The organism is Williamsia herbipolensis (genome assembly GCF_036153515.1).
In the GTDB taxonomy this organism is placed as follows: domain Bacteria; phylum Actinomycetota; class Actinomycetes; order Mycobacteriales; family Mycobacteriaceae; genus Williamsia_A; species Williamsia_A herbipolensis.
On sequence record NZ_CP108021.1, the window covers coordinates 4241350 to 4470848 of the forward strand.

Sequence of the window (229499 nt, forward strand, 5' to 3'; positions counted from 1 at the left end):
CGATGATCGGCCCGACCACCGGGACCCACGCGTAGTTCCACTCGAGGCTGCCCTTGCCCTTGATGGGCATCAGGGCGTACGCGATACGCGGAGCGAGATCACGTGCCGGGTTGATGGCGTACCCGGTGGGACCACCGAGACTGTTGCCGATCACGAGCACCACGAAAGCGACTCCGGCGTAACCCAGTCCGGAGTTGCCCAGATCGAGGGTGCCGCCGTTCTGCGAGATCGCCGGCGACCGCAGGATCCAGAACACCAGCACGAAGGTGCCGATCACCTCGGTGACGGTGTTCCAGAAGTAGTTCTTGACCTGCGGGCCCGTGCAGAAGATGCCACGCGTGTTCTCCGGGTGTGGATCGGCGTCGAAGTTCTTCTTGTACGCCGCATAACAGAGCATGGCCCCGATGAACGCACCGATCATCTGCGCGCAGATGTAGATCGGCACCTGCGACCACGGGGTCTTGTCCGCGATCGCCAGCCCCAGGGTCACCGCCGGGTTCAGGTGCGCACCCGACTGCCATGCGATGGAGGCACCGGCGAACACCGCCAGACCCCAACCGAAGTTGATGAACAGGCCGCCACTGTTGTGGAAGCCCGACTTCACCAGGTTGTTGCCCGCGACGACGCCGGCACCGAGGAGGATCAGCACCGCGGTGCCGATAATCTCCCACAGCCAGATCTGGCCGTCGCTCACGGCGCTCACGCGGAGACGTCGGCGACGGCGGCGGAGCCGCGAACACCTGGCGCGCCCATGCGGGCGGCGTCGGCGGTCGCGTCATCGGGCTGACGCTGCGACTCGATCTCCGCCGCGACACGCGCACGGTAGTTCTCGATCTCCCGCGCGCGCTGATCGGCATCCCAGCCCAGCGGGCCGGCGACGATGTCGGCGACCTCCACCGCGGCACCGGTACCGCGGTCGGTGGTCTCGATCGACATACGGGTACGCCGCGCGAGGATGTCGACGAGGTGCAGGGCGCCCTCGTGGGTGACCGCGTAACGGATCTCGGCACCGAGGTACCGGTTGTCGCTCGCGGCGACCGGGCGGGCCAGCTCGGGCTCGGCGGCGATGACCGCGAAGATCTCCGAGATCGCGCTGCCGTAGCGGTGGAGGAGGTGCTCGACGGTCTTCACCGGCAGGTCGTGCTCGTTGGCCAGACGCACCCGTGCCTCCCACAGGTCGTCGTACCCGTCGGCGCCGATGAGCGCGACGCGGTCGGTCCGCGACGGCTCGACACCGCGCACACCCTCGACCGCGGCATCGATGGCGTCGGCCGCCATCACCCGGTAGGTGGTGTACTTGCCGCCCGCGATCACGGTGAGACCCGGCGCGGCCGGGACCACGGCGTGCTCCCGCGAGAGCTTGCTGGTCTGATCGGACTCGCCGGCCAGCAGCGGCCGCAGGCCCGCGTACACGCCGACGATGTCGTCGCGCACCAGCGGCTCCTCCAGCATCACGTTGACCTCGGCCAGGATGTAGTCGAGATCGGCGCTGCTCGCGGCGGGGTGCGCGAGATCGAGGTTCCACTCGGTGTCGGTGGTGCCGATGATCCAGAAGTCGTCGCTCCACGGACACGGGATCACGAACAGCAGGCTCTTCTCGGTCTCGGTGATGAGGCCGACCTCGGAGTCGATGCGGTCGCGCGGGACCACGATGTGCACGCCCTTCGACGCCTTGACGCGCAGTCCGCTGGTGGTGCCCACCATCTCCTGCAGCTCGTCGGTCCACACGCCCGCGGCGTTGACCACGTGCTTCGCCCGGACCTGGATCTGCTCGCCGGACTCGAGATCCTCGATGCGGGCGCCGACGACGCGGTCGCCTTCACGCAGGTAGCTGGTCACGCGGGCGCTCGAGGCACACAGTGCGCCGTAGCTCGCCGCGGTGCGCGACAACATCATCGTGTGCCGGGCGTCGTCGACCTGACCCTCGTAGAACAGCACGCCGCCGCGGATGGTGCCGCGCTTGGCGCCGGGGAAGATCGAGAACGTCTTCTTCTTGCCGATGTGCCGGAGGTGATGGGGCACACCGCGTCCCGCGCCGAGGATGTCGTAGAAGCCGATGCCTGCGCCGGCGTAGGCACGGTCGTACACGGGGGTGACGAGCGGGAAGATGAACTCCACCGGACGCACGAGATGCGGCGCGACGGTGTTGAGCATCAACTTGCGCTCGCGCAGCGCCTCGAAGACGAGGGAGAAGTTGAGCTGCTTGAGGTAGCGCAGACCGCCGTGGAACAGCTTCGAGCTCCGGCTCGAGGTGCCGGCGCCGTAGTCGATGGCCTCCACGAGGCCGACGCGCAGACCGCGGGTGGCGGCGTCGAGGGCGGCGCCGCCACCGACGACACCACCTCCGATGACGAGGACGTCGAGCTCCTGGGCCGCCATCGACGCGAGTGCGGAGCGGCGCGATTCGGGGTTGAGGGCTATGGGTTGCAAGGTCATGCGAGTGTTCTCCTGATGATGAGATGTGACGGTGCCGTGGGCATGTGGATCACACGTCGACCCAGTCGAGGGTGCGGGTGACCGCCTTCTGCCAGCGGCCGTAGTAGTCGGCGCGTTCGTCTTCGGTCCAGTGCGGCTCCCAGCGGGAGTCCTCTTTCCAGTGCGTCTCGAGCTCGTCGGTGTTCGCCCAGAACCCGACCGACAGCCCGGCGGCGTAGGCGGCGCCGAGCGCCGTGGTCTCGGCGACCACCGGTCGGCTCACGGGGATGCCGAGCACGTCGGACTGGATCTGCATGCACAGCGAGTTGGCGGTGACGCCGCCGTCGACGCGCAGCACCTCCAGCTTCACCCCGGAGTCCTTCTCCATCGCGTCGGCGACGTCGCGGCTCTGGTAGCAGATGGATTCCAGTGTGGCCCGGGCGATGTGGGCGTTGTTGTTGAAGCGGGACAGCCCGACGATCGCGCCGCGGGCATCCGACCGCCAGTAGGGGGCGAAGAGTCCGGAGAACGCGGGCACGAAGTAGACGCCACCGTTGTCGGGGACCTCGCGGGCGAGCGATTCGCTCTGTGCCGCACCGGAGATGATGCCGAGCTGATCGCGCAGCCACTGCACGGCCGAACCGGTCACCGCGATCGAGCCCTCCAGCGCGTATACGGGCGGCTGGTCACCGAACTGGTAGCAGACGGTGGTCAACAACCCGTTCTTCGACCGCACCAGCTTCTCGCCGGTGTTGAGCAGCAGGAAGTTCCCTGTCCCGTAGGTGTTCTTGGCCTGCCCGGGCGAGAAGCACACCTGGCCCACCATGGCGGCCTGCTGGTCGCCCAACGCACTGGCGATGGGGACCTCGCCGGCCAGCGGGCCGGTCCGGGTGGTGTGACCGTAGGGCTCGCTCGGCGACGACGGCACGATCGTCGGCAGCATGGCCTTGGGGATGTCGAACAGGGCGATGAGTTCGTCGTCCCAGTCGAGGGTCTCGAGGTTCATCAGCATGGTGCGGCTGGCGTTGGTGACGTCGGTGACGTGGACGCCGCCGTCGACGCCGCCGGTCAGGTTCCAGATCACCCAGGTGTCGATGGTCCCGAACAAGGCGTCGCCCGCCTCGGCGTCGGCCCGGACACCCTCGACGTTCTCGAGGATCCACTGCGCCTTGCCGGCGGCGAAGTAGGTGGCCGGCGGGATACCCGCCTTCTCGCGGATGATGTCTCCCGCGCCGGACCGCTCGAGCGCCGAGGCGATCTTGTCGGTGCGGGTGTCCTGCCAGACGATGGCGTTGTAGTACGGCCGACCGGTGTTCTTGTTCCACACGACGGTGGTCTCACGCTGGTTGGTGATGCCCAGCGCGGCGAGGTCGGTGGCCTTGAGGTTCTTCTTGCGCAACCCGTTCTGCAGCACCGACGAGGTCCGCTCCCAGATCTCGATCGGATCGTGCTCGACCCAGCCGGCCTGCGGCATCACCTGCTCGTGCTCGAGCTGGTGGCGCGCGACCTCGGCGCCCTTGTGGTCGAAGATCATGAAGCGGGTACTGGTCGTACCCTGGTCGATGGCGCCTACGTAGCTGGTCATGGGTCCTTTTCCGTCAGTCACAACGCTGTGTGGGGAAAATCGAGAACCGGTGATCTGGATCTCACCGTGACTCTGACGGTATGCACCGGCATGCGTTGTGACGAGAGACAGCGTTCGGCATTGTCGAACGGCCCGCAGCGGGTAGCGTCGGCCACGTGCCGGGTCTCATCCAGTCGGTCGAACGTGCCACCGCGGTGATGCATCTGTTGGCCGCGCGCGACGAGCCGATGACCCTGGCCGAGATCGCCTCCGCGGTCGGCGTCGTGAAGTCCACCGCGCACGGTCTCGTGCGCACCTTGGTGGCCGGCGGGGTGGTCGATCAGGACGAACGCAGCGGTCGATACCGCCTGGCCGACGATCCGTTCGGCCCGCGCCGCGACGTGTGGGATGTCAACGAGATCCGGTCGCGTGCCCTCAACTGGACCGACGCGCTGGCGTCGCGGTCAACGATGGCCACGCAGGTGACGGTGGTGCGGGGCGGCGCCGTGCAGGTGGTGCACGACGTGCTAGCGACCCACGGAGCCGGTGCCCGACCGCTGATGACCGGTTCTGTGGTGCCCGCACACGCCGGCGCACTGGGGCGCGTGCACCTGGCCTACGACGCGCACCTCGCGCGGTCGGTGTTGCGGACCGACCTCGTGGCCCACACCCAGCGCACGATCGTCGACGCGGGCGTCCTGGTCGCCGAGCTCGCGCGCGTCCGCGACACCGGATGGGCGGTCGCGGTGGGTGATCTCGTCCACGACCAGGCCGCGGTGGCCGCCCCGATCCGCGACGCCGGCGGCACGGTGATGGCCGCGGTGGGTGTGATGGGGGGTGTCGACGACATCTGCGGTCGTGGTGAGCTCCCGCGCACCGCGATCGTGGACAACGTGATCAGCGCGGCCCGGTCGATCTCCCGGGAACTCGGGCACGGTGTCGCGACCGGGGGGCGGATCCGGTGAGCACCCGCTACGTCGCCGCGATCGACCAGGGCACCACCTCGACCCGCTGCATCGTCTACGACCGCGGGGGTGTGCTGGTGTCGGTGGCCCAGCGCCGACACCGCCAGTACTTCCCCCGACCGGGCTGGGTCGAGCACGACGCCTCGGAGATCTGGTCACTGGTGCGCCTGCTGATCCCCGAGGCGCTGCGGTCGGCGGGCGCGACGGCCGAACAGATCGTGGGTCTCGGGATCACCAACCAACGTGAGACGACGGTGATCTGGGACCGCGAGACCGGGATCCCCCTGCACCGGGCCATCGTCTGGGAGGACACACGCACATCCGATCTCGTCGAGGACCTCCGGTCGCACGGCCACGCCGACGAGCTCCAGCGCCGCAGCGGTACGCCGCTGTCGAACTACGTCTCGGCACCGAGGCTGCGGTGGCTGCTCGACACGGTCCCCGGGGCGCGCGAGGGGGCGCGGGCGGGACGTGTCCTGTTCGGCACCATGGACAGCTGGCTGGTGTGGAACCTGACCGGTGGGCCCGACGGCGGTCTGCACGTCACCGACCCCACCAACGCCGGACGCACCATGCTGATGAACATCGAGACCGGTCGGTGGGACCGGGAACTGTTGGCCGCGTTCGATATCCCCGAGCAGATGCTGCCCGACATCCGTCCCTCGCTGAGCGCGGTGGGGGTGACCACCGAACCGGTCGCGGGGGTCGCGATCACCACGATGATCGGCGACCAGCAGTCGGCGCTGGTGGGGCAGACGGCGTTGGAGAGCGGCGAATCGAAGTACACCCTCGGCACGGGTGGCTTCCTGCTGTTCAACACCGGTGCCGAGCTGGTGCGTTCGCGCAACGGCCTGATCACGACCGTCGCCTACCAGATCGACGGCGAACCCCTCTGTTACGCGCTGGAGGGCTCGAACCCGACCGCAGGCGCGTTGGTCGAGTGGCTCAAGGAGAACCTCGGGCTGATCGAGACGGCTGCGGCGATCGAGACCCTCGCGGGCACCGTCGACGACAACGGCGGCTGCTACATCGTGCCGGCGTTCTCGGGTCTGCATGCGCCGCACTGGGTGTCGGGCAGTCGGGGACTGATCGTCGGTCTCACGGCCTACGTCACCCGGGGTCATCTCGCGCGGGCGGCGTTGGAGACCAACGCTTTCGGGGCGCAGGCCATGATCGCGGCGGTCAACGACGATCTCACCGCCGCCGATGCCGCGACCCGCCTGACCGAGCTCGTCGTCGACGGCGGGATGACCGCCAACAACCTCCTGATGCAGATGATCGCCGACATCTGCGGGCTGCCCGTGGTGCGTCCGCGGATGGCCGAGGCCGTCGCCCTCGGTGCGGCCTACGGTGCCGGTCTCACCGCCGGGTTCTGGACCGACACCGCGCAGCTGCGCCGCAACTGGCAGGCCGCCGCCCGGTGGTCGCCGCGGATGCCGGCCGACGAGCGGGATCGTCAGGTCGCGACGTGGGCACGGGCGGTCGAGCTGTCGTCGAACTGGCGGCCCGCCTAGGGCGTCAGGGCGCCGCGCACCCGTCCGACGCCGTCGCCCGGCACACCTGTGCGGCGACGTCGTCGGTGCGCAACGACCAGAACTGTTGCGCGCCTCCGTCGCCGGTGACGAGTACGGTGTCGTCGCCGAGTGCGGTCAGGCGCGCGGGGCCCTGATCGGCGGTGCCGTAGAGGTTGCCGACCCGACGCACCGAACCGTCGGCGCCGATGCGGTGCACGGTGCCGTCGGCCGACGCCGTCGCCGTCGTGGTGCCCAGGGCGACGATCGAGGTGACGGCCCACCGACCCAGCGGGGTCCGCGGTCCGACCTGACCGCCGGTGTCGGCCCGGTAGCGGGTGATGCCGCCGGTGCTGTCACCGACGACGACATCGCCGTCGACGTAGCCGAGCGCGGTGACCGGCGAGCCCGGGGTCAGCCGACCCGAGACCTGACCGGTGCCCGACGGGGTGAGGCGGGTGCGGACGACGCCGGTGGAGCCGCCGAGTGCGATCTGCCCGGCGTCGGCCGAGAACGCCACCGCGGCTACCGGTGCTCCACCGATATCGAGGTCGGCGACCGGGGTGAGGCCGCGACGATCGACGCCGTAGACGCCCACGGAGGTGTTGCCGCGCAGGCTCATCGCCAGCATCGACGACGTGGGGCTGAACCGGATGGTGCCCACCGGCTGCGGTCCGAGCGCGACGGGCGCACCGACCGCGAGCGGGGCACCGGGACCGGAGACGTCCCACAGCTGGGCGAGGTGCCCGGCGTCGACGGTCATCATCCATCGGCCGTCGGGGCTCATCGCCGCACCGTCGAAGTGATCGGGGGCGTCGATGACCAACCCGCCCAACGGCACCGACGGATCGGCGGCGTTCCACACCTGCACCGGTCCGTCGACGAACGACGTCGCGCACGCGGCCTTGGCCGTTGAACACGCCGGGGTCGCGACGCCACCGAAGCCACCGTCGAGCAGACCGCGCGGCAGCGACCACACCTGCGGCACACCGCTGCCCGCGGTGACCAGCGTCGAGGCGTCGGTGAAGCGTGCCGCGGCGATGGTCGTCGACTCCGACCGGAGGTCACCGGTGAGCACGCGGGGCAGACCGGCGTGCGTGACGTCCCAGACCCGCGTCGAGCCGTCGGCCGAGGTCACCGCGAGTCGGTGTCCGGTGGGTGCGAACGACAGGCTCGACACCCCGACGACGGTGTCGTCGACGCCGGGGTCGACGGCGCCCGACCGGCCGAGCCCCGGTCCGACCCGGGTCAGTCCCGACGCCGACAGCGACGCGAGCGTGACCGAGCCCGAGGCGTCGGCGGCGGCGAGGGTGTCGCCTCCCGCGGTCACGGCTACCGCCGCGACCGGGTTGTCGAGCACGAGCCGGGCGTCGTCGGCGACGGGGGAGCGGGGATCGGACAGATCCCACGCGGTGACGCGGCGATCGGCCGAACCGACCACGAGCGTCGGTGCGGCGGCGGGGGTGGCCGGGGGCGCGAACACCGCGGTGCGCGCGGCGGATTGGCCGGGAAGCGTCGACAGGATGAGCGGCCGGCGCGGATCGGCGACGTCGATGACGCGTACCGCACCGGCGGCGTCGACGGCGGCGAGCCAGGGACGGTTCGGTGCGAACGTCAGCGACTCGACCGGTGCCGGTCCGTCGCCGACCACGACGGGCGCGCCGGTGATCGCGCCCGCGGCGTCGACGGGCCACAGGCGCACCGCGCCGGCGTCACCGGCGGCGGCGAGCAGCGTGGCCCCCGCGTCGAGGGCGACCGACTGCGGCCCGCGGGCGGTGGTCGCGTCGTCGACGGTGGCGGTCACCGCGGCGTCCGGGCCGGTGATGCGGACGGTGCCGTCGGCCGAGGTGAGGGCCACACGGTCCGAGCGGGCGGATCCGGTGGTGGCGACCGCGACCGAGGGCGGCAGCGACGACAGCGGACGTGCCAAGGGCGTCGACTGCGTGGAAAGCAACGCCGACTCGGCGCGCGGATCGCCGGGGGCGGCACGGAAGGCCTGCAGGGCCAGGCGTGCCGATGCGGTCGGATCGGAGGCGGCCGTCGCGCCGATCCGGGCGAGGGCGGCGTCGGTCCGGGCGGCGTCGCGCTGCGACGCCATATGGCTGCCACCGATCACCGAGGTGACCGCGACGACGAGGGACACGACGGCGACGAACACGAGCACGCCGAGCAGCACGCGACGGCGGGATCGGCGCAACGCCGCCCGCTCGCGGGAACGGGCGAGGAACGCCTCGGCCGGCGCACCGAGGACGTCGACCGGTTCGACGGCGCGGTCGGCGGACTGCAGTCGCGCCTCGTCGTAGAGCTCGTCGGCGGGATGGCCGCCGGCGTCCCAGCGGCCGGCGTCGGCGATCACCGCAGCACGGATCGGGGCGTCGGCGCGGCGCTGCGCCGCCCAGTCGGCCAACCGGGGCCATGCGAGGAGCAGGGAGTCGTGGGTCAGCCGGAGCCGACCGTCGACGACCCGCACGATGTTCGCGCCGACCAGGTGGTCGATGACGGTGTCGAGACGACGGTGTCGACCCAACCGGGTGTGCAGATCGGTCCGCGCGACGTCGGCCGCGACCACCTCGCCGTCGGCGGTGACGCGCACGGTCGCGAGCAGGACGAGCCGTGCCGTGCGCCGATCGGCCTCGGTGAGCCGGGTCCAGGCGCGTTCGGCGGTGTCGGCGACGACCGAGTCGAGCGGGTCCGATGCGCGGTAGGCGGCCAGGGTCAGCGTGTCGTCGGCGCGGGTGCGCCAGAGGTGGTCCGTCGTCATGCCGAGCGCGACGAGGTCCGGCGCGCCGGACTCGGCGGCGTGGAGATCGGCGATGATCTGGGGGCCGAGACCCGCCTCGACCGAGGCGCCGCGGGTGCGGGCCGGCGATTCGATCGCGGCGAGGAGTTCGTCGTCGCTCATCGTGCGCACGACGACCGCGCGGTCGTCGAGGGTGCCGACGAGCACCGGTTCGGCCACCGCCCGGGCGTAGAAGTCGGCGCGCAGGACGATGACGACCGCGAAACGTCGGTCGGCGGCGAGACGGTCGAGCGCGGCGAGGAATTCCGTACGCGTCGTGCGATCGCAGAGGGTGAACAGTTCCTCGGCCTGGTCGACGACCAGCAGGCACGCCGTGGCGTGGGGGTGATCGTCCGGATCGGCGGCACCGCGGGCGGCGTCGAGCGCGCTCATCGGCGCGGAGCCCGGGGTCATGGTGGCGACGGTGGCGGCGACACGCTCGCCGTCGCGTCGCAGACCGCTGCGGCGGACCTCGGGGACGAGTCCGGCGTGGACCAGTGAGGTCTTGCCCGCTCCGGTCGGACCGACGACGGTGACCAGACCGCCGCCGGGCACCGCGCGGACGTGCAGCCGACGCCACAGGTCGGTGCGGCCGAAGAAGATGTCGCCGTCGGCCTCGGAGTACGGGGTCAGGCTGCGATAGGGACCGGCATCGACGACCGGGTTCGCGACCGGCGCCGCGACGACCTCGGCGGTGGTGTCGGCATCGACGTCGGTGTCGGTGGTGTCCGAGGCGGTGGCGTCCGGTGCGGTGGCGTCCGGTTGAACGGGGGACGCGACCTCGCGCAGGTCGGCCCCGCCCCGCTCACGCCCGTCGTAGGACATGGTCGACCTCGTCGGCGGTCGGACGGGTCGCCGCCGGCGACCCCGCGTCCGACTCCGGGCACGGTTGAGCTCCGTGGTGTGTGTGCACGAGGTTCCCCCCTCGATCCGGTGGTCTCGCGACCGCCGGGATGTTTCCTACGGTCGGCCGATCGGCCGGTACCGCGTGTTCCCCGCCCGCCATTGTGAGCACACCCACTGCTTTTGTCCAATGGCAGCCCGGTGGGCGACGGCCGCGTCGACATAGTTTGTGTCGCTACGGATTCGGTGGTGGCGCATCGTTCTCGGCCGGGTTGATCAGTCCGCGGCGCCAGATCTCGGTGAGCGTCATGATCGCGCTCTCCTCGTCCGGTGCGGAGTCGGACGTCGCCGATCGCTCCACGGCCTCGTCGCCGCCGGTGACGAACCATGTCCAACAGAAGGATTCGAGCATCGACACGATCGCCGAGGCGAACAGGTACTTGTCGAGCCCGATCCGCACCCCGGTGGCCTCGGCGGAACGGAAGACGGCCAGGACGGCGGAGATGCCCTCGGATCGCCGGTGGCGCCACCACTGCGCGAACTGCGGATCGGTCATCGACAACTGGAACGCGCCGATCATCTCCGGCAGGTAGTCGCGGTAGGAGCTCCAGTAGGCGCGCACGGCCTGCTCGACGTTCACCGCCGGGTCGGGTGTCAGATTGCGGCGCGTCTCGTCGAGCACCTGGGCTGCGAAGTCCCCGAGCAGCGCCTCGAGGAGCTGCTGCTTGCTGTCGTAGTAGTTGTAGAACGAACCGGTGGATCGCCCTGCGGCCGACGCGATGTCGGATATCTTCGCCGTGAGGTAGCCCTTCTCGGCGAACACGGTCCGCGCCGCGTCGAGCAGCGCCCGCTCGGTGCGGCGACCCTTCGGCGTCGTCGCCCCCGAGCCATCCGGGGCATCGGGTGCGGCGGGATCGGGTGCGGTCGTCATCGTGGCCCCGCTGTCACACCACACCCGCTGCGCGCAGGTCGGCCAGCTGTTGCGCGTCGAGGAAATCGGCGTAGACCTCGGCATTGTGGTGTCCCGGGGTGGCCGGGCCGGCGCTGCGTACCGACCCCGGGGTGCCCAGGAGCTTGGGCACGACACCGGGTCCGAGCACCGTCTCGCCGATCCGCTCGTCGTGGTGGGCGACGATCATGTCGCGCGCGAGCATCTGCGGATCGGTGACGACCTCGGCGACGGTGTTGATCGGGCCGACCACCACCCCGGCGGCGGTGAGTGTCTCGATGAGGTCCTCGGTCGGCACGGTGGACGTCCACGCCTCGATCTCCGCGTCGAGCTCGTCCTGGTTGCGTCCGCGCGCGATGTGGGTCGCGTAGCGCTCGTCGTCGGCCAGTTCGGGGCGACCCATCGCCGCGCACAGCCGCCGGAACAGGGTGTCCTGGTTGGCGCCGATCACCACGAGTGACCCGTCGGCGCTCGGATAGATGTTCGACGGCGCGATGCCATCGAGGCGTGTGCCCGACGGACCACGGACCACTCCACCCATGTCGTAGTCGGGGATCGTCGACTCCTGCACGGCCAGGCAGGATTCGGTGAGCGCGCAGTCGACGACCTGTCCCTCGCCGGTGACCGTGCGGTGGTAGAGCGCCGCCAGAGCGCCCTGGACCGCGAACATCCCGGCGAGGGTGTCGCCGAGGGACAGTGCGAGGCGGGGCGGCCGTTGTCCCGGATAGCCGTTGAGATGGCGCAGACCGCTGACCGCCTCGGCGACCGACGCATATCCCGTGCGCGCCGAATCGGGTCCGGATTGTCCGTAACCGGAGACCCGTACGAGAATGATGCCCCGATTGCGTTCCCGCAGAACGTCGTAGCCGAGGCCGAACCGTTCGAGGGTCCCCGGCCGGAAGTTCTCCACGATGATGTCCGCGGTCGCCACCATGTCGAGGAACAGGGCCCGACCGCGTTCGTCGCGCAGATCGAGGGTGACCGCGCGCTTGTTGCGCGCGTGCACCGTCCACAGGAACCGATGGCCGTCCCGTTCGGCCTGTCCCCACCCGCGCAACGGATCCGGGGAGCCCGGCGCCTCGAACTTGATGACGTCGGCCCCCATGTCGCCGAGCAGGCGGGCGCCGAACGGGCCCGCGATCAGCGTGCCGAGTTCGAGGACCCGGACACCGTCGAGTGCGCCGCGGCCGGAGGGCGTCGCAGGCGTGTCCTGCGGGTGCGATTCGGTCATGGTGCAAGGGTGCCACCCGCGTTCGGCGCAGCGTGGACGGCGTGCTCGTGGGACACCGTCACCATCGACCGGACGGTTCCCGGTCAGGCGTCCAACGAACCGCGCCAAAAGAAGCAAAACTCACATCGCAACCACTACAGTGACCACGATCACGGCGACGGTGAGTCGCGAAGAAGCGCGGGCAGGGGAGCGGTGGTGGCGGGTTCGGTGGGAGTCTCCCAACGCGGATCGTCGACCCTCGAGCGGTTCGTCGACGCCGTTCTGTCGGCGATCGCCACCCTCGGCCGCCTCATCGAGCTCACCGCCGGCTCGTTCGCCCATCTCCTCCGCGACATCGTCACCGGTCGCCACAAGTGGCGCGACACCCTCACCCAGACCAGTTTCTTCGCCGGCGTCGCCGGTATCCCCGCGGTGTTGGTCGCCATCCCGTTCGGCGTCATCCTCTCGGTCCAGGTCGGCAGCCTCACCCAGCAGCTCGGCGCGTCCTCGCTCGCCGGCGCGGCGGGCGCACTCGGGATCCTGCAGCAGGGTGCGCCGATCGCGTCGGCCCTGCTCATCGGTGGTGCCGTGGGGTCGGCCATCGCCGCCGACCTCGGTGCCCGCACCGTGCGCGACGAGATCGACGCGATGCGCACCATGGGTATCGACCCGGCTCGTCGGGTGGTCGCGCCGCGACTGCTCGCGGTCGTCTTCGTGGCGCCGCTGGTGTGTATGGAGATCATCTTCGTCGGCGTCACCGCCGGCTACTTCATCAACGTGTCGTTCCAGGGCGGCGCCCCCGGCAGCTACCTCGGCGGATTCGGGCAGTTCGCCGGGGTCGGTGACCTCGTCATCGCGATCGCGAAGTCCATCCTGTTCGGGATCGTGGTCGTGGCGATCGCCTGCCAGCGCGGCCTGGAGGCCCGGGGTGGTCCGCGCGGTGTCGCCGACGCCGTCAACGCCGCGGTCGTGCTCGGCGTCGTCGCGTCGTTCCTGCTCAATCTCGCCGTCACCCAGCTCGTCACGATGTTCGTGACGACCAAGGCGGGCTGACCCGCATGGTCGGACTGCAGACGTATGCGAGGTCGCGGCGGTGGACGACGAACCTCGGCCGTGCCGCGGTCGTCCCGGTATCGGTGGTCGAACGCATCGGACACCAGGTCCACTTCGTGTTCGACGTCCTGCGCTCGATCCCGCACGCCCTGCGCGTCTACCGCCGCCAGACCGGCGCGGTCCTGTCCGACCTCATGTGGGGATCGGGTGGCCTCATCGTCGGTGGCGGTTCGGTCGTGGTGCTCGTCGTGCTGGGACTGTCGGTGGGCGGGTCGATCGGCATCGAGTCGTTCGCGACGCTGAAGCTGTTCGGCATCGGCCCGCTGACCGGCTTCCTGTCGGCGTATGTGAACACCCGCGAGCTGGGACCGATCGTCGTCGCGATCGGATTCGCCGCCCAGGCGGGCTGTCGTATGACCGCCGAGATCGGGTCGATGCGGATCTCGGAGGAGATCGACGCCCTCGAGGCCCAGGCCATCCGCCCCATCCCGTTCGTGGTCAGCACCCGGGTGATAGCCGGGATCGTCACGATCATCCCGTTGTTCCTCATCACCCTGATCCTCAGCTACCTGTCGTGCGCCTTCGTCGTCAACACCGTCAACGGGCAGTCGCCGGGCACCTACTACCACTACTTCAACGCGTTCCTCGCCCCCGTCGACATGCTGTTCGCGGTCATCAAGGCCGTCGTCTTCGTCGTCGCGGTCATCCTCATCCACTGCTATCAGGGCTTCTACGCCAGCGGCGGACCCGAGGGTGTCGGCGTCGCCTCGGGCCGCGCCATCAAGAACAGCTTCGTCATCATCGTCGTCCTCGACATGCTGCTCACCCTCATCTTCTGGGGATCCGACGTCGGCTTCAGGTTCTCCGGCTGATGGCGTACCACGATCCGTCCGGGCGCGGCCCCTCACGCACGGCACTGCTGGCCCTCGGTGCGGCGACCCTGGTCGTCGTCCTGGTCCTCGCGATCCCGCTCACCCTGTACGCCCGCGGCGACTTCGACAGCACCGTGCGGGTCTCGGCGGTGGCCGACTCCGTGGGCGACGGTCTCGCGGCCGGCGGCGACGTGAAGTACCGCGGTCTCATCGTGGGACGGGTCGACGGGGTCACCGTCACCGACGACGGTCGCCAGGAGATCGCGATGTCGATCGACGCGAACCAGGCGTCGTCCATCCCCGACCGGGTGTCGGCCGCCTATGCACCGTCGAACCTGTTGGGCGTCACCGGGATCGAACTGCAGGCGGCCACCTCGACCGCGTCGGGTCCGACGCCGGGCGCGGGTCGCCTGCGCGACGGTGAACGGATCACCATCGGTGCGGACTCGACGAATGTGTCGGTGGCCGATCTGCTGCGCCAGGTGGGCGAGATCTCGACGACCATCACCGGTGACGAGTTCAGCCGCACCATCGACATCGCCGATCGGCTGGTCACCGCGGTGCAGCCGCTCGTGCGGTCCGGGCTCGACCTGCTCAACCTCGCCGCGTCCCGGCAGCAGATGCCGCTCGCGGAGTTCATCCGCATCCTCGGCCCGGTCACGCGCGGCGTCGCCGATCTCGAGGGGCCGTTCGACTCGGTGCTCATCAGCCTGACCCGGCAGACCGCCGCCTACACCGATCCCCGCGTGGTGAACTCGGTGAAGGACTCGCTGTCGGGACTGGTCACCACCGTCGGCGGCCTCGGCGGTCTCGTGCGCGACAACTACGACGGACTGGCCACCCTGCTCGACTTCCTGATCGTCACCGGATCGCCGCTGGGACAGACGCTGCGGTCGATCCCGCCAGCGGTCGGCGACGCGCGGGAACTGCTGGGCCGCCTGGAGAAGTCGATGCCCACCCAGAACGGGAAGGTCACCCTGCAGGTCGGGCTCACCGTCGCGCAGATGCCTCAGCTCGCGCCGTTCCTGCAGATGCTCGCGCCCCCGGCGCCGAAGGCCGCCCCGACGAGCCCGGCGGCGAAGAGTCCGGCGCCGAAGGCGGGTGGACGATGAGGCTCCGACGTTCGTCGATGGTGTATCTGGCCCTGTTCGTGGTGGTGATGATCGGTGCCACCTGGGTCGTCGTCGGTGCGCTGTCGCCGTCGGTTCCCGGTGACCAGCGCACCGTGACCGCCGACTTCTCCGACGCGTCGGGCCTGTCATCGGGCAACGACGTCCGTCAGATGGGTGTGCGGGTGGGACGGGTGACGTCGGTGGAACTGCACGACGACATCGCGCGGGTCACGTTCCGGATCCAGAAATCGGTGCCGCTGTTCGACAACACCGACATCGCCATCCGTTATCTGAACCTGGTGGGCGAGCGGTATCTCGACGTGTTCACCGACGGTCCGGGCAGCGGCCGCGCCGACACCACCGAGGTGATCCCGACCGCCCGCACGATCCCGTCGTTCGACATCACCGCGCTGTTCAACGGTCTGCGGCCGGTGTTCAAGGTGCTCGACCCGGCCGAGATCAACGAGTTCACCGAGAACATCCTGGCCGTGGTGCAGGGTCGGGGGCCGGACCTGGGCTCGATCCTCGACAAGTTGAACCAGGCGACGTCGTTGGTCGCCGACCGCTCGGACATGGTGGCGGCGTTCGTGACCGGCCTGGGGTCGGTGGCCAAGGAGATCCAGTACAAGTCGCCGCGGCTCAACGAACTGATCAGTCGCGCCGGAGACGCGTTGGGCGCGTTGGCCTCCGACCTCGACGGCACCGAGAGGTCGCTGACGCTCGCGGCGAGGGCGCTGACCCCGCTGCGTCTCGTCCTGCAGAGCCTCAACGGCGTCTACTACGGCAACTACGCCGACATCGACCGCTTGCTGCGCAAGTACATCCCGGCCACCAACGACGCCTCCGACCTGCTCGCGCGCATCCCCGGCGTCCTCGATTCGCTGCTCGCGTCGGGGAACTCGGCGACGAAGGCCTCCTACAGCTGCGGCCGCGGTCAGTCGGTCCCCGGACCGATCACCAGCGTGCTGCTCGCCGGCGCCCCGGTGGTGATCTGCCGATGAGCCCGCAGCTGACCCGACGTCGCGATGCCGCCGCCGTGCGTCGCCGGCAGGTGCTCTTCGGCCTCGGCGGCGTGGTGGTCATCGTGATCGTCGCCGCGGTCGCCGGACTGCTCTACGTGGTGCCCTTCGGATCGTCGGACTTCACCGCCGATTTCACCTCGAGCGGGCAGATCCGGTCCGGTGACGAGGTGCGGGTCGCCGGCATTCCGGTCGGCGAGGTCAGGTCGGTGAAGGTCGTCGGCGACCACGTCGAGATCACCTTCGACGTCGACGACTCGGTCACCATGCGCGACGAGTCCACCGCCGACATCCGCCTGTCGACGGCCATCGGTGGGCACTACCTCGCGGTGACACCGAAGGGGACGTCGCCGCTGCGCGGTCACATCCCCCGGGAACGGACGTCGACGCCGTATGAGTTGACCGACGTCATCCGCGACTCGGGCGACGTGGTCGACAAGCTCGACGCCCAGACCGCGCGGGAGACCTTCTCGCAGGTGAACCTCGCCCTGCGAGGCCGGTCCGATGCGGTGCGCGACATCATCTCCCAGGTGTCGCAGGTGACGACCACCCTCGGTGATCGCGACCAGGACCTCGATCGCGCCATCGCCGTCACCGAGGAGTACATCGGCGCGCTGAACAACGGTCGGGCGAAGCTCGTGAACCTGCTGCGCCTGGTCGGGGTCATCGGGTACCGCTTCTATCAGTTCCGTGAGCAGGGTCTGCAGACCGTGCGCGGGGTCGATGCGCTGTTCGCCTTCCTGCAGCCTCCGGTGGAAGCCCTCTCGGGCACGATCGATCCGCAGATCGACAAGATCAAGGCCATCGTCGACCGGGTGCGGACCACGCTCACCGGATCGGGGCCGATCCTCGACAGGCTGACCGCCATCGCCAACCAGCTCGGGTCGGCGCTCGGGGTGTCGGGCACGCCCACCGTCGACCTGTCGAAGACCGTCGCCGACGCCCCGGCCCTGTGCATCCCGATGCCGGATCGGCGGTGTTGACGTGACCACCTCCGTGACATCGCCCGCTCCGTCGGGACTGCGCCGTTGGGCCACCCGGTCGGTCATCGTCGTCGCCATCGTGGCCGTGATCGCCGGATGCGTCGCCGCGGTCCGGGCGAGCGACGACGCGTCGAGCACCGCGGGATGCGCGATCATGTCCGACTCGATCGGGCTCTACCCCGGGAGCAATCTCACCCTGCTCGGCGTCACCATCGGCAAGGTGACCGGCGTGGCACCGTCGAACGGCCATGTCCGCGTCGACTTCTCGATGGACTCGGCCAGGAAGCTCCCCGCGGACGTGTCGGCGGTGACGACCTCGGACTCGATCGTCACCGATCGGCGCCTGGAGATCCCCACCAGCTACGTCGGTGGGGCCACCTGGGACACCAGGAACTGCATCCCCCTCGAGCGCACCCACACCCCGAAGAGTCTCAGCGAGGCGTTCTCGGCGTTCGACAAGCTCTCCGCGCAGCTGACCGACGCCGGTGGCCGCTCGCCCGAGCAACAGCAGGCGGTGCGCACCGCCCTGGCGTCGGTCGACGACAGCCTCAAGGGCACCGCCGAGGACTTCAACCGGGCCGTCCAGGGACTCGGTGCCGCACTGGGTGATCCGCAACTGCGCGACACCCAGCTGCGGTCGCTGATCACCAACGGCCAACAGCTCGCCGACTTCTTCGTGCAGCGGTGGCCCGACGTGCGACTCGCGGTCGACAACGTCGGCAAGTTCGCGACCGCACTGGGCGACCTGACACGCGAACTCAACCCCGCGCTCGTGCGGCTCACGTCGGTGGTCCCCAAGTTGGCGTCGAACCTGCAGCGTTTCGACCCGATCCTGTTCACCCTGCTCGGCCTCATCACACCGCTGGTGGAGCTCTTGCCGACCGACCAGATCGTGGCGCTGCTCAAGTCTCTGCCGCCGGTCATGTCGGCCCTGCAGGCGATGGCGCAGGACAAGCAGGCCGGTCTGGCGATCACGATCAAGCCCCCGCGTGTGCGGGTTCCCGTCGCCTCGGCCGGCGTCACCTGCGCCGCCCTCAACCGCGCCCTGGCCGGATCGTGCCGTCCGTCCCCGGGAGCGCGGGAGTCGGTCGACACCGACCTCGTCGCCCTCGTCCTGGGATCGGGAGGTATCCGATGATCGGCGACCGGCGTCGTGTGCGGCGCACCGTGATGGTGGTCGCGACACTCCTCGTCGCGTGGATGTCGGCGGCCTGCGGGATCCAGGTGACCGACCTGCCGCTGCCCGGGACACGGGTGTCGGGGGAGAGCAGGGCGTTGAAGATCGAGTTCAGCAATGTGTTGAACCTGCCCGCCCGGAGCAAGGTGTTGCTCAACGGCACCAAGGTCGGGGTGTTGCGGTCGGTCGGCATCGGTGGAACGGCGACCTCGCCGGTGGCCGTCGCGACGGTCGACATCGCGTCCGACGTCGACGTGCCGCAGGGCACCCGTGCCGCGCTCGAACAGTCGACGCTGCTCGGCGACATCTACATCTCACTGACCCCGCCCGCATCCGGCGGTGGCGTCCAGCTCGGGAACGGGGCGACGATCCCGTTGTCGCAGACCACGGTGACCCCGGCCGTCGAGGACCTGCTGGGCGGTATCGCCGCGCTGGCCAACGGCGGCACACTGGAGAAGATCCAGCGCACCGTCGACAAGGCGAACACCGCGTTCCCGCAGAACAAGGGTGAACGCGACAAGGGCATCGAGACCTCCCGCGAACTGATCGCCCGCATCGCCGAGAACTCCTCGTCGGTGGGGGAGATCCTCGATTCGCTCGGCGTGCTGGGCCGTTCGGTGCAGGCCGAGGGACCCGGGCTCGGCTTCGCGCTCGACGTCGGCCCCGAACGCATCGGCGGGGCACTGGTGTCGTTCGTCGGGTTCGCGAAGGTGTTGACCTCCCTGGGTTTCCAACTGACCAGCGTCACGAAGCTGTTCGGTCCGCGCTATCAGCAGCTGGTGGGGTTGATCGACTCCGCCAATCCGCTCGTCGATCTCGCGGTGTCACTCGATGCGTCGGCACCGTCGGACATCGCCCGGCTGGACGCGCTCGTGAACGACAAGATCCTGCCGCTGCTGGCGAGCCCGTCGGTGAACATCGTCGACATCACCTCCCCGCGCGGCCTGTCGACGCCGACCGCGTCGAACGACCAGATCCGCACCGTGGCATCGACACTGCGGATGATCGGCGCGATGCGATGAGGATCGGCGTGCGCACGTCACTGGTGCTGCTGGTGGTCGTCTCGGTGGCGTTGGCGGCCTACCTGGGGATCGGGATCCTCAAGCTGAAGCCGTTCGCCGACACCGACACCGTCACCGTGGAGATGGCGTCGTCGGGTGGACTGCTGCCCCGTTCGCGGGTGCTCTACAACGGCATCGAGGTCGGCCATGTCACCGACATCGCGGTCCGTCCCGACGGATTGCGCGCGACGCTGTCGATCGACGCCGGGTACGACATCCCCGCCGACGCCGAGGTGACCGTGGCGAACCTGTCGCTGGTCGGCGAGCAGTACGTCGACTTCAGTTCCACCCGCGCCACCGGTCCGTACCTGCGTGACGGTGCGGTGTTGAGCCGCAACGTGATCACGCAGGCGACGGTCGGGGAGACGCTGACCAATCTGCAACGACTGGTCGGCCAGATCGACCCGAAGCGGCTGCTCAGCATCGCGAACACCATCAACGCCGGGTACATCGGCCGCGAGGACGACATCACGAAACTCGGCGAGTTCTCGAATCAGTTCTCGCGCACCGTCACCACCCAGCGCACCGAGTTCTCGGACCTGTTCGACACCGCACAGGAATTCGTCCGCAAGGCCGACGGTATCGGCCCGCCGCTGTCGTCGGGATCGAGGGCCCTCGGGACGAATCAGGCGTCGATCACCGCATTGTTCGGGCTGTTCCCGGGGCTCGCGAGCGCGACGAACGGTGCGGTGGCGTGGGATCAGGTGATCAACCCGTTCGTCACCAAACTCAGCGAGTACCTGCAACGCATCCTGCCCAAGGTGACACCACCGCTCGGGGTCCTGTTGCCCCTGATCTCCCAGATCGCCCCCGCCACCAACATCGACATCGCGTCGTTCGTCGAACGTGGCCTGCAGATCGTCGACGAGAACGGCGTCGTACGGTTCCGCGTGGCCACCAAGTAGCGTCGGCCGCATGCACAAGGAGTTGACTGCCAGTGTCTGAGTCGGGCAAGCCGGACGAGGAGAAGTCTGCCTCGGAGTTCTCCGGACTCGACGGGCGCTCGCCCCGCACGCCGGAAACGCCGAAACCCGAGAAGTCCGCCGCGCCCACGGAACCGGTCGAGACCACCTCGGTGACCGCTGCCGCCGAGACCGCCGAGCCCACCACGACGACGGCCGCGAGCACCACCGCCGAAAGTCGTTCGGCGACCGCGGGTGACTCGGCCCGTCGCCCCGGCCGGGGCATGCTCATCACCGCGGCCGTGCTGGTCGTGGTGCTGGCCGTGGCCACCACGGTCGCGATCGTCTCCGCGCTGGGCTACCGCGATGACTACCAGGGGCTGAAAACGCAGAACGCACAGGCCCAGCGGGCCGAGGATGTCGCGAGCGACTACGCCGTGAAAGCCGCCGAGATCGACTACCGCGACTTCGATCCCTGGTTCGCGGCGCTGAAGACCGGCGTCGACGACGCGATGATCAAACAGTTCGCCGACACCGAACCCGTTCTGCGACAACTGCTGGGGCAGCTGCAGTGGGTGTCGAAGGGCACGCTGGTCGGCAGCGACATCAAGTCGCAGAACAACGGCGTCTACGTGGTGCAGGTGTTCGTCGATGTGCAGGTCACCAACGTCCAGTCACCCGGCGGGGTCAAGACCACTGCGCTGTACCCGATCACGGTCGACAAGAACAAGAACTGGGCCATCACCGACATCAGCGGAGGCGTCGCTCCACTCGCCACGAAGTAGGGCACCCCGCAACGCACTCGGCCCCCGTCCGCGATCTGCTCGCGAACGGGGGCCGAGGTGTCGACGGGCGTCGATCGCCGTCAGATCATCGTGACCATTTGATCAGAGGGGCAGCAGGATGTTCTTCACGGTCGGGTCGGTGCGCAGGTACTGCTGCACGGCCGGGTCCTTGAACACCGCGACGAGCTTCTTGATGTTGTCGGCGTTCTGCCACCGGGTGCCGATGGTGAGCTGGCCGGCGAACTCGTCGGGGGCCGCCGGCGAGAAGATCTGCTTGCTGATCGGGATACCCGCGGCGAGGTAGTACTCGGTGTAGCCGACGGTGGCGTCGAGGTCGGGCAGCGCTCGCGACTGGGCCGCGAAGTCGAGCAGCGTGAACTGCAGGTTCTTCGGGTTGGTGGCGATGTCGTTCTGGGTGGCCCGCGACTTGTCGATCCCGGACTTCAGCGTGATCAGACCGGCGCGCTCCAGCAGCCACAGGCCCTGGGCCTCGTTGGCCGGGTCGGAGTAGAGCGAGACCTTCGCGCCGTCGGGCAGCTGCGAGACGTCGGTGTACTTGTCCGACCAGACACCGAAGCCCCAGCGGAAGACCGGTGTCGCGGCGACCTCCTTGAAGTCGGGGTTGGCGTCGAGAACCTGGGACAGCCAACGCTTGTGCTGGTAGATCGTGCCCGCGACCTCGCCGTCGCTGACCGCACGGTTCAGCGTGGTGCTGTCGGCGAGGCCCTTGAACTTGATCTTGATGCCGTACTTGGGGGCCACGTTCGCCGCGATGTAGTCGACGAGTGCCTGCTCGTTCGCGTTGCCCTCGGCGGTGACCACGGTGAGGGTCGCGCCGGCGGTGTCGTTGGGGGACTTGTCATCCGAGCCCGCGATACGCCATCCGATCACGGCGGCGACGATGACGACCACCAGTACGACGGCACCGATGATCAGCGGTCGGCGCCGGTTGTTCTTCACCTCGAATCCCGAGTTGTCGTCACGCACGGGCGTGTTGCTTGTCTGGGTCATGTCCTCTTCTTCCGGGCAGGGATGATCTGCGCACGCCGGGGTCGGCGTGTGCACGGTGTGTCGGGTCGAACGGTGGGGTCAGACGGCGGTGGGGTCAGACGGCGGTGGGGTCAGACCGGGGTGGGGTCAGACCGGGGTGGGGTCAGACCGGGGTGGGAACGGTGTCAGTTCGGCGGGAGGTCGACCGGCGTGACTTCTCGGGGGTGAGGAACCGGACGAGGGCGTCGCCGATGAGCTGGATGGCCGCGACGGTGATCACAAGGGTGACGATGGTCGCGATCATCACCTGGTGATCGAAACGCTGGTAGCCGTAGGTGACCGCGATGTATCCGAGGCCGCCCGCGCCGATGGTGCCCGCGATGGCCGAGTACTCGATCATCGCGATCGTGTTGATGGTGAGACCGCCGACGATGTTCGGCAAGGCCTCGGATATCTGCGCGGTCCAGATGATCTGGACGGTCGATCCCCCCGATGCCGTCGCCGCGGCCACCACCGACGTGGGCACCGCCCGCAGCGAGTTCTCGACGATGCGGGTGAAGAACGCGATACCGGCGATCGACATCGGGACGACCGCGGCGGGGATACCGATGTTGGTGCCGGTGATGAACCGGGTGAACGGGATGATCGATGTCATCAGCACCAGGAAGGGCAGCGACCGTCCGATGCTGATGATCCACGACAGCGGTGTGTGGAGTCGACGGTTCTCGAACAGTCCGCCGGGCGCGAGGTTGTGGACGATCGCGCCGAGCGGGACGCCGACCAGCAGCACGATGACCATGACGATCCCGACCATGATGACCGTGTCCCGGAACGCGGGGATCAACAGGCCGGGGATCTCGTTCGTGGGGACCGTGATCGACGCCAGGACCGATGTCGTCGCGCTCATGCCGCGACCACCGATGCAGCGGCGACATCGGTCCGCACCGCCAGGCCCAGCGCGCCGACGGCGTCAGGGACCTTGTCCGCGGCAGCGGCATCCACGGCGAGGGTCCAGTGGCCCACCGACACCCCGGCGACGTCGCCGACGTGACCGCCGAGCACCGACACCGGCGCACCGATCTGGTTCGACAGTTGCACGATCCAGTCGCCAGGAACCGCGACCGAGTTGTGGGTCACCTCGACGACCACCTGTCCGGGTGCGGCGGACGACGCCGCGCTCTGCGGTCGAAGAGCCTCCCCGAGAACGGATTCGGGGTCGAGGAGCAGGTCGACGACGGCGCCCTGCTCGGCGATGCGTCCGTGATCGAGTCGACCGACGCGGTCGGCGATCTTCACGATCGTGTCCATCTCGTGGGTGATGAACACCACGGCGAGATCGAGGTCGTCGCGGACCTCGCGGAGCAGGTCGAGGAACGATTCGGTGGCCGCGGGATCGAGCCCGGAGGTCGCCTCGTCGGAGAGCAGGACCGACGGTCGCAGGGCCAGGGCACGGGCGATGCCGACCCGCTGGCGCTGCCCGCCCGAGAGCTGGTGCGGGTATTTGTCGGCGTGCGGGGACAATCCGACCCGGTCGAGCAGCTCGGCGACACGGGCCTTCGTCTGCGCGGTCGTCACCCCGAGGTACTCCAGGGGCAGCGCGACGTTCTGTGCGGCGGTGCGTCGGCTCAGCAGGTTCGCCGACTGGAACACGGTGCCGATGCGGCGGCGTGCGACGCGCAGGGACTTCGCGTCGAGATCGGTCAGGCGTTCGCCGTTGACGACCACCTCTCCCGACGTCGGACGTTCGAGCAGGTTGATGCATTGCGCCAGCGTGGATTTGCCGGCACCCGACGGCCCCACGACGGCGAAGATCTCACCGGCGGAGACGGTGAAGTCGACACGGTCGAGCACGGTCACGGCGTCGGCGCCGCGGCCGTAGGTCTTGGTCAGGTCATGGATCTCGATCACGCCGAGAATCATCGGTGACCGGGGGCGGATGTCCCAAGTGTTCAAATCAGCGTGATTCGTGGCCCGGCCTCGGCAGAGGCGCGTAACCCTTTACCCGAGCGTAGGATTCGTGCTAGCACCGCGCCTGCGGCCACCCGGACGCCGAAACGTCCGACGCCGACGCGCACAATGGCCTCCTGATGACGTTCCTCACCCTGGTGCTGCTCGTGGCAGCCGGTTTCGGCGCTGGGCTGGTCGGCTACATCACCGGTCTCGCGTCCATCGTGAGCTATCCGGCTCTCCTGCTCGCCGGTCTGCCACCGCTCGCGGCGAACGTCACCAACACCGTCGCGCTGGTGTCGGTCGGCGTCGGCAGCAGTGCGCAGTCGGGGACCAAGTTGCTCGACGAGCCACGGCGGCTGGTCGCGCTCGGAGTGCTGTCGGCGGCCGGGGGACTGGCCGGCGCGATCCTGCTGCTGCGGTCGCCGCCCGGTTCGTTCGAGACCGTGGTGCCCTACCTCGTGGCGCTGGCGTCGGCGGCCGTGCTCGCCCAGCCGTGGTTGCGGCGGATGGCGGGGCATCGGGAACTGCCGATCGTGTTCGCCGTCGGCATCGCGATCGTCTCGGTCTACGGCGGCTACTTCGGTGCCGGTGCGGGCACGATCTTCCTGGCGCTCGCGTTGGTCACCAGCGCCCATCCGCTGTGGCGGGCCACGCTGCTGAAGTCGGCGCTGCTCGGCATCTGCAACCTCGTCGCCGCGATCGTGTTCGCCGCGACCGGTCCGGTGCACTGGGTCGCCGCGGTCGCGATGGGCATCGGCTGCCTTGCCGGCGGGTACGCCGGGCCGCCCGTCGTCGCCCGGCTGCCCGAGACCCCGCTGCGCATCACCATCGGCATCCTCGGTTTCGCACTCGCCGTCTGGCTCGCTGTCCGTTGACCGTGCCGAAAACCTCCGCCGAGCGGGACACGGCGACGTGCGAGGAATCGACCGGGCGAGGGCAGTCCGGTGCACGGACATCCAAAGACTCGTAGCGTGGAGTGGTGACGTCTCAGCAAACTGCTCATCCCACGCCGCGCACCCTCGGGGAACTCCGCGCCTCCGGACACATCCAGCGATCGATCAAAGACGAGATCCGCAACAACCTCCTCACCGCGCTGCGTACCGGCGCCGACCCGTGGCCGGGCATCGTCGGGTTCGAGACGACCGTGATCCCGCAGCTCGAGCGCGCCCTGCTCGCCGGTCACGACGTGGTCATGCTCGGTGAGCGCGGCCAGGGCAAGACCCGCCTGCTGCGCACCCTCGTGGGCCTGCTCGACGAGTGGACGCCGGTCATCGAGGGCGCCGAGCTCAACGAGCACCCCTACGAGCCGATCACCCCGGCCTCGATCCGCAAGGCCGCCAACCTGCAGGACGACCTGCCGATCGCGTGGAAGCACCGCTCCGAGCGCTACGCCGAGAAGCTGGCCACCCCCGACACCTCCGTCGGCGACCTCGTCGGCGACGTCGACCCCATGAAGGTGGCCGAGGGCCGCAGCCTCGGTGACCCGGAGACCATCCACTTCGGTCTCATCCCCCGCGCGCACCGCGGCATCGTCGCCATCAACGAGCTCCCCGACCTCGCCGAGCGCATCCAGGTCTCCATGCTCAACGTGATGGAGGAGCGCGACATCCAGGTCCGCGGTTACTCGCTGCGCCTGCCGCTCGACGTGATGCTGATGGCCAGCGCCAACCCCGAGGACTACACCAACCGCGGTCGTATCATCACCCCGCTCAAGGACCGCTTCGGCGCCGAGATCCGCACCCACTATCCGCTCGAACTCGACGACGAGGTCGCCGTCATCGAGCAGGAGGCCGATCTCGTCGCCACCGTGCCGACCTTCGTCACCGAGATCCTCGCCCGCTTCACCCGCTACGTGCGGGATCACCCGTCGGTCGATCAGCGCTCGGGCATCTCCGCGCGTTTCGCGATCGCCGGCGCCGAGACGGTCGCCGCGGCGGCGCTGCACCGGGCGACGGTCGTCGGCGAGGAGTCGGCGACCGCACGCGTCGTCGACCTCGGATCGGTGATCGAGGTGCTGCGCGGCAAGGTCGAGTTCGAGTCGGGCGAGGAGGGCCGCGAGATGGAGATCCTCGAGCATCTGCTGCGCAAAGCCACCGCCGACACCGTGCGTGAGCACCTCGCCGGGATCGACATGGCGCCGTTGGTCTCCGCACTCGAGACCGGCGAGCCCGTGGTCACCGGTGACCGCGTGACGGCGAAGGAACTCCTGGGATCGATCCCGGAGCCCGAGCGCACGGGTGCGGTCATCGACACCATCGCCGAGCGCCTGGAGGCCACCGACGACGGGGAACGCGCCAGCGCACTGGAACTCGCGCTCGAGGGGTTGTTCCTCGCCCGCCGGATCGGCAAGGAGGCCGACGATTCCGGTCAGACCATCTACGGCTGACACACACCACACGGACAGAGACTGATGATGGCCCGCAACAGATTCCACCGCTCACGGTATCGCCGCTACACCGGTGGGCCCGACCCGCTGGCCCCACCGGTCGACCTGCGTGAGGCGCTCGACGAGATCGGTGCCGACGTGATGGCCGGCGTCTCGCCGCAGCGCGCGATGCGCGAATACCTGCGCCGGGGCAACCAGGAGATGCGTGGCCTGGACAAGCTGCGCGAGGAGATCAACCGCAAACGCCAGGAGCTGCTGAAGAAGCGCAACCTCGACGGCACGTTCGCCGAGGTGAAGGAGCTGCTCGACAACGCCGTACTCGCCGAACGCAAGCAGCTCGCCCGCGATCTCGACGACGACGCGCGGTTCGCCGAGATGCAGATCGAGAACCTGTCGCCGTCGACCGCGCAGGCGGTGCAGGAGCTCGCGAACTACGAGTTCCGTAGCCCCGAGGCGAAAGCCGACTACGACAAGATCAAGGACCTGCTCGGCCGGGAGATGCTCGATCAGCGTTTCGAGGGCATGAAGCAGGCCCTCGAAGGGGCGACCGAGGAGGATCGGCAGGCCATCACAGAGATGCTCGCCGACCTGAACGAGCTTCTCGCCAAGCACAACCGGGGCGAGGACACCACCGAGGCGTTCGACGAGTTCATGGGCAAGCACGGTCAGCACTTCCCCGACAACCCACAGTCGACCGAGGAGCTCATCGACTCCCTCGCCAAGCGTGCCGCGGCGGCGCAGGCGTTCTACAACTCGCTCTCGCCCGAGCAGCGGGCCGAGCTCGATCAGTTGTCGCAGCAGGCCTTCGGCTCGCCCGACCTGATGAACCAGTTGAGCCAGATGGACTCGCAGCTCCGCGAGGCCCGCCCCGACCTCGGGTGGGGCGACTCGCAGGACTTCGAGGGCCAGCAGGGTATGGGTATGGGCGAGGGTGTCGGCGCGCTGCAGGATCTCGCCGAACTGGAGTCGTTGTCCGAGCAGCTCTCGCAGCAGTACAACGGCTCCCAACTCGACGACATCGACCTCGAGGCGCTGGCCCGCCAGCTCGGACCCGAGGCCGCGGTCGATGCGCGCACCCTGGCGGAGCTGGAGAAGGCGCTCGCCCAGCAGGGCCTGTTCGATCGTGACGCCGACGGCAACCTCCGCCTGTCGCCGAAGGCGATGCGGCAGTTGGGTCAATCGATCTTCCGCGACGTCGCCGACCGACTCTCGGGCCGCTCGGGCGACCGCCAGACGCGTCGTGCCGGCGCGACCGGTGAGTCGACCGGGGCCACCCGTGAATGGGAGTTCGGCGACACCGAGCCGTGGGACGTGACCGCCACCGTCGGCAACGCGGTGCGACGCACCATCATCGAGGATCCCGAGAGGTCGCTGGCCGCGGGAGATCTCGCGCGCCACGGCGTACGCATCGACGTCCGTGACGTGGAGGTCTCGGAGACCGAGTCGCGCACGCAGGCGGCGGTCGTCCTGCTGGTCGACACCTCGTTCTCGATGGAGATGCAGGGTCGCTGGTTGCCGATGAAGCGCACCGCCGTCGCGCTCAACCACCTCATCAGCACGCGGTTCCGCAGCGACGAACTCGAGATCATCGCGTTCGGTCGGCACGCCCGCAGCATCGACATCTCCGAGCTGACCGGGCTGCAGGCGGTGGCCGAGCAGGGCACCAACCTGCACCACGCACTGCTGTTGGCGGGTAGACACCTGCGTAAGCACCCCAACGCACAGCCGGTGGTCCTCATCGTCACCGACGGCGAACCGACCTCGCATCTCGAACCCGACGGGCATTCCTTCTTCGACTGGCCGCCGCATCCCGCGACGCTCGCGGTCACCGTCCGCGAACTGGACAACATCTCGCGACTCGGGGCGCAGGTCACCATCTTCCGGCTCGGTGACGACCCGAGCCTGGAACGGTTCATCGACCAGGTGGCCCGTCGGATCGGCGGCCGGGTCGTCGCCCCCGACCTCGACGGCCTGGGCGCCGCCGTGGTCGGCGACTACCTCGGGTCGCGCCGGGGCCGCCGTCGGTGACCACGGCGGGCACCGTCAGGGTCGGCACGTCGGGGTGGGTGTACGCGCCGTGGCGGGGCACCTTCTATCCGAAGGGCCTGCCGCAGCGCCGCGAGCTCGAACACCTCTCGCACACACTGAACTCCGTCGAGATCAACGGCTCGTTCTACGCGCTGCAGAAGCCGGAGAGCTATCGCCGCTGGGCGGAGTCGACACCCGACGACTTCGTGTTCTCGATGAAGGGGCCGCGCTTCATCACCCACATGAAGAAGCTCGTCGACGTCGAGACGCCGTTGGCGAACTTCTTCGCCTCGGGCGTGCTCGCACTCGAGCACAAGCTCGGACCGGTGCTGTGGCAACTCCCGCCGACCATGCGGTTCGACGCCGCGGTGCTCCACGACTTCCTGGACCGGTTGCCCGCGACGACGGCGGCGGCGGCCGAACTCGCCCGCGGCCATGACGCACGCCTCGACGGACGGGCGTGGACGACGGTCGAGACCGATCGCCCGATGCGCCACGCGCTCGAGGTCCGTCACCCCAGCTTCGTCGGCGACACCCTGATCGATCTGATGCGCGGCGCGGGAGTCGCGGTCGTCCTCGCCGACTCGGCCGAGAAGTTCCCCGTGATCGACGAGATGACCGCCGACTTCTCCTACGCCCGTCTGCACGGCGACGCCGAGATCTACGTCAGCGGCTACACCGACGACGCCCTCGACACGTGGGCGAGCCGATTCGCCGATCGCGCCCACCACGGCGACGTCTTCGTCTACTTCGACAACGATCAGAAGGTCCGCGCGCCGGTCGATGCCCGCGGTCTGCTCGACCGGCTCACCTGATCCGCGCTCTAGTGCTCGTCTCCCCGTGAGATCGAGGGACGTTTGCGCGACACCTCGACACCGCCCATGAGCGCAAGTCCGTTGACGACGATGGTGGGTGCGCCGGGGCGTCCGCGGCCGGCGGCGTCATGCGGGAACCCGCCCATCACACCGATCCCGCGGACCTGCACGGTCGCGTCTTCGGGGACGAGGATCTCGATGCCGCCCATGACCGCGACCGCCTGGATCGTCAACACCGGGGCGGTGAACTCGACGCGCCGCAGGTCGATCTCGGCGCCGCCCATCACCGTGACCACGGTGAGGCGGTCGCCCACGGGCACGGTGCCCTTCAGTTCGGTCCCGCTCATCACCGCGACCTTCGTGTGCACGGTGGCCGGATCGGGCCCCGACCCCATCGTGTAGGCCGGTGCCACAGCAGATTTGGTGAGCGAGAGTTCGCCCGCGTGTGCGGCGATGTCGTTGACCGGCAGGTCGTCGGTGAGGGCGTCGAGTTCGCCGAACGTGGTCGCCGACACCGCCGTCGACGCTCGCGTCTCGTATTCGACGGGGGAGAGGTGCCCCTGGGTCATGGCCGCGGCGAGGATGTCGTGCACCAGGGCCCGGTCGGCGTCGGAGGCACGCAGCCGTGCACGTTTGTCGAACGAGGGCGACGGTTCGGTCATGTGACCGACGGTAACCAAGGCCGCGGCGTCGCCGCTACGACAAATGTCATGAATCTGCTCAGGCGAGCAGGAGGGCCACGATCGCGATGACGGGGATCGACGCGACCGTGGTGACCAGTGCCGTGTCGCGGGCGAGCACCTCGCCGCGTCGGTAACGGGTCGCGTACACGAGCACGTTCTGCGCGGTGGGCAGTGAGGCGATCACGACCTGGGCGAACAGATGGTGGCCGCGTTCGCCGAACAGCCAGTACGACAGCGCGAACACCAGCAGCGGCTGCGCGATCATCTTCAGCACCGACGCCAGCGCGACGTCGCGGCGCGGACTCTCGCCCTTGCGAAGCACCGACACCCCGGTCAGCGACAGCCCGAACGCGAGGAGGGCGCCGGGCACCGAGGCGTTGCCGAGCATCGAGATCGGTTCGGCGACCGCGTGCGGCAGCCGCCACCCCGCGAGCGAGATCACCAGGCCGGCGGCACCGCCGAGCACGATCGGGTTCGTGAGCGGTGCGATGACGGTGTCGCGCAGGGTGATCCGGCCGGGTGCGTCACGCAGAGCGGTCAGATCGAGGGCGGTCAACGCGATCGGCGAGTAGATCATGATCTGGAAGAGCAGCAGCGGCGCCACGAACGACGCGTCGTCCAACACGAAGATGGCGATGGGGATGCCGAGATTGGCGCTGTTGACGTACGACGACGCCAGCGCGCCGATCGTGGCCTCGGGGATCTCGCGATGCAGCACGAGCCGGGCGAGCACGAAATAGGCCAGCCCGATCAGCAGTGCGCTTCCCCCGGCGATCACCAGGGTCGACGAGAAGATGACCGAGATGTCGGTGGTGGCGAGAGAATCGAACAACAACGCCGGGGTGAAGACGAAGAACACCAGTCGGGCGAGCACCTGCTGGGCGTCGGGTCCGAGGACCTCGGTGCGACCCAGCACGTAACCCACCGCGATCACGATGAAGATGACGGTGAAACCCTGGACGACTCCGGACACCGGCGCCGTCTAGCGTGCGGTGTCGGCAGAACTGGGGATCACGGGACGAGTGACCGACCGGTGCACCATCGCGAGGCGTGGCGTGCCGGTCGGCCGACGATCACCGACCGGTGGTGACGAAGGGCAGCAGGGCCATCTCACGCGCGTTGCGGATCGCGGTGGCGACCTGTCGCTGCTGCTGCGGGTTCAGGCCGGTGACGCGACGGCTACGGATCTTGCCGCGGTCGGAGAGGAACGTGCGCAGCAGGGCGACGTCCTTGTAGTCGATGTGGTCGATCTTGCGCTCGCGCAGGATGTTGCGCTTCGCGGCGACCTTCGTCGGCTTCTCGTTGCGCTTACGGGTGGGCTTGGCAGCCATGATCGCTTCCTCAGTTCATTGTCGTTCGGTCAATCGCCGATTGTCCATCTTACGCGAGATCTGACCCGCTCTTGACCACGGTCGTCGAGGGTGCGGCCCGTCGCGGCATCACCAGCTCGATTTCGTGATGCCCGGCAGCTCACCGTTGTGCGCCATGGCGCGGAAGCGCACCCGGGAGATGCCCGCCTTACCGATGTAACCACGGGGACGCCCGTCGACCGCATCGCGATTGCGCACGCGTGTGGGGCTGGCGTCGCGGGGCAGTCGTTGCAGCGCCAGTTGCGCGGCGGCGCGCTCGTCGTCCGATGACCCGGGGTTGCGGACGATCTCCTTGAGCTCGGCCCGGCGCGCCGCATGTCGTGCGACGACCTCGCGACGGTGCTCGTTGCGGTTGATCTTCGACTTCTTGGCCATGTCAGCGCTCCTCTCGGAAGTCCACGTGCGCGCGGATCACCGGGTCGTATTTGCGGATGACCAGGCGATCGGGGTCGTTGCGACGGTTCTTGCGGGTCACGTAGGTGTAGCCCGTGCCCGCCGTCGACTTCAGCTTCACGATCGGTCGGATGTCGGTGCTCTTGCCGGCCATCAGAACGTCTCCCCCCGTGCGCGCATATGGGCCACGACGGCGTCGATGCCGTCCCGGTCGATCGTCTTGATGCCCTTGGTCGACACACGCAGCGTGATGCTGCGTCCCTCGCTCGGCACGAAAAAGCGGCGTCGCTGGATGTTGGGGTTCCGGCGGCGGTTGGTGCGTACATGCGAGTGCGACACCTGCTTGCCGAAACCGGGCGCGCGCCCGGTCACCTGGCAGTGGGCGGACATGGTCCCTCCGATGCTTGTTGGAAACGAATGTCGATACGGGCTAGGCTAGCACCATGATGACAATGGTTATCAACAACGAAGGGGGGTCGCCGTGGCCGTGAACCGCACACCGGTCGTGGTCGTCGCCGGGTTCGACCCCCTCGCCGTCGACGCCGTCGCCTCCGCCATGGCGGTCCCCGGCACGGTGGTGGTCCACCACGACCTCGCCGCGCTCTCACAGGGCTCGATGACCCGCACGATGCACGACCACGACACCACCGGCGCACCGCTCACCCGTGTCACCCAGATCGACCTCGTGCACGGATGCGTGTCGTGCGCGCTGCGGGAGGACCTCCTGCCGCTGCTGCGGTCACTGCACCGTCGCGGTCGGGTGGAGCGCATCGTGTTGGCCCTCGACCCCCTCGTCGAGCCCGAGCCGCTGTGCTGGGCCATCGACAATGTCGTCGTCGCCGACGTGCCGGGGCAGATCGACGGTCCTGCCGGTCGCGACGTGGAGATCGCCGCGGTGATCGGTTGCGTCGACGGCGCCACCTGGCTGGCCGACGCGACGGGCGACGACACCCTCGCCGAGGCGGGACTCCTCCCACCGGACGACGAGGACGAGCGGACGATGGCCCAGGTCGCGGTCGGTCACGTCGAGTTCGCCGACGCCCTCGTGGTGGGCGCGGCGGCCGACGACGGGTGGCAGGCCGCACGGTTCGGGGCGGTGGTGGCACGACTCGCACCACGGGCGCCGGTCCTGCTCGAACAACCCAACGGCCGGTGTCGGCGGCGATGATCGAGGCCCTGCTCGCCGCCGTCGCACCCGATGCGCGTCGCGGCCGCGGCACCGGTGCCCATGACCCGCTCCTGGCCGGTCAACCCCCGCTCGACGACGACTGCGGCGTGCAGATCGTCGAGTTCACCGCCGACCGGCCGATGCACCCGGGCCGCCTGCACGAGGCGATCGACTGCCTGCTCGACGGTGTCGTGTGCTCACGCGGACGGCTGTGGGTGGCGACCCAACCCGACGAGGCGCTGTGGCTCGAGAGCGCGGGCGGTGGCCTGCGGGTGGCGACCGGCGGCCCGTGGCTGGCCACGATGACCGCCGACGAGGTCGCCCGATGTGCGCCCGAGCGGGTGTCCATGGCCTCGCTGCGGTGGCACCCCGACTTCGGCGACCGCGACACCAGCATCGTCGTGCTGGTCCACCGCGCCGACCCGCGGCACATCGTCGAGACCCTGGGTGCGGCCTGCCTGACCGATGCCGAGATGGCCGCCGGCCAGGCCGCCTGGGACCGCTGGCCCGACCCCTTCGGCACCTTCCATCGTGACCCCTGCGCCGACTCCGAACCGCTCGACGACGCCGGTCCCGAATCCACCGACGTCCCCGCCACCCACCCACGAGAGGCAGACCGACCATGAAGCCAGGACTCCACCCCGACTACCACCCCGTGCTGTTCCGCGACTCCGCGACGGGCACCACGTTCCTCACGCGGTCGACCGTGACCTCCGACGTGCTTTTGGAGTGGGAGGACGGTAACCGGTACCCTCTTGTGGTTGTCGATGTCACGTCCGACTCGCACCCGTTCTGGACCGGGGCGACCCGCGTGATGGACACGGCAGGACGAGTCGAGAAGTTCGAGCGCCGATACGGGCGCCGAGCGCGTCCGACCCAGACGTGAGTGGAATTCGAAGAAGGGCTTGATCATGGCTGTACCGAAGCGCAGGATGTCGCGGTCCAACACCCGCAGTCGTCGTTCGCAGTGGAAGGCGGAGAACCCGCCGTTGCAAGAGGTGAAGGCCGGTGGCGTGAGCCAGCGCGTGCCGCGTCGCCTCGTGAAGGCAGTGAAGCTCGGGATCATCGATCTCGACCGTCGCTAGACCCCTTCTCGCACAGCACCGCACAAGGGCTGGTCGTCGCACTCGCGGCGACCGGCCCTTTGCTGTGACCTGAGCAGGTCGGGTCAGCGGTGTCCCGGCCACCAGTTGCGGGAACCGAACAGCGTCATCATCGCGGGCACCAGCATCATCCGGACCAGGATCGCGTCGAAGATGACCGCGACCGCGAGTGCGAACCCGAACTGTTTGAGCTCGAGGACGTCGGCGCTGAGGAACGCACCGAACACCACGACCATGATCGCCGCGGCGGCGGTGATGGGTCGGGCGGTGTGCTCGATGCCGTCGACCACGGCGGCGTCGCTGTCACCGTCGCGACGGAACACCTCTCGCATGCGCCCGATGAGGAACACCTCGTAGTCCATCGACAGACCGAACACGACCGCGAACACCGTGACCGGTAGGTACACCTGGATGTAGCCGGCCGAGGTGAACCCCAGCACCGACTGCAGCCACCCCCACTGGAAGACCGCGACGGTCAGCCCCAGCGCGGCGCCGGTGACGAGCACGTTCATCACCACGGCCTTCACCGGGATCACGACGCTGCGGAACACAAGCCCCAGATACAGCAGCGAGAATCCCAGGATGAGAACGACGACCCACGGCATCTTCCCCGAGATCTCGTCGGACGCGTCGACGACCAGCGCGGTCGTCCCCCCGACATAGGCGCGGGGACCGCCCTCGGCGGTCATCGTCGCGGCCTTGTCGCGGATGTTCTGCACCAGCTCGATGGCGTCGGTCGAGTCGATGGCGACCGCGGGTATCACCACCATCAGCGAGCGGCCGTCGTTGCTCTGCGAGTACGTGTACGACACCCGCGGGTCGGTGCGCAGACCGTATTCGAACTCCACCGCGCGTTCGGCCTGGCCGTCGGAGAGCTGCCCGCCGTCCGACCCTCCGGTGAACACCGTCGTGATCGGCGAGATGGTGCCCGCGGCGAATTTCTCCGACAGCACCGTGTTGGCCGGGCCGCTCGGCTGGTCGCGCAGCGCCGCGGTCCCGATGTCGACGCCGTAGCGGATCGAACCGATCGGGATCATGCAGATCACCAGCAGCAGCACCCCGGCGACGGCGTAGCGCCACGGGTTGCGCATCACGTGTCGCGCCCAGCGGGCCCACCAGCTGCCGCCGGCCGACGACCCGTCGGTGGGACGGGCATCGGCCGGTCGGTAGCGGGCGGGCAGCCCGATGCGATCGACCGCAGGGCCCAGCACCGCCAGGGCGGCGGGTAGCAGCGTCCATGCCACCGCGAGCACGCACACGATGGTGACCGCGACGACGAGGGAGATGGTGCGCACCGCGGGGACGTCGACGATGGTCAGCGAGGCCAACGCGATCATCACCACCAGACCCGAGACGGCGATGGTGTGCCCGGCGGTGGCCATCGCGACACCGACCGACCGCCGTATGGCGTCGGTGTCACCGCGCGTGGTGACCCCGCGGCGCGCGAGTTCTTCGCGGAACCGGCTGACGATGAACAGCGAGTAGTCGATACCGAGACCGAGTCCGATCATCGACGCGACCGTGGTGACGAGGATGTCGAAGGTCATGACGTTGGCCAACAGCGCGATCACGCCGAACGCGATGAGCAGCCCGAAACCGGTGCAGATCAACGGGATCAACCCGGCGACCAGACCACCGAGGGCCACCACCAGCACCAGCAACGCCAACGGGATGCCGACACTCTCGGCGTGGGTGGCGTCGGCGGACTCCACCCGCGTGAGGTCGACGGTCATGGGGGAGTAGCCCGTCATCGCGACCGTGATGCCGTCGCGGGAGGTGCCGTCGAGCCGTTCCTGGAGGCGTTCGGCGACGCCGATGCGCTGACTCGCGTCGCCGCGGACCCCGACGAGGGCGACCGCCGCGGTCTTGTCGCGGGAGATCTGCGGGGCGAAACCCTGTGTCTGATAGGGGTCGACGACGCTGACGACGTCGGGCGAGGTGCGGAGATCGTCGACGACGGCGGTCACCCGCGACCGGAAGGCCGGATCGGCGGTCGTGGCGGTGGTCGAGGAGAAGGTCACCGCGAGTTGCTCGGTCCCGTAGTCGGCGAAGTGCTTCGCGAGCAACGCATCCGAGCGGCTCGAGTCGGTACCCGACACCGAGAAGTCGACGCCCACCAGCTTCGACTGCAGCGCCGGGTACAGCGCGGCCGAGCCGAGGGCGAGCAGCAGACCGACGACGATGACGCGGTGGCGGTGTCGTGCGACGAACTCGCCCCACCGCTGACCGATCGGTGCCCGACCGGTCGACGCGCGCCCCTGTCGTTCCTCGGGCTGCTGTGCGGTGTCCACCATGGCTTCTCGCCACCTCCAGATCGTCTGCCGTGCAGTGCGCCGCGTCACCGGCTCACGCCGGATCCAGATCCCGACTGTAGATCCGGTATGTCCGATATGGACCCATCTCGACGCGGGACAGCACCGATCCCTTCATCCACTCGCTGTCGTCGAGGACCGGTGCGCCCTCCATCCGCGTGTAGCCGCGCTCTTCGATGCGGCGCCACATCTCGACGATGACCTGCGAGGCGACCGACCGGTCCGGGCAGGTCGAGTCGACGAGCATCATGTCGACCCGGACGCCGTCCATCAGGCGGGTCGGCTTGGGGCCCTTGACGTACCACAGCGTCGCGACGTCACGGACCCAGCGGAACCGGAACCTCGACGCGCGCTCCATCGCCTGGTTCGCATCGGGGATGCCCATGAAGAAGGCCACCGGCGTGCCCTGGTACTCGGCCAGCAACGTCAGGTGCGGGTCGAGGATCGGCAGCATCATCTTCTGCAGATCCCGCATCTCCGGTCGCGACAGCGGCGAGAAACCCCAGAAGTCCTTGAACGTGGTGTTGTACAGCTCGCGGATGATCTCGGTGTCGCGGGCCAGCGTCCGATAGCGCATGCGCCGGAATGTGATCTCCGACCGCGCGCTGACCCGCTCGTAGAGCTGTTTGTGGCGGGCGAACTTCTCGCTGCAGAACATCTGGTACGGCTCGTCGAAGCGATAGCTGTAGAAGTCCTTCATGCCCACCAGTCCCCACTTCTCGAACTGTTCGGCGTAGTACAGCGGGTTGTGCGGCATACCGATCAGCGGGAGGCGAGCCTGCGCGTCGACGACGATGCCGGCGCTGTAGAACATCGACGGGCTGAACGGCCCGGCCATGGTGGCCAACCCACGCACCGACACCCACGCCGCGGCGGCGTCGAGCAGGTCGGTCGCGACGACGTGGTCGTCGATGGCCTCGTAGAAACCGAAGAACCCCAACGACTCCCCGGTGTACTGCGTGAAGGCGAGGTCGTGGATCGCGACGACGCGGCCCACCGGTCGGTCGCCGTCGCGGGCCACGAAGGCCTGAAAGCGACGCTCCTGCGCCAGTTCCGGGTTCGGGCGACGCAGGATCGTCAGGTCGATCGGTTCGTCGGGCAGCGCGTGGGGGTCGTCGCGGTAGACCGTCCGGTACACCGCGGCGAAGTCGGCCCAGTCGCGCGCGGACTGGACGGGGCGGACGGTGATCACGAGTGCACCTCCAGCGGTGTCCGTGCCGACACGTGCGGGGTGGCCCGCGGGGGCTGCGACACCGACACCGGCGACAGCGCGACCGTGGTCTTGCCCGCGAACACGTATTGCCCGGGGCTCACGGTGATCTCGGCGACGAGCGAGTCGGGGAGGAACACGTCGCACTGCGAGCCGAATCGGATCATGCCGTACTGCTCGCCGCGGTCGAGGGTGTCGCCGACCTCCACGTGCGCGACGATCCGATCGACCCACAGGTCGGCGATCTGGGTGACCGTCGCGACGGCACCGCCGGCGTGCTCGACGCCGATGGTGAGTCGTTCGTTGGCCAGCAGATAGTCGCACCCCTCGTCGTAGGGGGAGTGCCGCGCGATGAGGTTCGCCCCGACGCGTGCCATCGACCGGTTGAAGGGGTCCGCGCCACGGTGCCTGCGGAAGACCACCGCCCCCGCGATCGGCGAGCGGTTGCGGTGCACCGAGTACTCCGACATGTAGATGCCGATGAGATAGCCACTGGCGTCGGGTGATCCGGGTTCGGCGTGCACCACGTCGGTGAACTCCGAGAGCGGGATGGTGCGACCCTTCTTCACCGCGAAGGGCACGCGACCGGCCTCGACGCGTTTGACGTAGGTGACGAATCCGTCGGCCGAGGCGACCACCGCTCGCGGATCGGTCGGTGGGATGCGTTGTGGGTCACGGAAGAAGAAGCGCAGACGCCAGTAGACGACCGCGGCCACGAAGGACCCCACCGACGTCACGGCGGCCACGAGCCACCACCGCAGGGGCGACATCACTGCGATCGGCCCTCGTCCATCGAGGCTGCCCATGACACATACCTTTCCAGCAGGGGTGACCCCACACGTCGCGGGAGCAGGCCGATGCCGGCGCAGGCGAGGTAGAACCCCACCGAGTACGTGGCGTTGACGAGCTCGGCGGCGAGGGGGGTGTCGGACAGACGCACCGCGGTGGGCTCGACCCGCCGCGTGCGTCCCCCGGTCGCGGTCATGCCGAGGCGGCCATGTCCTTGAGCTTGACCGTGCTGAAGTACAGCTCGAACAGGCGACGGTGATCGCACCACGACGCGTCGTGGTCGGCGGGCAGGATCGCCTCGGGCTTGTGCACCTTGCGCATCAGGATGTCGATGTTGTCGCCCAGCATCGTCTGGGCGAACTTCGTGCCCACGAGATCGGCGACCTTGCCGAAGAACTCGTCCCACGTGACGAGATCGAGCCCCAGCAGGTCGGCATAGAGGCTGTGGTCGTAGTCCTCGGGATTGCTCGGCAGCAGGCGGGTCATCGGCTGCTCGGAGGTGGCGTTGCGCGCCATCACCTCGCAGATCACGTCGACGGGCACGTAGTTCATGCCCGGTCCGTCCCAGATGGCGCCGACGGCGATCGCCACCTCGACGATGCGCCAGAAGCTGTATGCCCGACCGGGATCGAGACCGCGCTGGGTGCTGCCCAGGATGTAGGGCGCTTCACAGAGCGTCACCGAGTAGGTGTCCGACTGCGACAGCCACCCGAGCAGTGCGGCGTTGACCCACTTCATCTGGGCGTAGCCGGAGTACCACCACGAGTCGGCGCGGCGGAAGTCCTCGGGACGCTGGTAGAGGTGCGCCCCGATGCTGCCCACATAGGTCACGTGCTTGCGGGTGTGGGTGATCGAGAACTCCAGGGTGCGCAGGAGGCTGACGAACCAGTCCTGACGCAGGTCGAGGTAGCTCGAGACGTAGTCGGTGGAGCTCGCGCAGTTGTAGACCAGGCCGACGTCGTCGGCGAGTTCGAGGTAGCGCTCCTTGCTCAGGCCGAAGCGGCGTTCGGTGACGTTCCCCTCGACGAACACCACCTTCGCGGTGTCGACCGAGATCTCGTACTGGTCGAGCGTCGCCTGCAGTCGCTGCTCGACGGTCTGGGAGTCGGTCGGCCGGATCATCGCGTAGACGCGGGTGATCGACGGGTCGCGGGTGAGGGTCCCGATGAGATGCGCGCCCAGGAACCCGTTGGCGCCGAGGATGAGTGCGGTGTCGCGGCGCGGGGCGGGCAACGTGGCGACGCGCTTGCGGGTCTCCTCGTCGATGGTCGGCCGCAATGCGGTCGGGTCGCCGGTGCTCAGCGCGACGACATCGGCGTATTTGCCGTTGAAGCGCAGTCCCCGGCATTCCGAGGTGATCAACGCGTCGGCGTGCGGCCAGATCGGACGCAGCGACTCTCCTTGACTTCCCACCCCTGTTGTCATGTGTCCCCGACCCTTCTGTCCCGACGTTGTTCGAACGACTGCCGACGCTAGGGGCTCCGATCGGGTGTTCGTGACAAAGCGCGCCAGGTTTGTGAGGTTCCACAGGCCTGGCCATGACAGCTGTTGAGATCATCTCATTCGGTGACGGCGGAAAAGAGTTGCGCGTCTCACGTACCCGTTCGGCGCCGTTCGGACGTGTCTCAGCGAGGTCTCAGCAGTTCACGTCACACTGGTGCGTATGCGCATCCTGGTGGTGGACGACGACCGCGCGGTCCGGGAGTCCCTTCGCCGATCCCTGTCGTTCAACGGCTACACCGTCGAGACCGCCGGTGACGGGGTCGAGGCACTCGAGCAGATCGCGTCGACCCGCCCCGACGCCGTCGTCCTCGACGTGATGATGCCCCGACTCGACGGCCTCGAGGTGTGCCGACGGCTCCGCAGCACCGGCGATGATCTGCCGATCCTGGTGCTCACCGCCCGCGACAGCGTGTCCGAGCGGGTGTCGGGCCTCGACGCCGGCGCCGACGACTATCTGCCGAAGCCGTTCGCGCTCGAGGAGCTGCTGGCCAGGCTGCGCGCGCTGATGCGTCGCGCCGGGGGCGAGGTCGACGCCGACTCCGAGGCCATGACCTTCTCCGACTTGACCATGGATCCGGTCACCCGTGATGTCAGCCGCGGCGAGCGGTCGATCAGCCTCACCCGCACGGAGTTCGCGCTGTTGGAGATGTTGATGGCCAACCCGCGGCGCGTGCTCACCCGCAGCCGCATCCTCGAAGAGGTGTGGGGCTACGACTTCCCGACGTCGGGCAACGCGCTCGAGGTCTACGTCGGCTATCTGCGGCGCAAGACCGAGGCCGACGGGGAGCCACGTCTGATCCACACCGTGCGCGGCATCGGCTACGTGCTGCGCGAGACACCGCCGTGAGCGGGACGCATCGGTGACCTCCGGCCACGGGCGGATGCGCGACGCCACCGCGCTCACCCGCTCGATCTCGTTGCGACTACGGGTCACCCTCCTCGCGGCGACCGTCGTCGGCATCGCCGTCGCGGTGATGGCGGTCAGCGCCTACGCCGTGGTGTACCGCGCCATGTACGCCGATGTCGACGCCCAGTTGCTCAACCGGGCCGACGGCATCACCCAGCTCGCGCGCTACGGCGTGCTCGACGACTCGCCCGAGAGCCTCGTCGCCGGAACGCTGTTCTCCACCGACATGTCGGTGGCGCTCGTGCTGCCCAACGGACGCGCCTTCCAGATCGGTGACGTCCCCTACGGTCCGACCGAGAAGGCGGTGGTCGCCGGGGACAGCGGGACCTCCTCGACCCTGCGGACGGTCGACAACCAACGCGTCATGGCGCGCAAGCTGGTCGACGGCAACACCCTGATCATGTCGCAGAGCCTCGGCCCGACCGACAAGGTCCTGGGCCGTCTCGCGTGGGTTCTCGCCATCGTCGGCGGGTGCGGTGTCATCCTCGCCGCCGTGGCCGGCACCACCGTCGCCCGCGCCGGTCTGCGCCCGGTTGCCCGCCTCACCCAGGCCGCCGAACGGGTCGCCCGCACCGACGATCTCAACCCGATCACCGTGACCGGTAGTGACGAACTCGCCCGTCTCACACAGAGTTTCAACCTCATGCTACGGGCGCTCGCCGAATCGCGGGACCGACAATCGAGACTCGTCGCCGACGCCGGGCACGAATTGCGTACCCCGCTCACGTCGTTGCGCACCAACCTGGAGTTGCTGATCGCGAGCAGCGCGCCGGGCGCACGGGCGCTCCCCGAGGCCGACATGGCCGACCTGCGTGCCGACGTGATGGCGCAGATCGAGGAGATGTCCACGCTGGTCGGCGATCTCGTCGATCTCGCGCGCGACGACGCCCCGCAGGTGGTGCACGAGGAGGTCGATCTCTCCGAGGTCCTCGAGCGCTCGCTGGAGCGGGTCCGGCGGCGGCGCAACGACGTCGACTTCGCGGTCTCGATCACGCCGTGGTTCGTGTTCGGTGAGTCCAACGGCCTCTCGCGCGCGGTGCTCAACGTGCTCGACAACGCCGCCAAGTGGAGTCCCCGCGACCGTCCTGTGGTCGTGACCCTGCGGCCGATCGGCCCCGATCGCGTGGAACTGACCGTCGGCGACGCCGGGCCGGGTATCCCACCGGAGGATCGTGAACTCGTGTTCGACCGCTTCTATCGCTCGACCGCCGCCCGCTCGATGCCCGGCTCCGGGCTCGGCCTCGCGATCGTGCGCCAGGTGGTCAGCAAGCACGGTGGCACCGTCGCCGCCGGCGAATCCGACATGGGTGGCGCCCTGATCCGCATGGAACTCCCGGGCCGTCCGACACCGCTGGAGACCGCCCCGGTCGACGCGCCACGCTGAACGCTTCTCAAAGGAAACCGGGGGCTGGGGTCTCAGTCCCCTCTCAGGACGGTCACGCACCGTTAGGGTCAAGCAGTCAGATATTGCGCGCAGCCGCGACGGACACGGGTCCGTATCGCGGCGCGAAGCCACACGGCGACACGACCATGATTGGGGCATCGAGGCCATGACCGACAGCCAGCACGGGTCGGAATCGGGACAGGGATCGACGCCGGGGGACCGGTCGGCATCCGAGCCCGGTTCCCCCGACCAGCACGATTCGACCACCCCTTCGTCCGATCAGTACGGATCGGGTCAGTACGGTTCCGAGCAGTACGGGCCAAGCGAGTACGGGTCAGGCCAGTCCGGCTCCGGCCAGTACGGATCGGGTCAGCACGAGGCCGGCTCCTCCGGCACCCAGCCCTTCGGGTCGGGGCAGTACGGCTCGGATCAGTACGGCTCCGGGCAGTACGGGTCGGGTCAGTACGGCTCCGGGCAGTACGGATCGGGGCACGAGTACGGGTCAGGCCAGTCGTACGGCCAGGCGGGTCAGCACGGATACTCCCAGCAGGGCGCCGGTCCGGCCTACTATCCCGCCGCGTCCTACGGCGGCTCGTCGTACCCGGGCGGCACGCAGACGGCGTCGCGCGGCGGCTCACGCGCCGGTCTGGTGATCCTCGTGGTGGTGCTGTGCGCACTGGCCGGGGGCATCGGCGGGGTCGTCGGCGCCGGGTTGGAGAACTCGTCGTCGAACTCGGTGTCGGGTGGTGTCGTCAGCGGGCCCCGCGACAACTCGCAGCCCGCCGCGGCGGCGGTCGGGTCGGTGCAGGAGGTGGCGGCCAAGGTGCTGCCGTCGGTCGTGTCGATCGACGTGCGCATCGGCAACCGCGAGGGTGAGGGTTCGGGCATCGTCCTGAGCCAGGACGGCTACATCCTCACCAACAACCACGTCGTCACCGCCGAGTCGTCGGGTACCGGCCAGCTCACCGTCAGCTACAACGACGGCTCGACCTCCGGTGCCACCGTCGTCGGCGCCGACCCGATCTCCGACATCGCCGTCATCAAGGCCTCCAAGACCGGACTGACGCCGATCACCCTCGGACAATCCGGGAACCTCGCGGTCGGCCAGAGCGTGATCGCCGTCGGCTCGCCGCTCGGTCTCGCCGGCACCGTCACCACCGGCATCATCAGCTCGCTCAACCGCCCGGTGTCCACGCAGGGCGAGGACAACAGCACCGCGTCGGTGATCGACGCGATCCAGACCGACGCCGCCATCAACCCCGGTAACTCCGGTGGCGCGCTGGTCAACGCGAACGGCGCACTGATCGGGGTCAACACCGCCATCGCGAGCCTGTCCGACAGTGCCGGCGCCCAGGCGGGCAGCATCGGCCTCGGCTTCGCCATCCCGATCGACCAGGCCATGCGGGTCGCCCAGGAACTCCAGCAGACCGGTCGCGCCACACAGGCCGGCCTCGGGGTGTCGGTGCAGTCGGCGTCGGCGAACGCCCAGACCCCCGGTGCCCAGCTCTCCGCGGTCACCCCCGGCGGCGCGGCGGCCAAGGCGGGCATCCCGTCGGGTGCCGTGGTCACCAAGGTCAACGATCGCGTCATCGCCTCCGGCGATGCCCTCGTCGCGGCCATCCGGTCGCACGCACCCGGCGACCAGGTCGCCATCACGTTCACCGCGAACGGTACGAGCCGCACGGTCAACGTCACCCTCGACACCCTCGACACCGGAGGCCGCTGATGAGCACCATCGACACCGACACGCCCGCCGACTCCGGTGTGCTGCGGATCGTGCCCTCGGTACACAGCAGTACTGTCATCGGCGAGACCGACGAATCGGGGTTGATCGGCCGCGTGAGCAGCCGTGACCTCGCCGCCGCCGATGTCGCAGCCGAGCGCCTGGCTGCCGACGCGAGAGGACAGAAGATGAATGCGGTGAGCCTGGAGTCGCAGGAACTCGGCCGGGCGCTCGTCGTCGTGGTCGACGATCGCGCCGCGCACGGCGAGGACCAGACCCTGATCGGTCCCCTCGTCGGTGAGCTGCTCACCGAGGCGGGCTTCCACGTCGACGCCACTGTTGCCGTCGCGGCCGACGAGGTCGAGATCCGCAACGCCCTGAACACCGCGGTCATCGGCGGTGTCGACCTGGTGGTGTCGGTCGGCGGCGTGGGCGTGCGTCCCCGCGACGTGACGCCCGAGGCCACCGCGGGCCTGCTCGATCGCACCCTCCCCGGCATCGAGGAGGCGGTCCGCAGCTCGGGTCTCGCCGCCGGTGCCGCCGACGCCGGCCTCTCCCGCGGCGTGGCGGGCATGTCGGGTCAGACCCTGGTGGTCAACCTGGCCAGCTCGCGGGCCGCGGTTCGCGACGGCATGGCCACCGTGACCCCGTTGGCCAAGGCCATCATCGAATCGATCACCGAGTTCTGAGGCGTCGCCGTGACCGACCGCGACGAGTGGGAACGGCGCCGGCGACTCGCCGAGGTGTTCGGCGACGACCTGCCCGATGTCACCACCGACGAGGCGTCGTCGACGAGTGACCGAGATCACTCGTCGGCACGGTCTGCCGACGATCGCTGGTTCCTCGACAACCGCCCGCCTCACCACGAATAACCGGTCGTCACCCGCGCTTACGGCGACCACGGGTACTTCGCCTGACATGTCCGATTCGAGGATTTCGAGGGCGTGTTCGCACGATTGTGACCCAATTCTTTCCCGACACGGCTGAGCCCATGTGTTGTCGGGTGCGCGCGCTACCGCTAACGTCCCACCTGACACAGCACCGTGCCGGCCTCGGGGGGTGCTGAGTCGCACTGGAGATGTGTGGATCAGGTCGGCGCGAGCAGCGTGCGAAGTTAACCCATCGGTAACGTCGCGCAATCTGCCTGTTAACGATCCGCGACACCATTCTGCAGAACCGTCAGGTCACTCCGGGCTAACATTTCGATGTCGTCGGGATATACGCACTTCCTTGAGAGGGAACGAATGAGCAAGATGAGCAACTCCGGCCTCCGCCGCGTGATCGGTGCGAGCGCCGTCGCCGCGGTTGCCGCCGTCGGTCTGGCCAGCATGGGTGCAGGTAACGCTGCCGCCGGCCCTCTTCCCAGCGGATCGAAGACCACTGTCGGTGTCGACGGCACGGTGGTGACGCTGAAGCGGACCGGAGAGGGCATCTACCCCGTTCCCTCCCTCGCGGCCAACGGCGCGGGTCGGGCCGGCGAGCTGTCGGGTACCTACACCGCGACGGCGCCGAAGGGCTCCGACATCAAGCTGACGGTGTACGTCGTCACCGGATGCCAGATCAACATCTCCGGTCTGTCCGGCACCCTCGCCGGCAACATCGACCTGCTCGGCGCCACCGGTGGTGCCAGCTTCGGTCTGAGCATCCCGCTGACCCCGGGACAGACCGCGGTGTCCTCGATCAACTCCAAGGAAGCCAAGGACGGCGGCAAGGCCATCGTCCAGCTCCGGAACTACCCCCTCTCGATCCAGGGTTGCGGTGGCTACGCCCAGGCGCGTACCTACGTGCAGGCCGTGGTGAGCGGTAACTACTACGTGCAGACCAGCCTCTGGGGTCAGCCGGCGTCGCTCAACTGACCGCGCGTTCGTACCAGCAACCCAGCGCAACTACTCACTTTAAGAAATCTCGAAGGGGAACAATGAAAACCACCATCATGCGTCGCGCCTCTGTTGGCGCCGCACTTGTCGGCGTCGTCGCGGCGACGGTGTCGGGACTCGGCGCCGGCGCGGCCGCTGCCGGTCCGCTGCCCAGCCACTCGCTGACCCAGACGCTCGCCGACGGCACCAAGGTCCGCGTGGGCCTGTTCGGTGAGAGCTTCCGCATCGCGCGGTCGATCACCGCCATCGGCACCACCCGCCAGATCTGGGCCTCGGGCAAGATCGTCGTCGACGCGCCGGGCGCGACCGGCGGCACCATCGACGCCGGGTACATCGTGGGCTGCCAGGTCAACTTCCTCGGAGCCGGCGTCACGCCGAACACCGGGATCGGCGGCGCGGTCACGAACGGTCAGGCGACCCTCGGCGCGCCGTCGGCGACGTCGGGCTCCTCGGTCAGCCTCGGCCCCGGTCAGGCTGTCGCACTGCACCTGATCAACACCACCAACGGTGATCTCTCGCCGCAGGCCGGCAACTACCTGACCACCACCAACGCCTTCACCAACGGCAAAGCCGGAGTGGCCTACAGCGACGAGGAGTTCCACGTCGACAGCTGCGCGGGCTACGCCCAGGCCAAGGCGTTCGTGACCGTCCAGGTCGACACCGCCTCGGTGACCGGATACGTCACGGTGTACGGCACCCCGTTCAACATCGGCTGATCTGATCAGTTCTCCCACACAGGGGGAGTGGCCTTCGGGCCGCTCCCCCTGTGTCGTGTTCGGGGCATCCGCGCCGACTCGTCACCCGGGGTTCGGCACGGTGTCACATGGGTTCCCTAGAGTTGGGCGCGCCGGTGCGCGAATTGGTGGCGCGGCTCACCTTTCGCATGCACAATGATCTGGTTGTCCACGCGGGGGCGTGGCATCGACACACTCTCTGCGATGCGAAGAAACGGGGTGACCGACAATGACTGTTGACACCGAGATCGGCCGGGCGACCGGCGAATTCAGCGATGACCGATTGGTGCAGTTCGAGCTGGGCTGGTTCCAGCGGGGTGGCGGTCCCACCGAGGCGATCCGCGCCGAGTTCGGTTTCGGTGACGTCGAGTTCTTCACCCGTCTGCGGTCCCAGCTCGACTCGGGCAACACCGATGCCCTGCCGCCCCGCGTGGCCGAGCAGATGCGCGCCGTGTGCCGCAAGCGTCTCTGGCTGGCGCGCGCGAGCTGACGTTCCGGCCGCCGCGCGACGGCGGCCCTGCGATGATGGCCCGATGACCGGACCGGCGCACCACCACTGATGTCCACCCTCGCGTGGGTGGGGGTGATCGTCGCCGTTCTCGTCGTGGCGACGGCGGTCGTGGTGCTGCGGACCCGCACCCGACCGACCCTCACCACACCCGCTGAACGTGCGGTCCACGCGACCCTGCACACGGCGTCGTCGGCCGCCGCTCCGCTCCGCGGAGGGCTGACCGCCGAGTCGGCCGAGCTGGCCGCTCCGTACCTGCGTTCGCTGACCGCCGCCGATGCGGTCGGTGTCGCCGATGCCGACGGCACGGTCCTGGTGTGGGACGGTCCGCACGAGGGCCTCGCGGAACGGTTCGCCGACGCCGCGGTCCGCTGCGTGGCCGACGGCCGGCGCATCCTCATCACCTCGGGCCTCGGCGAGACCGGTGTCCGCGCCATCGTCGTCGAGCCGCTCACCGGCACCGAGGTCCTCGGCGTCCTCGGGGTCGTCAGCCGCACCACACCGGGACCGGGTGCGCTGTCGGCGATCACCGATGTCGCGAGGTACGCGGGCAGCCAGATCCAGCTCGCCGAACTCGACGCCTCGCGTGCCCGACTCGACCGCGCCGAGGTCCGGGCGCTGCGTGCCCAGATCAGTCCGCACTTCATCTACAACGCCCTGAGCACCGTGGCGTCGTTCGTCCGCACCGACCCCGAACGGGCGCGGGAACTCATCCTCGAGTTCGCCGACTTCACCCGCTACTCGTTCCGCGCGGCGGGGGAGTACACCCTGCTCGCCGACGAGCTGCGCAACATCGACCGCTACCTCACCCTCGAGCGGGCGCGGTTCGGCGAGAGCCTCGACGTACGCCTGCAGGTGGCCCCCGAGGTGCTCAATGTCGTGTTGCCGTTCCTCGCCCTCCAGCCACTCGTCGAAAATGCGGTCCGACACGGCATCTCGGGCACACCCACCGGTGGGACGGTGACCATCGTCGCCGACGACGAGGGTGCCGACTGCGTCATCAGCGTCGAGGACGACGGTGTCGGGATGGATCCCGAACTGCTGCGGTCCGGACTCGACGGCGTGACCGCGGCGGGCTCCGGCGCCGCCGAGACCGCACACGTCGGACTGGCCAACGTCGACGACCGTCTGCGCGCCGCGTTCGGCGACGACTACGGACTCGTCGTGGAGACCGCGCCGGGTGCGGGTACGAAGGTCAGCATGCGTGTGCCGAAGTTCCGCCCCGGGATCACCGTGTGATGGCAGCATGGCTCCCGTCGTGACCCAGATCCCCGAGTTCGCCGCACCGCCACCGCGTCGTGGCCTGACCGTTCTCGCCGTCGACGACGAACTCCCGGCGCTCGACGAACTCGAATTCGCGCTGATGCATACCGATCCGGTGACGACGGTGCTGACCGCCTCCGACGCCACGACGGCGCTGCGTCTCATCACCGACTCCCCGACACCCATCGACGCGGTGTTCCTCGACATCAACATGCCGGGACTCGACGGCCTCGAACTCGCCCGGGTGCTCGGCGCGTTCGCCGATCCGCCGTCGGTGGTGTTCGTGACCGCACACGACGACCGCGCGGTGCGGGCCTTCGACCTCGGTGCGGTCGACTACCTGCTCAAACCGCTGCGGACCGAACGACTCGCCGAGGCCGTCCGGCGGGTCGTCGACCATCGCGCAGCGCCCTCGGCCACGCCCGGTCCGGAGCACGCACGCGACGCCGACGAGGTGCTGGCGGTGGAGATCGCCGGCATCACCACCCTGGTGCCGCGGTCGGACGTGCGGTGGGTGGAAGCCGTCGGCGACTACGCCCGCCTGCACACCGATCGCGACGCCCACCTCGTGCGCACACCGTTGTCGACACTCGAGAGCCGCTGGGAGCATGCCGGATTCGTCCGCGTCCACCGCTCGTATCTCGTGCACCTGCCGTCGGTGACGGGCATCCGCACCGCCGGTTCGCAGACCGTGGTCTGCCTGCGACCCGTCGGCGACGCGCCGGGTGTCGAACTCCCGGTCAGCCGACGACACACGCGCGACCTCAAGGACCGACTCGTCGGCGGCCGCTCGCCGGGGCCGCGGTGACCACCCCGCGTGATCGACGCCCGCCGCCGCGAGAACGGGTCGTCCTCGCGCAGCGCCGGGGTGCCCGACGGGTCCGCAGTCGGGTCGAGGTGCAGGAGCAGACCGAGATCGGCGACGCGTTCGTCCGCGGGCTGATCCGCGCGCAACTCGGGCTCGCCCTGCGCGTGGGGGGCGTGGCCGCGACGGCACTGGCCGCGCTGCCGGTCCTGTTCCTGCTCGTCCCGTCGATCGCCGACGTCAGCGTCGCCGGCATCGGGCTGCCCTGGCTGATCTTGGGTGTGGCCGTGTACCCGGTGTTGTTCGGCGCGTGCCGGTTCTACGTCCGTCGCGCCGACCGCAACGAGCAGGAGTTCGTCGACCTCGTCGACGACTGAGGAGATGACCACCATCGCCGGACACACCGTCCCGGTCGCGACGGCGATCGCGCTGATCGCCGCCGCCGTGGCGACCGTCGCCATCGGCGCCTACGGCGTGCGCCTCGCCCGGACCACCAGCGACTTCCTGGTCGCCTCCCGCAGCGTCGGGTCACGGTGGAACGCCGCGGCCATCTCGGGTGAATACCTCTCGGCGGCATCGTTTCTCGGTGTGGCGGGCCTGATCGCCAAGTACGGCGCCGACGCGCTGTGGTATCCCGTGGGGTTCACCGCGGGCTACGTCGGTCTGCTCCTGTTCGTCGCGGCGCCCCTGCGCCGTTCCGGTGCCTACACCGTCCCCGACTTCGCCGAGTTCCGACTCGGTTCACGACGGCTGCGCTCGGTCGCCACGGCGTCGGTGGTGTTGATCTGTGTGCTCTACCTCGTGCCGCAGCTGCAGGGCGCCGGCCTCACCCTCGACATCCTGCTCGGGGTGCCGCCGTGGATCGGGGCGACCGTGGTCGGGCTCATCGTCATCGCGAACGTCGTCGGTGGCGGCATGCGCTCGATCACCTTCGTGCAGGCGTTCCAGTACTGGCTCAAGATGACCGCCATCGCGATCCCGGCACTGGTGCTCGCGATCCACTTCTACGCCGACGACCGACGACCGGGAGATCTGGGCTCCGCGGCGCCGCCGGTGGTGACGACGGCGACCACGGTCGACGTCACCACCGACGTCCGCGTCAGCGTCTCGACGCCCCTGCTGCTCGACGCCGACGGCCGCATCGACGGCGCCGAGGTCGCCGGGCCGCTGCGTCTGCAGCCCGGCGAACACGAGGTGTCGGCGGGCACCTCGCTCGATCTCGCCGCCGGATCGCCGGTCCCGGTGGTGGCCGGTGCGCCCACCACCCACGATGACTGGATGCGGCCGGGCTGGGGGTTCGGCGGACCACATCCGCTGTTCCAGGTGTACTCGCTCATCATCGGGATCTTCCTGGGCACCATGGGTTTACCGCATGTGCTGGTGCGGTTCTACACCAACCGCGACGGCCGCTCGGCGCGGGCGACCTCGATGGCGGTCGTCGGTCTGCTCGCGGCGTTCTACCTGTTCCCGACGGTGCTCGGCGCGTTCGCGCGACTCTACGTCCCGCAACTGCTCATCACCGGCACCTCCGACGCCGCGGTGCTGCTGCTGCCGGGATCGGTGCTGTCGGGGATCGGCGGTCAGCTGCTCGCGGCGCTCGTCGCCGCGGGCGCCATCGCGGCGTTCCTCGCGACGTCGTCGGGTCTGCTCGTCAGCGTCGCGGGGGTGGTGAGCACCGACGTGTTGGGCGGCCGTGTGCGCGACTTCCGTGTCGCGTCGGTCGTGGCCGGGGTGGTCCCGGTACTGATGGCCGTCGGCGTCACGTCGGTCGACCTGTCGCGCACGGTCGGTCTGGTGTTCGCCGTCGCGGCATCGACCCTCTGCCCACTTCTGGTGCTGGGCATCTGGTGGCGCGGACTCACCGCGGTCGGGGCGGTGAGCGGGCTCCTCGTCGGCGCGTCGGTGGCCGGCGCCGCCGTCGTTGCCACCACGTTCGGCGGATTCGACGACACCGTGGCCGGCGGGTGGCCGTCGGTGCTGTCGGGGTATCCCGCGGCGCTGAGCGTCCCACTCGCGTTCGCCACCATGATCGTGGTGTCCCGCGCGACACCGACCCGCATCCCCGCCGATGTCGGTCGCATCTTCACCCGATTGCACGCCCCCGAACGACTCGGAGTCGGCCGCGACCGTGAGATCGGACTGCGCGACGGGTCGCCGGGCGAGGGGTGACCGAACCGCCGTTCGTCGCGCCCTGGCGACCGTTCGTCGCACAGCCCGACCCCTCGCCGTGTGACCGTGCCCACAGCCCACGGATGTGACCTGGGTCTCGCTACCGTCTGCGCATGACAGCAGCAGATCTCGAACCCCACGGGTCCGACGCCCCGGGTGCGCCGCGGCGCACCCCGGACGCGCAGGCCTTCGTCGACATGCAGGCCACCCCCGAGTTCCAGGAGCTGCGGCGGCGTCTGCGCACGTTCGTCTTCCCGATCACCGGGTTCTTCCTCGCCTGGTACGCGGTCTACGTGCTGCTGGCGACGTACGCCGCGGACTTCATGGCCACCAAGGTGTTCGGCAACGTCAACCTCGGCATCATCCTGGGCCTCGGGCAGTTCGTGTCGACGTTCGTGATCACCGCGATCTACGTGCGCTTCGCCAACCGCGAGCTCGACCCGCGGGCCGCGGCCATCCGTGACGAGCTGGAAGGACCTGCCGCATGAGCACTCTCGCCGCAGCGGGCGCATCGGTCGGCAACCCCGCGCTGAACATCGCCATCTTCGTCGCGTTCGTGGTGGTCACGATGACCATCGTGATCCGCGCGAGCCGCACCACGAAGAAGGCCTCGGACTTCTACACCGGGGGCGGGCAGTTCTCGGGGCCGCAGAACGGGTTCGCGATCGCCGGCGACTACCTCTCGGCCGCATCGTTCCTCGGCATCGCCGGCGCCATCGCGGTGTACGGCTACGACGGTTTCCTCTACTCCATCGGCTTCCTCGTCGCCTGGCTGGTCGCCCTGCTGCTCGTCGCCGAACTGTTGCGCAACACCGGCCGCTTCACCATGGCCGACGTGTTGAGCTTCCGTCTGTCCGAGCGGCCGGTGCGCATGGCCGCCGCGCTGTCGACCCTGGCCGTGTCGCTGTTCTATCTGCTCGCGCAGATGGCCGGTGCCGGCGGACTCGTGTCGCTGCTGCTGAACATCGACGGCAAGTTCGGGCAGGGCGTCGTGGTCGCGGTCGTCGGACTGCTGATGATCGCCTACGTGCTCATCGGCGGCATGAAGGGCACCACCTACGTGCAGATGGTCAAGGCCGTCCTGCTCATCCTCGGTGCCGGCATCATGTTCGTTCTCGTGCTCGTCGCGGTGAAGGGCAACTTCTCGACTCTGCTCGCCGACGCGCAGGCCAACTCGAGCAAGGACATCCTCGCGCCGGGCGCCAAGTACGGCATCAGCGCGATGTCTCGGCTCGACTTCATCTCGCTCGGCATCGCCCTCGTCCTGGGCACCGCCGGGCTTCCCCATGTGCTGATGCGCTTCTACACCGTGCCCACGGCCAAGGAGGCCCGACGCTCGGTCACCTGGGCCATCGGTCTGATCGGTGCGTTCTACCTGTTCACGCTGGTGCTCGGCTACGGCGCCGCCCGCATGGTCGGACCCGACGTCATCCAGGCCGCCCCGGGCAAGGAGAACGCCGCGGCGCCGCTGTTGGCGTTCGAACTCGGCGGGACCATCTTCCTGGCGGTGATCTCGGCGGTCGCCTTCGCGACCATCCTCGCCGTCGTCGCCGGACTCGCCATCACCGCGTCGGCGTCGTTCGCCCACGACATCTACGCCAGCGTCATCAAGCGCGGCACGGCAACCGAGGAGCAGCAGGTGCGTGTCTCGCGGATCACGGTGGTGGTGATCGGTGTCGTCGCCATCGTCCTCGGCATCCTCGCGATGGGTCAGAACATCGCGTTCCTCGTGGCACTGGCGTTCGCCGTCGCCGCGTCGGCCAACCTGCCGACACTGCTGTTCTCGCTCTTCTGGAAGCGGTTCAACACCACCGGGGCGCTGTTCAGCATCTACGGCGGTCTCATCACCTGCATCGGACTCATCGTGATCTCGCCTGCGGTCTCCGGTAAGCCGACGTCGATGTTCCCCGACGCGAACTTCGACCTCTTCCCGATGTCGAACCCGGGCATCGTGTCCATCCCGGCCGGCTTCCTGCTCGCCGTGATCGGTACCTACATCGGTGGCCGTCGACGCGAGAACGCCGCTCGCCAGGCCGAGATGGAGGTGCGCTCGCTGACCGGCGTCGGCGTCGAGAAGGCCGTCTCGCACTGATCGGTGGCCGGAGGGTGTCGGGTCGATGAACGGCACCCTTCGGACTCCGGTGATCGGAAATGCCTGCACGCTAATGGGTTTGGCGCGCAACGTAATGAAGGTCTCCTTCGCGACATCTGGTGCGATTCGGACGCGTGGTGATTAACTACTCTGGCTAACTACTTGACCAGAGAAGCGGAGCACTGCGTGATCTCGATCGGAATCGTGGGCGGTGGCGCGGCGGCGATCAGCCTGATCCGTCAACTGCCCCACGGGGATCGTCTCGATGTCGTCGTCTACGCCGACCGGCCGCCGGGCCCCGGGCGGGCGTACTCCGAGCCCGCCGACTCGGCGCTCCTCAACCGCCAGGTGTTCGCGATGTCGGTGTCGGACGCATGGCCCGACGAGTTCGCCGAGTGGGTCGCGGCCCACGCCCCCGAACACCTCGACGACGGTGAGCACTCCTTCGTCCCGCGGGCGCTCTACGGCCGCTACCTCGCCGCCTCCGCCGAGAGCGCGCACGCCCACCTCGGCGATCACCTCACCTTCGTGGCCGGACGTGTCGTCGACATCGCACCGCGCGCCGGGACCTACCGCCTCACAGTGGAATCGGCCGACGGGGGAGTCGTCGAGGCCACGCACGATCTCGTTGTCCTCGCGCTGGGGTCGAGCCCGCCCGCCGATCCCTATCGGCTCACGGGACTGCCGTCCTACACCGGTGACCCCTACCCGATCGACGGGTGGCTCGACGAGGTCGCCACCGCCGACGCGGCGGCGGTCGTCGGCACCGGTCTGAGTGCTGTCGATGTCGCGCTGGCGTTGGGCCGAGGAGACTTCGCGGGTCACCTCACGATGTGCTCCCGCAACGGCATCGTGCCCGATGCACGAGCGATCGTGTCGCCCTTGGATTTCGACCCCGACATCTCCGCGATGATCCTGCGGGTCACCCGCAAACGCGGTGGACTCGAATGGCAGGACGTCCTGCAGATCGTGGACTACCTCGCGCTCGGGGAGGGGATCCGGCGCTCGGAGGTCCGTGCGGCGTTCGGTGCCGTCGCCCGTCCCGCGGGCGAACGTCTCGCGCACGGCTCCGACCCGACGCGATCGGTCGACGCCGCGGTACAGCGCCTGGTCATCGGCATCGCCCAGCACTACGTCAACGAGATCTGGTCGGCCATGACCCGGCGTGCACGTGCGCAGTTCGTCGCCACCGCCCACGCACCGTTCCAGGCGTTGTCGAATCCGCTGCCGGCGAAGAGCGCGGCGGTCCTGGGGGCCATGGTCGGTGACGGTCGCCTGAGCATCCGCGCCGGCGTCACCGACATCGAGCCCACCACAGGTGGATTCGACATCGACTTCGCCGAGGGTGGCCGCGCGGCGGTGTCGCAGGTGGTGAACGCCACCCGGACCGCGGCCGGTGCCCCGTCGCCCGCCGCCGGGGCGCTGGTCTCCTCGCTGCTCTATCGCGGCCTGGCACAGGCGAACCCGTACGGGGGACTGCGCGTCGACATCATCAGCAACGCCCTGCTCGATCGCAGCGGCGCGGCCGTCCCGGGCCTGTACGTGATCGGTGAGATCGCCTCGGGCGACCTCTACTACATCAGCAGCATGGGCAAGATCCGACGCCGCGCCCGCTCGGTGGCGCGGCAGATCGTCGACGAATCGCTGCGACCGGCCCGGACGGGGTCCGCGCATGTCTGAGACCACGGTGGCGGCCCACGACCCGCGGGTGCGCGTCATGCTGCTCGTCGCGGTGATGGTGCCGCAGCTCGGGCTGAGCCTGCTCAACCCATCGATCCCGACGATGGCCGCCGACCTCGGGACATCGGTCTCGGCGGTCCAGCTGACGCTGTCGGGATACATGGCCGGATACGCGATCTCGATGTTCGCCGCCGGGGTGCTCGCCGATCGATACGACGCGCGACGCCTCCAGGCGGTCGGCCTCGTCCTGTTCGCGCTCGGAGGGGTGGCCGCGGCACTCGCCCCGAACGTCGGCGTGCTGTTCGCGGCCCGGGTGGTGCAGGCGATCGGCGGGACGTCGGCGACGGTGTTGTGTCGCCTGGTCATCCAGCGTCGATTCCCGTCGTCGGCGCGGATGCAGATCCTCACCTCGCTGTCCATCGTCATCGCCGCGACCCCCGCCCTGTCCCCACTGGTGGGGGCAACATTGATCGAGATCACCTCGTGGCGGGTGCTGTTCGGGGTGCTGGCGGTGATCGGACTGGCACTCGCCGTCGCGTTCGCGCGGATCGTGCCGTCTGCGTCCCCCGAGGTCCCGGCCCCGATCGGCCCCCGCACCATCGTGCGCGGCATCGCGACCGCCGTGAGCCGGCGCGGGTTCGGCATCAACGCCCTGGTGATCTCGCTGGCGTGGATGAGCTATTTCCTGTTCATCGAACAGTCGGCCTACCTGCTGCAGGACATCCACGGCCTGTCGACCCTCGACTACGGTCTGGTGCTGACGATCCCCGCGATCGGCTACATCGCCGGCAGTATCGGGATCAGACGGTCGCGGTCGCACGCCCGCGCACACCTGGTGGGCAGTGTGATCGGCGGTGTCGGCGCCGCTGCGTTGGTCGTCCTCGCGATCGCGGATGTGGGATCGGTCTTCGCGCTGGTGATCCCGCTGTCGGTCACGTTCATCGGGGTCGGCGCGGCGATTCCCCACGCGCAGAACGGACTCATCGGCCTCGATCTCCCCGCACAGGGTGTCGGTGCGGGACTCTTCTTCTTCATCCAGATGGCCGGCGGTGCGGTGTACACCTCGGTTGTCGAGGCCCTGCACCTGCGCACCGAGCTGCCCATCCGGATCGCTATCGCTGCGCCCGCCCTGCTGCTGGTGGCGATCGCGGTCGGGCGGACCGTGGCCACCCGGGCGGCGGCGGGCGCGCCCGCGGTCGACGACCGCCGCCCGCAGCGAGTCGGCTGAGCCCTACACCCTCTGCATGGGCACTAGTGCTCGTGCTCGGGCCCTACTGCTCGTGCTCGGGCCCTACTGCTCGTGCTTGGGCCCCGGCGAGGTGGTGCCGGAACCCTGCTGGGCGATCAGGTCGCGGATCTCGGTGAGCAATTCGGCCTCGGTGAGCGCAGCGGCGTCGTCACCCTGCTTGGCGCGCAACGCCTTCAACTTCTCGAACGGCATCACGATCACGAAGTAGACGACCGCGGCGATGATGATGAAGTTCAGGGCGGCGGTGATGAGTGTGCCGAAGTCGACGAAGGTGTTCGCCTGCCCGTTGCGGATCAGGAAGCCCAAACCCTGGGCCTGATCGGTGCCGCCGACCGAGTTGATGAGCGGCTGGATGATGCTGTCGGTGAACGCCTTGACGATCGCGCTGAACGCCGCGCCGACGACGACCGCGACCGCCAGATCGATCACGTTGCCGCGCAACAGGAATTCCTTGAAACCCTTGATCATGTCGATACCTCCTCGCTCCGGTGTGCGATGTGACGCTGCCCCGGTCACATCGCGTGTGGGCAAATCGTAGCCACCTCACCTCGCACTCGTGCGGATGTGCGGAGACGATCAGTGGAAAACGACGGTCACCGGCGCGGCCAGGGCGGTGCCCGCGACGGCGTGGGCATCGTGTTCGGGCATCGCGAGCATCACCACCGGTGCCCGGCCCCCACGATCGCGGGCATCGTGAGCGGGCACCACCGCCACCACCGCACCGCGCACCAGCACACGGCCCTGGCCCGGCCCGCTCCGTCCCGGGCCGGGCGAATCGGTGTCCGCCGACTCGGTGAGGACGTCGACCACGTCGCCGGAGCGGAGCAGGTCGATGACGGCATCGTCGGCGAGGCGGATGGGCACTAGGCGTGCGTCGGGGTCGCCGACGAGTTGTGCGGGCAATCGCGCCGACAGCAGTCGCCAGTCGGTGAGGATCTCCCCGCCGCGTACCGGGCCCGTGACCGTGCGGCCCACGCCGTCACGGTCCATGCGCAGCGCGCCGTCGGGGACCGATCCCGGAGCGACCTTCGCGTCCACGAGGTCGCCGGCGACGAGGATCGAGCCAGGCGTGAGATCGTGCGCGGCGACCAGCACCGTCGAGAGCTGCTCGCCCCGGTGGGCCACCACGGCCATCACGATCGACCCGGTGAGCAGCGTGATCGCCGCGACACGGCGCACGGCCACCGTGCGGATCCAGCCGGGCCGCACCGCGGTGCGCAGCCGGTCGGTGAGGGTGGGGGACAGACGGGTGCGATCGGCCATGGCGGCGACGCTAGGGCCGCGGGCCGGCCGCGGCGACCCGGTGCAGTCAGCCCCTGGGGAGCGCCCGTACCTGTGGACCGATCAGGACGCGGCGGCCGAGGAGGTCGAGCCCGAGCCCTTGCCCGAACCGGAGCTGCCCGACCCCGAACCGCCCGACGTGCTGGTCGACGGCGTGGAGCTCGAGTCCTTCTTGGTGTCCTTCGTGCTCGACGAATCGGACTTCGAGGAGTCCGAGCTCGAGGAGTCGCTGCTCGCGCTCTCCGACGCGGTCGATCCCGACCGACTGTCGGTGCGATAGAAACCGCTGCCCTTGAACACGATGCCGACCGAGTTGAACAGCTTGCGCAGCCGGCCGCCGCACACGGGGCACTCGGTGAGTGAGTCGTCGGTGAACGACTGGACGATGTCGAATTTGTTGTCGCACTGCGTGCAGGCGTACGAGTAGGTCGGCACCGGGTACCTCCGAGGGTGAGAGAGTCGAACGAGTTCGAGAACGTGGGTGCTCGCGCCGCGAGCCGGCCCTCATTCTAGCGCTGGTCTGGCACTCGCCGCGTTTGAGTGCCAATTGCGCCGGGGCGGGTCAGACGGGTGAAGCCCGCGTGCGGCGTCAGCGCCCACCCCATCGGGACGTCGTGACCGTCGCCGGGCACCTCCGCGAGGAGTTCGGCGTCGTGGACCACGGCGACGAGCTCCGCGGTCGTGGTCGTCAGCGATCGGTCGTAGTACCCCGCGCCCCGACCGAGCCGCGTCCCCGCCCGGTCGACGGCCAGCGCGGGCACGAAGACCAGCGTTGCCGTGTCGATCGCATCGGTCGAGAGGCGCTCGCCCGTGGGCTCGCGCAGGCCGAACCGACCCGGCGCAAGATCCTCGCGGCTGGTGTACCGCGCCCAGGTCAGCGCGGTCGCCGGGCCGTCGGCGGTCACCGGCACCAGTACCCGCAGCCCCCGATCGGCCAGCGCAGACAGCAGGGCGGAGGTGTCGGGTTCGGTACCGATCGAGACGTAGGCGCCCACGGTGTCGCCGGTATGAAGCGGTACCGGCGCCGCGTCGAGCCACCGTGCGAGCGCCTCGCCGTCGGCGGCGCGCACGTTGGGGTCGCGCTCGGTGCGTGCGGTCACCAACCTGCTGCGCAGGGCCCTTTTGGCGTCGGCGACGGTGTCGGTCACCGGCTCGGTACCCGCACGATGTCCGACCACCCGATCATGTGAACAACCGCACCGCCCATGGGTTCCACCCCTCACGTTCATCATCCACCCGTTAGATTCACAGTAGGTCGTCAGTTCGGGAACATACGGTTGCGTGCACGCCACACGGACACGAGCCATGGGTACGACGAAGCGGACGCGTTCACGCGCGACGGAAGGGCAGGGAATGGGATCCCAAGGGGTCGAGTACGAGTCGGTACCGAACACACCACCGCTCCCGCGGACGGCCATCGTGCCCGCCGCCGGGCTCGGCACACGTTTCCTCCCGGCGACGAAGACCGTCCCCAAGGAACTGTTGCCGGTGGTCGACACCCCCGGGATCGAACTGGTCGCCGAGGAGGCCAAATCGGCCGGGGCGCAACGACTCCTGATCGTGACCTCGCCCGGGAAAGACGGCGTCGTCGCACACTTCGTCGAGGACCTGGTGCTCGAGTCGACGCTGGAGAAGCGCGGCAAGAACGCGATGCTGGCGAAGGTCCGCAACGCACCGTCGCTGATGGAGGTCGCCTCCGTCGTCCAGGACAAGCCGCTGGGTCTGGGCCACGCCGTGGGTTGTGTCGAGCCGCTGCTCGCCGACGACGAGGACGCCGTCGCAGTGCTGCTGCCTGACGACCTGGTGTTGCCCGGTGGTGTGCTCGAGGTGATGGCGCGTACCCGCGCGCGGCGCGGCGGCACGGTGCTGTGTGCCATCGAGGTCCCGCCGGAGAAGATCAGCGCCTACGGCGTGTTCGACGTCGAGGAGCTCCCCGACGCCCACAACCCGAACGTGATGCGCCTCAAGGGGATGGTGGAGAAGCCCGACGCGGCCGACGCCCCGAGCAACCTGGCCGCGGCAGGTCGCTACATCCTCGACCGCGCGATCTTCGACGCGCTGCGGCGCATCGAGCCCGGCGCCGGCGGCGAACTGCAGCTCACCGACGCCATCGCCCTGCTCATCGCCGAGGGTCACCCGGTGCACGTGGTGATCCACCACGGCACCCGACACGACCTGGGCAACCCGGGCGGCTACCTCAAGGCGGCGGTCGACTTCGCGCTCGACCGCGACGACTACGGTCCCGACCTGCGTGAGTTCCTCGAATGGCGACTCCAGCAGGACTGACCGATCACCGCCGACCCGGCCACCACACCGCGTCGCGCACGGGTTTGGTGCCTCCGACCGGTTAACGTCAAACGACGTCAGGAGGCGAGATGCGGTCGGTCGAAGATCAGTTGACCCGGGTCACGGCGGCTGCCGTGGCGCCGCGTCCGGTACGTGTGGCCATTTCCGAGGCCCAGGGCCTGTTGTGCGCCGAAGAGGTGGTCACCGAGAACCCGTTGCCCGGGTTCGATCAGGCGGCCATCGACGGATACGCCGTGCGCAGTGTCGACGTGGCTGAGGCGGGAGTTGTCGCGTCCGACGATTCCGAGTCTCCCGGCGAGCACGTCGTGGTGGTGTTGCCCGTGGTCGGTGAGGTCGCCGCCGGTGCCCGTACCCCCACCCGGTTGCAGCCCCGACAGGCCGTGCGCGTGGAGACCGGTGCGCCACTGCCGACCCTCGCCGACGCGGTGCTGCCGCTGCGGTGGACCGACGGTGGCCTGTCGAAGGTGAAGGTCGGACACGCCGTCGAGAGCGGCGACTATGTGCGTCGGGTCGGCGACGACGTGCAGCCCGGCGACGTCGCCGTCCGCGCGGGCACCATCATCGGTGCCGCGCAGGTGGGATTGCTTGCCGCCGTCGGCCGTACGCGCGTGCTGGTGCATCCGCGCCCGCGCCTGTCGGTGATCTCGGTCGGCGGCGAACTCGTCGACATCGACCGGACCCCCGGCGCAGGACAGGTCTTCGACGTCAACAGCTACTCGTTGGCCGCCGCCGCCCGCGACGCCGGTGCCGACGTCAACCGGGTCGGCATCGCGAGCCGCGAGGCATCGCAGCTGCGAGATGTGGTGGAGGGCCAGCTCATCCGCTCGGAGATCGTGGTGATCTGCGCCCCGCTCGGCGGAACCGCGTCGGACAACATCCGCGATGCGCTGCGGCCCCTCGGCGACATCGACGTCGGCCGGATCGCGATGCATCCGGCGTCGGTGCAGGGGTTCGGCCAGCTCGGGCGCGACGAGGTCCCGACGTTCCTGTTGCCGTCGAACCCGGTGAGCGCGCTGGTGGCGTTCGAGGTGATGGTCCGCCCCCTGGTCCGCATCGCGCTCGGCAAGCGCAAACCGATGCGCCGGGTGATCCGCGCCCGCACGGTCGGTCCGATCGCCTCGGTGCAGGGCCGCAAGGGATATCTGCGGGGTCAGTTGATGCGCGACGAGCAGACCGGCGAGTACCTCGTGCAGGTCATCGGCACCTCGGAGAGCGGGTCGTCACACCTGTTGGCCGGGTTGGCCGAGGCGAACTGTCTGGTGATGGTCGACGCCGACGTCGACGAGGTGCGCACCGGCGACGAGGTGGATGTCGCCTTCCTCGCCCAGCGCGGGTAATACAGTTCCCCCTGTGATCCGACGGTTGACCGGTGGCAGCGGTGCCTCGCACCCCGGGTGGCCTGCTGAGTTGGGTCCGCTGATCACCCGTGCCGGCGCGGTGACCCTGCGCGGGGTGCGGATGCGCGACGCCCGCCCCTGGAGCAATCTGCGCATCGCGAACCAGAACACGCTCATGCCGTGGGAACCCACCGGACAGGGCGACTGGGCCGACCGCCACCACATCACCTCGTGGCCGGCACTGCACTCCGTTCTCCGCCGCGAGGCGAAAGCCGGGGCGATGCTGCCGTTGGTGATCGAGGTCGACGGTCAGTTCGCCGGCCAGCTCACCGTCGGCAACATCCAGCGGGGTGCGTTGCGCAACGCGTGGATCGGGTACTGGATCGACAACGCCCTCGCCAACCAGGGGGTCGCGACCGCCGCGGTCGCTCTCGGTGTCGACCACTGCTTCGGTGCCGTCGGACTGCACCGTCTCGAGGCGACCGTGCAGCCGACGAACGCCGCGTCGCGGGCGGTGCTGACCAAGGTGGGGTTCCGCACCGAGGGCCTGCTCGAGCGGTACATGGACGTCGACCGCGGATGGCGCGATCACCTGCTGTTCGCCCTCACCGTCGAGGAAATCTCGTCCAGCGCCGCCGAGGCGCTGGTGCGCAGCGGTCGCGCCGCGTTCCCCTCCTGAGGTCTCTCCCCTCGAACTCCCCTGTCCCGAAGTCACCGTGTCGTCGGCGCGTCTGCGCTGGTCCGGCCCCGTGTCGCCTTAGCCTGGGACCGAGCCTGTGACTGATGTGGTTGCGGTGACGTGTCGCGAGCGGTTCGCACGGAGAGGAGGGCCCCGATCATGCCGAATTCGGTTCTGTGGGTGTGTCTGGTGGCGATCTGGCTGTTCGTGCTGGTCCCGATGGTCATCAAAGGACGTCCCGAGGTGCGCAAGACCACCGAGGCGACGTTGGCCACGCGCGTCATCAACCGCGGTGGACGAGCCATGGCCCGCGCCACCAGCAAGGTCGCCAGCGGCCGCCACCCGCACGACGCCGAGTGGGTCGCCCCGGCGCGCGAGTACCGCAAGCGCGGCGAACTGCTCAACGACGCCGACGATCACGCCGATGCGCGTGCTGAGGTCGCGGCCGACGACGTGATCGAGGACGCCGAGTCGGTCGAGGGCGATGACGCCGTGTCGACGGACGCCACGATCACCACCGATGCCGAACCCACCGTCACCGCCGAGACCGATGACGTGGCCGAGGACAGCGAGAACGAGGGTGTCGCCGACGAGATCGACGAGTCCGATGCCGAGGTCGACGAGTACGACGACGCCGACCACGACGACGACGAGTACGAGGTCGTCGCCGAACCCCTGACCCGTCGCGGTCGTGGGGGATACGACGCCGACAAAGATTCCCTTCGTAGCGAGACCCGGTACCGCTCCCGCCAGCGTGTGGTGATGGTCCTCGCGGTGCTGGCCGTCGCGAGCATCGGTGTCGGTGTGTTCCTCGGGGGGATCGGCTGGGCGGTCACCGGCGTCGGCGTGGCGTTGCTCGTCGGCTACATGGCCTTCCTGCGGCGTGCGGTGCGCGTCGAGGAGCGGATCCGCCGGCAGCGGGCGGCGCGCGCCGCGCGGGCCGGCCGTCAGATGCGACCGGGTGTGCGCGACCACGGTGACGCCGGAGGTCCGCTCGACGACGAGATCCCGCTGCATCTGCGCCGCCCCGGCGCCGTCGTGCTGGAGATCGACGACGAGCACCCCGTCTTCGAGCACCTCCCGCCCTTCCAGCGTCGTCGCGTGATGCGCGAGGACTCCGACCTGCAGCGAGTCGTCGGGCAGTGACCCTGAGCTGGGAGTCGTTGTGCGCCCGCGCCGTCGAACTCCCGGAGGTCACCGTCGGTGATCACCACGGGATGGGTGCCATCCGTTTCCGGAAGAACGTGCTCGCCACCGCGCCCGACGACACCGTTGTGCGGATCATGGTGGCGGAGGACCAGATCGATGAGGCCGTCGCCGAATTCGACTGGTGCACAACGGTGATGTGGGGTGCGAAGCCGTCCGCGGTCGCGGTGACCCTCGCCGAGGCCGACCCAGCGGTCGTGTTCGACCTGTTGACCGACGCGTGGCGCAGGCGTGCCCCGAAGACCACGGTCGCCTGGTTCGACGGCCTCTGACCTCGCGTTTTTTCCGGTGCGCCACCCTTTGCTAGAGTTGTCGAGTTGTACCAGGGGCTATAGCGCAGTTGGTAGCGCGTCTCGTTCGCATCGAGAAGGTCGGGAGTTCGATTCTCCCTAGCTCCACTCCTCTACTTCGTATCTGGTCGCCCCTCTCCGCATCTCTCGCGTGGTTCGCGACGCTTCCCATTCGGTCACGGTCGTCGGCGATGTCTCCTCCCTTCTCGATAAACAGTCAGTGTTGACTGTTTGGTGGATCGGTGCTTCTGTGGTGCAAACAGCCGACCCCGATCGAATCGAGCAGGGCCATGACGAGCACCCTCACCACCCACGAGGTCCCGCGCACGCAGGACACCATGTCGCACGACATCTGGTTGCCCGCCGAGATCGCCGAGCTGCGAGCAGACGCGCGTCGCGCCGTCGAGGCGACCGTCGCCCCTGTCGCGCGACGGATCGGCTCGCAGGAGGAGTCGGTCGAGAACTTCCCGTGGGATGCCTTCGGAGGCCTCGCCGACGCCGGCATGTTCGCGGTGCCCTTCGACGGTCCCCTCGGACGCGGACTACACCACCGCATGCTCGGCACCTGCACGGTGACCGAGGAGATCGCCTACCACTCCTCGTCGATGGCCGGCGTCTACGACGGTCAGTGCATCCTCGTACCCCAGGCGCTGAGTTTCGCGACCGAGTACATGCAGTCTCAGCTGTTGCCGCAGTTGATCTCCGGTGAGCAGGCCTTCTCGTTCGCCACCACCGAACCCGACGCGAGCAGCGACCTGTCGATCGAGACGTTGCAGACCGTCGCCACCGAGACCGACGCCGGATTCGTGGTGAACGGCCGCAAACGGTGGATCACCAACAGCGTGGTCGCGAAATGGGCTGCGGTGCTGGTGAAGACGGGTCAGCGGATGAACATGCTGCTCATCGACCTCACCGCCGACGGTGTGCGCGTCGGTGCGCCGGACCTCAAGATGGGCCACCGGGGGCAGATCACCGCCGACATCGTTCTCGACAACGTGGCGGTGCCCCGCGAGCATCTGCTGGGCACACCGGGCGGTGGCCTGTCGGTGGCGCTGTCGTGCCTCACGCGCGGGCGGATCGGGATCGGCGCCGCCGGTGTCGGCGTCGCGCAGGCGGCGCTCGACCTCGCAGTCCACCGACTGCGTACGCGACAGGTGTTCGGAGGGCCGCTGGGGCGGATGCAGCACTGGCAGTTCACCCTCGCCCAGCGCGCCACCGAGATCGAATGTGCGCGTTCGCTCTACCAGAAGGCGGCCATGCGTCTCGACCTCGGCGACCGGGCCGCCGAACCCGAGGCGGCGATGGCCAAGGCCTACGGCACGCGGGTCGCCGTCGACACCGTCCGCGATTCGTTGCAGATCCACGGGGGCTTCGGGTTCGCTCGCCAGATCGCCGAGACGGGGGAGTCGGTGCGCCTCGAGGAGCTCTACCGCGATGCGAAGATCCTCGAGATCTTCGAGGGTGCGAACGAGTTGCAGCAGTGGGTGATCGCCCGCAACCTCATCGGGCGCGACGTCACCGGCTGAGATAGTGGTGGCGATGACCACCAGCGCCCGCCCCGAGCAGGAACGCAGCCGGCAGGCCAAACGTCGGATCCTCGACGCCGCGGTTCGCGTACTCGTCGACGAGGGGTACGCCCACGCCACCACCCTGCGGATCCAGAAGGAGGCGGGGGTCTCACGAGGTGGGCTGCTGCACCATTTCCCCTCACGTGACGAGTTGCTCGTCGCCGCGGTGCATCACCTCGCGGCCGAGCGGGTCGCCGACCTCGGATCTCGCACCGATTGGCCGGCCGATCCGCGGGACCGGATCACCGAGGCCGTCGCCACGATGTGGGCCACCTATGCGCAGCCGTACTTCTGGGCGTCGGTGGAACTGTGGGTGGCTGCGCGGTCGCATGAGGGACTGCGCGCGGCGCTGCTCCCGGAGGAGCGCGCGATGGGCGCGATGGTGCGCGCGTCGACCGACACCTTTTTCGGCGACGACCTCACCGCACATCCCGACTATCCGATGGTGCGTGAGGTGCTCAACACCAGCATGCGCGGTGTCGCGCTGACCTACGCGATCGAACGGCGCGATCCGGCCGAGGACCCGCATCTGGATTCCTGGACCGCGCTGGCGGCGACTGCGCTGCTCCGATAGGGGCGACGCCTTCGCGTGGCACCATCGAAGAGATGGAGTACTGCGCATGAGCGAGATCGTCGTGATCGGTGCCGGCGTGGGCGGTCTCGCCGCCGCTGTGCGCCTGGCCGCGGCCGGGCATCAGGTCAGGGTGTTCGAGCAGGCGCAGACCGCGGGCGGCAAACTGGGCGTGATCTCCCACGAAGGGTTCGTCTTCGACACCGGACCGTCGCTGGTGACCCTTCCCGACATCCTCGAGGATCTGTTCGCCGCGACGGGGGTGTCGGTGCGCGACGTCCTCGATCTCCAGCGCCTCGACACCGCCGCGCAGTATCGCTTCCCCGACGGCACCGTGCTCGACATGCCGGGTGAGCTCGCGCAGATCCCGGCGGCCATCGATGCAGCACTCGGCGCCGGCCGCGGTGCCGAATGGTCGGCGTTCCTACGACGCGCCGAACGCATGTGGGATCTCTCGCGGGAGATGTTCCTCGAGTCGCCGCTCACCGTCTCCGCGATGCGTCGGCGACCGCCCCCGCCGTTGTCGGCACTCGGTGCGATCTCGCCGCTGCGCTCCATGCGCGGGTTGGGTCGTCGGTACTTGAAGGACGAGCGGCTGCGCATGCTGCTCGACCGGTACGCCACCTACACCGGGTCCGACCCGCGGCGCGCACCGGCGGCACTGGCGACCGTGCCGTGGTCGGAGCAGGCCTACGGATCGTGGTACGTGGCAGGTGGATTGGGTCGCATCGCCACGGCACTGCAGGAGCGGCTCGACGCGCTCGGGGGACGTATCGAGTTCGACACCGAGGTCACCGCCATCACCACCGACCCCTCGGGACGCGTCGACGGGATCAGCCTCGCCGACGGGCGCCGGATCTCCGCCGACACCGTGGTCGCCAACGCCGACGCGCGGACCGTCTACGGCTCGCTCATCCGCACGCCGACCGCGACTCGGATGGCGAAACGTGTCCGGACACCGACACCCTCGTTCTCCGGGTTCGTGCTGCTGCTCGCGGTCGACGATCCGCCCGCCGATCAACCGCACCACCAGATCCTGTTCGCCGAGGACTACGACGCCGAGTTCGACGCCCTGTTTGGCCGCAACGGCGGACCCCGGCCGGTCGAGCGCCCCACGGTCTACATCAGCGCACCGGACGATCCCGCGATCGTCCCCGGGCCGGACACCGGCGCATGGTTCGTTCTCGTCAACGCCCCGCGACACGACCCCGCGGCCGGGATGGACTGGGATGCCCCCGGTCTGGCCGAGGACTACGCCGACAGGATCTTGCAGATCATGGCCGACCGCGGCGTCGACGTGCGTGCGCGGGTGCGCCATCGGCAGATCCTCTCCCCGGCCGAACTGGAGCGCCGCACGCTGACCCCCGGAGGCTCCATCTACGGTTCGTCGTCGAACGGGCCCCGCGCGGCGTTCCTGCGGCCGGGCAATGAATCCCGCATCCCCGGGCTCTACCTTGTCGGAGGCTCCTCCCACCCCGGAGGCGGACTACCGCTCGTGATGCTCTCGGGCAAGATCGTCGCCGAGCTGATCGGCCCGGCTGAGGAGTCCGTCAGCGACGCGTGAGTTCGGCGACCGCGGCGAGGAGGTCGTCGATGTCGTTCTCTCGGTGGACGAACGAGGTCACGAGACGGACCGTGCCCGGTGCCCAGCGATCGTGGTAGAAACCGTAACCGCGATCGAGCAGCCCGGCGATGAGGTCGTCGGGGAAGTGGAAGAAGAGGATGTTCGCCGCCAGATCGCCGAGGATCCGTACCCCCGGTGCCTGCGCGAGTCCTTCGCGGAGGCGAGTGGCCATCGCGTTGGCATGGCGCGCGTTGCGGAGCCAGAGGTCATCGGAGAGGTACGCGTGCAGCTGTGCGGTCTGGAACCGCATCTTCGAGGTCAGTTGACCACCGCGCTTGTGGCGATAGGACAGTTCGGTGCGCAGCGCCGGGTCGAAGGAGATGATGGCGTCGGCGGTGAGCGCACCGTTCTTGGTGGCGCCGAACGACAGGATGTCGATGCCACTGCGCCAGGTCATCTCCGCCGCGGTGACGTCCAGCGTCACCAGGGCATTGGCGAACCGGGCACCGTCCATGTGCACCCGCAGCCCGGCGTCGTGGGCGATCCGCGACAGCTCCCGGATCTCGTCGAGGCCGTAGACGCTGCCGGATTCGGTGGCCTGGGTGATGCTCAGGACGCTGGGCTGCACGCTGTGGACGTCACCGCGTCGGCGAGCCACCGCGGCGCGCAGGGCGTCGGGGTCGATGCGTGAGTCCGCACCCTCGAGCCCCACGATCTTCGCGCCGTCGGCGAAGAACTCCGGTGCCCCGGCCTCGTCGGTGTCGATGTGGGCGGTGCGATGACCGAGCACCGACCCCCACGGCGGCGTGAGCGCGGCGATCGCGATGCCGTTCGCGGCCGATCCGGTACCGACGGCGAACACATCGGCCGGCCGCTCGAACACCTCGGTGACCTTCGCGACCAGTGCTCGCGAGTGCTCGTCGTTGCCGTAGGGAGCCGCGAGTCCCGCCGATGCCGCGGTGACCGCGGCCAGGATCTCGGGGGACCCACCGGCGGCGTTGTCGCTGAGGTATCCGCGCAGGGGTGCGGGGGAGTCGGGCATGGGTGCCTTTCGCTCACGAGCTATGGACCTGAGCATAGAATTCGGGTAAGACGTTCACTCACCACCTTTACGCGACGCAGGGAGCAGACGTGCAGGCATTTCGGGACGCAGTGGAGGCCGCCGACCACGAGGCCATGGAGCGATTGTTGGCCGAGAACGTCGTCTTCCGGTCTCCGGTCGCGTTCAAGCCGTACTCCGGTCGCCCGGTGACCGCGGGGATCCTGCGTGCGGTGTTCCGGGTGTTCGAGGGCTTCCGCTACGTGCGACAGATCGACGACGGCGACGACCACGTCCTCGTCTTCGAGGCCGAGATCAACGGCCGCAGCGTGAACGGGTGCGACATCCTGCACACGAACGCGGACGGCCTCATCGAGGAGTTCACCGTCATGGTGCGGCCCCTGTCGGCGGCGAACGCCCTCGCCGAGCGCATGGCCACCGAGTTCGCCCTCGAGATGGAGCGGATGAACACCTCGGCACAGTAGGCTCCGCGCCATGAGGCGTGCGGTGTTGGTGCTGGTCGGGCTCATCGTGGCACTCGCCGCGATGTTCGCCCCGGTGGTGTTCGCCTCCAGCGACGACGCCGCATCGGGCACCGAGAGTGCCACGATCACCGACTATCAGGCCCAGTTCGACGTCGCCCGCGACGGCACGCTCCGCGCCACCGAGACCCTCCGCGTCGACTTCCCGCTCTATCGCCACGGCATCTTCCGCTTCTTCGACGTGGTCGACCCGAACAACCCCGACGCACGATTGGTCCCGAAGGACATCGGGGTGACCCGCGACGGACGCCCCGACGGCCTCGACGTCAGCACCGAGAGCGGCGGACGGTACGTGGTGGCGAAGATCGGCGACGCCGACGAGACCATCACCGGCTCACACGTCTACGTCATCACCTACACCGTGCCCGGCGCGCTGTCGGCCCCGCTGAGCGGGCGTGACGGCGCGCAGTTCTACTGGAACCTGATCCCCGGCGGCTGGCAGATGCCGATCGAGCGCAGCGCGCTGACGGTGAATCTGCCTGCCGCACCGCAGGACACCCGCTGTGCCGTCGGCGCGGCGTCCGATACCGGGTGCACGGCGACCACGACCGGGAACTCGCTGATGGTCGTGACCGGTGCCCTCGAACCGCATACGCCGGTCACCGTGCAGTCCTCGCTCGACGTACCCGCACCGGGGCGGGTGAGCGTGCCCTGGTCGGTGACCCTCGATCCCGTCCTCGGCCGCTCGGTGTGGTTGGTCGTCGTGATCGGCGTGCTCGCGGTGGTGGCCGGCATCGCGGCGTGGCTCATCGTGCGCACCACCCACGAGAGTTCGCCGGCCTTCCCGCTGATGTACGGCCCTCCCGAGGGCATCGGGCCCGCACAGGGCGCCTACCTGTTGACCGAGACCGTCACCGACGACCACTTCGCCGCGACCATGCTGCAACTCGGCGAGGCGGGGGTCGCGACGCTGGAGAAGGACGGCACCACCTGGCGGATCAGCGGCAAGGACGGGAACTGGGACGCACTCGACTCCGTCACCCGGCAGGCCGCGTCGACGCTGGGCATCGCGCCGGGGCAGACCTTCGTCGCCGATCCCGACGATGCCGAGGGCGGCAGATCACTGCGCGAGTCGCGACGGGCTTTCGACGGTTCGGTGTCGGGGTGGGCCCGCGGCGCGGGGCTCATGGAGCGCGCCGGCCTCGGCGGCGCCGGGCGTGTGCTGTTGATCGTCGGGGTGATCGCCGCCGCGGTGTTCTACTTCATCAACCCGTTCGACCGGTCGATGTTCGGTCTGCCGTTCGCGGTCTTCGCCGTCGTCGCGGTGCCGGTGCTGGCGCCCGGCGCGATGACGTTCCGCACCAAGCGCGGTCGTGACGTGTGGTCGCAGCTGGGCGGATTCCGCCGGGTGCTGGGCACCCCCTCGAGCGAGGCGCGATTCGACTTCAGCGGTCGGCACGAGCTCTACACCAAGTACATCCCGTGGGCCGTCGCGTTCGACGTCGCCGATGAGTGGGCCGAGAAATATCGCGTCGCGAATCGACAGGAGCCGCCGACGCCCGGATATCTCAACGCCGGGCACGGCCTCGGCGTCGGGTACGGACTGGGCTCGATGAGTTCCTTCTCGTCGGATTTCACCTCGTCGGTCGCCTCCTCGATCTCCTCCTACGAGGCCACCCAGCAGTCGTCGAGCAGCAGTGGCGGCGGCGGGTTCTCCGGTGGTGGGGGAGGCGGCGGTGGTGGCGGCGGATCCTGGTAACCAGCAACAGCTTTCGAGAAAAGGAAGGTCCTCGTGCTCATCGCTCTCATCGTGATCGTGGTGCTCATCGTCGCCGCCGTGGCGTTCGGTGTCATCGGATTCAACAAACTGAAGAAGGCCGACATCGGTGCGCAGGAGGCGCTCGGTGGTATCGACGTCCAGCTGACGCGACGGGCCGACCTCATCCCGAACCTCGTGAACACCGTGAAGGGCTATGCGGCCCACGAGAAGGGCGTGTTCGAGGCGGTCACCGAGGCGCGTTCGCGGGTCGCGGCCGCGGCGCAGGGTGATGCGGTGCCCGAGAAGGCCGCCGCGGACGCGCAGCTGAACAAGGCGCTCGTCGACGTCATGGCCGTGGCCGAGGCCTATCCCGATCTCAAGGCCAATCAGGGTTTCCTCGATCTGCAAGGCCGGCTGGCCGAGACCGAGAACCAGATCTCCTTTGCCCGCCAGTTCTACAACGACGCGGTCACCACTCTCAACACCCTGGTGCAGACCATCCCGTGGATGTTCTTCGCCGCCTTCGCCAAGGTGTCGACCCGCGAGTTCTACAAGGCGCCTGAAGGCCAACAGACTCCGCCGACGGTGAGCTTCTGACACCTGGCCGGGCGGGGGACAGCCAACAGGCGCCGCCGACGGTGATCTCCTAGGCCAGGAACTGCTCGATCGCGTCCGCGGCGGCCGCGACACCGCCATGGGCGCGGACCTCGGCGCTGACCTCGCCAGCTCGGCCGGACAGTTCTTCTGCGGCGGCGACGGCGTCGGCGAGCGCCTGGGCCGTCACCTCGGTGCGCGACAGCTGCACTCCCACTCCGACTTCGACTTCGACGAGCATGTCGGCGTTGCCGAACTGGTCGACGGCCTGGGGGATGGCCACGGTGGGCACGCCGGACCATAGTGATTCGGTGCAGCCGCCCATCCCGGCGTGGGTGATGAACACCGACGCTGCGTCGAGGACGGCGAGCTGCGGAACGTGCTGATACAGCTGCCACGTTCGGTGGGAGTTCACCTATGTCGGCAGGGTCGACGCGGTGGCCGATGGAGATGACCACCTGCCAGTCGGTGCCGGCGAACGTGTCGATGCACAGGCGATAGAAGTCGGGATGTTCGTTGAAGCCGGTGCCGAACGAGACGTAGAGGATCTTCCCGTCGGGTGGGGTCCAGCTGCGGTCGGCCAGGCGCACCGGATCGAGACAGGGTCCGACGAACTGCACATGGTCGCCGACGCGATCGGCGTGCGGCTGCATCACCCTCGGGATGAGCGACAGGCAGTGCTCGGGATAGGTGATCCAGTCCCAGGGGTCGGTGTCGATGTCGTTGCTGCGCAACCACTCCGCATACACCGCGTGGTACCGCACGCCGCTCGCCGAACTGCGCAGGGGACCGATGACGTCGGCGAGATCCTCGGCGTAGCCGTCCCACGCCACGTACGCGGGGGACAGCTGTACCGCGGGTACGCCGTAGCGCGCACCGAGAACGGGTGCGGCCATACCGCCGATGTCGTAGAGGAGCAGATCAGGTCGACCGTCGTCGTAGAAACCGGTCAGCACCGGGAACGCCGCGATCGTCTCGTCGAGGAACACGTGCATCGCCGCGGCAGGATCGTCGGGCCACGCATCCTGGCCCGAAGGGAGAATCGATTCCCACGAGACGATCTCGACGCCGTACGGCTCGACGATCGATGCCGCCGATCGGCCCACTGCATAGGTGATCCGATGTCCGCGCCGCACCAATTCGGCGATGACGGCCAGCGACGGGTAGATGTGACTCGGGGCTGTCGTGCCGATCATCGCGATGTGCATGGATCCGAGCGTAGGTGGCCGATCGCAGACTCCGCGAGCCGTTTTCGACAGGGGTCAGATACGTGGGCCGATGGTCGCGACGAGTGTCCAGGTGCCGGCGCGGGTGTATCTGCCGGCGACCCCGCTCGCGGTGATCTCCTCAGCGGGAATCATTCTCGGCTCGATGAGCTGATGGCGTCTGCCGGCCCGCCGGATCTCGCCGCCGTTCGCGGCGATCAGGTTCTTCACCCACTGGGTGTGCGGGCCGTAGAGAACGGGTATCGCGAAACCCTGTGGCGTGTGGAAACCGACGACGGGCGTGCGATAGGCGCGCCCGGATGTCCGGCCCGTGTGCAGGACGACCGCCCACGGCGGGATCAGCCAGGCCCACAGGCCCTGCACACGATTCGTCACGTGCTTGTTCACCGTCGCGACCACACTCGGGATCTGCATGGTGGGTCATGGTAGCGAGGTTCATATTCTTCGTGGCGGATGTCGGAAGGCGCGGGTACACTCGAACACGTATTCGACAGATGGTTCGGGGGGGGATCATGGACACCGCGCAGGACGCCGGAGTGGTTGTGCTGCAAGCGGTCCTGTCGTCTCTCGGCGACCTCCCACCCGCGGACACCGAAGCGTCGGCGGTCGACCAGATCGCACTTCTCGAGTCGGCGAAGGCGGCATGTGCTGCGGCGCAGGCACAGCAGACCATGCGCCTGGAGGAACTCCGTCTCGAATCGGAGGCCGCCGCCGGTGTACCGAAGGCTCGGCAGGGTCGCGGTTTGGCCGCGGAGGTCGCGCTGGCCAGCAGGCCTCGGGGTCAGTCGGCGGTCGGTACCTCGGGTTCGCGCGAGCGTTGATGCGCGAGATGCCCTACACGCGTGCGGCGTTGGCCGCGGGTGCGCTCACCGAGTGGCGGGCGACGATCCTTGTTCGCGAGACCGCGCACCTCACGCCACATGATCGCGCCGAGATCGACCGCCGCCTGTGTGCCGACGTATCCGCGCTCGACGGTGTCGGCGACCGGGCGTTGGATGCCGAGGTCAGGCGGATTGCTTACGAACTCGACCCGCACGCAGTGGTGGACCGGCACACCCAGGCGGCGAAAGACCGCCGAGTGTCGACCCGACCCGCGCCCGACGGGATGGTCCGGCTCTCAGCCCTGCTGCCGTTGGTGTCGGGGATCTCGGTGTTCGCGGCGCTGAGGAGGCATGCCGACGCCACCGTTGGCGTCGACGACCGCACGCACGCGCAGGTGATGGCCGATGCCCTCGTGGAGCGGGTGACCGGTGTCGCCACGGTCGACGCGTTGCCGGTGGCGGTGAATGTCGTGATGTCCGACGAGGTCTTGGCCGGGAACGGCGGTGCGGCAGCCCATGTCACCGGGTACGGACCGATCCCCGCGGACATTGCTCGCGCGATGGTGGCCACCAGTCTCGACGCCGACGCGGCCACCACGCTGCGGCGCCTCTTCAAGGCACCGTCGAGTGGAGCCCTGGTGGCGATGGAATCCGCCGCACGCCTGTTCCCGACCGGTCTCAAGCAGTTCTTCGACTTCCGCGATCAATCGTGTGGGATCCCGTACTGCGACGCACCGATCGCCGAATACGATCACGCCAACCCCCACGCGAACGGCGGCCCGACGTCAGCGTCGAACGGGGGCGGTATGTGCCTGGCGCACAACCGCGCCAAACAGAACCCCGGATGGCGGATGACCACCGCCGACCACACCGACACCACGCGCCATACCGCGACGATCACCACACCCACCGGGCACAGCCACGTCTCGCGCGCGCCGGCACCCCCGGGCCACCACGATGAGACCGTCAGTCTCGTCGAACGACAACTCCGCGCGTTGCTGGACGCTGCCTAGCTGCGTGCCCGCTTGGCCAGTTCGACGGTGGCCGCACGCAGATCGTCGATGGAATCGATCGGCGTCGCGTATCCGACACGGGTGTAGGCGATCCCGCGGGGTGTCGACACCTTGAGATCCAAGCCGTAGCGATCGGCCGCGGTGCACGTCGCACCGGTCGCGTCCGGGAAGCCGCCGAGTGCCCGGGCCATCGCGGTCAGCGAGTCGGCATGGTCGTCGTTGAGGTGATCGATCGCGACGGCCGCCTTCGGCGACACCGCATCGGGCTGCGCCGCCAGGTAATCCGCAGCCGAGGCCGAATCCATCCGGCCGTAGCCGCCCACCCAGCGCACACGCTCCACCCGCAGCACCCACAGGGTCAAGTCGCTGTAGTCGATGTAGTACTTCGCCGCTGCCACCGCCGCGAGATGCGCCTCGCGCGCCGCGGTGTACTCGTCGCCCGTCGGGCGCTCGACCCGGCCGGCGAGCGTGATCCGTCCGCTCGCGAGCGGATCGGGATCGGTGGTGGGGGCGACGATCGCGAGACTGGCGCGCGCATCCCCGGAGAGATTGCGGCCGTGCTCGGCCATGTGCGAGACACACAGCACCGGTTGACCGTCGAGCAATCCATAGGTCACGTACGAGGCCCAGGGCTCACCGTCGGCGGTGAGGCTCGCCAGCGTCGCCGTCGAGGTGGAAGCGGCGATCGTGCGAGCCTCCTCGGCGGCACTCGGCCGCGCATCGTTGGTGACCGGTGTCAGGGGCGCGGGCACCGAGGGTGCGTCGCCGGGATCGCCGTGATCACGCAATGTCTCGGCCACGGGTCAGTTGCCTCCCAGCGCTGATGCGGCGGCGCGTCCGGCGGTGCGCCCCGAGAACAGGCAGCCACCGAGGAACGTGCCCTCCAATGAGTTGTACCCGTGCACCCCGCCGCCACCGAACCCGGCGGCCTCGCCGGCCGCGTAGAGGCCGTCGATCGCGACACCCTCGGAATCGAGGACACGGGAATCGAGGTCGGTCTGGATGCCGCCCAACGACTTCCGGGTGATGACGTGCAGCTTCACACCGATCAGCGGGCCGTCCTCGGGGTCGAGGATCTTGCCGGGCGCGGCGGTCCGGCCGAGCCGCTCACCGATGAACGCCCGCGAATTGCGGATGGCCATGATCTGGCTGTCCTTGCTGTAGGCGTTGTCGAGCTGGGAATCGCGCGCCTCGATCTGTTCGCGGATCGCCAGCGAGTCGAGCAGCTCGGTGTCGGTGAGCTTGTTCATCCCCGCGACGAGCTCCTCGAGGGTGTCGGCGACCACGAAGTCGGCGCCGCGGCGCATGAACGCGTCGACCGGTCCCGGTGCCGACGAGCTCAGGCGCTCGCGGGCCATGGCGAGCTTGCTCTTGCCGGTGATGTCGGGGTTCTGCTCCGATCCCGACAGCGCGAACTCCTTGGCGATGATCCGCTGATTGAGGATGAACCACGAATGATCGTGCTCGGCGATGTCGGGTGTGGTCCGCAGGTGCTTGAGAGTGGCGAGGGTGTCGAAGCCGGGTAGGCACGGGTCGGGGAGTCGTCGACCCAATGCGTCGAACCACATCGATGACGGTCCGGGCAGGATCCGGATGCCGTGGGAGGCCCAGATCGGGTTCCAGTTCTGTACGCCCTCGGTGTAGTGCCACATACGGTCTCGGTTCACCAGGCGCGCGCCGGCCTGCTCGGCGATACCGAGCATCCGGCCGTCGACGTACTCCGGGACACCGGTGATCATCGTCGTGGGGGCGGTGCCCAGACGCTCCGGCCAGAACTCGCGCACCAGGTCGTGGTTGCCGCCGATACCGCCGGTCGTCACGACCACCGCCTGCGCCCGCAGCTCGAAATCGCCGACCGCCTCCCGCGAGGTGGGTGCGCCACGCACGGCACGGTCGGGTGCGAGGACGGTGCCGCTGACACCGACCACCGCTCCGCCCTCGCGGATGATCGCGTCGACGCGATGTCGGTGGTGGAAGGTGAGGGTGCCCGCCGCGGCGGCGCGGTGCGCGTGGGCGATGAACGGCTCGACCACACCGGTACCGGTGCCCCACGCGACGTGGAAACGCGGCACGGAGTTGCCGTGGGCGTCGGCGCGCAGACCGCCGCGCTCCGCCCACCCGACGGTCGGCAGGAACTTCACGCCGTGGCCGTCGAGCCACGGACGCTTCTCCCCGGCGGCGAACTCGACGTAGGCGCGGGCCCACTGCACGGCCCAGGAGTCCTCGTCGTCGAGCCGGTCGAACCGGGCGCTGTTGCGCCAGTCCTGCCAGGCGAGATCGAACGAGTCCTTCACCCGCAGTCGGCGCTGCTCGGGACTGTCGACGAAGAACAGCCCTCCGAACGACCACCAGGCCTGACCGCCGAGGTTCTCGGCGTTCTCCTGATCGAGCAGCGCGACACGATGCCCGACGCTGGTGAGTTCGTGGGCAGCGACGAGGCCCGCGAGGCCTGCTCCCACCACGATGACGTCGACGTCCACGCTGCACCCCTGTCGGTCTGTGCGTACCTGCGATCCTCGGTCGAGACTACTGCGCGGCGCGGCGGCGGTGAACGGGCATGATCGCTCGCATGGAGGGTGCAGGACAGGGAACCGGGACCGTGGTCGTGGTCGGGTCGATCAACGTCGACGAGGTCGCCGAGGTCGAGCGGATCCCGCGCCCGGGGGAGACGGTGCTGGCGACGGCGTCGCGGCGCAATGTCGGCGGCAAGGGCGCCAACCAGGCCGTCGCGGCCCGCATCGTCGCCGACGACGTCGCGTTCATCGGACGGGTCGGGTCCGACGCGCACGGCGACTTCCTGCGCCGGGGCCTGCGCGATCACGGAGTGGACGTCGAGATGCTCGGTGCGGTCGACGGTTGCGAGAGCGGTGCGGCCCACATCACGGTCGCCGACGGCGACAACACGATCGTGGTGGTCGGCGGCGCCAACCGGGCGTGGGATCGTCTCGACGACTCCGAAGCGGCTCGGGTCGGTGCCGCCGCCGTCGTGGTGTGTCAGCTCGAGATCCCGCCGACCGTGGTCGACGACGCGGCCGCCCACACGCGGGGCCGGTTCGTCCTCAACGCCGCACCCGCCGGGCCCGTCTCGGCGCCGACCCTGCGGCGATGCGACCCGGTGATCGTCAACCAACACGAACTCGCCGTCCTCACCGGCGCCGAGGTCGACGACGTCGCGTCGGTGACCGACGCTGCCACCGCGCTGCGCGCGCGAGGTGCGCTCAGCGTCGTTGCGACCCTCGGCGCCAACGGCGCCGTCTGGGTCACCGACGACGGCAGCGGGCACATCCCGGCACCGACGGTGCGAGTGGTCGACAGCACCGGTGCGGGCGACCTGTTCGTCGGCATCCTCGCCGCGCGCCTGGCGACGGGGACCCCGATGGACGACGCCGTCACCGATGCCGTCGCCGCGGCGTCCATGTCAGTGGGTGCGGTCGGCACCATCGACTCCTACCCGGCGCGTGGCGATCTCTGAACGGGGCGCGCCGACGTCTGATTTGGTCCACGGGCCGAGGCGGTTCAGGATGATCCGATGCTGACTGTGATCGTCCTCACCGCGATGGGGTCGTGGGGCGTCGTCTCCCCGGTGGCGGCGGTGCTGATCGGTTCGATGATCTCCCTGCGCGATGTCGGTCCGTCGCCCGCCGCGCCACCGCCGGCCACCGTGAGCGACCTGCATGCCCCGGCGTAGCGCCGGGCTCCTGATCCATCGCGGCACCGGCGACGGGATCGAGGTCCTCCTCGGCCATCCCGGCGGTCCGTTCTACGCCCGCAAGGACGACGGGTCCTGGTCGATCCCCAAGGGCGAGTACACCGACGAGGATCCCCTCGACGCGGCGCGACGCGAGTTCGTCGAGGAGGTCGGCATCGCGGTGCCCGACGGCCCGGCGGTCGACCTGGGTGAGGTGCGTCAGTCGAGCGGCAAGATCGTGACCGCGTGGGCCGTCGCCGGCGACATCGACGTGACCGTCGCGGTCAGCAACACCTTCGAGATGGAATGGCCGCCGCGGTCGGGAACACTCCAGAGCTTCCCCGAGATCGACCGCGTCGCGTGGTTCGACCTGCAGACCGCAGACACCAAGATCCTTGCGTCGCAACGGCCGTTCCTCGAGCGGCTGCGCGCCGCCGTCGGCTGACCCGTCGAGTCAGGCGGTCGCCGGGTCGAGGCGGTGTCGGATGAGGCGCGAACTGTTGGTCACCACGGCCACCGAGGACGCGTTGTGCAGGATCGCCGCCAACACCGGCGACAACGCCCCGCCCGCACCGACGAGCAGGCCCACGGCGTTCACCGCGATCGACATCCCGTAATTCTGGCCGATGAGATCGACGGTTCGGCCACCGAGTTCACGGACATCGACCAGGCGACGCAGATCGTCGCCGGCCAGCGCGATGTCGGCGGCCTCGACCGCGACATCGGTGCCCCCGAGGCCCATCGCGATACCGATGTCGGCCGCCGCGAGCGCCGGCGCGTCGTTGATGCCATCGCCCACGACCGCCACCACGTGGCCTGCCTCCTGCAGCGCGCGGACCGCCTCGAGCTTGTCATCGGGCAGCACCTCGGCGCGCCACTCGTCGATGCCCAGTTCGGCGGCCACCGCGGCGGCGGTCACCGGGTGGTCGCCGGTGAGCATGACGATGCGGGTCACCCCGACCCCGCGGAGATCACTGATCACCTGCGCGGCCTCGGTGCGGACCTCGTCGCGCAGACTGATCAACCCGACGAGTTCACCGTCGACGGCGAGCAGCAGCGGGGTCTCGGCGCGATGGCGCAGATCGTCGACCCAGCGGTCGGCGTCGTCGGTCACCGCGACACCCTCGCCCGACAGGAACGACGGACTGCCCAGCAGCAGGGTGCGTCCGTCGGCGCGTGTCCGCATACCCAGCCCGACCAGCACCTCGCACTCCTCGTGCGGCGGGATGGCGATGGCGCGTTCCTCGGTGGAGCGGATCACGGCCTCGGCCAACGGATGTCGGGAATGGATCTCCGAACTGGCCGCGTAGGCGAGGACCTGCTCGGGCTGCCACGCATCGTGGAACGAGACGACGTTGGTGACGACGGGACGCCCCTGGGTGAGCGTGCCGGTCTTGTCGAACACGACGGCGTCGAATCGGCCGGCCTGCTCGAGATGGGACCCGCCCTTGATCAGGATGCCGCGCCGGGCCCCGTTGCCGATGGCCGCGCTGATCGCGGTGGGGGTGGCCAGTCCGACCGCACACGGGCAGGCGATGAGGAGCATCGTCATGGCGCGGCGCACGTCGAGGGTGAAGGCAAAGGTCAACGCCGACAACGCGAACGACGCGGGCACGAAACGGCGCGAGAAGTTCTCGCCGACGGTCTGGATCTGCGCGCGGTCGTGCTGGGCCTCCTCGACGCGGGAGATGATGCGCCCGATCGTCGTGTTGTCGCCGACCGCCTGCGCACGCAGCACCAGTCGGCCGGTCACGACCACCGAGCCCGCGAAGATCTGGTGACCCTGCGCCACCGCGACCGGCAGGCTCTCGCCGGTGATCGCCGACTGGTCGACGAGGGCGTCGCCGTCGACGACGACGCCGTCGATGGGCACCGCGACGTGGTCGTGCACGACGACCTCGTCGCCGACCTGCAGCGTCTCGATGCCGACCTGCACCTCGGTCCCGTCGGCACCACGGACCCACGCCGTGTCCTGGTTGCCGCGCAGCAGGTCGGAGATGGCGCGACGGGTGCGCCGCAGCGTGAGGTCCTGCAGGAACTCGCCGATGTTGAGCAGCCACAGGACCGTGAGCGCGACGACGTTCTCGCGCAACAGCAGACTGGCCACCGTCGCCGCCGACACGAGGGCGTCGGTGCCCGCGGCCCGACCTCCCCGCAGCGATCTCAGTGCGCCGCGCAGGAACGGATAGCCGGTCACGATGGTGACGCCGGTGGCGGCCAGGCGGCTGGTGGGGCCGAGCAGTTGCGGGCGACGCAGCCCGTAGCGCCGGAAACCCAGCAGCACCAGCGCGACACCGCCGATGCTCATGCGCAGGATGTCGCCGCCTGCGACCTCCGCCGAATACGGGGCACGGGCCGGGAGAAGGTCGGAGGGCGTGTCGCGGGCGGTGGCGATCGCGGCCAGCACCTCGGGGACGGTGACCTGACCGGTGCGGTACCAGACCACCACCGACGCCGATCGTGGATAGGCGTGCACGGCGCGCGCACCGGCGAGCCGCAGCACCGACTCCTCGATGGCCACCGCGCCGGTGGCCGTGCCGCGCAGCCAGTCGACGCGGACACGCAGCCGACCGGCGGCGTCGGACAGGACGACCGGGGACGTCACAGCGACGACCGGCTCAGTGTTCGTGGGCGTGGCCGGCGTCGGCCGCCCCGGGCGGGGTGACCTCCTCGCCGATACGGCCCTTGGCCTCGGCGACGACGTCGGCGACCGCGAGCCGTGCGTTCTCGGCGGCGGCCTCGGCCCTACGGGTGCCGCGCAGGCCCCACGAGGTGAGCACGACCGCGGTGTCGCGGGGCGAGGACTTCGCGTACGCCGTGCGGGCCAGGTCGTATGCGGCCGCACCGACCGCACCGGTCACCACCGTGGTCGCCGCTTTTCCGAGAAGGCCGTGCAGGGGCATCGTCGCGCATCCTTTGCTGGGGGCTCATAGCCCGCGGAACGGTCCCGCGGCTGCCGTCAATCTACTCGATCCGGCGGCGCAGCTACGTTGTCGGAGCGCGGTATTAGGGTATGTGCATCAGTTGATGACTCGGGCGAAGGCCGGTCATCGCCGTCGATCGACAGCGACGGATCGAGAAGGGGAGTCGATGATCGAGAACACGGGTACCGCCGGCGCAGGCGACACCGGACGCCGGATCGTCGTCTTCGCGCCCGGTGACGGAAGTGACACCTACGCAACCACTCTGCGATCGGTGGCCGGCTTCTCCGAGGTCGCCTCGACGCGCGATTTCGCGGGTCAGGTGCTCGATGTCGACCAGAGCCGGTCGGCGCAGGCGACGATCTTCGCCGAACTCGGCGTCGCGATCGTCGATGCCGACGCCGACCAACTCGCCGCGCTGGACGCGCAGTGCTCGCCGCAGGGATCGATCCGGTTCATCGAACTCGAACGGGTGCAACGGATCCGGACCGCTTCCCCCGACTACCTGCGGGGCTATCGCGACGGTGTCAGCGACCTCACCGATCGCCTCACGGGCGCTGGTGTCGCCGCGGCCACACCCACCGGCCCGTTCGCCGACACCGACGAGTTCACCTGGGGACTGCAGGCGACCAGGGTGCCCGCGTCGGCGGCGACCGGGGCCGGCATCAAGGTCGCGGTGCTCGACACCGGGGTCGACCTCACCCACCCCGACCTCGCGGGCCGGGCGATCACCGCGCAGTCCTTCGTGTCCGGTGAGCCACCGCAGGACGGTCACGGTCACGGCACCCATTGCGTGGGCACGTCGTGCGGACCGCAGCGCCCGACGACCGGCCGCCGTTACGGCATCGCGTTCGAGGCGGAGATCTTCGTCGGCAAGGTGCTCTCGAACGACGGCGGCGGCCCCGACGCGGGAATTCTCGCGGGACTGAACTGGGCGCTGGCCAACGGCGTCCACGTGGTGTCGATGTCGCTGGGCGCCGACGTGGACCAGGTGTCGCAGGCCTACGAGACCGTCGGTCGTCGCGCCCTGGCCGCCGGCACCCTGATCGTGGCCGCCGCGGGCAACAACGCGAACCGCCCCACCGATCCCGGATTCGTGGGTGTCCCCGCCAACAGTCCGTCGATCATGGCGATCGCGGCGATCGACACCGCGCTCGCCGTCGCCCCGTTCTCCGCGCGGAGTAGTGCCGTCGACGGTGGTGGCGTCGACGTGGCCGCACCCGGTGTCGACGTCTACTCGTCGTGGCCGGTCGCGGTGGACCCCAAGCGCTACAACACCATCAGCGGCACCAGCATGGCGACGCCGCACGTGGCCGGCCTCGCCGCGTTGTGGGCGCAGAGCACCGGGCGCCGCGGTCGCGACCTGTGGTCGACGCTCACCCAGCAGACGCTGCGGCTCGACGCCGCCGCCTCGGATGTGGGCGCGGGAATGGTCCTGGCCCCCTGAATGACCCCGTGGACACAGACAGGCTCCGTAGACTCTGGGCCATGACCGACGTCACCATCACCGTCGACGACGACCACCTCGCCTCCATCGACGAGGTGGTCGCCGCGGTGCGCGCCAGCGGGGTTCAGGTGACGCAGGTGCACGCGGCCATCGGCATCATCTCCGGGACGATGGCTCCCGATGCCCGCCACGCACTCACCGCGATACGGGGAGTGGGTGCGATCGAGGAATCGCCGCAGTTCGGTGTGGCGCCGCCGGATTCGCCGATCCAGTAGCCCGCACCCGACTGCGAACCGCGCCGCGCGCACACCCGATGATCACCGCGCCGCCGACGATCATCGCCGAGGTCACGGGTTCGCCGAGCAGCGCCGCCGACCACACCAGGGTCAGGATCGGCTGGATCAACTGCACCTGACTGACCGCCGTCATCGGCCCCAACGCCAAGCCTCGGTACCAGGCGAAGAACCCGAGGAACATGCTCACGACACCGAGATAGGCGAAGGCCAGCCACTGACCCGAGGTGGCGCGGGGAGGGTCCACGACCCATTCGACCGCCGTCGCGGTGGTCATCACCGGCAATGCGACGACCAGCGCCCAGCTGATGGTCTGCCAGGCCCCGATCTCCCGGGCCATCAGACCTCCCTCGGCGTAGCCGACAGCGGCGAGGACCACCGCGCCGAGCAGGTACAGATCGCCGATCGTGGGCGCGGACAGTGCTCCGTGCGCGGCGAGCGAGTACCCGACGACCGCGACCGCACCGACCGCGCTGAAGGTCCAGAACCGGGGCCCGGGTCGCTCACCGGTGCGGATCACCACCACCGACGCCGTCACCGCGGGGAGCAGACCGATGATGACCGCGCTGTGGCCCGCGGTGGTCGTCTGCAGCGCCAGCGACGTCAGGACGGGGAACCCGCCGACGATGCCGAGCGCGATCACGGCCAGTCGCGCCCACTGGGTGCCGCGGGGGACGCGGCTGCGCGTGACGAGCAGGGCGATGGCGGCCAGGACGCCGGCGACGACGGCACGGGCGGTACCGACGAACAGTGGATGCAACCCCTCGACGGCGATGCGCGTGAACGGCACGGTGAACGAGAACGCCAGCACACCGAGGAAGCCGAAGGCGAGGCCCGACGACCGCAAACGCGATAGCGGTGCGCTCGTAAATGCGATAGCGCTATTCTCTGTACTCATGGAGAACGATAGCAGTGACCGGATCGTGCGTCATCTGCGCAGTCTGGTCGCCGAGTCCGGGCCGGGCGGGCGGTTGCCGTCGACCCGGGTGCTGGCCCGCAGGTTCGGTGCCGGCCCGGTGACCGTGCAGAAGGCCATCGGTCACCTGGTCGCCGAGGGATCGGTCGAGACACGTCCAGGGGCAGGCACTTTCGTCACCCGACCGCCGACCGCGCGGCGCGCTCTCGAGGTCGACTGGCAGACCACGGCCCTCGGCCCCGAACGCAGTGGTCCCTCACCGATCGGGTCGACCCTGCGTGGAATCGATGCCGACACGATCGCCATGCACGGGGGATACCCGGCGATCGACCTCATGCCGATGCGCGACGTGCGATCGGCACTGACACGGGCCGCGCGGTCGGACGAGGCGTTCGACCGTCCACCGGTGACCGGGGTGGCCGAGCTGCGCGCGTGGTTCGTGCGGGAGCTGTCCGCCGACGGCGCATCCGGATCCGGTCGGGGCCAGCCGTGGCGCGAATCCGACGCCGTCATCACCTCGGGCGGTCAGAGCGCGTTGTCGGCGGTGTTCCGCGCGCTCGCCGGACCGGGGGAGTCCATCGTGATGGAATCACCCACCTACTGGGGTGCCATCGCCGCGGCACGACAGGCGGGTCTGGTGATCGTGCCGGTCGCGCGGACGACGCGGGCGCCGTCGGCCGACGACCTCGACGAGGCGATGCGGGCGTCGGGTGCGCGACTGTTCTACGCGCAGCCCAACTTCGCGAACCCGACCGGCGCCCTGTGGACCCCCGACGAACGTCGTGCGGTCCTCGACGTCGTCGCCGACCGTCGCGGGTTCCTCGTCGAGGACGACTGGGCCCACGATTTCGCGATCGACGCCCCGGTCGCGCCGGTGGCGGCCGACGACACCGACGGTCACGTCGTCTACATCCGGTCGCTGACCAAGTCGGCGTCGCTGGCGCTGCGGGTCGCGGCGGTGATCGCTCGGGGGCCGGCGCGCCAGCGCATCTCCAACGCCCTCGCCGTCAGCGACCTGTACGTGTCACCGATCCTGCAGCGCGCCGCCCTCGACGTGGTGACCCGACCGGCGTGGCGCACCCACTGCACCCGGCTGCGGCGCGACCTCGCCGAGCGCCGCGACCGACTCGTCGCCGCGATCGGTGACCATGCACCCGGGCTGGAGATCACCCACATCCCGCGCGGTGGACTGAATCTGTGGCTGCGACTGCCCGAGGACGTCGACGCGGAGGTCTTCGCCGCGCGCAGTCTCGCTGCGGGGGTGTCGATCTCGCCGGGAGCCGAGTGGTTCCCGGCCGCGGTCGCCGGACCCTACATCCGGTTGAACTACGGCAGCGCCGACCCGACGCGGCACGTCGAGGCGGCCCGCATCCTCGAGTCGTTGCTGTGAGGCGCGGACGTCAGCGCTCGAGGAGGGCGCTGCCGGTGCCGGTGAGCGCGATCATGAAGAACGCCAACAGCAGCCAGCTCGCGCCCTGCCACACCTGCCACGTGCCGCCGGTTTTGTAACACGTGTACGTGCGACGCAGGGCGCCGACGGCGCCCGCCAGGATGATCAGCGGGAAGACGACGATCATCACCGTCGGCACCTGGTCGTAGAGCAGCGCGGCGACACCGATGAACGCGAGCGCGACCACCATCACGGCCAGCACGTAGAGACCGGCCGAGCGGATGGTGGTGGTGTTCACGGGGAGGTGCCTCCAGGGGTGGGGGTTGCGATCGTCGCGTCGGCGGACAGTCCGGTACTGCGGTGCCCGAGAACGGCGACGTTGATCATCAGCGCCACCATCGCCGCGGCCACCAGGGTGAACACGGGTCCCGATCCGTTCGCGTCGAGGAACGGCAGCAGGATGAACGGCAGCACACCGGTGGTCAGTTTCGACAGCGAGTACGCGGCTCCGGCCGCGGTGCCCCGGATGGCTGTGGGGTACGAATCGGCCAGATACACATGGTAGGCGTTCGAGAACAGGTTGCTGGCCATCGTGTACAGAACCCCCGACACCACGATCGCCCACGCCGCGCCCGCCACACCGAACCAGATGCCGAACGCGGCCATCAGGCCCGCCGAGCCGATCACCAGCCATTTCCGTTCGACGCGTTCGACGATCGGGATGGCGAGGATCGACCCCAAGGGGTAACCGAGATACGTCGCGGCCACGAATCCCAGCGAGGTCACCAGGTCGAAGCCCTTGTCGAGCAGCACGATCGGGGCCAGGGTGCCGAACCCGTAGTAGCCGAACACCTCGAGGATCGACAGGATCCACAGCATCGTGGTGCGCCGCCCGAGGGGCGGACGGAACAGCGCGGCAGGTGAGACCTTGCGCATCGGGGTGACCTGCAGGTGCGGGTCGGGGTCGGCCAGGGTGTGACCGGCGTCGATGGCCTGCTGTTCGAAACGTCGGCAGCTCTCGTCGGCCTCGGCGTGCCTGCCCTGCGTCTCGAGCCAGCGCGGCGACTCGGGCAGGCCACGGCGGACCAGCCAGACCGCGAACGACCCCAACGCGCCCAGGACGAACAGCCAGCGCCACCCGTCGATCCCGAACGGGTCGATGGGGACGAGCCAGCGCGCGAGCAGCCCGACGGTCGGCACGCCGAAGAACGCGATCGTGTACGCCCACGAGATGAACTTGCCGCGCACGTTCTTCGGCAGCAGGTCGGACAGATACGAGTCGGCGAGCGCGAACTCGGCGCCGATGCCGACGCCGGCGATGAACCGCGTGATCACCAGGAACGTCGCGTTCGGGCTGAACGCGCCGAGCAGGGAGAACAGCGAGTACACCGCGAGATTGATCATGAACGCGCGGCGTCGCCCGACGCGGTCGGCGTATCGACCCATCACCGCGGCGCCGAGGAACTGCCCGAGGAAGGCCGATCCGAGGAGCAGGTTCAGTTCGTTGCGGCTGAGGTCGAGCTCGGTCTTGAGCACCGAGGAGATCGTCGCGGCGAGGAAGTTCTCGTAGAGGTCGAAGAACAGCCCGAGGCCGATGACGCCGGTCGCAACCCAGTGGGCGCGCACGATCGGCAGGCGGTCGAGGCGGGCGGCGACGCTGACGGAGGGGGTCTGCAGGTCGGTCACTTTCCCAGACTAAACACCCGCCCACCTCACACGGCGGCGACGGCCGCCTCGAGGTCGGCGACGACGATGCGGGTCATCGACATCATCGCGCCCATCGCCGCCCGCGCCCGCGCCGGATCCGGGTCGGCGAGCAGTTCGGGGAGGCGGGCGGGCACGATCTGCCAGCTGAGTCCGAAGCGATCCTTGAGCCACCCGCACTGCGACTGTTCTCCGCCGTCGAGCAGCGCGTCGTAGTAGCGGTCGGCCTCGGCCTGGTCGGCGCAGTCGATGGTGAACGACACCGCCTCGGTGAACGGGAACATCGGGCCGGCGTTCATGGCGAGGAACCGCTGGCCGTTGATCTCGAAACTGGCGGTGGTGACGGCGTCGCCGGCCTTGCCGACGTGGTGGACGGTCATGTCGTCGAAGATGCCTCGATAGAACTCGAGGGCGGCCTCGAGGTCGTCGTCGAACCACAGTGACGGGGTGATGGCGGCCATGATGGTGCTCCTGTCGGTCTAATCGGCGGTGTCCGGAGATACCGACTCGCCTCGTCCGCCGAACTCATCGGCGCTCAGACCACGTGACGGTCGGCGAGGTCGAGGACCTCGTCGAGAACTCCCATCGCGTGGGTGAGGTCGTCGTCGGAGGTGACCAGCGGCGGCGCGAGGTGGATGCGGTTGAAGTGGGTGAACGGCCACACCCCGCGCTCCTTGAACGCACCGACGAGTTCGGTCATCGGGGCCGCGGCCGCACCGGAGGCGTTGAACGGCACGAGACCCTCGCGGGTCGCCGAGTCGCGGACGAGTTCGATCGCCCAGAAGAACCCCATGCCGCGGATCTCCCCGACCGACGGGTGGTTGTCGGCGATCTTCTCCAGGGTGGGACGGATGAGGTCCCCACCGGTGGTGCGGACACGGTCGATGACGCCGTCGGCCTCGAACGCCCTGATCGACGCCACACCCGCCGCGCAGGCCAACGGATGGCCGCTGTAGGTGAGGCCGCCGGGATAGGGCGTGTCGGCGAAGTGGTCGGCGATGCGCGACCCGATGACGACACCGCCGAGCGGGACGTAGCCGGAGTTGACGCCCTTGGCGAAGGTGATGAGGTCGGGCGTGACGTCGAACGCGTTGACGCCGAACCACTCTCCGAGACGGCCGAACCCGACCATGACCTCGTCGGCGATGTAGACGATGCCGTACTCGTCGCACAGGGCGCGGACACCGGCGAGGTACCCCGGCGGCGGGACGATGACGCCGTTGGTGCCTATCACGGTCTCGATGATGATCGCGGCGATCGTCGCCGGACCCTGCAGTTCGACCACCTGGCGCAGATGGTTCAGTGCCGCAACGCCTTCGGCCTCGATCGAGTCGGTGTTCCACGGCGACCGGAACGGATACGGGCCGAAGAACCGGGCGACGTCGTTGCCCGTGGGCTCGGCGCGCCAGCGGCGGGGGTCGCCGGTGAGACCGATGGTGGTGCCCGAGGCACCGTGGTAGCTGCGGTACATCGCCAGCACCGTCGATCGGCCGGTGGCCACCCGCGCCATGCGGATCGCGTGCTCGTTCGCCTCGGCGCCGGCGTTGGTGAAGAACACCTTGTTCAGGTCGCCCGGTGCGCGCTCGGCGATCAGGCGGGCCAGTTCGCCGCGCTTGTCGTTCGCGAACGACGGGGCGATGGTCGGCAGGATGCGGGCCTGTTCGCAGATGGCGTCGACGATCGCGGGGTGGCCGTGGCCGGCGTTGGCGTTGACGAGCTGCGAGCCGAGATCGAGGTAGCGGTTGCCGTCGTAGTCCCAGAACCAGGAGCCCTGCGCACCGGCGATCGGCAGCGGATCGATCTGCGCCTGCGCCGACCACGAGTGGAAGACGTGGGCGCGATCGTCGGCGCGGACCTGCTCGCCCGCGGCGGGATCGGGGGTGGGGACGGAGGTGTCGGTCATGGCCTCATTGTGCCTCGCGACAGCGCAGGCATGACATGCGCGCCGTAGGCCTCGAGCGTCGTGGAGTTGGCGTCGTGTTGCAGGTAGACGGCGAACTGGTCGACGCCGAGCTCGCGCAGCTCGGCGAGGCGGGCCACATGGGTGTCCGGCGGACCGATGAGGCAGAAACGGTCGACGATGTCGTCGGGCACGAAGGTGGTGTGGGTGTTCCCGGCGCGGCCGTGCTCGCTGTAGTCGTAACCGGTGCGTCCGGCGATGTAGGAGGTGAGCGCCTCCGGGACCTCTGAGGTCGCGCCGTACCGGGTGACGATGTCGGCGACGTGGTTGCCCACCATCCCGCCGAACCAGCGGCACTGATCGCGTGCGTGGGCCATCGCGTCGGGGGAGTCGTCGGCGGTGACGTACGCCGGTGCCGCGACGCAGAACCGGATCGCGGCGGGGTCTCGTCCGGCGCGTTCGGCGGCGGCCCGCACCTGCCCGATCATCCACACGGCGATGTCGGGGTCGCCGAGCTGCAGGATGTAGCCGTCGGCGACCTCGCCGGTGAGCGCGAGCGCCTTCGGACCGTAGGCCGCGACCCACACCTCGAGGGAGGAACCGTGACTCCACGGCAGTCGTAGCGTGGTGCCGTCGACGTCGACCTCGCCGGAGTTGCCCAGCGCACCGATCACGCGGATCGACTCCCGCAGGGTGGCCAGCGTGCTGGGCCGTCCGTCGAGGGTGCGGACCGCGGAGTCCCCGCGCCCGATGCCGCAGATGGTGCGGTTGCCGTACATCTCGTTGAGAGTGGCGAACGTGGAGGCGGTGACCGTGGGTTCACGTGTCGCGGGATTGGTCACCATCGGTCCGACGACGACCCGATCGGTGGCGGCGAGGATCGCGGAATGGATGACGTACGGCTCCTGCCACAACAGGTGGGAGTCGAACGTCCAGACGTGGCTGAACCCCAGTTGTTCGGCCCGCACCGCGAGGTCGATCACCTCCGACGCGGGTGGATTGCACTGCAGCACGACACCGAGATCCATGGGGCTCCTATCTCGTCACATGAGGTTCTGCGACAGGCCGCGTCTGACGAACGCGCCGTGGCCTGCGGTGCCGCGGTAGGCGCCGTCGTCGATCACGATGCGCCCCCGCGAGATCACGGTGTCGACGTGGCCGTCGATCTCGAAACCCTCGTAGGCGGAATAGTCCATGTTCATGTGGTGGGTCTTCTGCACGCCGATGCTGGTGTGGCCGTTCGGGTCGTAGATCACGATGTCGGCGTCGGCGCCAGGGGAGATGATGCCCTTGCGCGGGTACATGCCGAACATGCGCGCGGGTGTCGTGGAGCAGATGTCGACCCACCGTTCGAGCGAGATCCTGCCGTCCTGCACCCCCTGGAACATGAGGTCGATACGGTGCTCGACCGAGCCGATCCCGTTGGGGATCTTCGAGAAATCCCCGACGCCCATGTCCTTCTGGTCCTTCATGCAGAACGGGCAGTGGTCGGTGGCGACCGCGGTGACGTCGCCGGTGCGGATGTAGCGCCACAGCTCGTCCTGGTGTCCTTCGGCGCGGGGCCGCAGCGGCGTCGAGCACACCCATTTCGCGCCGTCGAAACCCGGTGCGCCCAGCTGTTCCTCGAGCGACAGGTAGAGATACTGCGGGCATGTCTCGGCGAACACGTTCTGCCCGTTGCCCCGAGCCGTCGCGATCTGCTCGAGTGCCTGCTTCGCCGAGACGTGCACCACGTACAGCGGTGCGCCGGTGAGGTGGGCCAACATGATCGCGCGGTGGGTGGCCTCCTCCTCCATCTGCCAGGCCCGGGAGGTGCCGTGGAAGTAGGGGGAGGTGTCGCCGCGCGCGAGGGCCTGCTCCACCAGGACGTCGATGGCGATGCCGTTCTCGGCGTGCATCATCATCACCGCGCCGAGTTCGGCCGCGGACTGCATCGCCCGCAGGATCTGACCGTCGGTGGAGTAGAAGACACCCGGATACGCCATGAAGAGCTTGAAACTCGTCACGCCCTCGGAGACGAGTTCACCCATGGCGCGCAGTGATTCGGCGTCGACACCACCCATGATCTGGTGGAAGCCGTAGTCGATCGCACAGTTGCCCGCCGCCTTCTCGTGCCAGGTCGCGAGGGTGTCCTGCAGGCGCATCCCCGGGTTCTGGATGGCGAAATCGATGACGGTGGTGGTGCCGCCCCACGCCGCGGCCCGGGTGCCGGTCTCGAAGGTGTCGCTGGCCTGTGTGCCACCGAACGGCATCTCCATGTGGGTGTGGGCGTCGACGCCACCGGGGATCACGTAACGGCCGGTGGCATCGATGGCGGTGTCGGCGGTGGCGGCGAGATCGGCACCGAGAGCGGTGGATCCCGGTGCCAGCAGCGCCACGATCGCCTCACCGTCGACGAGGACATCGAGATCCTGGGCGCCGGTGGACGACACCACGGTCCCGCCGTGGATGAACGTGGTCGACATGGTGGTCGTCCCTTCGATCGTGGCGGTGTCAGGGGGCGGTGAGCGGACCGTAGGCGTCGGGGCGCCGGTCACGGTAGAACGCCCACCGGTTGCGGACGGTCTCGATGAGGCTCAGGTCGAGGTCGCGGACGATCAGTTCGGGCTCGGTGTCGGACCCGACCTCACCGACGAACTTCCCCTCGGGATCGACGAAATAGCTGGTGCCGTAGAAGTCGTTGTCGCCGTATTCGGACTCGACGCCGACCCGGTTGATCGCCGCCACGAAGTACTCGTTGGCCACCGCCGACGCGGGCTGTTCGAGTTTCCACAGGTAACTCGAGAGACCTCTGCTCGTCGCAGACGGGTTGTAGACGATCTGGGCACCGGCCAGTCCCAGGGCGCGCCACCCCTCGGGAAAGTGCCTGTCGTAACAGATGTAGACGCCCACCTTGCCGACGGCGGTGTCGAACACGGGCCAGCCGAGGTTGCCAGGGCGGAAGTAGAACTTCTCCCAGAACCCTGGAAGCTGCGGGATGTGGTGCTTGCGGTACTTCCCGAGCAACGTCCCGTCGGCGTCGATCACGACCGCCGTGTTGTAGAGGAAGCCGCCCTGTTCCCGTTCGTAGATGGGCACCACCATCACCATCGACAGCTCGCGCGCCAGATCGCAGAAGGTGTCGGTGGTGGGCCCGGGGATCTCCTCGGCGAAGGAGTAGTACTTCTGTTCCTGCACCTGGCAGAAGTACGGAGCGTTGAACACCTCCTGGAAACCGATGATCTGCGCCCCCTGCAGCGCCGCCTCGCGGGCATAGTCGACGTGCGCCGCGATCATCGTGTCGCGCTCACCGGTCCACCGGGTCTGGACGATGGCAGCCCGAACGGTCTCGTTCTCGCTCATCACGTGATTCTGCGCTCCGCCGGGTTTCGGCGGCATTGCATTGGGGTAAAACGATCGCGTGAGGAGTCCGCGGGACTACTCCGTGGCGAGACGGACGCCGAAGGCGATCAGCGCCGCCCCTGTCACCCCGTCCATGATGCGACGGATCCGTCTGCGGGTGAACAGCTCTCGTGCCCGGTTGACGCCGTAGACGACGCCGGCGAGGTATGCGGTACCGATCACCGGGAACGTCACCGCGTACATCGCGATCGCTGTCAACGACGGGTCGGATCCGAGGAACTGCGGGAGCACGGCGAGATAGAACGCGATGACCTTCGGATTGCAGATGTTCGAGATGAATCCCTGCCGCAGTCCCGCGATCGCCGGCGACGATCCGCCCGCGGCGACGACGTCGTCGGAGTAGATGCCCTTCCGCGCGCTGCGCAGTGCCTGTACCGCGAGGAACAGCAGGTACGCCGCGCCGACATACTTGATGGCGAGGAACAGCGGTTCGACGGTGACGATGAGGACACCGAGGCCGGCCGCGGCGGCGATGCTCTGCACGAAACTGGCGGTGCTGATACCGGCGAGGCACCAGCCACCCCGACGTCGACCACCCTGCAGGGTGTTCTTGATCGCGACGGCGGTGTCGGGCCCGGGCAGCAACGTGAGCAGCGCGGCGAGAGCGAGGAAAGCCCCGTACGACGTCCAGTCCATGGCGCCACGATAAGTCGGACGCACCGTCGGGGCCAGCCGGGATCACCGCGGTTTCACACTGTGGAGTTGTCAATGTCCGTACCGCCTCCATGTCGGCGGCGTTGGTTCTATGACGGCATTAGGCCGCGATCGGTTCCATTTCTGTCAATGTTCTTCTGTTGTATGCGGGTAACGGGGTTCGCTTCGGGTCGATGGCCGGCGGTGGGATGAGCCATGGGTGTCGGTCGTGGCCCATGACGATGTCCCATCCGGCGGTGTGGACGGCGACGTGGCAGCGGCGGCACAGGAGGCATCCGTTGTCGACGACGGTCTTCCCGCCGTCGGCGTAGTGGGTGATGTGGTGGACGTCGCACCACGCAGCAGGAGCCCCACACTTCACGCAGCACCTGTCGCGGGTGAGGACAATTTTGCGTGCGCGACCGGTGAACGTGCGTTGTTCTGCCGCGACGCTGATGGGTGCGCCGTTGAGGTCGACGCCGACGCCGAGCAGTCTCGCGTCGCATCGCAGGAGTTTGGCGGTGAGGTCGCTGATGGGTCCGAGCCAGGTCAAGCGGGCCGGTTCGGTGCTGTCGAGGGGGACGGTGACCACGATTTCCGTGGCCGGCGCTCCCGACAACGCATCTGGTGTGAGCCCACGGGTGGCCAGCTCCAGTAATTGTCCGAACCCGTCGGCCCGTCGACGGGCAGTTGGTCGCTCGTCAGGGTCTCCGCCGGTATGGGGCCGGGGTCTCGATGGCTTGTCGAGGGCGGTGACGAGGCGTTCGCCGGTGGCGACGTCGAGGTCGAATGTGCCGTGGAGCCGACCGTCGTCTCCTTGGTGGTAGCCCAGTTCGTTGAGCGCGGGGTCTTCGGCGATCGGTATCGCTGGGGGTTCTGCGGGCGTGTGAGTGATCGCCGCGGCGCGGGCGGCGTCGGTGATCTCGGCCGGTGTCGCTCCCGACAGGGCCTGTGATATCAGCCGGTGTTCGAGGCCGATGATCAGATCGGACTCGACCGGTTCCTCGGTGCGTCGTGCGACATGGTCGATCCCGCGAGCGACAGCATCGAGGTGTTCGGCCGACAGGCCACCGTCGCGGGAGTGTCGAGCGAGCACCGGTAGGACCTCCGCGGCCCGTCCGAGGCGTATCAGTCGTGACGCCACGGCCGGCGCGACACCGTTGGCGACCAACAGTTCTCGCAACGACATCCCGCAGTGTGTCGCGACCCCGACACGCTCGGCCTGCGACGTCAACCGCGCCAACACCCCGTCGACCACCGCTCGAAGAGCGACGGCACCACGGATGGCGGCGACGATCTCGGCGTCGACGTCGGCGACAACTGTTCTCTGTGTGCCGAGTTCGTCGACCAGTCGGTCGGCGGACTCGATGAATGATCCCCCGGTCATCCTTCTACCGTACACACGTTCGAACCCGTGCGCAAGAGAAGAAGTGACGAATAATGCTGGAAGACAACCGAATAACGGTTTGGGCGACGCCCCCGATCACCACGCTACTGGACGGTGCCGACAATGATCGGAGTGAACATCACGTTGATCCACAGGCCGTGGAGACGAAGTGCCCAATCGTCGCGATCACCTCCCCGGACGACGGATGTGGGTGACGGTGGTCGCGACGAGGGCGAGCACGGCCATGGCCATCACCCCGGCGTAGATCTGCAGCGACGTGTCGCCCTGGCCCGAGGTGTAACCGTCACCGCCGCTCCGGTTCCCACCCATTCCGCCATCCGCTCTGCCGCCCGCTCCGCCGGACGGGCGGCCACCGCCCATCCCCGTGTCCGGGCGTGGGCCGCCTCCGCCGGGCCCGCCACCGGGCCGCCCTCCGAACCCGCCGCCGGCCTGGTCGCCGGTCAGGGAGTCGTAATAGCCTCCGAACGAGGCGATCTGGACGAGGATCGGGATGATCCAGTAGCGCGTGGGCAGGTAGAACGCCACGATGACGGTGAGCACCTCGGCCATGTAGAAGTACCGCTCGTGCATGGCGGGGAGGAAGAACGGCACCACCACGGCACTGGTCGCGACCGCGAGGAGGATGGCGGTGTCGTCGAGCTCCGGCTTGTGGCGCAGCGCGTAGAGCAACGCCGCGGCGGTGAGTACGCAGACCACACCGACACCCGCGTAGGCGATCCAGGTGACGGTGCCGCCCAACGAGATCCACTGATACAGGTTGGGAGCACCCAGCGTCAGCTGCTTGTACGAACCGGTCTGGTTCACGTACACGCCCAGCACCTCAGCGATCGGTGCACCGAACAGCAGCGGAGGGATGTCGAGCAGCAGCATCACCGCGGGGATCGCGAGCAGCGACCGCCACGGTATCCGGCGCCGCAGCACGAGGAACGCGACCACCGGGATCAGGAAGATCGCCTGCAACTTGAACGACAGTGCGAGACCGATGAACACGCACGCGAGCCACGGCCGACGACGCAGGAGGAAGTAGATCCCGCCGACGGCGAAGGCGGAGTAGATGCCGTCAGCCTGGCCCCAGTAGGAGCTGTTGGCGACCACGGTCGGCAGGAACAGGATCAGTCCGAACACCAGGGCCCGCGGCCAGAACGTGGGATACCGCAGCCCGACGATGCGATAGGCGAAGAAGGCGAGCACGAAGTCGAACGCGATCGAGATGCCCTTGATGCCGACCAGCGCCGGGATGTGCAGGTAGGTGAGGATCGCGATCAGGTACAGGTACGGGTAGTTGTAATCGGCGAACGACTCGGAGAACGCCGCGAAGCCGCCGTTGTCGGCGATGTGGGTGTACCAGCGGTCGAGGAACGCGGTGAAGTCGAGACTGTGGTGGTCGAGGAAGGCCAGTCGCAGGCCCAGCGCCGCGATGGCGATGACCACGAGCACGGCCGCGCGGACGAGTCGGGAGCGGTCACCTCGAGGTGCGGGTGGCGTCGTCGGCGCGACGGCCGTGCGGAGCGGCGCGGCCGGGGTGGCGGCATGGCTGGTCATGCCACCCACGATGACGCAGGAGTCTGGGAGGTCGGTGTGGCGTGCCCGGCAGTTCCCTGACCGCCGACGACTCGTAGTCTGGCGTCGTGAGCAGAACAACCGTCGCTGTTGCATTGGGGAGTGGCGGTGCCAGGGGCTATGCCCACATCGGGGTGTTGCAGGTCCTCGCCGAGCACGACTACGAGATCGTGGCGATCGCCGGTTCGTCGATGGGTGCGCTGATCGCCGGGCTGCACGCGGCCGGTCGTCTCGACCAGTACACCTCGTGGGTGCAGGGCCTCAACCAGCTCGACGTGATGCGCCTGATGGATGTGTCGCTGTCGGCGCCGGGCGTCATCCACGCCGCGAAGATCCTCGACAAGGTGCGCGAGATCCTCGGAGAGGTCCATATCGAGGACCTGCCGATCCCGTTCACTGCGGTCGCCACCGACCTCACGTCCGGGCGCCCGAAGTGGTTCCAGAAGGGGCCGGTCGACACTGCGATCCGCGCCTCGATCGCGATCCCCGGGGTCATCACCCCGTATGTCCACAACGGCCGTGTGCTGGTCGACGGCGGCATCCTCGACCCCGTGCCGATCGCGCCGCTCGCCGCGGCCGGCGCCGACCTGATCATCGGCGTCGATCTCGGCGCGGACACCGGCGGCATCGACGCCGAGGTCGGCGACACCCACACGCCGACGGTGCCCGGTGCGATCGAGGCGATCCGCCAGGCCGCGTCGCCGATCCTCGACCGCGACTTCGTACGCTCCATCGTCGACCGGTTCGCCGGTGACCCCGGCGCCAACGACGCCGACACCGTCGACGCGGACACCATCGACGCCGAGGCCGACTCGTCGGCGCGTCGCCATCCCGAGACCGAGTCGCGTGTGATCACCAGCCCGTCCGACGACTCCGCCGTCCGCAAACTCAGCCGGTTCACCGTCATGGACCGATCGCTCGACATCATGCAGGAGGCGCTGGCGCGCTATCAGCTCGCGGCGTTCCCCCCGGACCTGCTGATCGAGGTGCCCCGCACCGCCATCCGCAGCCTCGACTTCCACCGCGCCGGCGAGATGATCGACCTCGGCCGCACTCTCACCGAACGCGCACTCGACGATCTGCAGACCCGCCGCTGGTGACGCCGACGCGGGTCTCGTCGCAGTCGACGTTCACCTTCCGTCCGGTGACCCGGGCGGACTACCCGCGTGTCGGTCGATGGCTCGCCACATCCGACGTCGAGCGGTGGTGGAACCAGGCGTACGACCCCGCGTCGCTCGAGAAGCAGTTCGGACCGGTGATCGACGGTGAGACGCCCGCCGAGGATCTCGTCGTCGAGGCCGACGGCGAACCCATCGGACTCCTGCAGCGCTGCCGGATCATCGATTTCGGCGACTACGTCGACGAACTCGCGCCGGTCATCGGACCGGTCGCCGCCACGACCTACACGATCGACTACCTGATCGGGGTCCCCGAACTGCTCGGTCGTGGCATCGGGCCCGGGGTGATCGTCGCCGGATGCGCCGACACCTTCGCCCGACATCCCGACGCCGAACAGATCGTCGTCCCGGTCGTCGCGGCCAACCGCCGCTCGTGGCGCGCACTCGAGAAGGCCGGCTTCCGCATCGTCGCGAGCGGGGACCTCACCCCGGACAACCCGATCGACGACCGCGCCCACCACATCCTGGCGCTCGACCGTCAGCGCAGGTGACGGGCCAGGAACTCGGCGGTGCGCGGGCTGCTCGGCGCGGTGAAGATCTGCTCGGGCGGACCGGACTCCTCGATCGCGCCGTCGGCGAGGAACACGACCCGGTCGGACACCTCGCGGGCGAACGTCATCTCGTGGGTGGCCATCACGATCGTCATCCCGTCGGCGCGCAGGCCGCGGATCACGTCGAGCACCTCGCCGACGAGCATCGGATCGAGCGCCGAGGTGATCTCGTCGAGCAGGAGCACCCGCGGGCGCATCGCGATGGCGCGGGCGAGGGCGACACGTTGCTGCTGCCCACCCGACAACGCATCGGGGTAGGCGTCGGCCTTCTCGGCCAGTCCGACACGGTCGAGCAGGGTGAGCGCCTCGGTGCGGGCCTCCGCGCGGGGCACACCGAGCGCCCGGACCGGACCCAGGGTGATGTTGGCCAGCACCGACAGGTGCGGGAAGAGGTTGTAGGCCTGGAAGACGATGCCAATCGATCGGCGCACCTCGTCGGCGTCGACACGGGGATCGGTGATCTCGCGGTCGTCGAGGAAGATGTCGCCGTCGTCGACCTCCTCGAGCAGGTTCAGACACCGCAGCAGCGTCGACTTGCCCGACCCCGACGCACCGATGAGGCACACGACCTCACCCTCGGCGACGTCGAGTTCGACACCGCGCAGCACCTCCTGGCCGCCGAACGACTTGCGGATCGCACTCGCCCGCAGCATCAGATGCCGTTCTCGCGGCGCAGCGACCGCACTGTCAGATGGTCGGTCAGCCGGGCGAGCGGGATGGTCGCGACGATGAAGAAGCACGCCGCGACCACGTACGGGGTGAACACGAAGTCGCGGCCCGAGATCACCTGCGCGGCGCGCAGCGACTCGACGAGTCCGATCGTCGACAGCAGTGCGGTGTCCTTCTGCAGCGACACGAAGTCGTTGAGCAGGGGCGGGGCCACCCGCCGCAACGCCTGCGGCAACACCACATGGCGCAGGGTCTTCGCGTACGACAGGCCGATCGCGCGACCACTGGCCCACTGCGACGGGTGGACGGAGAGGATCCCGGCGCGGATCACCTCGGCCACGTAGGCGCCGTAGCTCAGCGTCAGGGCGATCACGCCGAGCCAGAACAGGCTCGTCGGCAGACCGGTGAGTTCCAGCGCGGGCACGCCGAACCCGACGAGCAACACGATGAGGAGGGTGGGCGTACCGCGGAAGACGTCGGTGTAGACGACGGCGATCACCTTCACCGGGGCGAGCGCCGGCGCCGGGATCACCCGGATCACCGCGATCAGTAGACCGAGCACCAGCACCGCGACCTCGACGGTGAGGAACAGGCGGATGTTGAGCACGAACGCCGACGCGACGTCGCCGAGGGAACCGACGGCGTCGTCGTAGTCGAAGAACGTCGCCCGCACGCGATCCCAGCCCGGCGAGGCCAGCACCACCCCGACCAGGGCACCGAGCACGACGATCGTCGACAGCGCCGCGACGGTCGCGCGAATCCGGTTGCGTCGCCGTCGGTATCGCTCGCGTTCGCGTTGTCTCGCGCTGCGGGCAGGGGCCTCGGTCAACGGAGTTCGGGGACGCTGGTCGCCCGGGTGAGCCAGCGGTCCTGCAGGCGGGTCAGCGTGCCGTCGGAGGCCAAGGCGTCGACCGCGGCCGAGACACAGGGTGTGAGCGCACTGCCCTTCGACAGGAGCAGCCCGAAGCGCTCCTGCTCGCCCTTGGTCGGCTGGAACTCCCCGACGATCTTCGCACCGGTGAGCTCGGCGGAGGTGAGGTAGTACGCGGTGGGGAGATCGGCGACGATGGCGTCGACCTGCCGGTTCTGCAACGCCTGCCCGGCCTTCGACGTGTCGTCGTACACCAGCGGTGCGGTGGTGGGGGCGATCTGGTCGATCGCGGTGAGCGAGGTGGTCGCGATCTGCGCACCGAGCTTCGCGCCCTTGAGGTCGGCCAGCGATGTCGCGCCCGCGTACTTCGAACCCTGCAACGTGATGATGGCCTGTGAGGCCGAGTAGTACGGACTCGAGAAGTCGACGGCCTTCGCCCGCTGGGCGGAGATCGAGAACTGGTTGATGTCGAAGTCGAAGTTCTTCTTCCCGGGCTGGATCACCTGGTTGAACCCGGCCTTGGTCCAGGTCACCTGGTTCTTGGCGAACCCCAGCTTGTCGGCGACGGCATAGGCGACCGCCGATTCGAAGCCCTCACCGTTGGTGGGCGTGTTGTCGACGAACCACGGCGAGTACGCCGGGTCGTCGGTGGCGACGGTCAGGACGCCGGGTGTGGTCAACGCCAGCGAGCCCGGACGGCAGTCGGCCAACGACGTCGACGACGACGCAGGCGCCGAGGCATCCCCGGAATCGGATGCGGGCGCACAGGCGGCGGCCGTGACGGTGAGCGTGAGAACCGCGGCCGAGAGGACGAGCCGAGGCGCCGGGAGGCGGGGAGTGGTGCACGAGATACGCATCCAGAGATCGTAGAGACGTCCGGCGATTTTGGTGCAGGGGCGCCCATCGTCGACGATCGGGGTATGGCCGCACACCCGAGTCCCCGACCCGAGCGACACCGGTGAAGCAGATCCCCCGCGGCATCTGGGTCCTGCTCGCGGCGAACGTGGTCATCGCACTGGGCTACGGGCTGATCGCGCCCGCCCTGCCCACCTTCGCGCGCAGCTTCGACGTGTCGGTGGCCGCGGCGACGGTGATCGTGTCGGCCTTCGCGATGATGCGACTGCTGTTCGCGCCGGCCAGCGGCAAGCTGGTGTCGTGGCTGGGCGAGCGCCGCATCTATCTCACGGGCCTGCTCATCGTCGCCGCGTCGACCCTCGCGTGCGCCTTCGCCCAGACCTATTGGCAGCTGCTCGTGTTCCGCGGGCTCGGCGGCATCGGGTCGACGATGTTCAGCGTCTCGGCGCTCGCCCTGCTCATCCGTCTCTCACCGCCCGACATCCGCGGTCGCGTCTCGGGCTTCTTCAGCGGCGGTTTCCTGCTGGGCAACATCACCGGTCCGCTGATCGGTGCCGGGCTCGTGAGCTACGGGCTGCGCCTGCCGTTCGTGGTCTACGCGATCGCGTTGCTGATCGCGTCGGCCGTGGTGGCGACCGCGCTGCGCGACGTGGGGGGCCGACCGGTCGCCGGCAGCGGACCGGTCATCGATCCGATGGGTCTGCGGGAGGCACTGCGCGACAGGACCTATCGGGCCATCCTCGCCTCGAGCTTCACCCAGGGATTCGCCAGCCAGGGTGTGCGTGTCGCGCTGGTCCCGTTGTACATCGTCTACGGGCTCGACGAGTCGAGTGCGTGGTCGGGTGTGGTGCTCGCGATCTACGCCGCGGGCAACGTCGCGTCGATCCTGCTGGCGGGGCGGCTCTCCGACCGCTACGGCCGCAAACCGATCATGCTGCCGGGTCTGGCGTTGATGTCTGGGGCGACGCTCGTCCTCGGTTTCAGCGGATCACTGTGGGTCGCCGGCGTGCTGAGCTTCGTCGCGGGCACCGGCTCGGGTCTGTTCGCCCCCACCCACCAGGCGGCACTCGCCGACCTGCTCGCCGCACGCGGACAGGGCGGCACCGCGCTGGCGGCGTTCCAGATGATCTCCGACGTCGGCGCCGTCAGCGGACCGATCCTCGCCGGCCTGATGGTCGACCACGCCGGTGGCTACGGGCCCGCGTTCGCGCTCACCGGTGCGGTCCCGCTGGTGGCACTGGCGCTGTGGGCTTTCGCACGGGAGACCGCGCCCGTTCGTGTGGGTGTCGCCGCGTCCGAGGCGCACTCGCCCTGAACGAGCACTACCGTGATCCCATGGAGAACGCGGATCCCCGGGGACATGCGCTGGGTTCCGATTCGGAGGTGGGCAGACTCCGGACGGTGATGCTGCACCGCCCCGGTGACGAACTGCGCCGCCTCACCCCGCGCAACAGCGACCAACTGCTGTTCGACGGACTGCCGTGGGTCGACCGGGCCCAGGAGGAGCACGACGGGTTCGCCGAGGTGCTGCGCGAACGCGGGGTCGAGGTGTTGCTTCTCGGCGACCTCCTGGTCGAGACGATCGAGCGCAGCGGCGCCGCCCGCATGCAGGGGATCGCCGCCGCGGTCAGCGCGCGCAGGCTCGGACACCACCTGGCCCAGGAACTCACCGGACACCTGCGGACACTGGCCCCGCGTGACCTCGCGTCGGTGTTGACCGCCGGGATGACCTTCGACGAACTCCCGGAGAGCCCGGCGGCGGCGCGGTCGTCGCTGGTGCGGCGGATGCACCACGGCGTCGAGTTCGCCATCGACCCGCTGCCGAATCTGCTGTTCACCAGGGACAGTTCGTTCTGGATCGGCGCGCGGTTCGCCATCACCAGTCTCGCGTTGCCCGCCCGCAGCCGCGAGACCTCGCTGACCGACCTCATCTACGCCCACCATCCCCGTTTCCGGGGAGCCCGTCGCGCCTACGAATCGCACAGCGCGCCGGTCGAGGGTGGCGACGTGCTGCTGCTCGCGCCCGGTGTCGTGGCCGTCGGGGTGGGGGAGCGCACCACTCCGGCCGGGGCGGAGGCGTTGGCGCGCAGCCTCTTCGACGACGAACTGGCGCACACGGTGCTCGCGGTGCCGATCGAGCAGCGGCGGGCGTCGATGCACCTCGACACCGTCTGCACCATGGTCGACGTCGACGCCGTCGTGATGTACCCCGCCATCCAGGACACGTTGTCGGCCTTCACCATCCGGCGCACCGGCGGACGCGGCGAGCACCCCAGCGTCACCGGGCCCGCGCCTTTCGTCACCGCCGCGGCCGAGGCCATGGGCATCGAGAAGCTGCGCGTGATCGACACCGGACTCGACGCGGTGACCGCCGAACGCGAACAGTGGGACGACGGCAACAACACCCTCGCGGTCTCACCGGGTGTCGTCGTCGCCTACGACCGCAACGTCGAGACCAACCGGCGCCTGCGCGATTCCGGGATCGAGGTGCTCACCATCAGCGGCAGCGAACTCGGTTCGGGGCGTGGCGGTCCGCGGTGCATGTCGTGTCCGGTCGCCCGGGATCCGTTGTGACCGCAAGGGAAACGGCCCGATGAGGATCACGATCGATCCGGGGTCGGCGGTTGCACCCTACGAGCAGGTGCGGATGCGGATCATCGAACTCGTCGGCTCGGGGGACCTGCTGGTGGGCACCCGCCTCCCCACGGTGCGCGCCCTGGCCGATCAGCTCTCGATCGCGCCGAACACCGTCGCGCGGGCCTACCGCGAGCTCGAGTCGGCGGGGGTCATCGAGACACGAGGGCGCAACGGATCCTTCATCCGGGCGCGGTCGGACTCCGCGACGCAGCGTGCCCAACGTCTCACCGTCTCCCACGTCGCGGCCCTGCGTGCGCTCGGCGTCGACGACGCGGCGATCGCATCGATGCTGCGCACAGCTCTGGACACCGACTGATCGGGCCGTCCGCGCATACCCGAACGTGACCACGGCACCCCCGGTGTTACGGGTGGGTGTCCATTTCCGCGGTTCGTTTGTCCGAACTGCCGCCGTGCTGCGACAGTGAGTTATGGCTGTTTCGACCGGTATGCACTCTCCCGACGCCCACGGCGACGTCTCACCGACGGCGACCCACCCCGCATCGACGCAGGTGGCGCCCGATCCCCACGCCGGTGACGGCGGGCGGATGAGGGTCGACTTCGTGGTCTTCGGGGTGACCGCGGCGCTGGTCGTGGCGTTCCTGGTGTGGGGCATCGTGGACAAGACGAGCCTCAAGGACGTCACCCGCACCATCCTCGACTGGATCACCGACAACCTCGGCTGGATGTTCATCCTCTCGGCCACCGGGTTCGTGCTGTTCGCGATCTTCCTGGCGGCCAGCAAGTACGGGAAGATCCCCCTCGGCCGCGACGGTGAGAAGCCCGAGTTCCGCACCGTCAGTTGGATCGCGATGATGTTCAGCGCCGGCATGGGCATCGGCCTGATGTTCTACGGCGCCTACGAGCCGCTCACCCACTTCAGCACCGCGCCCCCCGGGACCGAGGGGCAGAACGTGGGTGTCGCCATGGCCACCACCATGTTCCACTGGGGCTTCCACCCCTGGGCGATGTACGCCGTCGTCGGACTCGCGATCGCCTACAGCACGTACCGATGCGGCCGCGGCCAGCTCATGAGCGCGGTGTTCGCGCCCCTGCTCGGCCACCGCGCGAACGGGTGGGGCGGCAAGGTCATCGACATCCTCGCGATCTTCGCGACCCTGTTCGGCACCGTCGCCTCGCTGGGCCTGGGTGCGGCACAGATCGGTTCGGGCTTCGAGGAGCTCAACTGGGCGGGCGAGAGCGGAAAGCTGTTGCTGGTCGGCATCATCGCGGTCCTGACCGCGGCGTTCGTGGCCTCCGCGGTCTCCGGTGTCGCCAAGGGCATCCAATGGCTGTCGAACATCAACATGGTGCTCGCGATCGTGCTGGCGCTGTTCATCTTCGTCGTCGGTCCGACCGTGTTCATCCTCAACGTCATCCCCACCTCGCTGGGCAGCTACGCCCGTGAGATCACCGCCGACGCCGCGCGCACCAGCGCCAACACCGACGCCGCCGGGCAGCAGTGGCTGTCGGACTGGACGATCTTCTACTGGGCCTGGTGGGTGTCCTGGACGCCGTTCGTGGGTATGTTCCTGGCCAAGATCAGCCGGGGTCGCACCATCCGCCAGTTCGTGGTGGGCGTCATGGTGGTGCCGTCGACGGTGTCGCTGGTGTGGTTCGCGATCTTCGGTGGCACGGCCATCAGTCAGCAGATGAACGGAAAGGGACTGGCGGACAGCCCGAACGAGGAGTCGCAGCTGTTCGACATGCTCGGCAACCTGCCGTGGGCGGGCATCGCCTCGGTCCTCGTCATGGTCCTCGTCGCGATCTTCTTCGTCTCCGGCGCCGATTCGGCGTCGCTGGTGATGGCGACGCTGTCCGAACGCGGACGCGCCGAACCCTCCAAGGGCGTCACCGTCTTCTGGGGTGTGCTCACCGGCGCCGTTGCCGCACTGCTGCTCTGGGTGAGCGGCGACGACGCGCTGCAGGGCATCAAGACGATGGCGATCATCGCGGCGCTGCCGTTCGTGATCGTGATGATCGTGATGTGCGTGTCGCTCTACAAGGACCTGCGCCGCGATCCGCTGATCCTGGCCGAGAAGCACCGCAGCGACGGACTCGAGGACGAGCTGCGCGTCCACGCCAACACGATCGCCGCGACCGACGACACCAACGACGTGTTGCCGTCGGACGATCTGCCCGTGGACACCTCGCTTGTGCGCGAGGAGAAGGTCTGACGTTATACGGTCGGTAGGTTCCCATCTTCTGGGAGCCGGAGACCGACAGTGACGAAGGACGACCATGATCGAGTTCGAGCGGGTCTCGAAGACGTATCCCGACGGGACGGTCGCGGTCGACGGTCTCGATCTGACCGCCCCGAACGGTGAGATCACGGTCCTGGTCGGGCCGTCGGGATGTGGCAAGACCACGACGATGCGGATGGTCAACCGACTGATCGACCCGACCGAGGGTCGCATCACCCTCGACGGCACCGACACAGCGTCGATCGACGCCGTCACGCTGCGCCGCCGCATCGGGTACGTCATCCAGAACGCCGGGCTGTTCCCGCACCGCACCGTGGTCGACAACGTCGCCGCCCTGCCGCGCCTGCTCGGCGGCGGCAAGAAGCAGACCCGTGCCGCGGCGATGGACCTGCTCGAGCGCGTCGGGCTCGACGCGACGTTCGCCAAGCGGTATCCGTGGCAGCTCTCCGGCGGACAGCAACAGCGGGTCGGTGTCGCGCGAGCGCTCGCGACCGACCCGCCGTTCCTGCTGATGGACGAGCCCTTCAGTGCCGTCGACCCCATCGTGCGGGCGCAGCTGCAGGACGAGTTCCTGCGCCTCCAGGCCGACATCTCGAAGACGATCATCCTGGTCACCCACGACATCGACGAGGCGCTCAAACTCGGCGACCGTGTCGCGGTGCTCCGTCAGGGCGGCCGGCTGGCCCAGGTCGCCACACCGGCCGAGCTCCTCGAGGCGCCGGCCGATGCGTTCGTCGCCGACTTCGTCGGCAGCACACGGGGATACCGCTCACTCGGCTTCCGGTTCGGTGACGACGAGCTCATCCCGCAGACCGAGCCGACGGTCACCCTCGGCGAACCCGTCGGTGAGATCGACGGCCGTTGGGCCCTGGCCGTCGGTGCCGAGGGCCGGCCGGTCGGGTGGGTCGACGCCTCGGCGGTCGGGACCCGCGCGGTGGAGTCGGACGACATCAACCTCGCCGGCACGGTCGCGCGCGCCGACAGCCCGCTGCGCGAACTGCTCAACTCGGCGCTGTCGAGTCCGGCGGGCCGCTGCGTGATCGTCGACGACGACGGTGTTCTCGTCGGTTCGGTGACCGATACCGATGTGCTGGCGGCGATCCGCCGGGCGCGGGCGAGCGAGGGTGCGGCGTGAGCAAGATCCTCGACTGGGTCGGCGACAACTACGGGCTCGTGTGGTCGCTGACGGTCAGCCACATCTGGCTGACGCTGATACCGACCGCCATCGGTCTGCTCATCGCACTACCGCTGGGCTGGTGGGCGTATCGCTCGCGCCGGAGCTACACCCCGATCGTCGGTGTCGCGGGCCTGTTCTACACGATCCCGTCGCTGGCGCTGTTCATCTTCCTACCGCCGGTGATCGGCACCAAGATCCTCGATCCCATCAATGTCGTTCTGGCGCTGACGATCTACACCGTGGCGTTGCTCGTGCGCGTCGTCGCCGACGGACTGGCGTCGGTGCCCGTGGAGACCGTCCTCGCCGCGCGCGCCATGGGGTACCGGACGTGGCAGATCCTGTTCCTGGTGGAGCTGCCGGTCGCGGTGCCCGTGATCAGCGCCGGACTCCGGGTCGCGGTGGTGTCGAACGTGTCGATCGTGACCCTTGCCGCGCTGCTCGGCATCTCGCAGCTCGGGTCGTTGTTCACCCAGGGTCTCCAGCTGCAGCTCTACGGCCCGCTGGTGTCGGGCGTGGTGATGTGTGTGGTCCTCGCGGTGATCTTCGACGTGGCGATCCAGATCGCGAACCGCATCGCCACGCCGTGGCGTGAACGGGTCGTGACCTCGTGAACGTGCCGGGCTGGTTCGCCGACAGCTCCCACTGGACCGGGCCCGACGGTGTGCCGGCCCAGATCGGCCACCACCTCGTCTACACCCTGCTCGCACTGGGCATCTCGCTCGTGATCGCCGTGCCGCTGGGGATGTTCGTCGGCTACACCGGTCGGGGCGGAGGGCTCGTGGTGGGTTCGGCCAACGCCCTGCGCGCGCTCCCGACCCTCGGTGCGCTGGTGCTGCTGTTCCTGCTCATCTCCTCGAGTGTCAGCGGGCAGGCGGTCTACCTGATCCCGACGACCGCCGTGCTCGTGTTGCTCGGGGTGCCACCGATTCTCGCCGGAACCTACGCCGGCATCCAGAACGCCGACTCGGGAGCGGTGGGCGCCGCGCGGGCGATGGGCTACACCCGCGCCCAGATCCTGATGCGCGTCCAGTTGCCGTGCGCGCTGCCGCTGATGCTGTCCGGGATCCGCAGCGCGACACTCCAGATCGTCTCGACCGCCACCGTCGCGGCCTACGTCGGGCTGCAGGGCCTCGGTCGGTTCATCCTCGACGGGCGCGCCGAGGCCGATTTCACGAAGATGACCGCAGGTGCCCTCCTCGTCGCGGTTCTCGCGATAGCGTTCGAGGTGTTGTTCGCCCTGCTCGGTCGATTCACGATCTCGCCCGGTCTGCGACGTTCCGAGGCCTCGGCGACCCGTTCACGCCCCTCGCCGGCGATCCCGGTGGCGGCGCCGGGCACGTGAACCCTCGCCCCGCGCACCCACCCCACAGTCGTCCACCCCAGCGTCACCACATCGAGGAGAACCCATGAAGAAGACCACCCTGGTCGCGGCCGCCATCGCCGCCGCGACCGTCATGACCGTCTCGGCCTGTGGTGGCGACCCGCTCAACAGCAGCACCGACCAGTCGGGTTCGTCGGGTTCGCAGATCATCATCGGCTCCGCCGATTTCACCGAGAGCCAGCTCGTCGGTGAGATCTACGCCCAGGCCCTGCAGTCCAAGGGTGTCGCGGTGAAGACCCAGTTCAACATCGGCAGCCGCGAGGTGTACTTCACGGCGCTGAAGGACTCGTCGATCGACCTCGTGCCCGAGTACACCGGCGCGCTGCTGAAGTACCTGGACGAGAAGTCGACGGCGTCGACCCCGCAGGCGGTGGACGCCGAACTCACCCAGAAGCTGCCCGAGGGCATCGTGGGCCTGACCCCCTCGCCCGCCGAGGACAAGGACGCGATCTGCGTCACCCAGGACACCGCCTCGAAGTACAAGCTCGCGAAGGTCTCCGATCTGGCGCCGGTCGCAGGAGAACTGGCGTTGGGCGCCGCTCCGGAGTTCAAGACCCGTGTGCAGGGCGTGGTCGGCCTGAAGGACGTCTACGGCGTCACCTTCAAGAGCTTCGTACCGCTCGACGCCGGCGGCACGCTCACGATGAACGCGCTCACCAGCGGACAGGTGCAGGCGGCCAACCTCTTCACCACCGACCCGGGCATCGCCAAGAACAAGCTGATCGCCCTGACCGACGACAAGTCGCTGTTCTCGGCGCAGAACGTGTTGCCCGTCATCAAGAAGTCGAAGCAGACCGACACCGTGACCACCACGTTGAACGCGGTGTCGGCGAAGCTGACCACCGCCGATCTGATCACCCTGAACGGACAGGCCGCCGACGGCACCAAGCCCGCCGACATCGCCAAGCAGTGGTTGGCGGCGCACCCCGTCTGACAAAGGGGACGTGGTCGTTCTCCGCGCGAACGAGTTGTGGTACTTTTCGGTACCGGACATTCGCGACAGATGGAGACCACGTGATGCCACGCATCGGCCGTACCGCCCTGATCAGCCGCCGCGGCCTGACCGCCGCGATCGCGACCCTCGCCGCCACGGCGGGGGTCGTGGTCGGTGTCGCGCCCGGCGCCGCCGCGCCCACCACCGGCTCGGCGGCGTTGCTGCCCCCGAACACCGTGCTGTCGCCACCGTCGTTGCTCAACGCGCCGTATGTCGACATCCTCGCCGCCACCGTCGACTACCGACCGGCGTTGGGGCGGGTGTCGGCCACCGTGTTCCTCCGGGGCGCGCCCGCCCCGGCGGCGCTCGGCGGTCCCGCCTACAGCATCACCCTGCGTGGCCCGTTCATCGGGCGGGGCGCGTCGATCGGTGCCGGCGTGGTCGGGGTGCCGGCGCGCGGTTCGCTCGCGGTGGACCGCATCGGGTCGGGGCAGGACACCGTCGTGCCCGCCCGGATCTCCTACAACGGTGCCTCGGTCGTCGTCACCGCCACCGACGACCGCCTCGCGAACCTGCCTCTCACCGCGTTCGATGTCACCGCGACCAGCGCGGGCAACGGGACGGTCACCAGCCCGCTCGGCGTCGACAGGGTGTCCGGCCGACTCGGCGGCTGAGCGGCCGCCGGACGGGTCCGCGTGATGTCGTTCGGCGGGGGCGTGCGAACTGCAATACTTCTCCGGACACGTCCGTTCGGAATCGCCTCAGGGGTCTGTATGCATCGCACTGCTCGTCGTTCCGTCGCTCGTCTGTCCGCCGTCGCGCTCGCCGGCTTGGCCGCGGTGACCGGCGTGGTGACCGCCGCCGGACCGGCGTCGGCGGCGTCGGTGACGGTGCGGTCCCCTATCGAGGCGGTCGTCGGCAGCGTCGACATCACCTCGACCACGGTCGACTACGACCGCGCCGTGGGGCGCCTCGACATCACCATCGTCGTGCGCACCAAGGCAGGTGTCGGACGGGGTTACGGTCCGAACTATTCGGTGCTGCTCTACGGTCCGCGCAACGTCACCGGCGGCACCGGACAAGCCGTGGCGGCGATCTCGGCAATCGGTCGTCCGCTGCTCAAGGGCTTCCCGGTTCGCCCGGGCACCCCGGTTCCCGTCCCGCTGATCGTCAACCCGGTCGGCACCGATCAGGACCAGATCGTCCAGGTCCTGACCCGGATCATCGGCAACCGTGTGGAGTTTCGCGTCACCGACAACCGGTTGAAGAACCTGCCGCTGCGCTACTTCGACGTGCAGACGAGCCTCGACCGCAACTTCGTGGGCGGCGACTTCGCCACCACCGACACCCTCCGCGGACGCCTGCCGAACTGATCTCCGGCGAGATCACCGCCAGCTGGGCAGCCACATCTGCATGTTCCACATATGCAGGGACAGTGGCGCTCCGGTGAGGATCGGCCACATCCACACGAAGTTCATGATCACCAGGCCGATGTAGATCGACGCGACGATCGCACCGAGCATGCGGCGTTCCCGGCCGAACGTCGCCCATCGCCCGTCGGCGCCCAGCAGGTCACCGACGCACAGCGCCAACCCCATGATCAGGAACGGCGCCATCGCGGTGGCGTAGAAGAAGTACATCTGACGGTCGAGGTTGGCGAACCAGGGGAGCCACGCCGCGCCGTAGCCGACGATGACCACCGCGTACCGCCAGTCGCGGCGCAGGATCCACCGCCACAGACCCCACAGCAGCATCGGGAACGCCAGCCACCACATGGCGGGCGTGCCGATCAGCATCTGCACGCGGATGCATTCGCCGCCGCCGCACCGGTCGGGGCCGTTCTGCACGGCGTAGAGCATGGGGCGCAGGCTCATCGGCCACGTCCACGGCTTCGACTCCCACGGGTGGTGGTTGCCCGCGGAGTTGGTCAGGCCCTCGTGGAACTTCAGGATCCCGGCCTCGTAGTACCAGAGCGACCGGAAGGCGCCGGGCACCCACGAGAACGGGCCGTCGTAGCCGACGGCGTTGCCGACCTCGTAGCGGTAGACCGACGTCTCACCGGCGAACCACGGCGCGAAGCTCCCGAGGTAGACCATGATCGGCACCGCGCCGAGACTGAACCCGGCCGGGACCACGTCACGACGCAGTGTGCCCAGCCAGGGTCGCTGTACGTGGTACGCCTTGCGGTTGGCGACGTCGAACCCGACCGACAGCAGCAGGAAGAACAGCACGAAGTAGATGCCCGACCACTTGGTGGCGCATCCGAGCCCGAGCAGCACCGCGGCGCCGAAACGCCACCAGCGGAAGCCCAACCTGGGCCCGAACGGTGAGTCGGCCATGCGGCCCTCGACCGACACCCGATGCAGCCGGGCGCGCATCTGATCACGGTCGGCGACCAACGCCGCCATCGCACCGAGCACGAAGAAGATCTGGAAGATGTCGAGCATCCCGACGCGCGACGACACGAACGTCACGCCGTCGACGATCATGAACACGCCCGCGATGGCGCCGATCAGCGTCGAGCGCGTGACGCGGCGGGTGAGTCGGTAGACGATGAGGACCATGACGATGCCGACGACCGCGGACATGAACCGCCAGCCCAGCGGGGTGTAACCGAAGAGACCTTCGCCGGCGGCGATGAACCACTTGCCGACCGGCGGATGCACCACGAGGCCGTAGGCGGGGTTGTCCTCGATCCAGTTCCCGCCGGTGAGCACCTGCCAGGCCTGGGGCACGTAGTGCTTCTCGTCGAACACCGGGGTGCCGTTGTCGGTGGGGCTGGCCAGTCCCCAGAACCGGGTGATCGCGGCGATCCCGGTCAGCACCGCGGCGACGATCCATCCCCGCTTGCGGTCGTCGGCGCCGAACACCGGAGCGGGGATCGACGGCCCGGGGCGACGGCCGAGGTCCTCCGCCGCGCCGCCGTCGTCGGTCGGGCCGTCGTAGCGGTCGACCGCGTCGGTGATCGGAGGCGCGAGGGTCACGTGCTCGATCGTAGGCTGTGTGGTGATGACGACGACGGATGACGCAGCGCACGAACGGTCCGATACCGGACAGACGTCTCGAAACGGGCGCGGTGTGTTGATCCTGGCGGCGACTCCGATGGGTCAGCCCGGCGACGCCTCCCAGCGGTTGCGCGACGCGCTGGGGACCGCCGACGTGGTCGCCGCCGAGGACACCCGCCGGACCCGGTCGCTGGCCTCCGCTCTCGGGGTCGAGATCACCGGACGCATCGTCAGCTACTACGACCAGGTGGAGGCCCAGCGCACCCCGGGACTGCTCGCCGACATCGACAGCGGCCTCGCCGTGCTGCTGGTCACCGACGCGGGCATGCCGTCGGTGAGCGATCCGGGGTACCGATTGGTGCTGGCGTGCGCGCAGGCCGACCTGCCCATCACGTGCCTGCCGGGTCCGTCGGCGGTGACGACCGCGCTGGCGCTGTCGGCGCTGCCGGTCGAACGATTCTGCTTCGACGGGTTCGCGCCCCGCAAGTCCGGTGCGCGTAAGTCGTGGCTGGCCGAACTGGTCGACCAGCCGCGCACGGTCGTCTTCTTCGAGTCCCCCCATCGGCTCGCCGACTGCCTCGACGACGCCGTCGAGGTGCTGGGTCCGACCCGTCGCGCCGCGGTGTGTCGGGAGCTGACCAAGACCTACGAGGAGGTCCGGCGCGGTCCGATGGCCGAACTCGCCCGGTGGGCGCACGACGGCGTGCGCGGGGAGATCACCGTCGTGATCGAGGGCGCGCAACCGGTGGTGGCCGATCTGGAGACCCTCGTCGACGCGGTGGAGGCACTCGTCGCCGACGGCGCGCGACTCAAGGACGCGTGCGCCGAGATCGCCGCGCGCGGTGGTGCCGGCAAACGCGAGCTGTACCAGGCGGCGTTGGCCCGTCGGTGAACCCGGCAGCGGTCAGCCGCCGACGTGGCGCAGGCCCACGATGCTCGCGGCCTTGTCGAGGCATTCCTGCCACTCCCGGTCGGGGTCGGAGTCGATGGTGATGCCGCCGCCGACGCCGAGCTGCATCGAGTTGTCCGGGGCGATCTCGACGGTGCGGATGGCGACGTTGAGATCGAGATCGCCGTCGGGTGCGACGACGCCGATCGCGCCGCAGTAGACGCCGCGGGCGTCTGTTTCCCACCGTCGCAGCAACTCTCGCGCGCGCACCTTGGGTGCCCCGGTCACCGACCCCGGCGGGAACGTCGCGTCGAGCAGTTGCGTCGTCCCCACCGCGGAGGTCACCCGCGCGGCGACGCTGGACACGAGGTGCCAGACCCCCGGTGCCGGCCTGGTCACCAACAGTTCCGGCACCGTCACCGATCCCGCGACGGCCACGCGTCCGAGGTCGTTGCGGACGAGGTCGACGATCATGATGTTCTCGGCGACGTCCTTGACCGAGGTGAGCAGCGCGGCCGGATCGGTCGAGGCGGGGACGGTGCCCTTGATGGGACTCGACACGACGTCCTCACCCGTGCGCCGCAGGAAGGTCTCCGGCGAGAACGACACCACCGAGCCCCACCCGCCGGAGAGGAACGCCGCCTTGCGCGGAGCCAGCGCCGCGATGCCCGTGCGCGCCACATCGATCGCCGCACCGCGCAGGTCGCCGCGATAGCGCGTGCAGACACACGCCTGGTAGACCTCGCCGGCCCTGATCGCGGCCAGGCAGGCGCCGATGGCCTCGTCGTGCGGCTCGCGTGGGGGAGCGGTCCACGAGGTCGTCCACGGCCGAGGTGGATCAGCGGCGGGATTCGGGGTGAGACACGCGCGAATCCAGCCGGGGCAGGGTGTTCCGGTGATCGTCCGATAGGCCCACCGGTCGTCGTCGTGCACGAGCACCCCGTCGGTCACGCCTCCGACGGCCGCGGGCAGGGCGGCCTCGGCGACGCGGTCGGGAAACGACACGTGGCCGAACCACCACCCGTGCGGTCGATCCGGCGGTGCGACACCCGCGTCGAGACGGATCGAGGGTGCGATCACCGCGGCGTGGCCCAGCCAGTCGCCGATCACCGCGGCGGGTCCGGGCCGACCCGCGAGCCGCGTCGCGTCGTCGAGTCGACCGAGCACGTCGACCGGAGCGGGCCCGGGACCGAGGTCCTCGGCCGCGTGGGTCACGTCAACTCTTGGTGTCGTACCGCGGGAACACCGGCGACGGCGCGGGCAACGTGACACCCGCGGCGAGGCGGTCGGCGATCGAGGCGAAGGTGCGCGACTCGGCGTCGACGGCGAGGAGATCGAGGATCTTCCCGGTGGCGTCGGGCATGACCGGCTGGGCGAGCAGCGCGACGATGCGCACCACCTCGGCGCACACCCACAGCACGGTCCCGGCACGGTCGAGATCGACCTTCACCAGCTTCCATGGCTCCTGCGCCGAGATGTAGCGGTTGGTCTCGGCGAGCACCTCCCACAGGGCTTCGAGCGCGAGATGCAATGCCTGGTCATCGAACTCGGCGCGCACCGTCTCGAGCAGGCCGTCGGCTCGGGCGAGCAGGGCGGCGTCGTCGTCGGTGAGGGCGCCGGGCGTCGGCACGGTGTGGTCGTAGTTCTTGCCGATCATCGACAGCGACCGCTGCGCCAGGTTGCCCAGCTCGTTGGACAGGTCGGCGTTGATGCGGGCGACGATCGCCTCGTGGCTGTAGGACCCGTCCTGCCCGTAGGACACCTCGCGCAGCAGGAAGTACCGCAGCGGGTCGAGGCCGTACTGCTCGACGAGGGTGTACGGATCGACGACGTTGCCCACCGACTTGGACATCTTCTCGCCCTTGTTGAACAGGAACCCGTGTGCGAACACACGTTTGGGCAGTTCGATGCCCGCGCTCATCAGGAACGCCGGCCAGTACACGCAGTGGAACCGGACGATGTCCTTGCCGATGATGTGCAGATCGGCGGGCCAGAACCGGGCGAACGCATCGGGGTCGGTGTCCGGGAAGCCCACGCCGGTCAGGTAATTGGTGAGGGCGTCGACCCACACGTACATCACGTGATCGGGATCGCCGGGCACCGGCACGCCCCAGTCGAACGTGGTGCGCGAGATCGACAGGTCGCGCAGGCCGCCCGAGACGAAGCTCGCCATCTCGTTGCGCCGCGTCGCCGGTCCGATGAACTCCGGGTGCGACTCGTAGAGCTCGAGGAGCTTGTCCCCGTATGCCGACAGCCGGAAGAAGTAGCTCGATTCCTCGGTCCACTCCACCGGGGTCCCGGTCGCGGTGGCCGTGCGGCTGCCGTCGGGCGCCACGGTGAGTTCGTCGTCGGCGTAGTAGGCCTCGTCGCGCACCGAGTACCAGCCGCTGAACGTGTCGAGATAGATGTCGCCGTTGTCGGCCATCCGCTGCCAGATCGCCTGCGACGCCGTCGTGTGGTCGTCGTCGGTGGTGCGGATGAAGCGGTCGAAGCTGCTGCCGAGTGCACGCTGCAGATCGCGGAATGCGGCGGCGTTGCGGTCGGCGAGGGCTCGGGTCTCGATGCCCTGCGCCGCCGCGGTCTGCTGCATCTTCTGCCCGTGCTCGTCGGTGCCGGTGAGGAAGTAGACGTCGAACCCGTCGAGCCGCTTGAACCGGGCGATCGCGTCGGCCGAGATGTACTCGTAGGCGTGCCCGATGTGCGGTACGCCGTTCGGGTAGGCGATCGCGGTGGTGATGTAGAACGGTGTCTTCGCTGCCGATGCCATGGTGGGGAGAGCTTATCGGTCCACCCGTGCGGGCTCAGGCGCGGCGGAAGTTGGCGAACAACTCCGAGGTGATCTGAGGCCACAGCGGCTCGGGCAGATCGTGGCCCATGCCGTCGATGAGCACCAGCTTCGACCCCGTCACCGCGTGCGCGATGGCCTTGCCGCCCGAGGGCCGCATCAGACCGTCGGCCTTCCCGTGGATGACCACGGTCGGCGCGGTGACCTTCCGGGCGTAGCGGCGCAGGCTGCCGCTGCCCATCACCGCGGTCATCTGCCGCATCACCCCGGCCGGGTTGTGCGACCGGTCGTGGTACTCGGTGGCCATCGCGAGGGCCTCGGCGTCGCTCAGCGGGTAGGCGGGGCTGCCGATGGTCTGCATCGCCTTCGCCGATCCGGCGATGTACTGCTCGCGGGTGGCGCCTTTGCCCGGACCCGAGATCAGCGCGAGGAGCTTGCGGGGATCGGGTGGTGGGAGCAGGGCCTGCAGCGTGCTGGAGAACAGGATCGCGAGGGAGAGAACGCGCTCGGGATACTTGCCGCCGACGACCTGCGCGATCATCCCGCCCATCGACGCCCCGACCACATGGGCGCGCTCGATGCCGAGATGGTCGAGGACCCCGATGGCGTCGGCGGCCATGTCCGGGACGGTGTAGGGCACCGAGCTCCCGATGCCCAACTCGGTCTTCACCATCCGCGCGATCATCGACCCGCCGACACGGACGCCGTCGAGGTGGGTCGACAGACCGATGTCGCGGTTGTCGAAACGGATGACCCGAAGGTTCTCGGCGGCGAGCAGCTCGCAGAACCCCGACGGCCACATGGTGAGTTGCGCGGAGAGGCCCATGATCAGCAGCACCGGCGGGGCGTCGAGGGGCCCGGTGTCCTCGTAGTAGATGTCGAGGTCGCCGACGCGAGCGGTTCCGGTGCGGGTGTCGTTCCGACTCATCCGACCGACGCTAGCGGCTCACCGAACCGGTCGCGGGAGCGGCAACCCCTTCGACGCCAGCACCGCGCGCAGGCGGTCGGGGTAGTCGGTGATGAGGCCGTCGACGCCGAGGTCGATGAAGTGGGCCATCGTCGCCGGGTCGTCGACGGTCCAGGGGATCACCGCCAGGCCGACGCGATGGGCGTCGGCGACCATCCGGGCGTCGGGGTAGGGCACGAAGCCGGCGTCGCCGATGGCGCCGTCCTGCGGGGTGCCCTGCACTGGTGAGATGGCGGTGACGCCGGGGATCGCGCGGGCGGTGCGCACCAGGTCGCCGCCGAAGTCGTCGGCGTCGAGACCGCCGAGCCACGGTGAGCGTCCCGGTTGGCCGACCTGGAGGAAGTCCCTGTTGGTCAGGGCGATCAGGGGCAGTCGGGGGTCGAGTCGGTGCATGACCCGCAGTGCGCCCCAGTCGAAACTCTCGATGCTGATCTGGCGGGCGAGGCCCGACCGGGCGATCTCGTCATGGACGCGACCGACGAACAGTTCGCGCGGTTGGGTCTGCTCGGGCGATCCGGCCTCGACCTTCGTCTCGATGTTCATCCGCACGCCGAACGCCCGACGCTCGCGGATGAGGTCGAACAGCTGGTGCAGTTCGAGGAGTTTCGCGCCGGGGACACGTCGCTGGTTCGGGAACTGCGGCAGCTGTCGGTAACCGCAATCGAGAGTGCGGATCTGAGCGAGGGTGAGGTCGCGGATGTAGCGGCCGACGTACGGGAACTGCGGGTCGCCGGGGGTCGCGGGCGCGGTGTCGCGGCACTTGTCGCCCGAGATCTTGCGATCGTGGGAGATCACCACCCGGAGATCGCGGGTGACCTGGGTGTCGAGTTCGAGTGTGGTCACGCCGAGTCGCATCGCGGTGTCGAACGCCTCGAGCGTGGACTCGGTCGTCAGCCCGATGCCACCGCGATGGGCCTGCAGGTCGACGGCGCGGCGGGGTTGTCCGTGGTCACCGGGCCGGGCGTCGGCGAGGCCCGCCGTCGACGACGCGATGGTCGCGGTGACGAGCACCGCCGCGAGGAGGGTCGCGCGGCGTCGCGCGGCGCGGAGGCGAGGGGAGAACATGGGCGCCGACGCTAACGGCCTCCGGCCAACCCGACGCGAACCGGCGGTGACCACCGGGCGACACGCGATGGTCAGTGCCGTGTGCTCGGCACGGCCTTGCCGAAACAGCGACTCAGTGGACTGCTCGCGTACTCGCCGAACGCGTCGATCGGGGTGTAGCCGACGGCGATGTACAGCGCGATGGCCTCCGGCTGTCGGATGCCGGTCTCGAGCACCACGCTGGTCATACCGCGCTCGCCCGCGCGCTCCTCGAGGGCGGTGACCAGCCGGGCCGCGATCCCGCGGCGCCGACCGTCGACGTGCACGAACATCCGCTTGATCTCGCCGCGGCCGCCGCCGATGTCGCGGAGCCCGACGCAGCCGACTCCCCGGCCGTCGAGTCGGGCGACGAAGTACTCCGCGCCGGCGACGACCGGGTCGGGGGAGTAGTCGGGGTAGCGCTCGTTGAGGTCGGCGACGCACGCGGTCAGCAGTGCGACGAGGTCGGGATCGGAGGGGTCGACGAGTCGATCGATCGTCACCGACCCCGTCGCGGCGTCGGGGTCACGGGCGTCACCAGATGTCATCGTGAGCCGACGCTACGCGGGTGCGTGATGACGATCGGCTCGGCGTGATCAGGGGAAGTAGATGACCCCGTTGGCGAACCGCTGCAGGAACGTGTTGTTGCCCAGGCGGATCTCGTCGCTGACAGGGAGGCCGACGGCAGAGTTGACGCCGCCCTGCGCCCGCCACTTCGACAGGATCCCGCCCCAGATCTGGTGGGCGCCGGTGTTCTGCGACCAGTAGATGGTGCCGCCCTGGAAGATGCTGACCCGCGCGGGTCCCTGCCCGAATTCGTTGGTGACCGGGTAGCCCAATGCGCCGTTCTCCCAGTTCAGCGACGCCCACTTGCCGCGGATGGCACCGCTGATCTGGTGGGCGCGCCCGTAATCGACGCCGGCGTTCCAGTAGAACGCGGTGTCCTTGGCGAACACCTGGAACCGCCCGTTGTTGCGTGCGCGGAGTTCGGTGCTGCGCGGGCCGCCCCATTTCTCGACGCCCCCGCTCTCGAAGTACGCCTGCTCGATCCGGCCGCCGACATTGATGCCGTCGATGACCGTGTCCGCGGATGCGGCGCCCGCTCCCTGGCCGACCGCGGTCATCCCCGCGATCCCCGCCGCGGTCAGAACTGCTGCCCAGCGCTGCTTCGTCGTGGTCTTCATCGTGTTCTCCTAGGTTCTCGCATTCGGTCGGGATCGGTCGACCCCGCGGCGCGCGATGACCAGGTACGCCTACGTACCATCGCGTGCTTGTTCTCACTATCGGTGTGGGTGGCGATGCGTTACAGGCGCGGACACCGCGGGTGGTCGGGTCGGTCCGTTCGGCGGCGGAACGTAGGCTCGCAGCCATGGTGACCTCCCGTCCCTTTGCTCAGGTCGACGTCTTCGCATCGGGTCCGATCTCCGGGAATCCCGTCGCCGTGGTGCTCGACGCGCGGGGCCTCGACGACGACCAGATGGCCGCGTTCGCGCGCTGGACCAACCTCTCGGAGACGACGTTCGTGCTGCCACCGACCGACGTGGCCGCGGACTACCGGCTGCGGATCTTCACCCCCGGCGGCGAACTGCCGTTCGCGGGTCATCCGACGCTGGGATCGGCACATGCCTGGCTGGAGTCCGGGGGCCGCCCGCGCGCGGACGTGATCGTGCAGGAGTGCGGCGCCGGACTGATCACGATCCGCCGCGACGGCGACCGGCTCGCGTTCGCCGCGCCCCCGCTGCGTCGATCGGGACCCGTGGACGCCGACGTGCTCGCCGAGATCCGCGCGGCGCTCGGACTCCATCCCTCCGACGTGGTGGCGTCGAACTGGGTCGACAACGGGCCCGGGTGGATCGGCCTGATGCTGACCTCGGGCGAACGTGTCCTCGAGGTGCGGCCCGATCACGCCGCCCTCGGTGACCACGAGGTCGGACTCATCGGGGCCTATCGCGGCGCGGGTCACGATGCCGACTACGAGGTGCGCGCCTTCGCCCCCGGCGACGGCGTTCCCGAGGATCCGGTGACCGGCAGCCTCAACGCCGGTTTCGCCACATGGCTGCGCGCCACCGGGGAGATCCCGGCCCGTTACGTCGCGGCGCAGGGGACCGCGATGGGTCGCGCCGGGCGGGTGTTCGTCGACGACGACGGCACCGACATCTGGGTCGGTGGGGCCACTGTGTCCACCATCACCGGGACGGTCGACCTGTGAGCCGGTCGAAGCGTCGCGAGGCCCCGCCCGATCCCGAGCCGTTGAGCCCGGTGATCGACGCCCACACCCACCTCGCCGCGTGTGGTGGGCGCGATGCCGCATCGGTCGCGGCGATCCTCGACCACGCCGAGGCCGTCGGGGTGCGCGGTGTCGTGACGGTGGCCGACGACATGGTCGATGCGCGGTGGGCCGTCGCCGCCGCGGAATGGGACGACCGCGCCTGGGCCGCGACCGCGCTGCACCCGACCCACGCCGGCGACCTGAACGACGAGACGGCCGCGGAGCTGCGCGCGATGGCCGTGCATCCGCGGGTCGTCGCGGTGGGGGAGACAGGGCTCGACTACTACTGGCTCGACAAGTCCGACGACTGTGCGCCGAAATCTGTTCAGCACGAGTCGTTCCGATGGCACATCGACCTCGCCAAGGAGGTCGGCAAACCGCTGATGATCCATAACCGCGAGGCCGACCGCGACCTGCTCGACGTCCTCGCCGACGAGGGCGCCCCCGAGACGGTGATCATGCACTGCTTCTCCGGCGACGAGGCCATCGCGCGCGAGTGCGTCGAACGCGGGTACGTCCTGAGCTTCTCGGGCACCGTCAGCTTCGCCAACGCGGCGTCGTTGCAGGCCGCCGCCCGCGTGGTCCCCGACGAGCTCCTGCTCGTCGAGACCGACGCACCGTTCCTCACCCCGCATCCCTTCCGCGGGGCGCCGAACCAGTCGTACGTTCTGCCGTACACCGTGCGCGCACTCGCCGACATCCGCGGCACCGACGCGACCGAACTCGCGGCGCACCTCTACGACAACAGCCGCCGGGTCTACCGGTTGGCTTTGCCAGACCAGTAGGTCGCCGTTATCCTTCTGTGATCCTGCCGAGTCTCGCCGGATACCCGACGTCCCCGACAAGAAACTGACGTGTGTCTTTTTTAGCCAAGATCAACGATTCGAACTCCACGAAGGTGCGCGTCGCCGTCGCCGCCCTGCTCCTCACCCTTCTCGCGGGTGGCGTGATGGGCGTGGTCATGCACAAGACCGTGAAGATCGACGTCGACGGCAAGATCGTCACCGTCGCCACGATGCGTTCGTCGGTGGAGGACGTCCTCGCCGACCAGGGGTACGAGCCCGCCAGTGGTGACCTCGTCAGCCCGAAGCCGTCGGCCGGCGTGGCCGACGGTCAGACCATCACCTTTCACCGTCTGAAGACCCTGGTGATCGACGTCGACGGCACGAAGCGCGAGGTGAAGACGAACGCGGTCACCGTCGAGCAGGCGTTGGCGCAGGTGAACCTGGCGTCGCCGACGATCGACGTGCAGGCCCCGCGTACCGAGACCCTGCCCGTCGACGGTGCGGCCCTGTCGGTGACGTTGCCGAAGAAGGTCACCCTCGTCGACGCGACGAAGAAGTCGACCCCCGAGGTCGCCGCGAAGACCGTGGGCGAGTTGCTCGCCGACATGGGTACGCCGCTGGCCGGCGACGACACCGTCGTCCCCTCCGCCGACACCCCGGTCACCGCGAACATGAACATCGCCGTCACCCGCATCCGGACCGAGCAGGTCGAGGCCACCGAGCCGCTGACCGCGCCGGACAAGGAGACCCCCGACCCCGAGCTGGTCAAGGACAAGCGCGAGGTGAAGGTGCCCGGCAAGCCAGGCACCCAGCAGGTGACGTACTCGGTCACCACCGTGAACGGCAAGGAGACCAAGCGGGTCAAGCTCGGCTCGCAGGAACTCGAGCAGCCGGTCGCCGCGCAGGTCAACGTCGGCACCAAGCCCGGCGCCCCGTTCGTCCCGAACGGCTCGGTGTGGGATCAGCTGGTGCAGTGCGAGTCGACCGGCAACTGGGCCATCAACACCGGCAACGGTTTCTACGGCGGCGTGCAGTTCGACCAGAACACCTGGGACCGCTGGGGCGGCCAGGAGTACGCACCGCGCGCCGACCTCGCCACCCGCGAGGAGCAGATCGCCATCGCCGAGAAGACCCTCGCCGCCCAGGGGTGGGGCGCCTGGCCGTCGTGCTCGGCGAAATTGGGCCTGCGCTGAACGAAGACGGGCGCAGCGACCCCCAGAACTCTCCCCGGCTGCTCGGACCGGTCCAGATCCGCGCACTCGCCGCCGAATTCGGGATCCGTCCCACCAAGACCCTCGGGCAGAACTTCGTCCATGACGCCAACACGGTGCGACGCATCGTGGCCGGCGCCGACGTGGGTCCGGACGACGAGGTCCTCGAGGTCGGCCCCGGACTGGGTTCACTGACGCTGGCGCTGTTGGCCGTGGCCGGAGGTGTGACCGCGGTCGAGATCGATCCGGTGCTCGCCGGCGCGCTGCCCCGCACGATCGCCGACCACGCACCCGCGCAGGCCGACCGTCTGACCGTCGTCGGTGCCGACGCCCTGACCGTCTCGGCCGACGACCTCCCGGTGCCGCCCACCGCGCTGGTCGCGAATCTGCCCTACAACGTGGCGGTCCCGGTACTGCTGCACCTGCTCGCCGAACTCCCACAGATCCGGACCGCCCTGGTGATGGTGCAACTCGAGGTCGCCGAGCGGCTGGCCGCCACACCCGGTGGACGCATCTACGGCGTCCCCAGCGTGAAGGCCCGGTTCTTCGGTGACGTCCGCCGCGCGGGCACCGTCGGTGCGGGTGTGTTCTGGCCCGAACCGAAGGTCGAGTCGGGGCTGGTGCGCGTCGATCGACGCGAGATGCCGTGGCTCACCGACGCCGTCACCCGCCGTCGGGTGTTCGCCGTCATCGACGCGGCCTTCGCCCAACGACGCAAGACACTGCGCGCCGCGCTGGCCGGCTGGGCCGGGTCGCCCACCGAGGCCGAGCGACGCCTGCGCGCCGCCGACATCGACCCGACGCTGCGCGGTGAACGGCTCGACGTCGCCGACTACGTGCGCCTGGCCGCCGTGGCAGGCGACCCGCCGCCGAACGACTAGGCTGAACAGTCGTGCTGTCTGTCGTCCCCCGGCCCGTTCGTGTGCGGGTACCCGCCAAGATCAACCTCCACCTCGGTGTCGGTGATCTCCGCGACGACGGCTACCACCAGCTCGAGACCGTCTTCCAGGCCGTGTCGCTGAGCGACGAGGTCACCGTCGCGCCCGCCGATCGCCGATCCATCACGGTGATCGGTGACAACGCGAACGCCGTCCCCACCGATCACACGAACCTGGCCTGGACCGCGATCGACGCACTGGCCGCCATGACCGGCCACCGCGGTGAGGTCGCCGTCGAGATCACCAAGGGCATCCCGGTCGCAGGGGGCATGGCCGGTGGCAGCGCCGACGCCGCCGCGGTGCTGGTGGGCCTGACCAGGTTGTGGCGCAGCGACATCGACCGCGACGACCTGTCGTCGGTGGCCGCCGGTATCGGCAGCGACGTCCCCTTCTCGCTGCGCGGTGGCACCGCCCTCGGGACCGGCCGTGGCGAACACCTCGTCGGCGTGCTCTCGCGCGGATCGTTCCACTGGGTGATCGCGGTCGCCGGCGGTGGACTGTCGACGCCGGAGGTCTACCGCGAACTCGACCACCTGCGCGCGGGATCGGCGACCGGGGAACATCGCGCCGGCCCGCCCGACGAACTCCTGCAGGCCCTCGCCGCGGGCGACGCGCGCCGACTGGCGCCCGCCCTGTGCAACGACCTGCAACCGGCGGCCCTGTCGCTGATGCCCACGCTGCGCCGCACCCTGCGCGCGGGCACCGAGGCCGGCGCTCTGGCCGGCATCGTGTCCGGGTCGGGGCCGACGTGTGCATTCCTGTGCGACGACGCCGACCACGCGGTCGACGTCGCCGCCGAACTGGCCGGTGCCGGCGTCTGCCGTTCGGTCCGGATCGCGAGCGGTCCGGTCCCGGGCGCACGTGTGGTGCCCGACGAGACGATCGGAGACGACCGGTGAGCAACCTGGTCAACGCGGAGAAGATCAGCAAGAGCTTCGGGATCACCCCGCTGCTCGACTCGGTGAGTCTCGGTGTGCAGGAAGGTCAACGGATCGGCGTCGTCGGCCTCAACGGCGGCGGCAAGACCACGATGCTCGAGATCCTGGCCGGCATCACCGAGCCCGACTCGGGCCGCGTGTCGATCGCCGGCGGCGTCCGCATGGCGACGGTCACCCAGCGCGGCGTGCTGCCGCCCGGGTCGACCGTCGGTGACGTGGTCCTCGGGCCGCTCGACGTCGCCGAACACGAGTGGGCGTCGGATGCGCGGGTGCGCGCGGTGCTGGCGGGTATCGGTATCGACCGCCTCGACGGGGGACTCGACCGCAGCGTCGAGGAGCTGTCGGGCGGGCAGCGTCGCCGTGTCGCGCTCGCGGCGGCACTGGTGCAGGACCTCGACCTGCTGATCCTCGACGAGCCCACCAACCATCTCGACGTCGAGGGTGTGCAGTGGCTCGCCGACCACGTCGTGAACCGCCGCAGCGCGCTCGTCGTCGTCACCCACGACCGCTGGTTCCTCGACACCGTCGCCACGCGCACCTGGGAGGTCGCACACGGATCGGTGACGGAATACGAAGGCGGATACAACGACTGGATCTACGCGCGCGCCGAGCGGGGACGCCTCGCCGACGCCGCCGAGGAACGTCGCCGCAACCTCGCCCGCAAAGAACTCGCGTGGCTGCGCCGCGGGCCGCCGGCACGGACGTCGAAGCCGAAGTACCGCATCGAGGCCGCCGAGAAGTTGATCGCCGACGTCCCTCCCGTGCGAGACAGCGTCGCACTGTCGACGTTCGCCAAGCGGCGGCTCGGCCGCGTCGTCATCGAACTCGAGGACGCCACCCTGCGCACACCCGATGACCGGGTGCTGGTCGAGAACCTCACCTGGCGACTGCAGCCCGGTGAGCGCATCGGTCTGGTCGGCATCAACGGCTCCGGGAAGACCACACTGCTGCGCGCGTTGGCCGGTGAGGTACCGGTCGACCCGGGCCGTCGCAAAGAGGGCACCACGGTGTCCATCGGCTGGTTGCGACAGGAACTCGACGATCTCCCCACCGACATGCGCGTGCTCGAGGCGGTCGAGGACGTGGCCGGGCGCATCACCATCGGCGCGGGCACCAAGCAGGAGAAGGAGATCTCGGCCGGCCAGCTCGCCGAGCGCCTCGGCTTCTCCCCGGCCCGACAGCGCACCCCGGTCGGCGACCTCTCCGGTGGCGAACGTCGTCGGCTGCAGCTGACCCGTGTGCTGATGGCGCAGCCCAACGTCCTGCTGCTCGACGAGCCCACCAACGATCTCGACATCGACACCCTGCAGCAGCTCGAGGACATCCTCGACGGCTGGGCCGGGACGATGGTCGTCATCAGTCACGATCGCTACCTCATCGAGCGGATCTGCGACAGCACCTGGGCGCTCTTCGGCGATGGCGGGCTCACCAACCTTCCCGGCGGCATCGAGTCGTACCTGCAGCGCCGCGCGCGCCAGGGCGACGGTGCCACCCCGGTCTCGTCGGTGGCGGGGCGATCGGATTCGCCTGCCGCGGCACCGGTTCGGGACGCCGGAGCCGAGCGCGACGCACAGAAGGCGATGAAGCGGCTCGAACGTCAGATCGCCAAGTTCGACGCCCGCGAGACCGAGCTGCACGGACTGCTCGCCGCCGCGGCGACCGACGCCGGCCGCCTCCGCGAACTCGACTCCGAGCTCACCTCGGTGGTGGCGGAGAAGGAAGCCGCCGAAACCGAGTGGATGGAACTCGCCGAACAGTGGGGCTAGTACGGTACGTGCATGTCCTACATTCGTAGCTCGGTCGCGAACGGGGTCGGCGAGATCGTCCTCGATCGGCCCAAGGCCCTGAATGCGCTCGATCAGACCATGATCGACGACATGACCGGCGTCCTGCGACGGTGGGCCGACGACGACTCCGTCGAGACCGTGCTGGTGACCTCGGGCAGCGAGCGGGCCTTCTGCGCCGGAGGTGACATCCGCGCCATCCGCGACAACGCACTCTCCGGCGACGCGGCGGCGATCACGAAGTACTTCGGATCCGAGTACGAGCTCGACCAACTCATCGCCGAGTACCCCAAGCCCTACATCACGCTCATCGACGGCGCGGCGATGGGCGGTGGCCTCGGGATCAGCGTGCACGGCGAGATCCGCGTCGTCACCGAGAAGGCCCTGATGGCCATGCCGGAGACCGCGATCGGATTCTTCCCCGACATCGGCGCCACCTACTTCCTGCCACGTCTGCCCGCTGGAGTCGGGATGTGGCTGGGCCTCACCGGCGCCCGCGTCACCGGTTCCGACGCCGTGACCCTGGGTCTGGCAACGCATTACGTGCCCCGTGAGCGTCTCGGTGCGGTCGCCGACTCGATCCGGTCGGGTGCGCCGCTGGTCGAAGCTCTGGGGCTCGGTGTCGATGTCGACGCCGCCCACGACACCGGCCTACCGCTGACGAAGATCGCCGAATACTTCGGCGACAGCTCGGTTCCCGGGATCCTGGGCGGCCTGCGTGGCGCCGTGGGCGACGACTGGGCCGCGGAGATGGTGAGCCTCATGGCGGCAGGGTCGCCGACCAGCCTCCTGGTGACCGCCCGGCTCATCGAGCTCGGGGCCTCGTCGCTGCTCGACGAGTGCTTCGAGCGGGAGCTGCGCGCGGCCGAGAAGATCTGTGCCACTCCCGATTTCGCCGAGGGTGTGCGCGCGGTGCTCGTCGACAAGGACCGCGACCCCCACTTCAGCCCCGCCGAGGTCGATGCCGTCGACGCCGGTGAGATCGCACGTATCGTCGGCGACTGACGGGCGACTGACGGGCGACTGACGGGCGACTGACGGGGGCGACCTATCGGTCTAGGACGAACCACCCCGACAGCACCGCGGCAGGCGGTGGCGTCGTGGTCGTCGGCGGTGACGGCGCGGACGGACCCGGGATCACCAGGGTCGGCGACTCCGGAAGACGATCCGCGGAGTCGGTGGCGTCGTCGGGCGCGAACGGGTTGGTCTGCACCGACTCCGCCGACGGGCATCGGAAACGCCCTGCGGTACGTGCCTCGTTCACGCTCGACATCTGTACCGGGCACGTCGCCGAGGCGAACACGTCTCCATCGGCCACGACCGTGACCTGACCGGTCAGTTCGGTGCGGGAGACGAGGTCGGCCAGGGACACCTCGACGATCACACCGTCGGCGCTGCTGTCGGCGAACACGAACAGTGCGCTGTCGAGCGGCACCACGACGTCGCGATTTCCCCAGCGCGGGAACGAGAAACAGCCGTCTGCGCTGCTGACGTCGTCGGGGTCGGATTCGCCGGGACGTCGCTCGGGGGCGATCGGTGCGGGAATGCGTTGTACGCGTGCGCGTGCCTCACCGCGGGAGAACACCAGGCCACCCGGTGCGCGGGTCACCGCACCGGTGGGCGGGGCCGCGTCGCAGTCGGAGTCGTCGACACGGGCGTCCACCCGTGCCGTCGACGAGTCGGTCGTCGAACCCGGGCGGTCGCCGGCGGTGATCCCCGAGGTCTGCGTACCGCAGGCGACGATGCCGCCGAGGATCCCGGCGACCGCGACCAGTGCGAGTGTTCGTGTCGTCGGATCAGTCCGCCGTGGCGACAAGGGGTTCCAACGTCAGTGTCGGATGCTCTTTCTCGATGTACTGCAGACGCCACTTGTCGCTGACGAGGGCGAGCATCACACCGTCGCTCCGGGTGAACACCTCGACCCCGCGCTGACGTCCGAGGTCGGCCGCGCTGTCGGCGTCGGTGCGGCGCGCCAGGGAGTAGGGGAGGTTTTGAATGGAGGTCTCGACCCCGAACTCGCTCTTCATGCGCGCGGTGACGACCTCGAACTGCATCGGTCCGACGGCGGCGAGCACGGGGGAGGCGTCGCCGCGGATCTCGTTGCGCAGAACCTGCACCACACCCTCGGAATCGAGCTGGTCCATCGCCTTACGGAACTGCTTGTACTTGCCTGCGCTCTCGGCCCGCAGTACCGCGAAGTGCTCGGGGGCGAACGACGGGATGGGCGGGAACTCGATCGCCTCGTCGGTGTAGAGGGTGTCACCGGGCGCGAGCGCCATCGCGTTCACCAGCCCGACGACGTCGCCCGGGTAGGCGGTGTCGACCGTGGACCGGTCGCGTCCGAAGACGGCCTGGGCGTACTTGGTGGCGAACGGTTTCCCCGTCTGGGCGTGCGTCACCACCATGCCGCGCTCGAACTCGCCGGACACGATCCGCATGTAGGCCAGGCGATCTCGATGGGATGAGTCCATCCCGGCCTGCACCTTGAACACCACCGCGCTGAACGGGTCGGTGACCTCGCGGTCGTGATGGTCGACACCTTCACGCCCCGCGGGCGGCGGCGCCAGCTCGACGAGCGCCTCGAGCAGCTGGCGGACACCGAAATTCAGTGCGGCGGAGGCGAAGATCATGGGCGAGGTCTCCCCGGCGAGGAACAGTTCCTCGTCGTGGTCCTGACCCATCTCCGACAGCAGGTCGCTCTCCTCGACCGCGGCGGCCCACTCGTCACCCTCGCGTGTGGCGGCGGCATCGGCGCTGAGCAACTCCTCCGGGGCGATGGTCGCGCCACCGGCGGTGCGGGTGAAGCGGATGTACTCTCCGGTGCGCCGGTCGAGGACGCCGCGGAAGTCACCGGCGATCCCGACCGGGAAGTACAGCGGTGTCGGGGTGAGGCCGATGCGCTCGCTGATCTCGTCGATGAGTTCGAGCGGTGTGCGACCGGGTCGATCCCACTTGTTCACGACCGTGATCACGGGCACCCCGCGGTGGCGACACACCTGGAACAGCTTGAGCGTCTGCGGTTCCAGACCTTTCGCCGCGTCGATGAGCATGACCGCGGCGTCGACGGCGGTGAGCACCCGGTAGGTGTCCTCGGAGAAGTCGGCGTGGCCCGGGGTGTCGACGAGGTTGATCACCGCGACCTCGGTGTCGCCGGTGTCGGGATCGGAGATGGTGTAGTTGAACTGCAGCGCAGTGGAACTCACTGAGATACCGCGCGCCTTCTCCATCTCCATCCAGTCCGAGACCGTCGACTTGCGGCCGGCCTTGCCGTGGATGGCGCCCGCCTCGCTGATCATCCGGGCGTGCAGCGCGAGCGCCTCGGTCATCGTCGATTTACCCGCGTCGGGGTGGGAGATGATGGCGAAGGTACGCCGACGCGCGACCTCTCGGGCAACGGTGTCGGGACTGGCACTCACCGGGGCCAGGTTACGCGACGCCGCTGGTCAGGCGAAAATCGCGAATCCGTAGCAGTAAGTGTCGCCGCGCGACACACACCGCTACCGATCGAACGAGCGGAACCGACGGGAGGGCTTCGGCGTCGTACATTGCATGTCGCCAGATCTCCGTGCGTTGCTGTCCGCTCACGACGGGGTGGTGACGCTGACCCAGGCCGCCGCCGTCGGGCTCGACCGGTCTGCGGTCCAGCGGCGCGTCGTGACCGGTGAATGGGAACGCGTCGGCCGCGGCGTCTACTTCGCCGCCGATCGTGCGATGTCGACGCAGGCGAGGATGCGGATCGCTTGTCTGTCGCTCGGACCGCGGGCGGTGCTGTCCTCGACATCGGCGGCGTGGTGGCACGGTCTGATCGATGCCGCCCCCCGGTCGGCCACGGTCACGGTTCCCCGGGGGCGCCACGGGACGCCGGTCGTGGGAATCGAGGTCGTGCACCGCGATCTCGAATCGTGCGACGTCGTCGAACGACGTCACCTGCCTGTGACAGCGCTGCCACTGACGGTGATCGAGGCGGCGGCATCGTCGGGCAGCCAGATCCTTGATTCCGCGCTGCTGCGCGGCAGGGTGTCGCTCCGCCAACTGCGCGACGCGCACCCGCGATACCCGGGTCGCCGCGGGGCGGGAGTCACCACACGCTACTTGCTGGCGCCGAGTCGGGGGCGCGATCGGTGGCCGAGCGACTCCTGCATCGGCTGTTGCGATCGGCGCGTATCACGGGATGGACGGTCAACCACCCGATGTGCGGGTACGTCGTCGATGCGGCGTTCACCGCCGAGATGGTTGCCGTCGAGATCGACGGATACGCATGTCACTCCGGGGCGCAATCGAAGAGCGGTAGCAGTGCGTGTCGGTGAGCGATACGAACTGCTACCGCTGGCGTCAGAGGCTGGTGATCGTCGGGTTCGGGGGAAGGGTGACGACCTGGCCGGCGTAGGTGAGACCCGAACCGAAGCCGAGGAGCAGCGCGGTCTGGCCACCCTTGGCCTTGCCGGTCGCGAGCATCTCCTCCATCGCCAGCGGGATCGAGGCGGCCGAGGTGTTGCCGGTGTTCTCGATGTCGTTGGCCATCGCGACGTGGTCGCCGAAGCCGAGGTTCTTCTTCATCAACTCGTTGATGCGGGCGTTGGCCTGGTGCGGGACGAACACCTCGATGTCGTCGACCGACACCCCCGAGTCGGCGAGGGTGGTGGCCAACGCCTTCGGCAGGGTGATGGCGGCCCAGCGGAAGACGCGCGGGCCCTGCATGGTGACCACCATGCGGTTGACCGGGTCGGTGTCGGGGTCGAGCGCCTGGTGCTCCTGCGCGCGATCCATGTACTCGATGATGTCGTAGCTCTGGCCGATGGCCTCGGCGTTCTCGCCGTCGCTGCCCCACACGGTCGGGGAGATGCCGTTCTCCTCGCTCGGTCCGACGATCACCGCGCCGGCGCCGTCGCCGAAGATGAAGGCCGTGTTGCGGTCGGTGGGATCGAGGACCACCGACAGTGTCTCGACACAGATCAGGAGCACGTACTCGCTCGAACCGGACCGCACCATGTCGGATGCGATGCCCAGTCCGTAGCCGAAGCCGCTGCACCCCGACGCGAGGTCGACGGCCGCGACACCGTTGATGCCCAGGTCGAAGGCGACCGACGGCGCGCCCTGCGGGATCTTGGTCTTCCAGCTCAGGGTCGAGAGCAGGACCGCCCCGATCTTCTCCCGGGGGATCCCGGAGTTGATGATCGCGCGCTCGCCCGCGGCCACCGCCATCGATCGTGCCGATTCGTCACCGCTGATGTAGCGGCGGTTGCGGATGCCGCTGCGCTCGAAGATCCACTCGTCGGTCGAATCGAGGGTCTCGCAGACCTCGGCGTTGCTCACCAGTCGGGTCGGGCGGTAGGCGCCGATGCCCAGCATGGCGACGTTCTCGCGGCCCTTGTTGGCCTTGATGGCGGTCACGGTGATCTCCTCGGTGATGTGTCGCGGGCCGTCATCGTCGTCGATGCGGGAACGGGTCGTGCGGGCTTCGCGCCGACGTCGTTGTCGCGGACACGGGAACCGTCGATCAGATGTGACTCACCATGCGTGGACGGTGTTCTGCGCATCCTCGAGTGTCGAGGTGATGAGCAGTTCGATCGCGTCGACACCGTTGCCGATCATGAGGTCGACCTCGGCGCGCTGTGCGCTCGCGAACGGCTTGAGGACGAAATCGGCCGGGTCCTGCCGCCCGGGCGGACGACCGATGCCCAGACGTACCCGCAGATAGTCGCGGGTTCCCAGCGCCGACGAGATGGACCGGAGCCCATTGTGGCCGCCCTCGCCGCCGCCGCGCTTGAGGCGCACCAGACCGAAGTCGATGTCGAGTTCGTCGTGGGCGACGATGACCTCGGTCGGGTCGACCGAGAAGAAGGACGCCAGCGGACCGACCTGGCGGCCGGTCTCGTTCATGAACACCCGTGGGCGGGCGACGAGAACAGACGATCCGGCCACCGACACCGTGGCGATGTCGGCGCCGGATCGTTTGTGTAGCTTGAAACGTTCGCCGGCCCCGGCGACCATCGCGTCGACGACCATCGCGCCGATGTTGTGGCGCGTGGCGGCGTAGCGAGGTCCCGGGTTGCCGGGACCGACGACGAGACGCACTCAGTCGTCGGCCTCGGACGCGGACTCGTCGCCCTCGCCCTCGGCGGAGGCCTCGTCGCCCTCGGACTCGCCCTCGGCGTCGGGCAGCAGGTCCTGGTCGAGCTCGGCCTCGAGGTCCTCCTCGGTCGGCGCCTCGTTGACGGCGACGACGAGCACCTCGGGATCGGAGATGAGGGTGACGCCCTCGGGCAGCTCCAGGTCGGCGCCGGTGACGGTGTAGCCGATCGCGGCCTCCTCCACCGACACGACGATCTGCTCGGGGATCGACATGACGTCGGCCTCGATCTCGACGGTGTTCGCGTCCTGGGTGACCAGGGTGCCGGGCTGCGGGTCGCCCTCGACGACGACGGTGACCTCGACGGTGACCTTCTCGCCGCGCTTGATCACGAGGAGATCGGCGTGCTCGATGTAGTTGCGCACGGGGTGCACGTCGACCTGCTTGGTCAGCGCGAGCTGCTTGCTGCCCTCGATGTCGAGCTCGATGACGGCGTTGGTGCCGTTGTTACGCAGGATGGCCGCGAACTCCAGCGAGGGGAGTGCGAGGTGCTGCGGGTCGGTGCCACGGCCGTACAGCACGGCGGGCACGTTGCCGGCGCGGCGCGCGCGACGGGCCGCGCCCTTGCCGCGCTCGGTGCGCGTGGTGACGGTCAACGGGTTCGCCTGGGTGGCCATGGGTGTCTCCTGAATGCTGGATTACGGGTCGGTCGCGGCGCTCGGCGGCGGGCATCGACATCCACATCAGGTGCAGAGGCGTTGGTCCTCGCCGATAACGGTGGGCGCTTGCGCACTCACCCTCGCCGGTCAACGACGGCAACGATAGCGCAGCGCCGAGCGCCGTGTCACATCCGTGAGCTGGGATCGATCGCGCATTCACGGGTTCGTCTCAGGCACTGTTCGCCGTCCCGTCATGTCGAGTTGGCGCCGGTGTCGTGCGTCACGCGGAGTATGGGTCCTCCGTACCGCACCCGAACACCCGACCGTCCCGAGGAGGCCGCACCGTGAGCGTCTCCGCGCACCACTGCCTCCTGTGGTCGGCAGAGGACGTCGCCGTCCGGTTCCTCGAGTCGTTGGCCGTCGGCGACACCGAGATCGCCGAGCATCTCCTGGCACCCGACGTCGACTACCGGTGCGGCGTCCTGTGGTCGCGCCGGGGGCGGTCCGAGGTCACGCGCATGCTCACCCGGATGGTCGGGACGTCACGCGGCTTCGACGTCGCCATCGCCTCGATCGACCTCGAGCCCGGCGGGAACGAGGCGGACGGGAGCGAGATCGACGTGGTGCGGACGGTACGTACCGATCACGTGGTGATGGGTCGGGTGCGCGTCCAGCTGTCCGTCCGAGGACGTGCCGAGATCCGCGCAGGCAAGATCGTCGCCTGGCACGACGATTTCGATCGGTGGCATCTCACGACGGCCGTGCTCCGCGGCATGTGTGGGGCCGTGGTCCCGTCGATGCGTCCGCACCTGCCGCCGCACTGACACCGCCCGGCGCACCCGGCCCGAACAGCTTCGCGCTCAGAGAATCTCGTCGAGCCGATCGAGAGGGCGGGCGAGGCGGGTCCCGCGGGCGGTCACCACGAAGGGTCGTTCGATGAGCCGCGGATGCGCGACCATCGCGTCGAGCAGTTCGTCGTCGGATGCGTCGGCGAGACCGAGTTCGGCGAACAACGGTTCACGGCGGCGCACCGCCCCGGTCACCTCGATGCCGGCGTCGGCGATGAGCGTGACCAGCTCCGCCCGCGTCGGCGGCGTGTCGAGGTACTTCACGATCGTCGGTTCCACACCCGACTCGCGCAGCCGGTCGAGAGCCTTGCGCGAGGTCGAGCACTTCGGGTTGTGGAAGATCGTGGCCCCGTCGGTGTCCGGGCCGGTGGTGGGCGCCACGGCGATCAGGCGTGACCGTCGAACAGGCTTGTCACCGAACCGTTCTCGAACACCTGCTGGATCGTCTGGGCCAGCAGCGGTGCGATGGACAGCACGGTGAGGGTCTCGAACTGCTTGTCCGGGGTGATCGGCAGCGTGTCGGTGGCGATGACCTCACGCGCACCGCACGAGGCGAGCCGCTCGGCGGCCGGGTGCGAGAACACGCCGTGCGTGGTCGCGATGATGACATCACCCGCGCCGGCGTCCTTGAGCACGCGCACCGCACCGGCGATGGTGCCGCCGGTGTCGATCATGTCGTCGATGAGGACGCACAGGCGCCCCTCGACGTCACCGACCACGCGGTTCGACTTGACCTGGTTGGGCACCAACGGATCTCGCGTCTTGTGGATGAACGCGAGCGGGGCGCCGTTGAACGAGTCGGCCCACTTCTCGGCGACGCGCACACGGCCGGAGTCCGGCGACACCACCGTCACGTTGTCGGTGCCGTACTTGGTCCGGACGTACTCCGCGAGCTGACCCTGGGCGTGCATGTGGTCGACGGGGCCGTCGAAGAAGCCCTGGATCTGATCGGTGTGCAGATCGACGGTGATGATGCGGTCGGCGCCGGCGGTCTTGAGCAGGTCGGCGACGAGGCGGGCCGAGATGGGCTCGCGTCCGCGATGCTTCTTGTCCTGGCGGGCGTACGGGTAGAACGGCAGGATCGCGGTGATGCGCTTGGCCGATCCGCGCTTGAGGGCGTCGATCATGATCAGCTGTTCCATCAGCCACGTGTTCAACGGGGCGGGGTGGCTCTGCAGCACGAAGGCGTCGGAGCCGCGGACCGAGTCCTCGAACCGGACGAAGATCTCGCCGTTGGCGAAGTCACGCGCGGTCTGCGGGGTGACCTCGACGCCGAGTTCCTTGGCGACGGCCTCGGCGAGCTCCGGGTGGGCGCGACCGGAGAACAGCATGAGGTTCTTCTGATTGTCCGTAGTCCAGTTCACTGCTCGTCCATCTCTTTCGATTTCGCCGGATCGGCCTGGTCGCCGGTGGTGTCGGCGGCCTCCGACGCACGGCGGGCTGCGTGCGCGGACGGGGTGTCGGGGCGTTTGTCGGCGACCCACCCCTCGATGTTGCGTTGACGCCCACCCGAGATCGCCAGTGCACCCGGGGGGACATCTTGCCTGAGCACGGTACCGGCACCGGTATAGGCACCGTCACCCACGGTCACCGGCGCGACGAACATGTTGTCCGAGCCCGTGCGGCAGTACGAACCGACGGTCGTCCTGCTCTTCGACACGCCGTCATAGTTCACGAAGACGCTCGAGGCGCCGATGTTGGTGTGCTCACCGATCGTGGCGTCACCGACGTAGGTCAGGTGCGGCACCTTCGATCCCTCGCCGATCGTGGCGTTCTTCGTCTCGACGAAGGTCCCGATCTTGCCGTCGGCACCGAGGTGCGTCCCGGGCCGCAGGAAGGCGAACGGGCCGACCTGGGCACCCGCGCCGATCACCGACTCACTGCCGTGCGTGCGGACCACCGAGGCGCCGTCGCCGATCTCGACGTCGGTGAGGGTGGTGTCGGGTCCCACCACGGCGTGTTCGCCGACGACGGTGCGACCGTGCAGTTGCGTGCCGGGCAGCAGCGCGGCGTCGGCCTCCACCCGGACGTCGATGTCGACCCAGGTGGTGCCGGGGTCGACCACGGTCACTCCGCCGAGCATGAGATCGACGAGGATCCGGCGGTTCAGCTCCGCGCCGAGCACGCTGAGCTGCAGCCGGTCGTTGCAACCGGCGACCAGTGCGGCGTCGTCGATGTGGTTGGCGTGCACCGTCTTCCCCATGCTCCGCGCGACCGCGACGACGTCGGTCAGATACACCTCGTTCTGAGCGTTCTGGGTTCCCAGCCGGCCGAGGGCTGCGCGCAACGTGGCCGAGTCGAACGCGTAGACACCGGAGTTCACCTCGGTGATCAGCTTCTGTTGCGGTGTGGCGTCGGCCTGCTCGACGATCTCGGTGACCTCGCCGTCCTGAGTCCGCAGCACGCGGCCGTAGCCGGTCGGATCGGGGGCGGTCGAGGTCATCAGCGTCACATGCGAGCCCGTCGCGACATGGTGGTCGCGCAGTTCGCGCAGTGCTCCGCCGGTGAGCAGTGGGACGTCGGCGGCGGTGACGACGACGATGCCGTCGAACTCGTCGGGCAGTCCGGTCAGTCCGGCGCGTACCGCACCGCCGGTGCCGTCCTGGGTTTCCTGGACCGCGGTCGAGATCGGTCGACCGATCGTCTCGGAGACCTCCGCGCACGCCGCAGTGACCCGTTCGCGCTCGTGACCGACGACGGCGACGAGGTGGTCGGGGTCGAGCCCGGCGGCGGCGTGGATCGAATGGGCGAGAAGGGTGCGTCCGCAGATGCGGTGCAGCACCTTGGGCACCGACGACTTCATCCGGGTGCCCGCGCCTGCGGCGAGGATGAGGACAGCCGTCGGAACCGTCTGATCCGAGGATCCGAGGTCGGTGGTCAGGGCGGTCATGGAACTCCTGTTTTCACTGCCTCTTCGATGATGGAACGGTGCGATCCTACGCACTGGTAGAACTTACGAAGGCCACAGGAGCCCGCGACCGCCGGAGAATCGGACGGCGTCGGGTCCGCGTCGGGGCGACCCGGGGAAGAGGTAACGGTGAGCGATCGTCGGACAGCAATAGTCACAGGCGCGGGACGGGGGATCGGAGCCGCGATCGCCACGCGACTCGCCCAGGACGGCCTGGCCGTCGCGGTGCTCGACCTCTCCGAGGAATCGTGCGCCGACACCGTCGCGGCGATCACCGACGCCGGCGGCTCGGCCATCGCGGTCGGCGCCGACGTCTCCGACGAGGCCTCGGTCACCGCGGCCGTCGACAAGGTCGCCGCGGAGCTCGGCGCACCGACCGTGCTGGTCAACAACGCGGGCATCCTTCGGGACAACCTGCTGTTCAAGATGTCGGTCGACGACTGGGACGCGGTGCTCGGCGTGCACCTGCGCGGCGCCTTCCTCATGACGCGTGCCGTGCAGAAGCACATGGTGGACGCGGGCTGGGGCCGCGTGGTCAACCTGTCGAGCACCTCGGCGCTCGGCAACCGTGGCCAGGCCAACTACTCCGCGGCCAAGGCGGGCATGCAGGGCTTCACCAAGACCCTCGCGATCGAGCTCGGCAAGTTCGGCGTCACCGCCAACGCCATCGCCCCCGGCTTCATCCAGACCGACATGACCAAGGCGACCGCCGAACGTGTCGGCATGGAGTGGGAGGACTTCGTCAAGGCCAACGCCGACGCCATCCCGGTCAAGCGTGGCGGCGTCCCCGAGGACATCGCCCACACCGCCTCGTTCTTCGCCAGCGAGGGTGCCGGGTTCGTCTCCGGTCAGGTCATCTATGTCGCGGGTGGGCCCCGCGACTGAGGGGCCGCCCGACCGGTGGGCCCGTTTCGTACGTTCGCCCGGGCGAATGCCTGCCACGAGGCGTGCGGTGACATAGGCTCGGCGAGGGTCTGCCGAGTCGGACACCGGGGAGGCTCGCGAGGTGGACGAGACCAGTGACGCCGGATCGGTGATGCCTCCCCGCGTGATCGCGGTCGGCAGCTCGGCCGGTGGTCTCGACGCTCTGACGCGACTGTTCGCGACCGCGGTTCGTGGTCGGAACCTGTGTTTCGTCGTCGCCCAGCATCTCGCACCGACCGCTGAGAGCCACCTCCCCGAGCTCCTCGACGACGCCACCCCGCTGACGGTGGTCTCGGCCACCGACGGTGCCCCCGTCGCGGCGGACACGGTGTTCGTCGCCCCGCCCGGGTGCGACCTCGGTCTCTACGGAGGAGTGCTGAGGGTCGTCGCCCCCGACGGCGACCGTCGACCGTGGCCCAGCATCGATCGCCTGTTCACCTCGGTGGCCCTGTCGATGGGGTCCGACGCGGTGGCGATCGTGCTGTCGGGCACCGGTGACGACGGTTCCTCCGGGGTCGAGTCGATCCAGAGCGCCGGTGGAATGGTGGTGATCCAGGAGCCGGCGACCGCGGCTTTTCCCGAGATGCCCGGCGCCGGGCTGGCCACCGGTTCGGTGGATCTCGTTCTCCCCGTCGACCAGATGCTGGCGGGCATCGCGCGCGTGGTCGATTCGCCGAATGCGGAGGCAGCGGAGAGTGATTCCGCGTCGAACCTCGACGACAGCGTGATCGAGCACATCATCGCGGTCGTGCGGGATGCGACAGGGGTCGACTTCTCCGGATACAAGCAATCGACGCTGATCCGACAGATCCAGCGTCGACAGAGGCTCGTCGACCTTCCACTCGAGGCCTATCTCGAGCGCGTCGAGCACGATTCGGCGGAAGCGATCGCCTTGAGCAGGAACGTCCTGGTGAGCGTGACCGCATTTTTTCGTGACTCCGAGGTGTGGGACGCGTTCGGCGTCCACCTTCAGGCTCTCGTCGACGGGCTCGGTGCAGCAGATGAGCTGCGGATCTGGGTTCCCGGTTGTGCCAGCGGCGAGGAGGCATTCACCGTCGCGATGCTCGCCGCGGATGCGCTGTCGCAACGCCCGGGTGGTATGCCGCTGCGTCTGCGCGTGTTCGCCACCGACCTCGATGAGCGCGCCCTGGTGATCGCCCGGCGTGCTCGATACTCCGACGCTGCGGTGGCTGCGGTTCCCGAGCACCTTCGCGAACGGTGGATGCGACCTGTGGACACAGAGTGGGAGGTGGTGTCCGAGCTGCGCGAGACGCTGGTGATCGCACGCCACAATGTCGCCTACGACCCGCCGTTCCCGCGGATCGACGTCATCTCGTTGCGCAACACCATGATCTATTTCCAGAACCACCTCCAGGAACGGGTCCTGCAGCTGTGCCAGTTCGCCTTGGTGCCCGGTGGGATGCTGATTCTCGGTCAGTCCGAGCGGATCCCACGCGTCGACGGTCTGTTCGCCGTCACCGATCCAATTCACCGCCTGTACCGGCGCGGCACGACCAGTCGCAACCACCTTCTCCCGGTCGGCCGCTACATCCCACCGGTGTACGTGCAACCCGCCGCGACGCCGGCGTCCAATCGGGAGCCGGCGAACGAACTCTTGCGGCAACTGCTGGCGACGGTGGCTCCGCCCTCGCTCATACTTGACGACGCCGAGACTGTGATCGAGGTGATCGGCGACGTCTCTTCGTGGTGCGCGGTGTCGGTCGGTCGGTACACCGGGCATGCGGTCGATCTGATCCGCGAGCGGTACCGGCCCGCCGTGCAGACGATGCTCAGCCAGCTGCGTCACTCTGAGCCCGACATCGTCACCCGGGTTCTCTTCGAACCCGGGGTACGGCGGGTGGAGGTCATCGTCGCGCGGCTCTCGGCGTCGGGTACCGGCGCTGTCGTGTCGTTCCGCCCGTTGCCGGATGCGATCGAACCAGAGCCGCGGAGTGTCGGTGACGGCGATCTGGTCGTCGAGGAGGACCTGCGGGCGACCCAGGATGCGCTGCAGGCGACCATCGAGGACCTGAGTTCGTCGAACGAGGAGCTGCAGGCGCTCAACGAGGAGTTGCAGGCCTCGGCCGAGGAGTTGCAGGCGACGTCGGAGGAGGCCCAGGCGTCGAACGAGGAGCTCGAAGCCACCAACGAGGAGCTGTCCACACTCAACTCCGAGCTGCAGATGCGGGGCGAGGAGATGGCGCGTCTCAACGGAGACCTGCGCAACATCGCGTCGTCGTTGACCAGTGGGCTGGTGATCGTCGACCGCGAGCTGAGGGTCACGCGCTACACCCCGCTGGCGGTACGGCTCTTCTCGTTGATCGTCGAGGACATCGGGAGGCCGCTGCCCGCGGTTCCGACCACCCTCCCGGTACCTGATCTCGTCGGCGACCTCGAGGCGACCATCCGATCCCGCGAGTCGCGCATGCGTGAGTTGTCGAGCGACGACCGCGATCTGCTGATCCAGATCCAGCCCTATGTGGGTTTCGACGACGAGGTGCTGGGCGCGATCGTCGTCGTCCTGGACGTCGGCGATGTCGCCGACGCCCGGCGGGCGCGTGAGGCCGCGATCCACAATCTAGAACAGGTGGCCGAATCCGTTCGCGAGGTGGTGTGGCAGCGCAATGCGGCGAACGAGCTGGTGATGATCACGTCGCGGGTCGAGGAGATCTACGGGCTCGATCGAGCCGCTGTTCTGGCCGACCCCGAGCTGCTCCTCGAGGCAGTGCACGCGGACGACGTCGTCCGCGTGCGCGCGGCGATGGCGTCGGTCGACCGTCGCTGGCATGTCACGTACCGGATTGGCCGTCCGGACGGGAGTGTGCGTTGGCTCGACGAGGTGGCCGGCGCCGCCCAGGGGGGCGGTGACGCCGGAATGGTCATCGGCAGCGCCATCGATGTGACCGAGGCGCATGAGACCGCGCGCCTCGCCGAGCAACGCACGGCCGTTCTCGACGCCGTCCTGAACACCGCGGACACCGGCATCCTGATCCTCGACGCCGACGACAGGGTGTTGTTGGCAAACCGAGGCGTGGCGGAGCTGACCGGGTACTCACCGGCCTCCCTGATCGGTACGCCGCTGACCGTGCTGATGGAGCACGACGACGGCGATTCGGCGCGGGAGGCCGATCCGGATGGTGATTCCGCGTCGCGGCGCATCATGACCTCCGCCGGTGCGGCCCGTCAGGTCACCATCGAGGTGCAACCTGTCGCCGGCATCGGCGATGACGACGGAGGTCGGGGCGTACCTGGCGCGGTGGCGCTCGTCCGGGACGTGTCGCGTATGCGGGAGATCTCCTCGGCACTGGCCACGCGCGAGCACTACGACCTCCAGACCGGATTGCTCACGCGGAACTATCTGCTCTCGAAGACCGACGAGCTGATGAGTGCCGGGTTACACGGCATCGCTCTGCTCTGGATCGACCTGGACGGGTTCAAGGAGGTCAACGACCGTTTCGGTCATCGGGCGGGCGACGCCGTCCTCGCAACCGTCGCCACACGCCTGCAACAGACGGCGCGCCGTTACGACATCGTCGGACGTCTCGGTGGAGACGAGTTCGCCCTGCTCGTCACACGGGTACGCGACGTGGACAGTCTGGACAATCTGGCGCTACGTGTCCTCGCCGCGATCCGCGAGCCGATCCCGCTGCAGGACTCCCTGGCCTACGTGTCGGCGTCGGTCGGTGTCGCGATCTACCCCCAGGACGCCTCCGACGGCGATCAGCTGATGCACAACGCCGACACCGCGATGTACGTGGCGAAGAGCCGCGGTCGCGATCGGCACGCCTACTTCGCGCCGGAGATGAACGAGGCCGCCGATGCGCGGGCGGCGATGCGCCAGCGCCTGGGAGCGGCGATCAGTCGCAACGAGTTCGAGCTGTTCTACCAGCCGGTCGTCGAGGTCGACGGCGGCGCGGTGGTGATGATGGAGGCGCTGCTGCGCTGGCGACGCGACGGATCGGTGGTCAGCGCGTCGGAGTTCATCGGCCATGCCGTCGAGACCGGTCAGATGCGGGCTCTCGGGCGGATCGTCCTCGAGCGCCTCGCGCTCGACACCCACGAGTTCCATGCGCGGCTGGGTCAGAACCGTGTCCCGGTCGCGGTGAACCTCTCGGCGAGCGAGCTCGACGAGCGCGACATCACCGACTGGTTGCTCTCCTGGAACCCGCCGGGAGGTCTCGGCCTCGTCGTGGTCGAGGTCACCGAATCGGTTCTTCTCGAACCCGAGAGCCGTGCGATCGACACACTCGCGTTGTTGCGCCGACTCGGTGCGACGATCAGCATCGACGACTTCGGCACCGGCTACTCCAACCTCGAGCTCCTCGATCGCATCGAACCCGGGATCATCAAGATCGACCGGTCACTCCTCTGGCGGGCCGGTGAGTCCGAACGGGGGCTCAACATCCTGCGGGCCGCGATCGCCCTGGCGCACGCGCTCGACGCACGCGCGGTGGTCGAAGGAGTCGAGGACGAGGCGATGCGACAGATGGCGATCGACCAGGGCGCCGATCTCGTGCAGGGCTTCCACATCGCACACCCCATGCCCCTCGCCGATGCGATCGAATGGCGCGCCCGCTGACTCGAGGCCGCATGGCACAATTGCCGCGACGGGTCGTCGTCGGTCCCCCATGGTGTAATCGGCAACACTTCTGATTTTGGTTCAGGCATTCCAGGTTCGAGTCCTGGTGGGGGAGCAAAACAGTTTCTGAGCTGGATCGATGAGGAAAGCGTCTCCAGGGATGCGCTTCGGATATCGCACACAGATCGCACATCCCACGGCGGGTCGGTCGCTACGTGGGCCGGTTGCGACCCACGGAGTCAGGCCCTGGCTTGCGGAGGAGTGGCGCTGGCAGGGCTAACAGGCTTTCGTGTGACCACCCATCGACAAGATCTCGAACTCGGTCGGACTCGCTGTCGTACTGCTCGGTCACCCATGCCAGCGCATCCCTGGTGAGGCTGCTCATGTTGTTCCAGGCACCCTCGGTGATCATGTCGGCACCCATCCACACGGAGTGGACTGCGGGGACGGTCGGCGTGACCCCGGCCCGGTTGACTACAGCCATCGCGCAGGATTGGGTCCAGTCGTTCTCGTCGTGCGTAATCTTCTTATCGCGCAGGTCCTTATAATACTCAAAGATTTCTTTCTGAAGATCTTCTTTATAGATATCGTCTCGCTGAAGAGATGATCGTCGCTTACTATATCCGAAACACTTATAAAATGAGATGACGGCGCTAGAAAATAGCGATTGTCGAACTATCCAAACCTCCGGCAGGTCTTCTATCCTGTTCAAGCGGTCGAGGCATTCACTTGCGAATATCAAGTCCTGATGATGCAGCGCGAGGTGGCCGAGCTTCTTCGCATGTTTCTCGGGGATGGCTGCAACGTAGACGCCATCCGGATAGCCGTTGATCTCGAAGCGGCCATCGTCGGTGATTGTGATCCCGTGGTTGTACATGTTCTGAAAAGTGCCATATTTTGTAGATCTAGTAAACAAACCACGCCGAGAACGGATGTTTTCCTACAAGCTTTTGACGCTCCGGCGACACTTAAGACGCGTAGAAGCCCAGTTCAGAAGCCATTCCGGCCGGGCGACATGGAGAAGTTCAGCTAACGCGGACTGTCGCCCACAGTGCGATGCGGGCGCGAGAGTGCCTGGGGGGCAGGGGGTCCCGACCCGGGTCGCTACGGTCGCATCCGGCCGGCATCGAGGGTTGGCGCGATGGTTCCGCACACCGAACCGAGGCACACAATCATTGATGTCTCGCAGCTGCAGCCCGACAATTGAGGCATGCAATATGTCGGCTAGGTATTGCACGATCAATTCGGCGCGTGTATTCCTTGCTTCATGACGACATCCGATTTCGCATTCTGCAGCTCGCCACAACGCGTAATGATCACGGCTTCGATTGTCGAGGGAGACCCCGGCACACACTTTCTCTGCCTCGAGGCGGGTGACGACATCATCGAACTTTCGACCGACCAAGTGCCTGCATTTCTCGAGATGATCACCGCGACCGTTGAGGGGGTAAACCGATGATCGGCGCAGTTGTCCTCGAATGGTGCTTCAAGGCCTCACGCAAGCCGAACCACCGACGCGCTGAGGCGCAGCTCGATCAGCACGGCTTCGAGGCTGCTGCCGACGCCACGACCGCCAAGTTGGCTGAGATCGAGGCTCGGCTGCTCGTGGAGGATGCCAAGGTGGGCGCTGACTACGATCCCGATCTCGTCTACATGCTGCTCGCCGAGCGACGGATCCTCGATGACCGACGCTCGTCGGAACGCTTCGGCGCGCTGGTCGCATGGAGCGACTCGGTTCAGTACGCCTGACGACCCACGGACAACAGAAGCCCCCCCACACCTTGAGGTGCGGGGCTTTCTGTCTTGCATGCTCACCAGCGTGGCCGTCGATGCACCATCGTGCGCTCGGCCTCGTCGTCACCAAGCCCCACGTCTCCCGCCCACCTGAAGTGGTACTCACGATGGGATCGACGGGCCTGCATCAGCGCTGCCCACCAGTCGGGGTCCGAATGGTCAGGCTCGATCCCGTGAGAGTCGTGCCAGTAGTCGGGGGCGAAGTGCTCGACCGTCGGGCCGTCGGAGAGTGGCCAGGGTGGCCCGCCGTCGTCACCGCGTGGCGCTCGAGGTTGGGTCTTGAGCCTCAACCCGGCACGACCGACAGGCCCGGGGAATACTGCCCTGGGCGTGTGTGTACACGTCTCACAGTCCGCTTGCCCGCCGTGACCTCGCCAGTGGTGGCATCGGTCTCGATCTCGGGAACCCGTAGCGCGCCGATCAACTTCGCGACAGTGGCAGAGGTGAGCCTGGCCTCGACCATGAGTGGGTGCGTGACGGTCGCGCCGAAACGGTCCTCGACGGTCAGCGATCCATCCTGCAGCGCTTCATGCAACGCATCGAGCCTGGTGATGCCGCGGCACACTTCCACGAGGGTGACGACCTCGCCGGCGGTCAGATCGAACTGGCCTTCCAACTCGCCAGCGAACTGGCGAGCACGCGTCGACCATGACCTTCGCTCGGCCTGGGTGATCTTCATTCGATTGCCTCTCAATGTCTTTCGGATATGACTCAGCCCTGCCTCATGTCGATTGCGGCAACCAGAGACAGGGCTGAGGGGGGTGCCGAACGGGTACACGCTAGGAAGCAAGAACCTAGCGGCGACCGAACAGCGGGGCGATGTGCTGCGACGAGATCACCACGTCTGTCGCCTTAGCGTGCACATCACCAAGATCAGGTGAGGGTGATCCTCACGATGGCCGTGGGGTCGGGGAACGCGGAACCGACGCGAAGCGTGGCGCGCAGAGCTGCCCGGTCGGACGAGAAGTAGACCGAGCTGTCGACGGCGAGCTGTACGTCACTGGTTCGCAGGCCCACGATGATGCGGCTGCTGTCGACCACGTAGGCGACATCGTCGGCGAGCGCCGAGGTCACAACGACGGGGAGACCTGCGATCTGCAGCGGTGTCGACAGCGTCGCGGTGGGCTGGAGTAGACCTGCATTCGATCCTGCGGAAACCTTCAGCGTCGCGAGGACCTTAAACGTCGCCGGGGACACAACGATTGTCGAGGCCTGGTTCCCGTGTGCGGCGAGATCCGAGATTGCCTCGACGAATACGTCGAGGTTCACCAGATCGCTGGTGGCGGTGAGGGTGCCGGTCTGGGCGCCGAGCGCCTTCATACCGTTCACTGGTGTGGTCGCCGCGAAGAACGCGGCATCCAACTTCCGGGCAATAGCCCTGGCCACAGCCTCCCCGACACGTCGCGTCACGTCGCCATTCGCGTCGGCGATCAGCTCGTTGGAGAGCGGTACGAGGACCGCGAGCTTGCGTGGAGTGAGTACGACTTCGAAAAGGACAGGCTCGTCTACGGGGATCTCGGCGCCTTCGGCGACCCACGCAGCGCTTCCGTCGGTGACGATGGGAATGCGAAGTTCGTTCGTGGAGAACGGGATCACGTTCGCGGCGCTGGCGGTGACGGCGCGCTCGAGGACTGGTTCGATGACGAGGCCGGTGATTTCGGCAGGCGTGAGCGGCTTGGAGTTATTGGTCAGAAGAGTCATGTGACTACGGCTTTCGGATAAAAGTGAGTTCACACGGGGCCAGAACGGGCCGAACGCGGATGCCCCTCAACTGGGGCAGAAACGTGGGCCAATGGGCGGACTCAACTGTCCTGCAGCACGGTGGCCTACTGACTCAATTATCCCGTATTTGCATCGGTCTGCAAGGGGATTGCCCCATTAACGGAGGCTGACGTTACCCCAGCTCGCGGGCGAAGTCTGCTGTGTGTATCCCCTGCCCTGGCCCGCTTCCTGGTATCCCCCGGGACGTGGCGCGGGCCTCGGTGCGACATAGGCTAGGCCCGGGCGCAGCTCGACGAGTGCCGATGCGGCCTCGGTGACCTTCTCAGGATCGACTGCGCCGGTGTCGGGGTCGGTGAGGTCTGCGAGCGTGATGTCGGAGAAGTCAAACAGGTCGCCGGGGACTGCGAGGACTGCAGCGAGCTGGCGATCGACCTCGGCCAGCTGCAGCCCCTCGAGGCGTGCTGCGAGAGTGTCACGTTCGGCCTCAGCTGCCTGGGCTCGGCGGCGTAGCTTTCGCTCGTCTGTGTGGTCGTTGGCCGCCGGATCGGTCTCGGGGGTCTCGGTGTTGGCCGGATCGGTATTCGGCTGCGCCTGCTCGGCGAGAGGGGCGGGAACGGGGTTCGTGCTGTCGAGTTCGCTCATTGTTCGGTGTCCTCGGTCGGGGTAGTGGGTAGGGTGCGCGGGTCTCGAAGTACTTCGCGACCGGCACTGTAAGTGCTGCAGCGAATCGGGCCAGACCATCGGTTTGTCACGACCACGGCTCGGTTGTCGTCGGCAGCGAGAGCGCCGACGTGGCGCAGCAGTTCGACCTCAAGGTCGGTTGCTGCCCTCCGGAACCGGGCGTTAGCGAGATCGGCTTCGAGGGTGCTGTCGTGGGCGTCCTGGTGCTCACCGACATGTGTGTACGCGATGATCCCGCGGATGTCCCCGACCGCGAGACGTTCCCCGAGGCTGTTCGTATCGAGGTTCATTCGGCACCCTCGAGCGCTTTCAATCGGCTTTCGAGATCGAGCATGCCAGCGTGGTGGGTGGTCATCATGTCGAGCAGATCCTTAACGATTACGGACTGCTCTCGCATATAGGCTGCCAAAACCTCAGTTGTGGTGTGATCGTCCATCAGAATGTCCAATTCCTCGTCGGTGGTTGTCATGAAAAGTGTTGTGAGCGCGGTTCTCTCCAGTGTTTTTGCTGCCTCAAGATCGACGCCTCTGATCACCGGGATGTTGTACCGATTTTCGAAAGCTTCCTGCCACGAGGATGTTTCGGGAAGCATCAGCCCCAGGACGTGGAAGCTCGATGCACGTCGGGGGCGAATGCCTCCCCAGTCTCCATTTTTCGGATCGAACATGACGCCACCACCCGCAACACCGAAGGCGACCGCGACCAGTTCCCGATCCACGGTCTTGTTCAAAAACCCGCCATTGAGCGCTTGGAAGAAAGGTTCCGCGCCGGGGCAGTAGTGGATACCGCAGGTACAGAATGGTGACGGTACGGGATGCCCACCGGTACACGTCGCGGTTACAACGGGCTTCGGGTTGCTGAAGATGGGGTCTGACATGTTGAAATCCACCAGCTCGTCCTGGTTGGCCCACGGCGTCATCAGCTGCCCGTACGTGTTGGAGATCAGGTAGAAGCGCCAACCGAAGCGTTCCGGGTCCGTGGCTGCTGTCATCGTGCCTCCACTGCCGTGAGGCGCTCATCGTGAGCCAGTAGCGCGCCGTGGTAGGACTGGCAGCACCGGACCAGGTAATCGATGAGCTTCTGTTGATCGGCGACGATCGTCTGCAGATCGAACAGTGCTTGTGCGGTGCGCATTTCGCTGTCGGCGATCATGCGTTCACCCGGTCCTCAAGTAGCCCGGTGTCGTCGATGGCGATGGCTGCGATGGCCATGAGTGCGGCGTGTCGGTCGGTGAGTGCGTCGAGTTCGTGCCGCACCAGCGTCATGGCGTCGTGTTGCTCCACGAGCAGGCCGGCCAGGATGCGGAGTGAGTTGCGGGCGTGCTCGACGCGGCGCTCGAGGTCTCGGCGCTCGTTGCGCGGTCGCGTGCGGGTGGTGGGTGTGGTCATCGTGTCCTTGCTGTGGTGGTGGTGGCGCATCCGAGGTGATGGCCGATGTCGATGTCTTCCGGGAAGGTCATGGGGCCATTGCAGATCTCGCATGTCGCGTGTGCGCGTGGCTGTGGCGGTCGAGTGAGTCGGGCGAGGACTGCAGCACCTCGAGCGGCCTGGGCGGTCAGGTGGTGGCCGTTGAGTCGAGCCAGTGCGTAGGCACCGCACGGATCTGGGTTGGGGATGTCTAGGTGCACTCGATGTGAGAACCGTTGGCGATGTCGTCGGGGAAAGTCATCGGGCAGTCGCAGCGTGCGCAACAATTCGTGTCCGAAGCGTCCGAAGTGTCCTTTTCGCTGTTCAGCGGTAGTTCCAAAGCTCCATCAGTACTGTCCGAAAGTGTGTGAGCGTCCGAAGTCGTGAACCGTTCGGACACTTCGGACGCTTCGGACACGGGTCGGTAGAGACCTCTGGATTGCTTGTCGATCAATCCGTCGTCATACATCCGCCGTAGGTAGCGCCCGGCGTCGTCGATGTTGATATCGAGCCACGCGGCCAGTTCGGGTGGGCGGGTGGTCGGTCGGCTCTTCACGTACTCAAGTGCGCGGATCGTTCGATCCGACTTGCCCGACCGCTCTCGACGGATAACAGCATCCTCGGTTGCTTGCGTAAGGCTCGAACTTGTGAGGCTCCATGCCCCGCCGTCGGTAACGAGTGCGACTTCAGTCTCTGCGACATCACGGCCCGTGATGGCGAGTACGGCGTCCTGAGACTGCCGCTTGCGGGAGAGCACGAGAATGAAGTCCGCGGATCCGGCGATGCCGTGGGTTCCGCTGACGGCATCGACGAAGTCCTCTGACTCGGCCTTGCGCGTGTGGTGGACGGCCAGCAAGGTTGAGCCGGGATGGGCGTCGATGACTCGCTTGAGCGCCGATCCGATCGCGTAATCGGCTTGATAGCTATCGGCATTCGCCTTCTTGGCAGGCTTGACCTTGCCGAGGGTATCGAGGACGACCAGAGGCTTGCGGCCTGCATTGCGTTCACAGAATGCGGCGATGACCTCGGTAACGTCCTGCAGCTTGAGGTCGGTCACCGAGACCATCTCAGCGGGGATGGGCGCACCCTGCAGGAGCGTGCGATATCTCGACTGCAGTCGACGACGCCCATCCTCGAGCGCCATGTAGAGCACCGGCCGTTGTTCGACCGGGATGTGTCCCAGTGCAACGCCACCCGTGGCGCAGGCAAGCCCGATACCGGCGACAAGCCATGACTTGCCCGCCTTCGGTGGTGCGACGATAAGGCCGAAACCTTCGGGGACCACGCCTCGCACTGCCCACTCGAGGTCGGGGAACTCCATGGCGTCGAGGTCGTCGCCGGCGATAAGGTCGATCACGTCCAGAACGGACGGTGTCACGGGCACGGTCTCGACTTCGAATCCGTTCTCGTCGTACTCGGTGCCGTATGCGAACGGTGGAGTAAGAGCAATTGTCATGATGCCGAGCCCTTAACCCTTATGGCCCAGAGATTGTCGCGGCGGAACTCATGCCAGTCGGAGAGTCGGCGCGCAACCTGTGCCCACGGGGTCGGGTCGAATGGCTTGCTGTCGGTGTCGCTGGCGTAGTCAGGCTCGTACCGATCAATTCGGGGGTATTCCGGAGGGAGTGCGTCAGCACACTGACCGGGGTCGAACGCGGGCCGCTGGCCAGTCTCGAATGCCTCGCGTATCGCAGCGACCTCGAGCAAAGTCGGTGATATCATTTGAGCTAAGTCCTTTTCGATGCCCCCGCACCTGGCCCGGTAAGCCGAGCGGGGGCATTGTTCTATCCATGGTGTGGACATTTACGTATTGCGGCGGGCGAGATACCGTGCGGCGGAACCAAGTTCGATAAGCCAGATACCGCCGGACTGGTGCGCGTCGAGTTGCTTCGTGGCTATCAGAGACAGGATCTCGTCACGAGGTTCAGCGGCAATGCGCGAGAATTGCGGGACGGTGAGGTGACCGCTCACGACATCGGCGGCGCGTAGCAGTCCGGTACCTGTGGGTGGCGCTCGAGGCCGATGGCCTCCCTGAAGTCAGCGAGGCTGTATCGAAGCTCGCCTCCAGGTGTGTCGAAGGTGCGAACATCGTTGTCTCGCAAAATGGTTCGGAGGGTTCGCTCACTGATGTCGAACGCTGCTCGGAGATGGCGCCGAGCACAGAAGATGTCGAGGATGACAGGGTCGAGCATGGGGGTACCGCCTAACGGTCTCGGGGGGGTGCGGAGAAGCTCCGACTCGACCGGTGGACGAGTGGGCGTCAGCGACTCGGTCTACCTTCATTCTCCGCTGGCCTGAAGCCCCCGCACAAGGGGATTCGAATTACCGGCCACCGACGCGAGGGTGTCCGTCTACCCATGCCTGAATCTGGTTCTCATCAAACCTAATTGCCTGACCGATGCGCACGTGCGGAATCTCGTTGCGACGCACGAGGGCATAGCCGACGGTCTGGGAGATGCCGAGATGATCGAGCAGCCAGGACATGTCGCGAAGTGGTGTGGGCATGGTGGGGTGACTCCTAGGGAGAGTGGTGGGGGTACTGCTGGGGCCGGTCGGTCGGCCTTCTGTAGCTCGCTCTCGACGGAGTCACCGGGGAGTCGCAAGTGGTCCCCATTCTGCCTCCGACACGTCGCCTGACACCGCTCGTCACCTATTTGCCGCGCTTATTCGGAGTGTGATCTAGGTCACCGTGGACGCAACCTGGAACTACAGTTGTGCGATGTACTGTCAGCGCATGGCTTCGATCTCTTCCCGTCTCCTTCCCCTGCGTGTCGACCCCCAGACCGGCGAGGTGGCAATCAATCCGAAGACGGGCAAGCCTTTTGCGCAAAAGAAGAGGTTCGATGTCCGCTACCGGGATTCGTCGGGGAAGGAACGGACCAAGACTTTTAAACTGAATGCTGAGGCAGTTCAGTTCAAAAATGAGACTGAAGGCCGACTGAGTCGCGGCACGTATATCGCTCCGGAAAAGCAACGCGTGACTCTACGAGAACTTCTCGAACAGGCGGCTCGAGAGGCCACCCGTTCCAACACGGCTGCACTGAAACGGTCGGCGGCATCGAACCTGGGCACGCTGGGTGACACGCCCATCGGGAAGATCACTAGGCAGGATGTCCGCGAATGGCTGGGCTTCCTGCAGAACGGTCGCCCATGGGCCGGTGGGAAGCCTCTCGCCGCGTCCTCGGCGTCGATGCATCTGCGGTCGGTCAAGGCCTGCTTGAACCAAGCAGTGTCCGATCGGCTCCTAGAGCGATCGCCAGCGGACGGCGTCAGACCACCCAAGGCACCCCGCACGGAGGTCACCCACGACAAGCTCTTGACGGAGGGTCAGTTGGTGGCCATCGCCGACAAGGCCAGCCCGACTGTGAGGCGGATGATCCGGCTGCAGTACTCCACGGGGCTGAGGCCAGGGGAGGTGTGTGGGCTTCGTCGTCGCAGTGTCGATCCGGACCGGGGGCAACTGCTGGTGCGCGAGCAGTCGGGCCGGGGAGCGGACTGGGCGTGGTACCCACTGAAGACGGATGCATCCGTCCGTGATGTGCCGTTGGGCCAGATGGCCCGAGACATGATTCGGGAGCAGCTAGCAGAACGGCCCGACGGGGATCCCGACGAGCCGTTGTTCATCACCCGACAGGGTGGCATGTTCACCTCAAATACCTACGGCGGTGCATTCCTTGACGCCCGCGTGGCCGCTGGGATCTCCCACGGCACCCCACACGATTGCCGCCATTTCTTCGCATCGTTGCTTATCTCCGAGGGGCTTCGGGTGACGGATGTGCAGGTCTACTTGGGTCACCAGTCGGCCAAGGAAACACTCTCGACCTACGCCCACTTGTGGCCCAAGAGCGCAGAGCGAACCCTGGCCGCGATCGATAACGTTCTCACCCTGTAGACCCTCTAGATATCGCACACAAATCGCACATCCCGCGGGCCAACTCGTAACAGGCGGTGTCACTGCGTATTGGCAGCAAGGGTAGAAACAGCCTCTGACCTGGGTATACACTTGGCTATTGACAAATGGGTATCACTGTGTAGCGACGTGCTTATCGAGGTTCAGGCATTCCAGGTTCGAGTCCTGGTGGGGGAGCTCATGGGTTCGGCGGGAAACCGCCGGTGAGTCAGCTGTTCAACGGGAGAATGTTGTTGAGCGGGTTCGGGTCGTAACTCGCGGTGCCGTCGAGGCCCGATCCCTTCACGTACAAGAAGAAGTTGGACGAATAGGACGGTCTGGTGCAGTCGATGAAGTCGACGCCGACCGACTGTCCCGGGTTCACCGGTCCGAGATCTTTCCGGTAGCCCTTCGCCATGAGATCGAGTGGCAGAAGCTGCACCTGCACGACGTTGGGACCGTTGTTGGCCACGGCGAGCCTGCAGGCCAGCCCAGGCTGGTCGGGCAGACGGTAGATGGCCAGGTCGGCGATCGGGGCCGTGGCGGCCGACGCCGTTCCGACCCCGCTGACGATCCCGACGGCCCCGGCACAGGCGACGAGTGTGGTGGCGAACAACTTCTTCACGGCTACTCCGATGTGTTGAGGCGCTTGACCATCTCAGCGCCGCGCGACTGACATCTCGTTGGAACGAAACAGTACCAGAGATGTTTCGTTCGCATCGCGAATCGTCTAGACCGCGTGCATGAAGCTCTTCTGCTCGCGTCGGCCGGTGAAGCGCCAGGTGTCGTCGATGCGGGCGAAGGTGTCGTGGTACCAGACCCCGACCAGCAGCATCTGTTGTTTTTCGCCTCCGGCGACGACCATCGGGTTGAAGCACATCGTGGTGGCCGAGGCGGTGTCTCCGTCGAGCGTGATCGAGTGATTGCCGTTGAGGTGCTGGTAGTCGGAGAACAGGGCGAGGTTCTCTCGCAGCCACGGCACCACCTGTTCGGTGGTCCCCACCGCGCCGCCGACCGCGGAGTAGTCGATCACCGCCTCGGGGGTGAACAACTCGCGCAGCCGGTCGAAGTCGCGGGTGTCGACGGCGGTCGAGTAGTCGGTGATCAGTGCGGTGATCTCCATGCGGTCGGAGATCTCGACGAGATCCATCATGGGTCGAAAGTAGTGCGATCGGCCCTGCGTGGGATCGGAGATGGGAAGATCGGGGCAAGCGATCAGCGTCGATCCGCACTGTCGGCGCCTACACGGGTGGGGTGATGACATGGCAGTCGACAGACCGGCCGACACCGAGAAGGACGTTCGGGCGGCGCCGCGGACGCGGATGACCGGCCCGCAACGACGCCTTCAACTCATCGAGGTCGCGCGCGGCCTGTTCGCCGAACGTGGCTTCGAGGGAACGTCGGTCGAGGAGATCGCACAGCGAGCCGCGGTGTCGAAACCCGTTGTCTACGAACACTTCGGCGGCAAGGAGGGTCTGTACGCGGTCATCGTCGATCGCGAGATGGAGACGCTGCTCGAGATGGTGACGCTGTCGCTCACCACCAATCGCTCGCGACAGCGTGTGGAGAGTGTCGCCCTCGCCCTGCTGACCTACATGGAGGACCGCACCGACGGCTTCCGGATCCTGGTGCACGGCAGCCACGGCGGCGGCGCCGACGCGAAGTACTCGAGCCTGCTCAACGACGCCATCAGCCAGGTGGAACACATCCTGGCCGGCGATTTCGAGCGCCGCGGGTTCGACGCGGGGCTCGCCCCGCTCTACGCCCAGGCTCTCGTCGGGATGGTCTCGGTGACCGCCCAGTGGTGGCTCGATGTCCGCGAACCCGCGAAGGAGGTCGTGGCGGCACACCTGGTGAACCTCTGCTGGAACGGGCTCACCAACCTCGAGATCTCACCGGAACTCGCCGACAGCGCTCACGAACCGATCACGTCGGACGGCACCGCGCGCGAGAACCCGGAGAACGACGCCGAGGACTGATCAGGCCAGCGACACACTGCGTTTGGACAACCCCATCCAGAATCCGTCGATCACCTGATCGGGGATCTGGCCGGGGTCGTCGCTCGCCCCGAGGGTCACGAACAGCGGCGCGAAGTGCTCGATCGTGGGGTGCGCGTACGGCATTCCCGGCGCACGGTTGCGGAAGTCGATCAGCCCATCGACATCGCCGGCAGCGAAGCGTTCCGCGGTCCACGCGTCGAACTCCTGCGACCATCCCGGCGGGACGGCGTCGGGCCGCGGGTCGGTGAGGAACGGGAGCCCGTGGGTGGTGAAACCGGACCCGAGTATCAGCACGCCCTCGTCGCGCAGTTCGCGCAGTCGACGACCCAGTCCTATGAGGGCGGTCGGGTCGAGGGTCGGCAGGGAGATCTGTACCACCGGGATGTCGGCGTCGGGGTACATCACCGTCAGGGGTACGAAGGCCCCGTGATCGAGTCGCCGCTGCGCATCGTGATGGACGACCATCGGGTCGGGCATCAGTGCCGTCACGCGCTGCGCGAGGTCGGTCGCGCCGGGCGGGGCGTAGGTGATGTCGTAGAAGCGCTGCTCGAATCCCCAGAAATCGTAGGTGAGCGGCGTGCGGGGATCGGTGGACCCGATGGTGAGCGGAGCCGACTCCCAGTGCGCGGACACCACCAGGATGGCCGTGGGCCGGGGCAGCGCCGTGGCCAGCGCGGCCAGCTCGCCGACCCAGCGCTCGTCGTCGAGCAGTGGTGGCGCCCCGTGGCTGATGAACAGTGCGGGGGTGCGGACGGGACTCGCGATACTCATGACGGAGAAAACGGACCAGAGTCCGATTCTGTTCCCGGGACCGTGTACTGCAGCACTGCGCAGTCGATCCACCGACCGTTCTTGTACCCGATGCTCTGCAGGACACCGGTCTGCACGAAGCCGAACCGCTGGTGCAGGCGGATGGAGACGTCGGAGGAGATGATCGAGATCACCGCGACCACGCGACGCACCGACGACGGGTCGAGGCCGGTGAGCAACGCCTCGAGCAACGTGGAGCCCAGGCGGCGGCCCGTGGCGTCGGGGCGGAGGTAGATCGAGTCCTCGGTGGTCCAGTCGTAGGCGTGTTTGGTGCGGAACTCGCCGAGATAGGCGTAACCGAGCACCGTGTCGGCACCGGTGTCGTCGGGCTCCACCGCGACGACGAACGGCCGACCTCGCGCGGTGATCGCGGCGAGGCGTTCTTCCCAGTCGTCGACCGAGGGGGACTCGTAATCGAAGGTGATCACCGAGTTCTCGACGTAGTGGCGGTAGATCTCGGCGATCTGGGGGCAGTCGGCCGAGGTGGCGGTACGCACGGTGGCGGTCATGCCGACAGCTCCGATCCGGTCAGGGCGGCGGCCGTCTCCCAGAAGCGTTCGGCGAGAACGGGATCAGCGGCCTGCGTGGATCGTCCGACCAGCGTGGGCGCACCGCGCATCCCGAGGAACCCGTCGGGGCCGACGAAACTCCCCGACGGGATCGGCATCGCCGCGGCGTAGAGGCTGCAGGCCGCTCCGGCGACGGCGGTGTTCGCGATCGTGTTGCCCAGCCACGTCACCAACGCATCGACGGCGGCGACACGGGTCACCCCGGTCATCTCGGTCGCCGCCCAGCCCGGATGGGCCATCGCGGTCGTCACCTCCGACCGCGCGGCGCGAAGGCGGCGGTCGAGCGCCAACATCCACAGGGCCTGGGCCAGCTTCGACTGCGCGTAGGCGCGGGCGCCCGAGAACGCGCGACGCTCGAAGTGCAGATCGGCGAAGTCGATGCGGCCGGCGGAGTGCACGGTGGAGTTCACGGCCACGATCCGACCGCGGATCCGGTCGGCGAGCAGGTTGGTGAGGACGAACGGGCCGAGGACGTTCGTCGCGAGCGCGGACTCGAAACCGTCGGCGGTCTCGACCCGCGAGGTGGGCAGCACACCGGCGTTGTGGACCAGGATGTCGATCTCGCCGACCGAGTCGGCGAACCGCTCGATCGACGCGCGATCGGTCAGGTCGAGGGTGGCCGCGCTGCTCGATCCGCCGAGCGAACGGGCGACGGCATCGGCGGCGTCGTGGTCGCGCCCGGCGACGATCACGGTGGCGCCGGCGGCGGCCGCTCCGCGGGCGGTCGCGACGCCCAGCCCGCGGGTCGCCCCGGTGACGACCACCGTGACGCCGTCGAGACGGGGGAGTCGCGCTGCGGTCCAGGTCATGGCGTCACGATACGACGACCGTCGCCCGCCACTGCACACGCCGTGGCGGCCGGGGCGTCAGTAGAGCATGCGCCGGTAGTTCTCCTCGGCGTAGTGCCGCTCGAGTTCGGCGAGCCCCGGGCTGAGCATCACCGCGTGGTTGATCTCGGCGACGCTCGGCAGGTCGTCGGGATGCCAGGTGTCGGTGTCCCACAGCTTCGACCGCATGAACGCCTTCGCGCAGTGGAAGAACGTCTCCTCGACGCTGATCTCCAACGCCAGGATCGGGCGGTTCCCGGAGACGACCATGTCGTCGAAGTAGTCGGCGTCGGAGACGATGCGGGCGGTGCCGTTGATGCGCAACGTGTCGCCGCGACCGGGGACCACGAAGAGTGTCCCGACGTGTGGATCGGTCAGGACGTTGAGGTAGCCGTCGACCCGCTTGTTGCCCGGCCGCTCGGGGATGGCGATGGTGGTGTCGTCGAGGACGCGCACGAACCCCGGCGGGTCGCCCTTGGGCGAGACGTCGACGGCGCCGCCCTCACCGGCGGTCGACACGACCACGAACGGCGACTGCGCGATCCACTCGCGGTGCACGTCGGTGAGTCGGTCGCGGACCTTGGTGGCGACCCGTTCGTTCGGGTGACCCACGATGGACCGCAGTTGCTCGACGGTCGTCACGGTGTGATCGTCCGCGGTGTGATCGTCCGTTGCGTGATCGTGGTGAGGGGGATGCACGTCACCATCCTCACCCGCCGAGGCCCGACTGCGGAACCCCGACGAATACCATCGTGTGGTGGCATCTCCTCTCTCGTCCGTCGATGCGCGCCCCGCCGATCCGGCCCCCGTCGATCCGCTCGCCGGACTCGCCGCTGTCGCATGTGCCGATGCGGCGATCGCCGGCATCCGCGCGCTGCGCGGGCGTCGCGCACTCGACATCACCGGTCCCGACTCGGCGCGGCCTTTCGTCCTCGCCGCGGCGGCCCAGCCGGCCGATGATCCCGCGGTGCCCTCGGGTCCGCTGCTGGTGGTGTCGGCCAACGGCCGCGAGGCCGACGACCTGACCGCCGAACTCCGCCAGATGATCGGCGACGCGGTCGCGCAGTTCCCGTCGTGGGAGACGCTGCCGCACGAACGACTCTCGCCCAGCGCCGACACCGTCGGTGCGAGACTCCAGGTCCTGCATCGCCTGGCCCATCCCGAGGACGCCGCCTACGGGCCGCCGCTGACGGTGGTCGTCACCACGGTGCGGTCGCTGGTGCAGCCCATGGCGCCGGGCGTGGGCGACACCGACCCCATCACCCTGCGTGAGGGCGCGGAGTTCGATTTCGACGCTCTTCTCGCGAGGCTGGTGGAGCTGGCCTACGAACGCGTCGACATGGTCGGCAAGCGCGGCGAGTTCGCGGTCCGCGGCGGCATCCTCGACGTGTTCCCCACGACCTCTGATCTCCCGGTGCGCGTGGAGTTCTGGGGTGATGAGATCACCGAGCAGCGCGCGTTCTCCGTCGCCGACCAACGCAGCCAGCCCGAGGTCGACGCCTCGGTGGTGCACGTGCACCCGTGTCGAGAACTGATCCTGACCGACGCCGTGCGGGTCCGTGCCGCCGAGCTGATCGACACCGAGGGCACCGATCGATCGCTCACCGAGATGCTCACGAAACTGTCCGAGGGCATGCCGGCCGAGGGCATGGAGGCGCTCATCCCGGTCCTCGTGGGTGGACAGATGCAGTTGCTCACCGAGGTGATGCCCGAGGGCACACACGTCCTCGTTCTCGACCCCGAGAAAGTGCGCACCCGCGCCGCCGACCTCGCGAAGACCGGAGCGGAGTTCCTCGAGGCGTCGTGGACGGCGGCGTCGATGGGGGGTGACGCACCGCTCGACTCGAACGCCGGGGACGGCAACGGTCTCGGCGGGATCGACCTGCAGGCCAGCAGCTATCGGCCCCTCGCGGAGGTCCAGGAGACCACCGTCGCCGCGGGTCGACCGTGGTGGACGATGAGTCCGCTCGAGACCGCACCCGACATCGACGACGAGACGACCGTGCGCCTCGATCTCGCCCCGGGGCCCGCGCCCCGCGGGTCGGAGACCGAGCTCGCGACGACGTTCGCCTCGTTGCGCGCGCACGTCACCACCGGTGGCCGTGCGACGATCGTCGTCGCCGGACGGGGAACCGCCCAGCGCTACCTCGAACGCCTCGGTGAGGCGGAGGTCCCCGCGACGATCGGCGACATCGGGTCGACACCGGAACCCGGCATCGTCTCCATTCTCTGTGGGACGTTGCGGCATGGGCTGATCTGTCCCGATGCGGGCCTGGTGATCGTCTCCGAGGCCGACCTCACCGGGTCGAGGGTCGCCGGAGCTCGCGAGGGCAAGCGACTGCCGGCCAAGCGCCGCAACCAGGTCGACCCGCTGGCGCTGACCGCCGGCGACATGGTCGTCCACGATCAACACGGCATCGGCAAGTTCGTCGAGATGATCGAACGCACCGTCGCCGGTGCGCGCCGTGAGTACCTGGTGATCGAGTACGCACCCAGCAAGCGTGGCCACCCCGGTGACCGCCTGTTCGTGCCGATGGACTCCCTCGACCAGCTCTCCCGCTACGTCGGCGGCGAGCAGCCGTCGCTGTCGAAGCTCGGCGGATCGGACTGGCAGAACACCAAGCGCAAGGCGCGCAAGGCCGTTCGCGAGATCGCCGGTGAGCTCGTCGCGCTCTACGCCGCGCGCCACGCCGCACCGGGACACGCCTTCGCCCCCGACACCCCGTGGCAGACCGAGATGGAGGACGCCTTCGGTTTCACCGAGACCGTCGATCAGATGACGGTGATCGGCGAGGTCAAGTCCGACATGGAGAAGGCGGTCCCGATGGACCGCGTCATCGTCGGCGACGTGGGCTACGGCAAGACCGAGATCGCGGTGCGCGCCGCGTTCAAGGCGGTGCAGGACGGCAAACAGGTCGCCGTGCTGGTGCCGACGACCATTCTGGCGCAACAGCATCTGCAGACATTCACCGAACGCATGGCGGGGTTCCCGGTGACCATCCGCGGGCTGTCGCGTTTCACCGACGCCAAGGAGTCGCGCGAGATCATCGACTCGATGGCCGAGGGCGGCGTCGACATCGTGGTCGGCACCCACCGACTGCTGCAGACCGCGGTCCGGTGGAAGGACCTCGGGCTCGTGATCGTCGACGAGGAGCAGCGTTTCGGCGTCGAACACAAGGAACACATCAAGGCGCTGCGGACCCACGTCGACGTGCTGACGATGTCGGCGACACCGATCCCACGCACCCTGGAGATGTCGATGGCGGGCATCCGCGAGATGTCGACCATCCTCACGCCACCCGAGGAACGCCACCCGGTGCTCACCTACGTCGGCGCCTATCAACCCAAGCAGGTCGCCGCGGCGATCCGACGTGAACTGCTGCGCGACGGCCAGGTGTTCTTCGTGCACAACCGGGTGAGCTCGATCGACAAGGCCGCCAAGAACATCCAGGATATGGTGCCCGAGGCGAGGGTCGTGGTCGCGCACGGCCAGATGGGCGAGGAACAGCTCGAACGCACCGTCGCCGGCTTCTGGAACCGCGAGTTCGACGTCCTCGTCTGCACGACGATCATCGAGACCGGTCTCGACATCTCCAACGCGAACACACTCATCGTCGACCGCGCCGAGGCGCTGGGTCTCTCGCAGCTCCACCAGTTGCGCGGCCGCGTGGGTCGCAGTCGCGAACGCGGGTACGCCTACCTCCTCTACAGCCCCGAGAAGCCGCTCACCGAGACGGCCTACGACCGGCTGGCCACCATCGCGCAGAACAACGAACTCGGTGCCGGTATGGCTGTCGCGCTCAAGGACCTGGAGCTCCGCGGTGCGGGAAACGTATTGGGGGCCGAGCAGTCCGGACACGTCGCCGGGGTGGGTTTCGACCTCTACGTCCGGCTGGTCGGCGAGGCCGTGGAGGCCTATCGCGCTGCGGCCGACGGCAAGCCGATCATGTCGGAGGAGAACCGCGAGGTCCGCATCGACCTGCCGGTCGACGCCCACATCCCGGCCGACTACGTCGACTCCGACCGTCTGCGCCTCGAGGCCTACCGCAAACTGGCGGCGGCACTCGACGAGTCGGACATCACCTCGATCGTCGACGAACTCCTCGACCGCTATGGTCCGCTGCCCGCGGAGGTGTCGCGCCTGGTGTCGGTGGCCAAACTGCGTCTGCTGGCGCGCGAACTCGGCGTCACCGAGATCGGGATGGCCGGTACCCAGGTCAAGATCGCGCAGGTGTCCCTGCTCGACAGCCAGCAGATCCGGATCAAGCGCATCTACCCCGGATCGTCGTATCGGGCGACGACATCTGTTCTCACCCTTCCGGTTCCGCGCACCGCAGGGGTCGGCAGCGCCCGGGTGCGCGACGTCGAACTCATCCAGGTCGTCGCCGACGTGTTGCTGGTGATCCACGGATCCGATCCGGGCTCGCGCGACATGCGCGGTCCCACGATCACCGACGACCACGCGGTGTCGTGACCGAGCCCCGTCCGCGCAGCGGTGAGGCACTGCTCGAGGCCGTCGAGCTGATGGATCGTCTGCGCCGCACCGGCCCCTGGGAGGCGGCGCAGACCCACGACTCGCTGCGTCGCTATCTGCTCGAGGAGACCTACGAACTGCTCGACGCCATCGAGGGCGGCAGCCGCGCCGACCTTCTCGAGGAACTCGCCGACATCCTGTTGCAGGTGCTGTTCCACGCGCGGATCGCCGCCGACGATCCGACCGAACCGTTCGACATCGACGACGTCGCACGTGCGTTCACCGCGAAGATCTCCTCGCGCACGGCCGGTGTGTTGGCGGGGGAGACCGACCTGGAGACGCAACTGCGTCAATGGGAGGAGAGCAAGGCCGCCGAGAAGGCCCGCGACTCCGTGCTGGACGGCGTGGCGGTGTCGCAACCGGCGTTGGCGTTGACGCAGAAGGTGATCGAGCGTCTTGACGCGGCGGCTTTCCCGCGTGACCTGATCCCGGAGTCGCTGTTGACGATCCACTTCGCGACCCATCTCGCCGGCGACCCGGAGGCCAGTCTCGAGGACCGTCAGCGCAGCCGCATCGTCGCCTTCATGGATCGGGTACGCACCGCGGAGAAGGTTCTCCGGACCGCCAGGGTCACCGCGCCCGATCCCGACGACTGGCGCCGCGGGTTCGTGTCGATCGACTGAGCGCTACTCGTCGGTCGTCGGCGGGTCGAGCAGGAGGATGTCGTCGGCGGGAAGCCGCAGCGGCACCTCGGTGAACCGCTCGGCGTGATGCGGATAGGCGGCGCGGATCCACACGGCGTTGTCGTCGAGCTGGGTCATCGCCACCCGCCGCCACCGCCACTCCGGTTGCGGCCGCGTGAAGTCGGTGTCGCGGGTGATCGGGATCGGCGCCCGTGCCCAACACGGTGCGGTCAGCGAGGCGAGCCCTCGCGCCGCCAACACCTCGGCGGCGTCGGCGATGTCGATCTCGGTGGCGACGACCTGTCCGACGGGGTTCACCGCGTCGACGACGTCTGCGTAGGGATCCTTCGAGATCGTCCAGCCGATGATCTCGCCGTCGGAGGATCGACGGACCGGGAGTCGGCTGCGCCAGCGGTCGATGTCCACGACTCCCACGGTACCGATCAGGTGAAGAGGTGCTGTCCCCACCATTCGCCGGGCTTCAACCCGGGCGGGCAGGCGAACAGTGCGCTGCCGTTGTGCGACAGGTACTCCATCATCGCGTCCTTGGAGGCGAGTTGACGCTGCATGGGCACGAACTGGGCGCCCGGGTCGCGGCAGTAGGCGATGAAGAACAGGCCGGCGTCGAGGTGGCCGAAACCGTCGGAGCCGTCGGTGAAGTTGTAACCGCGCCGCAGGATCTGGATGCCGTTCAGGTTGTCCGGGTGGGCGAGTCGGACGTGCGCGTCGCGGGCGATGGTCGGTCCGTCGGAGGTGGCGACCGCGAAGTTCGGGGTGTCGTCCTCGCGGGTCATGCCCAGCGGGGCGCCGACGCCCTTGGTGCGTCCGACGATGGCCTCCTGCTCGGAGAGGTTCGCGCGGTCCCAGGGCTCGATGTCCATGCGGATGCGGCGCGCGACGAGGTAGCTGCCGCCGGTCATCCACTGCGCCGAGGCCGGGTTGTCGGTCGGGTCGACCCACACCCACCGGTCGAGGACGTCGGTCTGCTCGGCGCGGATGTTCGCGGTGCCGTCCTTGAACCCGAACATGTTCCGCGGTGTCTGCTGGTTGGCGGTGGTCGTCGAGGTGCGGCCGAAGCCGAGCTGGGACCACCGCACGCTCACCACGCCGAAACCGAGTCGAGCGAGGTTGCGGATGGCGTGCACCGCCACCTGCGGGTCGTTGGCACACGCCTGCACGCAGATGTCGCCGTGGCTGCGCGACGGCTCGATCGCATCCTTGGCGAACCCCGGGAGATCTTTCAGCGCAGCGGGTTTGCGGTCTCCGATGCCGAAGCGATCGCCGCGTGACGGGTCCGACGCGCTGGGTCCGAACAGGCCGGGACCGAAACCGACGGTCAACGTCAACGCCGAGGCCTCGAGGCCGAGTGCCTCGCCGGTGTCGGCGGGAGGGTTGTACTCACCGTGGTCGACGGCACCGCCGTCGACGGTCTCCTGCCCCCTGGTCATCCGCTCGGCCGCCGCGGTCCACCGCTTGAGCATGTCGATCAGCTCGTCGCGCGAGTCGGTGATCACATCGAACGAGGCGAAGTGGAGTCGGTCCTGGGCCTCGGTGATGATGCCGGCCTGCCGGGTCCCGCGGAACGCCACGACATCCGACGACGACGAGTCGCCCTCGGCGAGACGGGCGCCGGTGACACCCGCGGCGGCCGCGACCACCACCCCCGCGCCCGTCGCACCGAACAACGTGCGACGGGAGAACCGCCGAGACGACGTCGGTGGTCCGGGAGGAGGAGCGGTGGGTTCGGTCACTGACCCAGCACCAACCCCGGAACCTGGCTCAGCGACTGCGACAGGGCATCGATCTGATCCGACAACGACTTCCGCTTCTCGGCGGGGACGGTGTCGTAGGAGACGTACCCGTCGCCGGAGCGGAACGAGTTGATGTCGTTGCGGATGGTCTGGAACTGCGCGGTGATCTTGTCCATCAGCGCCGGGTTCTTCGCCGAGATGACCGGCTGCAGATCGGCGATGAGCGTCTCCGAGCCGTCGATGTTGGCGGCGAAGTCGAACAGGTCGGTGTGGGAGTAGCGATCCTCCTCGCCGCCGACCTTGGTCGCCGCGATCTCGTCGACGAGGGCCTGCGGGCCCTTCACGAACGACTGTGTCTCGAAGGTGAAGTCGGGCTTGGCCACCTCGGTCACGAGACGGCCCACGTCGGTGTTCAGCTGGGCGGCGACCTTGTCGATCGCGTCCTTGGTGTCGGCGGTGCGGCTGTTGGCCAGGTCGGCGGCGGCGACGTCGCTGCCCTGCTCGCCGACGTCGGACTGCTGCGGCGGCCACAGGAAACGCTCGAGGCGGTGGAAGCCGGTGAACGGCTCACTGCCGTCGGCGGTGTCGTCCCACCGCATGTCGATGGCGGGGTCGAGGTCGGGGAACGACTCGGCCACGGGCTCGATGCGTTCGTAGAAGGTGCGGGTGAGGCCGAACTGCGCCCGTGCGGCGTCGAGGTCGCCGGCGATGATCGCGTCGGTGAACGACTTCGTCTGTGCCTGCAGCCCATTCAGCTGGCCGCGGACGTAGGTGAGGTAGGTCTGCTTGGCGGTCTCGACACTGGCCGGCGCCTGCGAGCGCTCCTTCTTCTCGCCGGAGACGGTGAGGTCCTTGCGGATCCCGTCGCCGACCATGCCCGGCTTGCAGGCGACCTGGTAGGTGGCGGGGTCGACGATCTCGACGGTGAGCTTGCCGGTGAGGCCGGGACCGATGTTCTCGACCTCGCCGAGCACACGGTTGTTGTTGCCGTAGACGTAGAACTCGGTGACCTTGTCGCCGTTGTTGTTCACGGTGAAGTCGACGTTGCCGGTCTGCGCCTCCGACGTCGACAGGTCGCACGAGCTGTCGGTGGAGGTGACGGCGATCGTCTTCTCCGACGACGTCGCCTTCTCGGTGCACGCGGCGAGGAGCAGTGGCGCCGCGAGCGCCGCGCACGCGGCAGTGGTCGTGATGAGCCTGGATGTCACCGGGTTCCCTTTCAGCATCCGGCTCACTGGGCGGCCGGGGTCTCGACGCGTGCGGCAGGTGCGGCGGCCGTGGACTGGCCGGTGCTGCGACGCGGGCGGAAGAACAGGGTCATCACGACGGCGAGGTAGGCGACCCACGCGACGACCTGGAGCACCGTGGGCTCCGGAGTGAAGTTGAAGATGCCACCGAGAAGCGTTCCGTACCACGACGACTGGTCGTACACCGAGGAGATGTCGAACGCGCGATCGGACAGTCCGGGGAGCCAGCCGACGGTCTGCACGGCGTGGATCCCGTAGGCCAGGATCCCGGCCGCGACGACGATGAGGAACGCGCCGGTGTAGGTGAAGAACTTCTGCAGGTTGATCTTTACGGTGCCGAAGTAGAGGCCGATGGTGATGCCCACCGCGATGAGGACGCCGATGAGCAGCCCGACCAACGGCCAGCTGCTGCCGGAGGTGTTCTCGGCGTAGCCGACCATGAGCAGCGCCGTCTCGATGCCCTCACGACCGACGGCGAGGAACGCCAGGGCGAGGACGGCGGGTGCGCCGAGTTCGAGTGCGCGGCCCATCCCGGCCTTCAGATCGCCCGAGATGTGCGCGGCGGCCCCGCGCATCCACAGAACCATCAGCGTGACGATGACGACCGCGACCAGCGAGGCGACGCCGGCGACCGCCTCGGCGGCCAGCCCGGAGATGGTGGAGGTGCCGTAATGGATGCCCGCGAACACCGCGAACACCATGGCGACCGCGGCCGCCACGCCGATCCACACCCACCGCAGCGCGTCACGACGGTCGGATTTGACGAGGAACGCGACCAGGATCATCACGACGATCCCGGTCTCGAGGCCCTCGCGCACGCCGATGAGTCCACTACCGAACAACTGGGTCACCACGGAGGGGGAGTTCATGTGGCGTGATCCTTCGGGGTTCGGGCGAACTGGCCGCGCTCAGCTAAGGCTGTGCAACGTTCGGTAAGGCTAACTTCGGGAGAGTACCCCGTGCGGCGTGGGAACGATAAATGTCGCCGAGCAGTTGAGACGCTGGACCGATGAACAGAAAGGGGTCGACCGTGCGCAGGCCAGTGCGATCACCGTGGACGGTCGGCGCGCGCCGTCGCTCACGCACGCTGGCACCGCTGGTGTTGGCGCCGGTGGTGGCGGTGATGGCGAGCGCGTGTATTGATCTCCCCGGACGCCAGTCGGCGCCGATCCCCGACGGCGTCCCGCCCGGTCCGGGCGCCGCGGTCCCGTATCTGGACATCAACGCCCCCGGTCGGACGGCCGACCGTCTCGAGGCCTGGGCGCGACCCATCGCCGCCTCGACCGGCATCCCGCTGACCTCGATGGAGGCCTACGGCAACGCCGCGGAGATCCAGCGACAGCAGCACCCCGAATGCGGTCTGGCCTGGACCACCCTGGCCGGGGTGGCCGGCGTGGAGAGCAAGCACGGGACCTACCGGGGCTCGACGGTCGCGCCCAACGGCGACGTGCGCCCACCGATCCGAGGTGTGCTGCTCGACGGCACGTCGGGCAACGCGAAGATCGCCGACACCGACGGCGGCACCCTCGACGGCGACAGCACCCTCGACCGCGCGATGGGACCGTTCCAGTTCATCCCCGAGACGTGGAAGCGCTACGGCGTCGACGCCAACGGCGACGGGGTCGCGAGCCCCGACAACATCGACGACGCGGCGTTGTCGGCTGCGCGGTACCTGTGTGTCTCCGGTGGGGACCTGACCACGCCGCAGGGGTGGGAGAAGGCGGTCATGGTCTATAACAACTCGATGAAATACGTGCTCGACGTCCGCGATCACGCCAACGCCTACTCGGTCGACGTCGCCTTCTAGCCGTCGGTGGGGCGGAGCGTCGCCGAGTCGGTCCTCGGCGCGGGCGAGTCAGACGCCGGTCGAGGGGGTGCTTGGCATTAGTCTTTGACCCGAACATGGCGTTCGGTGACCGACACCCGGTCTCACCGACGCCGTCGAGCGACGACGAAGGGGCGCCACGTGGCCACGATCGATCAGGTGGGAGCGCGAGAGATCCTCGACTCCCGGGGAAATCCGACCGTCGAGGTCGAGGTGGTCCTCGACGACGGGACCTTCACCCGCGCCGCGGTGCCCTCGGGCGCCTCCACCGGTGAGCACGAGGCCGTCGAGCTGCGCGACGGTGGCGATCGCTACGGCGGCAAGGGCGTGACCAAGGCCGTCGAGTCGGTCCTCGGCGAGATCGCTCCCGCGGTCATCGGCATCGAGGCCGACGACCAGCGCGTCGTCGACCAGGCGCTGCTCGATCTCGACGGCACCGCCGACAAGTCGCGACTCGGCGCCAACGCCCTGCTCGGTGTGTCGCTCGCGGTCGCCAAGGGCGCTGCGGAGTCGGCCGGGTTGCCGCTGTTCCGTTACGTCGGTGGACCCAACGCACACATCCTCCCCGTGCCGATGATGAACATCATCAACGGTGGCGCCCACGCCGACAGCGGCGTCGACGTGCAGGAGTTCATGATCGCCCCGGTCGGCGCGCCGACGTTCAAGGAGGCGCTGCGCTGGGGCGCGGAGGTCTATCACGCGCTGAAGTCGGTGCTCAAGGACAAGGGACTCTCGACCGGTCTCGGCGACGAGGGCGGCTTCGCCCCCGACCTCGCGGGCACCAAGGCCGCGCTCGACCTCATCCTCGAGGCCATCGGCAAGACCGGGCTGACCCCCGGTCGCGACATCGCGCTCGCGCTCGACGTCGCCGCGACCGAGTTCTACACCGCAGGAACCGGTTACGCGTTCGAGAAGGAGACCAAGACCGCGGCCGAGATGTCGGCGTTCTACGCCGAGCTCGTGGCGTCGTACCCGCTCGTCTCGATCGAGGACCCGCTCGACGAGAACGACTGGGACGGTTGGGTGTCGCTGACGGAGTCGATCGGCGACAAGGTGCAGCTCGTCGGTGACGACCTCTTCGTCACCAACCCCGAGCGTCTCGAGGACGGCATCAACAAGGGTGCCGCCAACGCGTTGCTCGTGAAGGTGAACCAGATCGGCACCCTCACCGAGACCCTCGACGCCGTCGCGCTCGCGCACAACAACGGCTACAAGACGATGATGAGCCACCGTTCCGGCGAGACCGAGGACACCACCATCGCCGACCTCGCCGTCGCGTGCAGCTGCGGCCAGATCAAGACCGGTGCCCCGGCGCGCAGCGAGCGCGTCGCGAAGTACAACCAGCTTCTCCGTATCGAGGAGGGCCTGGGCGACGCCGCCCGCTACGCAGGCGATCTGGCGTTCCCGCGCTTCTCGTTCGAGGGCTGAGCAGGAGGACTCGGACCGTGACGGGCTACGACCGATGACCGGGCGCAACGATCGACGGGGGCGGGGGCGCGGTTCTGCGCGCCCGACCCCGGCACGTCGTGCCGACGGTCGTCGTGTGAGCGGCTCGCGCATGGACCGGGCACGCACCGAGTCACGTCGTGCCGAGACCCCGGTGACGCCGGATCCTCTCGACACGGCGGCCTCGGTCGACGACGACCTCGACCCCTTGCCCCGACGCGAGACCGGTCGGGACGTCGGCTCGACGGCCGTCGTCGACGATCGTCCGCGTCGGCGTCTGGTGCGGGGCATGAGCCCGAAACGTGCGGTGCTGCTCGCGATGGTGGTGAGCGTCGTCGCGCTGACACTCGCGGTGCCGTTGCGGACGTACTTCTCGCAGCAGTCGGAGTCGGATCAGCTCGCGGGAGCGAACACCTCGCTGCGCACCGAGGTCTCGGAGCTGCAGTCGAAGGTCGACGAGCAGAACGATCCCGCGTACATCCAGGCCCAGGCCCGCGATCGTCTCCAGTTCGTGATGCCCGGTGACAAGGCCGTCGTCATGCAGTTCCCGACACCGCCCGCGAAGTCTGACGAGGAGAAGCGGGCCGAGCGTCGTGCCGGCAACGCCTGGTACACCAATCTCCTGGAATCGGTGTCCACGCCGGTCGACCGGTGAGGACAGACCGGGAGTGACCGATCAGGCCCACCGGCAGCCCTCGCAGGAGGATCTCGCCGCGGTCGCCGCGCAACTCGGGCGCGAGCCGCGCGGTGTGCTGGAGATCAGCTACCGCACGCCCGACGGCGCGCCCGCGGTGGTGAAGACCGCGCCGCGGCTGCCCGACGGCACGCCGTTCCCGACTTTGTTCTACCTGACCGACCCGCGGCTGACCGCCGAGGCGAGCCGACTGGAGTCGGCAGGGGTGATGCGGTCGATGTCGCAGCGGTTGCTGACCGACGCCGAGCTCGCGGCCCGGTACCGCGACGCCCACCTGTCGTATCTCGCCGAGCGTGACGAGATCGAATCGTTGGGTACGGATTTCACCGGCGGCGGTATGCCCGACCGCGTGAAATGTCTGCATGTGCTCATCGCGCATTCGCTGGCGAAGGGCCCGGGGGCGAACCCGCTCGGCGACGAGGCGGTGGCGCTGGCGGCCGAATCATCCTTGCGCGGAACGGCGTTGCCCGCCGACTGGCCCCGTGCCGCCGACTTCCCCGATCTCGATGTGGAGGGCTCGTCGTGAGCACCGTCGCCGCCGTCGACTGCGGCACCAACTCGATCCGACTGCTCATCTCCCGCCGCGACGACGACGGCTGCCTGCTCGACGTGCACCGCGAGATGCGCGTGGTGCGGCTCGGTGAAGGTGTCGATGCGACCGGCGAGTTCACGACCGGCGCCCTGGCCCGCACGCGCACGGCGTTGGCCGACTACGTGACGGTGATGGAGGCCAACGGTGTCACGGCGGTGCGGATGGTCGCCACGTCGGCGACCCGCGACGCGGGCAACCGTGACGAGTTCTTCGCCATGACCCGTGAGCTGCTCGGCCATGTGTCGGACGGTGCGGTCGCCGAGGTGATCACCGGTGACGAGGAGGCGCGGATGTCGTTCGCCGGCGCCGTCGGCGAGTTCGACCCGGCGCACGGCCCGTTCGTGGTGACCGACCTCGGTGGCGGATCGACCGAGGTGGTCCTCGGCGACGCCGGCTCGGGGGTGTCGGCGGCGTTCTCGACGAACATCGGGTGCGTGCGGCTCACCGAACGGGTGCTGCACTCCGATCCGCCGACCGCCGATGAGGTCTCCCGGGCGCGCGATGTCGCGGCGACCGAACTCGCCCGTGCCTTCGCCGTGGTGCCGGTCGATCAGGCGCGCACCTGGGTGGGCGTGGCCGGCACGATGACGACGCTGGCGGCACTCGCTCTCGATCTCCCTACCTACGACGCCGAACGCATCCACCGATCGCGGATCGCGCTGGGCGATCTGACCCAGGTGTGCGAGCGGCTGGTGTCGATGACCCGCGAGGACCGCGCCGCGCTGGGTCCGATGCACCCGGGCCGTGTCGACGTGATCGGCGGGGGCTCGCTGGTGACGCTCGAACTCGCGCGGGTGCTCGCCGAGCGGTCGGGGATCACCGAACTCGTGGTGAGTGAGCACGACATCCTCGACGGGATCGCGCTCTCGATCTCGTAGAGGCGCGGGTCAGGCCGGTGAGCGCAGCGAGATGTTGTTGCAGGCCTCGCACACGCTCTCGGGGATGACGCCGCGGCGCTGGAGAAAGCCGAAGATGATGCAGCCGAGGCAGATCCCGGCAGCCGACTCGAGCAGTGCGGCGATCACCACGAGCCCGACCGTGATCTGGGCGGCGAGGCCGAAACCGAGCAGACTGAGGACGAGAGCGACGCCGGTGATGGTGAGGCCGATCGCCTGGGCGAAGCGCTTGGGCGGGCCGGGGACCATCTTGGTGAGGCCCAGCCGGGGCACGATCACGCGGACCGACAGCTGTCCGAAGGGGGACAAGGTGGGGCCGGAGATGACGCGAAGCAGGAATCCCGCCGCGAGCACGGCGTAGAGGATCGGGGTGTCGACGGCGATCGTCACGATCGCGAGCACCACGACCAGTGCCGCCGTGGAACGCGCGGCGTACTCGTTGACCGGGTTGGGGAAGGTCAACGCGGCCGGCCGCCGCCGTGCGGCGGACTCGGTGGGGACAGTCTGATTCGACACGTGGCCGACACTAATGCGGCCGTCCACCCCGGGCAATCGTTGGCGCCACGCTGGGCCGATGTCCGACGGTGGGAATAGATGTGGGGGTATGTCTCACGCGATCGCCGGCTCGGCGTCCTCGCTGTCCAGTGACGCCAGGTGCTCTTTCACGACGTCGAGGCGGGGCAGCAGTGCCGCCGATGCCGCGGCGAGGGCGTAGCCGATGATCGGTACCCACGCGGCGAGGCTCAACGCGTGCAGCAGCTCGGGCTGGCTGTAGCGGCCCGCGGCGTCGAAGAAGATGACGCCGGTGACCGCGACGCCGAGAGCGCCGCCCACCTGTTGGAACGTGCCGAGGACACCCGACGCCGCGCCGGAGTCACGGGTGTCGACCGTCGCCAGCGCGATGTCGAGCAGCGGCACCAACATGACCGTGAGCCCGATGCCGGCGATCGCCATCGGGATCACCGAGTCCCACGCCGAGTACGAGGTGCCCTCGCTCCGGAGGACCTGGATGGTCCACGCGGTGCCGATCGTGATCAGCACCCCGCCGACCGCGGGGAGGATCCGGCCGAGACGCGAGACGAGTGCGGCCGCGACTCCGGCGGCGAGCATCGCCCCGAGACTGAACGGCAGGGTGAGTGCGCCTGAGGCGATCGCGGAGAACCCGAGGCCGGTCTGCACGTAGAGGGCGAGGATGAGGAAGAACGAGGTGATCGATCCCTGGAACAGGAACTGGATCGCGATGCCGCCGGTGAATCCGCGATCGGTGAACAGTCTCAGCGGCATCATCGCGCCGTCGGCGTCGTGGCGGCGTTCGTTCAGCACGAAGAGCAACAGCACCACCGGCGACAGCGCCATCAGCACGAACGACCACACGGGCCAGCCGAGCTGACGTCCCTCCACCAACGGGTAGACGAGCAGCAGGATGCCGCCCACCGCGAGGAGTACGCCCAGCGGATCGAGTGGAGATGGACGCTCTGCCTTGGTGTTCGGGACGAAGGCGACCGCTGCGATGGCGATGATGACGCCGACGGGGACGTTGATGAAGAAGATGGCACGCCATCCGCCCCCGAACGGGTTGCTGGTGACCAGCCACCCGCCGAGGACGGGGCCGATGACCGCGGCCAATGCCGTGATGACGCCGATGATCGCGAAGATCGGCGCGCGCTCGCGCGGTTTGTAGAGCGCCTGCACGCTGGCGAGCACCTGCGGGACCATCAGGCCGGCGAACAGGCCCTGCCCGACACGGGACCCGACGAGTGTCTCGCCGTTCTGGGCCAGTGACGCGGTGAGGGACGCCAGGGTGAAGCCGACGATGCCGACGATGAAGACCCGTTGCCGACCGTAGCGATCGCCGAGGCGGCCGGCGGTGATCAGAACCCCGGCGAACGCCAGCACGTATCCGCCGATGAGCCACTCGAGCTGTGAGGGACTGGCGTCGAGATCGTCACGGATCGCGGGCAGCGCGACGTTGACGATGGTGACGTCCATCAGATCCATGAACATCGCGAAGGTGAGGACCGCGATGGCCAGGCCGCGGAGGCGGGTCATCGCGCGCAACCGATTAGATGTGTGTGCACCCGCAGAGGGTAGCGAGCGGGTCGGACAATTGCCCGGTCAGTTCTTCTCGCGCTTGGCCCAGAAGTCGCGGCCGGGATGGTCCTCGGGGTCGATGGGCGAGTCGATCTCGGGCAGGTCGCCCTCGTCGATCTCGGCCTTCTTCGCCGCCTCACGCATCTCGACGCCGTCGGCGACGAGATCCCCGATCTCTCGGGTGATCTCGACGACGGCGCCGGTGATGATGGTGGCGATGCGGCCGACGTGGGTGGCGGTGGACTCGACGGCGGTCTGCAGCAGATCCTTGTTGCGTTCGAACCGTCCGACCATCGTCACCGCCTCCTCACGTCGTCGCCGCGCCGCGACCTCTCAGGCCACGTCCTGCTTCTGCCGGTCGACCTTAACACTGAACTCGACGTCGTCGGAGACCATCGAATTGGGCAGCGACAGCTTCGCGATCTTCTTCCACGTCGACCCGATCTGGTGACTGAAAGTACCTGTGTTGTAGGGCAATCCGTACTTCTCGCAGATCGCCTGCACCTCGGGCGCCATCTCCGGGTACCGGTTGGCCGGGATGTCGGGGAACAGGTGGTGCTCGATCTGGTGCGAGAGGTTGCCGCTCATGATGTGGAACAGCGGGCTGCCGGTGATGTTGGCCGAGCCGAGCATCTGGCGCAGGTACCACTGGCCCTTCGTCTCGTTCTCGCATTCCTCCGGGGTGAAGGTCTGCACACCCGACGGGAAGTGCCCGCAGAAGATGATGGAGAAGGTCCACAGGTTGCGGATCAGGTTGGCGCTCACGTTGCCCGCCAGGGTCAGCGGGAACAGCGGCCCGGTGAGCGCCGGGTAGACGACGTAGTCCTTGAGGACCTGCTTGCCGGCCTTGCGCCACATGCCCTTCACGAGCCCCTTGACGTCGGTCCACTTGCGCTTGCCGGCCACGATGTTCTCGACCTCGAGGTCGTGGAGCATGACGCCCCACTCGAAGCCCACCATCAGCGCGGTCGCGTAGGCGAGGTTGCCGAGGTAGTAGGGGTTCCACTTCTGGTCACGGTCCATGCGCAGGATGCCGTAGCCGATGTCGCGGTCCTCGCCGAGGATGTTGGTGAAGGTGTGGTGCATGTAGTTGTGGCTGTGGCGCCACTGGTCCGAGGGGCACACGGTGTCCCACTCGAACTCACGCGAGTTCAGCGACGGTTCACGCATCCAGTCGTACTGGCCGTGCATGACGTTGTGGCCGATCTCCATGTTGTCGAGGATCTTCGACACGCTCAGCGCGGCGACGCCTGCGATCCAGGCCGGCGGGAACCACCCGAGGTAGGCCAGGCCGCGGCCGGCGACCTCGAACCCGCGCTGCGCCTTGATGATCTTGTAGATGTACTCGCGGTCGCGCTCGCCGAGGTCGGCGACGATGCGCGCACGCAGTTCGTCCAGTTCGCGACCGAGCTCCTCGACCTCCTCGTAGCTCAGGACGAGCTGGTTGGGGTCGGCCGCATCGGTGTCGGTGGTGTCGTTCTCGATGGTGGTGGGCAGCTGCATGATCGTCATGGTGTGTCCTTTCTCAGATGTCGATCTCGACGTCGCCGACCGGCGCGGAGATACAGAGTTGGATGTGCTTGTCGGATTCGGTGTCCATCTCGCCGGTGAGCACGTTGCGCGTGCATCCCGACTTCTTCGGTGCGGTGCACGAGAAGCAGATCCCCATGCGGCAACCGAACTCCGGGGTCAACCCGGCGGCCTCGGCCTGTTCGAGAATGGTGCGACCGTCGTTGTCGGATTCGGTCTTCGACGATGCGAAGCGCAGCGTGCCGCTCACCGGCTCGTCGGGATCGGGTGCGAAGGATGCCGGCGCGGTGAACGCCTCGCTGTGGACCCGATCGCCCAGGCCGCGGACGTCGAAGAACTCCCGCGCCGCGTCCATGAGTCCCGCAGGGCCGCAGACGAACACCTCGACGTCGGCGAGGTCGGGCACCAGATCGGTCAGGTGCTCGTCGGTGAGGTGACCGCTGTGGCGGGCGCCGTCGACCGCGTGGCGGGTGTGGATGGTGTGCACGGTGACGGCGTCGTGGAGCCGGTCGAGATCGACGAGCTCGGCGGCGTAGGCGACGTCGTCGGGCGAGGCGGCGTAGTGGATGAAGGTCATCCGGCCGGTGTGACGCTCGGCGACGAGCGTGCGCAACATCGAGAGAACAGGTGTCACCCCACTTCCGCCGCTGATGAACACCGCGTTGCGGGGGCGCTGCTCGGGGAGCACGAAGTCTCCGGTGGCAGGGGTGAGGCCGACGACGTCGCCGACCTTCGCGTTATCGCGCAGGTGTCTGGAGACGAATCCGTCGTCGTGGGCGGTGATCGTGAGCTCGACCCGGCCGTCGCGACCGCTCTCGGCGTTGGCCGGCGAGAAGCATCGGGTGTGGCGCACGCCGTTGATGACGGTGCTCAGCTGGATGTACTGACCTGCGCGGAAGCCGGTCCACTGGCGTGTGGGGGCCAGCACCAGGGTGACGGCGCGCGGGGTGGGACGGCGGACCTCGACGACCTTGGCGCGCAGATCGCTCCACGTGATCATGGGGTCGACGAGTTCGAGATATCGGTCGACGGGGTGGGGGGCGAGCGCGGCTTCGATCACGGAGCCGAACAGGGCGGGGAAGCGTTCGAACATCGGTGCCTCCATCAGGATGGGAGAGTGTGGGGTACAGCGGCGGGCCGAGCCATTTCGGTGAACACTTGTACACCGATAGTGTGCCACTCGATGGTGGGCAGTGGTCAAGGGCGGAGGTCGGTCGGGGCCGTCACACACCCTTCGCGCATGTGACGCAGTTCACTCCCGGGGGCCATGTCGGACGTGTGGACGCAGCGGTTCTGCCTAGACTTGCCTGGTGCCGCGCCCTGTAGATGACCTGACGACGCGGGCGTCTCGGAGCTCGCGGACGTCCGGCGCGTCTCGGTCGGCGAGTCGTCCGGCCGCGGTCGACGCCACCGAGAGCCGGTCGGCGCGGAAGAGCAGAACGCGGTCGGCGCTCCTCGACGAGACCCTCGCCCTCGTCGTCGATCGCAGCTTCTCGAGTCTCAGCCTGCGCGAGGTCGCGAAGGCCGCGGGCATCGTGCCCACCGCCTTCTATCGGCACTTCGCCTCCATGGAGGACCTCGGTGTGACGCTCGTCGAGGACTCGATGCGCGTACTGCGGACCATGCTGCGCGACGGTCGACGCGACCTCGCTGCGCGCGATGCCGTCCCCACCGCCCAGAGTTCGCTGGCGATCGTCGTCCGGCAGGTTCGCGACAACGAGGCCCAGTTCCGCTTCCTCGTGCGTGAGCAGCACGGCGGGGTCGCCGAGATCCGACGCGCGATCGACACCGAGCTCCGCTTGTTCGTCAAAGAGCTCGCGATCGATCTCTCCCGCATTCCCGAGATGGCCCGCTGGGGCGCGGAGGATCTCGAACTCGCGGCCGATCTGATCGTCACGGTGATACTGCAGGCGGTCGCGGAACTGCTCGACGCGAACCGGCGTGATCCGACCGGCGATCACGAACTGTTCGAACGCACCCGCCGCAAGCTGATCATGGTCATCCTCGGCATGCGTTCCTGGCGCACCGACGGGACCTGACGGGCGCGTTTCGCGGGCCGATCACCTTAGGATCAGCAACCATGACCGACGTGCCCGAGCCACCCCGGCGCCCCAATCCCTCTCGCGGTGCGCTCGTTCTCGTCGGGATCCTCGCCCTGGCCTTCGTGATCGGTCTCGCGGCGGTCATCGGCTACGTGGTGCTCGGACGGTCGAGCACCGCCGGGACCTTCCCCACGGGTGCTCCCGCGGCGTCTGTGACGACGACCGCCACGACACCGGACGGCACGTCGGAGACGCTGTCATCCGTCCCGTCGGCCTCGGCCTCGCCCTCGTCCTCGTCGTCGCGGTCGAGCTCGTCGCCGTCCCGCGCACCGGTCACCACGGCGTCGGGTGCACCGCAGGGCTCGACCCCCTGTCCCATCCGCTACGCCCGCACCGGCCTCTACCGGGCGTCGTCGGTGGGGAACTCGGCGACCAGTTGTGGTTTCGCCGAGGAGGTGCGGATCGCCTACGCGCGCAGCGGCCGGCCCGGGCAGCTGCCGCGGCCGATCTCGGCCACGAGTCCGGAGACCGGTGAGACCATCCGGATGATGTGCGCGGCAGAGGGGCCCACCGTGACCTGCACCGGTGGCGATGACGCGGTCGTCTACCTCTACTGAAACTGCGCACCGACCGCGCCGATCGGGTGCGTCAGCAGTCGTCCGGGACCGTCGAGGGCGGGGTGTCGCCGGGTCCCTTGCGCTCCGCGCGGGCGATGAGCGCGGGCAGACCGTCGGAGAGTATCGGCGAGTGCGAGATGAAGCTGACGCATCCGCCCTGGTGGAAGCCGCCGACAATCCCGATGATGGACCGTTTCACCAGCCACGGCGAGCCGCTCGTCCCGTCGACGAGCCCGCGACAGGTGATGGTCGGGGCCCCGCGCGCGATGCGGGTCGATCCGCGGCATCCGACCGGTGAGTCGCCGCTGCCCGCGCCGTATCCGATCACCCGTACCCCGACACCCGCGCGAAACGGCAGGAACGAGAAGCCGCGACCGGTGGCGGCCTCGAGAGATCGGCGATGTTTCCCGGGTGGCGGGGCGACGCGCAGTACCGCGAAGTCGTGGTTGTCGTCCTGGCCCGAGATCCAGGCCGGGTCGAGATAGATGGCGGTGACCGACCATGACCCGAACGGTTCTCGGCCCGCGGCATAACCGGGCACCACGTGCAGTGGTGCGGTGATCGCCGAGACGCAGTGGGCGGCCGTCAGCATCAGGTCGCCGGTGGTGGAGTGGATCGACTCGGCCGTGCAGGTGTGTCGGTCGGTGTCACCGACGAACACCGCGGCGACTCGTCGATTGGGGGAGAGGTCGGTCGAGGTCGATGTGACCGACCCGCCCACGAGAAGCGCGACGGCGATGATCGCCACGGCGATCACGATGCGTCGCATCTCGCCATCGTAGAGACTTCGCGGCCCTGGCCGCGGGGGTCACCGCACGGTGACCGAGATGTCGGTGTTACGTGTCGTTGCGGGCAGTTTCGTGGTGTCGACGACGAGGATCTCGCCGGAATCCTGGAGCCCGTTCGCGAGGGTCTTCGGTTCGAGGGTGAACGGTGGTGTGGCGGAGGCGAGTCCGGCGAGCCCGAAGTCGCTGTCGTTCGAGATCGCCAGACGCTTGCCTCCGTCGAGGGCCGTCACGCCCTCGATCTTGTCGTGGCCGAAGAAGCCGCCCGAGGGGTCGAGTCCGGTGACGAGTCCGCCGAGGTCGACGTCGAGTGTCTTGCCCGCCGTGACGATCCCCATCGATCGCAGGCGCGCGACGGCGTCGGTGTCGGTCGTGACACCGACCGCGGTCTCGATGGGACGGTTGCCCACCAGCAGTCCGCCGGCGTCAGGGGCGTAGCGACTTCCCGCCACACGCGAGCGGGGCCCGACATCGGTCGCGCCGGAGATGTCGGCGAGCCAGAGCTTCTTGTCGGCCCCGGGTTCGAGCTTGCCGTCGCGTTCGTCGACGATGAAGCGCGTCGTGCTGAGGGCGGTGATCTCCGAGACCGCGACCTTCGTCTTCTGCGGATTCGCCAGGGGGTAGAGGTACTCCGACACCGCGCGCGAGCGGAGGTCGACGGTGACGATGCGTGTCACCGGAACCGATTTCGCCGATCCGGACAGTCCCGGTGTCCTGAGCGCCGATTGCATGATGCCGACGAGGGTGGTGCCGTCCGGTGTGACGGTCAGGCCCTCCATGCCCTGATTCGGCGTGCGCAGTGAGAGCTCGCGGGGCAGGGATCCGTCGAAGGGGGACAGGCGATCGAGTTCCCGGCCGGTGGCATCGACGTGCACGATGAAGGGCCCGTACTCGTCGGAGATCCAGAACGTTCCGTCGGGTAGCGCCACGAGGCCCTCGGTGTCGAGGCCGTGATCGGACGTCGGCAGCGCCGCACCGGAGAGATCGACGAGGGTCTCGCCGGTGGTGGCCTGGGGATCGACCAGGCCGTTGAGGGGCTGACCGTCGGTGCCCTCGAGGGTGATCGTCGAGACCAGTTCTGCGCGACCGGCGACGAGACGGAAGCGACCGATGGCGGGATGAAACTCGGGCAGCGGCAACACCTTCTCGCTGTCGGTGCGCCCGTCGACGTTCGGGCCACGGTCGGTGAGACCGTAGAACTCGGTCGTGCTGCCGGGGACAGCGGTCAACGCCGAACCGAAGGCGCTCCCGCCGATCGGCACCCCACCGATCGTGGTCAGCGGCGCGATGTCGGAGGGGTACAGCGACACCGCGTCGGACGTGGTGGCGGAGATGGTGTCGGTGCCCGAGTACCCGGCCGCCGGCGTGTAGGTGATGCCACCGTTCGCCGCGGGCCGGATGGTCCCGTGGACCGGCTGCGCGAAGCGCACGGGCGTCGCGCCGCCTGTGGCCGCGAGCACCTGGGCCGCGGTGAAGGTGGTCGGCTGTCCTGTCGTGGCGGTCAGCCCGTTCGCGGACGTGTCCGTCGAGTCCGAGGAACACGCACCGGCCGCGACGATCCCGGTGATGGCGACGACCGTCATGGTGCTGCGGAACAGTGTCTTTCGGTCCGTGTGCATCGCGAAGGCCTACCAAGACAGGGCGACGGTCGGGTGACGAGGCGGTGAACGGCCGGCGAGCGTCGAGACCACCGGCCGTTCATGAGTGCGGCTTACGGTCCCGGCCATGACCCGACACCGCCTGCGCGTACTGATCGTCTCCGCGTCCCTGGCCGTCTCGTTCGGCGCCGCCACCGCGACTGCCCACGCCGACGCGAATGCCGTCCCCGACTACGAGGTGAAGCTGGACTTCCTCGCCTCCGCGATCGACGGTTCGGGTGTCCCGACGTCCGCGGTGCGATCGGCGTTCGGTCTGTCGGCCACGGCTTCGACGCGGTCGTACGAGTACTTCGACACCGGCTCGCGTGCGCTCAAGGGGCAGGGATGGAGCGTGCGGCTGCGCCACAAGAGCGGCAAGGACCTGGAGTTGAACTACAAGAAGCGTTTCGACGTCACGAACGGGAACGTGGACGCCGCTCTCAGCACGGCCAATTCGGCCGGTTTCGACTCGTCCGACACCAACTACGACGCACAGGTCGACTGGGGCTACGCGCAGCAGGAGCTCAGTTTCAGCAACGACAAATCGTCGAGTGCGTCGACATACTCCGGCACCACGCTGCCCGGCGAATCGACCGCGCGTGGGCTGCTGGTGTCGAACATCCCGGGCAAACTCGACGACTGGACGTCGAAGAACTGGGGGACCGACCGGCTCTCGGAGTCCGCGGCCCACGGCCCGGTGACCACGAAGGTCTACAGCGGATCGTGGCAGGGCACGGCACCCAGTATCGAGGTGCTGACGGTGCCCGCGGCGTCGGGATCGGGGACGCAGACCGTGATCGAGTTCTCGTTCACCGTCGACACCCGGTCGGAGGCGTCGAACCTACGGTCGCAGGCGATCTCGATCGCCGACGGCAAGGGATGGCTCTACCACGGCGACATCCTCAAAACCGACCTCATCCTCGACCGGCTCTGACGCCGGTCACACCCCGCGGGCTCAGTTCAGGGCCCACTTCACGTTCACCGAGACACTCACCGTCTGCTGACCGGGCTCGATGGGGACGGCGAGACTCTGTGCGCTGCGGGCCGAATCGGCGGTCGACGACTGCTCCTGTCCGCTGACGTTCTCACTGATCGAGAGCACCTTGCCGAGGTCGCTGCCCGACAGCTTGGCGTACTCCTCCGCCCGCTTCTTCGCGTCGGCGAAGGCGCGAGACCGTGCGTCGGAGAGCAGCTTGGAGTTGTCGTCGACCCGGAACGACACCCCGGAGAGTCGGGCCGCGTTGCCGCCGGCCGAGACGGCGTCACCGAGAACGGTCGATGCCTTCGACAGGTCACGCACCGTCACGCGCAGCGTGTTCGTGGCCTGGTAGCCCGAGATGGCGTTGGTCCCACCCGGGAGGGCGCCGGAGTACTGCGGCGTGATCGACACCTGCTGGGTCTGCACGTCGGCCCGGCTCACCCCCGCCGACACCACGGCGTTCGTCACGGTGGTGATCGCGGCGTTCGAAGCCCCGATCGCGGCGGTCACGTCGCCGGCCTGCGTCTCCACGCCGATCTGCGCGGTGAGGGTGTCGGGAGCACCCTCCACCTCGCCGGTGCCGCTCACACTGACCGCGGGCGGACCGTCGGATGACGAGGTGGACGCGGGGGAGTCGCTGCCGCAGGCCGCGACGGCGGACACGGTCGTGAGGACGGCGGCGGCACCGAGCGCACGCAGCGCCCATCGTTGTCGGGTCACCCGGTCAGTGTCCCCGACCCGTGTCGGGCCGGCGAGCGCTTTGCAGGAAGGCCCCGGTGGCGGGGTCGACGCGGCCGTCGCCCCGCCACGCCCACACCAGGCGGGCCCGGGTCTGCGGACGCAGTTCGACACACGTGACGTCCGGCCGAGCGCGGGCGAGGGATTCCGGGACGATCGCGACACCGAGATCGCGGGAGGCCAGGTCGGCCAGCGCGGGCGGTGTCCCGGCCTCGAAGGCGATGCGTACCGACACCCCGGCGGCTGCGCACGCACCGTCGAACTGTCGACGCAGACCTGTTCCGCGCGGCAGGGCGATCAACGGGAGCCCCACGAGCTCGTCGAGTCCCACCGACGTATGCGCCGCGAGGGGGTGGCCGGTCGAGACCGCCGCGACGATCGCCTGATCGGTGATGGTCTCGACCGCGAGGGACGCGGGTGTCTCGTCGACCGCCATCGACGCGATCGCCACGTCGATCCGGCCGTCACGCAGCTGTGCGATCAACGCGTCGGAATCGTCGGTACTCAGGGAGATCTCGACGGCGGGGTGCGCATCGTGGAAGTCCGCCAGGAGTGACGCGAGATCGACGTCGTGCGATGCGACGGTCCCGATGCGCAGGGTTCCACGGATCACGGCACCGACCTCGTCGACGGCGGCGGCGACGTCGGCAACGGCCGCGAGGGCGGCGCGTGCATGCGGCAGTGCCGCCAGTCCGGCGTCGGTGAGTCGGACGACGCGCCGACTCCGGTCGAAGAGAGGGCGGCCGAGCTCGCGTTCCAGGCGCGCGATCTGGGCGCTGACGGCCGGTTGCGCGACACGACAACGGTCCGCAGCGCGGGTGAAGTTGGCCTCCTCCGCGACGGCGACGAGGTATTCGAGCTGACGCAGTTCCATAGTGAGAGCTTATGGTTTGAAGATCGAAGATGTATTGGACTTATGGATCTGGGGCGGCGAGCGTGGAGGGTGGAAGGGAGAGACCATGACCCAGCAACCCACCTACGTCCTGATACCCGGAGCCTGCCACGGCGCGTGGTGCTTCGACGAGCTCGCCGCGACACTGCGCGCGGCGGGGCACCGCGTCCTCGCCTACACCCTGACCGGGGTGTCCGAGAGGGCTCACCTCGCCCATCGCGGCGTGAACCTCCAGACCCACATCGACGACGTGGTCTCAGCGCTCGCCGCCGATGCCTCCGACGATCCGCTGGTGCTGGTCGGGCACAGCTACGGCGGCATGGTGATCACCGGAGTCGTCGACCGACTGCGGGCCCCCGAACGTGTGGTGGCCGCGGTGTACCTCGACGCGTTCGTGCCCCGCGACGGCGAATCGTGCTGGATGCTCACCAACGACGAACAGCGACAGTGGTACTCCGAGGTGGACGCCTCGGGTTTCGGTGTACCGCCCATGCCGTTCTTCGATCCCCGGGCGTCGGCCCATCCGCTGGCCTCGCTGATGCAGCGCATCACCCTGCGTGCGGATCTCTCGGCGATCGGCGAGCGGGTCTACGTGTTCGCGGCCGGGTGGGAGGGAACTCCGTTCGCACCGACCCATCGCCGACTAACCGATGATCCGACGTGGACCACACACGCGTTGCCGGGCGGCCACAACCTGATGCGCGATTGCCCCGAGCACCTCGCGTCCATCGTCGGAGCCGCGGGCCGCGGCGATCAGCGCAACTGATCGACCGAGGCGCCCCGCCCGGCGCGCGCGGTGAACGCGGTCGGTGTGGGCCCACCCGCGCGCTCCGCGGCCGCGACCACCGACGCGACGAGGGTGTCGACGCGTGCCGTCCCGACGAGGGTGATCACGCATCCACCGAAACCGCCGCCGGTCATCCGAGCGCCGAGCGCGCCGGCCGAGCGTGCGGTCTCCGCGATCAGATCGATTCCGGGCGTGGTGATCTCGAAGTCGTCGCGCATGGAGGTGTGGGAGGCGTCCATCATCGCGCCGACCTCCGCGAGGTCACCGTCTCGCAGCGCCTCGCATGCGCGCAGGACGCGGGTGTTCTCGGTGAGCACGTGGCGCGCCCGTCGTCGGTCGACGTCGTCGTGCACCGCGGACAGCACGACGTCGGGATGTCCCGAGGCCACCGCGCGCAGATTCGGCAGTCCGAGGTCGGCGGCGGCCCGTTCACACGAGGCACGACGGGCGGCGTACTCGCCGCCGGCGTGGCCGTGGGTGATGTGGGAATCGATGACGACGAGGGTCACGCCGGCGGTGGTGGGGTCGAACGGGACCGGGTCGACCGTGAGTGAGTCGAAGTCGATCAGCAGGGCCCGGTCGGCGACACCGTGCAGCGACGCCAGCTGGTCGAGCAAACCGGTCGGGGCGCCCACGAAGTCGTTCTCCGCGCGCTGGGCGATACGCGCCCAGGTGAGTCGGTCGGGCACCCCGGTGGCCACGGTGAAAGCGCCGATGAGCGAACACTGCAGTGCCGCCGATGAACTGAGTCCGGCGCCGACGGGGACGTCGCTCGTGATGTGCAGCCGCCCACCCGTCACCGGTCGCCCCTCGACGCCCAGGGACCACGCGACACCGGCGACGTAGGCGGCCCATCCGTCGACCTCTCCGGGGGTGGCGCCGACGGGGATCGTCAGCTGCCCGTATCCCTCGGCGTCGACCACGAGGTGGCCGGAGCCATCGGGTGACCAGCGGACCTCCGTGCGCGCGGTCAGGGCGATGGGGAGCGCGAGACCCTGGTTGTAGTCGGTGTGTTCACCGAGAAGGTTCACCCGTCCGGGCGCCGACGCGACGACGGTCACGCGCCGGCCTCGGCGATGGTGTCGCGGAGACGGCGGGCGACCGATTCGGGCGTCACGTCGGTGATGAAGGCGTCCATCGCCGACTCCGACCCGGCGAGGAACTTCAGTTTGGTCGCCGATCGCCGCACCGACATCAACTCGATGTGCAGGTAGCCCTCGGCCTGCTCGGAATCCGACGAATACTGGTGCACCGCGGCGATGTAGGGCAGCGGTGTCGGGTAGAGGGCATCGAAGGTGCGCAGGATCTGCAGGTAGGTGTCGGTGAGGGCATCGAGCTCGGCGTCGTCGAGTTCGGTGAGGTCGCGGACGCGGCGGTGCGGGTAGATGTGCACCTCCACCGGCCAGCGGGCGGCGAAGGGCACGAATGCGGTCATGTGCTCGGAGCGCGAGACGATACGCGCGCCGTCGGAGATCTCCGTGGCGAGGATGTCGCCGAACAGGTTGCGGTCGTGGGCCGCTCGATGGCGGGACGCCTGATCGAGCATCGACCGCGTGCGTGGCGTCAGGTACGGGTAGGCGTAGATCTGGCCGTGCGGGTGGGTCAGCGTGACGCCGATGTCCTCACCGCGGTTCTCGAAACAGAACACTTCGGCGACCCCGGGTGACGCCGACAGGGCCGCGGTCCGACTCCTCCAGGCGTCGACCACCAGCCGGGCGTGCGCGTGATCCAGCGACGCGAACGACGCCTGGTGATCGCTGGAGAAGCAGATGACCTCGCAGCGGCCATGCCCCACCGCGGACACGGGCGTCTCGGTCGTCTCGGCGGGGAGCACGAAGGTCGAATCGAGCTGTGCGCCGGACAGACTGGGGAAACGGTTCTCGAACACCGCGACGTCGTAGTCGTGGGCGGGCACCTCGCTGTCGGTCCCGGAGGGCGAGGGGCACAGCGGGCACTGATCGGCGGGTGGCTTGTAGGTGCGGTCCTGGCGCAGGGCGGCGATCGCCACCCAGTGGCCGGTGGCCCGATCGAGGCGGATCTCCGACTGCAGGCCGTCACGTGCCGGGAGCGGTCGCAGATCGGTGACGGGACGGGGGTCGCGTCCGGGGAGGCTGAAGAACAACAGGTCACGTCCGTCGGCGAGGTGGGCGACGGTGTCGGCGGGGCGGATCGCGATGTCGCTCATGCGTCGCCCCGCGTCTGCGCCACGCGGACGTCGTCGACGATGTCGGTGAGATCGGCGCGTGCGGCCGCGGTCAGCCCGTCGTCGACGACGAGGGTGTCGACACGATCGAGTGTGGCGATCACGTGCGCGCCCACCTCCTGGTACTTGGTGTGGTCGGCGACCACCACGAGGCGGTGTCCGATGTCGATGAGTCGTCGGTTCGTCTGCGCTTCGGCCATGTTCGGCGTGGTGAGTCCGGCGTCGCGGTCGAGACCGTGCACGCCGAGGATGCTGAGGTCGACGCGGAACGCCGCGAGCGCCGCCTCGGCGATCGGGCCCACCAACGCGTTCGACGGGGTACGCGACCCGCCGGTGAGGTACACCTCGGGGCCGTGGCCGGGCCGGGTGTGCGGATCGGTCAGTTCCTGGAACACCGAGATCGAGTTGGTGACCACGGTGATCGACGACCGCTCGTGGAGTCGGCGGGCCACCTCGAGGGTCGTGGTGCCGGCACTGATCGCGAGCGTCATGCCGTCGTCGATCACGTCCATCGCCGCCGCGGCGATCGACTGCTTCTCGCTGCGCTGTTGTGCGGCTTTGGTTTCCGACCACGGTTCCTCGCCGCGGTTGGTGCGGGCGACGGCGCCACCGTGCACCTTGTGCAGCGCGGCTCCGCTCTCGAGGGCGTCGAGGTCGCGTCGCACGGTCATCTCCGACACGCCGAACTCGTCGGCCAGCACGCTCACCCGCACGGTGCCCTCACGCTCGAGCACGTCGAGGATCCGTCGACGTCGCTGCGCTGCGAGCATCCGGTCTCCCTCGGTCGGCGATCAGACCCGAACAGTATCAAACATCTCGCGTGTTGCTATTTGTTTGTAAATGTGTGAGGTTGTTGGGCGAAGTGACCTGGCTCACGTAGCCGGTTGTTCGTGCATCGAAGGAGCTGTCGAATGAACGTCGCCTCGGACTCCGTGCTCCGGCTCAACGCCGGAGCAGTGGACTACGTGCTGATCGCGCTGTATTTCGTGTTCGTCCTCGGGATCGGGTACATGGCGCGCAGCCAGATCTCCTCGAGTCTGGACTTCTTCCTCTCCGGGCGACGGCTCCCCGCGTGGGTCACCGGAATCGCCTTCGTCTCGGCCAATCTCGGCGCGGTCGAGATCATGGGCATGTCGGCCAACGGCGCGCAGATCGGTCTGGCGACCATGCACTACTACTGGATCGGCGCCATCCCCGCGATGCTGTTCCTCGGCGTCGTGATGATGCCCTTCTACTACGGCTCGAAGGTGCGCAGCGTCCCCGAGTTCATGCGACGGCGTTTCGGCACCGGTGCGCACCTCGTGAACGCGATCAGCTTCGCCGTTGCCCAGGTCCTCATCGCCGGCGTCAACCTCTACCTGCTCGCCACCATCGTCAACGTCATCCTCGGGTGGAGCCAGTGGGTGTCGCTGATCGTCGCCGCGGCGATCGTGTTGACCTACACCGCACTCGGCGGACTCTCGGCGGCGATCTACAACGAGGTGCTGCAGTTCTTCGTCATCCTCGCCGCGCTCGTGCCGCTCACCGTGTTCGGGCTCATCAAGGTCGGCGGGTGGAACGGTCTCAAGGAGAAGATCGTCGACACCACCACCGACGGCAAGGTGACGGCGAGCATCGGCGAGCAGATGTCATCGTGGCCCGGTAATGCGTTGAGCGGCTTCGACAGTCCCGTGTGGTCGGTCATCGGCATCGTGTTCGGACTCGGTTTCGTGCTGTCGTTCGGCTACTGGACGACCAACTTCGTCGAGGTGCAGCGGGCGATGGCGTCGAACTCGATGTCGGCGTCGCGACGCGCACCCATCATCGGCGCCATCCCGAAGATGTTCATCCCGTTCGTGGTGGTGATCCCCGGCATGATCTGCGCCGCGGTGATCGGCGACATGATCTCGCTCAAGAGCGGGCCCAACGCCGCCGACGTGACCTACAACGACGCGATGCTGCTGATGATCCGCGACATCCTGCCCAACGGCCTGCTCGGTGTGGCGGTGGCCGGACTGCTGGCCTCGTTCATGGCCGGTATGGCGGCGAACATCTCGGCGTTCAACACCGTGTTCAGCTACGACATCTGGCAGCAGTACATCGTGAAGAACAAGCCCGACAACTACTACATCACCGTGGGTCGCCTGGCGACGGTCGGTGCGACGGTGCTGGCCATCTTCACCGCGCTCATCGCGTCGGGCTACTCGAATCTCATGGATTACCTGCAGACGTTGTTCGGGTTCTTCAACGCCCCGTTGTTCGCGACGTTCCTGCTCGGCATGTTCTGGAAGCGCATGACCCCCACCGCGGGATGGATGGGCCTGGTGGCCGGAACGCTGTCGGCGGTGTTCGTCTTCGTGCTGTCCGAGACCGGGGTGATCAACCTGCCGGGTCAGGGCATGCCGTTCGTGGCCGCATCGGCGGCGTTCGTCGTCGACATCGTCGTGAGCGTCGTGGTGAGCTCGATGACCGCGGCGAAGCCGGTGAAAGAACTCGTGGGGCTGGTGTACTCCGAGACCCCGGCATCACACTTCACCGACCCGGCCGATGCCGGTGACGCGTGGTTCAAGCGACCGGTCCCGCTCGCGGGCATCGCCCTGGTGATGGTGGTCGCCCTCAACATCGCCTTCCACTGACCTCGACAGGCCTCTCGACATCACGCAGGAGCACATCATGATCACCACGCAACCCCATCCGAGCACCAGCCGGAAGATGCGAATCCTCGCCCGGCTGTTCGACATCCGCATGATCATCGCGTTGTTGATCGGCATCTACGGCATCGTGCTGGTCGTCGCCGGGATCATCCCCGACGTCCTCGGGGTGCAGTCGCATCAACCCGGCGATGCCAACACCGTCGATCTCGAGGCCGGCACCCGGGCGAACCTCTGGGTGGGACTCATCATGGTCGCTGTGGCTGCCCTGTTCGCCGTGTGGGCGGTGGCGCGGCCCCTGCCCGTCGACGACAAGCCCGTCGACGAGAAGCCCTCCGCCGACACCGCCGCCGACGGCTCGACGGCAGATCACGCCGACAGCTGAGCGCCGACCGGCGCGGCGGTCATCCGGCGGAGGCAGGTGGCGAGGATCGCCACCGCGGCGATGGCGTAGACGGTGTAGCTCACCAGCGACACCACGAGATCGGCTGTCCCCGAACCGTACCCGGCGGTGAACGCGCGCCAGGAGTACGTGAGCAGCATTCCGGCCGCGACCGCGAACACCTGGGTGGCACCCCAGCCCGTGCGGCGTGACCAGGCGGCGACCGCGGTGAGCAGCGCGGCGATGGCGCCGATCATGATGACGATCGCCGCCGCGGTCGGCGCATGCATGCCGAGATGGAAGGCGCCCGCGCACAGCATCGTCGTGGCGACCACGACGCCTGCCCGCGGCGCCTGCCCGATGTCGACGCGGGTCGAGCCGTGCGCCCGCAGGGCGATCGCGACGAGGAGCGCAGCGATCGCAGCGGAGACGATCAACTGCGGGGCCGAGGCGATGAAGTGGCCGTAGGCCGGGTAGTTGGTGCCGAACACGACGACCGCCCCGACCACCGTGATCGCGATGACGGCACGCAGGGCCCGCCCGCTCAACCACGGTTCGGTGCGTCGACCCGGTAGGGCGATCTCCATGAGTGCGATCGGTGTCGCGACACTCCACCCGACGTGGAGTGCGAGCACGAAGATCGTCCACGGCACCCCGATCCCCAGCATCGCGATGTGGCCGCGGTCGAGCAGGCGTTGATCGGCGTAGTCGGGGTTGAACAGCGACATCGTGAGCAGTCCCTCCTCGATGATCGCGAACGCCAGACCCAGCAGGAGGACGGACCGCCAACCGAGCCCGCGGCGACGGACGATCTCGCGGATCAGCAGAGCGCCTCCGCCGTACCAGAGGCTCAGAGGGATCAGCAGTGGGAGCATGACGATGGGGAAGTCGCCGAGAAAGAACTCGGCGATCAACGGGGCCAGGAAGTACAGGCCCACGGCGGGGCTGTGGGGCACCGAACGGAGGACTTTTCTCATGCACACCACCGTTGCTCCCACGGAGGCGACGAACCAGTGACAGCTGTCATGGATCGGCGCGTGCAGATGTCACCGCACCGTCGACTCATCACAGGACGACACACGCCAGCTCGACACACGATGAGGGGACGCGCATGACCACGGTTGCATTGCTCGGCACAGGCTTGATGGGGGCGGGGATGGCCCGCAGCATGCTGCGGCACGGACTCGACGTGGTGGTGTGGAACCGCAGCCCGGAGAAGGCCGCGCCGCTGGCCGACGTCGGGGCGCGTGTCGCCGACGACCCCGAATCGGCTGTGCGCGACGCGGACATCGTGGTCACGATGCTCTTCGACGCGGACTCGGTCGCCGAGGTCGCCGAGCAGGTTCTCCCGTCGTTCGGCGACGGCGTCCCGTGGGTGCAGACGTCGACCGTCGGGCTCGACGGCACGCGCCGCCTCGCCGCACTCGCCGAGGAACACGATGTGACCTACGTGGATGCTCCGGTGCTGGGCACTCGTAAGCCCGCGGAGACCGGGGCCCTGACCGTGCTCGCCGGCGGACCGGAGGACATCCGCGACACGGTGAAACCCGTGTTCGACGCCATCGGCGCGAAGACCGTGTGGGTGGGCACCGAACCCGGGGACGGTCATCGGCTCAAACTGGTCGCCAACTCGTGGGTGTTGTCGGTGACGACGGCGACCGCGCAGGCGGTCGGTCTCGCCCAGCACCTCGATCTCGATCCGCGTCAGTTCCTCGGATCCATCAAGGGCGGGCCCCTCGACTGTGGCTACGCACAGCTCAAAGGTGAGGCGATGATCACGGGCGAGCTCGAGGCCTCCTTCGGGCTCGACGGGGCGCAGAAAGACGCCGGCCTCATCGCCGACGCGATGGACGGCAACGAGATGAACTCCGAGGTCATGCGGGCGATCGGGGCGCGTTTCGCGGCCGCATCGGAGGCCGGTCACGGCAAGGACGACATGGCTGCGGTGATCCACGGATTCGAGTGAGCGACGTCATCGGATCGCGCCACGGCGGTGGAATAGCGGCGTCGGGTGGGAAGTTGGACGCTATGTTCAGTACTGGCGGCCGTGTGGTTCGCCGCTCACGCACTTCGACACCCGAGGAGGAACCATGGCTTCCCGAGCAACGAGAACCGCTGGTTCTGGATCCGATGACGCCCGCGGCCGCCGTGCCCGCCTGACGAAGGCCTCCCGGTGGGGCGCGGTGGTCTGGATCGCCTTCATGCTGGGATCGGCGGGCCTTGCTCTCGGGATCGCCGGCATCGCGACGCAGCACGCGGTGCTCGCGCCGATCTCGCTTGCTCTGTGGGTGGTGCTGTACGGCGTCGCGATCTACTCGCTGCGCGCAAGTGCCCGCGCCCGCGGCGATCGCACCCTTCAGGAGCACATCGCCCGCGTACGACGGACCAAGTACCTGCGCGAGTACCCGCATTCGGAGCCGTCGCAGGACCGGTGATCCCCGCGGCGCGTCAGTCGGTGAAGGTGATGCGCACCGAGATCGGATCACTCTGCAGCGCGCGGAATCCGGCAGCGTTCAGCGACGCGAGAACCGGATTGCTCGAGAAGGTCCGCGAACGCGCGACGACGTCGTCGTCGGGTCGGAATGTCGCCTGACCCGTCCGCCAGGTGGATCCCTGCATGATGCGCACCTCGGGGTCGGACTCTATGTTGCGGCCCCATCCCGACCGTCGCCCGTGTTGGCTGATCACCCACGCACCGGTGTCGTCGAAGGCGGCGGCGACCGGCACCCTACGAGCGAGTCCGGTCGTACGGCCGATGGTCTCGAGTTCGGTGGCGAGGTGTGTGCGGACGCCCAGCTTCCGCAGCGTCAGGACAGTCGGGTTCGCCACGTAGCGTCCGATCAGGCGTTCTCGGCGGAACTTGCGCACCGCGGACTGCTGTGACGCCCCGGCCGTGACGGCCCGCTTGCTGCGAAAGGCGTCGATACCGTTGCGCTTGACCGTGGTGACCGCTGTCTTGCGCAGTGGCCGTTGCGGATCCGGCTCGCGGTCTGCGCCCATGGCGTGCAGCTGGTCGGTGTGCCATTGGAGGTCGAGTGCACCCTCGATCGACTTCACGCTCGGCGAGGTCCGGAGTCGGCTGGGCAGCCGGAGGGAGAGGTCGGCGGAATCGAGCACAGGGGTCCGCCCCGAGATGACACGGTGCGCGGACTCGGGAACCACCGCGGTCGGTCGGCCGAGGCCGACGACGTCGCAGTCTCCGGAACCGATGGCCTCCGACATGGCTGTCTCGCTGCGGAATCCGCCGGTGACGGCAATCGGAGTGGAGGGTGCGGCCGCGCGAACCGTCGCGGCGTAGTCGAGAAAATAGGCCTCGCGGGCGCGTGTGCTCGCCGAGGCGGTGCTCGGCTTGCCCATCATCGCGGGGGATTCGTAGCTCCCGCCGCTGATCTCGATGAGGTCGATCGATTCGCGGGAGAGCATCTCGACCACCGCACGGGACTCGTCCTCGGTGAAACCACCGCGCTGGAAATCCGCGGAGTTGAGCTTCACCGCGACCGCGAAACCGGGAGCCACCGCCGCACGGACCGCGCGGACCACCTCGAGTAGGAAGCGCGCCCGGTGGTCGATGTCGCCACCCCACGCATCGGTGCGCAGGTTCGACAGCGGGGAGAGGAACTGCGACACGAGATACCCGTGGGCGGCGTGGATCTGGACGCCGTCGAACCCGCATTCCTCGGCGACGGTCGCGGCGGTGGCGAAGCGCTCGATGATGTCGTGGATCTCGGCATCGGTGAGCTCCCGTGGAGCAGGGATGCCCGGGATGGTGACACCCACCGCCGACGGCGCGACCGTCCGGCCGTCGGTGGTGATCGGATTGCCCTGGCGTCCCGGATGATTGAGCTGCATCCAGATCGGCGATCCACCGTCCTTCGCGGTCTTGGCCCATCGCGTGAGCGCGTCGGCGTCACGGTCGTCCTCGATCACGACGTTGCCGGGTTCGCCGAGGAAGCGGCGGTCGACCATGACGTTGCCGGTCACGAGCAGGCCGTAGCCGCCCGAACCCCACCGGGCGTAGAGGCGTTCGAGCCGGACGTCGGGGGAGTGGTCGTCGGTGCCGAGGCCCTCGCTCAGTGCCGATTTCATGATGCGGTTCGGCAACACCTGTCCGCACGGCAGGGTGAGCGGACTCGACAGCGACAGGGCGGTGGTGGTCATGGCCGCCACGCTATTATGCTATTCACCATAGCGCAAGGTCGCGCCCTGTCAGAAGGCGTCGCCGGTGCGCCAGGCCATCTCCTGCAACGTGAGCGAGTTGCCGTCGGGATCGGCGAACCCGGCGTACCGCACGCCGCCGCCGACGTCGTTCACCTCCCCGATCTCGAGACCCCTGTCGGCGAGTTCGGCTCGCGCGGCGTCGATGTCGGCCACCACGAGGTGCAGCGCCTTCACCGATCCGGGCGCCATCTCGTCGTAGGCCCCCAGGCCCGATCCGAAGCCCAGCGAGCACGCCGACCCAGGCGGCGTCACCTGCACCACCCGTGCGCCGTCGAACGGCGTCACGTCGACGTCGAGGGTGAAGCCCAGGGTGTCGACGTAGAACGCCTTGGCCCGGTCCACATCGGACACCGGGACGATCACGAGCTCGAGCTTCATCTGCATCGGGTGATCATCGCAGTCGCAGCGCACCGTGAGTGCGCTGTGTGGAGAAGTGCCCCCAGTCGGACTCGAACCGACACTGGGCGGATTTTAAGTCCGCTGCCTCTGCCAATTGGGCTATGGGGGCCGTTGCTGTGGGTAACCACCTGTTTTCTGACACACAGCATCTCATCGACTCGCAGTGGGAATCGCGACAGGTCGGACAGTTGCTTGTGACCTACACCGAACGTCGGGAAACGGTCGACGGGCCGGGGGAGGCTGTGTCAAGGTTGAGATGTTCGTGAGCGGTCGGCCGCGGGGTTCCGACACATCTTGACTTCGATCGTCGAGAGCGACACCATTCTCCCCACCCCTCGTACAGACGAACAGTTGGAACGCTGACACCTCATGACGCGCATCGACATGGCCACCGATCTCGACTGTTCCGTGGAGCAGGCGTGGAAGCTGCTGACCGATCCGGCGCAGAAGAACACCTGGTCGCCGGTGCTGACCACCGTCGAGGATCCGGGTGGGGACGACCGGATGGACCGGCCCGGCGCGATGCGCGAGGTCAACCTCGGCACCCCGGTGTGGAACACGGTGCACGAGGTGGTCACCGTGGCCGACGAGCCGCATCGATTTGACTACGTCGTCTACAAGAGCCCGGCTGTTCTGCGTAATTACCACTGCCGCATCGACATCGATCCCAAGGACGACGGGTGCGCGGTCCGCTACACCGTCGACGTCGACTTCGTCTCCAAGTTCGGCGCCCTCGCAGAACCGGGTGTGCGACGAGGACTCGAACGCTCCCTCGCCGGGTTGTCGGCCCAGTCGAAGCTGCTGCCGGCGACATCCGATCGCGGCCGCCCCGCGTCGCGACGACGTCCACGCCGTTCGACGGCGATGCTGCTGCGCCCCGAGGCGGGGCGGCAACTCGAACACCAGAGGCACCTCGCCGCCGAACTCGCCGCCGAGGGTGACCCCAAGTACTGGTTCGCCCGGATGGTCGAGCTGACCACCGAGGAACTGCTCCGCCTGGTCGACGCCGAGGTCTTCGCCGAACCCGAGTGGGTGCTGCGCCTGCTGGCGGCGATCCATCGCCGGCATGTCTCGGTTCTGCACAGCTATCGCACCGACGGCCCGGTGCCACCGCGCTGGCGGGCGGCGTGGGGTGCGTGCGACGAGATCGGTGACGGTCGCCGATTCCGGCATATGGCCGGAGGCGTGGTGAGCGCAGCACAGGCCCACATGAACGAGGACATGCACCGCGCGCTGGCCGAGGTCTACGACGTCCACTACCGGGACACGCGTCACTACAAGGAGTTCCGACCCGACTACCTGCGGATGGCGCCGATGTACGGTGCGGCGCTCGACCGGCTCATCGCCGACATGCCGGCGCCGCTGATGCCGCGGCTGTTCCGCCTCAGCCGCATCGTGGCCCCGGAACTGCGGGACTCGCTGCTCCGGCGCTGCTATTACGACGTCGAGCGCGACCGGATGCTGGCCTTCGAACGCGGCTATCACCTCACCCGCGACGGCGTCGGTCGTCGCTGACTCGCGCCCCGCGGCGTTCTCAGCCTCGGCTGCTACGTTGACGAATCCCCACCGATTGATCACAGCGTCGATCTCGTAGCCGGAGGCCATCAGCGTGCTCGCCCGTTCGACCCGTCGGGTGACCGCCGCACCCCGTGTCGTCCTGGCGATCGCCGTCGTGTTCGTCGCCGTGTGCGGCGTGCTGGGCATCGGCGTCGCATCCCACCTGTCGGCGGGCGGTTACAGCGACCCGTCGTCGGAATCGGCGCGGGCCGACCAGATGCTCGAGTCGGCGTTCGGTCGCGGCGGACTCCAGGTGGTCATCGCCCTGCGGATGCCTGCCGACGGCGACATCGGCTCGGACGCCACCGCCACCAACCTCGCCGGTGACATCACGAAATCGCTGTCTACCGATTCCTTTGTGCAGCAACCGATCGTGTCGCTGTGGCAGAACCCCGACTTCGGTGCATCTCTGCGCAGCACCGACGGCCGCACCGGCCTGATCGTGTTCTCGGTGCTGGGCGGTGAACGTGACGGCGCCCGCCACGCCCAGGAGATCGCCGACCGTTTCCGCGACACCTCGGGCATCACCGTGACCGTGGGCGGCGAGGCGCTGGCCTACCGCCAGGTGAACGACCAGACCTCCCGCGATCTCGCCATCGCCGAGGCGATCGCCATCCCCATCAGCTTCGCGCTGCTCGTCTTCGTGTTCGGTGGGCTCGTCGCCGCGGCCATCCCGATCGCGATCGGCATCGTGTCCATCATCGGCACCGCCGCGATCCTGCGTGTGTTGACCTCGTTCACCGACGTCTCGGTGTTCGCGCTCAACATGGCCACGGCGTTGGGTCTCGCGCTGGCGATCGACTACACCCTGCTGATCGTCACCCGATATCGGGAGGAGATCGGCAACGGGTTCGACCGCCCACAGGCCCTGCTGCGCACCATGATGACCGCCGGTCGCACGGTGATCTTCTCCGCGGTCACCGTCGCCCTGGCGCTCTCGGCGATGGCGATCTTCCCGATGTACTTCCTACGCTCGTTCGCCTACGCCGGTCTCGGGGTGATCCCGCTCGCCGCGATCGCCGCCCTCGTCCTCACCCCGGCCATCCTCACCGTGCTCGGTGACCGCGTCGACGCCGGTGACGTCCGCCGCCCCCTACGTCGCCTGTTCCGCAGACCGCCGCCGACGCCGGGTACGCCCGAGACCTCGATCTTCTACCGCACCACCCGCGTCGTGTTCGGGCGTCCGCTCGTGATCGGAGTCGTGATCACCGCGTTCCTCCTGCTCCTCGGCGCCCCCTTCCTCGGCATCAAGCTCGGCTTCCCGGACGAACGCGTGTTGCCGTCGTCGGCGTCGACCTATCAGGTGGGGCAGCAGCTGCGGACGGCGTTCCAGACCAACGCGTCCTCGACGGTCACCGCCGTGCTGCCGCGGGTGGGAACCGATGCTGCGGCGAACACGGCGATCGAGACCTACGCCGCGCAACTGTCACAGGTCGCCGATGTCGAGTCGGTGACCACGGCCGCCGCCTCCTACGTCGACAACCGCAAGGAGGGCAGCGGCGACCCGGGGGCGAGCGGCTCGGCCGGGCAGTTCGTCACCATCTCGACCGCGCTCGATCCGTTCTCCTCGGCCGGGACACGACAACTCGATGCGTTGCGCGCGGTGCCGCGCCCCGCCGACACCCCCGTGCTGTTCACCGGGCTCGCACAACAGAACGTCGACAACGTCGCCGCGATCACCGACCGCCTGCCCCTGGTGCTCGGGGTCATCGCGATCACCACCGTGCTGCTGCTGTTCATGCTGACCGGCTCGATCCTGTTGCCACTCAAGGCGCTGGTGCTCAACGTGCTCTCGCTGAGCGCGACCTTCGGCGCGATGGTGTGGATCTTCCAGGACGGTCACCTCGGTGGTCTCGGGACGACGGTCACCGGGACCCTCGCGGCGACGATGCCGGTCGTGATGTTCTGCATCGCCTTCGGACTCTCGATGGACTACGAGGTGTTCCTGCTGTCGCGGATACGCGAGGAGTGGCTGCGCACCGGCCGCGCCACCCGGGTCGACAGCGAGACCGCGGTCGCCTACGGACTGGCCCGCACCGGCCGCGTCGTCACCGCGGCGGCGGTGTTGATGGCGATCGTGTTCGCGGGCATCGTCGCGTCGCAGGTGTCGTTCATGCGCATGTTCGGGCTCGGTTTGATGATCGCCGTCCTCGTCGACGCGACACTCGTCCGCATGCTGCTGCTGCCGGCCATCATGAAGCTCGCGGGGCGGGCCAACTGGTGGGCACCGGCACCTCTGCGTCGACTGCACGACCGCTTCGGACTCGCCGAACCCGGCCTCCCCGCTCCGCCGCGCCCGCCGGGGGAGACCGACGACTCGGCACCGCGTCGCGGGGGCATCACCAGGTCCCCGGCCCGCCCGCCTGTCGCCCGGGGCGCGCGGACGCGGGTGTCGTCGCCACGGCTTTCTGCGACAAAGGTCAAGAGGAAGTAAAGTCGAACCGGAACTCACCGACGACCTCGGTCGTTGAACGGGTAATCGCTCGACCAGTCGGTCAGGGGCGAGGAGATCACAGACGAATCGAAGGGACCAGACGGTGCGAGAAAGTAGCAATCCGGTGATGCGGGGTGTCCTCCGCGACAACCAGAAGGCGGGTGGCTATGCCGGGTTCGGGACCGGGATGGCCGGTGCCGGCCAGGGAGCCGTGTTCGGCCAGGCCGGTCAGCCCCAGCAGGTCGACCCCTACGCCCGCCCCGGGCAGCCGGTCGGCTCCCGCTCACTGACCATCGACGACGTCGTCACCAAGACCGCCAGCACCCTCGGCGTCCTGATCGTGTCGGCAATCATCTCCTACTTCCTCGTGCACCAGAACGAGGGCCTGGCGATGCCGCTGCTGCTGATCGGCGCGCTCGGCGGCCTCGCGCTCGTCCTCGTCGCGACCTTCGGGCGCAAGCAGGACAACCCGGCCATCGTGCTCTCCTACGCGGTGCTCGAGGGTCTGTTCGTCGGCGCGATCTCGTTCGTGTTCGCCAACTACGCGGTCAGCGGCATCTCCGCCGGGGTGCTCATCGGGCAGGCCGTCCTCGGAACGTTCGGTGTCTTCGCGGGCATGCTCGTCGTCTACAAGACGGGCGCCATCCGCGTCACCCCGCGCTTCACCCGCATGCTGTTCGCCGCGATGATGGGCGTCATCGTCCTCATCCTCGGCAACCTGGTCGTCGGCTTCTTCAACGGCGGCTCGGGCCTGGGCCTGTACGACGGTGGCCCGCTGGCCATCATCTTCTCGCTGGTCTGCATCGGCCTGGCGGCGTTCAGCTTCCTCGTCGACTTCGACTCCGCCGACCGCCTCATCCGCGCCGGCGCACCGGAGAAGGCAGCCTGGGGCATCGCCCTCGGCCTCACCGTCACCCTGGTGTGGCTGTACGTCGAGATCCTGCGACTGCTCAGCTACTTCAACTCCGACTAGCACCCGATGACGCAGAGAACCCCGCACCCTCTCGAAGGGGGTGCGGGGTTCTCTGCGTTGCGGGAGAGGTGCTCTCAGCTGAGGCGCTCGAGCACCATCGCCATACCCTGACCGCCGCCGACGCACATCGACTCGATGCCGAAGGTCTTGTCGTGGGTGGTGAGGTTGTTCAGCAGCGTGGTGGTGATCCGCGCACCAGTCATGCCGAACGGGTGACCCAGCGCGATCGCACCGCCCGACACGTTCAGCTTGTCGTGGTCGATGCCGAGCTCGGCGGCCGAACCGAGCACCTGGACGGCGAACGCCTCGTTGATCTCGACGAGGTCGATGTCGGAGATCGACATCCCGGTGTTCTTGAGCACCTTGCGGATCGCCTCGATCGGACCGAGACCCATGATCTCCGGCGACAGGCCTGTCGCCGCGGTCGCGACCACGCGCGCCAGCGGGGTGAGGCCGAGTTCCTTGGCCTTGGTGTCGCTCATGATGACCAGCGCCGCGGCGCCGTCGTTGAGCGGACACGCGTTGCCGGCGGTGATGGTGCCGTCGGGACGGAACACCGGCTTGAGCTGAGACACCTTCTCGTAGGTGGTGCCGGCGCGCGGACCGTCGTCGGTGGAGACCACGGTGCCGTCGGGCAGGGTCACCGGATCGATCTCGCGCTCGAAGAAGCCCGACTTGATGGCCTCCTCGGCGCGGTTCTGGCTGAGCACACCCCAGCGGTCCTGGTCCTCACGCGAGATGCCGGTCATGGAGGCGACGTTCTCGGCGGTCTGCCCCATCGGGATGTAGACGTCGGGGATGAGGCCCGAGCCGCGCGGATCGGTCCACGCGGGGGCGCCGCCCTGTGCGGCCTTGTCGGTGCGGGCCATGGCCTCGTCGAACAGCGGGTTCTTGCTGTCGGGCCAGCCGTCGGCGCTGCCCACGGCGAAACTGGAGACGCTCTCCACGCCGCCGGAGATGAAGACGTCGCCCTCGCCGGCCTTGATGGCGTGCAGCGCCATACGGGTGGTCTGCAGCGACGACGAGCAGTAGCGGTTGACCGTCACGCCGGGGACGTGATCGAGGCCGAGCTCCACGGCGACGACACGGGCGATGTTGAAGCCGCCCTGTCCGCCCGGCTGACCGATGCCGAGGTGGATGTCCTCGATGTCGGCGCGGTCGAGTGCGGGCACCTTGTCGAGTGCGACCTGCACCATCTGGCGGGCCAGTTCATCGGGGCGGAGATCCTTCAACGAGCCCTTGCCGGCTCGGCCGATGGGCGAGCGCGCAGTGGAGACGATGACGGCTTCGGGCATGACGAGGCTCCTCAGGAGTTCGTGGGTGATGCGTGGGCCAATCGGACGTTACGCCATCACCGTCACGCGACCGACCTAACGCTCGGCCAACGCGACCTCGGCCCGCCTGCGGCGCAGTCTGACCGGCCATCCGAGGCGCCGGCGCACACGCACCACCAGCCGATTGTTCTCGGCGAACTCCGAGACCTCGGGCGGGTCCGGCAGAGGTCCTGCGCCCCATTCGCCGATCGCGGCGAGCACCTCGGGGAGCATCGTCTGCGCGGCGAGCAGATACCCCGCCGCCGACGGGTGGTAGTTGTCCGCGGAGAACATCCGCTCGGGGGCGGCGAGGAACTCCTTGGCCAACAGATCGGCCAGGGGGACCGGGCGTCCGCCGGCGGCGCGCACCTCGTGCTCCTGGGCGGCGGCGAGCCGGAAACCCCACTGCCGCAGCACCGATCGCAGTGGCTGGGGGATCGCGGTGACCGCCCCGAGGTCGGGGCACGTGCCCACGATGACGTGCGCGTCGACCTCCCGGAGCCTCCGGACCGCCGACCCGAGCCGCCGCGCCGCGGGGCCGGGGCGGTTGCGGGCGGTGATGTCGTTGGCGCCGACGAGGATCACCGCGACGTCGGGCGGGGCGCCGGCGATGAGCATCGCGTCGACCTGTCCGGACAACCCGCGCGAGGTGGCACCGACGATCGCCTTCGTGCTCAACCGCACGGAGAGACCGCTCTCGCGACACAGCATCCGGGTCAGGGCCACCCCCGGTGTCTCGTCGGCGACGTCGGCACCGAGTCCGGCGGCGGTCGAGTCGCCGAAGACCATCAGGTGCAGGTCGAACTCGCTGCGCGGGGTGATGCGTTCGGGACCGGATCCGTCGGGGAGATAGAGGCCGTCACCGTTGGGGGCGTTGTCGGTGCGGTGGGGGATCACCTCGCGTGCGGTGCGCGCCTGACCGGTGAGGAACGAGTACACCGCCCACCCGGCGCCGGCACTGCCCGCCGTCGCCGCCACCGTCGCGGTGACATCGCGGACCACTCGCCGCCGGGTTGCAGGCACGGGTTCAGCGTATCGGCTCGGACCGGTCGAACCGGCGCGGAGGCCGAGGGCTCGCCGGGTCGAGGGCATCGCCTGCGACACCTCGCGCGCGGGTCTGGAACGATGGACGCATGCGCATCGCCAATCACGTCGTCGACCTGGTCGGCGGCACCCCGCTGGTCAAGGTGAACTCGGTCGTCAGCCCCGGATCGGGGCTGGTGGCGGCCAAGGTCGAGTACCTCAACCCCGGTGGATCCTCCAAGGACCGCATCGCGGTCAAGATGGTCGACGCCGCCGAGGCGTCCGGGGAGCTCAAGCCCGGCGGCACGATCGTCGAGCCCACGTCGGGCAACACCGGCGTCGGCCTGGCCCTCGTCGCCCAGCAGCGCGGGTACCACTGCGTGTTCGTGTGCCCCGACAAGGTCGGCGAGGACAAGCGCAACGTGCTCAAGGCCTACGGCGCCGAGGTCGTCGTGTGCCCGACCGCGGTCGCCCCGGAGGATCCGGGCAGCTACTACAGCGTCTCCGACCGGCTGGTCCGCGAGATCGACGGCGCGTGGAAGCCGAACCAGTACGCCAACCCCGCCGGCCCGCAGAGCCACTACGAGACCACCGGTCCCGAGATCTGGGCCGACACCGAGGGCAAGATCACCCACTTCGTCGCGGGTGTCGGCACCGGCGGCACCATCACCGGTACCGGCCGCTACCTCAAGGAGGTGTCCGACGGTCGCGTGAAGATCATCGGCGCTGACCCGGAGGGTTCGGTCTACTCCGGTGGCACCGGTCGCCCCTACCTCGTCGAGGGTGTCGGCGAGGATTTCTGGCCCAGTGCCTACGACCCGTCGATCCCCGACGAGATCATCGCCGTCTCCGACGCCGACTCGTTCGACATGACCCGACGTCTGGCCCGCGAGGAGGGCCTGCTGGTCGGTGGTTCCTGCGGCATGGCGATGGTCGCGGCCCTCAAGGTGGCCGAGCGTGAGGGCCCCGACGCGATCGTCGTCGTCCTGCTGCCCGACGGCGGCCGCGGCTACATGGCGAAGATCTTCAACGACCGGTGGATGAGCAGCTACGGATTCCTGCGCACCCCGCTCGACGGCAAGGACAAGGGCGACCCGTCGGTCGGCGACGTGCTGCGCGGCAAGTCCGGCGCCCTGCCCGACTTCGTGCACACCCACCCCTCGGAGACCCTGCGCGACGCCATCGAGATCCTGCGCGAGTTCGAGGTGTCGCAGATGCCCGTCGTCGGTGCCGAGCCGCCCATCATGGCGGGCGAGGTCGCCGGTGCGGTCACCGAACGTGAACTGCTCTCCGCGGTGTTCGAGGGCCGCGCGAGCCTCGCAGACCCGGTCTCGGCCCACATGGGTGAGCCGTTCCCGCTGATCGGCGCCGGCGAGCCGGTGTCGGCGGCCACCAAGGCCCTGAGCGAATCCGACGCGCTGATGGTCGTCGAGGACGGCAAGCCGATCGGCGTCATCACCCGTCACGACCTGCTGGCCTTCGTCAGCTCCTCACCCCGGATCGGAGCATCGTCATGAGTGAACAGCGCAGTCGTGTCGACGCGAGTCGGTGGCAGGGCTTCGGTACCAAGGCGATCCACGCCGGGTACGAACCCGACCCGCTGACCGGCGCGGTCAACCCCCCGATCTACGCCAGCTCCACCTTCGCCCAGGACGGCGTCGGCGGGATGCGCGGGGGCTTCGAGTACGCGCGTACCGGCAATCCCACCCGACAGGCCCTCGAGGGCAACCTCGCGGCGATCGAGAGCGGTTCGTACGGACGGGGATTCGCCTCCGGTATGGCGGCGACCGACGCGCTGCTGCGCGCCACGCTGCGTCCCGGTGATCACCTGGTGATCCCGAACGACGCCTACGGCGGCACGTTCCGACTGATCGACAAGGTGTTCACCCAGTGGGGGATCACCTACTCGGTCGCCCCGGTCTCCGACATCGACGCGGTGCGTGCGGCCATCACCCCGGCGACCAAGTTGGTGTGGGTCGAGACGCCCACCAACCCACTGCTCAACATCGGTGACATCGAGGCACTCTCGGGTGTCGCCCACTCCGCCGGCGCCAAGCTCGTCGTCGACAACACCTTCGCCTCGCCGTATCTGCAGCAGCCGTTGACGCTCGGGGCCGACGTGGTGCTGCACTCGACGACCAAGTACCTCGGCGGGCATTCCGACGTCGTCGGTGGCGCACTGGTCACCGACGACGAGCAGCTCGACACCGATCTGGCGTTCCTGCAGAACGGTGCCGGCGCGGTCCCCGGACCGTTCGACGCCTATCTGACGATGCGCGGCATCAAGACCCTCGCGGTGCGCATGGACCGGCACAGCGACAACGCCGAGAAGATCGTCGAGTACCTGCAGTCGCATCCCAAGATCGAGAAGGTCCTCTACCCGGGCCTCGAGTCGCATCCGAACCACGCCGTCGCGGCACGGCAGATGAAGCGCTTCGGCGGCATGATCTCGGTGCTCGTCGCGGGCGGCGCCCCGGCGGCGCAGGAGTTCTGCGCCCGCACCGAGGTGTTCACACTCGCCGAGTCGCTGGGCGGCATCGAGTCCCTCATCGAGCACCCGGCGGCCATGACGCACGCCTCCACCGAGGGCTCCCTGCTCGAGGTCCCCGCCAACCTCGTCCGCCTGTCGGTGGGCATCGAGGACATCGCCGACCTCCTCGGCGACGTGGAGAACGCGCTGAGCTGAGCGAACCGCTCCCCACACCTGAGAAAATGCTTAACATCCACAGGTGGAATACCGGCTTCTCGGGCATATGGACGTGCGTGCGGGTGCACGCGACGTCGTGCTGGGTGGGCTGAAACAGCGAGCTGTTCTGGCCGTGCTGCTGCTCAACGCCGGATCCACGGTCGACATCGACCGACTGGTCGACGCGATCTGGGGAGACGATCCGCCCGCCAAACCGGTGGCATCGGTGCGCGCCTACGTCGCGAACCTGCGTCGGGCGTTGGACGACGTCGACGAGCATTCATCGACCGCGGTGACGACCGATGCGTCCGGCTATCGGGTGGACGTGGGTCCCGGTGAACTCGACGTCGCCACCTTCGACGACCTCACCGCCCGCGGACGCCACGAGCTCACCGCGGGGGACGCCGGTCTCGCCGAACAGACCCTTTCCTCAGCGCTCGCACTATGGCGCGGGCCGCCGCTGCTCGAGTTCGCCGGACGATCGTTCGCCGATGCCGCGATCCACCGACTGACGGCTCTGCGGACGACCGCGGCGGAGGGACTGTTCGAGGCCGGTTTGGCACTCGGCCGCGACTCCGAGCTCATCCCGGGGCTCGAGGATCAGGTGCGGATCGACCCGCTCCACGAACGACTCTGGGGTCAGCTGATGGTCGCCCTCTACCGGTCCGGGCGCCGGGCGGAGGCGTTGGCGACCTACGCGCGGGCCCGCGACATCCTGCACGCCGACCTCGGAGTCGCACCCGGTGCGGCCCTCGAACATCTCCGCCGCGAGATCGCCCGAGAGTCGGGGGATCTCGATCATCGTCCCCTGCATCTGCAGGTGAGAACCATGGTGGTCGACACCGTCGCACACCACCGACTGGTGGCACGCGACCGTGAGCTCGAACTCCTCGGTGACGCCGTCACCACGACTGCGCGGGGTCGCGGGACGGTCGCCGTCATCCGCGGCGATTCGGGTACCGGTAAGTCGTCGCTGGCCGCAGCCGTTGTCGACGACGCCGCCGACCGTGGGTTCGGCTTCGCGTGGGCGGGGCACACCGGCGGACTCCGGGAGCCACCGATGTGGACCTGGGTGCACGTCATCAGGCGGCTCACCGAGACCGCCTCGGCAACGGTCGTCGACCGCGCACGAGAACTCGCGCCCGAGGTCTTCGCGACCGCCGCCGGCCGCCGATCCTCCGCCGAGACGACGATCGCCGCCGATTCCCGCTTCGAGGGCGCCGAACAGCTCGTCGAGGTGATCGCTCTGCTCGTGTCCGACACCCCGACCCTGGTGGTCCTCGACGATTTTCATCACGCCGAGAAAGCGACTCGCGAGGTCCTCGAACTGCTCTCCCCGCGCCTGCGTGAGATCCCGCTGCTGGTCCTGGTGACGTGGCAAGACGTGGGCGCCGACCGCCCGTTGCGCCCCAAAGCCTTTCATCGGCTCCTGAGCCGCTCGGAGACCCTCACCATCGGACTCGGCCCGCTCGACGTCGACGGTGTGCGCGAACTGGTCGCCGTCGAGACGCGCGTGCGAGCGCATCCGGATCTCATCGACGCCATCCACGACCGGACCGCGGGCAACCCGTTCCACGTCCGTGAGCTCGCCCGCCTGCTCCACGTCGGTGGACATCTCGATGCCGACACACGCGAGATCCCCGATGCCGCAACACCCGACGCGGTCGCCGGGGTGGTCCGACGTCGGCTCGCGGTACTCCCGCGACGCACCCGCGAGGCGATCGGTGTCGGCGGGCTGATCGGCGCGTCCTTCGAGGCGGCGGTGCTCGCCGAGACGCTCGACACCGACGACACCGACCTGCGCGCACGTCTCGCGCCGGCCTGCCGGTCCGGCGTTCTCGTCGCCGGCGACGAGGTACCGCATCGTTACTGGTTCACCCACACCGTGATCCAGCGGGTCGCGGCCGACGAACTGCCGTTCGGTGACCGCGAACGTGCCCACGCCCGCATCGCCGAGTCGTATGCCACGCGGGCGCGGGTCGGCGGGTACGACCAGGCCATGGCCGCTGCCGATCACGCCTGGCGTGCGGGTGTGCACCTCGAGCCCGCCGTCGCCGCGGCGTTGATCGAGGGTGCGCTCCGCGGCGCGGTCTCGCGCGCGGAGTACCTCGACATCGCCGAACTCACCGAACGCGCGGTGACGATGCTCGAACGCCTGCCCGACGACGATGCCCGCCACGACCGCGAGGCGCGGTTCTGGATGCAGCGTGCGTCGGTGCTCGCGGTGTTGACCGGACACAACGCGCCCGAGACGGAGGAGGCGTTGGCGAGGGTGTTCCGTGCCGGCGCCGCCATGACCTCCGGTGCGGAGTTCACCTCCGCGGTCGCGCTGCGGTGCGCGATGTTGGTGGGAACCGCCGGATACCGGGAGGCCGCGGTGCTGGGGGAGAAGCTGATCGATCGGTTCCTCGCCGACGGCGAGCCGGCCGCCGGTGCGGCGGGCTACTACGTCCGAGCCGTCGCGGCGTTGATGGGTGGCGATCCCGACGGTGCGATCGCCGCGGTGGAGACGCTGACGAGCGAGGTACCCACCATCGACCCCGCGGACAACCTGCTGCTGTTCGACATACGGGCGTTCGGTGTCGCCGCGCTGGCGCATGCTGTGCGGGGCGACCACGCGTTGGGTCGTGCCGTCGCACGCACCGGGATGGACCTGGCACGGTCGCGATCCAACGGGTTCGCCGAGGCGATCCTCGCGGTGAACCGCCTGCAGGTCAACGCATACTGCGGTGTGGTCGTCGGCACCGCGGACGAGTCGGCGGCGCTGGTCGACACCCTCACCGCGGTGGGTGCTGTCGACCTGGTCGGGTCGGCGCGTCTGATCGGTGCGTGGGCGCGCGGACTCGAACGCGACGGCGACGACACCACCGGTGAGATCCGAGATGCGTTGGCGCTGCACACCTCCGGCGGCATGGTCGTCTTCGTGCCCCTCTATCTGCGGTTGCTGTCCGAGGTCGAACAGGCACACGGGTATCTCGACGACGCCCGCGTCAGCGCGCAGCGTGCGGCGTCGACAGCACGAGCGCACGGTGAGGTGGCCTGGGATACGAGGCCGGCCGTGCGACGGATGCTGCACACGGCCGACGCCCGACTCCTCGGCGACACCGAGACGGGCGCCCCGCTCACTGGCTGATGGTCGCCCCGTCGATCGCCTTCGCGGCCGCACCGAGGATCTCGGCCTGTGCCTGATCGCTGGTTCCGTTGAGCTGCAGGATGTACGTCACGCCGTCACCGGGGATGATCACGGTCTTCTGAGCGCTCAGTGCCTCGGTGCCCTCGAGGTCGTAGGTGGCGGCGATGTCGTAGGCGGGATATCCCGAGAGCGTGGTCGTGCGCTCGTCGACCACGGAGGCGCCCTTGAGGTTCTTGATCTCCCCGGGTGCCGCCTCGATCAACGCCTGCGCGTCGACGGTGCCCTCGAGCTTCGACAGCAGTGCGATGAAGTTGGGCTGATACGACGCCTGTGAGGCGTCGGGTCCGGTGTATTCGATGGCCGCGTAGGCATAGTCGGGTGTCTTGTCGCCGGCTGTCGACCATCCTTCGGGCATGGGGAGGTCGATGGTGGGCGCGCCCTCCGCGCCCGGCTTGAGAGGTGTCTCCACGATGTTGTTCTGCTTGATGTAGTCGGCGATCGTGAAATTCGTTCCGGTGGCGTCGATGTCGCGGGGCACCAGCGCGCCGGTCGACGGACTCGACGCCGCCGTGGAGGCGGACGCCGACGACGACGTCGCCGACGAGGTGGAGGGGGAGCTGCTGTCGGAGGAATCGCTGCTGCATCCGGCCACCGCGAGAGCCGCGGCGGCGCAGGTGGTGACGGCGAGGAGTCGAAGGGTGCTGTGGGTCATGGCGGCACCGTAGCGACGGCCGATTGGAGATCGATTGGATCGCGGGCGGCGCGACATCCATCGTTTCCCCAACGTCGGCGGGGTTGGCTCACCGCCATGATGTCCCCGCGACGACGTTCCGGTGTCCCCGTGTGGGCGTTCGCCCTCCTGACGACCGTGACCATGGTGTGTGCGGTGGGCTGCTCGTCGGGCGCGACACACCGCGTCGAGCGGTCGTCGAGTTCGACCGCACCCTCGGTACCCATCGAGGGTGACGCGTCGAATCCGATCAACACTGCGGTCGCCACGGCGATCTCGAGAGTGCAGCGGTACTGGCAGACCGAGTTCCCGGCGCTCTACGATCGCCCCTACACGCCGGTCTCCGGCGGCTTCTATGGCGTCGACCCGAAGTCGGGGCCTCTGCCCCCGTGTGCGGAGAGCGCAGCCGACATCTCGGGCAACGCGTTCTACTGCGCCACCGAGGACGTGGTGGCCTGGGACGCGACCGGACTGCTGCCGAGACTGCAGAAGACGTACGGCGACTTCGTGATCCCCATCGTGCTCGCCCACGAGTGGGGGCACGCGGTGCAGGCGCGCGCCGGGTTCGAGGGAGCCACGGTCACCCGCGAGATCCAGGCGGACTGCTTCGCCGGTGCCTACAGTCGGCACGCGATCGACACCCGTGAGTACCCGATCAGCGCCGCCGACCTCGACCGTGCCCTGGCAGGGTTTCTCGAACTACGGGACGAGCCCGGCACGGCGGCAACCGATCCCTCCGCGCACGGCAGCGGTTTCGACCGCGTGAACGCCTTCCAGAACGGCTACGAGAAGGGTCTCGCCACGTGCGCCGCGTATCGCGACGGATCGCCCGCGGTGATCGAGTTGCCGTTCCGCGACGAGGTGGACGCGGCCGGCGGCGGCGACGCGCCCTACGCCGACGTCGTCGCCGGCGTGCCGGTCGATCTCGAGGACTACTGGTCGAAGCTGTACCCCGAACTGGCGAACGCGCCGTGGGTTCCGGTGCGGCGCGTCGTCCCCTTCGGCCCGGGGTCGCCACCGACGTGTGGGAACGGCCCCACCGACGGGTTCCTCCTGTTCTACTGCGTGCCCGACGACTACGTGGCCTTCGACAACGCCGACGCGATGCCCACCGTCTACCGCGAGGGCGGCGACTTCGCCGTGGCTGTCCTGTTGGCGACCCAATGGGGGATCGCGGCGTTGTCGCGACTCGGCGACGACTCCGACGAGAAGACGAGTTCGCAGCGGGCCGACTGCTTCGCCGGCGCCTGGACGGCCAGCGTGCTGCTGGGCAACCGACCGTCGTCGAGCGGGTACTCGCTGTCCCCGGGCGATCTCGACGAGGCCATCGCGGCGCTCTTGCTGTTCCGGGGAGACGGTGACGCGGATCGTCAGGGCACCGGGTTCGTCCGCGTCGAGGCCTATCGCAGTGGTGTGATCGACGGCGCGCGGGCCTGTCTGCCCTGAGCCGACATCGGCCGCGGTACGCGGCGCGCGACCGATACGGGGTCTACCGTCGGATCCATGGTGATCACCTCTGCGCAGATCGACGAGGCGGTGGCGATGTTGGCGCCGGTGATGCGCCGGACGCCGATGGTGGCGTCCCGCGCACTGTCGGACATGTGCGGTGCGGACGTGTGGCTGAAGTGCGAGAACCTGCAGCGCACAGGGTCGTTCAAGCCCCGAGGGGCCTATCGGCGCATCGCCGGACTCACCGACGCCGAACGTGCGCGAGGAGTCGTCGCGGCGAGTGCGGGCAACCACGCCCAGGGCGTGGCGTGGTCGGCCACGACGCTGGGTATCACCTCGCGGGTGTACATGCCCACGGGCGCATCGTTGCCGAAGGTGACCGCGACCCGTGCCTACGGCGCGGAGGTTGTGCTCGAGGGCGAGATCATCGACGAGAGTCTCGTTGCCGCACAGGCGTTCTCCGAGGAGACCGGCGCCGTGCTGATCCACCCGTTCGATCACGCCGACATCGTCGCCGGCCAGGCGACGGTCGGGGTGGAGATCGCCGAGCAGATGCCCGACGTCGGCACCGTGGTGGTGCCGCTGGGTGGGGGTGGGCTGCTCGCCGGGGTGGCTGCGGCCATCAAATCAGTACGTCCGCAGACGCGTGTCGTGGGCGTGCAGGCGGCCGCGGCCGCGGCCTGGCCCGGCTCGATCGCCGCGGGTACGCCGACCCGGGTGGTCGAGATGAACACGATGGCCGACGGCATCGCAGTGGCGATGCCGGGCGCGGTCACGTTCGCCCATGTCGACGAGCTCGTCGACGAGATCGTGACCGTCGGTGAGGATCTCATCAGCCGCGCGGTCCTGCTGATGCTCGAGCGCGCGAAGTTGTTGGTCGAGCCCGGCGGCGCGGTGGCGGTGGCCGCCCTGATGGAGCCCGGTGCGCTGGCGCTACCCGGGCCGGTGTGCGCGGTGCTCTCCGGAGGCAACGTCGACCCGTTGTTGCTGTCGCACCTCACCACCCACGGTTTGCAGGCGGCGGGCCGGTACCTCACCGTCGCGGTGACGGTGCCCGACCGGCCGGGCGGCCTCGCGATGCTGCTGGAGACCCTGCGCGACTCCGGGGCGAGCGTGGTCGACGTCATCCATTCCCGCGTCGCGGGCGAACTGCGTCTCGGCGAGGTCCAGGTGACGGTCAGTCTCGAGACCCGAGGACCAGAACACCAGGCGATGGTGCGCGAGGCGCTGCGCTCGGCGGGGTTCTTCGACTGATCAGGCCGCGAGGGCGACGGTGTGCGCCGCGGTGTCGTCGAGAAGTGCACGCATCGGGTCGATGACGAGGTCGAGGGGGCCGAAGCACGAGCGTGCCGTGGCCATGAGAGCGTCGCGGGCCGCGGCGTCACCGTGGTCGCCGACCACGGCCGCGGCGCGGGCGGAACCGTATCCGCGCACGGCGTCGAGCAACACCCCGACGTCGGTCCCGATCACCACCACGCGGCATCCGCGGCGCAGCATCAGCTGAGCCAGATCGACGGCCAGGTGGTCGGGTGTCGCGTCGGTGGGGACGAGGAGAAGCACTGTTGTGGTCATGTCTCCAGCACACCGGGCGAGTGTGAGGAAACTCTGTTGCCGTGATGAGGAGTCGGCAACGATGTGGTCTCACGCCGCCGCAGCGGACTCCCTGCCGCCGGCCACGACGTCGTCGGTGCGCCACGGGCCGACGGTGATGGCGCCACCCGGATCGGCGACGAGTGTGACCGGACCCAGGCGACGTCCGACGCGGGTGAGCATGTCGCCCACCATCGTGGGATCGTCGAGATCGACGACCATCGCCGGTGCCGAGGTCCCGGCGACCAGATCGACGAGTCGGGTGATCCGCGGGCCGGCGACGGCGACATGGTGGCCGGCCTTGATCAGGTCGCGTGCCAGATCGGCGCCGGCGCGATCGGCCACGGCGACGACGATGACGTCGAGTGGGCCGGGGGATGTGGTTCGTGCGGATGCCATGTGTGCGTTCCTCTCGTGGGGGTTGTCGGTGCGCAACCCACGACACCCCACGAGCCTGTGCGGACGCTGCCCGTGCGCTGGGAGCCCGGCGGCAGTCGCCGGTCCGGGGTCAGGGAGCGGGCCCTCCACGACGACAGCCCGCGTCCAGGCGGACGCGGGCTGTCGGGTCGATCGTGATCAGGAGTGGTACGGCTCCGCGCTGACGAGCGTCACCTTCACCACGGCGCCACTGGGCACCGAGTACTCGCGGGTCTCGCCGACCTCGGCGTCGATGAGCGCGCCTCCGAGAGGCGACACCGGCGAGTACACCTCGAGCGACGAGTCGCCGGCGCCCTCTTCGCGGGTGGCGATGAGGAAGGTCTCGGTGTCGGACTCGTCGCCGTCGTAGTAGACCTTGACGACCGAACCCGGGAGGGCGACACCCGACTTGGTGGGCGTCTCACCGACCTTGGCGTTGTTCAGGAGCTCCTGGAGCTGGCGGATGCGGGCTTCCTGCTGGCCCTGCTCCTCGCGGGCGGCGTGGTAGCCGCCGTTCTCCTTGAGATCGCCCTCTTCGCGTCGCTCGTTGATCTCCGCGGCGATGACGGGTCGATTGGCGATCAGGCCATCGAGTTCGTTCTTGAGCCGATCATGGGACTCCTGGGTCAGCCAGGTCACCTGTGTGTCGGTCATGGACGTCACTCCTGTCGAATCTTCTCCGCCCGCGATTCGGGCCGCGCGGTGTACCCAACTCCTGCAGGCACCTGCAAAATGCAGCAACACGGCCCCACCCTGGGGCCGTGTGTCGTTCGATGTTACCAGGTCTGCCCCGGTGAGAGCCCACACCGACGCAGCTCAGGCCGCGGCGTCGATGCGTGTGAGCGCCTCCTGGTAGCTCGGTTCCGCCTTCTTCAGTCGACCTACGACGGCGTAGGTGATCGGCATGACGACGATCTCGACGAGCGTCTTCCACACGAAGCCGATCACGGTGTAGTTGACGAAGTCCTGCCAGGTGGAGATGCCCAGTGCCGACGCCGCGATGGAGCAGAACACGAGGGTGTCGAAGAACTCGCCGACGATCGTGGAGCTGATGAGACGTGCCCACAGGCGGCGTTCGCCGCTGCGCTCCTTCATCTTGACCATCACGTAGGAGTTCAGGAATTCGCCGACGAGGTACCCCGAGAGGCCGGCGAGCAGGAACTGCGGGACCACGCCGGCGACGGTCTCGAAGGCCTGCTGGCCGTCGTAGAAGTCGGCGGCGGGTAGGTGGATCGTCAGCCAGAAGCATCCCGAGGCGAGCAGGAGGACGCCGAACCCGCTGTAGATGACCCTGCGCATGGCGCGGAAGCCGTAGACCTCGCTGATCACGTCGCCGAGGACGTAGGCGAGGGGGAAGAGGTAGAAGGCGCCGTCGGTGACGAGTCCGTGCACCGAGAGGGGGCCGAGATCGAAACTCAGCGACGGGAACAGCAGTACACCTTTGGTGCCGGTGATGTTGCTGATGATCATCACCCCGACGAACAGGGCGACGAGGATAGGGAAGTAGGGACTGGTGAGCGAGGCGAAGGCCGGTGTCGCCGGGCGTGAGGCCCGCTGATCGGGATCAGTCTGCGAAACCGGCCGCCCAGACTTGGCGGTGGTCATGGTGGCCAAGTATGCGCCACCGATCCCTCACCCCGGTGCCTCGCATTGGTCGAGGAACTCCTGCGGCAGTGTTCCTTCCATGATCACCTTCGATCCGTTCCAGCGGAACGTCACCTCTGTACCACCGCCGGGATCGGCGGTCGAGGGGTGTGGTCCGTGGAACCAGCCGTAGTGGACATCGACATGATCGGGTCCTGAGCCGAGAACCCAGGACAGGCCGGAGTTGCATCGGATTCCTGTCCCGAGCCAGCGACCGTCGGGACCGAAGAGCAGGAGTTGATCGGCCGACGAGGCCGTGCCGTGCTCGGTGGTCAGTTCCGCCCACGACAGTGCATTGCACGACGACATGTCCGAGCGTATGACCCCCCACTTCCAGTCGAACTGTGTCGAGGGCGGCGCGATCCGCGAGCTGGCGTTCGAGATCTTCGCTGCTGCATCGGCATACGGCCCACAGGGTGTGTCGGGACGACCGTTGATCGGCGTCGCGTCTGCGCCCCCTGTCTCCGGCGCCGCGTCGGAATCGCCCGCGTTGGCACCGTTGTCAGACGGTGCGGCTGCCGAGGTCGACGGGGGTGCGGCCACGGTGCGGGTGACCGTGGAGGTCATCGGCGTGGCGGTGTGGGTGTCGGTGGAGCATGCGGCTGCGGTGAGTCCGGTCAGACAGATGATCGCCGCCACGGCGGAGCGTGTCGTTGTCCGCATGTCAGCACTTCCCGTTCGTCACCGCGCGCGGAAGCGAGCCGTCCATCACCACGCGGGACCCGTTCCACCGGAACGTGACCTGCGTCGATCCCTGCGGTGCGGCGAGCGGTTCGTCGCCGGTGAGGTACCGGTATTGCACGGTGATCCGGTCACGGCTCGCGCCGATCACCTCCTGATAGCCGACGTTGCACTTGATGCCCGTCCCGATGAAGCGCATGTCGCGGTTGAAGATCAGCAGTTGCTGCGGTGACGACACGGTGGCTCCCTGGGTGTCGAGCTCCATGTAGGAGATGTCGTTGCAGCTGTCGAAGTTCGCCGCACCGGTCACCCAGCGATATCCGGGGCCGTCGGTGGGAACCGACGCGATGGCCCTGTCGAGCTCCGCGGGAGCGGGGTTGGTCGTGCCGCATCGGCGCAGCGGCGCGCGGTCCGAGGTGGGCGCGGGCGTGGCGACGTCGCCCCCGCTGCCGCCATCAGAGCCCGAGCCACTCTGCGCCGTGTCGGCGACGTCGGTCTCGCGTGCGTCCACCGACGTGGTCGTGCTCGGCGGCGAGGCGGTGACCGTCACGGTCGAGGGGGTCGCTGTGGTCGCGTCGTCGGAGCCGCAGGCGGCCAGGGAGGCAACTGCGCAGAGACCGAGAACGGCTGTCGCGGTGCGTGTCACGATGGTCATGGTCAGCTTTCGTGTCGGGTGGGCAAGGGTTCTTCTGCGGCTGTGCATCACGGGATCAGCACCGGCCCTGGGTGACGCCGTACGGCAGCGTCCCGTCCATCACCACGCGCGTCCCGTTCCATCGGAAGGTGACTGTGGCCGACCCGCTGGGGGCCGCGCTGATGTCGCGGCCCTGCAGGTATCGGTACCGGACGGTGATGGCGTCCGCGGACGAGCCGATCACCGTCTGGTAGCCCGCGTTGCACTTGATCCCCGTCCCGAGGAATCGCTGCGCGCGGTCGAAGATCAGCAGCTGTTGCGGCGACCCGGCGGTTGCGCCGACGGTGTCGAGTGCGACGTAGGAGATGTCGTTGCACGTGCTGAAGTTCGATCCACGCGCGACCCACTGGTAGTTCGGCAGATCGGTGGGAACCTTTGCGATGGCCGCAGTCACCCTGCCGGAGTCGATACGGCCCGGACCGCACGATCCGTCGGGCGCTCCGGTGGGTTCCTGCGGCGTGGACTGCGCGGATCCCGTGTCGTCTGCCGCCGCGGTCTCCCCGCCGGCGGCCTCGGCGGCGGGTTCCGACGACGCGGTGACAGTCGCGGTGACCGTGGTGGCCTGCGTCGTGCGTGGGGCGTCGGAGGAGCATGCAGTCGCGGCGAGCGTGGTCAGGCAGGCGGCCGCAGCGAGGAGTGCCCGGGTACGTGTTCGCATGTCAGCACTGGCCTTTCGTGAGGGCATACGGGAGGGTCCCCTCCATCACGATGCGAGATCCGTTCCAGCGGAACTCGACGTTCGCGACGCCCACCGGGTTCTGGGTCGTCGACTGGAGGGGGTCGGAGGGGTCGGGATAGCGGTAGGTCACGCGGATGCCGTTGTTCGCGGGCAGCGACACGTACTCGGGATATCTGGTCTGACAACGGATGCCGGTACCGAGGAACCGACCGTCGTGGTAGATCAGGAGCTGCCGTGGTGGTTGGATCACCGCCGCAGACGCGAACACCTCGACCCAGCTCAGGCCGGCGCACGGGTTGCCACCCACCTGGGATACGCGCCACGTCGGGGACGTGATCGGCGGAGCGATACGTCGCATGTCGGCCGACACGGTCGACGGCACGCCCGAATCGGGGTCGCACGCCGCTGTCGTCTGCTGCGCGCCCGAGCCGGAGCCACCGGAATCCTCCCCGTCGCGTGCGGAGTCACCGCCTGAGACGTCAGCGTCCGTCGCGGCCGAGGGCGACGCAGTTGGCGCCGATGGGGACGACGTCGCGGTGACTGTCACGGTGGAGGGCGATGCGGTACCGGGGGCGTCGCCACAGCCGGCGAGCACGGCGCCGGTGGCGAGGGCCAGGGCGAGGACACAGGTGAGCCGGCGCCCGCCGTACATCGCCATAGTCGAGCGTCGAGTCGCGGTCACGTCAGCACTTCCCCTCGGTGAAGGCGTACGGCAGCGTGCCGTCCATCACGACGTGAGAACCGTTCCAGCGGAACGTGACATCGACCTTGCCGACACCGCCCTGCGAATGCTGTTGCGCCGGATTGGTCGGGTCGACGTAGGTGTACTGGACAGTGATGGCATCTGGTGAGGTCGCGAGAACGTATTGCCCACGCTCTGCTTCGCATCTGATCCCGGTGCCCTGGAAGTGGCCGTCGTGATAGATCAGCAACTGGCGCTCGCGAACCGGTGCGAGTGCGCCTGCCCGATCGAGTTCGATCCAGCTCAGTCCGCGACACCACGCACCGCCCGCGTTGTAGGCGCGCCACGAGCCGTTGTGCTCGGGCTGGGGAATCCGCGCGGCGTCTCGGGTGGCCGCGGCTGCTGTCCCGATGTTCGGCGCGCACCCCGCATCGTTGTCGGAGCCGCCGGATCCCGTCCCGCCGGAATTGCCCCCGGCCGCGGGTACGACGGCGGTCACCGTGGTGGTCGAGGGGAGGGGCGTCGTGACCGGCGCGACGTCGGAGGATGGATCGGCGGTGACGGTGGCGGTTGCCGTGCGGTCGCGCGTGGGGAACGACACGTCGTCTGTGCCGCAGCCGGCGAGGACGCCGGCTGCGCACGCGCTGAGGCTCAGAAGAGCGACGGAATGGGGTAACGAGGGGAGGGCAATTCTCATGGCGGGGTCTCTGCTCTCTACCGGGACGTGTTGCCTGGTATCTCGCAGTACCGTCGCACTTCGTTAGCGCAGAGAAGAGACCGATATCAACCTGTTACCGGATGTGGTCCGTTCGTACGAACCAGGTCAGTCGGTGGGCGGTCGCAGATAGGCCGGCACGGTCTGCGAGCACCCGAACACCTCGCCGATCGCGGGCGCGGCGGAGGTCCGGACCCGTGACACCACGCCGGTCTGCTGCGCATCGCCCGGGGCGACGAGGACCTCGCGGCGACCCACCTCGGAGCCGTCGCGCGCACGGGCGCGCACCACGCAGGCCACCGGCTCGCGCGGGTTGCTGCGGGTGACGGTGAACTGGACGTCGATGGTGGTGGCATCGACGATGTCGTAACCGGTCGCCTCACCCGAGACTGGCGGATCGGCAAACTTCTTGTAGCCGACGAACGCCACGGTGAGGCCTGCGGCGACCACGACGATCGACAGGATGATCAGCCAGCGGCGCCGGGTGCTCACCGGACGCTCGGTGGGGTACCGGCCGGGGGGCGGTGTGAGGCCGGTGGTCATGGTCCATACCTACCATGAGTGCGAGGGCGCTCCGGTTCGGCAGCAGTGGTGCGATCAGGGGCGCGCGGCCCGTCGGGACCTCCCGGTGGGAGAATTGATGCAGCGAGCGGTGACGGAGCCCGATCGGGCCGATGAGCGGCGAGCGATGACGAGCGGTGTCGAAAGAAGTGAGGACGAGTGCAGTGAGTGGCCTTCGGTTGATGGCGGTGCACGCGCACCCCGACGACGAGTCGAGCAAGGGTGCGGCGACCATGGCCAAGTACTCCTCGGAGGGCCACGACGTCCTGGTGGTGACCCTGACCGGCGGCGAACGTGGCGACATCCTCAACCCGGCGATGGACCTGCCGGGGATCAAGGAGCGCATGCCCGAGGTCCGCAAGGAGGAGATGGCCAAGGCCGCCGCGGCGCTGGGTGTCGAACAGACGTGGCTGGGTTACGTCGATTCCGGTCTGCCCGAGGGTGATCCGCTGCCACCGCTCCCGGAGGGTTGTTTCGCGCTCGTCCCCCTCGAGGAGTCGACCGAGGCGCTGGTCCGGGTCGTCCGCGACTTCCGTCCGCACGTGATGATCACCTACGACGAGCGCGGCGGGTACCCGCATCCCGATCACATCCGTTGCCACGAGGTCTCGATGGCCGCCTACGAGGCGGCCGGTGACCCTGAGCGGTTCCCCGACGCGGGAGACCCCTGGACGGTCTCGAAGATCTACTACACACACGGCTTCATCCGCGACCGGATGATCCGTTTCTCCGACGAGTTCGACAAGCACGGGCAGGACAACCCGTACAAGGAATGGCTCGCGAACTGGGACCCCAGTCGCGGTGACCTGATGGGGCGCGTCACCACACAGATCACCTGCGGTGACTTCTTCACCGCGCGCGACGAGGCGTTGCGGGCGCACGCGACACAGATCGACCCTAACGGGGTCTTCTTCGCCGTACCGATGGAGTGGCAGCAGCGGCTGTGGCCCACCGAGGAGTACGAGCTCGCGAAGACGCGGGTGAAGACGGCCATCCCCGAGACCGATCTGTTCGCCGGCCTCGACGCCGCCGCGGAGCAGTCGTGAACAGCACCCTCGTCCTCGCCGGGGCGCACGTCACCGACGTGCTCGCGCGCGATGCCGACGGGCCGGAGTTCGGCAAGGCGTCGCCGCTGGGCCTACTACTCGTCCTGCTGTTGCTGGTGGGAACCGTGTTCCTCATCCGGTCGATGAACAAGCGACTGCGCAAGCTGCCCACGAGTTTCTCCCGCGACGAGCCCGAGCCCGACCAGGCCGCCGACGACGGAACCGATCCCGGCAGCGTCGGGAACGACACCGGCCCCGCACGAGGCCGCGACAACTAGTCACGACGACGCACGGGGCCGGATGGGTCGGACCCGATCGATCAGGACAGGGTGAAGGCCGGGTTCGGCTTGACGGTCAGGTTGTTGATCGTGCAGTTGCCCGGCAGCGACTGGTTGGTCGAGGTCAGGGTGTTGGTCAGGTTGTCGAACGATCCCGCGAGGGTCGCCGGGCCGCAGTTGCTGCTCAGCACCGAGAACGCGACGCCGGAGACCTGGCCGGTGGTGGCGCTGGTGGGCGTCAGGGTCCACGGCAGGCCCTTGATCACGGGCACGCCGCAGAGGAAGTTGCTACCGCTGACCTTCGCGCCGGTGATCGATGCGGCACTGCCGTCGGCGTTCACCGAGCCGGTGAGGGTGATGTTGCAGTTGACCGGCACGCCGAACGACGCGTCCGAGGTGACCGAGATCGTTCCGGGCGCGGTGAACGCGGTGTTCGCCGGGGAGATCGTCGCGGCACCGGCCACTCCGGCTCCGATCGTCGCGCCGACGACGGCAACCGTCGCGGCGACGGTGGCGAGAGCGCGCGAGCGGACGGTGGTGTTGAACCTCATGGGTGTGTCCTCCAGGTAAGGGTGTCGAACGGGTGATCGTGACGTCGATCACTCGAAAAGGGACGTTAGGCTCACGAACTTCAGCCAGTGCATCCTTCCGAACAGGTCTGTGAGAAAACACAACAAGCCCGATTTGTCGTGGTGACGAAGGGCTCGTGTACATTTGCCCATGTGATCACCACCGGCTGCGCCTATTACTGGCGTTTTATCGAGGCTCCGGGTGGAGCCGTCGATGGAGCGCGTCGAGCGACGTAGCCAGCGAACCCCCACCCCGGAGCCCCGAGCAGTGACCATCACGGTCGCTGCTTTTTTGTTCGTCGGCGCCGGAGCGGATCGCAACGTGTGCCGTAGTCCACGAAAGGCACACCCATGACCACCGACCTGACCGACATGGCCGCGGAATCGACGTCGGATCGACGTATCCGCGCCTTCCGGCCGATCCCCTCGCCGCACACGTTGCTGGCCGAACTCCCGTTGACCGACCGTCGTGCGCGACAGGTCGCCACCGATCGGGCCGAGATCGCCGACATCCTCGCCGGCACCGACGACCGCCTGCTCGTGGTGGTGGGACCGTGCTCGGTCCACGACCCGGTGGCCGCGCTCGACTACGCACGGCGGCTGGCCGTGGTGGCCGACACCCACGCCGCGCGTCTGAAGATCGTGATGCGGGTCTACTTCGAGAAGCCGCGCACCACGGTCGGATGGAAGGGCCTCATCAACGACCCGGCCATGGACGGCAGCTTCGACATCGAACGCGGGCTCCGCACCGCGCGGGCCCTGCTGCTCGACGTCATCGACCTCGGCCTGCCGGTCGGATGCGAGTTCCTCGAGCCCACCAGCCCGCAGTACATCGCCGATGCGGTGTCGTGGGGCGCCATCGGTGCCCGCACCACCGAATCGCAGGTGCACCGGCAACTCGCCTCGGGTCTGTCGATGCCGATCGGGTTCAAGAACGGCACCGACGGCGACGTACAGGCCGCAGTCGACGGCGTCAATGCCGCTGCGGCTCAACACGTCTTCTTCGGCGTCGACGATCAGGGTCGAGCGGCGGTGGTCGAGACCGCGGGCAACGCCGACTGTCACGTCATCCTGCGCGGCGGTCGATCCGGGACCAACTTCGACATCGACTCGGTGCGGGCTGCCGCGGACGTCCTCTCGGCGGCCGGCAACCCACCGCGCCTGATGATCGACTGCTCGCACGCCAACTCCGGCAAGGATCACCGCCGTCAGGCCGAGGTGGGCACCGAGGTCGCCGCGATGATCGGCCGCGGCACGCAGGAGGTGTCGGGGATCATGCTCGAGAGCTTTCTCGTCGCCGGTGCCCAGTCGCTCGATCACCGGACACCGGGTGAGCCGCTCGTCTACGGGCAGTCGGTGACCGACAAGTGCATGGACTTCGACACCACCGTCGACGTGATCGAGTCGCTGTCCGCGGCGGTCGCGAGAAGGTCGGCGAGCGCGGCGATGTCGGCCTGATCGGGCGGCTCAACCGACGGTGAAGACCACGAGCCACACGGCTATGTAATGCACGAGCGCCGCGATGACGGTGGCCGCGTGGAAGAACTCGTGGTGGCCGAAGGTCGACGGCCACGGGTCGGGCCATTGGATCGCGTACAGGACGGCACCGACGCTGTAGAAGAACCCACCGACCGCGAGGAGAACGACCACCGCGACCCCGGTGCGATCGAGCAGCTGGGGAAGCACGGCGACGATGGTCCAGCCCAGCAGCAGGTACAGCGGCACCCCGACCCAGCGAGGTGCGCGGGGCCACACCATCTTCAGGGTGACCCCGGCGGCGGCACCCGACCACACGACGGCCAGGACGATCCACTTCGCCGGCGCGGTGAGACCCAACACGCAGAACGGGGTGTAGCTGCCGGCGATGAAGATGAAGATCATCGAGTGGTCGGCACGTTTCATCCAGACGCGGGCACGTGCGGTCGACCAGTTCACCCGGTGGTAGGTGGCGCTGACCCCGAACACGCCGCACACGGTGAGTGCGTAGAGGCCGCACGCCGCGGCGGCGACCGGGCCGACCAGCGCCCACGAGACCGACACCAGCGTCGCGCCGGTGACGATGGCGACGAACCCCGAGTAGAGGTGGATCCAGCCCCGCATCCGGGGCCTCAGGTCGGCGAGCACCGACAACTCGGCGACGTCGTGCGCATGCGTGCTCACCGGGATGTGCCCGGGGGATCGCCCTGCCGGAGGTCGATCCGTCGAGAACTGTTCGGTCACCATGGGTGCCGCCTTCCGTTCGGGCTGATCGTACGGCGTGAAACCTACGGTAGCGTAGGTTGCTGATCAGATGGTTCCGGTGACACCCAGGCTGGGCGAGTAGTCTTCCGTTCCGTGAAGGCGACCCGTGATGACTCCGCCGCCGAGGGCCCGATGTCGTGAGACTGATCCCGACCGGTGTCCGCGGACCGATGTACCGGATCTACGAGAGCCGCCTCGTCCAGCTCATGGACGCCGAGAGGCTGCCCCGGCACATCGCGATCATCTGCGACGGCAACCGGCGGTGGGCTCGTGAGGCAGGGTTTGAGGACGTCAGTCACGGTCACCGGGTCGGCGCCCAGAAGATCGCCGAGATGCTGCGCTGGTGTTCGGAACTGTCCATCGAGACCGTCACCATCTACCTGCTCTCCACCGAGAACCTCCAGCGCGCCTCCGACGAGCTCGAGGCGCTGATGGAGATCGTCCCCGACATCGTCGAGGAGATCGCGACTCCCGACGAGCAGTGGCGGGTGCGGATCGTGGGCACCCTCGACCAATTACCCGAACAGGTGGCCCGTCGGTTGAAGACGGCGCAGGAACGCACGATCGACCGCACCGGCATGCACGTCAACGTGGCCGTCGGGTACGGCGGCCGGCAGGAGATCGTCGACGCGGTGCGCTCGCTGCTGGCCGACCGGGTCGCCGAGGGTGCCGATGTGGACGATCTGGTGGCGGCGGTCAGCGTCGAGGCGATCGACGCCCACCTCTACACCAAGGGACAGGCCGACCCCGATCTGGTGATCCGGACCTCCGGGGAACAGCGACTCTCGGGATTTCTCCTGTGGCAGAGCGCGTATTCGGAGATCTGGTTCACCGATGCCTACTGGCCCGAGTTCCGCCGTGTGGATTTCCTTCGCGCACTGCGTGATTACGCTGCACGCAGCCGTCGCTTCGGGCGCTGAACCACACCCCGCACGCGTGCGATCTAGATCTTTCTGAGACGGACCCTGTTGATCGAGTGGTCGGCGTCCTTGCGCAGCACCAGCGTCGCGCGCGGACGCGACGGGAGGATGTTCTGCACCAGGTTCGGCAGATTGATGCCGTGCCAGAGGTCGTGCGCGGCCTGCGTGGCCGCGGCGTCGGAGAGCGACGAGTACGCGTGGAAGTGCGAGTTCGGGTCGGCGAAGGCGGTCGACCGCATCGCGAGGAAACGGTGCACGTACCAGTCCTCGATGTCCTCGATGCGGGCGTCGACGTAGACCGAGAAGTCGAACAGGTCCGACACCATGAGGCGCTGCCCGGTCTGCAGGACGTTGAGGCCCTCGAGGATGAGGATGTCGGGTTGGCGTACGTGATGTCGCTCGCCGCGCACGATGTCGTAGGTGAGATGGGAGTACACCGGTGCGGCGGCGTCGGCGGCGCCGGATTTGACCTCGGTGACGAATCGCAGCAGGGCGCGTCGATCGTAGGATTCCGGAAATCCCTTGCGGTGCATGATGCCCCGGCGTTCGAGCTCCTTGGTGGGGTAGAGGAAGCCGTCGGTGGTGACGAGATCGACGCGCGGGTGGGCGTCCCAGCGCGACAGCAGCGCCTGCAGCACGCGCGCGGTGGTCGACTTGCCCACGGCCACGCTGCCGGCGACCCCGATCACGAACGGCACCTGGCGTTCGGGCTGGCTCTCGCCGAGGAACGTCGAGGTGGCGGCGAACAGGCGTTGCCGCGCGGCCACCTGGAGATGGATCAGTCGTGACAGGGGCAGGTAGACATCGGCGACCTCGGAGAGATCGATCTGCTCGCCGAGACCCCGGTGACCGCGGAGTTCCTCCTCGTTCATCGCCAACGGCACCGACTGACGCAGCTGCCGCCACTGGGCGCGGTCCAGCTCGATGTACGGGCTGGGTTCGGTCACGCGGGACACGCCACCCCTGACCGCCGGACCCGCATCCCCGATCGCCGTGTGGTCGGCGATGTCGCCTGGCGAGGAGGCCTGGAGGGGAGTCGCTCGATCCCGAGTGCGCGCGGCATGGGGACAAGTGTCGCGAACGTGACGACGAACCGACACCCCGGGGTGGCCCGGTAGCGTCGCCCGCATGGATGACGCCACCGATTCCGAGTCGCTGATCACCGACTACCTGCGTGCGGGCCTGGCGTTCGACCGGCTCGAGGAGGGCTTCGTCGACGCCTACACCGGCGACCCACGGCTGCGGGCGCAGTCGCAGCGCGACCCCGCACCCGACCCCGCGGAACTCGCCCGTCGGGTGCGCGGGATACGCGCCGATGTGGAGGCGTCGGATCTGTCCGCCGCGCGGCGTGACTTCGTCGCGTCGCACCTGCGCGCGATGGAGTGTTCCGCGCGACGGTTCGCCGGCGAGGAGATCGGGTTCGTCGAGGAGGTGTCGCACTACTTCGACGTCGACATCGCGATGGGCGACCCGGACACCTACCGTGCGGCACACGCGGCGCTCGACGAGGTGCTGGCCGGACGCGGCGACCTCGCCGAGCGCTACGCCGCGCACCGCGGCGCCGACGAGATCCCCGCCGACCGACTCGACGAGTGCGTCGCGGCGTTCAGTTCGGCTCTGCGCGAACGGGTCCGGGCCGACCACCCGCTTCCCGACTCCGAGGTCGTCGAGTTCGAGGTGGTGGGCGACAAGCCGTGGTCGGGCTTCAATTACTACCTCGGTGACTACCGCTCGAAGGTCGCGATCAACTCCGATCTCACCCAGCACATGGCGTCGCTGCCGCACCTCATCGCCCACGAGGCCTATCCGGGCCACCACACCGAGCACTGCCGCAAGGAGCAGCTGCTCGTCGGGTCGGGACAGCGCGAGCAGACGATCTTCCTGGTCAACACCCCGCAGTGCCTGATGGCCGAGGGCCTCGCCGACCACGCGCTGACCGCGACCATCGGTCCCGACTGGGGGCTGTGGGCGCAGGAGATCTACGCCGATCTCGGTCTGCGCTTCGACGGCGAGCGGGCACAGCGCATCGCGACGGCCACCGGTGGACTGCTCGGGGTCCGCCAGGACGCGGCGCTGCTGCTGCACGACCGCGGTCGCGACAGCGACACCGTCGCGCAGTACCTGCAGACGTGGTTGCTCGCGTCGCCGGCCCGGGCACGGCAGATGCTGCGCTTCCTGTCCTCGCCGCTGTGGCGGGCCTACATCAGCACCTACGTCGAGGGGTACCGGCTGCTGGCGTCATGGCTCGAGCACGGGCCGGGTGCGACGTCGGTGGCCGCACGCTCGGCCCGGTTCGGTCGGTTGCTCGACGAGCCGCTGACCCCGGCGGCCCTGCGGACCGAATTGGCGCAATAGACTGGGCGCATGACCGACCACGATGTGACCACCGCGTCCCTGGCCGAACTCGACCCCGACGTCGCCGCGGCGATGAACGGTGAGCTCAGTCGGCAGCGCGACACGCTCGAGATGATCGCGTCGGAGAACTTCGTGCCGCGTGCGGTGCTGCAGGCCCAGGGCAGTGTCCTGACCAACAAGTACGCCGAGGGATACCCGGGGCGTCGGTACTACGGCGGGTGTGAGTACGTCGACGTCGTCGAGGACATCGCCCGCGACCGCGCGAAGTCGCTGTTCGGCGCCGAGTTCGCCAACGTCCAGCCGCATTCGGGTGCCTCGGCCAACGCCGCGGTGCTCATGGCGCTGATGGAGCCCGGCGAGAAACTCCTCGGTCTCGACCTCGCCCACGGAGGGCACCTCACGCACGGGATGCGCCTGAACTTCTCGGGGAAGCTCTACGACATCTCGACCTACGGCGTGAGCAAGGAGGACTTCCGCATCGACATGGACGAGGTCCGGTCGATCGCGGTGGAGAACAAGCCCAAGGTCATCGTCGCCGGGTGGTCGGCCTATCCGCGCACCCTGGACTTCGAGGCGTTCCGTTCCATCGCCGACGAGGTCGGCGCGCTGTTGTGGGTCGACATGGCGCACTTCGCCGGACTCGTCGCCGCCGGCGTGCACCCGTCACCGGTGCCCTACGCCGACGTGGTGTCGACCACCGTCCACAAGACCCTCGGTGGTCCCCGCTCGGGTCTGATCCTCGCCAAGAAGGAGTGGGCCAAGAAGCTCAACTCCGCGGTGTTCCCGGGCCAGCAGGGCGGGCCGCTGATGCACGCCGTGGCGGCCAAGGCAGTGACGTTCAAGATCGCCGCGACCGAGGAGTTCGCCGAGCGTCAGCGCCGCACCCTCGAGGGCGCGCGCATCCTCGCCGACCGCCTCACCGGCGCCGACGTCTCGGGCGCGGGGGTGTCGGTGCTGACCGGCGGCACCGACGTCCACCTCGTGCTGGCCGATCTGCGCAACAGCGAACTCGACGGCCAGCAGGCCGAGGATCTGCTGCACCAGGTCGGGATCACCGTCAACCGCAACGCCGTACCGTTCGATCCCCGCCCGCCGATGGTGACCTCCGGACTGCGGATCGGTACGCCGGCCCTGGCCACGCGCGGGTTCGGCACCGAGCAGTTCACCGAGGTCGCCGACATCATCGGCACGGCGCTCGCCGCAGGCACCGACGCCGACGTCACCGCGCTGCGCAGCCGGGTGTCGCAGCTGGCCCTGGACTTCCCGCTGTACGACGGACTCGAGGACTGGGGGATGCTCAGCACCCCCGCGCGCGTCTAGTGGACGGGGTCGTTTCCCTCTCGCGGGCGCAGTCACTATCCTGACCAGCGTGACTTCAATCGCCGACGACGAACTGATCATGGTCCTCGAGAAGGCGCTGCCTGAGATCGCCGAGGAACACGAACGCAATTCGATCACGTGGAACCCGCACGACCTCGTGCCGTGGGACGAGGGCCGCAACTTCTCGTTCCTCGGCGGCGACGACTGGGAGCCCGGCGAGTCGACGATGTCCGACGAGGTCCGCGCGGCGGTTCTCGCGCTGCTGATGACCAAGGAGAACCTGCCGTCGTTCCATCGCGTGCTGGGTATCCACTTCCCGCCGTTCTCGGAGTGGCGTGCGCTGGTCGGCCGGTGGACCGCCGAGGACAACCGGCACTCCATCGCTCTGCGTGACCACCTCGTGGTGACCCGTCAGATCGATCCCGAACGCGTCGAGGCGCTGCGCCTGTCGCACGTCACGCAGGGATATCAGCAGAACCCCGAGTCGCGCACCATGTCCCCGGCCTACGTCCTCGCCACGATGGCCGTCCACGAGAACCAGAGCGTCGCGTTCGCGAACCGTCTGGCCGAGAAGGTCGAGACCGAGAGCCTCGCCGGGATCCTGCGCAACGTCGCCAAGGACGACGAGGTGCAGGCGTCGACGTTCGCCTCGTTCCTCAACGCGACGCTCAACGCCCAGCCCGACGCCACCGTCATCGCGGTCGCCACCGCTCTCGACAACGCCGTACCGATCGGCGCCGACATCTCCGGCTTCGAGGCCGAGCAGGCCCTCATCACGGAGTACGGCGACGAGTCGGTGCTGGTCGGTGTCGCGAAGACCCTGGTCGAGCAGCTCGGACTGCGTTCGCTCGACGGACTGTCCGACGAGGCCGAGGCGGCCCGCCAGAAACTGCTCACCCGCGCGGACAGCTGACGCCCGCGGGCGCCGCGGCCCGTCTAGGTCGACACTTCGGCGCGTGCCCGCCCGTCGGGGATGGTGACCGTCGCCCGGCGGTGGAGCGTGGTGCGCGGGTCGGCGATCGAGTCGGCGACCCGGAACTCCGCCTCCCACTGCGTCCGCGTGACACGGTTCAGCACGTAGCCGCGCTGGGCGTTGCCGAACCGCACGTGGGGTGAGGCGGCCTTGAGCAGCTTGTCCGATGCGTCGCTGTCGGCACCGTCCTTGCCCGATGCGATCGATGTCCCCGCGAGTTCGATTCCCACCGTGGGGGATTCGCGAGTGTAGGTCGACCGCAGGTCGGAGACCACGTTGCGGTGGATGTCGCCGACGATGGACACCAGGTTGCGCACGCCTCGCTGCCGCGCCCCGTCGAGGATCCGCGCGCGCGACGCCTCGTAGCCGCTCCAGCCGTCCATGCTCACCACGCGACGCCCGTCGACCTGTCGAGCGAGGTCGGCGATGGTCGTCTGGTGGGCGAGCACGTTCCACCGGCGTCCACTGTTCCCGAGGCCGTCGAGGATCCACTTCTCCTGCCGCGCACCGGTGATGGTGCGGCGCGGGTCGGCGGTCTGTGCGTCCTGCGGGGAATCGTTGTCGCCGTTGACCTGGTCGCTGCGGTATTGGCGGGTGTCGAGGACAGAGAACCGCGCGAGATCGCCGAAGTCGAAGCGTCGGTAGGCCTGCACGTCGGCACCGCGGGGGCGTTGGGCGGCACGTACCGGGGTGTTCTCCCACCAGGCCTTCATCGCGCCGGCGCGGCGGAGGAGGAACTCGGGGATCGGTGCGTTGTCCTCCGAGATCGGGCCCGCCCAGTTGTTCTCCACCTCGTGGTCGTCGAAGACGGTGATGAACGGACTGGCCCGATGCGCCTGCTGCAGTTGGGGATCGAGCTTGTACAGCGCGTAGCGGTCGCGATAGTCGTCGAGCGCCATCATCTCTCGGGCACATGATTCGGGCAGGGCCACCGAGGTGCGGCGTCCGCTGCCGACGATGCCCTTCTCGTACACGTAGTCGCCGAGATGGAAGACGACATCGGGTGCCGCTGCGGCCATGTCGGCGAACGCGTTGAAGTATCCGTCACCCCACGACTGGCACGACGCCCACGCGAACGTCAATGCCGCGAGCGGTGATCCGGGCGCGGGGGCGGTGCGTGTGCGACCGACGTCGGAGACGTGGCCGTCGGCGCGGAAGCGGTAGAAGTAGTCGCGCGCGGGGGCGAGTCCGTGTACGTCGACGTGCACGCTGTGACCGTCGGCCGCGGTCGCCAGCGCTACGCCCCGGCGCAGCACCGACCGCATGGCCTCGTCGCCGGCGAGTTCCCACTCGACGAGCACGGGTCGCTGTCCCATACCGCCGCCGCGGGCCAGGGGATCTGCGGCCAGCCGTGTCCACAGCACCACGCCGTCGGGAAGCGGATCACCCGACGCCACCCCCAGGGAGAAGAGGTGGTCGCCCCGTGAAGGGGACGGACCGATGGGTGCGGCGTCGGCGACGAGCCCCGGGGTGAAGGCCAGCGCGCCGGCGACACCGGTCCAGGTGAGGAAGCGACGCCGGGAGACCCCTGCGTGCAGGGTCTTGTCGGGGCCGACGGTGATGTTCGTGGCGTCGCGCGACGATGCGGAGAGACGGTTGCTCATGCGTACAACCCGACCAGTCCGTGCTGGACCGCTCGCGACCTGCGTACGACGCGTCGATGACCGGTTCGTGAAGATCGACTCCCCGCGTACCGCGCGGTGTGAACACCGGCCGAACGGCGGTCCGCGGCGCGTTACGCGTTGTTCACGAACACGCGGTCTCGCCTGACGCGAAAGTCGGCCGCGCCGGGCGTACGTTCAGCAGTGACGGACCGCGGGGAAGTGGTTCGTCCGGGAGGTTCTATTCGTGGTTTGGTCACACACCGCGAGGGGACCGGCCCCGGTCCCTGTACCGGCCCGGTCCTGTCGAAACTGCCTGCGCGGGAGCCGCGTCGGCCGAGGAGCCCTTCGTGACCACACGCACCTATGTCCTTGACACCTCTGTGCTGCTGTCCGACCCCTGGGCGGTGACGCGATTCGCCGAGCATCGCGTCGTCCTTCCCCTGGTGGTGATCAGCGAACTGGAGGGCAAACGGCATCACCACGAGCTGGGATGGTTTGCGCGCGAGGCGTTGCGGATGCTCGACGATCTCCGTCTGGAGCACGGTCGGCTCGATCTGCCGGTCCCGATCGGTGACGAGGACGGCACCGTCCAGGTCGAGCTCAACCACACCGATCCGGCCGTGCTGCCCGCGGGGTTCCGCACCGACACCAACGATTCGCGAATCCTCGCCTGCGCGTTGAACCTCCGCGCCGAGGGCAAGGATGTCGTGTTGGTCTCCAAGGACACCCCGTTGCGTGTGAAGGCCGGTGCCGTCGGCCTCGCCGCCGACGAGTACCACGCGCAGGACGTGGTGGTGTCGGGCTGGTCGGGGATGGCCGAGGTGGAGGTCGACTCCGGTGACATCGACAGGTTGTTCGCCGAGGGCGTGACCGACATCGACGTCGCGCGGGAGATGCCGTGCCACACCGGCGTTCGGCTCCTCGGGGGCTCCTCGAGCGCACTGGGTCGGGTGAACGCCGACAAGCAGGTCCAGCTCGTGCGCGGCGAGCGCGAGGCGTTCGGGCTGCGCGGGCGTTCGGCCGAGCAGCGCGTCGCGCTCGACCTCTTGCTCGACGAGAGCGTGGGCATCGTGTCTCTCGGCGGCAAGGCAGGTACCGGAAAGTCGGCGCTGGCGCTGTGCGCGGGACTCGAGGCGGTGCTCGAACGACGAACCCACCGCAAGGTGGTCGTCTTCCGCCCGCTCTACGCCGTCGGCGGCCAGCAGCTCGGATACCTTCCGGGCAGCGAGGCCGACAAGATGGGCCCGTGGGCGCAGGCGGTGTTCGACACCCTCGAGGGACTGGCCTCGACCGAGGTCATCGAGGAGGTCCTCAGCCGCGGGATGCTCGAGGTGCTGCCGCTGACCCACATCCGCGGTCGGTCGCTGCACGACTCGTTCGTGATCGTCGACGAGGCGCAGTCGCTGGAACGTAACGTCCTGCTGACGGTGTTGTCGCGCTTGGGATCCGGCTCGCGGGTGGTGTTGACCCACGATGTCGCCCAGCGAGACAATCTCCGGGTCGGCCGTCACGACGGTGTCGCCGCGGTGATCGAGAAGCTCAAGGGGCACCCGCTCTTCGCCCACATCACCCTCACCCGCTCGGAGCGGTCGCCGATCGCGGCGCTCGTCACCGAGATGCTCGAGGAGTTCGCGCCGGGAGCCTGAGCGCCGGCAGCGCGGCTCAGGAGTAAGCCAGCTCACACGCCGATCGGTGACCGTATATCTGCTGTGTTGTGACCGCGCGGATATCGATTACCGGTCGGCGTGCTCGCATACTTCTCTGGTGTCTGAGTTACGTATGTGGTCAATGTTGCGCATGAGGTCTGCCCTCACCGCGCTGTCCCTGTCGGTTCTCGTGGTCGCCGGCGGCGCCCTGGGATCGGCGTCCGCCTCCGCCGACCCCGTGGTCGCCGGCCCGGTCGATTTCCCGTCGACCACGCAGATGGTCACCGTCTCGGTGGCCAAGCGATCGGACACCACCGGGACCCTGACCGCCTACGACAAGGTCGACGGCGTGTGGCGTCCGGTCATCGGGCCGGTGAAGGCGTTCGTGGGCTCGATGGGCATCGGCGTCCCCAAGGACGACGTACCGCGTACTCCCGAGGGCACCTTCGCCTTCGACCAGGCCTTCGGCCGCCAGGCGAACCCGGGCACGAAGATGCCGTACTTCCAGGCCGACACCCAGGACTGGTGGGACGAGTTCCCCTCGTCACCCACCTACAACACCCACGTTCGACAGGTCGCGAGCCCCGGCGGCGACAGCGAGAACCTCTACACCAGCGGCCCGGTCTACGACTACGCGGTCAACATCGCCCACAACCCGCAGCGTCGTCCCGGATACGCCTCGGGCATCTTCCTGCACGTCACCGACGGCAACCCCACCCAGGGATGTGTCGCGATCGACAGGGCGACGATGATCTCGGTCCTCAAATGGCTCGATCCCGCACGCGACCCGGTGATCGACATCGGCGTCGTCGGTGCAGCGCAGACGGCGTAGACGACACCGCAAAGAGGACAAGGCCGGTCATACGGTCGGACGACAGGTTCTCGATGCGCGGAATCCACGTACCCAATGCAAGAATGACCGCATGCAACGCTCTTCTTTGCGAGTCTTCATCGTCGGTGTGGTCTCCGCAATCGCTCTGGCGCTCTTCTCGGTACCGACGGCCTCGGCCGCTCCGCTGGTCCCCGCGGCCGGGTACGGCTTCACCGAGGGTGCCCTGATCACCACGTTGTCCCAGCAGGACATCGATCGTGAGATGAACACCGTCGCGCAGACCAACGCGAGTTGGTTCCGGGTGCTGATCGACCGCAGCACCATCGAGAAGAGCCCCGGCGTCTACGACTGGTCGGGCACCGACCGCGTCGTGAACGCGGCCCGTTCGCGCGGACTGCGGATCATCGGTCTCATCGCCTTCACCCCGTTCTTCCAGGGCGGCGGGATCCTGCGCACCGCACCGCCGGCGCGTGCCACCGATTTCTCCGACTTCGTCGGCAAGGCCGTGCAGCGCTACCGCGGCAGCTCGAACACGTGGGAGATCTGGAACGAACCGAACCTGCCGGCCTTCTTCGGTCTGGTGCCGAACAAGCCGCAGCGCTACACCGAACTGCTGCGCGCGAGCTACCCGGTCATCAAGCGGATCCAACCGCAGTCGACCGTGATCGCCGCGGGTCTGAGCCGCATCTCCGGCACCGACTCACCGCCGCAGTTCATCGCCGACATGTACAAGGCCGGCGCGCGCCCGTTCTTCGATGCCGCCGCCCTGCACCCGTACGTGTTCCCGAACGGGATCGCGAACGCCCCCGACAACGCCATCTCCGACGTCGCCCGGGTGCGCGCACTCATGGTCGCCAACGGTGACGCGAACAAGAAGATCTGGTTCACCGAGATCGGCGCCCCCAGCAACGGTCCGGGCCGAGGTGGCAACACACCCGAGCAGCAGCGCGATCAGATCCGCGACCTCCTCGCCTTCATCGCGCGTCTGCCCTACGCGGGACCGGCGATCATCTACAGCATCCGTGACTTCTCGAGTGATCCCCGCACTCTCGGCGATCGCGAGACCCGGTTCGGCGCCCTGCTGACCCAGGACTACAAGCTCAAGCCGACGTACTTCCTGCTCAAGAAGTAGTCACCCGCGACCGAAACAGCCTCCCGCGACCATCCTGATGGTCGCGGGAGGCTGTTTCGGTCGCGCCGGGTCTTGTTACCGCTCGTGGTCGAGGTTGGCCATCTTCAGCACGTCGAGGCGGGCGTCGAGTTCGGCTTCGGAGAGCGTGTCGCCGATCAGTCCGCGATCGATCACCGTCTGGCGGATCGTCTTGCCCTCCTTGAGGGCCTGCTTGGCGACGGCGGCCGCCTCCTCGTAGCCGATGGCCGAGTTGAGCGGTGTCACGATCGATGGCGAGCTCTCGGCGAGGGTCTTGAGGTGGTCGGTGTTGGCCTCGAGGCCGCTGATGCAGCGGTCGGCGAACAGGCGGGACACGTTGGCCAGCAGCTTGAGTGACTCGAGGACGTTGCGCGCCATCATGGGGATGTACACGTTGAGCTCGAAGGCGCCGTTGCCGCCACCCCAGGTGACGGCGGCGTCGTTGCCGATGACCTGTGCCGCGACCTGCGTGACCGCCTCGGGCAGAACGGGATTGACCTTGCCGGGCATGATCGAGCTGCCGGGCTGCAGATCGGGCAGACGGATCTCGCCGAGACCGGTCAGCGGCCCCGAACCCATCCAGCGGACGTCGTTGGCGATCTTGGTGAGCGACACCGCGATGGTCTTGAGGACACCGGAGAGCTCGACGAGACCGTCGCGTGCGGCCTGGGCCTCGAAGTTGTCCTTGGCGAGGCTGAGGTGCTCGACACCGGTGCGCCACACGAGATCTGCGACGACCTTCGTGCCGAAGCCGGCGGGTGCGTTGAGTCCGGTACCGACGGCGGTGCCGCCGATGGGCAGCTCGCCGACACGCACGAGTGATGCCTCGACGCGCTCGATGCCGGCCTCGATCTGACGGGCGTACCCGCCGAACTCCTGGCCGAGGGTGACCGGCACGGCATCCATCAGGTGGGTGCGACCGGACTTGACGACCTCGCGCCACTGCGTCGCCTTGCCGACCAGAGCCTCATGAAGATGCGCGAGAGCCGGGACGAGGTCGGTGGCAGCGGCTTCGGTGGCCGCGACGTGGGTGGCGGTGGGGAAGGTGTCGTTCGACGACTGCGACATGTTCACGTGATCGTTGGGGTGGACCTCGACGCCGTTCGACTTCGCGATCGACGCGATGACCTCGTTGGCGTTCATGTTCGAGCTGGTCCCCGAGCCGGTCTGGAACACGTCGATCGGGAACTGGTCGTCGTGCGCACCGTCGGCGATCTCGGTGGCCGCGGCGATGATGGCGTCGGCCTTGTCGGCGTCGAGGAGCTCGAGGTCCTTGTTGACCTGTGCGCACGCCGCCTTCAGCAGACCCATCGCGCGGATCTGGGTGCGCTCGAGCGGACGGTGCGAGATCGGGAAGTTCTCGACAGCGCGCTGCGTCTGGGCTCGCCACAGAGCGGCCGCGGGAACGCGGACCTCGCCCATCGTGTCGTGTTCGATGCGGTATTCGGTGGCGTCGTTGCTCATGTTGGGTACCCTAACGGGCCGCCGCGCACCGCGCCGCGACAGCCCTCGTCGCCGCGGGGGCGGTCAGTCGCCGGGGCCGAGGTCGACCGAGGCGAACTCGCGCAGCTTCGCCAACTGGTGCACACCCTCGATGTGGCGGATGGTGCCCGACTTCGACCGCATGACCAGCGACCGGGTGGTCGCGCCGTTGCGGCGGTAGGTGACCCCGCGCAGCATGTCGCCGTTGGTGACGCCGGTGGCGCAGAAGAACATGTTCTCGCCGCTGACGAGATCGTCGGTCTTGAGGACCCGACCGAGATCGTGTCCGGCGTCGATCGCCTTCTGCTTCTCCTCGTCGTCGCGCGGCCACAGGCGTGCCTGGATCTCTCCGCCCATGCACTTCATCGAGACCGCGGTGATGATGCCCTCGGGCGTACCGCCGATGCCCATGAGCATGTCGACGGAGCTGTACTCGCCGGCCGCGGCGATGGCGCCTGCGACGTCGCCGTCGGAGATGAGGCGCACCTTCGCGCCGGCGG

The 229499-nt window shown here is 68.6% G+C and carries 224 protein-coding genes, 3 tRNA genes and 4 pseudogenes (2 of these 231 only partly in view); 116 read left to right on the forward strand and 115 right to left on the reverse strand.

The window, feature by feature from the left end:
• The 3 genes in view from OG579_RS19700 to glpK (OG579_RS19710) are tightly spaced (at most 49 nt apart) and all read right to left on the reverse strand, a layout consistent with a single transcriptional unit that may run on beyond the window.
• Positions 1 to 694 carry the 5' portion of an MIP/aquaporin family protein gene (locus OG579_RS19700; RefSeq protein WP_045824073.1) on the reverse strand. The gene continues 47 nt to the left of window position 1, outside the view, so only the first 694 of its 741 coding nucleotides appear in the window; it begins with the start codon at positions 692 to 694; the stop codon falls past the left edge of the window.
• 5 nt (positions 695 to 699) lie between these two features.
• On the reverse strand, positions 700 to 2436 hold the full coding sequence (locus OG579_RS19705) for a glycerol-3-phosphate dehydrogenase/oxidase (protein WP_328857328.1): 1737 nt from the start codon (positions 2434 to 2436) through the stop codon (positions 700 to 702).
• A 49-nt stretch (positions 2437 to 2485) separates the two neighbouring features.
• The gene (gene glpK, locus OG579_RS19710; protein ID WP_045824022.1) at positions 2486 to 4000 is read right to left on the reverse strand and encodes a glycerol kinase GlpK; all 1515 of its coding nucleotides are present in this window, start codon (positions 3998 to 4000) and stop codon (positions 2486 to 2488) included.
• A 155-nt stretch (positions 4001 to 4155) separates the two neighbouring features.
• Here glpK (OG579_RS19710) and OG579_RS19715 point away from each other — a divergent pair, with 155 nt between their 5' ends.
• A complete protein-coding gene (locus OG579_RS19715; protein WP_328857329.1) occupies positions 4156 to 4944 on the forward strand; it encodes an IclR family transcriptional regulator in 789 nt (262 codons plus the stop codon).
• Positions 4941 to 6458 carry a glycerol kinase GlpK gene (gene glpK / locus OG579_RS19720; protein ID WP_328857330.1) on the forward strand — a complete coding sequence of 506 codons (1518 nt, stop codon included), beginning with the start codon at positions 4941 to 4943 and terminating at the stop codon, positions 6456 to 6458. Before OG579_RS19715 ends, glpK (OG579_RS19720) begins: the two co-directional genes overlap by 4 nt.
• Before the next feature lie 4 nt (positions 6459 to 6462).
• On the opposite strand, the gene OG579_RS19725 is transcribed toward glpK (OG579_RS19720), so the two are convergent.
• The 3 genes from OG579_RS19725 to OG579_RS19735 all read right to left on the reverse strand — a co-directional run bounded on the left by OG579_RS19725 (position 6463) and on the right by OG579_RS19735 (position 12257).
• A complete protein-coding gene (locus OG579_RS19725; protein ID WP_328857331.1) occupies positions 6463 to 10059 on the reverse strand; it encodes a WD40 repeat domain-containing protein in 3597 nt (1198 codons plus the stop codon).
• A 253-nt stretch (positions 10060 to 10312) separates the two neighbouring features.
• Positions 10313 to 11008: a TetR/AcrR family transcriptional regulator gene (locus OG579_RS19730; RefSeq protein ID WP_045824072.1), complete on the reverse strand. Its 696-nt coding sequence runs from the start codon at positions 11006 to 11008 to the stop codon at positions 10313 to 10315.
• A 13-nt stretch (positions 11009 to 11021) separates the two neighbouring features.
• The gene (locus tag OG579_RS19735) at positions 11022 to 12257 is read right to left on the reverse strand and encodes a CaiB/BaiF CoA transferase family protein (RefSeq protein ID WP_045824018.1); all 1236 of its coding nucleotides are present in this window, start codon (positions 12255 to 12257) and stop codon (positions 11022 to 11024) included.
• Positions 12258 to 12464: 207 nt separating this feature from the next.
• Here OG579_RS19735 and OG579_RS19740 point away from each other — a divergent pair, with 207 nt between their 5' ends.
• From OG579_RS19740 to OG579_RS19780, 9 genes are read left to right on the forward strand one after another with little or no spacing between them, the layout of a single operon-like run.
• Entirely contained in the window at positions 12465 to 13289 is an 825-nt protein-coding gene (locus OG579_RS19740; RefSeq protein WP_328857332.1) for an MlaE family ABC transporter permease, read from the forward strand.
• 5 nt (positions 13290 to 13294) lie between these two features.
• Positions 13295 to 14161, forward strand: coding sequence for an ABC transporter permease (locus OG579_RS19745; protein ID WP_328857333.1), 867 nt, complete (start codon positions 13295 to 13297; stop codon positions 14159 to 14161).
• On the forward strand, positions 14161 to 15273 hold the full coding sequence (locus OG579_RS19750) for an MlaD family protein (protein WP_328857334.1): 1113 nt from the start codon (positions 14161 to 14163) through the stop codon (positions 15271 to 15273). The genes OG579_RS19745 and OG579_RS19750 overlap by 1 nt, the downstream gene beginning before the upstream one ends.
• Positions 15274 to 15290: 17 nt before the next feature.
• On the forward strand, positions 15291 to 16274 hold the full coding sequence (locus OG579_RS19755) for an MlaD family protein (RefSeq protein ID WP_328857335.1): 984 nt from the start codon (positions 15291 to 15293) through the stop codon (positions 16272 to 16274).
• Positions 16271 to 17275 carry an MlaD family protein gene (locus OG579_RS19760; protein WP_328857336.1) on the forward strand — a complete coding sequence of 335 codons (1005 nt, stop codon included), beginning with the start codon at positions 16271 to 16273 and terminating at the stop codon, positions 17273 to 17275. The genes OG579_RS19755 and OG579_RS19760 overlap by 4 nt, the downstream gene beginning before the upstream one ends.
• A gap of 1 nt (position 17276) precedes the next feature.
• On the forward strand, positions 17277 to 18413 hold the full coding sequence (locus OG579_RS19765; RefSeq protein ID WP_328857337.1) for an MlaD family protein: 1137 nt from the start codon (positions 17277 to 17279) through the stop codon (positions 18411 to 18413).
• The gene (locus tag OG579_RS19770; protein ID WP_328857338.1) at positions 18410 to 19474 is read left to right on the forward strand and encodes an MlaD family protein; all 1065 of its coding nucleotides are present in this window, start codon (positions 18410 to 18412) and stop codon (positions 19472 to 19474) included. Before OG579_RS19765 ends, OG579_RS19770 begins: the two co-directional genes overlap by 4 nt.
• A gap of 8 nt (positions 19475 to 19482) precedes the next feature.
• Positions 19483 to 20418 (forward strand): MlaD family protein, encoded by a 936-nt coding sequence (locus OG579_RS19775; RefSeq protein ID WP_238981356.1) that lies wholly within the window; start codon positions 19483 to 19485, stop codon positions 20416 to 20418.
• A 32-nt stretch (positions 20419 to 20450) separates the two neighbouring features.
• Positions 20451 to 21200 (forward strand): hypothetical protein, encoded by a 750-nt coding sequence (locus OG579_RS19780; RefSeq protein WP_328857339.1) that lies wholly within the window; start codon positions 20451 to 20453, stop codon positions 21198 to 21200.
• 102 nt (positions 21201 to 21302) lie between these two features.
• Here OG579_RS19780 and OG579_RS19785 read toward each other — a convergent pair whose 3' ends face one another.
• The 3 genes from OG579_RS19785 to OG579_RS19795 form a co-directional block, all read right to left on the reverse strand.
• The gene (locus OG579_RS19785) at positions 21303 to 22211 is read right to left on the reverse strand and encodes a MetQ/NlpA family ABC transporter substrate-binding protein (RefSeq protein WP_328857340.1); all 909 of its coding nucleotides are present in this window, start codon (positions 22209 to 22211) and stop codon (positions 21303 to 21305) included.
• A 142-nt stretch (positions 22212 to 22353) separates the two neighbouring features.
• Entirely contained in the window at positions 22354 to 23097 is a 744-nt protein-coding gene (locus tag OG579_RS19790) for a methionine ABC transporter permease (RefSeq protein ID WP_328857341.1), read from the reverse strand.
• Complete coding sequence (locus OG579_RS19795; protein ID WP_328857342.1) at positions 23094 to 24098, reverse strand: methionine ABC transporter ATP-binding protein; 1005 nt, start codon at positions 24096 to 24098, stop codon at positions 23094 to 23096. The genes OG579_RS19790 and OG579_RS19795 overlap by 4 nt, the downstream gene beginning before the upstream one ends.
• Positions 24099 to 24277: 179 nt before the next feature.
• Between OG579_RS19795 and OG579_RS19800 the strand changes: the two genes are divergently transcribed.
• From OG579_RS19800 to OG579_RS19815, 4 genes are all read left to right on the forward strand, one after another.
• Entirely contained in the window at positions 24278 to 25015 is a 738-nt protein-coding gene (locus tag OG579_RS19800; protein WP_045824011.1) for a sulfite exporter TauE/SafE family protein, read from the forward strand.
• 104 nt (positions 25016 to 25119) lie between these two features.
• Positions 25120 to 26526 carry a sigma 54-interacting transcriptional regulator gene (locus OG579_RS19805; RefSeq protein WP_238981354.1) on the forward strand — a complete coding sequence of 469 codons (1407 nt, stop codon included), beginning with the start codon at positions 25120 to 25122 and terminating at the stop codon, positions 26524 to 26526.
• 27 nt (positions 26527 to 26553) lie between these two features.
• Positions 26554 to 28554 carry a vWA domain-containing protein gene (locus OG579_RS19810; RefSeq protein WP_328857343.1) on the forward strand — a complete coding sequence of 667 codons (2001 nt, stop codon included), beginning with the start codon at positions 26554 to 26556 and terminating at the stop codon, positions 28552 to 28554.
• A complete protein-coding gene (locus tag OG579_RS19815) occupies positions 28551 to 29369 on the forward strand; it encodes a DUF72 domain-containing protein (protein ID WP_328857344.1) in 819 nt (272 codons plus the stop codon). Before OG579_RS19810 ends, OG579_RS19815 begins: the two co-directional genes overlap by 4 nt.
• Positions 29370 to 29377: 8 nt before the next feature.
• On the opposite strand, the gene OG579_RS19820 is transcribed toward OG579_RS19815, so the two are convergent.
• The 6 genes from OG579_RS19820 to rpmB all read right to left on the reverse strand — a co-directional run bounded on the left by OG579_RS19820 (position 29378) and on the right by rpmB (position 32205).
• Entirely contained in the window at positions 29378 to 30031 is a 654-nt protein-coding gene (locus tag OG579_RS19820; RefSeq protein ID WP_045824008.1) for a DUF1707 SHOCT-like domain-containing protein, read from the reverse strand.
• A 58-nt stretch (positions 30032 to 30089) separates the two neighbouring features.
• Positions 30090 to 31025, reverse strand: coding sequence for an AEC family transporter (locus OG579_RS19825; protein WP_328857345.1), 936 nt, complete (start codon positions 31023 to 31025; stop codon positions 30090 to 30092).
• Between the two features lie 100 nt (positions 31026 to 31125).
• The gene (rpsR, locus tag OG579_RS19830) at positions 31126 to 31383 is read right to left on the reverse strand and encodes a 30S ribosomal protein S18 (RefSeq protein ID WP_045824006.1); all 258 of its coding nucleotides are present in this window, start codon (positions 31381 to 31383) and stop codon (positions 31126 to 31128) included.
• 108 nt (positions 31384 to 31491) lie between these two features.
• Positions 31492 to 31797, reverse strand: a complete 306-nt coding sequence (gene rpsN / locus OG579_RS19835) for a 30S ribosomal protein S14 (RefSeq protein WP_328857346.1) — start codon at positions 31795 to 31797, stop codon at positions 31492 to 31494.
• A 1-nt stretch (position 31798) separates the two neighbouring features.
• Positions 31799 to 31969: a 50S ribosomal protein L33 gene (gene rpmG / locus OG579_RS19840; protein ID WP_045824004.1), complete on the reverse strand. Its 171-nt coding sequence runs from the start codon at positions 31967 to 31969 to the stop codon at positions 31799 to 31801.
• Complete coding sequence (rpmB, locus tag OG579_RS19845) at positions 31969 to 32205, reverse strand: 50S ribosomal protein L28 (RefSeq protein WP_328857347.1); 237 nt, start codon at positions 32203 to 32205, stop codon at positions 31969 to 31971. Before rpmB ends, rpmG begins: the two co-directional genes overlap by 1 nt.
• Positions 32206 to 32296: 91 nt before the next feature.
• Here rpmB and mrf point away from each other — a divergent pair.
• The 3 genes and pseudogenes from mrf (at position 32297) to rpmF (ending at position 34068) form a co-directional block, all read left to right on the forward strand.
• Positions 32297 to 33609, forward strand: a pseudogene (gene mrf / locus OG579_RS22020) (ribosome hibernation factor-recruiting GTPase MRF).
• The gene (locus OG579_RS19860; protein WP_328857350.1) at positions 33606 to 33869 is read left to right on the forward strand and encodes a type B 50S ribosomal protein L31; all 264 of its coding nucleotides are present in this window, start codon (positions 33606 to 33608) and stop codon (positions 33867 to 33869) included. The pseudogene mrf and the gene OG579_RS19860 overlap by 4 nt, the downstream one beginning before the upstream one ends.
• 25 nt (positions 33870 to 33894) lie before the next feature.
• Positions 33895 to 34068 carry a 50S ribosomal protein L32 gene (rpmF, locus tag OG579_RS19865; protein ID WP_045824000.1) on the forward strand — a complete coding sequence of 58 codons (174 nt, stop codon included), beginning with the start codon at positions 33895 to 33897 and terminating at the stop codon, positions 34066 to 34068.
• Between the two features lie 83 nt (positions 34069 to 34151).
• Here the strand turns inward: rpmF and OG579_RS19870 are convergent, their stop codons facing one another.
• The 5 genes from OG579_RS19870 to OG579_RS19890 are packed head-to-tail and all read right to left on the reverse strand — an operon-like array spanning position 34152 to position 39822.
• The gene (locus OG579_RS19870; RefSeq protein WP_328857351.1) at positions 34152 to 36380 is read right to left on the reverse strand and encodes an MMPL family transporter; all 2229 of its coding nucleotides are present in this window, start codon (positions 36378 to 36380) and stop codon (positions 34152 to 34154) included.
• Positions 36381 to 36432: 52 nt separating this feature from the next.
• Complete coding sequence (locus OG579_RS19875) at positions 36433 to 37590, reverse strand: hypothetical protein (protein WP_328857352.1); 1158 nt, start codon at positions 37588 to 37590, stop codon at positions 36433 to 36435.
• A complete protein-coding gene (locus OG579_RS19880; protein ID WP_328857353.1) occupies positions 37587 to 38414 on the reverse strand; it encodes a phosphatidylserine decarboxylase in 828 nt (275 codons plus the stop codon). Before OG579_RS19880 ends, OG579_RS19875 begins: the two co-directional genes overlap by 4 nt.
• Entirely contained in the window at positions 38378 to 38593 is a 216-nt protein-coding gene (locus OG579_RS19885) for a serine/threonine protein phosphatase (RefSeq protein ID WP_328857354.1), read from the reverse strand. Before OG579_RS19885 ends, OG579_RS19880 begins: the two co-directional genes overlap by 37 nt.
• The gene (locus tag OG579_RS19890; protein WP_328857355.1) at positions 38590 to 39822 is read right to left on the reverse strand and encodes an SDR family oxidoreductase; all 1233 of its coding nucleotides are present in this window, start codon (positions 39820 to 39822) and stop codon (positions 38590 to 38592) included. The genes OG579_RS19885 and OG579_RS19890 overlap by 4 nt, the downstream gene beginning before the upstream one ends.
• 238 nt (positions 39823 to 40060) lie before the next feature.
• Here OG579_RS19890 and OG579_RS19895 point away from each other — a divergent pair, with 238 nt between their 5' ends.
• From OG579_RS19895 to OG579_RS19970, 16 genes are all read left to right on the forward strand, one after another.
• Positions 40061 to 40747 carry a response regulator transcription factor gene (locus OG579_RS19895; protein WP_045823995.1) on the forward strand — a complete coding sequence of 229 codons (687 nt, stop codon included), beginning with the start codon at positions 40061 to 40063 and terminating at the stop codon, positions 40745 to 40747.
• A 34-nt stretch (positions 40748 to 40781) separates the two neighbouring features.
• On the forward strand, positions 40782 to 42191 hold the full coding sequence (locus OG579_RS19900; RefSeq protein WP_045823994.1) for a HAMP domain-containing sensor histidine kinase: 1410 nt from the start codon (positions 40782 to 40784) through the stop codon (positions 42189 to 42191).
• A gap of 166 nt (positions 42192 to 42357) precedes the next feature.
• The gene (locus OG579_RS19905; RefSeq protein WP_328857356.1) at positions 42358 to 43917 is read left to right on the forward strand and encodes a trypsin-like peptidase domain-containing protein; all 1560 of its coding nucleotides are present in this window, start codon (positions 42358 to 42360) and stop codon (positions 43915 to 43917) included.
• Complete coding sequence (locus tag OG579_RS19910) at positions 43917 to 44603, forward strand: MogA/MoaB family molybdenum cofactor biosynthesis protein (protein ID WP_045823992.1); 687 nt, start codon at positions 43917 to 43919, stop codon at positions 44601 to 44603. Before OG579_RS19905 ends, OG579_RS19910 begins: the two co-directional genes overlap by 1 nt.
• Before the next feature lie 9 nt (positions 44604 to 44612).
• Entirely contained in the window at positions 44613 to 44786 is a 174-nt protein-coding gene (locus OG579_RS19915) for a hypothetical protein (RefSeq protein WP_328857357.1), read from the forward strand.
• 381 nt (positions 44787 to 45167) lie between these two features.
• A complete protein-coding gene (locus tag OG579_RS19920; protein ID WP_328857358.1) occupies positions 45168 to 45770 on the forward strand; it encodes an MspA family porin in 603 nt (200 codons plus the stop codon).
• A gap of 62 nt (positions 45771 to 45832) precedes the next feature.
• Complete coding sequence (locus OG579_RS19925; RefSeq protein WP_328857359.1) at positions 45833 to 46507, forward strand: MspA family porin; 675 nt, start codon at positions 45833 to 45835, stop codon at positions 46505 to 46507.
• 247 nt (positions 46508 to 46754) lie between these two features.
• Positions 46755 to 47015, forward strand: coding sequence for a hypothetical protein (locus OG579_RS19930; RefSeq protein WP_045823990.1), 261 nt, complete (start codon positions 46755 to 46757; stop codon positions 47013 to 47015).
• Positions 47016 to 47084: 69 nt separating this feature from the next.
• Entirely contained in the window at positions 47085 to 48272 is a 1188-nt protein-coding gene (locus OG579_RS19935; RefSeq protein ID WP_328857360.1) for a sensor histidine kinase, read from the forward strand.
• A 7-nt stretch (positions 48273 to 48279) separates the two neighbouring features.
• A complete protein-coding gene (locus tag OG579_RS19940; protein WP_328857361.1) occupies positions 48280 to 49104 on the forward strand; it encodes a LytR/AlgR family response regulator transcription factor in 825 nt (274 codons plus the stop codon).
• Entirely contained in the window at positions 49101 to 49478 is a 378-nt protein-coding gene (locus OG579_RS19945) for a hypothetical protein (RefSeq protein ID WP_328857362.1), read from the forward strand. The genes OG579_RS19940 and OG579_RS19945 overlap by 4 nt, the downstream gene beginning before the upstream one ends.
• A 4-nt stretch (positions 49479 to 49482) precedes the next feature.
• The gene (locus OG579_RS19950) at positions 49483 to 51270 is read left to right on the forward strand and encodes a sodium/solute symporter (RefSeq protein WP_328857363.1); all 1788 of its coding nucleotides are present in this window, start codon (positions 49483 to 49485) and stop codon (positions 51268 to 51270) included.
• Between the two features lie 113 nt (positions 51271 to 51383).
• Positions 51384 to 51758, forward strand: a complete 375-nt coding sequence (locus OG579_RS19955) for a DUF485 domain-containing protein (RefSeq protein WP_055791890.1) — start codon at positions 51384 to 51386, stop codon at positions 51756 to 51758.
• Entirely contained in the window at positions 51755 to 53362 is a 1608-nt protein-coding gene (locus OG579_RS19960; RefSeq protein WP_328857364.1) for a solute symporter family protein, read from the forward strand. The genes OG579_RS19955 and OG579_RS19960 overlap by 4 nt, the downstream gene beginning before the upstream one ends.
• A gap of 186 nt (positions 53363 to 53548) precedes the next feature.
• The gene (locus OG579_RS19965) at positions 53549 to 55042 is read left to right on the forward strand and encodes an FAD/NAD(P)-binding protein (protein WP_328857365.1); all 1494 of its coding nucleotides are present in this window, start codon (positions 53549 to 53551) and stop codon (positions 55040 to 55042) included.
• Complete coding sequence (locus tag OG579_RS19970) at positions 55035 to 56270, forward strand: MFS transporter (protein ID WP_328857366.1); 1236 nt, start codon at positions 55035 to 55037, stop codon at positions 56268 to 56270. The genes OG579_RS19965 and OG579_RS19970 overlap by 8 nt, the downstream gene beginning before the upstream one ends.
• Before the next feature lie 63 nt (positions 56271 to 56333).
• Here OG579_RS19970 and mscL read toward each other — a convergent pair whose 3' ends face one another.
• From mscL to OG579_RS19990, 4 genes are all read right to left on the reverse strand, one after another.
• On the reverse strand, positions 56334 to 56759 hold the full coding sequence (gene mscL, locus OG579_RS19975; protein WP_328857367.1) for a large-conductance mechanosensitive channel protein MscL: 426 nt from the start codon (positions 56757 to 56759) through the stop codon (positions 56334 to 56336).
• 108 nt (positions 56760 to 56867) lie between these two features.
• Positions 56868 to 57554: an SAF domain-containing protein gene (locus OG579_RS19980; RefSeq protein WP_328857368.1), complete on the reverse strand. Its 687-nt coding sequence runs from the start codon at positions 57552 to 57554 to the stop codon at positions 56868 to 56870.
• An 81-nt stretch (positions 57555 to 57635) separates the two neighbouring features.
• The gene (locus OG579_RS19985; protein WP_328857369.1) at positions 57636 to 58007 is read right to left on the reverse strand and encodes an FmdB family zinc ribbon protein; all 372 of its coding nucleotides are present in this window, start codon (positions 58005 to 58007) and stop codon (positions 57636 to 57638) included.
• Between the two features lie 74 nt (positions 58008 to 58081).
• Positions 58082 to 58720, reverse strand: a complete 639-nt coding sequence (locus OG579_RS19990; RefSeq protein ID WP_328857370.1) for a 5-formyltetrahydrofolate cyclo-ligase — start codon at positions 58718 to 58720, stop codon at positions 58082 to 58084.
• Between the two features lie 205 nt (positions 58721 to 58925).
• On the opposite strand from OG579_RS19990, the gene OG579_RS19995 reads away from it, so the two are divergent.
• From OG579_RS19995 to OG579_RS20035, 9 genes are all read left to right on the forward strand, one after another.
• Entirely contained in the window at positions 58926 to 59858 is a 933-nt protein-coding gene (locus tag OG579_RS19995) for a UTP--glucose-1-phosphate uridylyltransferase (RefSeq protein ID WP_045823980.1), read from the forward strand.
• Positions 59859 to 59947: 89 nt separating this feature from the next.
• Positions 59948 to 61216, forward strand: coding sequence for a molybdotransferase-like divisome protein Glp (gene glp, locus OG579_RS20000; RefSeq protein WP_328857371.1), 1269 nt, complete (start codon positions 59948 to 59950; stop codon positions 61214 to 61216).
• A gap of 13 nt (positions 61217 to 61229) precedes the next feature.
• The gene (locus OG579_RS20005) at positions 61230 to 61895 is read left to right on the forward strand and encodes a GNAT family N-acetyltransferase (RefSeq protein ID WP_408068705.1); all 666 of its coding nucleotides are present in this window, start codon (positions 61230 to 61232) and stop codon (positions 61893 to 61895) included.
• 159 nt (positions 61896 to 62054) lie between these two features.
• Positions 62055 to 63041, forward strand: coding sequence for a divisome protein SepX/GlpR (gene sepX / locus OG579_RS20010; protein WP_328857372.1), 987 nt, complete (start codon positions 62055 to 62057; stop codon positions 63039 to 63041).
• The gene (locus OG579_RS20015; RefSeq protein ID WP_328857373.1) at positions 63038 to 63373 is read left to right on the forward strand and encodes a hypothetical protein; all 336 of its coding nucleotides are present in this window, start codon (positions 63038 to 63040) and stop codon (positions 63371 to 63373) included. The genes sepX and OG579_RS20015 overlap by 4 nt, the downstream gene beginning before the upstream one ends.
• Positions 63374 to 63426: 53 nt before the next feature.
• Positions 63427 to 63499 (forward strand) — tRNA-Ala (locus OG579_RS20020).
• A 182-nt stretch (positions 63500 to 63681) separates the two neighbouring features.
• A complete protein-coding gene (locus tag OG579_RS20025; RefSeq protein WP_328857374.1) occupies positions 63682 to 64917 on the forward strand; it encodes an acyl-CoA dehydrogenase family protein in 1236 nt (411 codons plus the stop codon).
• A gap of 13 nt (positions 64918 to 64930) precedes the next feature.
• Positions 64931 to 65533, forward strand: coding sequence for a TetR/AcrR family transcriptional regulator (locus OG579_RS20030; RefSeq protein WP_328857375.1), 603 nt, complete (start codon positions 64931 to 64933; stop codon positions 65531 to 65533).
• Positions 65534 to 65579: 46 nt separating this feature from the next.
• Positions 65580 to 67094: a phytoene desaturase family protein gene (locus OG579_RS20035; RefSeq protein ID WP_328857376.1), complete on the forward strand. Its 1515-nt coding sequence runs from the start codon at positions 65580 to 65582 to the stop codon at positions 67092 to 67094.
• Here the strand turns inward: OG579_RS20035 and OG579_RS20040 are convergent.
• Positions 67081 to 68136 carry a threonine aldolase family protein gene (locus OG579_RS20040; RefSeq protein WP_328857377.1) on the reverse strand — a complete coding sequence of 352 codons (1056 nt, stop codon included), beginning with the start codon at positions 68134 to 68136 and terminating at the stop codon, positions 67081 to 67083. The two genes, OG579_RS20035 and OG579_RS20040, sit on opposite strands and share 14 nt — an antisense overlap.
• Before the next feature lie 89 nt (positions 68137 to 68225).
• Between OG579_RS20040 and OG579_RS20045 the strand changes: the two genes are divergently transcribed.
• The 3 genes from OG579_RS20045 to OG579_RS20055 are packed head-to-tail and all read left to right on the forward strand — an operon-like array spanning position 68226 to position 70971.
• Entirely contained in the window at positions 68226 to 68618 is a 393-nt protein-coding gene (locus OG579_RS20045; RefSeq protein WP_328857378.1) for a nuclear transport factor 2 family protein, read from the forward strand.
• Positions 68619 to 68628: 10 nt separating this feature from the next.
• Complete coding sequence (locus OG579_RS20050) at positions 68629 to 70374, forward strand: DUF2207 domain-containing protein (RefSeq protein ID WP_328857379.1); 1746 nt, start codon at positions 68629 to 68631, stop codon at positions 70372 to 70374.
• A 33-nt stretch (positions 70375 to 70407) separates the two neighbouring features.
• Positions 70408 to 70971 carry a LemA family protein gene (locus tag OG579_RS20055; protein WP_328857380.1) on the forward strand — a complete coding sequence of 188 codons (564 nt, stop codon included), beginning with the start codon at positions 70408 to 70410 and terminating at the stop codon, positions 70969 to 70971.
• A 49-nt stretch (positions 70972 to 71020) separates the two neighbouring features.
• Here the strand turns inward: OG579_RS20055 and OG579_RS20060 are convergent, their stop codons facing one another.
• A complete protein-coding gene (locus OG579_RS20060; RefSeq protein WP_328857381.1) occupies positions 71021 to 71383 on the reverse strand; it encodes a nucleotide disphospho-sugar-binding domain-containing protein in 363 nt (120 codons plus the stop codon).
• A 275-nt stretch (positions 71384 to 71658) separates the two neighbouring features.
• Between OG579_RS20060 and OG579_RS20065 the strand changes: the two genes are divergently transcribed.
• Positions 71659 to 71787 (forward strand): hypothetical protein, encoded by a 129-nt coding sequence (locus OG579_RS20065; RefSeq protein WP_328857382.1) that lies wholly within the window; start codon positions 71659 to 71661, stop codon positions 71785 to 71787.
• 443 nt (positions 71788 to 72230) lie between these two features.
• Here OG579_RS20065 and OG579_RS20070 read toward each other — a convergent pair whose 3' ends face one another.
• On the reverse strand, positions 72231 to 72608 hold the full coding sequence (locus tag OG579_RS20070) for a nitroreductase family deazaflavin-dependent oxidoreductase (RefSeq protein WP_328857383.1): 378 nt from the start codon (positions 72606 to 72608) through the stop codon (positions 72231 to 72233).
• Positions 72609 to 72706: 98 nt separating this feature from the next.
• On the opposite strand from OG579_RS20070, the pseudogene OG579_RS20075 reads away from it, so the two are divergent.
• Positions 72707 to 74028, forward strand: a pseudogene (locus tag OG579_RS20075) (DUF222 domain-containing protein).
• Here OG579_RS20075 and OG579_RS20080 read toward each other — a convergent pair.
• Positions 74025 to 74828 (reverse strand): HugZ family pyridoxamine 5'-phosphate oxidase, encoded by an 804-nt coding sequence (locus OG579_RS20080; RefSeq protein ID WP_328857384.1) that lies wholly within the window; start codon positions 74826 to 74828, stop codon positions 74025 to 74027. The pseudogene OG579_RS20075 and the gene OG579_RS20080 overlap by 4 nt on opposite strands.
• A 3-nt stretch (positions 74829 to 74831) precedes the next feature.
• A complete protein-coding gene (locus OG579_RS20085) occupies positions 74832 to 76508 on the reverse strand; it encodes an FAD-binding dehydrogenase (RefSeq protein ID WP_328857385.1) in 1677 nt (558 codons plus the stop codon).
• Between the two features lie 89 nt (positions 76509 to 76597).
• Between OG579_RS20085 and OG579_RS20090 the strand changes: the two genes are divergently transcribed.
• From OG579_RS20090 to OG579_RS20100, 3 genes are read left to right on the forward strand one after another with little or no spacing between them, the layout of a single operon-like run.
• Positions 76598 to 77500 carry a ribokinase gene (locus OG579_RS20090; RefSeq protein WP_328857386.1) on the forward strand — a complete coding sequence of 301 codons (903 nt, stop codon included), beginning with the start codon at positions 76598 to 76600 and terminating at the stop codon, positions 77498 to 77500.
• Positions 77501 to 77557: 57 nt separating this feature from the next.
• Positions 77558 to 77716 (forward strand): hypothetical protein, encoded by a 159-nt coding sequence (locus tag OG579_RS20095; protein WP_328857387.1) that lies wholly within the window; start codon positions 77558 to 77560, stop codon positions 77714 to 77716.
• Positions 77703 to 78161, forward strand: coding sequence for an NUDIX domain-containing protein (locus tag OG579_RS20100; RefSeq protein WP_328857388.1), 459 nt, complete (start codon positions 77703 to 77705; stop codon positions 78159 to 78161). The genes OG579_RS20095 and OG579_RS20100 overlap by 14 nt, the downstream gene beginning before the upstream one ends.
• Before the next feature lie 9 nt (positions 78162 to 78170).
• On the opposite strand, the gene OG579_RS20105 is transcribed toward OG579_RS20100, so the two are convergent.
• Positions 78171 to 80321, reverse strand: coding sequence for a heavy metal translocating P-type ATPase (locus OG579_RS20105; RefSeq protein ID WP_328857389.1), 2151 nt, complete (start codon positions 80319 to 80321; stop codon positions 78171 to 78173).
• Between the two features lie 13 nt (positions 80322 to 80334).
• Complete coding sequence (locus OG579_RS20110) at positions 80335 to 80619, reverse strand: DUF1490 family protein (RefSeq protein WP_328857390.1); 285 nt, start codon at positions 80617 to 80619, stop codon at positions 80335 to 80337.
• Positions 80620 to 80806: 187 nt separating this feature from the next.
• On the opposite strand from OG579_RS20110, the gene OG579_RS20115 reads away from it, so the two are divergent.
• Together OG579_RS20115 and OG579_RS20120 are read left to right on the forward strand one after the other, a co-directional pair.
• Positions 80807 to 82084, forward strand: a complete 1278-nt coding sequence (locus OG579_RS20115; RefSeq protein WP_328857391.1) for a S8 family serine peptidase — start codon at positions 80807 to 80809, stop codon at positions 82082 to 82084.
• A 41-nt stretch (positions 82085 to 82125) separates the two neighbouring features.
• Entirely contained in the window at positions 82126 to 82359 is a 234-nt protein-coding gene (locus OG579_RS20120; RefSeq protein ID WP_328857392.1) for a hypothetical protein, read from the forward strand.
• Here OG579_RS20120 and OG579_RS20125 read toward each other — a convergent pair.
• On the reverse strand, positions 82280 to 83224 hold the full coding sequence (locus OG579_RS20125; protein WP_328857393.1) for a DMT family transporter: 945 nt from the start codon (positions 83222 to 83224) through the stop codon (positions 82280 to 82282). The genes OG579_RS20120 and OG579_RS20125 overlap by 80 nt on opposite strands.
• A gap of 49 nt (positions 83225 to 83273) precedes the next feature.
• Here OG579_RS20125 and OG579_RS20130 point away from each other — a divergent pair, with 49 nt between their 5' ends.
• Positions 83274 to 84683, forward strand: coding sequence for an aminotransferase-like domain-containing protein (locus OG579_RS20130; protein ID WP_328857394.1), 1410 nt, complete (start codon positions 83274 to 83276; stop codon positions 84681 to 84683).
• 10 nt (positions 84684 to 84693) lie between these two features.
• Here OG579_RS20130 and OG579_RS20135 read toward each other — a convergent pair whose 3' ends face one another.
• The 10 genes from OG579_RS20135 to OG579_RS20180 all read right to left on the reverse strand — a co-directional run bounded on the left by OG579_RS20135 (position 84694) and on the right by OG579_RS20180 (position 95272).
• Positions 84694 to 84981 (reverse strand): hypothetical protein, encoded by a 288-nt coding sequence (locus OG579_RS20135; RefSeq protein ID WP_328857395.1) that lies wholly within the window; start codon positions 84979 to 84981, stop codon positions 84694 to 84696.
• On the reverse strand, positions 84978 to 86369 hold the full coding sequence (locus OG579_RS20140; protein ID WP_328857396.1) for an MFS transporter: 1392 nt from the start codon (positions 86367 to 86369) through the stop codon (positions 84978 to 84980). The genes OG579_RS20135 and OG579_RS20140 overlap by 4 nt, the downstream gene beginning before the upstream one ends.
• A 26-nt stretch (positions 86370 to 86395) precedes the next feature.
• A complete protein-coding gene (locus tag OG579_RS20145) occupies positions 86396 to 86848 on the reverse strand; it encodes a VOC family protein (RefSeq protein WP_045821952.1) in 453 nt (150 codons plus the stop codon).
• A gap of 74 nt (positions 86849 to 86922) precedes the next feature.
• Positions 86923 to 88290 (reverse strand): aspartate aminotransferase family protein, encoded by a 1368-nt coding sequence (locus OG579_RS20150; protein ID WP_328857397.1) that lies wholly within the window; start codon positions 88288 to 88290, stop codon positions 86923 to 86925.
• Entirely contained in the window at positions 88287 to 89315 is a 1029-nt protein-coding gene (locus OG579_RS20155; protein ID WP_328857398.1) for a TIGR03842 family LLM class F420-dependent oxidoreductase, read from the reverse strand. The genes OG579_RS20150 and OG579_RS20155 overlap by 4 nt, the downstream gene beginning before the upstream one ends.
• Positions 89316 to 89330: 15 nt before the next feature.
• A complete protein-coding gene (hydA, locus tag OG579_RS20160; RefSeq protein WP_328857399.1) occupies positions 89331 to 90752 on the reverse strand; it encodes a dihydropyrimidinase in 1422 nt (473 codons plus the stop codon).
• Positions 90753 to 90780: 28 nt separating this feature from the next.
• Complete coding sequence (locus tag OG579_RS20165) at positions 90781 to 91629, reverse strand: nitrilase-related carbon-nitrogen hydrolase (RefSeq protein ID WP_328857400.1); 849 nt, start codon at positions 91627 to 91629, stop codon at positions 90781 to 90783.
• Positions 91630 to 91704: 75 nt separating this feature from the next.
• The gene (locus tag OG579_RS20170; RefSeq protein ID WP_328857401.1) at positions 91705 to 92325 is read right to left on the reverse strand and encodes a LysE family translocator; all 621 of its coding nucleotides are present in this window, start codon (positions 92323 to 92325) and stop codon (positions 91705 to 91707) included.
• Positions 92326 to 92443: 118 nt separating this feature from the next.
• On the reverse strand, positions 92444 to 93709 hold the full coding sequence (locus OG579_RS20175; RefSeq protein ID WP_328857402.1) for an HNH endonuclease signature motif containing protein: 1266 nt from the start codon (positions 93707 to 93709) through the stop codon (positions 92444 to 92446).
• Between the two features lie 186 nt (positions 93710 to 93895).
• Positions 93896 to 95272, reverse strand: coding sequence for a glycosyltransferase 87 family protein (locus OG579_RS20180; RefSeq protein ID WP_328857403.1), 1377 nt, complete (start codon positions 95270 to 95272; stop codon positions 93896 to 93898).
• 86 nt (positions 95273 to 95358) lie between these two features.
• Between OG579_RS20180 and OG579_RS20185 the strand changes: the two genes are divergently transcribed.
• Together OG579_RS20185 and OG579_RS20190 are read left to right on the forward strand one after the other, a co-directional pair.
• Positions 95359 to 96390, forward strand: coding sequence for a patatin-like phospholipase family protein (locus OG579_RS20185; protein ID WP_045821955.1), 1032 nt, complete (start codon positions 95359 to 95361; stop codon positions 96388 to 96390).
• 44 nt (positions 96391 to 96434) lie between these two features.
• Positions 96435 to 96959: a GNAT family N-acetyltransferase gene (locus OG579_RS20190; protein WP_328857404.1), complete on the forward strand. Its 525-nt coding sequence runs from the start codon at positions 96435 to 96437 to the stop codon at positions 96957 to 96959.
• On the opposite strand, the gene OG579_RS20195 is transcribed toward OG579_RS20190, so the two are convergent.
• From OG579_RS20195 to OG579_RS20205, 3 genes are read right to left on the reverse strand one after another with little or no spacing between them, the layout of a single operon-like run.
• Positions 96947 to 97672 (reverse strand): amino acid ABC transporter ATP-binding protein, encoded by a 726-nt coding sequence (locus OG579_RS20195; RefSeq protein WP_328857405.1) that lies wholly within the window; start codon positions 97670 to 97672, stop codon positions 96947 to 96949. The two genes, OG579_RS20190 and OG579_RS20195, sit on opposite strands and share 13 nt — an antisense overlap.
• On the reverse strand, positions 97672 to 98517 hold the full coding sequence (locus tag OG579_RS20200) for an amino acid ABC transporter permease (RefSeq protein ID WP_328857406.1): 846 nt from the start codon (positions 98515 to 98517) through the stop codon (positions 97672 to 97674). Before OG579_RS20200 ends, OG579_RS20195 begins: the two co-directional genes overlap by 1 nt.
• A complete protein-coding gene (locus tag OG579_RS20205) occupies positions 98514 to 99416 on the reverse strand; it encodes an ABC transporter substrate-binding protein (protein ID WP_328857407.1) in 903 nt (300 codons plus the stop codon). Before OG579_RS20205 ends, OG579_RS20200 begins: the two co-directional genes overlap by 4 nt.
• A gap of 101 nt (positions 99417 to 99517) precedes the next feature.
• On the opposite strand from OG579_RS20205, the gene OG579_RS20210 reads away from it, so the two are divergent.
• The 10 genes from OG579_RS20210 to OG579_RS20255 all read left to right on the forward strand — a co-directional run bounded on the left by OG579_RS20210 (position 99518) and on the right by OG579_RS20255 (position 109117).
• The gene (locus OG579_RS20210; RefSeq protein ID WP_328857408.1) at positions 99518 to 100729 is read left to right on the forward strand and encodes an MFS transporter; all 1212 of its coding nucleotides are present in this window, start codon (positions 99518 to 99520) and stop codon (positions 100727 to 100729) included.
• A 20-nt stretch (positions 100730 to 100749) separates the two neighbouring features.
• On the forward strand, positions 100750 to 101988 hold the full coding sequence (arcA, locus tag OG579_RS20215) for an arginine deiminase (RefSeq protein WP_328857409.1): 1239 nt from the start codon (positions 100750 to 100752) through the stop codon (positions 101986 to 101988).
• Between the two features lie 19 nt (positions 101989 to 102007).
• Positions 102008 to 102367 carry a GntR family transcriptional regulator gene (locus tag OG579_RS20220; RefSeq protein ID WP_328857410.1) on the forward strand — a complete coding sequence of 120 codons (360 nt, stop codon included), beginning with the start codon at positions 102008 to 102010 and terminating at the stop codon, positions 102365 to 102367.
• A gap of 229 nt (positions 102368 to 102596) precedes the next feature.
• Positions 102597 to 104225 carry a BCCT family transporter gene (locus OG579_RS20225; RefSeq protein WP_328859305.1) on the forward strand — a complete coding sequence of 543 codons (1629 nt, stop codon included), beginning with the start codon at positions 102597 to 102599 and terminating at the stop codon, positions 104223 to 104225.
• 64 nt (positions 104226 to 104289) lie between these two features.
• On the forward strand, positions 104290 to 105387 hold the full coding sequence (locus tag OG579_RS20230; protein ID WP_328857411.1) for an ATP-binding cassette domain-containing protein: 1098 nt from the start codon (positions 104290 to 104292) through the stop codon (positions 105385 to 105387).
• Positions 105384 to 106040, forward strand: a complete 657-nt coding sequence (locus tag OG579_RS20235; protein WP_238981186.1) for an ABC transporter permease — start codon at positions 105384 to 105386, stop codon at positions 106038 to 106040. Before OG579_RS20230 ends, OG579_RS20235 begins: the two co-directional genes overlap by 4 nt.
• A 2-nt stretch (positions 106041 to 106042) precedes the next feature.
• Entirely contained in the window at positions 106043 to 106771 is a 729-nt protein-coding gene (locus OG579_RS20240; protein WP_045822224.1) for an ABC transporter permease, read from the forward strand.
• A 64-nt stretch (positions 106772 to 106835) separates the two neighbouring features.
• Positions 106836 to 107744 carry an ABC transporter substrate-binding protein gene (locus OG579_RS20245; RefSeq protein WP_328857412.1) on the forward strand — a complete coding sequence of 303 codons (909 nt, stop codon included), beginning with the start codon at positions 106836 to 106838 and terminating at the stop codon, positions 107742 to 107744.
• Positions 107745 to 107824: 80 nt separating this feature from the next.
• The gene (locus OG579_RS20250) at positions 107825 to 108418 is read left to right on the forward strand and encodes a hypothetical protein (protein ID WP_328857413.1); all 594 of its coding nucleotides are present in this window, start codon (positions 107825 to 107827) and stop codon (positions 108416 to 108418) included.
• Positions 108419 to 108517: 99 nt separating this feature from the next.
• Positions 108518 to 109117 carry a hypothetical protein gene (locus OG579_RS20255; RefSeq protein WP_328857414.1) on the forward strand — a complete coding sequence of 200 codons (600 nt, stop codon included), beginning with the start codon at positions 108518 to 108520 and terminating at the stop codon, positions 109115 to 109117.
• Between the two features lie 12 nt (positions 109118 to 109129).
• Here the strand turns inward: OG579_RS20255 and OG579_RS20260 are convergent, their stop codons facing one another.
• Positions 109130 to 110710 carry a dolichyl-phosphate-mannose--protein mannosyltransferase gene (locus tag OG579_RS20260; protein ID WP_408068832.1) on the reverse strand — a complete coding sequence of 527 codons (1581 nt, stop codon included), beginning with the start codon at positions 110708 to 110710 and terminating at the stop codon, positions 109130 to 109132.
• 43 nt (positions 110711 to 110753) lie between these two features.
• Between OG579_RS20260 and rsmI the strand changes: the two genes are divergently transcribed.
• On the forward strand, positions 110754 to 111641 hold the full coding sequence (rsmI, locus tag OG579_RS20265) for a 16S rRNA (cytidine(1402)-2'-O)-methyltransferase (protein WP_328857415.1): 888 nt from the start codon (positions 110754 to 110756) through the stop codon (positions 111639 to 111641).
• A 12-nt stretch (positions 111642 to 111653) separates the two neighbouring features.
• On the opposite strand, the gene OG579_RS20270 is transcribed toward rsmI, so the two are convergent.
• From OG579_RS20270 to OG579_RS20295, 6 genes are all read right to left on the reverse strand, one after another.
• Positions 111654 to 112853 carry an aminodeoxychorismate synthase component I gene (locus tag OG579_RS20270; RefSeq protein WP_328857416.1) on the reverse strand — a complete coding sequence of 400 codons (1200 nt, stop codon included), beginning with the start codon at positions 112851 to 112853 and terminating at the stop codon, positions 111654 to 111656.
• A gap of 1 nt (position 112854) precedes the next feature.
• A complete protein-coding gene (metG, locus tag OG579_RS20275; protein WP_328857417.1) occupies positions 112855 to 114405 on the reverse strand; it encodes a methionine--tRNA ligase in 1551 nt (516 codons plus the stop codon).
• Positions 114406 to 114439: 34 nt separating this feature from the next.
• Entirely contained in the window at positions 114440 to 115351 is a 912-nt protein-coding gene (locus tag OG579_RS20280; RefSeq protein ID WP_328857418.1) for an alpha/beta fold hydrolase, read from the reverse strand.
• 18 nt (positions 115352 to 115369) lie between these two features.
• Complete coding sequence (locus OG579_RS20285; protein ID WP_328857419.1) at positions 115370 to 116455, reverse strand: glycerophosphodiester phosphodiesterase family protein; 1086 nt, start codon at positions 116453 to 116455, stop codon at positions 115370 to 115372.
• A 71-nt stretch (positions 116456 to 116526) separates the two neighbouring features.
• Positions 116527 to 117021: a GNAT family N-acetyltransferase gene (locus OG579_RS20290; RefSeq protein WP_045821969.1), complete on the reverse strand. Its 495-nt coding sequence runs from the start codon at positions 117019 to 117021 to the stop codon at positions 116527 to 116529.
• A 48-nt stretch (positions 117022 to 117069) separates the two neighbouring features.
• Positions 117070 to 117657: an LGFP repeat-containing protein gene (locus tag OG579_RS20295; protein WP_328857420.1), complete on the reverse strand. Its 588-nt coding sequence runs from the start codon at positions 117655 to 117657 to the stop codon at positions 117070 to 117072.
• Positions 117658 to 117842: 185 nt separating this feature from the next.
• Here OG579_RS20295 and OG579_RS20300 point away from each other — a divergent pair, with 185 nt between their 5' ends.
• The 7 genes from OG579_RS20300 to OG579_RS20330 all read left to right on the forward strand — a co-directional run bounded on the left by OG579_RS20300 (position 117843) and on the right by OG579_RS20330 (position 125403).
• Positions 117843 to 118682, forward strand: coding sequence for a PhzF family phenazine biosynthesis protein (locus OG579_RS20300; protein ID WP_328857421.1), 840 nt, complete (start codon positions 117843 to 117845; stop codon positions 118680 to 118682).
• Positions 118679 to 119527: a TatD family hydrolase gene (locus OG579_RS20305; RefSeq protein ID WP_328857422.1), complete on the forward strand. Its 849-nt coding sequence runs from the start codon at positions 118679 to 118681 to the stop codon at positions 119525 to 119527. The genes OG579_RS20300 and OG579_RS20305 overlap by 4 nt, the downstream gene beginning before the upstream one ends.
• 71 nt (positions 119528 to 119598) lie before the next feature.
• A complete protein-coding gene (locus OG579_RS20310) occupies positions 119599 to 120720 on the forward strand; it encodes a transglycosylase family protein (protein WP_328857423.1) in 1122 nt (373 codons plus the stop codon).
• A complete protein-coding gene (gene rsmA / locus OG579_RS20315) occupies positions 120684 to 121619 on the forward strand; it encodes a 16S rRNA (adenine(1518)-N(6)/adenine(1519)-N(6))-dimethyltransferase RsmA (protein WP_328859307.1) in 936 nt (311 codons plus the stop codon). The genes OG579_RS20310 and rsmA overlap by 37 nt, the downstream gene beginning before the upstream one ends.
• Before the next feature lie 11 nt (positions 121620 to 121630).
• A complete protein-coding gene (locus OG579_RS20320; protein WP_328857424.1) occupies positions 121631 to 122575 on the forward strand; it encodes a 4-(cytidine 5'-diphospho)-2-C-methyl-D-erythritol kinase in 945 nt (314 codons plus the stop codon).
• Positions 122572 to 124380 carry an ABC-F family ATP-binding cassette domain-containing protein gene (locus OG579_RS20325; protein WP_045821974.1) on the forward strand — a complete coding sequence of 603 codons (1809 nt, stop codon included), beginning with the start codon at positions 122572 to 122574 and terminating at the stop codon, positions 124378 to 124380. Before OG579_RS20320 ends, OG579_RS20325 begins: the two co-directional genes overlap by 4 nt.
• Positions 124381 to 124392: 12 nt before the next feature.
• Positions 124393 to 125403, forward strand: a complete 1011-nt coding sequence (locus OG579_RS20330; RefSeq protein WP_328857425.1) for an enoyl-CoA hydratase/isomerase family protein — start codon at positions 124393 to 124395, stop codon at positions 125401 to 125403.
• A gap of 43 nt (positions 125404 to 125446) precedes the next feature.
• On the opposite strand, the gene OG579_RS20335 is transcribed toward OG579_RS20330, so the two are convergent.
• Both OG579_RS20335 and OG579_RS20340 read right to left on the reverse strand, forming a co-directional pair.
• Positions 125447 to 126214, reverse strand: a complete 768-nt coding sequence (locus tag OG579_RS20335) for a hypothetical protein (protein ID WP_328857426.1) — start codon at positions 126212 to 126214, stop codon at positions 125447 to 125449.
• Positions 126195 to 127814: a peptide chain release factor 3 gene (locus tag OG579_RS20340; RefSeq protein WP_328857427.1), complete on the reverse strand. Its 1620-nt coding sequence runs from the start codon at positions 127812 to 127814 to the stop codon at positions 126195 to 126197. Before OG579_RS20340 ends, OG579_RS20335 begins: the two co-directional genes overlap by 20 nt.
• A gap of 133 nt (positions 127815 to 127947) precedes the next feature.
• Here OG579_RS20340 and OG579_RS22025 point away from each other — a divergent pair.
• Both OG579_RS22025 and OG579_RS22030 read left to right on the forward strand, forming a co-directional pair.
• A pseudogene (locus OG579_RS22025) lies at positions 127948 to 128079 on the forward strand (type IV toxin-antitoxin system AbiEi family antitoxin domain-containing protein); the annotation flags it as partial.
• Positions 128080 to 128519: 440 nt separating this feature from the next.
• Positions 128520 to 128705, forward strand: a complete 186-nt coding sequence (locus OG579_RS22030; RefSeq protein WP_408068706.1) for a DUF559 domain-containing protein — start codon at positions 128520 to 128522, stop codon at positions 128703 to 128705.
• A gap of 25 nt (positions 128706 to 128730) precedes the next feature.
• Here OG579_RS22030 and OG579_RS20345 read toward each other — a convergent pair whose 3' ends face one another.
• From OG579_RS20345 to OG579_RS20355, 3 genes are all read right to left on the reverse strand, one after another.
• Positions 128731 to 129747: a beta-ketoacyl-ACP synthase 3 gene (locus tag OG579_RS20345; protein WP_055792209.1), complete on the reverse strand. Its 1017-nt coding sequence runs from the start codon at positions 129745 to 129747 to the stop codon at positions 128731 to 128733.
• Between the two features lie 159 nt (positions 129748 to 129906).
• The gene (gene pth / locus OG579_RS20350) at positions 129907 to 130473 is read right to left on the reverse strand and encodes an aminoacyl-tRNA hydrolase (RefSeq protein ID WP_328857428.1); all 567 of its coding nucleotides are present in this window, start codon (positions 130471 to 130473) and stop codon (positions 129907 to 129909) included.
• The gene (locus OG579_RS20355) at positions 130474 to 131145 is read right to left on the reverse strand and encodes a 50S ribosomal protein L25/general stress protein Ctc (RefSeq protein WP_328857429.1); all 672 of its coding nucleotides are present in this window, start codon (positions 131143 to 131145) and stop codon (positions 130474 to 130476) included.
• Between the two features lie 326 nt (positions 131146 to 131471).
• On the opposite strand from OG579_RS20355, the gene OG579_RS20360 reads away from it, so the two are divergent.
• Positions 131472 to 131951 (forward strand): limonene-1,2-epoxide hydrolase family protein, encoded by a 480-nt coding sequence (locus tag OG579_RS20360; RefSeq protein WP_328857430.1) that lies wholly within the window; start codon positions 131472 to 131474, stop codon positions 131949 to 131951.
• Positions 131952 to 131987: 36 nt separating this feature from the next.
• Here OG579_RS20360 and arsC read toward each other — a convergent pair whose 3' ends face one another.
• Genes arsC through glmU form a run of 3 tightly spaced genes read right to left on the reverse strand, consistent with a single transcriptional unit; the run spans position 131988 to position 134865 of the window.
• Positions 131988 to 132356: an arsenate reductase (glutaredoxin) gene (arsC, locus tag OG579_RS20365; RefSeq protein ID WP_328857431.1), complete on the reverse strand. Its 369-nt coding sequence runs from the start codon at positions 132354 to 132356 to the stop codon at positions 131988 to 131990.
• Between the two features lie 5 nt (positions 132357 to 132361).
• Positions 132362 to 133339: a ribose-phosphate diphosphokinase gene (locus tag OG579_RS20370; protein ID WP_045821982.1), complete on the reverse strand. Its 978-nt coding sequence runs from the start codon at positions 133337 to 133339 to the stop codon at positions 132362 to 132364.
• Positions 133336 to 134865, reverse strand: a complete 1530-nt coding sequence (glmU, locus tag OG579_RS20375; protein ID WP_328857432.1) for a bifunctional UDP-N-acetylglucosamine diphosphorylase/glucosamine-1-phosphate N-acetyltransferase GlmU — start codon at positions 134863 to 134865, stop codon at positions 133336 to 133338. The genes OG579_RS20370 and glmU overlap by 4 nt, the downstream gene beginning before the upstream one ends.
• 147 nt (positions 134866 to 135012) lie before the next feature.
• On the opposite strand from glmU, the gene OG579_RS20380 reads away from it, so the two are divergent.
• The 3 genes from OG579_RS20380 (at position 135013) to OG579_RS20390 (ending at position 140501) form a co-directional block, all read left to right on the forward strand.
• Positions 135013 to 135768 carry an SDR family oxidoreductase gene (locus OG579_RS20380; protein ID WP_328857433.1) on the forward strand — a complete coding sequence of 252 codons (756 nt, stop codon included), beginning with the start codon at positions 135013 to 135015 and terminating at the stop codon, positions 135766 to 135768.
• A 121-nt stretch (positions 135769 to 135889) separates the two neighbouring features.
• Complete coding sequence (locus OG579_RS20385; RefSeq protein ID WP_328857434.1) at positions 135890 to 140386, forward strand: EAL domain-containing protein; 4497 nt, start codon at positions 135890 to 135892, stop codon at positions 140384 to 140386.
• A gap of 43 nt (positions 140387 to 140429) precedes the next feature.
• Positions 140430 to 140501 (forward strand) — tRNA-Gln (locus OG579_RS20390).
• A gap of 96 nt (positions 140502 to 140597) precedes the next feature.
• Here OG579_RS20390 and OG579_RS20395 read toward each other — a convergent pair.
• Positions 140598 to 141263, reverse strand: a complete 666-nt coding sequence (locus OG579_RS20395; RefSeq protein WP_328857435.1) for a hypothetical protein — start codon at positions 141261 to 141263, stop codon at positions 140598 to 140600.
• 578 nt (positions 141264 to 141841) lie between these two features.
• Between OG579_RS20395 and OG579_RS20400 the strand changes: the two genes are divergently transcribed.
• A complete protein-coding gene (locus OG579_RS20400; protein WP_328857436.1) occupies positions 141842 to 142135 on the forward strand; it encodes a hypothetical protein in 294 nt (97 codons plus the stop codon).
• Between the two features lie 331 nt (positions 142136 to 142466).
• On the opposite strand, the gene OG579_RS20405 is transcribed toward OG579_RS20400, so the two are convergent.
• The 9 genes from OG579_RS20405 to OG579_RS22035 all read right to left on the reverse strand — a co-directional run bounded on the left by OG579_RS20405 (position 142467) and on the right by OG579_RS22035 (position 148494).
• Positions 142467 to 142859, reverse strand: a complete 393-nt coding sequence (locus tag OG579_RS20405; RefSeq protein WP_328857437.1) for a hypothetical protein — start codon at positions 142857 to 142859, stop codon at positions 142467 to 142469.
• A gap of 194 nt (positions 142860 to 143053) precedes the next feature.
• The gene (locus OG579_RS20410) at positions 143054 to 143881 is read right to left on the reverse strand and encodes a phage major capsid protein (RefSeq protein ID WP_328857438.1); all 828 of its coding nucleotides are present in this window, start codon (positions 143879 to 143881) and stop codon (positions 143054 to 143056) included.
• A 177-nt stretch (positions 143882 to 144058) separates the two neighbouring features.
• The gene (locus OG579_RS20415; protein ID WP_328857439.1) at positions 144059 to 144544 is read right to left on the reverse strand and encodes a hypothetical protein; all 486 of its coding nucleotides are present in this window, start codon (positions 144542 to 144544) and stop codon (positions 144059 to 144061) included.
• A complete protein-coding gene (locus OG579_RS20420; protein ID WP_328857440.1) occupies positions 144541 to 144873 on the reverse strand; it encodes a hypothetical protein in 333 nt (110 codons plus the stop codon). The genes OG579_RS20415 and OG579_RS20420 overlap by 4 nt, the downstream gene beginning before the upstream one ends.
• Complete coding sequence (locus OG579_RS20425) at positions 144870 to 145574, reverse strand: hypothetical protein (RefSeq protein ID WP_328857441.1); 705 nt, start codon at positions 145572 to 145574, stop codon at positions 144870 to 144872. The genes OG579_RS20420 and OG579_RS20425 overlap by 4 nt, the downstream gene beginning before the upstream one ends.
• Entirely contained in the window at positions 145571 to 145735 is a 165-nt protein-coding gene (locus tag OG579_RS20430; protein WP_328857442.1) for a hypothetical protein, read from the reverse strand. Before OG579_RS20430 ends, OG579_RS20425 begins: the two co-directional genes overlap by 4 nt.
• Complete coding sequence (locus OG579_RS20435; protein WP_328857443.1) at positions 145732 to 145971, reverse strand: hypothetical protein; 240 nt, start codon at positions 145969 to 145971, stop codon at positions 145732 to 145734. Before OG579_RS20435 ends, OG579_RS20430 begins: the two co-directional genes overlap by 4 nt.
• 229 nt (positions 145972 to 146200) lie before the next feature.
• Positions 146201 to 147445, reverse strand: coding sequence for an AAA family ATPase (locus tag OG579_RS20440; RefSeq protein WP_328857444.1), 1245 nt, complete (start codon positions 147443 to 147445; stop codon positions 146201 to 146203).
• 866 nt (positions 147446 to 148311) lie between these two features.
• Positions 148312 to 148494 carry a helix-turn-helix domain-containing protein gene (locus tag OG579_RS22035; protein ID WP_408068707.1) on the reverse strand — a complete coding sequence of 61 codons (183 nt, stop codon included), beginning with the start codon at positions 148492 to 148494 and terminating at the stop codon, positions 148312 to 148314.
• Positions 148495 to 148723: 229 nt separating this feature from the next.
• Here OG579_RS22035 and OG579_RS20445 point away from each other — a divergent pair, with 229 nt between their 5' ends.
• Positions 148724 to 149881 carry a tyrosine-type recombinase/integrase gene (locus OG579_RS20445; RefSeq protein ID WP_328857445.1) on the forward strand — a complete coding sequence of 386 codons (1158 nt, stop codon included), beginning with the start codon at positions 148724 to 148726 and terminating at the stop codon, positions 149879 to 149881.
• 226 nt (positions 149882 to 150107) lie between these two features.
• Here the strand turns inward: OG579_RS20445 and OG579_RS20450 are convergent, their stop codons facing one another.
• Together OG579_RS20450 and OG579_RS20455 are read right to left on the reverse strand one after the other, a co-directional pair.
• Positions 150108 to 150503, reverse strand: coding sequence for a hypothetical protein (locus tag OG579_RS20450; protein WP_328857446.1), 396 nt, complete (start codon positions 150501 to 150503; stop codon positions 150108 to 150110).
• A gap of 105 nt (positions 150504 to 150608) precedes the next feature.
• Positions 150609 to 151031 carry a nuclear transport factor 2 family protein gene (locus OG579_RS20455; protein WP_328857447.1) on the reverse strand — a complete coding sequence of 141 codons (423 nt, stop codon included), beginning with the start codon at positions 151029 to 151031 and terminating at the stop codon, positions 150609 to 150611.
• Between the two features lie 109 nt (positions 151032 to 151140).
• On the opposite strand from OG579_RS20455, the gene OG579_RS20460 reads away from it, so the two are divergent.
• Positions 151141 to 151857 (forward strand): TetR/AcrR family transcriptional regulator, encoded by a 717-nt coding sequence (locus tag OG579_RS20460; protein ID WP_328857448.1) that lies wholly within the window; start codon positions 151141 to 151143, stop codon positions 151855 to 151857.
• Here OG579_RS20460 and OG579_RS20465 read toward each other — a convergent pair whose 3' ends face one another.
• The 4 genes from OG579_RS20465 to OG579_RS20480 are packed head-to-tail and all read right to left on the reverse strand — an operon-like array spanning position 151858 to position 154726.
• Positions 151858 to 152649, reverse strand: coding sequence for a dioxygenase family protein (locus OG579_RS20465; RefSeq protein ID WP_328857449.1), 792 nt, complete (start codon positions 152647 to 152649; stop codon positions 151858 to 151860). It abuts the gene before it with no gap.
• Positions 152646 to 153197 carry a GNAT family N-acetyltransferase gene (locus OG579_RS20470; protein ID WP_328857450.1) on the reverse strand — a complete coding sequence of 184 codons (552 nt, stop codon included), beginning with the start codon at positions 153195 to 153197 and terminating at the stop codon, positions 152646 to 152648. Before OG579_RS20470 ends, OG579_RS20465 begins: the two co-directional genes overlap by 4 nt.
• Positions 153194 to 154066 carry an SDR family NAD(P)-dependent oxidoreductase gene (locus OG579_RS20475; RefSeq protein ID WP_328857451.1) on the reverse strand — a complete coding sequence of 291 codons (873 nt, stop codon included), beginning with the start codon at positions 154064 to 154066 and terminating at the stop codon, positions 153194 to 153196. Before OG579_RS20475 ends, OG579_RS20470 begins: the two co-directional genes overlap by 4 nt.
• Before the next feature lie 57 nt (positions 154067 to 154123).
• Positions 154124 to 154726 (reverse strand): pyridoxamine 5'-phosphate oxidase family protein, encoded by a 603-nt coding sequence (locus tag OG579_RS20480; RefSeq protein WP_328857452.1) that lies wholly within the window; start codon positions 154724 to 154726, stop codon positions 154124 to 154126.
• A 115-nt stretch (positions 154727 to 154841) separates the two neighbouring features.
• Here OG579_RS20480 and mfd point away from each other — a divergent pair, with 115 nt between their 5' ends.
• Complete coding sequence (gene mfd / locus OG579_RS20485; protein ID WP_328857453.1) at positions 154842 to 158558, forward strand: transcription-repair coupling factor; 3717 nt, start codon at positions 154842 to 154844, stop codon at positions 158556 to 158558.
• 11 nt (positions 158559 to 158569) lie between these two features.
• Positions 158570 to 159241 (forward strand): annotated as a pseudogene (locus OG579_RS20490) (MazG family protein); the annotation flags it as partial.
• Between the two features lie 3 nt (positions 159242 to 159244).
• Here OG579_RS20490 and OG579_RS20495 read toward each other — a convergent pair.
• Genes OG579_RS20495 through efeU form a run of 4 tightly spaced genes read right to left on the reverse strand, consistent with a single transcriptional unit; the run spans position 159245 to position 163108 of the window.
• Entirely contained in the window at positions 159245 to 159667 is a 423-nt protein-coding gene (locus OG579_RS20495) for a hypothetical protein (RefSeq protein ID WP_328857454.1), read from the reverse strand.
• A gap of 17 nt (positions 159668 to 159684) precedes the next feature.
• Positions 159685 to 160992 (reverse strand): iron uptake transporter deferrochelatase/peroxidase subunit, encoded by a 1308-nt coding sequence (gene efeB, locus OG579_RS20500; RefSeq protein WP_328857455.1) that lies wholly within the window; start codon positions 160990 to 160992, stop codon positions 159685 to 159687.
• Positions 160989 to 162218, reverse strand: coding sequence for an iron uptake system protein EfeO (gene efeO / locus OG579_RS20505; RefSeq protein WP_328857456.1), 1230 nt, complete (start codon positions 162216 to 162218; stop codon positions 160989 to 160991). Before efeO ends, efeB begins: the two co-directional genes overlap by 4 nt.
• A 5-nt stretch (positions 162219 to 162223) precedes the next feature.
• On the reverse strand, positions 162224 to 163108 hold the full coding sequence (efeU, locus tag OG579_RS20510; protein ID WP_328857457.1) for an iron uptake transporter permease EfeU: 885 nt from the start codon (positions 163106 to 163108) through the stop codon (positions 162224 to 162226).
• Positions 163109 to 163362: 254 nt separating this feature from the next.
• Here efeU and OG579_RS20515 point away from each other — a divergent pair, with 254 nt between their 5' ends.
• The 5 genes from OG579_RS20515 (at position 163363) to OG579_RS20535 (ending at position 167674) form a co-directional block, all read left to right on the forward strand.
• Positions 163363 to 164046: a lytic transglycosylase domain-containing protein gene (locus OG579_RS20515; RefSeq protein ID WP_238981210.1), complete on the forward strand. Its 684-nt coding sequence runs from the start codon at positions 163363 to 163365 to the stop codon at positions 164044 to 164046.
• Positions 164047 to 164205: 159 nt separating this feature from the next.
• Positions 164206 to 165492 carry a phosphopyruvate hydratase gene (gene eno, locus OG579_RS20520; protein WP_045822009.1) on the forward strand — a complete coding sequence of 429 codons (1287 nt, stop codon included), beginning with the start codon at positions 164206 to 164208 and terminating at the stop codon, positions 165490 to 165492.
• A 115-nt stretch (positions 165493 to 165607) separates the two neighbouring features.
• Positions 165608 to 166165, forward strand: a complete 558-nt coding sequence (locus OG579_RS20525; RefSeq protein ID WP_328857458.1) for an FtsB family cell division protein — start codon at positions 165608 to 165610, stop codon at positions 166163 to 166165.
• A 13-nt stretch (positions 166166 to 166178) separates the two neighbouring features.
• Positions 166179 to 166730 carry a DUF501 domain-containing protein gene (locus OG579_RS20530; RefSeq protein ID WP_328857459.1) on the forward strand — a complete coding sequence of 184 codons (552 nt, stop codon included), beginning with the start codon at positions 166179 to 166181 and terminating at the stop codon, positions 166728 to 166730.
• Positions 166727 to 167674, forward strand: a complete 948-nt coding sequence (locus OG579_RS20535) for a Ppx/GppA phosphatase family protein (RefSeq protein ID WP_328857460.1) — start codon at positions 166727 to 166729, stop codon at positions 167672 to 167674. The genes OG579_RS20530 and OG579_RS20535 overlap by 4 nt, the downstream gene beginning before the upstream one ends.
• 9 nt (positions 167675 to 167683) lie before the next feature.
• Here the strand turns inward: OG579_RS20535 and OG579_RS20540 are convergent, their stop codons facing one another.
• The 5 genes from OG579_RS20540 to OG579_RS20560 all read right to left on the reverse strand — a co-directional run bounded on the left by OG579_RS20540 (position 167684) and on the right by OG579_RS20560 (position 172406).
• Positions 167684 to 168208, reverse strand: coding sequence for a DUF4395 domain-containing protein (locus OG579_RS20540; protein WP_328857461.1), 525 nt, complete (start codon positions 168206 to 168208; stop codon positions 167684 to 167686).
• Between the two features lie 93 nt (positions 168209 to 168301).
• Positions 168302 to 169741 (reverse strand): DHA2 family efflux MFS transporter permease subunit, encoded by a 1440-nt coding sequence (locus OG579_RS20545; protein ID WP_328857462.1) that lies wholly within the window; start codon positions 169739 to 169741, stop codon positions 168302 to 168304.
• A gap of 66 nt (positions 169742 to 169807) precedes the next feature.
• A complete protein-coding gene (locus OG579_RS20550; RefSeq protein ID WP_055792201.1) occupies positions 169808 to 170077 on the reverse strand; it encodes a hypothetical protein in 270 nt (89 codons plus the stop codon).
• 39 nt (positions 170078 to 170116) lie between these two features.
• On the reverse strand, positions 170117 to 171286 hold the full coding sequence (locus tag OG579_RS20555) for a fatty acid desaturase family protein (RefSeq protein ID WP_150116444.1): 1170 nt from the start codon (positions 171284 to 171286) through the stop codon (positions 170117 to 170119).
• Between the two features lie 22 nt (positions 171287 to 171308).
• Complete coding sequence (locus OG579_RS20560; protein ID WP_328857463.1) at positions 171309 to 172406, reverse strand: ferredoxin reductase; 1098 nt, start codon at positions 172404 to 172406, stop codon at positions 171309 to 171311.
• A 217-nt stretch (positions 172407 to 172623) separates the two neighbouring features.
• Between OG579_RS20560 and OG579_RS20565 the strand changes: the two genes are divergently transcribed.
• Positions 172624 to 173352 carry a TetR family transcriptional regulator gene (locus OG579_RS20565; protein ID WP_328857464.1) on the forward strand — a complete coding sequence of 243 codons (729 nt, stop codon included), beginning with the start codon at positions 172624 to 172626 and terminating at the stop codon, positions 173350 to 173352.
• 41 nt (positions 173353 to 173393) lie between these two features.
• Positions 173394 to 173972: a hypothetical protein gene (locus OG579_RS20570; protein ID WP_328857465.1), complete on the forward strand. Its 579-nt coding sequence runs from the start codon at positions 173394 to 173396 to the stop codon at positions 173970 to 173972.
• A 31-nt stretch (positions 173973 to 174003) separates the two neighbouring features.
• Here the strand turns inward: OG579_RS20570 and OG579_RS20575 are convergent, their stop codons facing one another.
• Both OG579_RS20575 and OG579_RS20580 read right to left on the reverse strand, forming a co-directional pair.
• Positions 174004 to 174741 carry a trypsin-like serine peptidase gene (locus tag OG579_RS20575; protein ID WP_328857466.1) on the reverse strand — a complete coding sequence of 246 codons (738 nt, stop codon included), beginning with the start codon at positions 174739 to 174741 and terminating at the stop codon, positions 174004 to 174006.
• Between the two features lie 39 nt (positions 174742 to 174780).
• A complete protein-coding gene (locus tag OG579_RS20580) occupies positions 174781 to 176376 on the reverse strand; it encodes an esterase-like activity of phytase family protein (protein ID WP_328857467.1) in 1596 nt (531 codons plus the stop codon).
• Positions 176377 to 176482: 106 nt separating this feature from the next.
• Between OG579_RS20580 and OG579_RS20585 the strand changes: the two genes are divergently transcribed.
• The gene (locus tag OG579_RS20585; protein ID WP_328857468.1) at positions 176483 to 177328 is read left to right on the forward strand and encodes a hypothetical protein; all 846 of its coding nucleotides are present in this window, start codon (positions 176483 to 176485) and stop codon (positions 177326 to 177328) included.
• 21 nt (positions 177329 to 177349) lie between these two features.
• Here OG579_RS20585 and OG579_RS20590 read toward each other — a convergent pair whose 3' ends face one another.
• Together OG579_RS20590 and OG579_RS20595 are read right to left on the reverse strand one after the other, a co-directional pair.
• Positions 177350 to 178093, reverse strand: a complete 744-nt coding sequence (locus OG579_RS20590; protein WP_328857469.1) for an SIMPL domain-containing protein — start codon at positions 178091 to 178093, stop codon at positions 177350 to 177352.
• A 4-nt stretch (positions 178094 to 178097) separates the two neighbouring features.
• Positions 178098 to 178985 carry a LysR family transcriptional regulator gene (locus OG579_RS20595; protein ID WP_328857470.1) on the reverse strand — a complete coding sequence of 296 codons (888 nt, stop codon included), beginning with the start codon at positions 178983 to 178985 and terminating at the stop codon, positions 178098 to 178100.
• Positions 178986 to 179070: 85 nt separating this feature from the next.
• Between OG579_RS20595 and OG579_RS20600 the strand changes: the two genes are divergently transcribed.
• Positions 179071 to 179769 carry an alpha/beta fold hydrolase gene (locus OG579_RS20600; protein ID WP_328857471.1) on the forward strand — a complete coding sequence of 233 codons (699 nt, stop codon included), beginning with the start codon at positions 179071 to 179073 and terminating at the stop codon, positions 179767 to 179769.
• Here the strand turns inward: OG579_RS20600 and galK are convergent.
• The 3 genes from galK to OG579_RS20615 are packed head-to-tail and all read right to left on the reverse strand — an operon-like array spanning position 179757 to position 182763.
• Positions 179757 to 180851, reverse strand: coding sequence for a galactokinase (galK, locus tag OG579_RS20605; RefSeq protein ID WP_328857472.1), 1095 nt, complete (start codon positions 180849 to 180851; stop codon positions 179757 to 179759). The genes OG579_RS20600 and galK overlap by 13 nt on opposite strands.
• Positions 180848 to 181975, reverse strand: coding sequence for a galactose-1-phosphate uridylyltransferase (gene galT, locus OG579_RS20610; protein ID WP_328857473.1), 1128 nt, complete (start codon positions 181973 to 181975; stop codon positions 180848 to 180850). The genes galK and galT overlap by 4 nt, the downstream gene beginning before the upstream one ends.
• Entirely contained in the window at positions 181972 to 182763 is a 792-nt protein-coding gene (locus OG579_RS20615; RefSeq protein WP_328857474.1) for a DeoR/GlpR family DNA-binding transcription regulator, read from the reverse strand. Before OG579_RS20615 ends, galT begins: the two co-directional genes overlap by 4 nt.
• A 141-nt stretch (positions 182764 to 182904) precedes the next feature.
• Between OG579_RS20615 and OG579_RS20620 the strand changes: the two genes are divergently transcribed.
• A complete protein-coding gene (locus tag OG579_RS20620; RefSeq protein ID WP_055791628.1) occupies positions 182905 to 184608 on the forward strand; it encodes a sodium:solute symporter family protein in 1704 nt (567 codons plus the stop codon).
• 37 nt (positions 184609 to 184645) lie between these two features.
• Entirely contained in the window at positions 184646 to 185008 is a 363-nt protein-coding gene (locus OG579_RS20625; protein ID WP_328857475.1) for a hypothetical protein, read from the forward strand.
• On the opposite strand, the gene OG579_RS20630 is transcribed toward OG579_RS20625, so the two are convergent.
• Positions 184993 to 185982 (reverse strand): hypothetical protein, encoded by a 990-nt coding sequence (locus tag OG579_RS20630; RefSeq protein ID WP_328857476.1) that lies wholly within the window; start codon positions 185980 to 185982, stop codon positions 184993 to 184995. The genes OG579_RS20625 and OG579_RS20630 overlap by 16 nt on opposite strands.
• A gap of 11 nt (positions 185983 to 185993) precedes the next feature.
• Between OG579_RS20630 and OG579_RS20635 the strand changes: the two genes are divergently transcribed.
• Positions 185994 to 186971, forward strand: coding sequence for an NAD(P)-dependent oxidoreductase (locus OG579_RS20635; RefSeq protein WP_328857477.1), 978 nt, complete (start codon positions 185994 to 185996; stop codon positions 186969 to 186971).
• 124 nt (positions 186972 to 187095) lie between these two features.
• Entirely contained in the window at positions 187096 to 187440 is a 345-nt protein-coding gene (locus tag OG579_RS20640; RefSeq protein WP_150116425.1) for a hypothetical protein, read from the forward strand.
• Between the two features lie 13 nt (positions 187441 to 187453).
• On the opposite strand, the gene OG579_RS20645 is transcribed toward OG579_RS20640, so the two are convergent.
• From OG579_RS20645 to OG579_RS20655, 3 genes are all read right to left on the reverse strand, one after another.
• Positions 187454 to 189163 carry a nitroreductase/quinone reductase family protein gene (locus tag OG579_RS20645; RefSeq protein ID WP_328857478.1) on the reverse strand — a complete coding sequence of 570 codons (1710 nt, stop codon included), beginning with the start codon at positions 189161 to 189163 and terminating at the stop codon, positions 187454 to 187456.
• A gap of 48 nt (positions 189164 to 189211) precedes the next feature.
• On the reverse strand, positions 189212 to 189607 hold the full coding sequence (locus tag OG579_RS20650) for a VOC family protein (RefSeq protein WP_045822030.1): 396 nt from the start codon (positions 189605 to 189607) through the stop codon (positions 189212 to 189214).
• A gap of 50 nt (positions 189608 to 189657) precedes the next feature.
• Positions 189658 to 189731 (reverse strand) — tRNA-Leu (locus tag OG579_RS20655).
• A 260-nt stretch (positions 189732 to 189991) separates the two neighbouring features.
• Here OG579_RS20655 and OG579_RS20660 point away from each other — a divergent pair.
• The 3 genes from OG579_RS20660 (at position 189992) to OG579_RS20670 (ending at position 194586) form a co-directional block, all read left to right on the forward strand.
• Positions 189992 to 191137, forward strand: coding sequence for an SRPBCC family protein (locus OG579_RS20660; protein WP_328857479.1), 1146 nt, complete (start codon positions 189992 to 189994; stop codon positions 191135 to 191137).
• Between the two features lie 94 nt (positions 191138 to 191231).
• Positions 191232 to 193613: an MMPL family transporter gene (locus OG579_RS20665; RefSeq protein WP_408068708.1), complete on the forward strand. Its 2382-nt coding sequence runs from the start codon at positions 191232 to 191234 to the stop codon at positions 193611 to 193613.
• A gap of 103 nt (positions 193614 to 193716) precedes the next feature.
• Entirely contained in the window at positions 193717 to 194586 is an 870-nt protein-coding gene (locus OG579_RS20670; RefSeq protein WP_328857481.1) for a Bax inhibitor-1/YccA family protein, read from the forward strand.
• A 74-nt stretch (positions 194587 to 194660) separates the two neighbouring features.
• Here the strand turns inward: OG579_RS20670 and OG579_RS20675 are convergent, their stop codons facing one another.
• Together OG579_RS20675 and OG579_RS20680 are read right to left on the reverse strand one after the other, a co-directional pair.
• Positions 194661 to 195881: an acetyl-CoA C-acetyltransferase gene (locus OG579_RS20675; protein WP_328857482.1), complete on the reverse strand. Its 1221-nt coding sequence runs from the start codon at positions 195879 to 195881 to the stop codon at positions 194661 to 194663.
• 75 nt (positions 195882 to 195956) lie between these two features.
• Positions 195957 to 196922: an SGNH/GDSL hydrolase family protein gene (locus OG579_RS20680; RefSeq protein ID WP_238981194.1), complete on the reverse strand. Its 966-nt coding sequence runs from the start codon at positions 196920 to 196922 to the stop codon at positions 195957 to 195959.
• 110 nt (positions 196923 to 197032) lie between these two features.
• Here OG579_RS20680 and OG579_RS20685 point away from each other — a divergent pair, with 110 nt between their 5' ends.
• The 3 genes from OG579_RS20685 to OG579_RS20695 are packed head-to-tail and all read left to right on the forward strand — an operon-like array spanning position 197033 to position 202741.
• The gene (locus OG579_RS20685) at positions 197033 to 198439 is read left to right on the forward strand and encodes a cystathionine beta-synthase (protein ID WP_045822035.1); all 1407 of its coding nucleotides are present in this window, start codon (positions 197033 to 197035) and stop codon (positions 198437 to 198439) included.
• A complete protein-coding gene (locus OG579_RS20690; protein ID WP_328857483.1) occupies positions 198436 to 199608 on the forward strand; it encodes a cystathionine gamma-synthase in 1173 nt (390 codons plus the stop codon). The genes OG579_RS20685 and OG579_RS20690 overlap by 4 nt, the downstream gene beginning before the upstream one ends.
• Before the next feature lie 43 nt (positions 199609 to 199651).
• Positions 199652 to 202741, forward strand: coding sequence for a BTAD domain-containing putative transcriptional regulator (locus OG579_RS20695; protein ID WP_328857484.1), 3090 nt, complete (start codon positions 199652 to 199654; stop codon positions 202739 to 202741).
• On the opposite strand, the gene OG579_RS20700 is transcribed toward OG579_RS20695, so the two are convergent.
• Positions 202731 to 203453, reverse strand: coding sequence for an LpqN/LpqT family lipoprotein (locus OG579_RS20700; protein WP_328857485.1), 723 nt, complete (start codon positions 203451 to 203453; stop codon positions 202731 to 202733). The genes OG579_RS20695 and OG579_RS20700 overlap by 11 nt on opposite strands.
• Before the next feature lie 96 nt (positions 203454 to 203549).
• Between OG579_RS20700 and OG579_RS20705 the strand changes: the two genes are divergently transcribed.
• Both OG579_RS20705 and ilvA read left to right on the forward strand, forming a co-directional pair.
• Positions 203550 to 204917 (forward strand): neutral zinc metallopeptidase, encoded by a 1368-nt coding sequence (locus tag OG579_RS20705; RefSeq protein WP_328857486.1) that lies wholly within the window; start codon positions 203550 to 203552, stop codon positions 204915 to 204917.
• A gap of 57 nt (positions 204918 to 204974) precedes the next feature.
• Complete coding sequence (ilvA, locus tag OG579_RS20710; RefSeq protein WP_328857487.1) at positions 204975 to 206174, forward strand: threonine ammonia-lyase; 1200 nt, start codon at positions 204975 to 204977, stop codon at positions 206172 to 206174.
• Here the strand turns inward: ilvA and OG579_RS20715 are convergent, their stop codons facing one another.
• From OG579_RS20715 to OG579_RS20760, 10 genes are all read right to left on the reverse strand, one after another.
• A complete protein-coding gene (locus tag OG579_RS20715) occupies positions 206175 to 206492 on the reverse strand; it encodes a hypothetical protein (protein WP_328857488.1) in 318 nt (105 codons plus the stop codon).
• Between the two features lie 69 nt (positions 206493 to 206561).
• Entirely contained in the window at positions 206562 to 206909 is a 348-nt protein-coding gene (locus OG579_RS20720; RefSeq protein ID WP_328857489.1) for a hypothetical protein, read from the reverse strand.
• A gap of 177 nt (positions 206910 to 207086) precedes the next feature.
• Entirely contained in the window at positions 207087 to 207581 is a 495-nt protein-coding gene (gene greA, locus OG579_RS20725; protein WP_045822040.1) for a transcription elongation factor GreA, read from the reverse strand.
• Positions 207582 to 207743: 162 nt separating this feature from the next.
• Positions 207744 to 208532: a queuosine precursor transporter gene (locus OG579_RS20730; RefSeq protein ID WP_045822041.1), complete on the reverse strand. Its 789-nt coding sequence runs from the start codon at positions 208530 to 208532 to the stop codon at positions 207744 to 207746.
• Between the two features lie 27 nt (positions 208533 to 208559).
• On the reverse strand, positions 208560 to 209234 hold the full coding sequence (locus OG579_RS20735; protein ID WP_328857490.1) for an LppP/LprE family lipoprotein: 675 nt from the start codon (positions 209232 to 209234) through the stop codon (positions 208560 to 208562).
• A 1-nt stretch (position 209235) separates the two neighbouring features.
• Positions 209236 to 209907: an LppP/LprE family lipoprotein gene (locus OG579_RS20740; protein ID WP_328857491.1), complete on the reverse strand. Its 672-nt coding sequence runs from the start codon at positions 209905 to 209907 to the stop codon at positions 209236 to 209238.
• A gap of 55 nt (positions 209908 to 209962) precedes the next feature.
• The gene (locus OG579_RS20745) at positions 209963 to 210604 is read right to left on the reverse strand and encodes an LppP/LprE family lipoprotein (protein ID WP_328857492.1); all 642 of its coding nucleotides are present in this window, start codon (positions 210602 to 210604) and stop codon (positions 209963 to 209965) included.
• Between the two features lies 1 nt (position 210605).
• The gene (locus tag OG579_RS20750; protein ID WP_328857493.1) at positions 210606 to 211307 is read right to left on the reverse strand and encodes an LppP/LprE family lipoprotein; all 702 of its coding nucleotides are present in this window, start codon (positions 211305 to 211307) and stop codon (positions 210606 to 210608) included.
• A gap of 1 nt (position 211308) precedes the next feature.
• The gene (locus tag OG579_RS20755; RefSeq protein ID WP_328857494.1) at positions 211309 to 211908 is read right to left on the reverse strand and encodes an LppP/LprE family lipoprotein; all 600 of its coding nucleotides are present in this window, start codon (positions 211906 to 211908) and stop codon (positions 211309 to 211311) included.
• Positions 211909 to 212130: 222 nt separating this feature from the next.
• Positions 212131 to 212565, reverse strand: a complete 435-nt coding sequence (locus tag OG579_RS20760; RefSeq protein ID WP_328857495.1) for a DUF4307 domain-containing protein — start codon at positions 212563 to 212565, stop codon at positions 212131 to 212133.
• A gap of 200 nt (positions 212566 to 212765) precedes the next feature.
• On the opposite strand from OG579_RS20760, the gene mca reads away from it, so the two are divergent.
• Positions 212766 to 213629, forward strand: a complete 864-nt coding sequence (mca, locus tag OG579_RS20765) for a mycothiol conjugate amidase Mca (protein WP_328859308.1) — start codon at positions 212766 to 212768, stop codon at positions 213627 to 213629.
• Complete coding sequence (locus tag OG579_RS20770) at positions 213626 to 213907, forward strand: hypothetical protein (RefSeq protein ID WP_045822047.1); 282 nt, start codon at positions 213626 to 213628, stop codon at positions 213905 to 213907. The genes mca and OG579_RS20770 overlap by 4 nt, the downstream gene beginning before the upstream one ends.
• 41 nt (positions 213908 to 213948) lie before the next feature.
• On the opposite strand, the gene praA is transcribed toward OG579_RS20770, so the two are convergent.
• Positions 213949 to 214458: an alkane oxidation protein activator PraA gene (gene praA / locus OG579_RS20775; RefSeq protein WP_045822048.1), complete on the reverse strand. Its 510-nt coding sequence runs from the start codon at positions 214456 to 214458 to the stop codon at positions 213949 to 213951.
• Between the two features lie 369 nt (positions 214459 to 214827).
• Here praA and OG579_RS20780 point away from each other — a divergent pair, with 369 nt between their 5' ends.
• Positions 214828 to 215934 carry a 3-deoxy-7-phosphoheptulonate synthase gene (locus OG579_RS20780; RefSeq protein ID WP_328857496.1) on the forward strand — a complete coding sequence of 369 codons (1107 nt, stop codon included), beginning with the start codon at positions 214828 to 214830 and terminating at the stop codon, positions 215932 to 215934.
• 9 nt (positions 215935 to 215943) lie between these two features.
• Here OG579_RS20780 and trhA read toward each other — a convergent pair whose 3' ends face one another.
• Positions 215944 to 216699, reverse strand: coding sequence for a PAQR family membrane homeostasis protein TrhA (gene trhA / locus OG579_RS20785; protein ID WP_408068709.1), 756 nt, complete (start codon positions 216697 to 216699; stop codon positions 215944 to 215946).
• Between the two features lie 155 nt (positions 216700 to 216854).
• Here trhA and OG579_RS20790 point away from each other — a divergent pair, with 155 nt between their 5' ends.
• The gene (locus OG579_RS20790; protein WP_045822051.1) at positions 216855 to 217637 is read left to right on the forward strand and encodes an isoprenyl transferase; all 783 of its coding nucleotides are present in this window, start codon (positions 216855 to 216857) and stop codon (positions 217635 to 217637) included.
• Positions 217638 to 217660: 23 nt separating this feature from the next.
• Here OG579_RS20790 and coaA read toward each other — a convergent pair whose 3' ends face one another.
• Positions 217661 to 218593, reverse strand: coding sequence for a type I pantothenate kinase (gene coaA, locus OG579_RS20795; RefSeq protein ID WP_045822052.1), 933 nt, complete (start codon positions 218591 to 218593; stop codon positions 217661 to 217663).
• 172 nt (positions 218594 to 218765) lie between these two features.
• Between coaA and OG579_RS20800 the strand changes: the two genes are divergently transcribed.
• The 3 genes from OG579_RS20800 to OG579_RS20810 are packed head-to-tail and all read left to right on the forward strand — an operon-like array spanning position 218766 to position 222225.
• Positions 218766 to 219992 (forward strand): DUF885 domain-containing protein, encoded by a 1227-nt coding sequence (locus OG579_RS20800; RefSeq protein WP_328857497.1) that lies wholly within the window; start codon positions 218766 to 218768, stop codon positions 219990 to 219992.
• 9 nt (positions 219993 to 220001) lie between these two features.
• Complete coding sequence (gene glyA / locus OG579_RS20805; protein WP_328857498.1) at positions 220002 to 221312, forward strand: serine hydroxymethyltransferase; 1311 nt, start codon at positions 220002 to 220004, stop codon at positions 221310 to 221312.
• Between the two features lie 49 nt (positions 221313 to 221361).
• Complete coding sequence (locus OG579_RS20810; RefSeq protein WP_328857499.1) at positions 221362 to 222225, forward strand: acyl-ACP desaturase; 864 nt, start codon at positions 221362 to 221364, stop codon at positions 222223 to 222225.
• A 23-nt stretch (positions 222226 to 222248) separates the two neighbouring features.
• Here the strand turns inward: OG579_RS20810 and OG579_RS20815 are convergent, their stop codons facing one another.
• A complete protein-coding gene (locus tag OG579_RS20815; RefSeq protein ID WP_328857500.1) occupies positions 222249 to 223889 on the reverse strand; it encodes an alkaline phosphatase D family protein in 1641 nt (546 codons plus the stop codon).
• A gap of 347 nt (positions 223890 to 224236) precedes the next feature.
• Here OG579_RS20815 and OG579_RS20820 point away from each other — a divergent pair, with 347 nt between their 5' ends.
• The 3 genes from OG579_RS20820 (at position 224237) to OG579_RS20830 (ending at position 227499) form a co-directional block, all read left to right on the forward strand.
• Positions 224237 to 225535: a PhoH family protein gene (locus OG579_RS20820; protein ID WP_328857501.1), complete on the forward strand. Its 1299-nt coding sequence runs from the start codon at positions 224237 to 224239 to the stop codon at positions 225533 to 225535.
• Positions 225536 to 225686: 151 nt separating this feature from the next.
• Positions 225687 to 226367 (forward strand): L,D-transpeptidase family protein, encoded by a 681-nt coding sequence (locus OG579_RS20825; RefSeq protein ID WP_328857502.1) that lies wholly within the window; start codon positions 225687 to 225689, stop codon positions 226365 to 226367.
• Between the two features lie 91 nt (positions 226368 to 226458).
• A complete protein-coding gene (locus tag OG579_RS20830; RefSeq protein ID WP_328857503.1) occupies positions 226459 to 227499 on the forward strand; it encodes a glycoside hydrolase 5 family protein in 1041 nt (346 codons plus the stop codon).
• A gap of 75 nt (positions 227500 to 227574) precedes the next feature.
• Here OG579_RS20830 and OG579_RS20835 read toward each other — a convergent pair whose 3' ends face one another.
• Both OG579_RS20835 and glpX read right to left on the reverse strand, forming a co-directional pair.
• Entirely contained in the window at positions 227575 to 228981 is a 1407-nt protein-coding gene (locus OG579_RS20835; protein WP_328857504.1) for a class II fumarate hydratase, read from the reverse strand.
• A 63-nt stretch (positions 228982 to 229044) separates the two neighbouring features.
• Positions 229045 to 229499, reverse strand: the 3' portion of a protein-coding gene (gene glpX / locus OG579_RS20840) for a class II fructose-bisphosphatase (RefSeq protein ID WP_045822059.1). The gene runs 559 nt beyond the window's last position; only the last 455 of its 1014 coding nucleotides appear in the window; the start codon falls outside the window, past its right edge; it ends in the stop codon at positions 229045 to 229047.

Bases quoted from the DNA above. Each gene is read 5' to 3' on its own strand.
- OG579_RS19705 (WP_328857328.1), bottom strand. From the start codon at position 2,436: ATGACCTTGCAACCCATAGCCCTCAACCCCGAATCGCGCCGCTCCGCA.
- glpK (WP_045824022.1), bottom strand. From the start codon at position 4,000: ATGACCAGCTACGTAGGCGCCATCGACCAGGGTACGACCAGTACCCGC.
- OG579_RS19725 (WP_328857331.1), bottom strand. From the start codon at position 10,059: ATGTCCTACGACGGGCGTGAGCGGGGCGGGGCCGACCTGCGCGAGGTC.
- OG579_RS19730 (WP_045824072.1), bottom strand. From the start codon at position 11,008: ATGACGACCGCACCCGATCCCGCCGCACCCGATGCCCCGGATGGCTCG.
- OG579_RS19735 (WP_045824018.1), bottom strand. From the start codon at position 12,257: ATGACCGAATCGCACCCGCAGGACACGCCTGCGACGCCCTCCGGCCGC.
- OG579_RS19745 (WP_328857333.1), top strand. From the start codon at position 13,295: ATGGTCGGACTGCAGACGTATGCGAGGTCGCGGCGGTGGACGACGAAC.
- OG579_RS19750 (WP_328857334.1), top strand. From the start codon at position 14,161: ATGGCGTACCACGATCCGTCCGGGCGCGGCCCCTCACGCACGGCACTG.
- OG579_RS19755 (WP_328857335.1), top strand. From the start codon at position 15,291: ATGGTGTATCTGGCCCTGTTCGTGGTGGTGATGATCGGTGCCACCTGG.
- OG579_RS19760 (WP_328857336.1), top strand. From the start codon at position 16,271: ATGAGCCCGCAGCTGACCCGACGTCGCGATGCCGCCGCCGTGCGTCGC.
- OG579_RS19770 (WP_328857338.1), top strand. From the start codon at position 18,410: ATGATCGGCGACCGGCGTCGTGTGCGGCGCACCGTGATGGTGGTCGCG.
- OG579_RS19785 (WP_328857340.1), bottom strand. From the start codon at position 22,211: ATGACCCAGACAAGCAACACGCCCGTGCGTGACGACAACTCGGGATTC.
- OG579_RS19790 (WP_328857341.1), bottom strand. From the start codon at position 23,097: ATGAGCGCGACGACATCGGTCCTGGCGTCGATCACGGTCCCCACGAAC.
- OG579_RS19800 (WP_045824011.1), top strand. From the start codon at position 24,278: ATGACGTTCCTCACCCTGGTGCTGCTCGTGGCAGCCGGTTTCGGCGCT.
- OG579_RS19810 (WP_328857343.1), top strand. From the start codon at position 26,554: ATGGCCCGCAACAGATTCCACCGCTCACGGTATCGCCGCTACACCGGT.
- OG579_RS19820 (WP_045824008.1), bottom strand. From the start codon at position 30,031: ATGACCGAACCGTCGCCCTCGTTCGACAAACGTGCACGGCTGCGTGCC.
- rpsR (WP_045824006.1), bottom strand. From the start codon at position 31,383: ATGGCTGCCAAGCCCACCCGTAAGCGCAACGAGAAGCCGACGAAGGTC.
- rpsN (WP_328857346.1), bottom strand. From the start codon at position 31,797: ATGGCCAAGAAGTCGAAGATCAACCGCAACGAGCACCGTCGCGAGGTC.
- rpmG (WP_045824004.1), bottom strand. From the start codon at position 31,969: ATGGCCGGCAAGAGCACCGACATCCGACCGATCGTGAAGCTGAAGTCG.
- rpmB (WP_328857347.1), bottom strand. From the start codon at position 32,205: ATGTCCGCCCACTGCCAGGTGACCGGGCGCGCGCCCGGTTTCGGCAAG.
- OG579_RS19860 (WP_328857350.1), top strand. From the start codon at position 33,606: ATGAAGCCAGGACTCCACCCCGACTACCACCCCGTGCTGTTCCGCGAC.
- rpmF (WP_045824000.1), top strand. From the start codon at position 33,895: ATGGCTGTACCGAAGCGCAGGATGTCGCGGTCCAACACCCGCAGTCGT.
- OG579_RS19870 (WP_328857351.1), bottom strand. From the start codon at position 36,380: ATGGTGGACACCGCACAGCAGCCCGAGGAACGACAGGGGCGCGCGTCG.
- OG579_RS19880 (WP_328857353.1), bottom strand. From the start codon at position 38,414: ATGGGCAGCCTCGATGGACGAGGGCCGATCGCAGTGATGTCGCCCCTG.
- OG579_RS19885 (WP_328857354.1), bottom strand. From the start codon at position 38,593: ATGACCGCGACCGGGGGACGCACGCGGCGGGTCGAGCCCACCGCGGTG.
- OG579_RS19890 (WP_328857355.1), bottom strand. From the start codon at position 39,822: ATGACAACAGGGGTGGGAAGTCAAGGAGAGTCGCTGCGTCCGATCTGG.
- OG579_RS19895 (WP_045823995.1), top strand. From the start codon at position 40,061: ATGCGCATCCTGGTGGTGGACGACGACCGCGCGGTCCGGGAGTCCCTT.
- OG579_RS19900 (WP_045823994.1), top strand. From the start codon at position 40,782: ATGCGCGACGCCACCGCGCTCACCCGCTCGATCTCGTTGCGACTACGG.
- OG579_RS19905 (WP_328857356.1), top strand. From the start codon at position 42,358: ATGACCGACAGCCAGCACGGGTCGGAATCGGGACAGGGATCGACGCCG.
- OG579_RS19910 (WP_045823992.1), top strand. From the start codon at position 43,917: ATGAGCACCATCGACACCGACACGCCCGCCGACTCCGGTGTGCTGCGG.
- OG579_RS19920 (WP_328857358.1), top strand. From the start codon at position 45,168: ATGAGCAACTCCGGCCTCCGCCGCGTGATCGGTGCGAGCGCCGTCGCC.
- OG579_RS19925 (WP_328857359.1), top strand. From the start codon at position 45,833: ATGAAAACCACCATCATGCGTCGCGCCTCTGTTGGCGCCGCACTTGTC.
- OG579_RS19930 (WP_045823990.1), top strand. From the start codon at position 46,755: ATGACTGTTGACACCGAGATCGGCCGGGCGACCGGCGAATTCAGCGAT.
- OG579_RS19935 (WP_328857360.1), top strand. From the start codon at position 47,085: ATGTCCACCCTCGCGTGGGTGGGGGTGATCGTCGCCGTTCTCGTCGTG.
- OG579_RS19940 (WP_328857361.1), top strand. From the start codon at position 48,280: ATGGCTCCCGTCGTGACCCAGATCCCCGAGTTCGCCGCACCGCCACCG.
- OG579_RS19950 (WP_328857363.1), top strand. From the start codon at position 49,483: ATGACCACCATCGCCGGACACACCGTCCCGGTCGCGACGGCGATCGCG.
- OG579_RS19955 (WP_055791890.1), top strand. From the start codon at position 51,384: ATGACAGCAGCAGATCTCGAACCCCACGGGTCCGACGCCCCGGGTGCG.
- OG579_RS19960 (WP_328857364.1), top strand. From the start codon at position 51,755: ATGAGCACTCTCGCCGCAGCGGGCGCATCGGTCGGCAACCCCGCGCTG.
- OG579_RS19970 (WP_328857366.1), top strand. From the start codon at position 55,035: ATGTCTGAGACCACGGTGGCGGCCCACGACCCGCGGGTGCGCGTCATG.
- mscL (WP_328857367.1), bottom strand. From the start codon at position 56,759: ATGATCAAGGGTTTCAAGGAATTCCTGTTGCGCGGCAACGTGATCGAT.
- OG579_RS19980 (WP_328857368.1), bottom strand. From the start codon at position 57,554: ATGGCCGATCGCACCCGTCTGTCCCCCACCCTCACCGACCGGCTGCGC.
- OG579_RS19995 (WP_045823980.1), top strand. From the start codon at position 58,926: ATGGGATCCCAAGGGGTCGAGTACGAGTCGGTACCGAACACACCACCG.
- glp (WP_328857371.1), top strand. From the start codon at position 59,948: ATGCGGTCGGTCGAAGATCAGTTGACCCGGGTCACGGCGGCTGCCGTG.
- sepX (WP_328857372.1), top strand. From the start codon at position 62,055: ATGCCGAATTCGGTTCTGTGGGTGTGTCTGGTGGCGATCTGGCTGTTC.
- OG579_RS20025 (WP_328857374.1), top strand. From the start codon at position 63,682: ATGACGAGCACCCTCACCACCCACGAGGTCCCGCGCACGCAGGACACC.
- OG579_RS20030 (WP_328857375.1), top strand. From the start codon at position 64,931: ATGACCACCAGCGCCCGCCCCGAGCAGGAACGCAGCCGGCAGGCCAAA.
- OG579_RS20035 (WP_328857376.1), top strand. From the start codon at position 65,580: ATGAGCGAGATCGTCGTGATCGGTGCCGGCGTGGGCGGTCTCGCCGCC.
- OG579_RS20040 (WP_328857377.1), bottom strand. From the start codon at position 68,136: ATGCCCGACTCCCCCGCACCCCTGCGCGGATACCTCAGCGACAACGCC.
- OG579_RS20050 (WP_328857379.1), top strand. From the start codon at position 68,629: ATGAGGCGTGCGGTGTTGGTGCTGGTCGGGCTCATCGTGGCACTCGCC.
- OG579_RS20070 (WP_328857383.1), bottom strand. From the start codon at position 72,608: ATGCAGATCCCGAGTGTGGTCGCGACGGTGAACAAGCACGTGACGAAT.
- OG579_RS20090 (WP_328857386.1), top strand. From the start codon at position 76,598: ATGGAGGGTGCAGGACAGGGAACCGGGACCGTGGTCGTGGTCGGGTCG.
- OG579_RS20095 (WP_328857387.1), top strand. From the start codon at position 77,558: ATGCTGACTGTGATCGTCCTCACCGCGATGGGGTCGTGGGGCGTCGTC.
- OG579_RS20100 (WP_328857388.1), top strand. From the start codon at position 77,703: ATGCCCCGGCGTAGCGCCGGGCTCCTGATCCATCGCGGCACCGGCGAC.
- OG579_RS20110 (WP_328857390.1), bottom strand. From the start codon at position 80,619: ATGCCCCTGCACGGCCTTCTCGGAAAAGCGGCGACCACGGTGGTGACC.
- OG579_RS20115 (WP_328857391.1), top strand. From the start codon at position 80,807: ATGATCGAGAACACGGGTACCGCCGGCGCAGGCGACACCGGACGCCGG.
- OG579_RS20120 (WP_328857392.1), top strand. From the start codon at position 82,126: ATGACCGACGTCACCATCACCGTCGACGACGACCACCTCGCCTCCATC.
- OG579_RS20130 (WP_328857394.1), top strand. From the start codon at position 83,274: ATGGAGAACGATAGCAGTGACCGGATCGTGCGTCATCTGCGCAGTCTG.
- OG579_RS20145 (WP_045821952.1), bottom strand. From the start codon at position 86,848: ATGGCCGCCATCACCCCGTCACTGTGGTTCGACGACGACCTCGAGGCC.
- OG579_RS20150 (WP_328857397.1), bottom strand. From the start codon at position 88,290: ATGACCGACACCTCCGTCCCCACCCCCGATCCCGCCGCGGGCGAGCAG.
- OG579_RS20155 (WP_328857398.1), bottom strand. From the start codon at position 89,315: ATGGATCTCGGTGTCGTGCTGCAGTGCAATCCACCCGCGTCGGAGGTG.
- hydA (WP_328857399.1), bottom strand. From the start codon at position 90,752: ATGTCGACCACGTTCATCCACGGCGGGACCGTGGTGTCGTCCACCGGC.
- OG579_RS20165 (WP_328857400.1), bottom strand. From the start codon at position 91,629: ATGAGCGAGAACGAGACCGTTCGGGCTGCCATCGTCCAGACCCGGTGG.
- OG579_RS20170 (WP_328857401.1), bottom strand. From the start codon at position 92,325: ATGGACTGGACGTCGTACGGGGCTTTCCTCGCTCTCGCCGCGCTGCTC.
- OG579_RS20175 (WP_328857402.1), bottom strand. From the start codon at position 93,709: ATGACCGGGGGATCATTCATCGAGTCCGCCGACCGACTGGTCGACGAA.
- OG579_RS20180 (WP_328857403.1), bottom strand. From the start codon at position 95,272: ATGACCAGCCATGCCGCCACCCCGGCCGCGCCGCTCCGCACGGCCGTC.
- OG579_RS20195 (WP_328857405.1), bottom strand. From the start codon at position 97,672: ATGCTGCGGGCGAGTGCGATCCGCAAGTCGTTCGGCGGCCAGGAGGTG.
- OG579_RS20205 (WP_328857407.1), bottom strand. From the start codon at position 99,416: ATGCGTATCTCGTGCACCACTCCCCGCCTCCCGGCGCCTCGGCTCGTC.
- arcA (WP_328857409.1), top strand. From the start codon at position 100,750: ATGGAGAACGCGGATCCCCGGGGACATGCGCTGGGTTCCGATTCGGAG.
- OG579_RS20220 (WP_328857410.1), top strand. From the start codon at position 102,008: ATGAGGATCACGATCGATCCGGGGTCGGCGGTTGCACCCTACGAGCAG.
- OG579_RS20225 (WP_328859305.1), top strand. From the start codon at position 102,597: ATGAGGGTCGACTTCGTGGTCTTCGGGGTGACCGCGGCGCTGGTCGTG.
- OG579_RS20230 (WP_328857411.1), top strand. From the start codon at position 104,290: ATGATCGAGTTCGAGCGGGTCTCGAAGACGTATCCCGACGGGACGGTC.
- OG579_RS20245 (WP_328857412.1), top strand. From the start codon at position 106,836: ATGAAGAAGACCACCCTGGTCGCGGCCGCCATCGCCGCCGCGACCGTC.
- OG579_RS20255 (WP_328857414.1), top strand. From the start codon at position 108,518: ATGCATCGCACTGCTCGTCGTTCCGTCGCTCGTCTGTCCGCCGTCGCG.
- rsmI (WP_328857415.1), top strand. From the start codon at position 110,754: ATGACGACGACGGATGACGCAGCGCACGAACGGTCCGATACCGGACAG.
- metG (WP_328857417.1), bottom strand. From the start codon at position 114,405: ATGGCATCGGCAGCGAAGACACCGTTCTACATCACCACCGCGATCGCC.
- OG579_RS20280 (WP_328857418.1), bottom strand. From the start codon at position 115,351: ATGAGTCGGAACGACACCCGCACCGGAACCGCTCGCGTCGGCGACCTC.
- OG579_RS20285 (WP_328857419.1), bottom strand. From the start codon at position 116,455: ATGTTCTCCCCTCGCCTCCGCGCCGCGCGACGCCGCGCGACCCTCCTC.
- OG579_RS20290 (WP_045821969.1), bottom strand. From the start codon at position 117,021: ATGACATCTGGTGACGCCCGTGACCCCGACGCCGCGACGGGGTCGGTG.
- OG579_RS20295 (WP_328857420.1), bottom strand. From the start codon at position 117,657: ATGAAGACCACGACGAAGCAGCGCTGGGCAGCAGTTCTGACCGCGGCG.
- OG579_RS20300 (WP_328857421.1), top strand. From the start codon at position 117,843: ATGGTGACCTCCCGTCCCTTTGCTCAGGTCGACGTCTTCGCATCGGGT.
- OG579_RS20330 (WP_328857425.1), top strand. From the start codon at position 124,393: ATGTCCTACATTCGTAGCTCGGTCGCGAACGGGGTCGGCGAGATCGTC.
- OG579_RS20345 (WP_055792209.1), bottom strand. From the start codon at position 129,747: ATGCTGGGCATCGGCGCCTACCGCCCGACCCGACTGGTGAGCAACGCC.
- OG579_RS20355 (WP_328857429.1), bottom strand. From the start codon at position 131,145: ATGGCCACCCAGGCGAACCCGTTGACCGTCACCACGCGCACCGAGCGC.
- glmU (WP_328857432.1), bottom strand. From the start codon at position 134,865: ATGACCGCCCTGACCACCGACCTCGGATCCTCGGATCAGACGGTTCCG.
- OG579_RS20395 (WP_328857435.1), bottom strand. From the start codon at position 141,263: ATGTACAACCACGGGATCACAATCACCGACGATGGCCGCTTCGAGATC.
- OG579_RS20400 (WP_328857436.1), top strand. From the start codon at position 141,842: ATGATCGGCGCAGTTGTCCTCGAATGGTGCTTCAAGGCCTCACGCAAG.
- OG579_RS20405 (WP_328857437.1), bottom strand. From the start codon at position 142,859: ATGAAGATCACCCAGGCCGAGCGAAGGTCATGGTCGACGCGTGCTCGC.
- OG579_RS20410 (WP_328857438.1), bottom strand. From the start codon at position 143,881: ATGACTCTTCTGACCAATAACTCCAAGCCGCTCACGCCTGCCGAAATC.
- OG579_RS20415 (WP_328857439.1), bottom strand. From the start codon at position 144,544: ATGAGCGAACTCGACAGCACGAACCCCGTTCCCGCCCCTCTCGCCGAG.
- OG579_RS20420 (WP_328857440.1), bottom strand. From the start codon at position 144,873: ATGAACCTCGATACGAACAGCCTCGGGGAACGTCTCGCGGTCGGGGAC.
- OG579_RS20425 (WP_328857441.1), bottom strand. From the start codon at position 145,574: ATGACAGCAGCCACGGACCCGGAACGCTTCGGTTGGCGCTTCTACCTG.
- OG579_RS20430 (WP_328857442.1), bottom strand. From the start codon at position 145,735: ATGATCGCCGACAGCGAAATGCGCACCGCACAAGCACTGTTCGATCTG.
- OG579_RS20435 (WP_328857443.1), bottom strand. From the start codon at position 145,971: ATGACCACACCCACCACCCGCACGCGACCGCGCAACGAGCGCCGAGAC.
- OG579_RS20440 (WP_328857444.1), bottom strand. From the start codon at position 147,445: ATGACAATTGCTCTTACTCCACCGTTCGCATACGGCACCGAGTACGAC.
- OG579_RS22035 (WP_408068707.1), bottom strand. From the start codon at position 148,494: ATGCCCACACCACTTCGCGACATGTCCTGGCTGCTCGATCATCTCGGC.
- OG579_RS20445 (WP_328857445.1), top strand. From the start codon at position 148,724: ATGGCTTCGATCTCTTCCCGTCTCCTTCCCCTGCGTGTCGACCCCCAG.
- OG579_RS20455 (WP_328857447.1), bottom strand. From the start codon at position 151,031: ATGATGGATCTCGTCGAGATCTCCGACCGCATGGAGATCACCGCACTG.
- OG579_RS20460 (WP_328857448.1), top strand. From the start codon at position 151,141: ATGGCAGTCGACAGACCGGCCGACACCGAGAAGGACGTTCGGGCGGCG.
- OG579_RS20465 (WP_328857449.1), bottom strand. From the start codon at position 152,649: ATGAGTATCGCGAGTCCCGTCCGCACCCCCGCACTGTTCATCAGCCAC.
- OG579_RS20470 (WP_328857450.1), bottom strand. From the start codon at position 153,197: ATGACCGCCACCGTGCGTACCGCCACCTCGGCCGACTGCCCCCAGATC.
- OG579_RS20475 (WP_328857451.1), bottom strand. From the start codon at position 154,066: ATGACCTGGACCGCAGCGCGACTCCCCCGTCTCGACGGCGTCACGGTG.
- efeO (WP_328857456.1), bottom strand. From the start codon at position 162,218: ATGCTGAAAGGGAACCCGGTGACATCCAGGCTCATCACGACCACTGCC.
- efeU (WP_328857457.1), bottom strand. From the start codon at position 163,108: ATGAACTCCCCCTCCGTGGTGACCCAGTTGTTCGGTAGTGGACTCATC.
- OG579_RS20515 (WP_238981210.1), top strand. From the start codon at position 163,363: ATGGCGAGCGCGTGTATTGATCTCCCCGGACGCCAGTCGGCGCCGATC.
- OG579_RS20545 (WP_328857462.1), bottom strand. From the start codon at position 169,741: ATGACCCGCCTCCGCGGCCTGGCCATCGCGGTCCTCACCTTCGCGATG.
- OG579_RS20550 (WP_055792201.1), bottom strand. From the start codon at position 170,077: ATGGTCGGACGGTTCGAACGCAACAAGGATCTGCTGCAGACCGCCGTC.
- OG579_RS20555 (WP_150116444.1), bottom strand. From the start codon at position 171,286: ATGCAGCTGCCCACCACCATCGAGAACGACACCACCGACACCGATGCG.
- OG579_RS20560 (WP_328857463.1), bottom strand. From the start codon at position 172,406: ATGTTCGAACGCTTCCCCGCCCTGTTCGGCTCCGTGATCGAAGCCGCG.
- OG579_RS20570 (WP_328857465.1), top strand. From the start codon at position 173,394: ATGACCGACGTGCCCGAGCCACCCCGGCGCCCCAATCCCTCTCGCGGT.
- OG579_RS20575 (WP_328857466.1), bottom strand. From the start codon at position 174,741: ATGCGACGCATCGTGATCGCCGTGGCGATCATCGCCGTCGCGCTTCTC.
- OG579_RS20580 (WP_328857467.1), bottom strand. From the start codon at position 176,376: ATGCACACGGACCGAAAGACACTGTTCCGCAGCACCATGACGGTCGTC.
- OG579_RS20585 (WP_328857468.1), top strand. From the start codon at position 176,483: ATGACCCGACACCGCCTGCGCGTACTGATCGTCTCCGCGTCCCTGGCC.
- OG579_RS20595 (WP_328857470.1), bottom strand. From the start codon at position 178,985: ATGGAACTGCGTCAGCTCGAATACCTCGTCGCCGTCGCGGAGGAGGCC.
- OG579_RS20600 (WP_328857471.1), top strand. From the start codon at position 179,071: ATGACCCAGCAACCCACCTACGTCCTGATACCCGGAGCCTGCCACGGC.
- galT (WP_328857473.1), bottom strand. From the start codon at position 181,975: ATGAGCGACATCGCGATCCGCCCCGCCGACACCGTCGCCCACCTCGCC.
- OG579_RS20615 (WP_328857474.1), bottom strand. From the start codon at position 182,763: ATGCTCGCAGCGCAGCGACGTCGACGGATCCTCGACGTGCTCGAGCGT.
- OG579_RS20620 (WP_055791628.1), top strand. From the start codon at position 182,905: ATGAACGTCGCCTCGGACTCCGTGCTCCGGCTCAACGCCGGAGCAGTG.
- OG579_RS20625 (WP_328857475.1), top strand. From the start codon at position 184,646: ATGATCACCACGCAACCCCATCCGAGCACCAGCCGGAAGATGCGAATC.
- OG579_RS20630 (WP_328857476.1), bottom strand. From the start codon at position 185,982: ATGAGAAAAGTCCTCCGTTCGGTGCCCCACAGCCCCGCCGTGGGCCTG.
- OG579_RS20640 (WP_150116425.1), top strand. From the start codon at position 187,096: ATGGCTTCCCGAGCAACGAGAACCGCTGGTTCTGGATCCGATGACGCC.
- OG579_RS20645 (WP_328857478.1), bottom strand. From the start codon at position 189,163: ATGACCACCACCGCCCTGTCGCTGTCGAGTCCGCTCACCCTGCCGTGC.
- OG579_RS20650 (WP_045822030.1), bottom strand. From the start codon at position 189,607: ATGCAGATGAAGCTCGAGCTCGTGATCGTCCCGGTGTCCGATGTGGAC.
- OG579_RS20660 (WP_328857479.1), top strand. From the start codon at position 189,992: ATGACGCGCATCGACATGGCCACCGATCTCGACTGTTCCGTGGAGCAG.
- OG579_RS20675 (WP_328857482.1), bottom strand. From the start codon at position 195,881: ATGCCCGAAGCCGTCATCGTCTCCACTGCGCGCTCGCCCATCGGCCGA.
- OG579_RS20685 (WP_045822035.1), top strand. From the start codon at position 197,033: ATGCGCATCGCCAATCACGTCGTCGACCTGGTCGGCGGCACCCCGCTG.
- OG579_RS20690 (WP_328857483.1), top strand. From the start codon at position 198,436: ATGAGTGAACAGCGCAGTCGTGTCGACGCGAGTCGGTGGCAGGGCTTC.
- OG579_RS20700 (WP_328857485.1), bottom strand. From the start codon at position 203,453: ATGACCCACAGCACCCTTCGACTCCTCGCCGTCACCACCTGCGCCGCC.
- OG579_RS20705 (WP_328857486.1), top strand. From the start codon at position 203,550: ATGATGTCCCCGCGACGACGTTCCGGTGTCCCCGTGTGGGCGTTCGCC.
- ilvA (WP_328857487.1), top strand. From the start codon at position 204,975: ATGGTGATCACCTCTGCGCAGATCGACGAGGCGGTGGCGATGTTGGCG.
- OG579_RS20715 (WP_328857488.1), bottom strand. From the start codon at position 206,492: ATGACCACAACAGTGCTTCTCCTCGTCCCCACCGACGCGACACCCGAC.
- OG579_RS20720 (WP_328857489.1), bottom strand. From the start codon at position 206,909: ATGGCATCCGCACGAACCACATCCCCCGGCCCACTCGACGTCATCGTC.
- greA (WP_045822040.1), bottom strand. From the start codon at position 207,581: ATGACCGACACACAGGTGACCTGGCTGACCCAGGAGTCCCATGATCGG.
- OG579_RS20730 (WP_045822041.1), bottom strand. From the start codon at position 208,532: ATGACCACCGCCAAGTCTGGGCGGCCGGTTTCGCAGACTGATCCCGAT.
- OG579_RS20735 (WP_328857490.1), bottom strand. From the start codon at position 209,234: ATGCGGACAACGACACGCTCCGCCGTGGCGGCGATCATCTGTCTGACC.
- OG579_RS20740 (WP_328857491.1), bottom strand. From the start codon at position 209,907: ATGACCATCGTGACACGCACCGCGACAGCCGTTCTCGGTCTCTGCGCA.
- OG579_RS20745 (WP_328857492.1), bottom strand. From the start codon at position 210,604: ATGCGAACACGTACCCGGGCACTCCTCGCTGCGGCCGCCTGCCTGACC.
- OG579_RS20760 (WP_328857495.1), bottom strand. From the start codon at position 212,565: ATGACCACCGGCCTCACACCGCCCCCCGGCCGGTACCCCACCGAGCGT.
- mca (WP_328859308.1), top strand. From the start codon at position 212,766: ATGGCGGTGCACGCGCACCCCGACGACGAGTCGAGCAAGGGTGCGGCG.
- praA (WP_045822048.1), bottom strand. From the start codon at position 214,458: ATGAGGTTCAACACCACCGTCCGCTCGCGCGCTCTCGCCACCGTCGCC.
- OG579_RS20780 (WP_328857496.1), top strand. From the start codon at position 214,828: ATGACCACCGACCTGACCGACATGGCCGCGGAATCGACGTCGGATCGA.
- trhA (WP_408068709.1), bottom strand. From the start codon at position 216,699: ATGGTGACCGAACAGTTCTCGACGGATCGACCTCCGGCAGGGCGATCC.
- OG579_RS20800 (WP_328857497.1), top strand. From the start codon at position 218,766: ATGGATGACGCCACCGATTCCGAGTCGCTGATCACCGACTACCTGCGT.
- glyA (WP_328857498.1), top strand. From the start codon at position 220,002: ATGACCGACCACGATGTGACCACCGCGTCCCTGGCCGAACTCGACCCC.
- OG579_RS20815 (WP_328857500.1), bottom strand. From the start codon at position 223,889: ATGAGCAACCGTCTCTCCGCATCGTCGCGCGACGCCACGAACATCACC.
- OG579_RS20825 (WP_328857502.1), top strand. From the start codon at position 225,687: ATGAGGTCTGCCCTCACCGCGCTGTCCCTGTCGGTTCTCGTGGTCGCC.
- OG579_RS20830 (WP_328857503.1), top strand. From the start codon at position 226,459: ATGCAACGCTCTTCTTTGCGAGTCTTCATCGTCGGTGTGGTCTCCGCA.
- OG579_RS20835 (WP_328857504.1), bottom strand. From the start codon at position 228,981: ATGAGCAACGACGCCACCGAATACCGCATCGAACACGACACGATGGGC.